Raw genomic sequence first — 227754 nt, 5'->3', positions numbered from 1 at the left:
GCCGTCGCCGCCCCGCAGCGTCGTGCGCGCCGAGCTGCAGCCGCCGTTCGAGCCGCGCGAGCACGAGAGCCCGCTCGCCGGATTCCGCACGGCGTTCGAGCCCGACACGACCGACGACGAGATGCTCGAGGTCACCGGGCTGCCTCCGGGCGCGGGACTGCGGATCGCGACGCTCGACACCTACGACGGCATCGTCTACAACGTGGGCGGCAACGACGGCACGGGGGAGTCCGGCCGGTTCACGCGCGTCCCGTACCGGCTCGACCAGGGCGACGTCGACGGCACGTCCACGCACCTCGAGGTGCTCGTGCTCGGCTACGACGACGTCTGGGTGCCCGGCGTTGGCCAGCTCGAGCGCATCACGTTCGGCGGCGACCGCGCACCGGTGCTCGCCGACGGGTTCTTCTACAACGACGTGACGGGCACGGGCGCCGTGCAGACCGGGCTCAGCGCGGGCGATCGCTACACGGCCGACTCGATCACCCCGCTTCGCCCCGAGAGCCTCGAGTCGCTGCAGCCCGGCACGAGCGTGCTGCCCGCGTCGCCCGCGATGCCCGACGAGCTCGGGCCGCTGCTCGACGAGTGGGCACCGGCCTCCGGCACCCCCGGCCAGCGACTGCAGGGCATGATCTCGGGCCTGAAGGCCACGGGGTTCGTGAGCCACGGCACCGAGGACGAGGAGTTCAGTCGTTCGGGGCACTCGCTCGACCGGATCATCGAACTCGCCGAGGAGCGGCCCATGCTCGGCGACGGCGAGCAGTACGCGGTGGCCGCCGCGCTCATGGCCCGCGAGATCGGCTTCCCGGCGCGCACGGTCGTGGGCTACCTCTCCGACCCCGAGGAGCCACAGGTCGGCGCCGGCGAGGCCGTCGTCTTCGAGCGCGACGACCTCCAGGCCTGGATCGAGGTGCAGACCGCGGAGGGGGAGTGGGTGCCGATCGACCCGAATCCCACGCCACGCGAGATCCCCGAGCGCGAGCCCGACCAGCCCACCGTCGTGTCCCGGCCGCAGTCGGCGCTGCCGCCGCCCGCCGAGCGGACGCCGGTCGACGACCTCGATCCCGATCCCGACCTCACGCTCGACCAGCCCGATCAGGGGATCGAGCCGTGGGTCGAGGCGCTGCTCGCGGCGCTCGCCGTCGCCGGCTTCGTGCTCCTCGGCCTCGCCGTGCTCGTGAGCCCGTTCCTCGCCATCATCGTCGCCAAGCTCCGGCGCCGGCGCCTCCGCCGGCGGGCGCCCACCCCGGTGGAGCGCATCGAGGGCGGCTGGCAGGAGTTCGCGGACTCCGCCGCAGACTACGGATACCCGATCCGCCAGAACGCGACCCGGGCCGAGCAGGCGGCCACCGTGGGCGGACTCGGTCCGCTCGTGCTCGCCTCCGTCGTCGACCGGGCGGTCTACGCGCCCGACGGGCCGGCCGACGGCGACGACGAGCGCGTGTGGGACACGGTCGACGAGCTGCAGGAACGACTCGGCGCGCCGCGCACCCGCCGCGACCGGCTCCGCGCCGCGATCTCGCTGAACTCGCTGGCCGGGTACGCTGTGACGCGGAGAGGAGCCAGGCCGTGACGTGTCGGATCTGCGGTGCGGACCTCCCCGAGGGGGCGATGTTCTGCGGCGAGTGCGGCAGCTCCACGAGCGCGACGCCCGAATCACGCCGCCGACCCGATCCGCGACCGGGCGACACGACCGCCATCGAGCGCCCGGCGCGCCGCAACAGCGGCGTCGTCAGCATCCCGGTGCACGGCTTCCGCGCCGTCGGCGACGACGATGCGCGGGCGGAGGCGGGCGTCGCCCGGGTGCTCGACGAGGCGGCGGCGTCCGCGAGCGCCTACGCGGGTGACGAGCGAGCGGATGCCGCCATCGCGCGCGTGCTCGACGCTGCCGCGTCGTCGGCGCTCGCGGCGCCCGGGGCGACGGCCCCGTCTACGGACGCGGCGCCGTCGGCGCGCTCCGGGTCGCGATTCGTGCTCGCGTTCAGCACCGGCGAGACCCGCACGGTGTTCGGCACGGGCCTCATCGGACGCAGGCCGCTGCCGCAGCCCGGGGAGGCGTTCGACCACCTGGTGCAGATCGCCGACCGCACGCTCTCGGTGTCGAAGACGCACCTCGAGTTCGGCGAGCACGAGGGCGAGCTCTGGATCGCGGACCGCTTCTCGGGCAACGGCACCATCGTGCGGCGCCCCGACGACGGCGCGCTGCGCTGCGAGCCCGGGCGACGGTACCTCGTCCCGCGCGGGAGCCTCGTGGAGCTGGCCGAGCAGTCGTTCACCGTCGCCTGACGCGGGCGACCGGCGATCCGTCCGGCGTCGTCCCGTCCTCCCCAGCCGAGCGGATGCCGCGTCGCCTCGTCGGTCGCGCGACTGCCGCACAGGCGGCGAGCCCCGCGTGATCGGATGACGGGGTGGACCGACCTCCGCCCGAGCACGCCCCGCCCGGCGACCCGCAGCTCGCGCTCCCGCCCCGGGCGCCCGACCCCGTCGCGCCCGGCTTCCCGTGGCTCGCGGCGATCGCCCCGCTCGCCGGCGCGGCGGTGCTCTGGGCGGTGACGGGGTCGGCGCTCTCGCTCGCGTTCGCGGCGCTCGGTCCGCTCGTGGCCGTCGCGTCGGTCGTCGACGCGCGACGCCAGGGGCGCCGGGCACGTCGTCGAGGCGCGGCGGAGCGGGCGGCGTTGCTGGCCGAGCTCCGGTCCGCGGTCGCCGACCGGCATGCCGGCGAGCGCGCCGCGCGATGGCGCCGCGTCACCTCGGCGCGGGAGATCGTCGACGGCGCCCGCCCCCTCGACTGGCGTGCCGGGCCGCCGGGCAGGGTCGTGCTCGGGCACGGCACGGTCGCGAGCGGCGTGAGGGTCGACGGCGTCCCCGCCGACGACCATGATCGTGCGCTGCTCCGCGCCGCCGGAGCGCTCGACGACGCACCCGTCGTGGCCTCGCTCGCCGGCGGCATCGGCGTCGTCGGGATCGAGCCCGTCGCCGACGCGCTCGCGCGAGCCCTCGTGGTCCAGGTCACGCACGGCGGCCGCCCCGACGAGGTCGGCATCGCCGTGCCGGCGGGCGAGGCATGGGGGTGGTCGACACCGCTGCCGCATCGGAGCGGCCCGACCGCGCTGCGCGTCGTCGGGCGATCCGAACGCGATGCGACGACGACCCCTTCCGCGCCGACCGACGCCGATGGCGTCGCGACCATCGCAGTGGCCGACGCGGCCGAGCACCTGCCTCCCGGCCTCGAGACGCTGGTCCGGGTCGAGGATCACCGGCGCGCGGTCATCGAGCGCCGCGGGGAGGCCGCGGGCCCCACGCGCATCGTGCCCGACCTCGTCGGCGCCGTCGAGGCATCCGAGTGGGCCGATCGCGTGCGGGCGATGGCCGAGCGCGAGCGGTGGGGACCGGAGTCGGGCGTGCCCGCACGCATCGCATTCGACGCCCTCGAGCAACCGGCGTCCGACGACGGATCCAGGACCACGCTGCGGGCGGTCGTCGGCCAGTCCGCCCTCGGACCGCTCGCCCTCGACCTGGTCGAGCACGGGCCGCACGCGATCGTCGCCGGCACGACCGGAAGCGGCAAGAGCGAGTTCCTCGTCGCGTGGCTCGCGGCGCTCGCCACGTGCCATCCACCCGACCGGGTGTCCTTCCTGCTCGTCGACTTCAAGGGCGGCGCGGCGTTCGAGCCGTTGCGCGGGCTGCCGCACGTCACGGGCATCGTCACCGACCTCGACGAGGCCGAGGCGGAGCGCGCCGTCCTGAGCCTGCGCGCCGAGCTGCGGCACCGCGAGGCCGTGCTGCTCGCCGAGGGTGAGCGCGACCTCGCTGCGCTCCCCGACCGGGTCGTGCTGCCGCGCCTCGTGCTCGTGGTCGACGAGTACCAGGCGATGATCGACCGGTTCCCCGACCTCGGGCCGGTCGTCGCCGACGTCGCCGCGCGCGGCAGGTCGTTGGGCGTGCACCTCGTGCTCGCGTCGCAGCGCCCGAACGGCGTCGTGCGCGAGCAGGTGTCGGCGAACTGCGCCATCCGGGTGTCGCTGCGCGTGCGCCAGCGGGCAGACAGCGTCGCGGTCGTCGGCACCGACGCGGCGGCGGCCATCCGGCCCGACACGCCGGGCCGCGGGGTGGTCGACGCGGGCGACGGATGCCCCGTGGTGTTCCAGTCCGCCATGGTCGACCCGGGCACGCTCGAACGGCTGCGGCGGTCGACGTCGGACATGGCCGCCGCGCGCCGCCCGTGGGTGGACCCCCTGCCAGCGCGTGTCGCGCAGAGCGCACTCATCCGACTCGTGCGCGCCGCGACCCCGGCGCGAGATGCCGAGGAGACGGAGCGGGGCCCGGCGCTCGATTTCGGCATCCTCGACGACCCCGAGCGCCAGCGGCACGTCCCGGCGACCTGGACGCCCGAGTCCGACGGGCACCTGCTCATCCTCGGCGAACCGGGCAGCGGCCGGTCGACGGCGCTGGCGGCGCTCGCCGAAGCGGCGACGGCGATCCGGGTCGACGTCCGTCGTCTCGTTCGACCGGCGAGCGCGCGGTGGGACACCCTGCGCGCGCTCGTCGAGGATGATCGCCGCACCACGACGTCGTGCCTCCTGCTCGTCGACGACCTGGACGTCGCGTTCCGGGACTGGCCCGACGACCACCGCATCGCGGCCGTCGGCATGCTCGAGCGGCTGCTGCGCGAGGGGCGCGAGCGAGGGCTCGGGATCGCGGCGTCGGCGGGCTCGACGCACCGCCTCCCGGCCGGCCTGCGCGAGTCGTTCGGCTCGACCGTGCTGTTGCGGCATCCGACGCGGACCGACCTCGCACAGGCGGGCGGATCTGCTGCGCTCTGGCGTTCCGGCGACCCGCCGGGCTCCGGCCAGTGGCGCGAGCGGCGGCTGCAGGTGGTCGACGTCCCGTCCCTTCCGTCCGACCCGGGCGCCGAGGCACGGCCCCTGCGCGTCGGCACGGCCGCGGTCACCGCGGTCGTGAGCATGCGTCCGCGGGCGGATGCCGCGACGCTCCGGGGACTCGGTCACGAGCCCGTGCTCCTCGAGCCGGGTCTCGACGCCGTCGCGCGTGCCGCGATCGCCGCAGGCGGGGGAGCGGGGCATCCGCTCGTCATCGTGGGCGACGCCGACGCGTGGACGGCGAACTGGACGCTCACCGCGCTCGTGCGCGAGGAGGCCGCGATCGTGGTGCACGGCGGATCGCGCGAGTTCCGCGTGTTCGCGGCCGGTTCGGCGCTGCCGCCGCTGCTCGACGACCCCGTCGCGCAGTGCTGGCTGGCACCGCCCGGTGGGGAACCGATGAGATGCGCGTGGCCTGTCCACGTGGACAACTGAAAACGTGCGTATATGGGCGTGAACGGCACTGAATCCGCACACGATGTTCGCAGAAATTAACGATTCGGACATTATTCCGTGAATCTCGCGCCCCAGTGTGTCAGTATCGACCCACCCCCAGCACGCGCCCGATTCCGAATGGAGTTCCCCCGTGACCGCTCGGCCCGTTCCCCAGGATCCGATGATCCGCTCCCTGATCGCCCAGGCGCGACGGGCGCAGCTCAACCGTCGCACGCTCCTCGCCGGCGCTGGAGCCGGCGTGTCCGCGCTCGCGCTCGCCGCCTGTGCCAACACGGGCGGCGGCTCGGCGAAGCCCTCTGCGGCCGCCGACACGTCGGAGACCGACAAGACCCTGAACTGGGCGAACTGGGCGGCCTACATCGACGAGGACGACGACGGCAACTACCCGACGCTCGTGGCGTTCACCGAGGAGACCGGCATCGAGGTCAACTACGAGGTCGCCGTCGACGACAACAACACGTACTACGGCAAGGTGAAGGACCAGCTGGCCCTCGGCCAGGACATCGGCGCCGACACCGTCTGCCTCACCGACTGGATGGTCGGCCGCTGGATCCGCTTCGGCTACACGCAGGAGCTCGACCACGCCAACATCCCGAACCTCGCCAACCTCACGCCCGCGCTGCAGGACCCCGACTTCGACCCGGGCCGCAAGTTCTCGGTGCCGTGGCAGGGCGGCTTCGCCGGCATCTGCTGGAACAAGGAGGCGATCCCGGGCGGCCTCGAGTCCGTCGAAGACCTGTGGAACGCCGAGCTCAAGGGCCGCGTGGGCGTGCTCTCCGAGATGCGCGACACGATCGGCCTGCTCATGCTGCAGAACGGCGTCGACATCGCGGGCGACTGGGGCGACGCCGAGTTCGAGGCGGCGAACGAGATCCTCCGCGAGCAGGTCGAGTCGGGCCAGGTCCGCAACATCAAGGGCAACTCGTACCTCGAGGACCTGAAGAGCGAGGACACCCTGGCCGCCATCTGCTGGTCGGGCGACATCACGGTCATCAACGCCGAGGCCGGCGACAAGTGGGAGTTCGCGATCCCCACGGCGGGCGGCACGCTCTGGAACGACAACTTCCTCGTGCCGATCGGGTCGCCGCGCAAGACCAACGCCGAGACGCTCATCAACTACTACTACGAGCCCGAGGTCGCCGCCGAGGTCGCCGCGTGGGTGAACTACATCACGCCGGTCGTCGGCGCGAAGGAGGCCGCGATCGCGATCGACCCCGCGCTCGCCGAGAACCAGCTGATCTTCCCCGACGAGGACACGCTGTCGCAGGCCCACATCTTCCGCACGCTCACCCCGGCGGAGGAGCAGAAGTACCAGGCGGCGTTCCAGAGCATCCTGCTCGGTTCCTGAGACGAGCGGGAAAGACGACATGGCAGTACGCGAATTCGCCGAGCGGGGCGCCGACCTCGAGCTCGTCGGCATCCAGAAGCGGTTCCCCGGGTTCACGGCGATCGAGGAGCTCGATCTCGTGATCCCGGCCGGCTCGTTCTTCGCCCTGCTCGGCCCCTCGGGCTGCGGCAAGACGACCACCCTCCGGCTCGTCGCCGGGCTCGAGGAGCCGACCCGCGGCCGCATCCTCATCGGCGGCAAGGACGTCACCGACACGAAGTCGCACGAGCGTCCGGTCAACACGGTGTTCCAGAGCTACGCGCTGTTCCCGCACATGACGATCATCGAGAACGTCGCGTTCGGGCTGAAGCGTCGGCGCATGTCCGACCCGATGGGCAAGGCGCATGAGGCCCTGAAGCTCGTCGAGCTCGACCACCTCGCGCAGCGCCGGCCGCAGCAGCTCTCGGGCGGCCAGCAGCAGCGCGTCGCCCTCGCCCGCGCGATCGTGAACCGCCCGGCGCTCCTCCTCCTCGACGAGCCGCTCGGCGCGCTCGACCTGAAGCTCCGCCGCCAGATGCAGCTCGAGCTGAAGACGATCCAGGAGGAGGTCGGACTCACCTTCCTCCACGTGACGCACGACCAGGAGGAGGCCATGACCATGGCCGACACCGTCGCGGTCATGAACAAGGGCGCCATCGAGCAGATGGGCGCGCCCGAGGAGCTGTACGACCTGCCCCGCACCGCGTTCGTCGCGAACTTCCTCGGTCAGTCCAACCTCTTCACCGGCGAGGTCGTCGGCACGACCGCCGACGCGATCACGGTCGAGGCCGCGGGCACGCGCATCGTCGTGCCGGCCGCGCGCTCGCAGAAGCACCAGGGCGAGGTCACGGTCGGCGTGCGGCCCGAGAAGGTCGTGCTCCACACCGAGGCGCCCACCGAGACCGCGGGGCGCAACCTGCTCGGGCCGGGTCGCGTCATCGACGTGTCCTTCTCGGGCGTGAGCACCCAGTACCTCGTCGACCTCGGCGCGCTCGGCACGCTCCTCGTCTTCGCGCAGAACGTCGGCTTCGCACCGGTCGCCGGGCTCGGCACCGAGGTGTGGCTGAGCTGGGACCTGACGCACGGCTTCGGACTCGCCGACGAGCTGGCCGAGACCGGACGCTTCCCCGCCGACGACTCGACCACCTCGATCGCCGTGCAGCGACGCGAGGCTCTCGTCTCGGAGCTCGAGGAGCACTGACGATGGCCTTCGCAGCGTTCGCGACGGCGGAGGCACAGCCACAGGCACCCAAGCGCAAGAGCCGCATCGCGCTCCTCCTGCTGCTGCCCGGCATCCTCTACCTCGTCCTGTTCTTCCTCACCCCGCTCATCTCGCTCACCCTCACGTCACTGCAGGTGCCGAGCGAGTTCGGCGACATCGGCCAGTACGACTACGCGTTCAACTGGCAGAACTACGTCGACGTGGTGCAGCTGTACTGGCCGCACATCCTCCGCTCGTTCGGCTACGCGCTCGCGGCGACCGTGCTCGCGCTGCTGTTCAGCTACCCGCTCGCGTACTTCATCGGCGTGAAGGCGCGGAGGTGGCCGCTGCTGCAGAGCCTGATGCTCGTGCTCGTGATCGCCCCGTTCTTCATCAGCTTCCTGCTCCGCACGCTCGCGTGGAAGCAGCTGCTGTCCGACGAGTCGTTCATCATCACGTCGTTGAAGGCGCTGTCGCTGCTCGCACCCGACGCGCACTTCACGGGCACGCCGTTCGCGGTGATCTTCGGCCTCACCTACAACTTCATCCCGTTCATGACGCTCCCGCTCTACACGACGCTCGAGCGGCTCGACCTGCGCTACCTCGAGGCGGGATCCGACCTGTACGCCAACCCGTTCACGGTGTTCCGCAAGATCACGATCCCGCTGTCGATGCCGGGCATCGTGGCCGGCACGCTCCTCACGTTCATCCCCGCCGCGGGCGACTACGTGAACGCGAGCCGCGACTTCCTCGGCGGGCCCGACACGCAGATGATGGGCAACGTGATCGAGGCGAACTTCCTCGTGCTGCTCAACTACCCGGCGGCCGCCGCGCTGTCGATCATCCTCATGGCCGCGATCCTCGTGCTCGTCGGCATCTACGTGAGGCGTTCGGGAACGGAGGACCTGCTGTGAGCGGCGAAGTCCAGGCCGCCGCCGTGCTCGGCGGCTTCCAGGAGAACGAGGAGCTCGACAACCGTCGTCCGGCCGGCCCGGCACGGCCGCGTCGACTGGGCCTCGGCGACTGGCTCCTCCCGGCGTACACGATCATCGCGTTCGTGTTCCTGCTGATCCCGATCGTCTACACGTTCGTGTTCTCCTTCAACGACTCGATCAAGTCGAACATCGCCTGGCGCGGGTTCACGCTCGACAAGTGGCTGAACGTCTGCAACGTCGAGGGCGGCGCGGTCTGCCAGGCGTTCGGCAACAGCATCGTGATCGGCCTCGTGGCGACGGTGATCGCGACCACGCTCGGCACGATGATCGCCATCGCGCTCGTGCGCTACCGGTTCCGCGCGCGCTCGTCGATCAGCCTGCTGCTGTTCCTGCCGATGGCCACCCCCGAGGTCGTGCTCGGTGCGGGCCTCGCCGCGCAGTTCCTCGCGGTGGGCGTCCCGAAGGACATGCTGACGATCATCCTCGCGCACACGATGTTCTGCATCAGCTTCGTCGTGGTGACGGTCAAGGCGCGTGTGGCGAGCCTCGACCCGGCACTCGAGGAGGCGGGCCGCGACCTCTACGGATCGCCCTCGCAGGTGTTCTGGCGGGTGACGTTCCCGCTCCTGCTGCCCGGCATCCTCGCGGCCGCGCTCCTGTCGTTCGCGCTGAGCTTCGACGACTTCATCATCACGAACTTCAACTCCGGCTCGGTGTCGACGTTCCCGAAGTACATCTACATCTCGGCGTCGCGCGGCATCCCCGCCGAGGCGAATGTCATCGCGTCGGCGGTGTTCATCATCGCGCTCGTGATCGTGATCACGGCGCAGGTGTCCCGGGCGGCGAGGGTCAGGCGCCTGGCGAAGCTCTGAGACGACGGATGCCGCGGCGGAGCGATCCCGCCGCGGCATCCGCTCGCCTGCATCGAGCCCGGAAGCGTCAGACCGTCGCGCGGATGCGCCCGACCCGTCGCTCGCCGCCCATGACCCAGAGGTCGAGCTCGGTCTGCACGGCGTCGACCGCATCGTCGTCGACGGCCCCCGCGGCGGCGAGCAGTCGGAGCGCGATGATCGTCGACGCGCGCGACGAGCCGTCGAGCACTTTCAGGGCGGTCGTCGTGCCGTCGGGCGCGGTCATGACCATGACGCCCTCCGCCCCGATCTTCGCGAACACGCCGAGGCGCTCCATCGCGACGGTGTCGGGCTGGCCGGGGCCGCCCACCGCCCACGCGTGCTCGCGCGACGCCTCGGTGAGCGCCGCCGCCTCGCGGTAGAGCGCGAACGGCGACGACGGCGAGGCGGTCGTGATCTTCTGGATGCCGCGTGCGAGCGCGTGCAGGCTGATCGCGTGCACCGGCGCGCCGCAGCCGTCGACACCCGTCGCGGCCGGCCGTTCGCCGGTGAACCGCTCGAGCACGTCGAGGATCCGCTTCTGCAGCGGGTGCTCGGGGTCGAGGTAGCCGTCGAGCGGCCACTCGTTCGCGGCGCACGCGAGGAGCATGGCGGCGTGCTTGCCCGAGCAGTTCATGTAGACCCGCTCGCGGGGACCGCCGCTGCGGATGAGCCCGTCGCGCGCCGCGTGGTCGGTCGGCGTCGCCGGCGGGCAGCCGAGCGCCGACACGGGCAGGGACGCGCGGGCGAGGAGCCCCCGCACGAGCGCGACGTGCGCGGCGGTGCCGGAGTGGCTCGCCGTCGCGATCGCCGCGTCCTCGCCGCGCAGCGTGACGCCCGACGTCATGACGGCGACCGCCTGGAACGGCTTCAGGCTGGACCGGGGGAAGATCGGCGTGCGCGTGTCACCGAGGTCGCGCAGCACCTCGCCCTCGGGGGAGAGCACGACGGCGGAGCCGGCGTGACGGGACTCGATGAAACCGCTTCGCTCGACCACGGCGAGTTCGAGGGCGTCGTCGACGGAGAAGGTGCCGGTCACCGGGTCACCCGAGCGACGCGAAGCCGTCGTCGAGCACGCGGAGTCCGTCTTCGAGCAGGGCGTCGGTGACCGCGAGGCTCGGCAGGAACCGGAGCACGTTGCCCCAGGTGCCCGCGCTGAGGAACAGCACGCCGTGCTGCGCCGCGAACGCGACGAGGCGCGAGACGGCCTCGGCGTTCGGCACCTTGGTCGTGTCGGCGGTGCCGGGCTGCACGAGCTCGATCGCGATCATGGCGCCGCGGCCGCGGATGTCGCCGATGATGTCGTAGCGCTGCTTGAGGCGCTCGAGGCCGGTGCGCAGCGTCTGCTCGATGCGCTCGGCCTCGGCGAGCAGGTGGTTCTCCTCGATCGACTCGAACACCGCGATCGCAGCGGCGCACGCGACGGGGTTGCCGCCGAACGTGCCGCCGAGGCCGCCGGGCTGCGACGCGTCCATGATCTCTGCGCGGCCGGTCACCGCGGCGAGCGGGAGTCCGCCAGCGATGCCCTTGGCCGAGAGCACGAGGTCGGGCTTCCACTCGAAGTGCTCGCTCGCGTAGTAGCGGCCGGTGCGCGCCATGCCGCTCTGGATCTCGTCGGCGATCATGACGACGCCGTGCTCGGTGCACCACTGCTGCAGGATCGGCAGGTACCCCTGGGCGGGCACCATGAAGCCGCCCTCGCCCTGGATGGGCTCGACCACGAGGCAGGCGAGGTCGCTGGCGCCAACGACCTTCTCGAGGTATGCGATCGTGCGCGCCGCGGCATCCTGGCCCGAGAGCCCGTCGCGGTAGGGGTAGGAGCTGGGCGCGTGGTACACGTCGCCCGCGAAGGGGCCGAACCCCGTCGCGTACGGGCTCGCCTTGTAGTTCATGGCCATCGTGAGGTTGGTGCGGCCGTGGTAGGCGTGGTCGAGCACCGCGACGGCGCGGCGACCCGTGTGCTTGCGGGCGATCTTCACGCCGTTCTCCACCGCCTCGGCGCCCGAGTTCACGAGCACGCTGCGCTTCTCCCAGCCGCCGGGCGTGTGCTTCGCGAGGAGCTCGGCGACGCGCACGTACTCCTCGTAGGGCGTGATGGTGAAGAGCGTGTGGATGACGTCCTGCAGCTGGCTCGCGGCCGCGGCCACGACGCGCTCCTCGGTGTGGCCGACGGTGGTCACGCCGATGCCGGCCCCGAAGTCGATGAACCGGTTGCCGTCGACGTCGACGAGGATGGCGCCGTTGGCGCGCTCGATGTACACCGGCAGCGCCGACGACACGCCGGCGGAGACGACCTTCGTGCGTCGGGCGTGCAGCTCCTCGGACTTGGGGCCGGGGATGGCGGTCACGATCCGACGCTCCTGCGGCACGGAGTACACCGGCGCGGTCGCGGTCTCTGCGGGGATGTTGGTGTCAGTCATGGTGCCTCCCACCCTATCGCCGTCGCGCGTGGCCCCCCGAGGCCCCGAGGGTGCAGAATCGGAGTCGCGGACCCGCTCCCGATGGGCTCGCAACGACGGGAGGCCCCGATGTTCGGCGAGCACCACTACGCGGTCGAGGTCGAGTGGCAGGGCGATCGCGGCGAGGGCACGTCGAGCTACCGCGCCTACGGGCGGCAGCACGTGGTGCGCGCGGAGGGCAAGCTCCACGACCTCGCGGGCTCGAGCGATCGCGTCTTCCACGGCGATCGCGAGCGCTGGAATCCCGAGGAGCTGCTGATCGCCGCGCTGAGTCAGTGCCACATGCTCTCCTACCTGCACGTCGCGACCCGCCACGGCGTGGTGGTGCGCGGCTACACGGATGCCGCGACTGGCACCATGCTCGAGGACGGACGCGGCGGCGGCGCGTTCAGCGAGGTCGTGCTGCGACCGCGGGTCGTGGTCGCCGACGAGTCCATGGTCGCGACGGCGCAGCGCATCCACGGGGAGGCGAGCGAGAAGTGCTTCATCGCGGCATCCGTCGCCTTCCCGGTGCGCCACGAGCCCACGGTGGTCGTCGCGAGCTGATCCGCCCGCGCCGCGTTCAGCTCAGCGGCGGCGACGGCAGCTGCGGCTCCGCGGGCGGGCACGGGTGGCCGCCGACGAGGCGCGAGCACGGCGGGAAGAACGCGGGGAGCCGCTCGGACTCGGGGTCGCCGAACCAGCGGTGCCAGATGCGCCAGAAGTTGAGGTTGCCGAACGCCGAGCACGCGTCGCCCTGGTCGGGGTCTGCGAGCGTCGCGTCGCTCGGCTGGTACGGCGTGTAGTTGTAGAGGTTCGCGGTGGCCTGGTTGCGGATGTCGACGGGCGACGCGCCGCACGCGGCGTCGGGGTGGTAGCCGACGTTCACCGTGCCGACCCGGTACTGCCGGTCGGGCTCCTCGGTGTACTGGCGGAACTGCCAGGCCGCGTTGTACACCTGGTTGAAGAAGCCGAAGTACTGCTGCTCGCAGTCGGCCGTGTCGGGGCATCCGTAGCCCGTCGAGCGCTCGTAGCCGTAGGCGCTCGGGCGCGTGAGCAGCGACTGCTCCTTCTGCAGCAGCACGAGCAGGGTGCGCGGGCTGATGCCGCAGGCCTCCGCGGCCTTCGCGATGATGCGGCTCGCGCGCTCGCGGATGCCGCCGCGGTACTCCGCGCAGTGCGAGCCGCCGACCGCCGGCTGGGTCGTCGTCGACTGGGTGTAGTCGGCGAGGCACCTGACGCCCGCGTCGGGGCGGCACGGGACCTTCTCGAGGAAGGCCTGGATCTCGTCCTCGGTCATGGCGGCGCTGTCGTAGAACGAGTCGTCGCTCACGATGAAGCCGGGGTCGAACTCGGTCGCCGGCGGCTCGGGAAGGGTCGCCCGGGTGGACAGCTCGGCGGTGGGCGCGCCGCCGTCGGCGGGGCCCGTGCAGGCGGCGAAGGCGACGACGACGAGGGCGGCCGCGGCGAGGCGGGCTGCGACGTCGGCGAGGCTCATCGTGCCGACGATACCGGGCCGCGCCCGGTCTCCGCTGGGAATCCCGTCAGACGCGCTCGCGCGGCGCGACGCGGTCGGCGAGCTTGGCGAGGGCGCCCGACGGCGGGACCTCGTTGTAGCGCCCGGCGAGCTCCTGCCCCGTGAGCTCGTGGATCGCCGCCATGATGTCGTCGGTCGCGGCCCGCCGGGCGCGACCCGACGACGCCGGACCGTGCCCCCTGAGGTCGAGGGGAGCGCCGAAGCGCACGGTGACGGGCCGGATCCGCGGGAGCCTGGCGCCGACCGGCTGGATCTCCTGCGTGCCGGTGAGCCCGACGGGCACGACCGTGGCGCCCGTCTCGAGCGCGAGCCACGCGACGCCGGTGCGGCCGCGGTAGAGGCGTCCGTCGAGCGAGCGCGTGCCCTCGGGGTAGAGCGCGAACGCCGCGCCCGACTCGAGGATCCGCCGGCCCTGCTCGAGCGCCTCCTGCGCCTGCGCGCCGGCGCCGCGTTCGACCGGGACCGCGCCGATGGCCGAGAAGAACGTGCGCGAGACCCAGCCCGAGAAACCGGTTCCGGTGAAGTAGTGCGACTTGGCGAGGAACTGCACCGGGCGCGGCGACGCGAGCGGGATCACGATGCTGTCGACGAACGAGAGGTGGTTGCTCGCGAGGATGATCGGCCCGTGCTTCGGCACGAGCTCGGCGCCGGTGATCGTCGGCCGGTAGACGAGCCGGACGAGGGGGCGGAGGATGCCGCGGACGATCCGGTAGAGCGGACCCTGGCGCACAGGGGAGTGAGGGACGGCGACGGCCTCGATCTCGGTCACCTTCCGACGATAGGCCGGTCGGCATGCCGGGTCGGGCATATGGACGACTCCGCCGACCGTGGGCGCCGGCGCCGGAGGAGCGGCCGATGAGGCCCGCGATCCGCCCGTCATGCGCGAGGATGGTGGGCATGGACATCTCGGCCGACGGCGAGCTCATCGAGCTCGAGGACGCGGGCGCGCGCGTGCTCGTGCTCGGCGGCGCCCGCCGCCAGCCGGCGGCCGACGCGGTGCTGCGCGGCCTCATCGCCGAGGTCTCGGGCGTGCCGGCCGACGACGTCGAGCTCGTGCACGCGTGCGGCGTCTGCGGCGCGCGGCACGGTCGCGTCGGCATCCCGTACCCGCTCACGGCCTCGGGCGCGTCGTGGTTCGCCGACATCGCGGTGTCGGGCGACGCGACCGTCGCGGCCGTGGCGACGCGGCATCCGCTCGGGGTCGGCATGGAGACGGCGACGCTCGACACGGGCGACGTGATCGACGAGGCGGCGTTCCACGCGAGCGAGCGGGCCGCGCTCGCCGACCTCGACCCCGCCCGGCGCGCCCTCGTGCGGGCGACGCTCTGGGCGCGCAAGACGGCCCTCCTGCGCGCCGTCGGCCACACCGACTTCATCGAGCCGTCGCGGCTCGAGCTGTCGATCCCCGGCGACGACGGCGGGACCGGGCGCATCCTGCGGAGCGTGCCCGAGTTCGGGTCGGTCTGGCGGCAGGTGCGCTTCCACGACGTGCCGGTGCCGGGCAACCGCGCGGCATCCGTCGCCGTCATCGGCTGAGGCGCGTTCGTCACGAGCCATCGCCGCCGCCTTAGGGTGGGAGCGTGCGCAGCGTCATCATCCTCGGCTCCTCCGGTTCGATCGGCACCCAGGCGCTCGACGTCATCCGAGCCAACCCGCGGCGGTTCGAGGTCGTCGGCCTCGCGGTCGGCTCGAACCGCGCGCTGCTCGAGCAGCAGGCCGCCGAGTTCGGGGTCGAGCAGACCGCCGTGGGCATCGACGAGGCCGTGCAGCTCGTGCGCGACGTCGACGCCGACGTCGTGCTCAACGGCATCACGGGCTCCGTCGGCCTCGGGCCGACCCTCGCGGCGCTCGAGCGGGGTGCAACACTCGCCCTCGCGAACAAGGAGTCGCTCATCGTCGGCGGCGACCTCGTCACGCGCCTGGCCGCCCCCGGCCAGATCGTGCCGGTCGACTCCGAGCACTCCGCCATCGCGCAGGCGCTCCGGTCGGGCACCGACGACGAGGTGCGTCGACTCGTGCTGACCGCATCGGGCGGGCCGTTCCGGGGCCGCACCCGCGACGAGCTCGTCGACGTGACGCCGGCCGAGGCGCTCGCCCACCCGACCTGGGACATGGGGCTCGTCGTCACCACGAACTCGGCGACGCTCGTGAACAAGGGCCTCGAGGTCATCGAGGCGCACCTGCTCTTCGACGTGGCGTACGACCGCATCGACGTCGTCGTGCACCCGCAGTCGATCGTGCACTCCATGGTCGAGTTCGTCGACGGCTCGACGATCGCGCAGGCGTCGCCGCCCGACATGCGCCTGCCGATCTCGCTCGGGCTCGACTGGCCGAACCGGGTCGCCGCCGCGGGGCGCCCGCTCGACTGGACGCAGGCCACGAGCTGGACGTTCGAGCCGCTCGACGCGGGCGCGTTCCCCGCGGTCGCGCTCGCCAAGCAGGTGGGTCGCGCGGGCGGCGAGTACCCGGCCGTGTTCAACGCCGCGAACGAGGAGGCCGTGGCGGCCTTCCACGCGGGCCGGATCGGGTTCCTCGACATCGTCGACACCGTGCGCGCCGTCGTCGAGGCCCACGAGGCGAGCGCCGGCGAGCTCACGGTCGCGTCGCTCGCCGAGGCGGAGCGCGCGGCGCGTCGCGCGGCGAACGAGCGCCTCGGGCGCACGGCCCGCTGATCGGCTCCTCACAGCCGACCGCCAGCGGACGCGAAGGCGCCGGCAGTACGCTCGTCGGGTGGATTCCGTGCTCGCCTTCGTGATCGGCGTCGTCATCATCGTGATCGGCCTCGCCGTGTCCATCGGCCTGCACGAGATCGGGCACCTCGTCCCCGCCAAGCTCTTCGGTGTCAAGGTGACGCAGTACATGATCGGCTTCGGGCCCACCATCTGGTCGCGACGCAGGGGCGAGACCGAGTACGGCGTGAAGGCCATCCCGCTCGGCGGCTACATCGCGATGATCGGCATGTTCCCGCCGGCCAAGGGCCAGCAGGTGCACGAGGACTCCACGGGCTTCTTCCGCAGCCTCGTGCAGGACGCGCGCGACTCCAGCATGGAGTCGATCACCCCCGGCGACGAGGACCGCGCGTTCTACAGGCTCCCGGTGTGGAAGCGCATCGTCGTCATGTTCGGCGGCCCGTTCATGAACCTCGTGCTCGCGGTCGCGCTGTTCGCCGTGATCCTCATGGGCTTCGGCGTGACGCAGCCCTCGACCACGGTCGGCTCCGTGTCGGCGTGCGCGCTGCCCGCGACGAGCGAACGGCAGACCTGCGAGCCCGGCGACCCGGCCGCTCCCGGCGCGGCCGCGGGGATCGAGCCCGGCGACCGCATCGTGTCGGTCGACGGGCAACCGGTCACGTCGTGGAACGAGTCGACCACGATCATCCGCGACCACCCCGACGAGCCGATCGAGCTCGTCGTGGTCCGCGACGGCGAGCAGGTGACCCTCGAGGTCACGCCGATGCTCAGCGAGCGGTATGCGACCGATGAGAACGGGCAGGTCGTGACGGATGCCTCGGGCGACCCGGTCACCGTGCAGGCGGGCTTCGTCGGCATCAGCCCGGCCAGCGAGACCGTGCAGCAGCCCGTCACGGCCGTGCTGCCCGCGGTCGGCGAGCAGATCACGGGCGTCGCGGGGATCATCGTCAACCTGCCGCAGCGCATGGTCGACGTGTGGAACGCCGCGTTCGGCACCGAGGAGCGCGACCCCAACGGCCCGATCTCGGTGGTCGGAGTCGGCCGCCTGTCGGGCGAGATCGCGAGCCTCGACGAGATCCCGCTCGCCTCGAAGGCCGCGGGCCTCATCGGCATCCTCGCGTCGCTGAACATCGCGCTGTTCGTCTTCAACCTCATCCCGCTGCTCCCGCTCGACGGCGGCCACATCGCCGGCGCCCTGTGGGAGGCGATCCGGCGCGGGTTCGCGAGGGTCTTCCGACGGCCCGATCCCGGTCCCGTCGACCTCGCGAAGCTCATGCCGCTCACGTTCGGGGTGGTGATCGTGCTCGGCGCCATGAGCGCGCTGCTGATCTACGCCGACATCGTCAAGCCGGTCACGCTCCTCTGAGCGGATGCCGCGCCTACTCCCTCGGGAGTACCCCATGAGCCTCCGGGCGGCCGATCCGGCGCGCACGGCGCGGCGATACGATCGGGGAATGCCGGTCACCCAGTGGGACGGACGGCCCCCCTGGGACGGACGACCCGAGCGCTTCCGCCCCCCGCCGGGCGCCGTGCTGCTCGTGCCCGTGATCATCAGCCTCCTCGTGCAGGTTCCCGCAGCGATCGGCATCGCGGTGTGGTTCCGCGTCGGGGTGCCCGCAGGGCTCGGCATGCTCGCGCTCGCCGTGATCGGCCCGCTGGCGCTGCTCGCCTCGCGGCGATACCCGGGCCCCACGGTGGCGTTCGTCTCGGCCGCCGCGCTCGCCGACCTGCTCACCGGCCCCGACATCGGACCGCCGTACGTCGCGCTCGCCTTCGCGATCGTGCTCGCAGTGGCGCGCGGCGCCATCACGTGGGCGGTCGTGTCGGTCGTCGTGGCCTGGGTCGCCGCGATCGCGCTCGGCGCCGTGATCGGGCTCGACTGGCATCCGTTCCGCATCGCGCTCACGACCGTGCTGCTCGCCGCGTGCTTCGGCGTCGGGGCGTTCCTGCGCGTGCGACGCGAACGCGCGGCGGAGTGGCGCGCCGAGGCCGCGCGGCGCCGGCAGACCGCCGAGGAGCGCGAGCGCGTGCGCATCGCCCGCGAGCTGCACGACGTGATCGGCCACGCGCTGTCGCAGATCAACGTGCAGGCGAGCGTCGGCCTGCACCTCATGGACCGCGACCCCGAACAGGCCCGCACCGCGCTCGCGGCCGTCAAGGAGACGTCCAAGACCGCGCTCGAGGAGGTGCGCAGCGTGCTCGGCGTCATCCGCAACGAGGGCGATGCCCCGCTCGCGCCGCAGGCCGAGCTGGCCGAGCTGCCCCGGCTCGTGGCCGGCGTGCGATCGCCCGGGTTCGACGCCGAGCTCGTCGACCGGCTCGACGGGGCGGTGCCGGGCCGGGCGGCCCAGTTCGCCGCCTACCGCATCGCCCAGGAGGCGCTCACGAACGTCGTCCGGCACGCGGGCGCCTCGTCGGCGGTCGTCGCCGTGGAGCGTCTCGGCGACGAGCTCATGCTCACGGTCGACGACGACGGCTCGGGCATCGCCGACGGAGGCCTCGAGGGGGCGGCCGAGGGCAGCGGCATCCTGGGCATGCGGGAGCGCGCGGCGCTCCTCGGCGGCTCGGTCGAGGTCGGCCCGTCGCCGCGCGGCGGCACGCGCGTGACGGCGCGCCTGCCATGGGGAGCGACGCCGTGATCCGCGTCGCGCTGGCCGACGACCAGGTGCTCGTGCGCGCGGGCTTCCGCGCCCTGCTGCAGGCCGAGGACGGGATCGAGGTCGTCGGCGAGGCGTCGGGCGGCGAGGAACTGCTCGCCCTCGTGCGTCGCGAGCCGGCCGACGTCGTGCTCATGGACATCCGGATGCCGGGCGGCGACGGGCTGTGGACCACCGAGCAGATCGCCGCCGACCCCGGGCTCGCGGGGGTGCACGTCGTCATCGTCACCACGTTCGAGCTCGACGAGTACGTCGCACGCGCCATCCGCGCCGGCGCGAGCGGCTTCCTCGTCAAGGACACCGAGCCCGAGGACCTCGTGCGGGCGGTGCGCGTCGTCGCGAGCGGCGAGGCGCTGCTCTCGCCGGGCGTCACGAAGCGGCTGCTCGAGCGCATGGCCGTGGGCCTGCGGGACGCGCCCGACGCCGAGCTCCTCGCCGCGCTCACCGAGCGGGAGCGCGAGGTGCTGCGCCTCGTGGGCCAGGGCCTCACGAACGACGAGATCGCCGAGCGGCTGTTCCTCTCGCCGCTGACGGCCAAGACGCACGTGTCGCGCATCATGGCGAAGCTGCACGCCCGAGACCGGGTGCACCTCGTCGTCGTCGCCTACGAGTCGGGGCTCGTCGCGCCGGGCTGGCAGCAGGAGCCGGGCACGTCGTGACGATCGCGCGTCGCGCTGCTCCCGGGGGAGCAGCGCAGGTGTCTCCGCCGGGCGGATTCGCGCAGGCCGCGCCGTAACGAGCATGGAGTCGACGGTCCACTCCGGGACCGCGCGATCAAGGGAATCACACCATGCTCACCACGCTCGCGACCACCGCGGTCGTCGCCCACGCCGGCCCCTGGGCGGCCGGTTGGGGCTGGGCCTTCTTCCTCATCCCGATCTTCTGGATCCTCGTCATCGGGCTGATCATCTTCCTCGTCACGCGCGGGCGTCGCCGCGCGTGGGCGAACGGCGACTACGGTCCGCCGTGGGCGCGCGGCGCGAGCGCCGAGTTGACGCTCGCCGAGCGCTTCGCGAAGGGCGACATCGACGAGACCGAGTACCGCGCGCGCCTCGAGGTCCTGCGCGCGAACCGGCCGAACGCGTAGCGCGCCGACCGACGCGACGGGGCGGATGCCGCGGCATCCGCCCCGTCGTCGTGCGTCGAGACGGCTCGCATGCCGGGTCGCACCCTGCAGCCGCGACGTTTCGACGTGTCGTGTCCCGGATGCCGCGGCATCCGTCGCGCTCAGTCGCCGAGCGCGCGGCGCAGCGCGGCCTCCTGGTGCCGGTGGCCCACGGTCTCGTAGCCGACCACGACGACGAACGGCGACGCCGCGGTGATGAGGATGCCCACGCCGAAGCTCGCGCCCATCGCGACCGCGACCACCGCGAGCACGAGCGCGACGATGCTGCCGACGAACAGCCAGATGTGGAACGGGTCGAACTGCTTGAGCAGCAGCGAGTAGATCGTGAAGAGCGCGACCATGAACAGGCCGACCGGGACGACGATGGTCAGCAGCGCCTGCATGAGGTCGATGTGCGCGACGCCCTCGATCTCGTAGGCGGCGACGTGCAGCCCGGCGCCCGTGCCGGCCAGCGCGACGAAGATGAAGTAGTGGAGGTAGCCCCACACGAAGCCGCGCGGGCGGAAGCGGGCGAGCACCTTGCCCGACGGCATCGTGAAGTACACCCACCAGAGTCCGAACGCGAGCGCGGTGCCGCCGAACGCGACGATGACGGCCTCCACCGACCAGTCCTGCTCGTCGATGACCGCCGAGATGGCGAGGATCGTGCCGAGGATGATCTCGCCGAGCGTGATGATGACGAGCAGCCCGTAGCGCTCCGCGATGTGATGCGCGTGCCATGGCGTGCCGCCCTCGCGGCCGTGCTCGGCGACGTAGGGCCCGATGAGCTCCAGCGCGATGAGCAGCAGCGTGAACCAGACGGTGGGCGTGAGCGGCAGGTTGATGAAGATGAGGGCGACCCAGCCCAGCTGCGTGACCGAGACGAACCCGACGTAGGTGAGCGCGGTGCGCCGGCGGGCGGGATCGTGCTTCGCGGCCCGCACCCAGAGCGCGATGGTCGCGACGCGCATCACGACGTAGCCGGCCACCACCACCCCGTTGTCGACGTGGGCGCGCTCGTCGAGCGAGTGGAACATCGTGGGGAGGCCCAGGGCGAGGATCAGCACGCCGAGCATCTCCACCATGGTCGCCACGCGGAAGAAGATGTCGTCGTTGTCATACGCCGAGGCGAGCCAGGAGTAGTTGATCCACGCCCACCAGATCGCGAACACCGCGAAGAGGAATCCGCCGATCGCCGGTCCCCAGTGGCCGAGCTCGAGCAGGTGCGCGGTCTGCGCGCCCGCCTGGCTGAACGCCACCACGAACGTCAGGTCGAAGAGCAGCTCGAGCGGCGTCGCCGCGCGGTGCTCCTCGTCGGGGTCGCGGCCGACCATCCGGCGCAGCCGGTGGTCGAGGGGCGGTCGAGCGGATGCCGCGGCGTGCGCGTCGTGCGTGTGCTGCTCGCTCATGGTGCGGCCCTCTCGGGGCGCACCGGCGGCGCCCGTCGCATCATGCTGCCACAGGCGTCGTCGCGTCCGCGCGCCGGACGTGACGGACGGAACGGGCGGGCCGTCGACCGTCCGTCACGCCGCGGCGCGGCTTCGGATCAGCGGGACAGGATGAGCGCCTCGCCCTGGCCGCCGCCGCCGCACAGCGCGACCGCGGCGCGGCCGCTGCCCCGACGGGACAGCTCGAGTGCCGCGTGCAGCGCGAGGCGGGCGCCGGAGGCGCCGATGGGGTGGCCGACGGCGATCGCGCCGCCGTGCATGTTGACCTTCGCGCGGTCGAGGTCGAGGTCGCGCATCGACTGCAGCGACACCGCCGCGAACGCCTCGTTGATCTCGACGAGGTCGAGGTCGGCCGCCGAGACGCCCTCCTTCTCGAGGGCCGCGGCGATCGCGTTCGACGGCTGCGAGTGCAGCGAGTTGTCGGGACCGGCGACCTGGCCGGCGGCGCCCACGAGCGCGAGCCACGGCAGTCCGCGCGACTCCGCCCACTCCCGGCTGGCCACGACGACCGCGGCCGCGCCGTCGGAGAGCGGCGACGAGTTGCCGGCGGTGATGGCGCCGCCCTCGGCGAACGCCGGGCGCAGCTTCGCGAGCACCTCGACGGTCGAGTCGGCGCGCACGCCCTCGTCGACCGCGACGACGACGGGGTCGCCCTTGCGCTGCGGTACCTCGACCGGCACGATCTCGTCGTCGAACACGCCGTCGGCCTGCGCGGCGCCGGCGCGACGGTGCGACTCCGAGGCGATCTCGTCCTGCTCCTCGCGCGTGAGGCCGTAGCGGGCGTTGAAGCGCTCGGTCGACGCACCCATCGAGTCGTGGTCGAACGCGTCGGTCAGGCCGTCGTTCGCGGCGTGGTCGAGCATCTCGACGGCGCCGTACGCCCAGCCCTTGCGCGATCCGGGCAGCAGCAGCGGGGCCTTGGTCATCGACTCCTGCCCGCCGGCCACGACGACGGATGCCTCGCCGAGGCGGATCAGGCGCGCGGCATCCGTGATCGCGACGAGGCCCGACAGGCAGACCTTGTTGACCGTCGTGGCGGGCACCCGCCACGGGATGCCGGCGGCGACCGCGGACTGCTTCGCGGGGTTCTGGCCGGCCCCTGCCTGGAGCACTTGGCCCATGATGACCGCGTCCACGTCGTCGGGGGAGACCCCCGCCTTCTCGAGTGCGCCGCGGATCGCGACGGTGCCGAGCTGCACCGCGTCCTGGCCCGCGAGGTTGCCGTTGATGCGGGCGAACGGCGTGCGGGCTCCGGCGATGATGACGACGTCGGGGATGCTCATCGGTGGTGGACTCCTTCGTCTCGATGGGGGGATCGCCCCGTTTGCAGTCTATGTCGGCTCGAGCGGGTGGGCGCCGCCGGGCGGGACGTGCGAGCTGTGCATTCACGCACAGCGACGCTGCAGATCTCGTCATTGTCGGTGCGTTCGTGCGCAATGCAGACTCGGATCCGGCCGGTCCTGCCGCCGCGCCGCACGACGAGGTGGAGGAGTCGCCGAATGACTGGATTCGACGGGCGCCGGGTGCTGGTCACCGGCGGGGCGAGCGGCATCGGGCGCGCGTGCGCCGAGGCATTCGCGGCGCGTGGCGCATCGGTCGTCGTGGCCGACGTCGACGCCGGCGCAGCTTCGGAGGCCGCCGAGGAGATCGGCGGCGAGGCGTGGGCCGTCGACCTCGCAGACACCGCGGCCCTCGCCGACCTGACGCTCGACGTCGACGTGCTCGTGAACAACGCCGGCCTCCAGCACGTGCGGCCGATCGAGGAGTTCGAGCCCGACCAGTTCTCGCGGATCATCCGCGTGATGCTCGAGGCCCCGTTCCTGCTCATCCGGGCGGCGCTGCCGGCCATGTACGAGCGCGGGTTCGGACGCATCGTCAACGTGTCGAGCGTGCACGGCCTGCAGGCCTCGCCGTTCAAGTCGGCCTACGTGGCCGCCAAGCACGGGCTCGAGGGCCTCTCGAAGGTCACCGCGCTCGAGGGCGGCGCGCACGGCGTGACGTCGAACTGCATCAACCCGGGCTACGTGCGCACGCCGCTCGTGGAGAAGCAGATCGCCGACCAGGCGCGCCTGCACGGCATCAGCGAGGCGGAGGTGCTGCCGAAGGTCATGCTCACCGAGCCGGCCGTCAAGCGGCTCGTCGAACCCGCCGAGGTGGCGGGGCTCGCGCTCTGGCTCGCCGGCGAGCAGGCGGGCATGGTCACGGGCGCGAGCTACACCATGGACGGCGGATGGAGCGCGCGATGAGCGTTACTGCGCCGGCCCGTGGCGTCGCGCCCCGACGGATGACCGCGTCGCCCGCCGACGCCGGTAGCGTGATCACTGCAACCCGCGCCCGACCCGGGGCCGCGGAAGCTCAGGAAGGTGCATCGTGACACTCGACAAAGTCGTCGGGTCCGCCCAAGAAGCGGTCGCCGACATCCCCTCGGGCTCGAGCCTCGCCGTCGGCGGGTTCGGCCTCTGCGGCATCCCGATGGTGCTCATCCAGGCGCTGCTGGAGTCCGGCGTCGACCGACTCTCGGTCGTGTCGAACAACTGCGGCGTCGACGACTGGGGGCTCGGCGTGCTGCTCGCGCAGCAGCGCATCGCCAAGATGACGTCGTCGTACGTCGGCGAGAACAAGGAGTTCGAGCGGCAGTACCTCTCGGGCGAGCTCGAGCTCGAGCTGACGCCGCAGGGCACGCTCGCCGAGAAGCTGCGGGCGGGGGGCAGCGGGATCGCCGCGTTCTTCACGCAGACCGGGGTGGGCACGCAGGTCGCCGAGGGCGGGCTGCCGCGCCGCTACCACGTCGACGGGTCGATCGCGATCGCGAGCCCCGCGAAGCCGGTGCAGTCGTTCACGGTGCGCGGCGAGGCGGCGGACTTCGTGCTCGAGGAGGCGATCACCACCGACTTCGCGCTCGTGCACGCGCTGCGCGGCGACCGCTTCGGCAACCTGGTGTTCGACAAGTCGGCCCGCAACTTCTCGCCGCTCGCGGCCATGGCGGGCGCCGTCTGCATCGCCCAGGTCGAGGAGCTCGTCGAGCCCGGCGAGCTCGACCCCGACACGATCCACCTGCCCGGCATCTACGTCGACCGCGTCGTGGTCGTCGGCACCGACATCGAGAAGCGCATCGAGCGCCGCACCGTGAGGGAGAACTGAGATGGCGCTGACGCGATTCGAGATGGCCGCGCGCGCGGCGCGCGAGCTGCACGACGGCTCCTACGTCAACCTCGGCATCGGGCTCCCCACGCTCGTGCCGAACTACGTCCCCGAGGGCGTGACGATCCTGCTGCAGTCGGAGAACGGCATCCTCGGCGTCGGCCCGTATCCGACCGAGCCAGAGGTCGATCCCGACCTCATCAACGCGGGCAAGGAGACGGTCACCGTGCTCCCGGGCGCTGCGTACTTCGACTCCGCCACGAGCTTCGGCATGATCCGCGGCGGCAAGATCGACGCCGCGATCCTCGGCGCGATGCAGGTGTCGGCCGCGGGCGACCTGGCGAACTGGATGATCCCCGGCAAGATGGTGAAGGGCCCCGGCGGCGCGATGGACCTCGTGCACGGCGCCCGCCGCAAGATCGTGCTCATGGAGCACGTCGCGAAGGACGGCTCGCCCAAGATCGTGCACGAGTGCTCGCTGCCGCTCACCGGCAAGGGCGTCGTCGACCGCATCATCACCGACCTCGCCGTGATCGACGTCACGCCCGACGGGCTGAAGCTCGTCGAGGTCGCCCCCGGCGTCACGGTCGAGGAGGTCGTGGCGGCGACCGAGCCGCCGCTCGACACGAGCGCGGTGGCGTAGCTCGAAGCGGAGGGCGTCCTCCGAGACGGAATCGTGATGCGGCGCGGCACCGGCGGGTGCCGCGCCGCAGGCATGATCGGAAGAGGCGTCCTTCGAGTCGCCGACCTTCAGACCCAGGAGTCCGATGACCCGCACGCTCCGCGCCGGCGCCCTCACCGCCGCCGCCATCTCGCTCATGCTTGCGCTCGCCGGTTGCTTCGGCCCGACGCCGAGCCCGACGCCGACGCCGACGCCGACGCCGGATGCCGCGACGCCGCGTCCGACGCCGGCGGCGACGCCCACCGTCGAGCCCGTCGACCTCACGGCCGTCATCGGGCTCGTGGCTCGGCCCGAGGGACTCGAACTCCGCGGCGACGGGGGGACGGTCCTCCTGACGCTCGGCTACATGTCCCCGCCTGCCGACGCCGTCTCGGCGCTCACCGAAGTGTTCGGGGAGCCGCCGGTCGACGAGCCGTACGCCGGCACCAACCACTCCCCGGCCGGCATCGTCCACCGATGGGACGAGTTCGCCCTCGACGAGCGGCTCTACGACGAGGAGCTCCGCCAGGCCGAGGCAATCGACTGGCTGGTCTGGCCCCGATTCGCGGTGTACTTCGACGCCCCCGCGGCCGACGGTGTCGTGCTCTCCACGGCGAGCGGACTCCAGGCCGGCGACGCGTGGTCGATCGCGGAGGCGGATCCGGGCTTCGATTCCGACGTCTGGACGTGCACCGGATCGTCCGTGGAAGCGCTCGTCGTCGCCGTGCCGGACTCCTGGACCGGACCGGACCGGGCGAACGTGGTCGCACAGCCCACGGACGACGGGTCGACGGTGAAGTGGATCGGCGCACCCGAGATGGAGGCCGACGGCTGCGCCTGAGCATCACCTCCGGCCGACGGCTCCGCACGGCCGCGTTCGCGGAGACCCGAACTAGACTGGCACGGTGCCTGCAGTGAATCTCGGAATGCCGAAGGTCCCCGAAACCCTGGCCCCGCGACGCAAGTCCCGTCAGATCAAGGTGGGCAAGGTCCTCGTCGGCGGCGACGCGCCCGTGAGCGTGCAGTCGATGACCACGACGCCGACGCCGAACATCAACGCGACCCTGCAGCAGATCGCCGAGCTGACCGCCTCGGGCTGCGACATCGTGCGGGTGGCCGTGCCCAGCCGCGACGACGCCGAAGCGCTGCCGATCATCGCGAAGAAGAGCCAGATCCCCGTCATCGCCGACATCCACTTCCAGCCGAACTACGTGTACGCAGCGATCGACGCGGGGTGCGCGGCCGTGCGCGTGAACCCCGGCAACATCCGCAAGTTCGACGACCAGGTCGGTGAGATCGCGCGCCGCGCGAAGGAGGCGGGCGTCTCGATCCGCATCGGCGTGAACGCCGGCTCGCTCGACCCGCGCCTGCTCCAGAAGTACGGCAAGGCGACGCCCGAGGCGCTCGTCGAGTCGGCCGTGTGGGAGGCCAGCCTCTTCGAGGAGCACGACTTCCACGACTTCAAGATCTCGGTGAAGCACAACGACCCGATCGTGATGGTGAAGGCCTACCGCATGCTCGCCGAGCGGGGCGACTGGCCCCTGCACCTCGGCGTGACCGAAGCCGGTCCCGCGTTCCAGGGCACGATCAAGTCGGCGACGGCGTTCGGCATCCTCCTGTCGGAGGGCATCGGCGACACCATCCGGGTGTCGCTGTCGGCACCGCCCGTCGAGGAGGTCAAGGTCGGCCTGCAGATCCTGCAGTCGCTCAACCTCCGGGAGCGCAAGCTCGAGATCGTGTCGTGCCCGTCGTGCGGTCGCGCGCAGGTCGACGTGTACAAGCTCGCGAACGACGTCACCGACGGGCTCGAGGGCATGAGCGTGCCGCTGCGCGTCGCGGTCATGGGCTGCGTCGTCAACGGACCGGGTGAGGCCCGCGAGGCCGACCTCGGCGTGGCATCCGGCAACGGCAAGGGCCAGATCTTCGTGAAGGGCGAGGTCATCAAGACCGTGCCCGAGTCCGAGATCGTCGAGACGCTCATCGCCGAGGCGAACCGCATCGCCGACGAGATGGGCGCGGATGCCCCGGTCGGCAGCCCGCAGGTCGTCACGCCCTGAGCGCTCGAGCGCGCCGTATCCGAATCGATATCCGCGTCGCTTCCGACGGCGGCTTCCCGGCGGATACATTCTCGTCATGACACGTACGGCTGGCGCCCTACTCGCCGGCATTCTCCTCGCGGCATTGACCGGGTGCGTTCCCGCAGCGGATGCCGCCGCCCCCACCTCCGAGCCGCCGTCGCCGACACCCAGCGTCGAGCCGCCGCCATCGATCGCGGCGAAGCCGGCCGTCGCGTTCGACGGTGACTGCACGGCGATCATCGATGACGCGACGCTCTCCGACCTCGTCGGTGGCGACGTGACAGCGTTCACGGGGCAGCAGAACGAGCGTGTCTGGGCCGTCGCCGTGCTCGGCGGCCTCGAGTGCACCTGGGGTTCTGCGGCGAGCGATCCATACGTCTCGCTCTCCGTCATGCCCGCGGCGGGGCTCGAGGCGCAGGTCGCCGAGGCGGACCCGGACTCGCCCTACTGCTACGGGAACCGCTGCTCGTTCAGCACCGTCGTGGGCGGCTACTGGCTCTCGGGCATCGTGGGCATGGCGGATGCCGCGGACACCGCCCTCGATGCGATCGATGCGATCGTTGCGCTGGTCGCGGATGCCGCGGCCGCGGCCGCACCCGTCCCCGCCGCGCGTCCGGCCGGAATGTGGTCGGCGGCGAACGACTGTGCGGCCCTCGCATGGGGCGTCGACACGACATCGATCCTCGGCGAGCCGTTCGGGGCTGAGCCGGGCGGCTTCGGCGGCGAGGCGGCACCGGGACTCTACGGTTCGCTCCGCGCCGTCGGCGACCTGCCGTGCGTGTGGTCGACCCCGGAGTACGGGCGCTTCTTCAGCAGCGAGCTCATGCCCGGAGCCGGATGGGCGATCACCGAGCTCGCCGCCCGCGCCGGCGCCGAGCCGGTCGTCGTGGACGGTGCGCTCCAGGCCATCGCGCTGCCGGTCGACGGCGGAGCCACCGCGGTGTACGCCACCGACGGGGTGAACCTCGCGTGGGTCACGGTGCCGGCCGACATCGACCGCGCGTCCTCCTCGGCGCTCGTCGCAGCGTTCATGGCGGCAGCATCGCGGTGACCCGAGCCCGCGGGTAACGTGGGCCGCAAGGGGATGCCCGTGCACGCGGCATCCGTTCGCGAGAGGGGACCGCGATGAGCGGAGACGGCACGCAGTTCGAGTACCCCGACGAAGCCGGGTACCCCGACGGCATGGGCACGCTGCACGAGGGCACCGACGAGGCATCCGGTGAGGCAGCCGGCGAGGCGGCCGAGGCGGACACGGCCGAGGACGAGCTCGACGAGTTCGCGATGCAGGACGAGGAGGACGTCGACGGCAACGTCTGACGTCAGGCCGCCCGGAACCGCACCGTGCCGGTGCGGATGTCGGCGCCCTCGAGCACGACCGGGATGCGCACGCCCGGACGCGCCTCGGGCGGCGCGGGACACGTCGCGGTGACCGCCGGCTCGACGAGTTGGATGACCGCAGATCCGTTGCGCAGTCCCAGCACCGTGGCGTCGAACCGGTCGCCGACGCGATCCGAGAGCACGGCGGCCTCCACGCGCGCGATCGACCCCGCGTCGAGCTGCGACGCGCGCCGCGACGACGCCCCCATGAGTGACGGCAGTTCGCCGAGCGACGCCCGCGCCCAGTCGGGGACCTCGCGCCCGGCGGCGATCGCCTCGCACACCACGAGACCCCACCGATCGACGAGGCGGCGCAGCGGGGCCGTCACGTGCGCGTACGGGGATGCGAGCGCGGACTGCACGGGGTCGGCGGGCACCGTGCCGTCCATCGCCACGTAGCCGGCGCCACGGAACAGCCCGCTCGCGGCCTGCAGGATCGCGAGCGAGGCGGGCTCGTCGCGGGGCAGTTCGTGGAGGTACTGGCCGTAGCCGATCGACGCGGGCCAGGGACGGCCCAGCGCCACGGTCTGGCGGCGGAACGATGCCACCTCCTCGTCGGAGGGCTTGGGCATGGTGCGCAGGATGCCGACGCGCTCGGCGATCATGAGCTCGGCGGCCGCCATGCCGGTCATGAGCGAGAGCTGCGCGTTCCAGTCCTCGACGGGAAGCAGCCGTCGACGCTCGAGCGCGTACCCGCCGTCGGGCGTTCGCACGATCTCCTCGTCGGGCACGTTGAGGCTCGCGCCGCCGCGCACCCGCTCCTGCCCGAGCCGCAGCTCGCCGATCTCGCGGAGCAGGGCGAGCGAGCCGTCGGCCGACCCGTCGTCGATGCTCGACTGCGCCTGCGCATAGTCGAGCTGGGCGCGGGAGCGCACGACCGCGCGTTCGAGGCGCGTCGCGAGCACGGCTCCGGTCTCGTCGAGGTCGAACGACCACACGTAGGCGGCGCGGTCGACGCCGGGCAGCAGGGATGCCCGGTCCTCGCTGAGCACGGGCGGATGCAGCGGAACCCGGCCGTCGGCCGCGTACAGCGTCTGGCCGCGCCCGCGGGCCTCGAGGTCGACGGCGCCGCCGGGCTCCACGAACCCCGGGACATCCGCGATCGCGTAGTGCACGCGGTAGCCGCCCGCCCGGCGCGAGAGGTGCAATGCCTGGTCGAGGTCGAGCGAGCCCGGGGGATCGATCGTGACGAAGGGGACGTCGCGCCGGTCGGCGGCGGGCGGCGGTGCCGCGGCCGCGGCGGCCTCCGCCTCGGCGAGCACGGCGGGCGGGAACCCGTCGGGCAGTTCGAGGGTCTCCCGAAGCTCCGCGAGCGCCGCGGCGAGCTCGCTCTGCGCGGCGGAGCCGGCGACGTGCGGTCGGCGTCGGGGCATGCGGCAAGCCTAGGCGGATGACGCGAGGACGCGGCATCCGTGCGTCACGAGAATCGCCGGGTGCAGCGGTGACGCGGATGGCGAGACGACGCGGCATCCGTGCGTCCTAGAATCGTCGGGTGCCCGTACGCCTGTCGAACTTCTTCCTCCGCACGCTTCGCGAAGACCCGGCCGATGCCGAGATCGCGAGCCACAAGCTGCTCGTCCGCGCCGGGTACATCCGGCGCCAGGCGCCCGGCATCTTCGCGTGGCTGCCGCTGGGCCTGCGCGTGAAGGCGAAGATCGAGCGGATCATCCGCGAGGAGATGACCGCCGCCGGGGCGCACGAGGTGCACTTCCCGGCGCTGCTCCCGCGCGAGCCCTACGAGGTCACGGGCCGATGGACGGAGTACGGCGACGCGCTGTTCCGCCTGCAGGACCGCAAGGAGGCCGACTACCTGCTCGCGCCGACGCACGAGGAGGTCTTCACGCTGCTCGTGAAGGACCTCTACTCGTCGTACAAGGACCTGCCGCTCACGATCTACCAGATCCAGGACAAGTACCGCGACGAGGCCCGCCCGCGCGCCGGCCTGCTCCGCGGGCGCGAGTTCACGATGAAGGACGCGTACTCGTTCGACGCCTCCGACGCCGGCCTCGACGCGAGCTACCAGGCGCAGCGCGACGCGTACGAGCGCATCTTCACGCGCCTCGGGCTCGAGTACGTCATCGTCAAGGCGGATGCCGGTGCGATGGGCGGCTCGAAGTCGGAGGAGTTCCTGCACCCGACGCCCGTCGGCGAGGACACGTTCGTGCGATCGGCCGGCGGCTACGCCGCGAACGTCGAGGCGTTCACGACCGTGGTGCCCGAGCCGATCCCGTTCGACGGCCTGCCCGAGGCCGAGGTGCTCGACTCGCCGAACACCCCGACCATCGCGACCCTCGTCGACCTCGCGAACCTCGAGTACCCGCGCCCCGACGGCCGCGACTGGACCGCGGCCGACACGCTGAAGAACGTCGTGCTCGCGCTCACCCACCTCGACGGCACGCGCGAGGTCGTCGTCGTCGGCATCCCGGGCGACCGCGAGATCGAGGCCAAGCGCGTCGAGGTGGCGTTCGCCCCCGCCGAGGTCGAGGCGGCGACCGAGCAGGACTTCGCGCGCCACCCCGGGCTCGTGAAGGGCTACATCGGCCCGTGGTCGGCCGACGGACCGGTGCTCGGCGCCGAGTCGTCGACCGGCATCCGGTTCTTCCTCGACCCGCGCGTCGTCGACGGCACCGAGTGGATCACCGGCGCGAACCTCGACGAGCAGCACGTGTTCGGCCTCGTCGCCGGCCGCGACTTCACCGCCGACGGCGTCGTCGAGGTCGCGAACGTGCGCGACGGCGACCCCGCGCCCGACGGCTCGGGCCCGGTCGAGCTCGCGCGCGGCATGGAGATGGGCCACGTCTTCCAGCTCGGCCGCAAGTACGCGGAGGCGCTCGGGCTCAAGGTGCTCGACGAGAACGGCAAGCTCGCGACCGTGACGATGGGCTCGTACGGCATCGGCGTCACGCGCATCCTCGCGATCGTCGCCGAGCTCAACAACGACGACAAGGGCCTCGTCTGGCCTGCGCCGGTCGCGCCGTTCGACGTGCACGTGCTCGCCACCGGCAAGGACCAGGCGGCGTTCGACGCCGCGGAACGGGTCGTCGCCGACCTCGAGGCCGCGGGCTTCGACGTCGTCTACGACGACCGGCCCAAGCTCTCGCCGGGCGTGAAGTTCGCCGACGCCGAGCTCATCGGCGTGCCGAAGATCGTCATCGCGGGCCGCGGCGTCGCCGACGGCGTCGTCGAGGTGTGGGATCGCGCCTCGGGCGACCGGGTCGCCGTGCCGATCGAGGGGGTCGTCGCCGCGCTCGCCGGCTGAGCGGCGCGTGTCGCCCGGTGCTCAGAGGCGGGCGTACCGCGCCCGCGCGAAGCAGTACACCCCGTAGATGACGAGGCCCGCGCCCACGAGCCAGAGGAGGACACGGCCGAACGGCAGCTCCGCCATGCTCCGCAGCGCGGCATCCAGGCCCCCGGTCTTCTCGGGATCGTGGGTCAGCGCGGCGACCACGAAGAGCACGCCGACGATCGCGACGGCGACGCCCTTGGCCACGTAGCCCACGACGCCGAGCGCGCGGATGCCGCCGCCGACCGCGCCGCCCGGCAGCGACAGGTGCTTCTCGAAGTCGCGGCGGGCGCCGCGCACGACGAACGCGGCGCCGACGCCGAGCACGAGGAGGCCGATGAGCACGACGAGCACCACTCCGGCGGGGTTCGCGAGCAGGTCGGCGGTGAGCGTCCGGGTGGACTCGGAGGAGTCGGAGCGCCCGCCGAGGGCGTACACGAGGGCCGTGCCGGCGATCGCGAAGTAGGCGGCCGCGGTGCCGATCTCCTTGGCACGCCGTCCCCACCGCCGCTTCGTGTGGGGATCGCGCTCGACGATGGCTTCACCGACCCGCCAGATGCCGAGCGCCACGAGCCCGACCACGATGATCCAGAGCACCACGACGCCGAAGGGGACACGCGCGATCTGCTCCATCGCGCCGCCCTGGTCGGCCTCGCCGCCGCCCGCCCCCGCGGCGATCGACACGGCGATCATGCCGATGACGACGTGCACGAGTCCGAGCACCACGTAGCCGACGCGGGCGCCGAGTCGGAACGCGCGCGAATCCTGGGCGGCATCGACGGCGGCCGAGGGGGAGACGGAGGTCGGGTTCATGCGCATACTGTAATGACGCGGATGCCGCATGATCACCCCCTTGTGCTTCACCCCGACGCCATGTCCTGTTCACCGACGCGGTGCCTTCGCGTCTCCTCGGGGGACGACGCTCGGATCGACCCGTCCGTCGATCGTGAGGACCCGAGAAGTGACGATTTCCGACCAGACCCCGCTGCGATTGCTCCCCATGGCCGACCACGTTCGCGGCAAGCGCTCCGCCGTGACGTGCCGGCTGAAGTGCGCCGATGCGTGCCTCGGACCCGAGTGCAACACGTCGGACAACGCCCACTTCCGCGACATCGCGTCGGCGGCGCTCACCCGGCGCTCGCTGCTCGGCCTCGGCCTCGCCGGCGCCGTCGGGCTCGTGGTCGGCAACGCCGTCGGCGGCGGCTCGGGTGCGGCGTACGCCGCGAAGCCGGGCACGGCCGGCCTCGCGTTCGGCGCGATCGACCCGGTCGACCGCCTCGTCGACGCGTTCACGGTGCCCGAGGGCTACCACTGGAGCCCGATCATCCGCTGGGGCGACCCGCTGTTCTCGTCGTCCCCGGCGCTCGACTTCGCCAACCAGTCGGCGACCGCCCAGTCCGGCCAGTTCGGCTACAACAACGACTACCTCGACATCATCGCCGACCCGAGCGGCAAGACCGGCGTGCTCGTCGCGAACCACGAGTACGTCAACCCGGGCATCATGTTCCCGCCCACGGGCGACCCCGCCGAGAAGCAGCGCCGCGGCGAGATCTACAAGGCGGCGCAGGGCATGTCGGTCGTCGAGCTGCGCCGTCGCGCGGCAGGCGAGCCGTGGTCGTACGTCGTCGACGGCGAGCGCAACCGCCGCATCACCGTCGAGACGGTGTTCGAGCTCACCGGCCCCGCGGCCGGGTCCGACCTCGTGAAGACCGCGGCCGACCCCGAGGGCCGCTGGGTCAAGGGAACCCTCGGCAACTGCGCCGGCGGCACCACCCCGTGGGGCACCGTGCTCTCGGGTGAGGAGAACTTCAACGGCTACTTCGCGTGGGCGGCCGACACGGCCGAGCAGAAGCGCTACAGCGGCACGTCGACCACCACGACCGAGACGGGTTGGGAGGCGTACGACCCGCGCTTCGACGCGCACGACGCCGACTACGTGAACGAGCCCAACCGCTTCGGCTGGATCGTCGAGATCGACCCGAGCGACCCGACGTCGACGCCGCTCAAGCACACGGCCATGGGCCGCATGAAGCACGAGGGCGCCAACGTGATCATCGCCGAGGACGGCCGCGTCGTGGCCTACATGGGCGACGACGAGCGCAACGACTACCTCTACAAGTTCGTGTCGAAGGGGCGCTACACCGCCGCGACGTCGACGGGTGCGAAGAAGAAGAACCAGCGCCTGCTCAGCGAGGGCGACCTCTTCGTCGCCAGGTTCACGGGCAACTCGCCGGTCGGCGAGATCACCGGCGGCGGCGCCCTCCCGAGCGACGGGCTCTTCGACGGCGCCGGCCAGTGGATCCCGCTCACGCGGGACGGCCAGAGCGTCGTCCCGGGCATGTCGGTCGAGGAGGTGCTCGTCTACACCCGTCGCGCCGCCGACCTCGTGGGCGCCACCAAGATGGACCGCCCCGAGGACGTCGAGCCGAACCCGCGCACCGGCAAGGTCTACGTCGCCCTGACGAACAACAGCGCGCGCGGCACGTCCTCGCCGCTCGACGAGGCGAACCCGATCTCGGGCAACCGCTTCGGGCACGTCATCGAGCTCACCGAGACCGCGGGCCAGGCGGGGGAGACGTTCGGCTGGAGCATCCTGCTGCTCTGCGGCGACCCGTCGAAGACGGCGTACACGTACTTCGCCGGATTCCCGAAGGAGCTCGTGTCGCCCATCTCGTGCCCCGACAACCTGGCGTTCGACTCCGAGGGCAACCTCTGGATCTCGACCGACGGCGCGCCCGGCACGATCGGGTACAACGACGGCCTCTTCCGGGTGCCGCTCGAGGGTGACCAGCGCGGCAACGTGCAGCAGTTCCTCTCGGTGCCGCGCGAAGCCGAGACCTGCGGCCCGGTGATCCACGACCGCGAGGGCCTCGTCTTCGTGGCCGTGCAGCACCCGGGCGAGAACGGCTCCGTCTCCGCGCAGACCTCGCTCTTCCCCGACTACGGCTCGACGGCAGCCGGTTCGGTCGCCGCGCCGCGCCCCTCGGTCGTGCAGGTCTGGCACGACTGAACGGCGGCGATGAACGGGGTGGCGGATGCGGGGGCATCCGCCATCCGCTGCGGCGGGCGGCCCTGGGGAGCAGCCGCCCGCCGCATTCCCCTCTCGTGCTCGGGGTGGTCAGGCGTCCTCGGGCGACCGCTCGGGCGAGCGCGCCTCCCGCCGCACGAGTGCGAGCAGCCGGTCGGATGCCGCGTCGGCCGCGTCGGCCGACCGGATGCGCCGCCCGAGGTCGGCCGCCGCGGCGGCCATGCCCTGATCGCCCAGCGCCCGCACGACGGCCTCCGCGACCTGCTCGGGACGAGCGCGCGGCGACAGCGCGACGCCCGCGCCCCTCCGCTCGATCGCGTTCGCGACCATCGGCTGGTCGGCGTGCGGGTTCATCGGGAGGATGACGAGCGGCAGGTCGTGTGCGAGGGCGGTCGAGGTCGTGGAGTGCCCGCCGTGGCCGATCACGAGCGCGGCCTCGGGGAGGACGTCGGCGTGCCGGCGCCGCTCGGCCCACTCGACGTTCGCCGGCAGGTCGATCGGCCGGTCGGGCACGATGCCGCCCGCGGTCACGAGCCCGCGCACGGGCAGCGACCCGAGCGCCGTCACGATGCGCTGGTAGGCGGACGTCTGGCCGGGCAGCCAGGTCGTGGACAGGCTGACGACGACGAGCGGAGGCCGGTCGGGATCGGGTCGTGCCGGCACACCCGTGTCGGTCGGTCCGACCCAGGCGGTGCCGGGCTCGCCGTCGCGCGCCGCCGGGTCGAGCGTCGCGTCGGCCGTCACGATGCGGGCGTCGGCGGCCTTCCACGCGGCACGCAGGTCGATCCCGCGGAGCCGGGAGACCACGCCGACGGGCCCGCCCGCGTACGCGCCGCGCCAGTAGGCGAGGAACGTGTGGAACAGCACCGCGTTCGGCACGCCGGCGTCGCGGGCACCGAGCACCGCCGATGCCGTGAGGCAGTCGACGAGCGCGACGTCGGTTCCGTCGGAGCGCAGGCGCGATGCGACCTCGCGCCGGAGGGGCCCGTCGGAACCGAGCCGGCTGAACTGCCCGAGCGTCGACGGCAGCGATCGCGGGATCGTGCAGTCCCAGTACGCGAGCGCGTCGAGCGGCTCGAACGCGGCGCCGGTCGCCGCGACGCGGTCGCGCTGGCGTTCGTGGCCGAGGACGCGCACGTCCTCGCCGCGTCGCACGAGCGTGCGGGCGATGTCGAGCATGGGCGGCGCGTTCCCGCCGGCGTCGACGGTCACGAGGGTGACGGACGTCATGCGCGTTCCCCTTCCATGATGTCGGCGAGCACGGATGCCACGAGGCGGTACATGCGCTCGCGCGTCGCCGCGCGGTCGAGGCCGCGGTCGCGCCGCAGCAGCTTCCAGGCGTAGAGGTCGGTGGCCACCACGAGCAGGTCGACCGCCTGGTCGCGGTCGGCGGCGTCGAGCGGGTCGAGGGCGGGAGCGAACACGCTCCGCACCCAGTCGCGGTGCAGCAGCTTGCCGGTCGCGGTGATCTCGGCGGCGACCGGCTCCCACGACTCCTGGGCGAGGAGCAGCAGCATGGTGTCGCCCCAGGCCTCGTAGTGCTCGGCGAGCACGTCGAGCGCAGCGTCGGCGTCGCCGACGGGCGTCGCTCGCTGGGCGACGACCTGCTCGCGTGCGCGGGTGGTCGCGGCGGTGAACAGGCCGTCGCGGCTGCCGTAGGCGCGGAGCACGGTCTGCACCGACACGCCCGCCCGGTCGGCGATCGCGGGGAGGGTGCACGCCGCGAGCGGGACCTCGCCGGCGAGGGCCACCGCCGCGTCGAGGATGCGCGCCCTGGTGCGGTCGGCCTCGGCCGCCCGGCCCCGCATGTCGTACGTCCGCGTCGTTTTCATGATGATGTCCATTAACACGGATTCCACGGTTCATGTCAATGGGTGTTCACATGGAAATCATGGACCCTGGCCCCGGATGACGGTCGTCCCGACATTCCGGTACGGTAGAGAGTCGTCCGCTCCGGGTTCGAAGCGGCATGAGAGCTGAATAGAGGAGGCCGGCGATGGACATCGACCTCAGCGTGCTCCGCATGATGGAGCGCGAGAAGGAGATCCCGTTCGACGAACTGGTGGAGATCATCGAGCAGGCGATCCTCATGGCCTACTTGAAGCACACCAACCCCGGCCAGCACGGGCACGCGAACCCCACGGGCGCCCGCGCGCACCTCGACCGCAAGACGGGGCACGTCTCCATCTACGTGCCCGAGTACGACGAGGAGGGCAACGTCATCGGCGAGGCCGAGGACAGCCCCAGCGACTTCGGCCGCATCGCCGCGTTCGCGGCGAAGCAGGTCATCAACCAGCGGCTTCGCGACCTCGCCGACGACGCCGTGCTCGGCGAGTTCCGCGGTCGCGAGGGCGACATCGTCGCCGGCGTCATCCAGCAGGGCCCCAACCCGCGCATGGTGCACATCGACCTCGGCACGGTCGAGGCGATCCTGCCTCCCGAGGAGCAGGTGCCCGGCGAGGAGTACCCGCACGGCCAGCGCATCCGCGTCTACGTGACGAGCGTCGCGAAGGGCGCGAAGGGCCCGTCGATCACGGTGTCGCGCACCCACCCCGCACTCGTGCGCAAGCTGTTCGCCCTCGAGGTGCCCGAGATCGCATCGGGCGTCGTCGAGATCGTGTCGCTCGCCCGCGAGGCCGGCCACCGCACCAAGATCGCCGTGCGCGCGAACCAGCCGGGGGTGAACGCCAAGGGCGCTGCGATCGGCGAGCTCGGCCAGCGCGTGCGAGCGGTCACGGCCGAGCTCGGGGCGGAGAAGATCGACATCGTCGACTGGTCGGACGACCTCGCCACCTTCGTCGCGAGCGCCCTCTCGCCCGCAAAGGTGACGAGCGCCTTCGTCATCGACGAGCAGACCCGCGCCGTGCGCGCCCTGGTTCCCGACTACCAGCTGTCCCTCGCCATCGGCAAGGAGGGCCAGAACGCGCGCCTCGCGGCGAAGCTCACGGGCGCGAAGATCGACATCCAGCCCGACTCGATCCTCGAGTCGAACTGACCCGCGAGCCGGGCGTCGCCGGGCCGCCTGGCGGGGAGGTGTAGGATGGAACCCGTCAGAACGTGCATCGGATGCCGTTCGCGCGCCCCGCGATCCTCCCTTCTGAGGGTCGTCTCCCAGAACTCCCACGTCGTAGCGGATGCTTCGGCCGTGCTTCCGGGGAGGGGCGCGTGGCTGCATCCGACGCTCGAGTGCTACCGGCTCGCCGTGCGGAAGCGCGCCTTCGGGCGCGCGCTGCGCATTCGCGGCGAGGTGGACACCAGCAACGTAGAGAACAGGCTGAACGGCTAATGGACAACTCATGAGCGGCTCGAAATGAGACCCGTCCGCCATTGATGGTCCGCCCCTGTCCGGGGGTGGGCCCGGAACAGGAGAGAAGTGGCTGCCAAACCACGCGTACACGAGATCGCATCCGAACTCGGTGTCGACAGCAAGATCGCCCTTGAGAAGCTCAAGGAGATGGGCGAGTACGTCAAGGGACCCTCGTCCAGCATCGAACCCCCCGTCGCCCGCAAGCTGCGGGCGGCGCTCGAGGCGGCTGGAGCCGCCGCGAAGGCCGCGCCCGCGGCGGCGGCCAAGCCCGCGACCGCAGCGAAGCCCGGCCCCAAGCCGGCGCCGAAGCCGGCACCCCAGGCCGCACCGGCTGCTCCGGCAGCCGACGCGCCGATGACGGTCGCCGAGCGCCAGGCCCAGGCTGAGGAGAAGGCGGCGCAGGCCGCCGCCACGAAGCCGGCCGAGGCGCCCGCAGCACCCGCCGCGGCGGCATCCGACGTGGCCAAGCCGGCCGCGCCGAAGCCCAGTGGTGCGATCCCGCGCCCGGCCCCCCGCCCCGGCGCCCCGCGTCCCGGCAACAACCCGTTCTCGAGCTCGCAGGGCATGGGCTCGCGCCCGGCCCAGCCGCGCCCCGGGAACAACCCGTTCTCCAGCTCGCAGGGCATGGGCCAGCGTCCGAACCCGGGCAACATCCCGCGGCCGCAGGCTCCTCGCCCCGGCTCGCCGCGTCCCGGCGCACCCCGTCCCGGGGGCGCAGGCGGCGGTCGTCCCGGCGGCTTCCAGCGCCCCGGCGGTGGCGGCGGCGCCGGTGCCGGCGCACGTCCGGGCGGTCCCGGCGCGGGCGGCGGCTTCCAGCGCCCCGGCGGCGGCTTCGGCGGCCCGCGTCCCGCGGGCGGCGGCGGTCGTGGTCGCGGCCCCGGCGGCGGCACGGCAGGTGCGTTCGGTCGCGGCGGCGGCAAGTCCAAGGCCCGCAAGTCGAAGCGCACGAAGCGGCAGGAATTCGAGATGCGGGAGGCCCCGTCGCTGGGCGGCGTGAGCGTCCCCCGCGGCGACGGCAACACCGTCATCCGACTGCGCCGTGGCGCCTCCATCTCCGACTTCGCCGACAAGATCGACGCGAACCCCGGTTCGCTCGTCACGGTGCTCTTCCACCTCGGTGAGATGGCCACCGCGACCGAGTCGCTCGACGAGGCCACGTTCGAGGTGCTCGGCGCCGAGCTGGGCTACAAGATCCAGGTCGTCTCGCCCGAGGACGAGGACAAGGAGCTCCTCGAGGGCTTCGACATCGACCTCGACCAGGAGCTCGAGGACGAGACCGACGAGGTGCTTGAGCAGCGTCCGCCGGTCGTCACCGTCATGGGCCACGTCGACCACGGCAAGACGCGCCTCCTCGACGCGATCCGCAACGCCAACGTGGTGGCGGGCGAGGCCGGCGGCATCACCCAGCACATCGGTGCGTACCAGGTGCACACCGAGCACGAGGGCGTCGACCGGGCCATCACCTTCATCGACACCCCGGGTCACGAGGCGTTCACCGCCATGCGTGCCCGTGGTGCGCAGGTGACCGACATCGCGATCCTCGTGGTCGCGGCCGACGACGGCATCATGCCGCAGACGATCGAGGCACTGAACCACGCGCAGTCGGCCAACGTGCCGATCGTGGTCGCGGTGAACAAGATCGACAAGCCCGACGCGAACCCGGCGAAGGTGCGCCAGCAGCTCACCGAGTTCGGCCTCGTGGCCGAGGAGTACGGCGGCGACGTCATGTTCGTCGACGTGTCGGCTCGCGAGAACATCGGCATCCAGGAGCTGCTCGACGCGGTCCTCCTCACCGCCGACGCCGGGCTCGACCTGCGTGCCAACCCCGACAAGGACGCGCGCGGCGTGGCCATCGAGGCGAAGCTCGACAAGGGCCGCGGCGCCGTGGCGACCGTGCTCATCCAGTCGGGCACGCTCCGTGTCGGCGACGCGATCGTGGCGGGCACCGCCTACGGCCGCGTTCGTGCGATGGCCGACGAGAACGGCGACCCCGTGGCCGCCGCGACCCCGTCGCGCCCGGTGCAGGTGCAGGGCCTCTCGACGGTCCCGCGCGCGGGCGACACCTTCCTCGTCACCGAGGAGGACCGCACCGCCCGCCAGATCGCCGAGAAGCGCGAGGCCGCCGAGCGCAACGCCCAGCTGGCCAAGGCTCGCAAGCGCATCTCGCTCGAGGACTTCACCCGTGCGCTCGAAGAGGGCAAGGTCGAGGCGCTCAACCTCATCATCAAGGGCGACGTGTCGGGTGCCGTGGAGGCGCTCGAGGAGTCGCTCATGAAGATCGAGGTCGACGACTCGGTGCAGCTGCGCATCCTCCACCGCGGTGTGGGTGCCGTCACCGAGAGCGACATCGACCTGGCGACGATCGACAACGCGATCGTCATCGGGTTCAACGTCCGCCCCGATGTGAAGGCGCGCGAGCGCGCCGCCCGCGAGGGCGTCGACGTGCGCTTCTACAACGTCATCTACAACGCGATCGACGACATCGAGAACTCGCTCAAGGGCATGCTGAAGCCCGAGTTCGAAGAGGTGCAGTCGGGTGTCGCCGAGATCCGCGAGGTGTTCCGCTCCTCGAAGTTCGGCAACATCGCCGGTGTCATCGTGCGGTCGGGAACGATCACGCGCAACGCCAAGGCGCGCGTCATCCGCGACGGCGTCGTGGTCGGCGACAACCTGGCCATCGAGTCGCTGCGCCGGTTCAAGGACGACGTCACCGAGGTCCGCACGGACTTCGAGGCGGGTATCGGCCTCGGCAAGTACAACGACATCCAGGTCGGAGACGAGATCGAGACGATCGAGCTGCGCGAGAAGCCTCGCGCCTGATCGTGGCTGGGACGGGGCTCCCGGATCTTCCCTTCGGGTGAAGAACGGGGGCCCCTACCCCGATTCACATCGAGGCGGTCACGGCGGCGAAGCCGTCGCGACCTTGCCACGAAAGGAGTTACATCATGGCCGACCCGCAGCGGGCCAGGAAGCTGGCCGACCGCATCAAGGAGATCGTCGCGCGCCGGCTCGACAAGGGGCTGCGCGACCCGCGACTCGGGTTCGTGACGATCACGGACGTCCGCGTCACGGGCGACCTGCAGCACGCGAGCATCTTCTACACCGTCTACGGCACCGACGAGGAGCGTCGCGACTCCGCGGCGGCCCTCAAGGCCGCGACGGGGATGCTCCGCACCGAGGTCGGGCGCAACATCACCGCGCGCATCACGCCCTCGCTCGAGTTCATCGCCGACGCGATCCCCGAGAACGCCGAGCACATCGAGGCGCTCCTGCGCGAGGCGCGTGTGCGCGACGAGGAGGTCACGGCCCTGGCGTCGACGGCCGCCTATGCGGGCGACGCCGATCCGTACGTGAAGCCGCGCGACGCCGAGGACGACCTCGACGAGCTCGGCGAGATCGACGACGAGGCATCCGACCTCAGCGACGACGCCGAGCTCGGCGGCGCGCGCTAGAACGCAGCCTCAGCAGCACCGCGCGGCCGTCCGAGGAGCTGGTCCTCGACGGCCGCGATGCGCGCCCGCAGCGCCTCGATGAACGCGAGCGCCGTCGGCTGCCGCAGCGCCTCGGGGCGGCAGACGAGCCAGTACGGCAGGTGCTGGTCGATCTCGTCGGGGAACAGCCGCACGAGGTCGTCGTGCCGGTCGGCGAGGAACGCCGGCAGCAGGCCGAACCCGGCACCCGATCGCGTGGCGTCGACGTGCACGTACACGTTCGTGCTCGACACTGCGTCGACCATCTCGCGCGTCGGCGTGCGCGCCTCGTCGAGGGCGTCGACCTGCAGCATCGACTCGATGAAGTACACGAGCGGCGCACCGGCGAGCTCTGCCGGCGAGGCGGGGATGCCGGAGCGCGCGAGGAAGTCGCGGCTCGCGTAGAGCCCGAGCGCGTAGTCCGCGAGGTGGATCGCCTCGGCGCGGTGCACGTGCGGGCGGCCGACCACCACCTCGAGGTCGACGCCGACGCGCTGCTGCGCCGCGCGCCGCGTGGTCGAGACGATCTCGAGGGAGACATCGGGGTGCTCGCGGCGCACGGCGACGATCGCCGGCGACGCGATGAACCCGCTGAAGCCGTCGGTGGCGCTCAGGCGCACGACGCCCGAGAGGCGCGGGCGGTCGGGCGCGAGCTCGCCGAGCGCGCGCTCCACGCCCTCGGCCGCGGTGATGGCGTGCTCGCCGAGCGGCGTGAGCACCCAGCCGGCGGCACCGCGGGCCAGCACCCGTCCGCCGAGCGCATCCTCGAGCGCCGAGATCCGCCGCGCGATGGTCGTGTGGTTGAGCCCGAGCTCGGTGGCGGCGGCCGTGTAGCGACCCGCCCGTGCGACGGCGAGCAGCACGAGGAGGTCGTCGGGGCTCGGCCGGCGCCCGGGCAGCGTCGTCACGGACATCCCTGCATCCTCGCATACCCCACGATACCGTCGGCCCGCCCGACCGACCCGTCCCTGCCTCAGGCCGAGGGCAGCCCGAGGCCGCCCTGCGGGTCCGCCACCGCGAGCCCGTCGGCGACGAGCCCGTCGATCGCGCGGTCGAGCTGCGCGGCGTCCGCCCACAGGCCCGTGAGCTCGTCGCGCGCGACGGGGCGGTGGGCCGCGCGGAGCTCGCGCATCACGAGCCCGCGCACCTGGCGGTCGGACCCCTCGAAGCGCGCCTGCACGGCCTTGCGTGGACCGTCGTATGCCGGATACCCGGCCAGCCGCCAGGCACAGGATGCCGCGATGGGGCACGCGTCGCAGTCGGGCGAGCGCGCGGTGCAGACCGTCGCCCCGAGCTCCATCGCCGCCGCGTTGAACACGCGCGCCGCGGCATCCGTCGCGGGCAGGAGCGCCGACATCTCGGCGAGGTCGCGCGCGGTCGACGGCGGGCCGGGCTGCGCCTGCCCGAGCACCGCCCGTGCGATGACGCGGCGGGTGTTGGTGTCGACCACCGGATGCCGCCGGCCGAACGCGAAGGCCGCGATCGCGCGTGCCGTGTACGGGCCGATGCCGTGCAGCGCGAGGAGCGCGTCGAGGTCGTCGGGCACCTCGCCGCCGTGCCGCTCGACGATCTCGACCGCGGCGCGATGCAGCCAGAGCGCGCGGCGCGGATAGCCGAGCCGGTCCCACGCGCGCACGGACTCGGACGGCGGCTCGGACGCGAGCGCGGCGGGCGTGGGCCAGCGCCGGATCCACGCCTCCCACTTCGGCACGACGCGCGCCACCTGCGTCTGCTGCAGCATGAACTCGCTCACGAGCACGGCCCACGGCGACACCTCGGCGGCCCGCCACGGCAGCGGCCGCGCGGCATCCGCGAACCAGGCGTTGAGCGCCGTCGCCAGGTCGGGGGAGGGCGGGCGCGGCACTCAGCCAGCCTATGCCCGGCCGGATGCCGCGCGGCTAGGCTCGAGCCATGGAGCTCGTCACCACGCCCCGCGTCACGTTCCTGCGCACGCTCGCCGACGAGATCCTCCAGCACTACGGCCGCGGACGCATGATCGTCGCGATCGACGGGCCGCTGCGTAGCGGCAAGACCGCCTTCGCCGACGACCTCGCGGCGGTGCTCCGCGAGCGCGGCCACCGCGTGTTCCGGGCGAGCATGGAGCGCTTCCACCGCTCGCGCGCGGCGCAGGCCGAGTACGGCGACGACACGCCGGAGCGCTACTACGGCTACGGGTTCGACGAGTCGGCGCTGCGCCGCGTGCTCGTCGAGCCGTTCCGGATGGGCGGGTCGACGGCGTTCGTCACGGCTGTCTTCGACCCCGCGCGCGATGCGTGGATCGCCCCGAAGTGGATCACCGGCCCGGCCGACGCGATCCTCCTGCTCGACGGGCGCTTCGTGCTGCGCCCGCGGCTCGCCGACCTCTGGGACGTGCGCATCGCGCTCGACGGCGACCCGGTCGACCCGGCCGACGTCGTCGCCTACGCCGAGGCGGATCCGCGGCTCGTGGCGTCGGCCGTCATCGAAGACCGCGACCCCGACCACCCGAAGCGGCGGTTCCTCGACAGCTGCTGACTCCTCACTGCGGCACCTCGGCGAGCACCCGCTCATCGGGCAGGAACTCGCCGATCCGCTCCACCTCGTGCACGAGCACGGTGAGCGCCTCGTTCACCGGCGCGTCGAGCTCGGCCAGGATGGCCTCGCGCACGACGGCGCCGTTGAGGTGGTCGACCTCGGTCGGCTGCCCGCGCCGCACGCTCTGCTGCGTCGAGCCGAGGTTGGGCACGTTGCCCATGCGCACGCCCATCATCCACGGCAGCACCTGCCCGATGGCCACGGGGACCCGGGCGAAGAGCCGCAGGCGCGCGTTCGAGAGCCCCTGCAGCGAACCGAAGCGGATGCCGCGGGCGATCCCCACCCGCACGGTCTCGCGCATCGACGCGGCGACCACGCGCCGCAGGCGGCGGTCGCGCAGCACGTCCTGCACGCTGCGGCCGACGATCGCGGGCACCGCGTTGAGCATGTTCACGACGAGCTTCGTCCACTGCGCGCCGCGGAAGTTCTCGATCGCGATCACGGGGACCGCTTCGGAGAGGATCGCGGCGATGCGCCGGCTCTCGTCGTCGGCGGGGCCGCCGCCCCGGCCGAGGTAGCTCGCGGCGGTCGTGGTCACGCGCACGACGCCGGGCTCGGTGTAGTTGGCGGCGATGATCGAGAGCACGCCCACGCACGTCGAGTGCGGCAGGAACCGCTCTGCCGTCTGCACGCCGTCGAGCCCGTTCTGCACGACGACGACCGGTACGCCGTCGATGAGCTCGGCGTGACGACCGAGTGCGAGCGGGGCGTCCTGCGCCTTCGTGCACAGGAGCACGAGCTCGGGCCGTTCGGTCAGCACCTCGACGGCGGCGACCCGTGCGTGCACCTCGCCGTACCCGCCCGAGAGCCGGATGCCGTCGGCTCGGATCGCCTCGAGCCCCGACCCGCGTGCCGTGACCTCCACGTCGTGCCCGGCGCGCGCCAGCAGCGCGGCGAAGGTGCCTCCGAGCGCACCCGCGCCGATGATGCCGATCCTCACCCTCCCAGCGTAGGTGCGGTGCCGCCCGCGTCCCGCCGCGCTGTTAGCCTGTACGGCGTGAACAGCGGCATCCTCCTCGTCGACAAGCCGCAGGGAATCACCAGCCACGACGTCGTCGCGCGCACGCGACGGCTGGCCGGCACCCGCAAGGTCGGGCACGCGGGCACCCTCGACCCCATGGCGACGGGCCTGCTCATCCTCGGCGTCGGGTCGGCGACGCGCCTCCTGCACCACCTCGTCGGGCTCGACAAGGAGTACCTCGCGACCATGCGGCTCGGCTGGGACACCACGACCGACGACGCAGAGGGGGAGCCGCTCGCCGCGGCATGCGCCGACCGCGTCGCCGCCGCCGACGAGGCGGTCGTGCGCGAGGCGATGCGAGCCTGGACCGGCGACATCGAGCAGGTGCCGAGCACCGTGAGCGCCGTGAAGGTCGCCGGCCGGCGAGCCTACCAGCGGGCCCGCGACGGCGAGGCCGTCGAGCTGCAGGCTCGGCCCGTCACCGTCTCCGCGTTCGACCTGCTCGCGCTGCGGCCCGGCGACGGACACGTCGACGTCGACGTGCGAGTGGCGTGCTCCTCGGGCACGTACGTGCGTGCGCTCGCCCGTGACGTGGGCGCCGACCTCGGCACCGGCGGGCACCTCACGGCGCTGCGCCGCACGCGCATCGGTGCGTTCGGGGTCGCCGAGGCATCCGTGCTCGACGGGCTCGACGTGGCTGAGGTCATCCTGAGCCCGGCGGATGCCGCACGCCGCACGCTCCCGGTTGCGTCGATCAGCGCGCAGGAGGCCGTCGACCTCGGGCACGGCAAGCGCATCACGGCGCCCGGCGAGCTCGCGACGGCGTCGAGCGGCACCCCGATCGCCGCGATCGACCCCGGCGACCGGCTCGTCGCGATCGTCGAGCGGCGCGGTGCGGAGCTCAAGGTCGTCACCGGATTCCCGGCCGAGGAGGCATCGGCATGATCGAGTGGTTCGCCTGGGTGCAGGTCGGCGTCGCAGTGGTCGCGGGCGTGCTGTGCCTGACGCTGGGCTTCGCGGGCCGCGTCCCGAGCGACCTCACGAACGGGGCCCTCGTGCTCGTGGAGCTGCTGCTGCTCGTGCAGCTCGTGGTCGCGCTCCTCGCGCCGCTGTTCGGCAACGAGCCGACGGGCAGCGTGCTCGAGTTCTACACGTACCTCGTGGGCGCGCTGCTGCTGCCGCCGGCCGCCGTGTTCTGGGCGTTGCTCGAGCGCAGCCGCTGGAGCACCGTCGTGCTCGGCGTGGCCGCGCTCAGCGTCGCCGTGATGGTCTACCGCATGCTGCAGATCTGGACCGTGCAGCAGGCGTAGCCGCGAATGAGAGAATCGAACGACATGACTGACGTGCGGAGTGCCCGGCCCGAGGCGGATCGCGGGCGGCGGATGAGCGGCATCGGGCGCGTGCTCGTGGCCGTCTACGGCGTGCTCGCGCTCGCCGCGGTCGGCCGCTCGTTCGTGCAGATCGCGACGAAGTTCGACGAGGCGCCGCTCGCCTACGCGCTCTCCGCGCTCGCAGCGGTCGTCTACGTGGTCGCGACCATCGCCCTCGTGCGGTCGGGGCGCGGCTGGTACCGCATCGCGTGGGCGACGCTCGTGTTCGAGTTCACGGGCGTGATCGTCATCGGCGCGCTGAGCGTCGTCTACCCCGAGCTGTTCCCGCACGACACGGTCTGGTCGTGGTTCGGGCGCGGCTACCTGTTCATCCCGCTCGTGCTGCCCGTGCTCGGCATGTGGTGGCTCGCGAAGCACCGCCCGGTCGCCGACCCGGCCACCCCGTCCGACCCCTCGTCCGCCGCCGGCTCGGGGGCGGATGCCGCGTGAAGACGTTCAAGGGCCTCGACGCGGTGCCCGAGGGCTTCGGCCCGAGCGCCGTCACGATCGGCAAGTTCGACGGCGTGCACAACGGCCATCGCGCGGTCATCGACCGCATCCGGCGCATCGCAGCCGCCGACGACCTCCGCTCGGTCGTCGTCACGTTCGACCGCAACCCCCTCGCGCTGCTCGCGCCCGACAAGTGCCCCGACCCGCTCGTGAGCGTGCGGCAGAAGCTCGAGCTGCTGGGCTCGACCGGCATCGACGCCACGCTGCTGCTCCCGTTCGACCGCGCGCTCGCGTCGGTGCCCGCCACCGAGTTCGTCGAGCGCGTGCTCGTCGACACGCTCGGCGCGAAGGCCGTGCTCGTCGGCCGCGACTTCCGCTACGGCGCGCGCGGCGCGGGCGACGTGAAGCTGCTGCAGGACCTCGGCCACACGTTCGGCTTCACGGTCGAGGTGGTCGACGACGTGGCGCCCGAAGACGGCCGCCGCGTGTCGTCGACCTGGATCCGGGAACTCCTCGCCGAGGGCGATGTGCGCCACGCCACGCGCCTGCTCGGGCACGCGCCGACGGTGTCGGGCATCGTCGTGCACGGCGCCAAGCGCGGCCGTGAGCTCGGATTCCCGACCGCGAACCTCACGCCCGAGTCCGAGGGACTGATCCCGGCCGACGGCGTCTACGCGGGCTGGCTCACCGACGCGGGCACACGGTACCCGGCGGCCATCTCGGTGGGCGACAACCCGACGTTCGAGGGCGTGCCGAAGAAGCAGGTCGAGGCCTACGTGCTCGACCGCGAGCTCGACCTCTACGACCACGTGGTCGACGTCGAGTTCGTCGAGCGCCTGCGCGGCATGGTCGCGTTCACGAGCATTCCCGACCTCATCGAGACGATGCACGGCGACGTCGATCGCGCGCGCGAGCTCCTCGCGGACTGAGGCGGGGCGCGGTCGCCGGGCCGTCAGGCGTCGGCGCCGTCGCCGAGCTCGCCCTGCCGTGCGGGTCGCGGTGCCCGCGTGCCGATGCCGGCGAGGAAGCGGATGAGCTCGTGGGCCGTGCCGACGAGCACCGGTCCGTGCCCGATGGTCCACGCGGCATCCGTCGCATGGAGGCTGTGACCCGAGATCACCGCCTTGATCGGGGTGGGTGCGGCCGCGGCGCGTCGCAGGGCCACGGCCCCCGAGGCGAGCGCGGGCACGGCGATGGGGGAGCGGAGCGCGTCGCCGATGCGCACCGCCGCCACGACCGCGTCGTCGAGCTCGACGAGCCGCGTCGGCTGCGGGCGCTCGGCGATGGCGACGGCCCGGGCCTCGAGTGCGGCCGCGGCATCCGCGGGGCCCTCGACCCGGACGTCGCTCGCCGGCGCGCGGCCGCCCATGCCGAGCGCGTGCTGCGCCGACTCGAGCGCGCGCCGCGCGGGCGCCCGGTCGAAGCCCGCGACGAGCTCGGCAACGGCCTCGGCGACCGTCGTCGCGTCGTCGTCGGCGTGCGCCGTCCACGCGTCGTCGCCGGCGCTGCGCAGGGCGGTCGCAATGGTGCGGAGGACCGTCGCGGTGGGCTCGCGGCGGTCGCTCGTGACGCCGCGCTCGTCGACGCGCGGGCGCTGGCTCAGCGGCAGGTAGCGGGCGAAGTCGGCCACGCCTCCAGCCTAGACTCGTGTGGGTGAAGCCGACCGCGCCCCGTCCGCTCTGGGCCGGGCGGTCGCTGGCGCTCATCGGCATCGTGCTCGTCGCGTTCAACCTGCGCACCGCGGTGGCGTCGCTCTCGCCGATCCTCACGATCCTCGAACGCGACGTGACGCTCGCGCCCGCCGTCGTCGGGCTGCTCGGCATGCTGCCGCCGCTCTGCTATGCGATCTTCGGCATCCTGACGCCGCTCATCGCGAAGCGGTTCGACCTCGAGCCGACGCTCGTCGTCGCGCTCGCCGCGCTGACGGTCGGCCTGCTCGGCCGCGGCCTCGCGGGCGACGCGCTCTGGCTCGTGCTGGCGAGCACGCTCACGTTCGCGGCGATCGGCGTCGGCAACGTGCTGCTGCCCCCGCTCGTGAAGCGGTACTTCCCCGATCGCGTCGGCCTGCTGACGGCGGTCTACGTCACCGCCCTGTCGGTGAGCACCTTCGTCCCGCCCCTCGTCGCCGTGCCGGTGGCGGATGCCTCGGGCTGGCGCGTCTCGCTCGGGGAGTGGGCCTTCGTGGCGGTGCTGTCGCTCGTGCCGTGGATCGCGATCATGCTGCGTCCCCACGTCGACCAGGCGGCCGACCTGCCCGAGGAGGCGGAGCGCGGACTGCTCCGCTACGCGGTGCGCTCGCCGCTCGCGTGGGCGCTCGCGATCCTGTTCACGATCCCGGGCATCAACGCCTACGCGATGTTCGCGTGGATCCCGCCGATCCTGCACGACATCGCCGGCACCACGCCGGCCCAGGCCGGTGCACTGCTCTCGCTGTTCGCCGCGATGGGGCTGCCTGCGAGCATCATCGTGCCGATCGTGGCGGCGCGCTGGGGCCACGTCAAGCTGCTCGTGGGCATCGCGATCGTGTCGTTCGTCGCGGGCTACCTCGGGCTGCTGCTCGCGCCGGCGACGGCGACCTGGCTCTGGGTCGCGCTCATCGGCAACGGCCCGCTGCTCTTCCCGCTCACGCTCGTGCTCGTCAACCTGCGCACCCGCACGCACGCGGGCTCGGTGGCGCTCTCGGGGTTCGTGCAGTCGGTCGGCTACCTCATCGTGGCGATCGGGCCGCTCGCGGTGGGCCTCCTGCACGAGGCCGTCGGCGGGTGGACGTGGCCGCTCCTGTTCCTGCTCGCGACGATCGTCCCCGCCGCGATCGCCGGGGTCGTCGCGGCGCGTCCGCGGTACTTCGAGGACGAGCGCGCCCGGTAGGGGTCCGAGCGACGTGCGTCGGCGCGCGGCATCCGCTCGCCGACTGCTCATATGAGCAGGATCGCCCGCGAGTGTTGCCGATGAGCGACGGCCTGCCTACGCTGGATGCGGCGAAGGGACACGTGTGGACGAGATCGACGAACTCCTCTCGATCCGGGCTGCCGAGCTCTACTACGAGGAGAACAAGACCCAGGACGAGATCGGCCAGGCGCTCCGGCTCACCCGCTGGAAGGTCGGGCGGCTGCTCGCGCAGGCCAAGCAGCGCGGGTTCATCCGCATCGAGATCCTGCATCCGCGGGCCCGTCGCCTGCCCATCGAGCGGCGGCTGCGCGACGAGCGCGGGCTCACCGACGCCATCGTGGTGTCGACCGCGGGCGTGCACTCGCCCGAGGAGCTGCAGGAGCGCACGGCGCAGGCGGCCGCCGACTACCTGACGGCGCTGCGCCCCGTGCCCCGCACGCTCGGCGTGAGCTGGGGCCGCACCCTCTTCGAGATCTCGCAGCACCTGCGCAACGGCTGGGCGACCGGCGTCAACGTCGTGCAGATCAACGGCGGCGTGAGCCTCAATCGCCGGGCCGGCACCGCCGCGGCCACCGCCGTGGGCATCGCGCAGAAGGGCGGCGGCAGCGCCACCCTGCTGCCGAGCCCCGCCATCCTCGAGCGCCTCGCGACGAAGGAGGCCATCGAGGCCGACCGTGTCGTCGCGGGCGTCATCGAGCTCGCCCGTTCGGCCGATGCCTACCTGTTCAGCGCGGGCGCCGCCGACCACAACTCCGTGCACGTCGAGAGCGGCTACCTCTCGGGCGCCGACGTCGACGTGCTGGTGCAGAAGGGGGCCGTCGGCGACGTCGTCGGCCGCTACATCGACTCCGACGGCAATATCGTCGACCCCGCACTCGACGCCCGCACGGTCGGGCTCACGCTCGACGAGCTGCGCAGCTCGCCGCTCGCGATCGCCGTGATCGCGGGCGAGGCCAAGCACGCCGTCGCCGACGCGGTCGTGCGCTCGGGGCTCTGCTCGGTGCTCGTCACCGACGAGGCCACCGCCCTCCACCTCCTCGACGGCTGAGCTCCCGCGACCCGGGCCGGCCCAGCACACCTCAACGAAAGCCAGGTCACCACCATGTCAGGCACCTCCCTCGTCACCGCCCGGGAGCGCGCGCTCGCCGTGCTCGGCGGCGAACCCGACGACGCCACGCTCGGGCGCTACCTGCACGGCATCTCGGGCGTCGACGCCGTCGGCCTCGAGCAGCGCGCCGCGTCGCTCGCCACCCGCTCGATCAAGACCTCGTCCAAGCGCTGGGCGCTCGACAAGATCATCACGCTCATCGACCTCACGACGCTCGAGGGCGCCGACACCCCCGGCAAGGTGCGCTCGCTCGTCGCCAAGGCGATGACCCCCGACCCGTCGGATGCCACGACCCCGCGCGTCGCCGCGGTGTGCGTGTACGGCGACATGGTGCCGTTCGCGATCGACGCGCTCGGCTCGGTGCACGGCGACCCCGACGACGGCCTCATCTCGGTCGCGGCCGTGGCCACCGCGTTCCCGAGCGGCCGCTCGTCGCTCGAGATCAAGCTCGCCGACACGGCCGAGGCCGTCGCCGCGGGTGCCGACGAGATCGACATGGTCATCGACCGGGGCGCATTCCTCGCCGGCCGCTACGGCGAGGTGTTCGACCAGATCGCCGCCGTCAAGGAGGCGTGCCGCCGGCCCGACGGCACGAGCGCGAGCCTCAAGGTGATCCTCGAGACCGGCGAGCTCGTGACGTACGACAACGTGCGCCGCGCGTCGTGGCTCTCGATCCTCGCGGGCGGCGACTTCATCAAGACCTCCACGGGCAAGGTGCAGCCGGCGGCCACGCTCCCGGTCACGCTCCTCATGCTCGAGGTCGTGCGCGACTGGCACCTGATGACCGGCCAGCGCATCGGCGTGAAGCCCGCGGGCGGCATCCGCGCCTCGAAGGACGCGATCCGCTACCTCGTGACCGTCGCCGAGACGGTCGGCGAGGAGTGGCTCGTGCCGCACCTGTTCCGCTTCGGCGCGTCGAGCCTCCTCAACGACGTGCTGCTTCAGCGCCAGAAGATGACCACCGGACACTACTCCGGACCCGACTACGTGACGATCGACTGAGACGAGCACCGAACCATGAGCTTCCTCGAATACGCTCCCGCGCCCGAATCGCGCGCGATCCTCGACCTGCGCGACCGCTACGGCCTCTTCATCGACGGCGAGTTCGTCGACGGCCGCGGCACGCCCTTCCAGACCATCTCGCCCGCGACCGAGGAGCGCATCGCCGAGATCGCGAACGCGAACGAGGCGGATGTCGCCGACGCCGTCGCCGCGGCCCGGCGCGCCTACGACCGCACCTGGTCGCGCATGAGCGGCCGCGACCGCGGCAAGTACCTGTTCCGCATCGCCCGCCTCGTGCAGGAGCGCGCGCGGGAGCTCGCCGTGGCCGAGTCGCTCGACAACGGCAAGCCCATCAAGGAGTCGCGCGACGTCGACGTGCCGCTCGTGGCCGCGTGGTTCTTCTACTACGCAGGCTGGGCCGACAAGCTCGACCACGCGGGCCTCGGCGCGAACCCCCGCTCGCTCGGCGTCGCCGCGCAGGTCATCCCGTGGAACTTCCCGCTGCTCATGCTCGCGTGGAAGATCGCGCCCGCGCTCGCCGCGGGCAACACCGTGGTGCTGAAGCCGGCCGAGACCACGCCGCTCACGGCGCTGATCTTCGCCGAGATCCTGCAGCAGGCCGACCTGCCGCCCGGCGTCGTGAACATCATCACGGGCGCGGGCGACACGGGCGCCGCGCTGGTGTCGGCCGAGGGCGTCGACAAGGTCGCGTTCACGGGCTCGACCGCCGTGGGCCGCGCGATCGCCAAGGAGATCGCCGGCACCGACAAGAAGGCGACGCTCGAGCTCGGCGGCAAGGCCGCGAACATCGTGTTCGACGACGCGCCCATCGACCAGGCGATCGAGGGCATCGTCAACGGCATCTTCTTCAACCAGGGCCACGTGTGCTGCGCCGGCTCGCGGCTGCTCGTGCAGGAGAACATCCACGACGAGGTCGTCGAGCGGCTGAAGCTGCGCCTGTCGACGCTGCGACTCGGCGACCCGCTCGACAAGAACACCGACATCGGAGCGATCAACTCGAAGGAGCAGCTCGAGCGCATCCGCGAGCTCTCCGACATCGGCGTCGCCGAAGGCGCCGACCGGTGGAGCGCGCCGTGCGAGATCCCCGAGAACGGCTTCTGGTACGCGCCGACCATCTTCACGGGCGTGCAGACGTCGAGCCGCATCGCGCGCGAGGAGATCTTCGGCCCGGTGCTGTCGGTGCTCACGTTCCGCACGCCGGCCGAGGCGATCGCCAAGGCGAACAACACCCCCTACGGCCTGTCGGCGGGCATCTGGACCGACAAGGGCAGCCGCATCCTCGCGGTCGCCGACCAGCTGCGCGCGGGCGTGATCTGGGCGAACACGTTCAACCGGTTCGACCCGTCGAGCCCGTTCGGCGGCTACAAGGAGTCGGGCTACGGGCGTGAGGGTGGCCGCCACGGCCTCGCCGCGTACCTGTCGCCGGCCCCGATCGGCCAGGCGGCGCTGTCGCGTCCCGCGTCGCGCGCTGCGGTCGAGCAGGCGGATGCCGCGGCCGCGCCGAAGGGCCGCCGGGCCGTCCGCTCCTCCGCCCGAACGACCAAGAACGCGACGAAGGGATCGAAGCGATGAGCCGCCTCGCCGTGCCGAAGACGTACAAGCTCTACATCAACGGCGCCTTCCCGCGCAGCGAGTCGGGCCGCACCTACGAGGTGCTGAAGGCCGACGGCGGGTTCCTCGCCAACGTCGCGAAGGCGTCCCGCAAGGACGCCCGCGACGCGGTCGTCGCGGCGCGCGGCGCCGTCGGCGGCTGGGGCGGCGCGACCGCCTACAACCGCGGGCAGGTGCTGTACCGCATCGCCGAGCTCCTCGAGGGGCGTCGGGCGCAGTTCGTCGCCGAGATCGAGGAGGCCGAGGGCGTCTCGCGCGCCGTCGCCTCCGCACAGGTCGACGAGTCGATCGACCGGTGGGTCTGGTACGCGGGGTGGGCCGACAAGTTCGCCCAGGTCGCGGGCAACGCCAACCCGGTGGCCGGCCCGTACTTCAACATCTCGGTTCCCGAGCCCACCGGCGTCGTCGCGATCGTCGCGCCGCAGGACTCGTCGCTCCTCGGCTTCGTCTCGGCCGTCGCGCCGGCGCTCGTCGCGGGCAACTCCGTGGTGGTCGTCGCGAGCGAGCGGTACCCGCTGTCGGCGATCAGCCTGGCCGAGGTGCTCGCCACGAGCGACGTGCCGAAGGGCGTCGTCAACGTGCTCACCGGCTCGACCGCCGAGATCGCGCCGTGGCTCGCGAGCCACAGCGACGTGAACGCGCTCGACCTCGTGGGTGCGGGCGACCTCGACTGGCTCGAGCTCGAGGTCTTGGCGGCCGACACGCTGAAGCGCGTGCTGCGCCCCGAGTCGGGCCCTGATGCCGCGGCGCCCGCGCTCGGGCGGATCAGCGCGTTCACCGAGACGAAGACCGTCTGGCACACGAAGAGCCTGCGCTAGCCATGGCAGGACGCAACGGCGCGTCCGACGAACGGGGCCGCCTGGCGGCCGACCCGTTCGACTGGCGCGTGACCAAGCAGGGCGGCGTGCTCGTCTCACGGGGCGGGCGCGTCGTGATGACGGTGGGCGGCGGCCACGCCGCCCGCCTCCTCGTCGCGCTGCAACGTGCGGACGATTCACAGGCGCAGCACCTCCTGGCCCGCGCGAGCGGCAACTATCGTCGAGGGAACGAACGGTCCTGACGCCGCGCGTCCGTCGGCGGGGATCCGCGACGGGGGGTGGCGCGTGCGAGTGCTCGTGACCGGCGCGACCGGCTACATCGGCGGTCGCCTGGTGCCTCGGCTGATCGGCTCGGGCCACGACGTGCGGGTGCTCGTGCGGCAGCCCGAGCGGCTGCGCGACGTGCCGTGGGCGGCATCCGTCGAGGTCGTGGCCGGCGACCTCGGCGACCGGGCCGCCGTCGACCGTGCGATGGACGGCGTCGAGGTCGTTTACTACCTCGTGCACTCGATGGGCGGTCGCGGCGACTTCGAGTCGGTCGAGCTCGCCATCGCACGGAACGTGGCGGCCTCTGCCCGCGAGCACGGCGTCGGCCGCATCGTGTACCTCGGCGGCCTGCACCCCGAGGGCGTGCGCCTGTCGCGGCACCTGCGCTCGCGCGCCGAGGTGGGAGAGGTCCTGCTCCGCTCGGGCGTGCCGACGATCGTGCTGCAGGCGGGCGTCATCATCGGGTCGGGCTCGACGTCGTTCGAGATGATCCGCCACCTCACCGAGGTGCTGCCCTACATGCCGGCGCCGCGGTGGGTGCGCAGTCGCATCCAGCCCATCGCCGTGCGCGACGTGCTGCACTACCTGATCCGCGCGACCGAGGTGCCCGCCGAGGTGAACCGGGCGTTCGACATCGGCGGCCCCGACGTGTACCGCTACGGCCAGCTCATGAACGGCTACGCCGTCGAGGCCGGGCTGCCGCAGCGGCCGATCGCGGCGCTGCCGGTGCTCACGCCGTGGCTCGCGGGGCAGTGGGTGAACCTCGTGACGCCGATCCCGCGACGGCTCGCGATCCCGATCATCGAGTCGCTGCAGTACGACTGCGTCATGCGCGACCACGACATCGACGCGGTCATCCCGCCGCCCGCCGAGGGACTGCTGCCGTACCGCACGGCGGTGCGGCTCGCGCTCGAGCGCGAGCGGGCGGGCGAGGTGGAGACGAGCTGGCGCAACGCCCAGGTGCTCGGGGCGCCGAGCGACCCGCTGCCGAGCGATCCCGAGTGGGCGGGGCACACCGTCTACGTCGACGAGCGCGAGCAGCGCTCGACGGCCCCGGCCGCCGACGTCTGGCGCGTCATCGAGGGCGTCGGCGGCGAGAACGGGTGGTACTCGTTCCCGCTGCTGTGGGCGATCCGCGGCTGGATCGACAGGCTCTTCGGCGGCGTCGGGCTGCAGCGCGGGCGCCGTGACGCCGACGAGCTGCACGTGGGCGATGCGGTGGACTTCTGGCGCGTCGAGGCGATCGACCGGGGCAGGTTCCTGCGGCTCCGCGCCGAGATGCGCGTGCCGGGCCGGGCCTGGCTCGAGCTCTCGACGAACGACGTCGACGGCGGGTCCGACTACGGCCAGCGCGCGGTGTTCTTCCCGAAGGGCCTCTCGGGGCGCCTGTACTGGTGGGCGATCGTGCCGTTCCACGACGTCATCTTCTCGGGCATGGCGAACCGCATCACGGCCGAGGCGGAGGCCGCGACGCGGGCCCGCGAACGGGGGAGGTAACGAAACGGTAACGATGCTGCTAGGGTGACGGGCACCGTCGCGCAAGGACGCGCGCACGGTGGAAAGGCCCGACGCCCGTGACCCGAACCCTCCGCCGCGCCGTGCGCATCTCCTGCGCGCTCGTCGGCACCGTCGCGACCGCTGCCCTGCTCATCGTCGCCGCGACGCCCACCACCGCCTCGGCCGTCGACGTGTTCGGGGCGCTCCGTCTCCCCGGCGAGGCGGCCTTCATCGTCGGTCACCGCGGCGACCGCGCCGAGGCCCCCGAGAACACGATGCCCTCGCTCGAGCTCGCGATGGACGACCTCGCGTTCGTCGAGACCGACGTGCAGCTGAGCCGCGACGGCGTGCCCGTGCTGTTCCACGACATCACGCTCGAGCGGATCACCGGCGACCGGCGCACCGTCGGCGACCTCGACCTCGCCGCGCTCCGACGGCTCGACGTCGGCGAGTGGTACGGGCGGGACCACGCGGGGGAGCGGATGCCCACGCTCGACGAGTTCCTCGCCGCGCTCGCCGAGCGCGAGACCGCGCGTGCCCTCGTCGAGCTGAAGGCCGACTGGCGTCCCGACCAGGTGCGCCGGGTCGTCGACCTCGTCGAGCGGCACGAGCTGCGCGGCCGCGTCGTGCTGCAGAGCTTCAGCCTCGAGACGCTGTTCTCCGTGCAGCAGGTGTCGCCGACGACCCCGCGCATCATGCTCATCCGCGAGCTGCCCGCCGACCCCGTGCCCCTCGCCGAGCGGCTCGGGGTGATCGGATTCGGGACCACTGCGGCATCCGTCACCGACGTGCCCGGCGCGCTCGACGCCGCCCACGCGGCCGGCATCGCGGTGCTCTGCTACACGCTGAACTCGCACGAGCGGTGGGAGGAGGTGAGCGCGCTCGGCGTCGACGGCATCATCACCGACCAGCCGAGCGAGCTCGACGAGTGGCTCGCGGTCACCGCGCCCGGCACCTGATCCGCCGCGTCCGGCGCGACTCAGCCCAGGTCGAGCCCGAGGCGTTCGGCTGCGGCGCGGAACTCGTCGTGCATGCGGTCGGAGAACAGCACGAACCGCACGAGGGCGGGTGCGGCCTCCGCACCGGCACTGGTCTCGAGCGCGACGAGCGCGGCGTCGTCGGCCGGCCAGCCGTAGATGCCGGCCGAGATGGCCGGGAAGGCGACGGATGCCGCGCCGAGCTCGTGCGCGACGCGCGCCGAGTTGCGGTAGGCCGACGCGAGCAGCAGGCGCCGGGCGTCGGCCTCCGCACCCGGTCCGGGCCAGACCGGACCCACCGCGTGCACGACCCAGCGCGCGGCGAGCCGGCCCGCGCCGGTGGCCACCGCGTCGCCCGTGGGCAGCCCGTCGGGGAGCACGGTCGCCCGCAGGGCGCGGCACTCCTCGAGGATCTGCGGCCCGCCGGCCCGGTGGATGGCCCCGTCGACGCCCCCACCGCCGAGCAGGCTCGAGTTGGCGGCGTTCACGATCGCGTCGACGCGCTCCGCGGTGATGTCTCCCATGACGAGCTCGATGTGCGGCATACGCGGCTCCTTCCTCGGTCCGGGCGGACCTTACCGGCCCTGCTCCAGGACCCGGGCGACGGTGCGGACGTCGTCGGGCCCGGTGCGGCAGCAACCGCCGATGAGCGCGGCGCCCGCATCGCGCCACTCTCGCACGAGGGCTTCGGGGAACGCGCCGCTGCCGTGCCAGGTGCGGGTCGCGGCATCCCACCGCTCGCCGCTGTTCGGGTAGACGACGATCGGCTTCGACGTGGCCGAGCGCGCCGCGACGATCGCGTCGGTCACCTCGTCGGGCGGGCAGCAGTTGACGCCCACCGCGAGCACGTCGTCGCTCGCGGCCGCGATCGCGAGCGCCTCGGCGAGCGGCTCGCCGCTGCGCAGCCGCCCGTCGGCCGGGGTGACGGACACCCACGCGGGCACGCCGACGCCGTCGAGCTCGGCGATGATCGCCTCGACCTCGGCGAGCGACGCCACGGTCTCGATCGCGAGCAGGTCGGGCGCCGCGTCGGCGAGTACCCGCAGCCGGTCGTGGTGCCATGCGCGGAGCTCCGCGACTCCGAGCCCGAGGTCGCGGTACTCCGAGCCGTCGCCGAGTGTCGCGCCGTAGGGGCCGACGGATGCCGCGACGAACCCGCGCTCCGCCTCCTCGCAGGCGCGGCGGGCGAGCTCGACGCTGCGGGCGAGCATCGCGTCGGTCGTGGCCCGATCGAGGCCGGCTCGCGCGAAGCCGTCGTGGGAGACCTGATAGGAGGCCGAGATCACGACGTCCGCGCCGGCGGCGAGGTACTCGCGGTGCACGTCGAGCACGAGCTCGGGGCGGTCGGCGAGCACGGCGGCGCTCCAGAGCGCTGACGACACGTCGGCGCCGCGCTCGGCGAGGCGCGTGCCGAGGCCGCCGTCGAGCACGAGCGGCCCGTCGGCGAGGGCGTCGGCCGGCGTTCGACGCGGCATCGCTCGACTACCCCCGGTTGTTCGACAGCTCGAAGATGCGCAGCAGCTCGGCGACCGCGGCGTCGCGCTGCTCGCCGCCCGCCTCGTACATCTCGGTCACGTGCGTGCGGAGGTGATTCTCGACGAGGAGCTTGTTGAGGGAGCCGAGCGACTTCTGCACTGCCAAGGACAGCGTGATGATGTCGACGCAGTAGTCGTCGTTCTCGATCATCTTCTCGATGCCGCGCAGCTGGCCCTCGATGATCTTGGTGCGGTGCAGGGCGCGCTTCTTGATGTCATCGATCACTCGAACAGGATACCTCGCGTGCGCCATATACCCCCTGTGGGTATCATGCGGGTCCGGCGACCGTGCCCTCCGACTGAGCAGCCCCCGATCCGGGGGAGATCCGATCCCCTGAGGATGCCGGCGGAGCGCTACCGTTGGCACATGCTGGGACCCCTCGTGAGGGCCGCCGCTGCGGCCGTCGTCGCCGCCGTGCTCGTGGCGGCTCCCGCCCTCGGGGCGTCGGCCGCGACGCGAGCGACGGCCCCGGGCGGCACGTCCGACGACGCGGCATCCGCCCCCGTGGCCGCCGTGCCCACGGGCGTCGACGACTTCACGTTCGCCTCGTTCGACGCGGTGTTCGAGCTGAGCCGCGACGAGGACCGGCGATCAGTGCTCGTGACGACCGAGACGCTCGTGGCGGTGTTCCCCGAGTACGACCAGAACCGCGGCATCCGGCGGGCGATCCCGCTCGACTACGACGGGCATCCCACCGACATCCGGGTCGAGTCGGTGACCGACGAGGCGGGCACGCCGCGCCCGTACGAGGTCGCCGAGGACGAGGAGGGCGTGTTCCTGCTCATCACGATCGCGGCCGACGACTACGTGCACGGCGAGCAGACCTACGTCATCCGCTACCGCCAGCAGAACGTCACGCTCGAGCCCGACGACGCCCCGATCGACGAGTTCTACTGGGACGTCAACGGCACCGGATGGGCGCAGCCGTTCGGCCGGGTGCGCGCCGAGGTGCGGATGTCGCCCGACGTGGCCGACGGAATGAACGGCGACACCGCGTGCTACCGAGGCTGGTACGGCTCGGGCACGCCGTGCGAGTCGTTGACGATCACCGACGACGACCCACCGGTCGTGATCGCCGAGGCCGCGGCGCTCGGGCCGTACGAGAACCTCACGGTCGCGATCGGCTTCGACCAGGGGACGTTCGAGCCGCGCGACTCGTCGTTCGCGGCCTCGCCGGCGGCGATCGCGGGGGCCGTCGCGGCCGGGCTCACCGGGCTCGCACTCGTTACCGCGGTCGTGCTTCGCGCCACGCGCTGGCGCAGCCACCCCGGACGCGGCACCATCATCGCCCAGTACGAGCCGCCCGATGGCGTGAGCGCCATGGTCGCCGCCGACCTCGTGCGGCATCCAGAGAAGGGCGTCACGGCCACGATCCTCGAGCGCGCGGTCGCCGGCGAGCTGCGCGTCGTCGAGACCGGACGCAAGAAGTACGCCGTGGAGTTCGTGGGCGGCGAGCCCGGGGACGCGCACGCGCGCTCCGTCGTCTCCGCGCTGTTCCGCGGCGGCCCGGTCCCGGGAGCGACCCGGCAGCTGAAGTCGAGCGACACCGCGCTCGGGCGGCGCCTCCTCTCCATCCGCCAGTCCGTCGCGAAGGGCGTGGTGCGCTCCGGCCTGCGGCGCAAGCCCGATCCCGGGTTGCGGGTGCTCCTCGCCGTGGGCGCGATCGCCGCCGCCACGCTCAGCGTGGTGCTCGGCATCTTCGCGATCGACGACCGCCGCGGCGGGGCATGGCCGGCGATCCTCTTCATCCTCGCGATCGTGGCCGCGCTCGTGACCGTCGTGCTCGTCGGGAACGTGCGGCCGCTCACCGAGCGCGGCCGGGAGTTCCGCGACCACCTCGAGGGCCTGCGGCTCTACATCCGACTCGCCGAGGCCGACCGGCTGCGCGTGCTGCAGAGCCCGAGCGGCGCGCTGCGCGTCGAGCGGCCGGCCGCGGCATCCCTTGCGTCGCGCGCGTCGACGGATGCCGCGATCACGACGGATGCCGCGACGGCCACCGCGACCGCCACGGCCACCGCGCCCCTCGACCCCGCCGTCGTCCTGAAGCTCAACGAGCGCCTGCTGCCGTACGCGGTGCTGTTCGGACTCGAGCGGGAGTGGAGCCGCGTGCTCGCCGACCTCTACGAGGCGCGCGGCGAGGAGCCGACGTGGTACTCGGGCCGGAGCGGCTTCGACGCGGGATCGTTCGGCATCGCGGTGTCGTCGTTCTCGTCGGCGTCGAGCACCTCGTGGTCGGGCTCGAGCTCGAGCTCGTCGTCGAGCGGCTCGTCGGGCGGCGGCTCGTCGGGCGGCGGCGGCGGAGGCGGCGGAGGCGGCGGAGTCTGAGTCGGGCGGGCGAACGACCGCGTCAGCCCTCGTCGGCGGCTGAGCGCTCGTCGCGGAAGTCGACGTGGCGTTCGGCGTCGATGCCCGGCACCTCGTCCTCGAGGCTGTCGTCGAGCCCGCGATGGTCGTCGTCGGGGGCGAGTTCGTCCTCGTCGAACTCGGTGTCCTGCGCGACGGTGAATTCGTCGTCGTCGGGCGACGCGGCGCCCGACCCAGCGAGAGCGTCCATGGTCGAAGCATAGGCCGACTCCGGCCCACCCGCACCGTGCGGAACGGCGTCACGTCGCGCCCCCCGCGTTCCTGCGGCTAGAATGGCATGGCGCCCGACGAATCCGTTCTTCGGCCGACCGCGTGAGCCCGGCTCGCGTGCTGCTCGGTTCGGGATTCGGCGTACGGCATGCGGCATCCGAGACGTCACGAGCGGCTCGAGCACCGCAGCGGTGTCGAGGGAGCGACCACACGGTCGCGCCGGGGGGCGACCTGACAACGGGAGACCGGCCAGAACGGGAGGACCATGGCCCAGACGAGGCAGCGCCAGCGCACGCGATCGCGCGACGACGACGCGCCCATCATCCCGATCCTCGCCCGCAAGGTGCGCGAGGTCGAGACGAAGGCGCAGAAGGGCAAGCTCGGCCCGACCAACCGCACCAAGTTCCAGGTCATCGCGCTGCTCATGCGCGAGGAGCGCGCGCGGGTGAAGGCCGACCCCGACGTCGCCGACGCCGCGCGCGCCGAGCTCCTGAAGCGGCTCGACGGCATCGCCCAGATCCTCGCGAAGACCGCCGCCCGCGACACGAGCCTCATCGCGCTCCTCGAGCCCGACGCGTCGATCTCCACCGTGGCCCAGCGCTTCCGGCGCGACTGGCTCCTCGAGTCGGGCGCCGACCTCAGCCCCGACGAGCTCATCATCACCCGCGAGTCGACGCCCGCCCCCGCGCTCGCCGAGAACCAGGTCATCCCGGCCTCGGTGCGCTCGCGCCAGCTCGCGAACCCGTTCCTCGCGCCCGACTTCTCCCGTCCCGTCGCCCCGGTCGTTCCCGTGCGCCGGCTCGCGAACTGGGAGCTCCTCGGCCCGCTGTTCAAGTCGTTCGAGATCGGCTCGGGCGGCCAGGCCGCGAGCATGGACCTGCCGGAGGCGCCGAAGGTCGACCGCCTCTCGCCGCGCGGCCTCGAGCTCATGAAGCACCAGATCCGTTTCATCGAGTCCGCCCGCGAGGGGCACCGCACGTTCCTGCTCGCCGACGAGCCGGGCCTCGGCAAGACCGCGCAGTCGGTGCTCGCGGCATCCGTCGCCGACGCCTACCCGCTGCTCGCCGTCGTGCCCAACGTCGTGAAGATGAACTGGGCCCGAGAGGTGGAGCGCTGGACGCCGCACCGCCGCGCGACGGTCATCCACGGCGACGGCGACTCGCTCGACGCGTTCGCCGACGTCGTCGTGGTCAACTACGACGTGCTCGACCGGCACATGGCGTGGCTGTCCACCCTGGGCTTCAAGGGCATGGTCGTCGACGAGGCGCACTTCATCAAGAACCTCTCGTCGCAGCGCTCCCGCAACGTGCTTTCGCTCGCCGACAAGATCCGCAAGAACACCCCGGGCGGCAACCCGCTGCTGCTCGCGCTCACGGGAACGCCGCTCATCAACGACGTCGACGACTTCCGCGCGATCTGGCAGTTCCTCGGCTGGATCCAGGGCGACAAGCCGTCGCCCGCCCTGCTCGGACGCCTCGAGGAGACCGGCCTCACGCCGGCCGACCACGGCTTCTACGCCGAGGCGCGCCGCACCGTGATCGACCTCGGCATCGTGCGGCGCCGCAAGGTCGACGTCGCGGCCGACCTGCCCGACAAGCGCATCGCCGACCTGCCGGTCGAACTCGACGACGAGCTGGGCCGCTCCGTGCGGGCCGCCGAGCGCGAGCTCGGCAACCGACTCGTCGGCCGGTTCCGCGCGCTCGTCGAGTCGCGCAACCTGCGCGTCGGCGACCTCGACGAGGACCAGCGCGACCAGTTCATCCGCGCCGTCGCGAGCGCCGAACTCGAGGAGTCGAAGTCGGCGAAGTCGGGCGAGAACGTCTTCACGATGGTGCGCCGCATCGGCCAGGCGAAGGCGGGGCTCGCGGCCGACTACGCCGCGCAGCTCGCACGCTCGGTCGGCAAGGTCGTGTTCTTCGCGAAGCACATCGACGTGATGGACCAGGCCGAGGCCGCGCTCGCGGCCCGCGAGCTCCGCACGGTGTCGCTGCGCGGCGACCAGACCGCGTTCCAGCGCCAGGCCGCCATCGACGCGTTCAACAAGGACCCCGAGGTCGCCGTCGCCGTCTGCTCGCTCACCGCGGCGGGCGTCGGCGTCAACCTGCAGGCCGCGTCGAACGTCGTGCTCGCCGAGCTCAGCTGGACCGCGGCCGAGCAGACGCAGGCCATCGACCGCGTGCACCGCATCGGCCAGGACGAGCCGGTCACCGCGTGGCGCATCATCGCCGCGCACACGATCGACGCGCGCATCGCCGAGCTCATCGACTCGAAGCAGGGCCTCGCGGCCCGCGCCCTCGACGGCAGCGACGTCGAGCCCGGCTCGGCCGACTCGGTGCAGCTCGACGCCCTCCAGCACCTCCTTCGCGCCGCCCTCGACGGCGCGCTGTAGGGCACGTCGCGCTATAGACTGCGGCAAGTCGAAAACGCCCCGACGTCGTGGCATCCGGCAACGGCCATGTCGAACGAGTTCTTGGGAGTCCCGCACACATGAAGATCGGTCTGCTCACGAGTGGGGGCGACTGCCCCGGCCTGAACGCGGTCATCCGCGGCGCCGTGCTGAAGGGCGTCATCTCCCACGACACCGAGTTCGTCGGGTTCCGCAACGGCTGGCGCGGCGTCGTCGAGCGCGACATCATCCCGATCACCCGGCACGACGTGCGCGGCCTCGCGAAGACGGGCGGCACGATCCTCGGCTCGAGCCGCACCAACCCCTTCGAGGGCGAGGGCGGCGGCCCCGAGAACATCCAGCGGATGCTCGACGAGGAGGGCATCGACGCGATCATCGCGATCGGCGGTGAGGGCACGCTCACCGCTGCGCGCCGCCTGCACGACGAGGGCGGCATCAAGGTGCTCGGCGTGCCGAAGACCATCGACAACGACCTCGCCGCGACCGACTACTCGTTCGGCTTCGACACGGCCGTGCAGATCGCGACCGAGGCCATCGACCGCCTGCGCACCACGGCCGACTCGCACGGGCGCTGCATGGTGCTCGAGGTCATGGGCCGCCACGTCGGCTGGATCGCCCTGCACTCGGGCATGGCCGGCGGCGCGCACGCCATCCTCATCCCCGAGCAGCCGCAGTCCATCGAGCAGATCTGCGAGTGGGTCGAGTCGGTGCGCGACCGCGGCCGCGCACCGCTCGTCGTCGTGGCCGAGGGCTTCACGCTGCCCGGCATGACCGAGGCGCACTCGCACAAGGGCCTCGACGCCTTCAACCGCCCGCGGCTCGGTGGCATCGCCGACGTGCTCGCCCCGCTCATCGAGGAGCGCACGGGCATCGAGTCCCGCTCGACCGTGCTCGGCCACATCCAGCGCGGCGGCGAGCCCACCGCCTACGACCGCGTGCTCGCGACGCGCCTCGGCATGGCGGCCATCGAGGCGGCGTACGCCCACGCGTGGGGCTCGATGGTGACGCTCCGCGGCACCGACATCAAGACCGTGTCGATCGCCGAGGCGACCGGCAGCCTCAACCGCGTCCCCCAGGACCGGTACGACGAGGCGAAGATCCTCTTCGGCTGACGGATGCCGCTGCCCCAGGTCTGCGTATGCTACCTCGTCCGCGAGCACGGCGGGGTCACCCAGGTGCTCCTCGGGCGCAAGAAGCACGGTCTCGGCCAGGGGTACTTCGTGGGCCTCGGCGGCAAGCTCGAGCCGGGGGAGTCGGCCGTCGACGCCGCCGTGCGCGAGGTGTTCGAGGAGTCGGGCGTCGACGTCGCGGCATCCGACCTCGAACCGCGCGGCCTGCTCACGTACCACTTCCCGCACCGGGAGGCGTGGAGCCAGGAGTCGAGCGTGTTCGTCTGCAGCACGTGGACGGGCGAGCCGTCGGGATCCGACGAGCTCGACCCCGAGTGGTTCGCCGTCGCCGACGTGCCCTTCGACGAGATGTGGGACGACGCGCGACGCTGGCTGCCCGAGGTGCTCGCCGGCGGCCGCGTGCGCCGCACCTTCGTGTTCGGTGAGGATCTCGCGACCGTGGTGGCTGAGCCCGAGTCGGTCGCGTAGTATCGTCGGGGCACGGCGCTCGCCGGATCCGCAACCAACGTCCCCTGAACATTCGGTGAATCCCATCGCCGAGACAGAGAAAGACGCCGGTGGAAACCCTCCTCATCGTCGTGCTGGTCATCGCACTGGCGCTCTTCTTCGACTTCACGAACGGCTTCCACGACACGGCCAACGCGATGGCGACACCCATCGCCACGGGCGCGCTCCGCCCCAAGGTTGCCGTCACGATCGCCGCCATCCTCAACCTCATCGGCGCGTTCCTGTCCACCGAGGTGGCCAAGACCATCTCGGGCGGCATCATCAAGGAGGGCGACGGGGGCGTGCTCATCACGCCCGAGCTGATCTTCGCGGGGCTCATCGGCGCCATCGTGTGGAACATGGTCACCTGGCTCCTCGGGCTGCCGTCGTCGTCGAGCCACGCGCTCTTCGGCGGCCTCATCGGCTCGGCGCTGGTCGGCTTCGGCGTGGCCGCGATCGACTTCAGCGTCGTGCTCTCGAAGATCATCCTGCCGGCGGTGCTCGCGCCGCTGACCGCGGGCATCGTCGCGTACACGGCCACGAAGCTCGCGTACTCGATCACCCGGCGCTACGACGGCAAGCCCGACGGCCGCGACGGGTTCCGGCACGCGCAGATCTTCTCGAGCTCGCTCGTCGCGCTCGCCCACGGCACCAACGACGCGCAGAAGACCATGGGCGTCATCACCCTCACGCTCATCTCCGTGGGTCTCCAGCCCGTCGGCACCGGCCCCGAGTTCTGGGTCATCGTGGTCTGCGCGATCGCCATCGCGCTCGGCACGTACATGGGCGGATGGCGCATCATCAAGACGCTCGGCACGGGCCTCACCGACGTGAAGCCCGCGCAGGGCTTCGCCGCGGAAACCTCCACGGCGGCCACGATCCTCGCCTCGACGCACCTCGGCTTCGCGCTCTCGACGACGCAGGTCGCCTCAGGATCCGTCGTGGGCTCGGGCCTCGGCCGTCGGGGCTCGAAGGTGCGCTGGCGCACCGCGGGCCGCATCGGCGTGGGCTGGCTCCTGACGCTCCCGGCCGCCGGCGCCGTCGGCGCACTCGCCGCCCTCGTCGCCCAGCTCGGCGTCGTCGGCATCATCATCGACACCATCGCCGGCGTCGTGGTCATCGCGGGCATCTTCCTGTGGTCGCGGCGCAGCGAGGTCTCGCACCAGAACGTGGTCAGCGAGGTCGCGGACTCGGGCCGGGCCGTGAAGATCAAGCGCAACCCGAAGCCGAAGAAGCAGGTGACCCGATGATCGACTGGGGCGCATTCGTCATCGTCTTCCTCGCGGCGTTCCTCGGCGCGACCGTCATCGTGAGCACGTACGCGCTCGGGATCCGGCTGCTGACGATCTCGGGTCGCACGCCGATCGTGACGCCGGCGGAGTTCACCGACGCCATCACGGTCATCTCGCCCGCCGAGGCGAAGGCCGCGGCCAAGCGCGCCGCGAAGGCCGCGAAGAAGAGCCCGCTCACCGACGGCCAGAAGCGGGCGGCGTTCGTCGGCGCCTGGACGTGCTTCGTCCTCAGCGCCCTCGCCGTGCTCGTCGGCATCTTCCTCATCGTGCCGGCGCTGCACCGGTTCCTCGGCATCGCCTGACCGGGCGTCGCCCCAGCGCCACCTGATCGGCATCGCCTGACCGGGCGTCGCCCCACCTCCGGTTCGGGGGGATAGCCCCATACTGCGGGATGCGCGGCATCCGTAGCGTGGAAGCACACCCACGAACAGGAGATCACCACCATGACCACCGCAGCTCCCACCTCGTCGCAGCAGGCGCCGTTCGGCGAGCCGAACCCCTACGCGACCCCCGCCGCATCCGTGGCCGAGTCGCGCGGATTCAGCGTCGCGAGCCTCGTGCTCGGCCTCGTGTCGATCGTCGCGAGCTCCACGTTCTTCGTGCCGATCATCGGCCTCGTGCTCGGCATCATGGCGCTCAGCCGCGAGCCGAACACGCGCACCATGGCCATCTGGGGCATCGTCCTCAACGCGGTCATGCTCGCCGGCACGATCCTCTTCGCCTTCGGCGCCGCGCTCGTCGGCCTCGCGTTCCTGCCGTTCGCGTTCCTCTGATCGCGTGATCGCGTTCCCGGTGCACCGGGAGCGACGGGCCGCCCCCTGGCTTCGGGGGCGGCCCGTTCGCGTGCCGGGCGGATGCCGCGACCCGCGTCAGGCGTAGAAGCCGCGCAGCAGCGCCTCGGTGCCCTCGAGGTGCTCCGCCATGGCCGCCGCCGCGTCGTCGGGGCTGCCGCGCAGGATCGCGTCGACGATGGCGCGGTGCTGCTGGTCGGAGTGCGCGATGTTCGGCGCGAGCAGGGGGATGCCGTCGAGGAGCTCGTTGACCCGCATCCGCACGTCGGCGAGCAGCGGGATGACGCTCGGCGCCCCGAGCACCTCCGCGATGAGCAGGTGCAGGCGCGAGTCCGCCATTCGGTACTGGTCGCCGCGGGCCGCGCGGCACTCCTCGTAGGCCTGCCAGAGCCGCTCGCGGTCGCCGGCGGCGAGCTCGCTCTCCGCGGCCCGTCGCGCCGTGCCGACCTCGATGACCGCGCGCAACGACAGCGTGTCCTCGAGTCGCGCCTGCTGGTCGGTCGGGTCGCGGTCGAGCGTCGAGCTGCGCGGCGACGCGGTGGGCAGCTCCTCGGAGACGAACGTGCCGCCGTAGCGCCCGCGCCGCGACACCACCCATCCGGCCTCGGCGAGCGAGCCGATCGCCTCGCGGACCGTGTCGCGGCTCACGGCGAGCATCCCGGCGAGCTCGCGCTCGGGCGGCAGGCGCTCGCCCGGTCCGATGAGGCCCAGGCGGATCGACTGCAGCAGGCGCTGCACGGTCTCCTCGAACGCGTTCGCCGGGCGCGCGGGCGTCAGCAGGAGCCCCGCGCTCAGCACCTCCGCGGCGCCGTCGACGGGGGCCGCGGCATCCGCCCCCGCCTGCTCGTCGTGCGCGTCGGTTCGCATGCTTCGAGCCTAGAGCGGCGTGACGTAGGCGGAGCTGATGCCGCCGTCGACGAGGAACGTCGAGCCCGTGATGAACGACGCGTCGTCGCTCGCGAGGAACGCGACCGCGGCCGCCAGCTCCTCGGGCTCGGCGAACCGCCCGACCGGGATGTGCACGAGACGGCGCTGCGCCCGCTCGGGATCCTTCGCGAACAGCTCCTGCAGGAGCGGGGTGTTCACCGGCCCGGGACAGAGGGCGTTCACGCGGATGCCCTGGCGGGCGAACTGCACGCCGAGCTCCCGGCTCATCGCGAGCACGCCGCCCTTCGACGCGGTGTACGAGACCTGCGATGTGGCCGATCCCATCACCGCGACGAAGGACGCGGTGTTGATGATCGAGCCGCGGCCCTGCGCGACCATGTGCCGCAGCGCGGCGCGGGAGCAGAGGTAGACCGACTTCAGGTTCACGTCCTGCACCTTCTGCCACGCGGGCAGCTCGGTGGTCTCGATGGAGTCGTCGTCGGGCGGCGAGATCCCGGCGTTGTTGAACGCGACGTCGACCGACCCGTACACGCGGGCCGCCTCGTCGAAGAGGTGGTCCACCTGCTCCTGGTCGGTCACGTCGACCTGCACGAACAGGCCGCCGACGAGCTCGGCCGCGGCCGGGCCGGCCGTGGCATCCATGTCGCCGATGACGACCGTCGCGCCTTCGGCGGCGAGGCGCTTCGCGGTGGCCAGTCCGATGCCGGATGCCCCGCCGGTGATGACGGCGACGCGTCCGGCGAGCCGCTGGGTGAGGTCGATGCGGGCCAGGTCGGTCATGGTGCTCCTGTCGTAGGGTTCGGTCGGTCAGTCGACGGCGAGGAAGACGTTCTTCGTCTCGGTGAAGGCGAGCGGCGCGTCGGGTCCGAGCTCGCGGCCGAGGCCCGACTGCTTGAACCCGCCGAACGGCGTGGCGTAGCGCACCGACGAGTGCGAGTTGACGCTGAGGTTGCCCGATTCGACGGCACGGGCGACGCGGATGCCGCGGCTCAGGTCGCGGGTCCAGATCGAGCCCGAGAGGCCGTACTCGCTCGCGTTCGCGAACCGGATGGCGTCGGCCTCGTCGTCGAACGGGAACACCGACACGACCGGGCCGAAGATCTCCTCGCGCGCGGCGCGCGACTCCCGTGACGGCGTGAGCACGGTCGGCGCGAACCAGAACCCGGGGCCGCCGGGTGCGCTGCCGTGGAACGCGACGTCGGCGTCGTCGGGCACGAACGAGCGCACGCGTTCGAGGTGCTGGCGGGCGACGAGCGGGCCCATCTCGGTCGTCTCGTCGGCCGGATCTCCGACCTTCACGCCCGCGACCGCGGGCTCGAGCAGCTCCATGAACCGCTCGTAGACGCTGCGCTCCACGAGGATCCGGCTGCGCGCGCAGCAGTCCTGGCCGGCGTTCTCGAACACGCCGTACGGCGCGGTGGCCGCGGCGCGCTCGAGGTCGGCGTCGGCGAAGACGATGTTCGCGCTCTTGCCGCCGAGCTCGAGGGTCACGCGCTTCACCTGCTCGGCGCAGCCCGCCATGATGTGCTTGCCGACCTCGGTCGAGCCCGTGAAGACGACCTTGCGCACGGTGGGATTCGTCACGAACCGCTCGCCCACGACCGAGCCCTTGCCGGCCACGACCTGGAACAGGCCCTCGGGCAGGCCCGCCTCGAGGCCGAGCTCGGCGAGCCGCATGCTCGTGAGCGGCGTCCACTCCGCGGGCTTCAGCACCACGGCGTTGCCGGCCGCGAGCGCCGGGGCGAAGCCCCATGACGCGATCGTCATCGGGAAGTTCCACGGGGTGATGACGCCGACGACGCCGAGCGGCTCCTGGAACGTCACGTCGAGTCCGCCGGCGACCGGGATCTGCCGACCGAACAGCCGCTCGGGCGCGGCCGAGTAGTACTCGAGCACGTCGCGCACGTGGCCGGCCTCCCAGCGGGCCTGCGAGATCGGATGCCCCGAGTTGCGCACCTCGATGGCGGCGAGCTCCTCCACGGCGCCGTCGACCGCCTCGGCGAAGCGGCGCAGCATCCGCGCGCGGTCGACCGGGGCGAGGGCCGCCCAGTCCCGCTGCGCCGTCGCGGCGCCGGTGATCGCGGCATCCGTCTCCTCGATCGTCGCGGACGTGACCGTCGCGACGACCTGCTCGTCGGCGGGGTTCACGATCGTGTGGCTCACGCGATGCTCCTTCTCGTGCGGTGCGTGCCGGCGGCCTCGACGAGGCCGGCGAACAGGCGGCGGTCGGCGGCGTTCTCCTCGGGGTGCCATTGCACGCCCATGCCGAACGGCACCGTCTCGAGCTCGACCGCCTCGATGACGCCGTCCTCGCTGCGGGCGGTGACGGTGAGGCCGTCGGCCACGACGTCGAGCGCCTGGTGGTGGTAGTAGTGCACGGGCAGCGTGCCGGCCTCGTCGCCGAGCACGGCCGCGAGCCGGGATCCGGGCTTGACCGTCACCTCGCCCGCGCCGAACACGGCGGGGGAGGGCTGGTAGCGCTCGCTGCCCACGACGTCGGGCAGGTGCTGCACGAGCGTGCCGCCCAGCGCGACGTTGAGCACCTGCGCGCCGCGGCAGATGCCGAGGAACGGCAACTCGGCGGCGATCGCCTCGCTGAGCAGCGCGTCCTCCCAGGCGTCGCGATCGGTGCGCGGGGCGCCCGTGCGCGGGTGCGGCTCCTGCCCGTAGCGGGCGGGGTCGACGTCGGCGCCGCCCGCGACGATGAGGCCGTCGAGCGAGGCGAGCACCGAGCGGGCGATCTCGGGGGAGACGGGCTGCGGCGGCAGCAGCACGGCGATGCCCCCCGCGTCGGTCACCGCATCGAGGTAGACCTTGGGCAGGAACGACGCCCGCACGTCCCAGACGCCGGTCTGCGCCTGCTCGAGGTAGGTCGTGACGCCGATCAACGGCGCGGATGCCGCCGGCACAGGCACCGGGGCATCCGCGCCGTCCCCCCTCCCACTCGTCGTCGCGAAGTCGAGGTCAGAGTCGTTCGAAGCCACGCACGCGCTCCCAGTCGGTGACGGCCGCGTCGTAGGCCGCGAGCTCGACGCGCGCGTTGTTGAGGTAGTGCTCGACGACCTCGTCGCCGAAGGCCTCGCGCGCCACCGCGGACCCGGCGAACAGGTCCGCGGACTCGCGCAGGGTCGCCGGCACGCGCGCGACGTCGCTCTCGTAGGCGTTTCCGACGAACAGGTCGTCGGGCTCGAGCTCCTGCTCGATGCCGTGCAGGCCCGCCGCGATGAGCGCCGCGACGGCCAGGTACTGGTTCACGTCGCCGCCGGGCACCCGGTTCTCGACGCGCATCCCGTGTCCGTGGCCGACGACGCGCAGCGCGCACGTGCGGTTGTCGAGGCCCCAGGCGATCGCGGTCGGCGCGAACGATCCGGCGACGTAGCGCTTGTAGGAGTTCACGTTCGGCGCCGAGAAGAGCGTGAGCTCCCGCATGGCCGCGAGCTGGCCCGCCAGGAAGTGCCGGAACAGCTTCGACATGCCGTTCGGGGCATCCGTGTCGCTGAAGACCGCCGACCCGCCCTCGCCGCGCAGGCTGATGTGGATGTGGCAGCTGTTGCCCTCGCGCTCGTCGAACTTCGCCATGTAGGTCAGCGACTTGCCGTGGCGGTCGGCGATCTCCTTCGCCCCGTTCTTGTAGATCGAGTGGTTGTCGCAGGTCGTCAGCGCGGTGTCGTAGCGGAACGCGATCTCCTGCTGCCCGAAGTTGCACTCGCCCTTCACGCCCTCGCAGTACATGCCGGCGCCGTCCATGGCGTTGCGGACGTCGCGGAGCAGCGGCTCCATGCGGGTCGACGCGAGCAGCGCGTAGTCGATGTTGTAGTCGCTCGCGGGGGTGAGGTCGCGGTAGCCCTTGCGCCAGGCGTCGCGATAGGAGTCGTCGAACACGATGAACTCGAGCTCGGTGCCCACGTGCGCGGTGAGGCCGCGCTCGGCGAGCCGCTCGAGCTGCCGCTGCAGGATGCGACGGGGCGAGGCCTCGACCGGCGTGCCGTCGAGCCACTGCAGGTCGGCGGTCACGAGGGCCGTCGCCTCGAGCCAGGGCGCGATGCGCAGCGTCGTGAAGTCGGGGATCATCGCCATGTCGCCGTAGCCGCGCTCCCAGCTCGACATGGCGTAGCCGTCGACGGTGTTCATCTCCACGTCGACCGCGAGCAGGTAGTTGCAGCACTCCGCGCCGTGCGCGGCGACGTCCTCGAGGAACAGCCGGGCCGAGACGCGCTTGCCGACGAGTCGGCCCTGCATGTCGGTGAACGCGACGATGACGGTGTCGACGTGGCCGTCGGCGACCGCGTCGCGCAGCTGGTCGAGCGAGAGGTATCCGGTCGGTGCCGACATCCGTGGCTCCTCCTCGAGGCGGTGAATGGTCTGCTGTGGCGACCATTACATCACAGCCGCGGGCGGCTCCGACACCGCTTCTTCCGCGTTCACTTCGAGCAGTCAACGGATGCCGCGCCACCGCGCTCCCGAAAAAGGTCTGTACGAGCGACCATTGGGAGCCCTATCATCGGGGCCAACCGCATCGCACCCCCTGCGCCGGCCTCCCCGGCCCGCGCCGATGAGAGCTAGGGAGCCGTCATGGCGAAAGACACCTTGAGGGTCTCGGGAGTGAAGTACACGACCGCCGACTCCGGATACTTCGAGAAGCGAAAGCTCACCCGCGCCGCCGGGGTGTGGGGCCTCTGGGGCCTCGCCGTCGCGGCGGTCATCTCGGGCGACTTCTCCGGCTGGAACTTCGGCATCGACTTCGCCGGCTTCGGCGGCATGCTCATCGCCTTCGTGATCCTCGTGGCGATGTACTACGGCCTGATCTTCTCGATCGGGGAGATGTCGTCGGCCATGCCGCACACGGGCGGCGCGTACTCGTTCTCGCGCGCGGCGATGGGGCCGTGGGGCGGGTTCGTGACGGGGCTCGCCGAGACCATCGAGTACGTCGCGACGACCGCGGTCATCGTGTTCTTCTCGGCCTCCTACGCCGACGCCATCACGAGCGAGCTGCTCGGCTTCTCGATGCCCGGCTGGGTGTGGTGGATCATCCTCTACCTGGTCTTCATCGGCATCAACGCGGCGGGAGCGAACATCTCGTTCAAGTTCGCGATCGTCGTCTCGATCATCTCCATCGCCATCCTGCTGGTGTTCAGCGCGATGGCGATCTTCTCGGGCCAGTTCGCGTGGGACAAGCTGTTCGACATCGCGCCCGACCCGGGCCAGACGGCGTTCCTGCCGCACGGCGTGCTGCCGATCCTGTTCGCGCTGCCGTTCGCCATGTGGTTCTTCCTCGGCATCGAGGAGCTGCCGCTCGCGGCGGAGGAGTCGCACGACCCGGTGCGCGACATCCCGCGCGCCGGCCTCATCGCCCGCGGCACGCTCATCGTCACCGGCCTGCTCGTGCTGTTCCTCAACACGGGCGTGGTCGGCGCCGAGGCGACGGGCGTCGCCGCGGAGCCGCTGCTCGACGGCTTCCGCGCGATCGTCGGCGACGAGCTCGCCGCGCTGCTGGCGCTGTTCGCCCTCATCGGCCTGCTGGCGTCGCTCCAGGGCATCATGTTCGCCTACGGCCGGAACATGTACTCGCTGTCGCGCGCCGGGTACTACCCGAAGTTCCTCTCGCTCACGGGCAAGCGGCAGACGCCGTGGGTCGCGCTCGTCGCGGGTGCCGTGATCGGCTTCGTCGCCCTCATCGTGCTCGACCTGCTCGCCCAGGCCGACGCCGAGGGCGCCGGTGCGGTGGCCGGCGCGATCGTGCTGAACATCGCGGTGTGGGGCGCGGTGCTCGCGTACCTGCTGCAGATGGTCGCGTTCGTGATCCTGCGGCGCAAGTACCCGAACGCCGAGCGCCCCTACCGCAGCCCGTGGGGCATCCCCGGCGCGGTCGTCGCGGCCGTGATCGCGGCGCTCATCTTCCTGGGCTTCCTGCTCAACCCGACGTTCGTGCCGGCGATCATCGCGATCGGCGTCGTGTACGCGGTCATGCTGCTGGTCTTCGCGCTGTGGGGCCGGCACCGGCTGATCCTGTCGCCCGAGGAGGAGTACGCGGTCTCGGGCGGCCTGCACGGCAACCCGCAGAAGGAGGGCTACGGCGGCGTGGTCGAGGAGGAACTGCTCGCCTCCGACGGCGTCGACGGCACCGCCGCGGCGACCGCGGTCGACGACGTCGACGAGCCCGACCGGGTCTGAGTCGCGGCGCGACGGGCGGCGGGACGTGGGGGCGTCCCGCCGCCCATCGTGCGTGCGGCCGGCGACCGCGCGTGAGCGGTAGGCTCGAAGGGTATCCGAGTCGCGGAGACCCCGCGCGTGAACAGCGGCGTGCCGCCGCACGAGGCGGCAGCCACACGAGGCAATGGAGCCACCTGTGTCGATGACCCGACCCCAACACCTGCCCACCCGTCCGACCGTGGAGGAGGAGCACGTGGCCAGGACCGACGTACCGATCGAGACGCGGACCGAGACCGACTCGCTCGGGAGCGTGCAGGTTCCGGCCGACGCGTACTGGGGCGTGCACACCATGCGCGCGCTCGAGAACTTCCCGATCTCGAAGCGGCCGATCTCCGTCTACGCCGACCTCGTGATCGCGCTGGCGCAGGTGAAGCAGGCGGCGGCGCGAGCGAATCGCGAGGTGGGCGCGCTGTCGCCGCAGAAGGCGGCCTGGATCGACGAGGCGTGCCAGCGCATCATCGACGGCGAGCTCCACGACCAGTTCTGCGTGGGCGTCATCCAGGGCGGCGCGGGCACCTCGACGAACATGAACGCCAACGAGGTCATCGCGAACCTCGCACTCGAGATCGCGGGCTACCCCAAGGGGCGGTACGACATCGTCCACCCGATCGACGACGTCAACCGCAGCCAGTCGACGAACGACACCTATCCGACGGCGCTGAAGCTCGCGATGACGGCGTCGCTGACGACGATGCTCTACGAGCTCGACCAGCTGCGCATCGCGTTCGGCCGCAAGGGCCGCGAGTTCTCCGACGTGCTGAAGGTCGGCCGCACGCAGCTGCAGGACGCCGTGCCGATGACGCTCGGGCAGGAGTTCCACGGCTTCGCCACGACGCTCGGCGAGGACATCGCGCGCCTGCGCGAGACCATCAAGCTGCTGAGCGAGGTCAACCTCGGCGGCACGGCCGTGGGCACCGGCATCACCGCCGACCCGGGCTACGGCGCCTCCGTCGTGCGTCACCTCAGCGAGATCACCGGCCAGTACCTCGAGACCGCGCCCGACCTCGTCGAGGCGACGAGCGACACGGGCGTCTTCATGACCTTCTCGAGCGCCCTGAAGCGCAGCGCCATCAAGCTCTCGAAGATCTGCAACGACCTGCGCCTGCTCTCGTCGGGCCCGCAGGCGGGCCTCGGCGAGATCAACCTCCCACCGCGCCAGGCGGGCTCGAGCATCATGCCCGGCAAGGTGAACCCGGTCATCCCCGAGGCGGTCAGCCAGGTCGCCTACTCGGTCGCGGGCGCCGACGTCACGGTCATGATGGCGTCCGAGAGCGGCCAGCTCCAGCTCAACGCCTTCGAGCCGGTCATCGCGCACTCGCTCCTGCAGTCGATCACCTGGATGCGCCAGGCGTGCTGGACGCTGCGGGTGAACTGCGTCGACGGCATCACCGCCAACACCGATCGCCTCGAGGCGATGGTCGCGTCGAGCGTCGGCGTCATCACCGCGCTCATCCCGTTCATCGGCTACCACGAGGCGTCGAAGCTCGCCAAGCAGGCGCTGGCCACCGGCCGTCCGGTCGCCGACCTCGTCGTCGAGGCGGGCCTGATGACCCGCGCCGACGTGATGAAGCAGCTCCAGCCGGGTCGCCTCTCGGGCATCCAGCCGATCACCCAGGCGATCCCGGTCGTCGAGCTGCAGGGCGAGGCGAGCGAGTAGGGCTCGCGGCGGGCGCCGTACGCGTCAGATGACGCGGCAGTGCGTCGTCAGCGAGCCGATGCCCTCGATCGACACGGTGACGGTCGAGCCGTCGCGGAGGAAGACCTGGGGGTTGCGGGAGTAGCCCGCGCCCCCAGGGCTCCCCGTGGAGATGAGCGTGCCCGCGGGGATCGTCGCCGAGCGCGACAGGTAGGAGATGATCTCGGCGACGCCGCGCACCATCTCGTTCGTCGAGGCGTCCTGCATGATGCGGCCGTCGAGGTTCGTGGTGAGCCAGAGGTCCTGCGGATCGGCGATCTCGTCGGCGGTGACGACGACCGGGCCCGTCGGCGTGAACCCGTCGAACGACTTGCAGCGCGACCACTGCGCCTCGCTGAACTGCAGGTCGCGCGCCGTGATGTCGTTGACGACGGTGTAGCCCCAGACGTAGTCGAGCGCGTCGCGCACGTGCACGCCGCGGGCCGGGCGGCCGGTGATGACGCCGAGCTCCGCCTCGTAGTCGACCTGCGTGGTGAGGTCCTCCGGCCACGTCGTGGTCGCGCCGTGACCCGCGAGCGAGTTCGGCCAGAGGGAGAAGATCGTCATGGCCGACTCGGAGCGCAGCTTCAGCTCCGAGGCGTGCGCCGCGTAGTTCGCGCCGATGGCGATGACCTGGGCCGGGCGCAGGACCGCGGAGGAATGCCGCAGCTCCGACACGGCCGTGAGCTCGGCGCCGTTCCCGAGCGCGACGTCGACGGCCCCGCGCACCTCGGCGAGGCCCTCGCGGCCGCGTTCGATGAGGTCCTGCAGGTCGCGCGGCGCGCGCTCCATGACGTCGTCGAGGAAGAGCGCGGCCTCCGCCACCACCACCGCGAGCCGAGGGGTCGTCTGGCCTTCGGCTCTGAGGTGCGCGAATCTCACCCGTCTAGGCTATCGGCCGCATCGCCGCGGCCGATGTGCATGGCGTACAACGAACGGAGGCCTTCACGCCACGACGTCGACAACCCGCGCGTCGATCCGTGGCCGGTCGTCAGCTCGAGGCCGGCCGCAGCCGGAGCTCCTGCATGCCGCCGTCGACGGCCAGCGCGACGCCCGTCGTCGAGCCGGCCGCCGGGCTCGCGAGGTACGCGACGGCGTCGGCCACCTCGTCGGCGGCGACGAGGCGCCCGTGCGGCTGGCGCGCCTCGAGCGCGGCGCGCTCGGCCGCCGGGTCGGGTGCCGAGTCGAGGAGTCGCCCGACCCACGGGGTGTCGGCGGTCCCCGGGTTCACGGCGTTGACCCGGATTCCCTCGCGCAGGTGATCGGCCGCCATGGCTCGGGTGAGGGCCGCGACGGCGCCCTTGCTTGCGCTGTAGAGGGCGCGCTGCGGCAGGCCGGCCGTCGCGGCGATGGACGACGTGTTGACGATCGCGGCCGCGGGGGAGCGACGAAGGTGCGGGAGGACGGCGCGGCTCACGCGCACCATGCCGACGACGTTCACGTCGAGTACGCGATGCCACTCGTCGTCATCGTTCGCCTCGATGGTGCCCTGCGCGCCGATGCCCGCGTTGTTCACGAGCACGTCGATGCGGCCGAGCTCGGCGACGACGCGTTCCACGCCGGCGCGCACGCTGGCGTCGTCGCCGACGTCGACCGCGACGGCGAGGTCGGCGTGCGGCGCGGCATCCGGTCGCAGGTCGAACACGGCGACGGTGGCGCCGCTCGAGCGCAGGCGCTGGGCGATCGCGGCGCCGAGGCCGGATGCCCCGCCGGTGACGATCGCGACGAGTCCGGTGAAGTCGTTGGACATCGTGGGTGTCGGTCCTCTCGAGGTGGATGCGGGATCAGGCGGCGACGACCTGCTGGCGCTGGCGCCCCAGGCCGTCGATCTCGAGCTCGACGACGTCGCCGGGCGCGAGATAGGGGAAGCGGCCCGAGAGCGCGACGCCCTCGGGCGTGCCCGTGAGCACGAGGTCGCCCGGCTCGAGCACGAGCACCTGGCTGAGCTCGTGCACGATCCGGTCGATGCCGAAGATGAGGTCGCTCGTGCGGGAGTCCTGGCGCGGCTCGCCGTTGACGGTGCTGGTGAGCCGCACGTCGTGGGCGTCGACCTCGTCGGCGGTCACGAACCACGGGCCGGTCGGGCAGAAGCCGGGGGCGCTCTTGCCCTTCGACCACTGCCCGCCCGACAGGGCGAGCTGCCAGTCCCGCTCCGAGAGGTCGTTCGCCACGACGTAGCCGGCGATGTGGTCGCGCGCCTCCGTCGGCGACGCGAGGTAGCTCGCACGACGGCCGATGACGATGCCGAGCTCGACCTCCCAGTCCGTCTTCGTGCTGCCCGGCGGGATCGCGACGTCGTCGTACGGGCCGACGACCGTGTTCGGGGACTTCATGAACATCACGAGGCGGGTGGGCGGCTCGGAACCCGACTCCGCGGCATGCGCGGCGTAGTTCATGCCGATGCAGTAGACCGCGGAGGGCCGGGCGATCGGCGCGCCGACGCGCAGCGACCCGGCGTCGGCGAGCTCGGGGAGGGCGCCCGCCGCGAGCGCGGCGCGGGTGCGGGCGACCCCGTCGGAGGCGAGGAACGCGCCGTCGACCTCGTGCGTCACGCTGCGCAGGTCGAGGGTCCGGTCGCCGTCGAGGACGACGGGGATCTCGGTGCCGGCGTCGCCGAGGCGGGCGAATCTCATTGTGGTCCTCTCCATCGGGGCGTGGTCGAACATCGGAACTCTGATTCGTGCGACCGGGGAATCATGGAGATTCTTGCACAGATCCCAGATGTTGACAGCCGAGACATCCGATGTTTATGCTCGGGTCGCCCACGAAAGGACGCCATGAGCACGATCGTCAGTGTTGACACCCGGGACATCAGGTTCCCGACCTCCCTCGAACTCGACGGGTCGGACGCCATGAACCCCGACCCCGACTACTCGGCGGCGTACGTCACGATCCGCACCGACGCCCCCGACGGCCTCGCCGGCGACGCGTTCGTGTTCACGATCGGGCGCGGCAACGACGTGCAGGTCGCGGCGATCGACACGCTGCGCGGCCACCTCCTCGGCCGTGACGTCGAAGAGCTCCTGCGCGACATGGGCGAGACGTCGCGCCTGCTCATGCACGACTCCCAACTGCGCTGGCTCGGCCCCGAGAAGGGCGTCATGCACATGGCGATCGGCGCGGTCGTGAACGCGCTGTGGGACCTCCGGGCGAAGCGCGCTGGCCTCCCGCTCTGGCAGCACCTCGCGAGCCTCAGCCCCGAGGAGCTCGTCTCCCTCGTCGACTTCCGCTACCTCACCGACGCGATCACTCCCGACGAGGCGCTCGCGATCCTCCGCGCCGCCGAGCCCGGCCGCGCCGAGCGCACCGCGCGGCTGCTCGAGGTCGGCTATCCCGCGTACACGACGACGCCCGGGTGGCTCGGCTACTCCGACGAGAAGCTCGAGCGGCTGTGCCGCGAGGCCGTCGCCGACGGCTTCCCGCAGATCAAGCTCAAGGTCGGCGCCGACCTCGACGACGACGTGCGCCGCCTCGGCATCGCGCGTCGCGCGGTGGGTCCCGACTTCCCGATCGCGATCGACGCGAACCAGCGCTGGGACGTGTCCGATGCGATCGCCTGGGTCAACGCCCTCGCCGAGTTCCACCCCGCGTGGATCGAGGAGCCGACGAGCCCCGACGACATCCTCGGCCACGCGGCGATCGCCCGCGGCATCCGGCCGGTGCGCGTCGCCACCGGCGAGCACGTGCAGAACCGGATCGTGTTCAAGCAGCTCCTGCAGGCCGGCGGCATGGCCGTGATGCAGATCGACGCCACCCGCGTCGGCGGCGTGAACGAGAACATCGCGAACCTCCTGCTCGCCGCGAAGTTCGGCGTGCCCGTCTGCCCGCACGCGGGCGGGGTCGGCCTGTGCGAGGCCGTGCAGCACCTCTCGATGTTCGACTACGTCGCGGTCTCGGGCAGCATGGACGGGCGCATGATCGAATACGTCGACCACCTCCACGAGCACTTCGCCGTCCCCACCGAGGTCGTGCGCGGGCGCTACCTGGCACCCACCGCGCCCGGCGCGTCCACCGAGATGCTGCAGGAATCCGTCGACGCCTACACCTGGCGCGGCGCGCACGCCGAGGTCACCGCATGACCCGCGACGCCCGCGTCGACGCGAGCGACGTGACGAGCGCCGAGCGGCTCGGGCCGCTCGGCTTCGGGGCCGCGCCCATCGGCAACCTCTACCGCCCGGTGTCCGACGAGGACGCCTCGGCCGCCCTCGAGGCGGCGTGGGCGGGCGGCATCCGCTACTACGACACCGCGCCGCACTACGGGCTCGGCCTGTCCGAGCGCCGGCTCGGCGCGTTCCTCCGCGGGCGCCCGCGTGACGAGGTCGTCGTCTCGACGAAGGTCGGACGCGTGCTCGAGCCGAACCCCGACTTCGCGGGCGGCGACGACCTGGCCGACGCGTACGCGGTGCCGAACGGCCTCGTGCGCCGCTTCGACCCGAGCGAGGCGGGCATCCGGCGGAGCATCGAGGACTCGCTCGAACGGCTCGGCCTCGACCGCGTCGACATCGCCTACCTGCACGACCCCGACGTCTACGACCTCGACCGCGGCCTCGCCGAGGGGCTGCCCGCGCTCGCGCGGCTCCGCGACGAGGGCGTCGTCGCCGCCGTCGGCATCGGCACGAACGACGCGGATGCCGCGGCGCGTGCCGTGCGCGAGGGCGACCTCGACCTCGTGATGATCGCCGGCCGGTACACGCTGCTCGAGCAGCCCGCGCTCGCGGATCTCCTGCCGCTCTGCGCGGCGCGCGGCGTCGGCGTGGTCGCGGCCGCACCCTACAACTCCGGGCTGCTCGCGACGGACACGCCGGCTGCTGGCGCCCACTACGACTACGCCGAGGCGCCCGGCGATGTGCTCGAGCGCGCCCGCCGGCTCGCCGACGCCTGCCGCGCGCGGGGCGTGTCGCTGCCCGTCGCCGCCCTCCGCTTCCCGCTGCGCCACCCCGCAGTGCGCACGGTCGTGGTCGGCTCCGCCCGCGCGAGCTCGGTGCGCGAGAACGCGGCGCGGCTCGCCGTCGAGGTGCCCGAGGGCTTCTGGGCCGAGCTCCGCGACGAGGGGCTGATCCCGTGAGCGGCCGGGTCGTCGACGCGCACCTGCACCTCTGGGACCGGTCGCGGGGCGGGTACTCCTGGATCACGCCCGAGCTGGGGCCGCTCGACCGGGACTTCGCGCCCGACGAGGCCGCGGCCGAGCTGCGCGCCGCCGGCGTGGACGCCGCCATCCTCGTGCAGGCCGACGACACCGCGGCCGACACGCGCTTCATGCTCGACGTCGCCGCCGCCAACGGGTGGGTCGTCGGCGTGGTCGGGTGGGTGCCGCTCGACGACGAGCGCGCGGCCGCGTCGGCGCTCGACGCGCTCGATGCCGAACCGCTGCTCCGCGGCATCCGCCACCTCGTGCACGACGACCCGCGCGACGACTTCCTCGACCTGCAAGACGTGCGCGCGTCGCTGCGCCGGGTCGCCGAGCACGGCCTCGCGTTCGACGTGCCCGACGCGTGGCCGCGCCATCTCGGCGCGGCGGGTCGCGCCGCTCGCGCGGTGCCCGAGCTCACGGTCGTCGTCGACCACCTCGCGAAGCCCCCGATCGGCACCGAGGCGATGCCCGCGTGGGAGGCAGAGCTGCGGGCGGTCGCGGCGCTGCCCAACACGGTGGCGAAGTTCTCGGGCCTGCACCTGCCGGGGGCCCCGTTCGATGAGGCCACCGTCGGCGCCTTGCTCGACCTCGCGCTCGACGCGTTCGGCGCCGACCGGCTCATGTACGGCGGCGACTGGCCCATGTCGGTGCCGCACGGCGGCTACCTGCCGACCTGGGCGGTCATGCGAGCCTGCATCGAGCGCCTCGCGCCCGACGAGCGCGACGCGGTGCTCGGAGGGAACGCCGAGCGCTGCTATCTCGATCCAGAGATCAGACCGATCGTTCACGAATCGGGCCGAGTGGCTCGAATCTCCGATGAAACCGCACGAAACATCGGATGAGTAGTACACTCATCCCCGTCCATCTCATGGAAGAGAGGCCCAGGTGCTGAGCGGCATCCACCCGATCCTGGCCGGCGAGCTGCTCGCCGCGCTCGATCGGCTCGGGCACGGCGACGAACTCGTCGTCGCCGACGCCAACTTCCCCGCCCACCGCGTGGGCGCCCTGGTCGTCGAGACCCCCGGGCTGCCATCGCCGGCGGTCGTCGAGGCCGTCCGCACGGTCGTGCCGCTCGACGGCTACGACGGGGCCTCGGTGCTCCTCATGGCCGCCGAGGGCGGCGAGCGCCTCGGGGTGCAGCACGAGCTGGTCGAGGCCGCGAGCGCGCCGGCCGACCGCGTCGCGGAGCTCGAGCGCTTCGCGTTCTACGAGCGTGGTGCCGCCGCCCGGCTCGTCGTACGCACGGGGGAGCTGCGCCCCTACGGCAACCTCCTGCTGCGCAAGGGCGTCGTGAACGCCTACGTCGCGACGGGAGCCGCACGATGAGCGCCGCGGGCGGGGTGCCGCTCCTCGAGCTCGAGGGCGTGAGCAAGGGATTCCCGGGCGTGCAGGCGCTCGACGACGTGCGACTGGACCTCCGGCACGGCGAGGTGCTCGCCCTCGTCGGCGAGAACGGCGCCGGCAAGTCGACGCTCATGAAGCTCCTCGCGGGCATCTACACCCCCGACTCGGGCGTGTTCCGGATGAACGGGCAGGAGCTCGTCATCGACGGCCCGCGGCACGCGCAGGAGCAGGGCATCAGCATCATCCACCAGGAGTTCAACCTGATGCCCGACCTCACGGTCGCGCAGAACATCTTCATCGGGCGGGAGCACCGCAGCGCGGGACTCTTCCTCGACGACCGGGCCCTCAACCGACGCGCACAGGACCTGTTCGACCGGCTCGGCCTCGCGCTCGATCCGGCCGAGCCGGTCGAGCACCTGACCGTCGCCCGCCAGCAGATGGTCGAGATCGCGAAGGCGCTCTCGTTCGACGCCAAGGTGCTCATCATGGACGAGCCGACCGCCGCGCTGAACGACGCCGAGGTCGACGTGCTGTTCGAGCTCATCGGGCGCTTCCGCTCGCCCGAGACCGGCGTCATCTACATCTCGCACCGCATGGAGGAGCTCTCGCGCATCTCCGACCGCATCACCGTGCTGCGCGACGGGCGGTACATCGACACGCTCGAGACCGCCGCGACCGACCAGCGCGAGGTCATCTCGCTCATGGTCGGCCGCGAGCTGCGCGGCGAGCAGCGCCCGGCCGCGGTCCGCGTCGAGGGCGAGCCCGTGCTCTCGGTGCGCGGACTGTCGACGAAGCGCCTGCTGCGCGACGTGAGCTTCGACGTGCACGCCGGCGAGATCCTCGGCTTCGCCGGACTGATGGGCGCGGGCCGCACCGAGGTCGCGCGGGCCATCGTGGGCGCCGACCGACACGACGGCGGCGTGGTCTCGGTGCGCGGCCGCGAGGTGCACATCCAGAACCCGGCGGATGCCGCGCGCCTCGGCATCGGCTACCTCTCCGAGGATCGCAAGCAGCTCGGCGTGCTCCTGGAGCGCAGCGTGCGCGAGAACATCGTGCTCGCGTCGCTCCGCGACTACGTCGGCGCCCTCGGATTCGTCAGGAGCGGCCGCATCGAGGCGACCGGCCGGGAGTACGTGCGCAAGCTGCGCATCAAGACCCCGTCGACCGCGCAGCTCGTGCGGAACCTCTCCGGCGGAAACCAGCAGAAGGTCGTCATCGCCAAGTGGCTCGCGAAGGACTGCGACGTCCTCATCTTCGACGAGCCGACGCGCGGCATCGACGTGGGCGCCAAGGAGGAGATCTACGTGCTGCTGCGCGAGCTCGCCGACCAGGGCAAGGCGATCGTGATGATCTCGTCCGAGCTCCCCGAGGTGCTCCGCCTCGCCGACCGCATCGCCGTCATGGCCGAGGGACGGCTCACGGCCGTGCTCGACAACGCCGACGCCACCCAGGAGAACGTCATGGACTACGCCACCCGCTTCAGCGCCGAAGGGACCATCGCATGAGCCCCACCACCACCCCGACGACCGAGACGCCCTCGACGTCGGCCTACGCCGCGGTCGAGGCCGGCACGCCCCGGTTCGCGCGGCTGCGCGGCTCGCTGCAGCAGCTGCTCGCGGCGGCGAGCCTCATCGTCATCGTCGTGTTCTTCTCGTTCGCGAGCTCGCACTTCTTCACCGCGAACAACCTCATCTCGATCCTGACCGCGGCGACCGTGACCGGCATCCTCGCGCTCGGCACCACGTTCGTCATCATCACGGGCGGCATCGACCTGTCGATCGGCACGGGCATGGTGCTCTGCGGCGTCATGGCGGGCGTGTTCCTCACCTACTGGGGGTGGCCGCTCTGGGCGGGCGTGATCGCGACGATCCTGTTCGGCGCGCTCATCGGGCTCGTCAACGGCGTGAACATCTCGATCTTCGGCATCCCGCCGTTCATCGCGACGCTCGGCATGATGCTCATCGCCGCGGGCCTCTCGCTCGTCATCTCGGGTACGAAGCCGATCTACTTCAACGACACCCCCGAGTTCCAGCAGATCATGAACCTCTCGATCATCCCGGGGGTGCGGTTCCCGCTCGGCGTCGCGATCTTCATCGTCATGATCGTCGTGGCCGCGCTGCTGCTGTCGAAGACGATCGTGGGCCGGTACGCGTTCTCCATCGGCTCGAACGAAGCCGCGACCGAGCTGTCGGGCGTGAACGTGACCCGCTGGAAGATCATCATCTACACCATGGCCGGCCTCTTCGTCGGCCTGGCCGGCGTGCTCTCGGCGTCGCGGCTCTCATCGGCGCAGCCGACCGGCGGCATGGGCCTCGAGCTCGAGGCGATCGCCGCGGTCGTCATCGGCGGCACGTCGCTGCAGGGCGGCAAGGGCTCCATCGTGGGCACCGTCATCGGCGCCCTCATCATGGCCGTGCTCACGAACGGCCTCCGCATCATCTCGGTCCCGCAGGAATGGCAGTCCGTCGCGGTCGGCATCGTGATCCTCATCGCCGTCTACCTCGACATGCTGCGCCGCCGGCGGGCCTGAGACCTCCGGGACCCCACCCGGACCACGCAACACACAGCGACACACCGAACCACCGACACAAGGGAGTGACCATGTTCAAGAAGCGCACGATCGGGGCCGTCGTCGGCCTCGCGGCAGCGGCGCTCGTCCTCGCGGGCTGCGCGAGCGACGGGGGCGGCTCCGAGGCCGCCGACGGGGAGAAGCCGTACGTCGCCCTGATCTCGAAGGGCTTCCAGCACCAGTTCTGGCAGGCCGTGAAGTCGGGCGCCGAGCAGGCGGCCGAGGAGTTCGACGTCGAGATCACGTTCGAGGGCCCCGACACCGAGGCCGACGTCGACCAGCAGATCCAGATGCTGCAGACCGCCCTCGACAAGAGCCCGGCGGCGATCGGCTTCGCGGCGCTCGACAGCCAGGCGGCCGGCCCGCTGCTGCAGCAGGCGAAGGACCAGAGCATCCCGGTGATCGCCTTCGACTCCGGCGTCGACAGCGACATCCCGCTGACCACCGCCGCGACCGACAACCTCGCCGCGGCCGCCGAGGCGGCCAAGCACATGGCGGAGGCCGTCGGCCACGAGGGCAAGGTCGCACTCGTCGTGCACGACCAGACGTCGGTGACCGGCCAGCAGCGCCGCGACGGCTTCGTCGACTACATGGAGGAGAACGAGCCCGGCATCGAGATCGTCGACATCCAGTACGGCGGCGGCGACCAGGCCAAGTCGGCCGACCTCGCCAAGGCGATCATCGCGGCGAACCCCGACCTCAAGGGCATCTACGGCTCGAACGAGGGATCGGCGATCGGCGTCGTGCAGGCGGTGAAGGAGCTCGGCATCGACCCGACGCAGCTCGTGGTCGTCGGCTTCGACTCGGGCAAGGCGCAGATGGATGCGATCCGCGACGGGCTCATGCTCGGCGCGATCACGCAGAACCCGGTCGGCATCGGCTACGAGACGGTGAAGGCGGCCGTCGAGGCGATCGACGGCGAGGAGCTGCCGAAGACGATCGACACGGGCTACTACTGGTACGACGGGTCGAACATCGACGACGAGGAGATCCAGGCCGTCCTCTACGAGTAGGCCCCAGCACAGCGGAACGGGGCGTCGGCTGCGGCCGGCGCCCCTTGCGCGTCGGCGCCACCAGGGGCGGCGCTCGGCGTGCAGCGTTCAGCGCTCGGCGCTCAGAGCGCCCGTCGCAGCCACTGCTCCACGCCCGACACGTGCACGACGGTGTGCGCCGAGGCCAGGTCGGCGTCGCCCGCCGCGATCGCGTCGAGGATCGCGTGGTGCTCCTGCAGGGTGCGGCCGACCACGTTCTCCTGGGTGATGCCGCGCCAGATGCGCGCGCGCACGGTGTGGCTCGACAGCGAGTCGATGAGGCTCGCGAGGTAGGTGTTGCCGGTCGCCTCGGCGATGCCGCGGTGGAACTCGAGGTCGTGCTCGACGAGGCTCTCGACGTCGGCGGCCTGGTCGACGCTCTCGACGACCTCGCGCAGGTGGGCGACCTCCTCGACGCCGGCGTTGCGTGCGGCGAGGGCGGATGCCGCGGGCTCGAGGATGCGGCGGACGGCGAAGATCTCGAGCACCGACTGGTCGTCGTGCAGGTCGACCACGAACGACATCGCCTCGAGGAGCAGCCGTGGTTCGAGGCTCGTGACGTAGGTGCCGTCGCCGCGCCGCACGTCGAGGACGCGGATGACCTCGAGCGCCTTCACCGCCTCGCGCAGCGACGACCGCGACAGGCCCAGTCGCTCGCTGAGCTCCTTCTCGGGCGGGAGCCGATCGCCGGGGGCGAGGTCGCCCGCGATGATCATCTCCTTGATGCGCAGGATCGCTTCGTCGGTGACCGCCATGTCGGCATCGTAGCGCGAGACGCCGCAGACATCGGACGTCTAGGGCGCGGCGCGCCAGAGGTGCATCGACGCATAGCTGCGCCAGGGCGCCCAGCGCGCCCCGTCGGCCATGAGCGCCGCGGCATCGGACGGCAGCCCGAGCGCCGCGGCACCGTAGCGCAGCACGAGGTCGCTGGTCAGGAGCACGTCGGGCGCGCGGGTGACCCGCATCGACACGTAGCCCGCCGTCCATGGCCCGATGCCCGGCACCGCGAGCAGGTCGCGCGCGAGCTCGTCGCGCTCGCGGTCGGCGGACACCACGAGGTCGCCGGTCTCGAGCCGGCGCGCGACGTCGACGATCGTGCGGATGCGCGCTGCGGGGCCGCGCAGCACGCGCTCGCCCTCCTCGGCGATCGCCGCCGTCGTGGGGAACAGCACCGACGGCCGGTCGCCGCCGACGTGCTCGCCGAGCTCGGCCGCGAGGCGCGCGAGCGCAGTGCGCGCGGCCTTCACCGAGACCTGCTGCCCGATGAGCGCGCGGAAGACGAGCTCATGGGCGTCGAGGCATCCGGGCACGCGGATGCCCGGGACGGCCGCGACGGATGCCGCGAGGCGCGGGTCGGCCGCGAGCGCTTCGTCGATCGCCACGGCGTCGGCGTCGAGGTCGAACAGGCGCCGCACGCGCGCGACGAGCGGCGGCAGGTCGGCCAGCGTCGCCAGGCGCGCCTCGACGTCGATGGACGGGGCGTCGGCGTCGCCGCCGGCCTCGAACCTCACGAGCGCCGGCCCGCCGGGCAGCCGCAGCGTGCGCCGGTAGTGCAGCGGCCCCGCCTCCTCGACACCGTCGAGCGCGCGCGTGCCGAGCCAATGGAACACGCCCGCCGCGTCGAACGGCGCCCGGGCGGGCAGCCGCAGCCGCACGAGGCCCGCGTGCGGGTCGATCTCGGGGTCGGCGACCGGGATCACCTGCCGATCGCGCAGCCGCGCCGTCGCCCGGAGCTCGAGCGGGCTGCGCTCGTACACCGCGCGGATCGTGTCGTTGAACTGGCGGATGCTGCCGAACCCCGACGCGAACGCGACGTCGGCCACGGGCAGCGACGTGGACGTGAGCAGGGCGCGCGCGGTCTGCGCGCGATGCGCTCGCGAGAGCGCGAGCGGCCCGGCGCCGAGCTCGGCGGTGAGCACGCGCGTGAGGTGGCGCGGCGTGTAGCCGAGGCGGGCGGCGAGGCCCGGCACGCCGTCGCGCTCGACGACGCCGTCGGCGATGAGGCGCATCGCCCGTGCGGCGAGGTCGTCGCGCAGGTCCCACTCGGGGGAGCCGGGCACGGCGTCGGGCAGGCAGCGCTTGCAGGCGCGCAGGCCCGCCTCGTGCGCGGCGGCGGCCGTGAGGTAGAAGCTCACGTTCGTCGGCTTCGGCGAGACCGCCGGGCAGCTCGGCCGGCAGTAGATGCCGGTGGAGTGCACGCCCGTGATGAACTGGCCGTCGAAGCGGGCGTCGCGAGCGCGCATGGCGCGGTACCGCTCGGCGAACACGGGGTCGGCGAGCGGATCGGCGGGCCGCGTGGCGGTGGCGTTCGGCGGGGTCATGGGTCCAGCCTCGCACGCCGCACCGACATCGACCAGCGGGAATCGGACATGGCCTCGGCGGCTCGGCGACGGCCCGCCGGCACGGACGCCTCGGCCCAGCGGCTAGCGTGGACGGATGCCGACCGACGTGCTCGCCCGCCTCCAGGACGCCCTCGGGGCATCCGTCACCACCGATGCCGCCGTGCTCGATGCGACGCGCGAGGACAAGTCGGGCTGGCGCAGCGCGAGCGCACCCCTGGCGGTCGTGCACGCGGCATCCGTCGACGACGTGCAGGCCGTGATGCGCCTCGCGCACGCCACCGGCACGCCCGTCGTGCCGCGCGGCGCCGGCACGGGCCTCGCCGGGGGCGCCCTCGCGAGCACGGGCGCGATCGTGCTCGACGTGACGCGAATGGACCGGATCCTCGAGGTCTCCGAGGCCGACGAGCTCGCGGTCGTCGAGCCGGGCGTGCTCAACGGCGACCTCAACGCCGCGCTCGCACCGCTCGGCCTCTGGTTCGCGCCCGACCCGGCAAGCCGCGCGATCTCGTCGATCGGCGGCAACATCGCCACCAATGCCGGGGGACTCCTGTGCGCGAAGTACGGCGTCACCCGCGAGGCCGTGCTCGGGCTCGCCGTCGTGCTCGCCGACGGACGACTGCTGCGCACGGGGCACCGCACCGTGAAGGGCGTCACCGGCTACGATCTCACGTCGCTCATGGTGGGCTCCGAGGGCACGCTCGGCGTCATCGTCGAGGCGACGCTGCGACTGCGTCCGCTGACGCCAGGCGACGTGGTGACGGTCGCGGCCGTGTTCCCCGACGTCGAGGCGGCCGCCGCGGCATCCGCCGCCGTCACCGCCGCGCGCATCAGGCCCGCCGTGCTCGAGCTCATCGACGCGGCCGGGCTCGCGCGCGTGGCGGCGCACCTCGGGCCGGTCGCGCTCGCCGGCACACCGCTCGAGTCGCTCGCGCCCGGCGAGGCGTTCCTGCTCGCGCAGAGCGACGGCGGCACGGCCGACGCCGAGGCGGCCCGCATCGGCGAGGCGTTCGCGAGCGCGGGCGGCCGGGTCACGGTGTCGACGGATGCCGCGACGGGCGAGCGGCTCCTCGCGATCCGCCGCTCGATGCATCCGGCGCTCGCCGCCTCGGGGCAGGTGCTCATCGAGGACGTCGCAGTGCCGCGCTCGCGGCTGCCCGAGATGTTCCGCGCGATCGAGGTGATCGGGCGACGTCACGGGGTGGAGATCCCGACGCTCGCGCACGCGGGCGACGGCAACCTGCACCCGAACTTCGTGTTCACGGGCGACGAGGTGCCCGCACACGTGTGGGCGGCGGCCGACGACATGTTCCGCACGGCCGTCGCGCTCGGCGGCACGCTCACGGGCGAGCACGGCGTCGGCATCCTGAAGCGGCGCTGGCTCGCCGACGAGCTCGGCGAGGACTCGTTCGAGCTGCAGCGCGGGATCAAGGCGCTCTTCGACCCGACGGGGATCCTCAATCCCGGTGTCATGTTCGAGGCATCCGCTCACTGACGCACCCGCTCGATATGCTGCGCGGGTGAGCAACGTGCCACTGCAGCCGCCGCCAGCCAACCCGTCGCCCGCGCCGCCGCTGTGGTCCGCGCCACCCCCGAAGGGGCGCACCGGCGGCATCGCGTTCGCGGTGACGGGCATCGTGATCGCCGGTGCGGTCGGGCTGCTCGTGCTCGGCTACCTCGCCGTCGGGCTCGGGGTGTCGACGCTCGCCATCGGCGCGGGCCTCGCGGTCCTGCCGCTCGTGGTCGTGCTGCTCACCATCCGGTGGGTCGACCGCTGGGAGCCCGAGCCGCGGTGGGCGCTCTGGTTCGCGTTCCTCTGGGGCGCCGCGGTCTCGGTCGCGTTCGCCCTCGTCGTCGACCTCGGCATCCAGCTGGCCGTCGCCTACGCGGAGTCGGGCGCGACGCTCGACGAGGCGATGCAGGCGGTCGTGCAGGCGCCGATCGTCGAGGAGACGGCGAAGGGCATCGGCGTGCTGCTCATCTACGCGTTCTCGCGCTCGCACTTCGACGGCCCGGTCGATGGGCTCGTCTACGGCGCCACGGTGGCCGCCGGCTTCGCCTTCACCGAGAACATCCTCTACTTCGGGGCGGCGCTCATCGAGGGCGGTGCGGAGGAGCTCGGCGCGACGTTCGTCGTGCGCGGCATCTTCTCGCCGTTCGCGCACGTGCTGTTCACGGCGTGCACGGGCATCGCGATCGGCATCGGCGCACGACGCGGCGGCGGCGCCGGCGTCATCGGCTGGTTCCTGTTCGGCCTGACCGGCGCGATCCTGCTGCACGCGCTGTGGAACGGCTCGCTCGCCTTCGCCGACGACGCGATCGGCCTCTACTTCACCGTGCAGGTGCCGATCTTCATCGGCTTCATCCTCGTGACGGTGTTCCTGCGGCGCGAGGAGGTCAGGGTCACGCGGACGCGGCTCGCCGAGTACGGCGCCGCCGGCTGGTTCAGCCCGGCCGAGGTGCAGATGCTCGCCACGCCGGCCGGCCGCCGGCAGGCGCGCGCGTGGGCGAGGGTGCAGTCGCCGCCGCGCACGGCCGAGATGCGCCGCCTGATCACGGATGCCACGCACCTGGCGTTCACGCGCCAGCGGCTCGTCACCGGGCGGGCAGGGCTGCGGTCCTCGGTCGACGAGGACGCCCTGCTCCGGGCGGTCGCCGCGGATCGTGCATCGCTGGTGCGCTGAGGCTGCGGTACCGCGAATCGCTCGCGGATGCCGCGACTAGGATGACGGCATCCGGAATCCACGGCGATCGGAGACGGCATGCCCGTGCCGCGGCATCCGCAGGGCTACGACCTGCACGACCTGCGCGACCGCCTGCTGCGCGCCCAGGAGACGGCGATCGCCACGGGCACCGTGCCGCCGACGCTCCGCCCGGTCGTGCGCGAGTCGTGGGAGCGGGCCATCCGCGGGCAGATCGACCCCGACCACGCGCTGCCGCGCGTCGACCTCGACGAGGACGCCTTCCGCGAGTACCGAGCCTCGCACGCGCTCGCACCCGTGCTCCCGGTCATCCGCCGACTGCTCGTCGACGGCGCCGACGACGCGGGCCTCGTGGTCGCCGTCGGCGACGAGCACGGCCGGCTGCTCTGGGTCGAGGGAGACCCCGGACTCCGCCGGCGCGCCGAGGACATGCTGTTCATCGCCGGCGCCGACTGGTCGGAGGCGAGCGTCGGCACGAGCGCGCCGGGCACCGCCCTGCAGCTCGACCGCGCCGTGCAGATCCGCGGCGCCGAGCACTACAACCGCATCGTGCACCCGTGGAGCTGCACCGCCGCGCCGGTGCACGACCCGGCGAGCGGCGAGCTCCTCGGGGTCATCGACATCACGGGCACCGACCACGCCGTCGCGCCGCACACGCTCTCGCTCGTGCAGGCGACGGTCGCCGCCGTCGAGGCGGAGCTGCGCATCGCGAGCCTCGAGTCCACCGTGCGCGCCACGCTGCGCCGCTCGCGCATGACCGCCGTGCCCGCACCGCGTCCGTCGCGCACGCCGCTCACGGTGCTCGGCGAGCGACGCCCGCGCCTCGGCGCCGTGGAGCTGAGCCCCCGGCACGCCGAGATCCTCACGCTCCTCGCGTGGCATCCGCAGGGCCTCGGCGCCGAGCGCCTCGCGAGCCTGGTCTACGAGACCGAGGCGTCCCCCGTCACGCTTCGCGCCGAGCTCGTGCGCCTGCGTCGCGTGCTCGACGCGGCGGGGGAGCCGCCGCTCGAGTCCCGCCCCTACCACCTCGGGCGCGAGGTCGACCTCGACGCGGCATCCGTGGCGAAGCTGCTCGCGCAGGGTGCGCTGAAGCGCGCCGCCGAGCGCTACGCCGGCCCCGTGCTGCCCGCCTCGACGGCGCCCGGCATCGTCGAGCTGCGCGACGAGCTCGCCGGGCGACTGCGCGAGTCGATGCTGTCGGATGCCTCGCCCGAGGTGCTCGCCGCCTACGCCGAGCGCGACGAGTGCCGCTACGACGCCGAGGTGTGGCGGGCGCTCCTCGAGGTGCTGCCGCCGCGTTCGCCGCGACGCGCCTCCGTCGTCGCGCACCTCGAGCGCATCGAGGCCGCGCTGCGGTAGCCGTCGGCCGCGACGCCCACTGCAACGTCATTGCAACCCTCGGGCAACGGGGCGGCAACCCGTGCGCGCCTAGCGTGGCAGCGCCCGCTTCGGGCACAGACGACGACGTCGAGGAGACACGATGACCGTGTACGCCGCGCCCGGCACCGCCGGCGCACTGATCGAGTTCAAGCCGCGCTACGACCACTTCATCGGCGGCGAGTGGGTGAAGCCGGCCGAGGGCGCCTACTTCGAGAACATCTCGCCCGTGAACGGCAAGCCGTTCACGGAGGTCGCTCGCGGCACCGCCGCGGACATCGACGCGGCGCTGGACGCGGCGCACAAGGCCGCGCCCGCGTGGGGCCGCACGAGCGCGGCGCACCGCGCCGGCATCCTGAACGCCATCGCCGACCGCATCGACCAGCACCGCGAGCTGCTCGCGGTGGCCGAGACCTGGGACAACGGCAAGTCCGTGCGGGAGCCGCTCAACGCCGACCTGCCGCTCGCGAGCGACCACTTCCGGTACTTCGCGAGCCTCATCCGCGCGCAGGAGGGCAGCTTCACGCAGCTCGACGAGGACACCGTCGCCTACCACTTCCAGGAGCCGCTCGGCGTGGTCGGGCAGATCATCCCGTGGAACTTCCCGCTGCTCATGGCCGTGTGGAAGCTCGCGCCGGCGCTCGCCGCGGGCAACGCCGTCGTGCTGAAGCCGGCCGAGCAGACGCCCACGTCGATCCTCGTGCTCGTCGAGCTCATCGCCGACCTGCTCCCGGCGGGCGTGCTCAACGTCGTGAACGGCTTCGGCGTCGAGGCCGGCAAGCCGCTCGCGTCGTCGAACCGCATCCGCAAGATCGCGTTCACGGGCGAGACGACGACCGGCCGGCTCATCCTGCAGTACGCCTCGAACAACATCATCCCGTCGACCGTCGAGCTCGGCGGCAAGAGCCCGAACATCGTGTTCGAGTCGGTGGCCGACCGCCGCGACTCGTTCTACGACAAGGCGCTCGAGGGCTTCAGCCTCTTCGCGTTCAACCAGGGCGAGGTGTGCACGTGCCCGAGCCGCTCGCTGATCCAGCGCTCGATCTACGACACGTTCCTCGACGACGCGATCGAGCGCACGAAGCTCGCGAAGCAGGGCAACCCGCTCGACACCGAGACGCAGGTCGGCGCGCAGGCCTCGAACGACCAGCTCGAGAAGATCCTGAGCTACATCGACATCGGCAAGCGCGAGGGCGCCCGGCTGCTGCTCGGCGGCGAACGGGTCGACCTCGGCGGCGACCTCAGCGAGGGCTACTACGTCGCGCCGACGATCTTCGAGGGCGAGAACCGCATGCGGCTCTTCCAGGAGGAGATCTTCGGGCCGGTCGTCGCGGTCACGAGCTTCCGCGACTACGACGATGCGATCTCGATCGCGAACGACACGCTCTACGGCCTCGGGGCCGGTGTCTGGAGCCGCAACGGCAACGAGGCGTACCGCGCCGGTCGCGACATCCAGGCCGGTCGCGTGTGGGTGAACAACTACCACGCGTATCCCGCGGGCGCGGCCTTCGGCGGCTACAAGTCCTCGGGCATCGGCCGCGAGAACAACAAGCAGGCCCTCGACCACTACCAACAGACGAAGAACCTCCTCGTCAGCTACAGCGAGAACCCGCTCGGGTTCTTCTGATCGGGGCTCTGGACGGGGTGAAGGGCCCGGTGCACAAGGAAACTCGCCGCCCTGTGGTGTGGCAATGCCGACATCTCTACCAGGCGACGAGTTCTCCGGATTCCAGCGTGCAGGCTGTTCGCAGTCAGCGCAAGAGGAGGGTGGACGGTTGTCCGCGAGGGCCGTCTCCAGTTGGATGGACCGCATGACTGACACCAACAGCAAGCCCGAGGTCGACGCTCCTGAGGGCCCGGCCCCCGTCGAACTCGTCATCGAGGACATCGTCGTCGGCGACGGTCCCGAGGCCACCCCGGGCTCGACCGTCGACGTGCACTACCTCGGCGTCGAGTACGAGACCGGCGACGAGTTCGACTCGTCGTGGAGTCGCGGGCAGTCCATCAACTTCCCGCTGCAGGCGCTCATCGCCGGCTGGCAGGAGGGCATCCCCGGCATGCGGGTCGGCGGTCGCCGCCAGCTCATCGTGCCCCCGCAGAAGGCCTACGGCCCCGCGGGCGGCGGTCACCAGCTGAGCGGCAAGACCCTCATCTTCGTGATCGACCTGCTCGGCGTCAGCTGAGCCGGCCGCGGCATCCCCGCGGCATCCGCGCACGCACCGAAGGCCGGTGGACCTCGTCGTCCACCGGCCTTCGCCATGCCCGTCGCACGCGTTCCATCCAGGGGCATCCGATTCCCAGGTGCATCCGATCCCGCGTCACCGTCCGAAGTAGGTGATGACAGGAGACTCGCCGCCCCGCCTCGTGGGGCCGACCTGGAGGGAACAATGAACAAGATCCTCATCGCCGGATTCGGCGCCGGCGCGCTCATCGCGCTCGGTGCCGTCGCGCCGGCCGGCGCGTCCGAGAACGCCGCGATGCTCTCCGTGCTCCACGGCGTTCCCGACCTTCCCGTCGACGTCTACGTCGACGACGAGCTCACGCTCGACGACTTCCAGCCCGGCGACCTGGCCGGCCCGTTGGAGCTCCCTGCCGGCACCTACTCCGTGGCGATCACGGCAGCGGATGCCGCGGACGCCTCGCAGCCCGCGATCGGACCGGTCGACCTCCCGCTCGAGGCGGGCGGGAACTACACCGCGGTCGCGCACCTCGACGCCGAGGGCGAGCCGACCGCGACGCTGTTCACGAACGACGTGTCTGGCATCCCCGCCGGACAGGGCCGGCTCACCGTGCGCCACACGGCGGCCGCCCCGGCCGTCGACGTGCTCGCGGGCGGGCAGGCCGTGATCTCCGGACTCGCGAACCCCGACGAGGCGACGCTCGACCTGCCGGCGGGCACCATCTCGGCGTCGGTCGCCGCGGCGGGCACCACCGAACCGGTGATCGGGCCGGCCGACGTGCAGGTCGCGGAGGGGACGCTCACGATCGCGTACGCCTGGGGGAGCCTGGAGGACGACAACCTGGCGCTGGCCGTGCAGACCGTCACCGGCATGCACTCCAGCCCCGACGGCGTGCCCGCGGGCACGGCCGGCGTCGTCGCGACGAACTCGCCCGAGCAGCAGCTCCGCGTCTGGGGCGCCGTCGGGCTGGGCGCGATCGCGATGATCGCCCTCGCGGCGGCCGTGCTCCGCAGGATCGCGACTGCCAAGGCGGAGCGCTGATCGGGATGCCCGGGCAGGGGGTCGCGGCCGAGGTGATCGGATCCCTCGCCGCGGCCTCCGCCGTGCTCGCCCTGCTGGCCGGGTGCTCCGTGACGCTGGGCCCGGATGGCACGGCATCGACCGCGGCGACCGCGGAGACCTCCGCGCCGAGTGCCGGCGAGTCCCCGTCGCGCCCGGCCGCGGCCGGGTCGGCGGCCGCGCTCCCCGATGTCCCGGTGACGTCGTCCGCGCTGGGGGACCAGCCGGCTGCGCCGCCGGCGCCGACGCGCCTCGAGGTGCCCGCGCTCGGCATCGACGTGCAGGTCCTGCCGACGGGTCTCGACGACCAGGGGCGGATGGGGCTCATCGATGACCCCACGATCGCGGCGTGGTACCAGTGGGGTCCCGCCCCGGCGAGCGCGGCCGGGTCGATGGTCATCGCCGCGCACGTCGACTCGCTGACCTACGACGTGCTGCCGTTCGCGCGGCTCAGGGACGCCGCGCCCGGCACCGAGGTCGTGCTGACGGATGCCGCGGGCACCCGCCACGCGTACGCCGTGCAGTCGCTCCAGGTCATCGAGAAGGCCGACGTCGACTGGGACGCCGCCTTCGACCGCTCGGGTGCGCCGCGCCTGACGCTCGTGACCTGCGGCGGCGAGTTCGACTACGGGAACCGCCGCTACCTGTCCAACCTCGTCGTCACCGCCTCACCGTTCGGCTGATCGGGATGGGGCATGGATATGCTGAGGCCGGTGCTGCAGGCGACCGTTGCCGCGCCGCCGTCGTCGGCACTCGCCGACGGGAGGCTCCCGAGCGGTCCACGAAGAGGTGAGGGTCGCCCGGTGACCACCACCTCGTTCGCCGAGATCGACGACCAGGCCCTTGCGCGCGAGTTCGCAGCAGGCGATGAGCGCGCCCTCCGCGAGGCGTACGCGCGCTGGTCGCCGCTGGTGTTCCGGCTGGCACTGCGATCCCTCGGCGATCGGACCGATGCCGAGGACGTGACCCAGCAGGTCTACATCTCGGCGTGGAACGGGCGCCACACGTTCGACCGCTCCCGCTCCACGCTCAGCGCGTGGATCGTCGGCATCACACGACACCGGATCGCGGATGCGCACGAGGGTCGCGCACGCGCCCGTCGCCTGCAGGAGGCGCTCGTCTCCGAGGCATCCGTCGCCCCGCAGCCCGCGACCGACGACCTCGCCGAACGCGTCATGGTGGCCGAGGAGCTCGAACGCCTCGAGCCGGTCCCGCGGCGCGTGATGGAGCTGGCGTTCTACGATCAGCTCAGCCACACGCAGATCGCCGACGCCCTCGACCTCCCGGTCGGAACCGTGAAGAGCCATGTCCGTCGCAGCCTGGCGAGGCTGCGCGCACGATGGGAGGTGGATGATGGACCACATCGAGCCTGATGAGCTCGCCGTGCTCGCGCTCGAGGGGCGCGAACCCGACGACGACGCGGCCCGCGCCCACCTCGCCGAGTGCGCGGAGTGCCGCGCCGAGTACGACACCCTCGCACGAACGGCTGCGCTCGGTCGCGCCGGCGTGCCCGAGGGCGAGCTCGAGGCGCCGCCCGCGTCCGTGTGGGCGGGCATCCACGCCGAGCTGGGACTCGCGCCCGAGCTCGCCGGGGATCCGCTCACGGGCGGGCGCGCGGTCGCGACGCCGGCCGCGCCGGCCGAGCCCCGTCCCGTCGCGGAGCTGCCGTCGCGTCGTCGGCCGTGGTGGCCGATCGCGGTCGCCGCAGCCGTCGGCGGCATCCTCGTCGGGGTCGGCGTCGGCGTGGCGATCGGCGGACTCGGCGACGCGGAGCCCACGCCCGTCCCTGCGGTCGTGCTCGCGAGCGCCGACCTGGCGGCCTTCCCCGGGTGGGACGGCGCGACCGGCCACGCCACCGTGGAGGAGGACGCCGACGGCATCCGCTCGATCGTGGTCGACCTCGATGCGTCGGTCCCGCAGGGCGACGTCAGCGAGGTGTGGCTCATCCGCTCGGATGCGTCGGGCCTCGTGAGCCTGGGCCTGCTCGACGGTTCCTCCGGGCGCTTCGTCCTGCCCGCGGGTATCGACCTGACGGAGTTCACGTTGGTCGACGTCTCAGCGGAGCCCGTGGATGGCGACCCGGCGCACTCCGGCGACTCGATCGTGCGCGGCGAGCTGGTGGAGAGCTGAGATGACCGTCGCCCCACCCGTCGCGTTCGCGCCGTACGCGGTGCTCTCGGTCGTGCACCTCGTGGTGCTCCAGGTGGCGCCCGATCCCACGGCGGTCACGGTCACCAAGGTGCTGCTCATGCCGGCGCTCGCGCTCGGGGTGCTCCTGGCGTTCCGGCCGTTGCACGGCGCAGTGCCCGTGCTGCTGCTCGCGGCCATCGCGCTCTCGTGGGGCGGTGACGTCCTGCTCACCTTCCCCGGCGACCTCTGGTTCGTCGTCGGGCTGGTCTCGTTCCTGCTCGGGCACGTCGCGTATATCGCGCTGTTCCAGCGGCTGCCACCGCGCGGCCGGCGTCTTCCCGTATGGACGCTCGTCTACGTCCTCTGGTACGCGGCGTTCCTCGCCCTGCTCGGGCCGCACCTCGGGGCGCTGTTCGTGCCGGTGGCGATCTACGGGCTCGTGCTCGGCACGATGGCGGCGCTCGCCGGCGGCATCGGCGGGGTCGTCGCGCTGGGCGGCGCGCTGTTCGTCGTCTCCGACTCGGTGCTCGCGCTCGGACGCTTCCTGCCGGGCTACGAGTTCGCGCTGCACGACCTCACCGTGATGACGACGTACCTCGCCGCCCAGGGCCTCATCGCGCTCGGCGTCGTGGGGCTGCAGCGTGCCGGCGTCAGCGCTCCGCGTCGGTCGGCGTCGGCCGCGCTGCCGGCGTAGCCGTGGGTCGTCGACCCTCGGCGCCGCCGGTCGCTCGCCCGCGCTCGGGCTCGCTCGCATCCTGCACGCGGTCGACGAGCTCCCGCCACGGACCCACGAGCTGGCGCTCCGCGAGCGTCGCCTCGTGCGGCGCGCACCGGATGCGGTAGACGAACCGGTCGGGCTCGGGCGGCACGGGCGGGGGCTTGCCCCACGGGATCTCCTCGATGAGGAGGTACCAGGCCTCGGCGTCGGGCTGCTCGTCGACGCGCACCTCCCACGTGAGCCGAAGGCCCGCCAGGCCGCCGCTCCGCGACACGATGACGTCCATGTCGCGATCGTACTCCCGGCGCCGCCGTGCCGAACCGGCCGCGGCCGTCGGGATCACGGGGTGGGCGGCACCTCGATGCCGACGGTGGCCCAGCCGTTCGCGACGGCCCGCGCCTCGCGCGACGTGCGCCCGTGGCGCTCCTGCGCGGCGCGCACCGTCTCCCGTGCGAACTCGCGGAAGTTCGACGTCGGCTTCAGCCGCCCCGAGGTGAGCACGTCGTACCAGATCCGGCCGACCGTCTCCCACGCGAAGCCGCCGAGCTCGACGGCCGCGAGTGCGAAGGCGCGGTTGGGGATGCCCGAGTTGAGGTGCACCCCGCCGTTGTCCTCGTCGGTCTCGATGTAGCGGTCGAAGTGGTCGGGCTGCGGGTCGCGCCCGAGCACGTCGTCGTCGTACGCGGTGCCCGGCTCGATCATCGAGCGGATGGCGCGACCGTCGACGGCGTCGGTGAAGACCCCCTCCCCGATGAGCCAGGTCGCCGACGCGGCATCCTGCCCCTTCGCGTACTGCTCGACGAGCGCGCCGAACACGTCGGAGACGTGCTCGTTGAGCGCGCCCGACTGCCCCTGGTAGCGCAGGCGCGCCGTGCGCTCGGTGACGCCGTGCGCGAGCTCGTGGCCGATGACGCTGATCGATTCGGTGAAGCCGCGGAACACCTCGCCGTCGCCGTCGCCGAACACCATGCGCTCGCCGTCCCAGAAGGCGTTGTCGTAGCGGTCGCCGTAGTGCACGGTGGCCTCGAGCGGCATTCCGGCGTCGTCGATCGAGTCGCGTGCGAAGACGCGGGCGAACATCTCGAAGGTGTCGCCGAGCCCGTCGTACGCCTGGTTCACCGCCGTGTCGGCGGTCGGCGGCTCGCCCTCGCGGCGCACGAGGCGCCCGGGCAGCTTGTCGTCGCCCTCGGCGTCGGAGATGCGCCGGTCGGGCTGCGGCGCCGTGCCGGGGGCCGCAGCAGGCCGCTCGTCGCGTGCCGGACGCTCGGGGCCCATGAACGACGGCAGTTCGCCGGCCGCGCGGAACTCGCGCAGCGGGGCGTCGCGCAGGAGCGAGCGCCGCGCGGCCTCCGCGGCGTCGGCGTAGGCGGGATCGTCGGTCGACGCGATGCGCATGAGCAGGTACGGCGGCACGATCGCCGGGTGAGTGGACGGATGGGGGAAGGGCCGGGGCATCCGTGTCATGCACCCGATCGTGCCATGTCGGGCCGACACGCATGGCCGCACTCGCCGCGGGCGCACTTGCCGCGGCAATCGCCGCTTGCGAAGCTGGAGCGGTGACCGCCGCTCCCGTCGCCGCCCCGAGCGAGGTGCGCACGCACCCGATCGGCCTCGTGCCCGCGGTGCTGGTGTGCGGCGCGGCGGTGCTGCTGTTCGGATTCGAGCAGAACCTCCTCGGCTACGCCGTGCTCGCCGTGGGCCTCGTGGTCGCGTGGCTGGTCGACCGGTCGGGTCGCACCGACCGACTCCTGCCCGACCTCCTCCTCATCGCGATCGGCCAGGTCATCATCTCGACGATGCCCCTCGAGGCGGACATCGCGTACTGGAGCATGGTGCGCTTCGCCGTGGTGCTCGGCCTCGCGGTGGCCGTGCCCTACGTGATCTCCCGCTACTGGTACGGCGACCGGGTCATCCGCTTCCCGTGGCGCACCGGACGGCGCTGGACCCGCACCCAGTGGATCTACCTCATCGCCGTCACCGTAGCGGGCTGGCTCATCCTGCCCTTCTACTTCATCACCTCGGGCGTCTACGAGAACTGGCCGACGGTCACTACGCCCGACGAGATCGCCCGCCTCTTCGTCGGCGTCAACGCCGTCGGCACGTGGGACGAGCTGTTCTTCATCTGCACGGTCTTCGCGCTGCTGCGCCGCCACTTCCCGACCTGGCAGGCCAACCTGCTGCAGTCGGTCGTGTTCGTCTCGTTCCTGTGGGAGCTCGGCTACCAGTCGTGGGGGCCCCTGCTCACGATCCCGTTCACGCTCATCCAGGGCTACACCTTCAAGCTCACGAAGTCGCTCACGTACGTGCTGATCGTGCACCTCATCTTCGACGCGGTCGTGTTCTGCGTCATCGTCTACGCGCACAACGGCTGGCCGGCGATCTTCCCGCTCGTGCCGTCGTGATCGAGCCAGGCGCGCCTCCGACGTTGCGCGCGCTCGCTCAGAACGGCACCGGCTCGTACCACTCGAGCAATGCCTGCCACTCCTCATCGATCGTTGGGCTCGGATCGGGCGGAATCGGCGGCGGTTCGATGCGCCGCGCGATCGCCGTCGACGCCGGGCACGCGGCATCCGCTGCGTCGACCCCCTCGCCCGCACCGACCGGCATGAACGGCCGCTCGGGCAGCGTTCTCAGCACGTGACCCGCTGGTGAGGTCCAGCGCATCACGCCGCCGGGCTCCTGCAGCACCCGCCACCTGCTCTCGTGCTTGAGGTGATGGTGAGGTTCGCAGAGCGCCGCGAGGTTCGTCGCGGAGGTCGTGCCCCCGCGTGCGAAGGCCGTGGTGTGGTCGAGATCGGCGTGCGTGGCGGGCCGTGAGCAGCCCGGAAAACGGCACTGCCCGTCGCGGAACCGCACGAGCCCGGCGAGATCGGCCGGCACTCGATAGCGCTCGCGGCCGTAGCTCACCACGGCGCCGGTCTCGGGGTGCACCAGGATGCGACGTATCCACGGCGCGTGCACGGTGAGCAGCCGGGCGGTCTCGGGGTCGATCGGGCCGTACCCCTCGAGCTCGGCCGGCTCGTCATCGAGCCCGAGCAGCGTCAGCACCGGCACGGTCACGTTGATGCGGGGCACCACTGCGCCGATGACGGTAGCGTCGTGGCGCGTGCGCTCGTCGTCGAGCAGCCCACCGCCGAGCAGCCCACCGCCGAGCAGCCCACCGCCGAGCAGCCCACCGCCGAGCAGCAGATCGGCCGCGACGTCGACGGCGCGTTGCAGTGACGTGCGCATGTCGCCGGCTTCGGTCGGGCGCGCCGCGAGCGCGGTGAGGCGCGCGTCGATCGCGACGGCGCGCTCGGCCTCGAGGTGCAGGCTCAGCCACGCCATGCCGTCGGGTGCGGGATCGAGGCAGACGCGCCGATCGTCGACGGCGCGCGCTCGTCGATCGGCCAACGGCTGGGGGTGCAGCCGCTCGCGCACGCGGCGCATGCGCCGCCGGACGTCGGCGTTCGTGGACACGACGCCGTTCGCCGCCGCGGCCGATGCCGCATCGAGGGCGACCTGCTCGACCGCGTCGGCGACCTCGACCGGAAGGTCGTGCGTCAGTTCGAGCACCGAGCGCACCTGCGTGAGCGCGAGCTCTCCCGCCGCCAGCGCGTCGAGCGTCGCGTGGCGGGGACCGGTGAGTCGTTCGGCCTCGGCAACGAGACGCGAAGCGGATGCCTCGTGCCGCCCGAGCGTCGTCGCGAGTTCGGCGACGAACGAGCGCTTCGCCATGTCGCGCTCGCGCGGGGTGCTCGACTCGGTCACGCGCTCGACGTCGGCCCCGAGCTCGCGAGCCCGCTGGATGCACCGGTACTGCCCGGGCCTGGAGCTGCCGGATCGCCGTCTCGAACGTGGAGATCGCCGCCAACTCCGCCTCGAGCGCCGCTTCATGCGCGAGGTCGAGGGAGGCGGGCATGGGTCCATCCAAACAGGACCCACTGACACCGCGATGAGCCGGAAAGCGCCGATCATCGCCTGAAACGCCACACCGTCAAGAGGATCTGCGCAACCGCAGCACGACGCGCACCGACAGGACCCCGAGCACGACCGCAGCAACCACGGCCGCCGCGCCGATCATCCATTCCAGGAGGCTCGGCGGCTCGGGCGGCGACTCGGACACCGTCCCCGTGCTGCTCAGGTAGACCGTCGCGGTCGTGCCGACGCCGAGGTCGGCGCTGCGCAGGTCGGCACGCGCGCCGTCGGGGAGCTCGACGCTCACGACGCGGACCGTCTCGGTGCGGTTGCCGCGCCGGTCGGCGACGACCAGCCGCTCGCCGTGCTCGTCGACGACGGACGCCTCGACCGGGGTGTAGGTCGCGAACGCGCGGGCCGACGTCTCGGCGAGCGCCCAGACCCCGACCACGGCGAGCACGATCGCGAGGACCGCGAGCACCGCTGCGGTGAGCGCGGGCGGCGGGTATCCGGTGCGCTCCTCGATTCGTCGCTCGGTGGTCATCATGGCGCGACCTCCCGGGTCACGTGAAGATCCGACCACCGAACGGCGTGAGGCGGCGCCCTGTGGCCGGTGCTACTTCAGCTGGCCCCGGATCTCCCCAGGCATGTTGTTCGCGTTGTGCACGTTGACGTAGTACGCGCCAGGGTTCGCCGCGATGTCGTCCAGCAGTGCCTCGTTGTTCACGATGGTGCAGCCGCTGACCGAGAAGTCGGTCTCATTCGGCACGACCAGCGGGACGACGACCGGACCCGGGACATTGCGTGGCGCGACGTGCACGTGCGCAGCGGTCGCCGGTGCGGAGAGTCCCGTCACGTCGAGCGTGTAGCAGAACTCGTTGAGGTCGTCGTCGATCTCGTAACTGAACGAGCCGTGCGCGCCGAAGTTGTTCGGCTTCGGCGCCTCCTGCCCGCCCGTGAGCGGGATGGCGGGTGCGGCCTGGGCCGCGCCGGCGCCGGCGAAGGTGAGTGCGGCTGCGGCGGCGATCGTCAGTGCCGCGGTCCGAGCGTGCCTCTTCGTGATCATGGTGATTGCTCACTTCCTCGCGTTTCTCGGCACGCTACGCCGCCGCCCGTGCACCTGCAAGGGGCCGCCCGCGGCATCCGTCGCCCTAGGACTCGACGGATGCCCCGTGGTCGGCCAGCCACCCGAGCAGCACGCTGACGTGGTTGACCTGCTCGTCGCGCGCGGCGAACACGAGGGTCACGCGGTCGTGCTCCCGACCCGCCTCGAGGAGGGCCTTCGCGGCCTCGCCCGCGTCGAGCTCCGCGCGGTACCGGGCAGCGAATTCGTCGAACCGCTCACGGTGGTGGTGCCATTCGGTGCGCAGTTCGGGGGAGGGCGCGACGTCCTTGTCCCACTCGTCGAGCTCCGCGCGCTCCTTCTTCACGCCGCGGGGCCAGAGGCGGTCGACGAGCACGCGATAGCCGTCGGATGCCTCGGCGGGCTCGTACACGCGCTTCATCGTGAACGCCATGCCGCCAGTCTGCCCCCGCCGCCGCGGGTCGGCAATCAGGCCGCGGATGCCGCGACGGCGGTTGCGACCCCGTCTCGACGTGCCTGCTCCGCCATCACGATCTGCTGCACGGCCGCGCGCCCGGCGCGGTTCGCGCCGACCGTGGACTGCGACGGCCCGTAGCCGATGAGGAACAGCCGCGGCTCGTCGAGCGACCGCGTGTCGGCGACGCGGAAGCCGCCCTCGGGCGTCCGCAGCCTGAGGGGTGCGAGGTGGTCGAGCGCCGGGCGGAACCCGGTCGCCCACAGGATGACGTCGGCCGCGATGAACGAGCCGTCGGGCATGCGCACGCCGTGCTCCTCGATCGACGCGAACATCGGATGCCGCACCAGCGCGCCGCGCGCCTGCGCCGCCCGTGCCCACGGCGTCCAGTGCATCCCGGTGACGGCGATGACGCTGCCCGGCGGCAGGCCGCGACGCACGCGCGCCTCGACGCCCGCGATCGCCGCGCTGCGCGCGGCGAGGTCGAAGTCCTCCTCGACCCACTCTGGCTCGCGTCGCGTCATCCAGACGGTCTCGGCGACATGCGAGATCTCGTCGAGCAGCTGCACGGCCGACACGCCGGCGCCCACGATGACGACGCGCTCGCCCGTGAACTCCTCGGCCGAGACGTAGTCGGCCACGTGCAGCTGCCGCCCGCGGAACCGCTCGATGCCGGGGTAGTACGGACGGAACGGGCGGGTCCAGGTGCCGGTCGCGTTGATGACGTAGCGTGCGGCCCACGTGCCCCGGTCGGTCTCGACGAGGAGGCGCCCGTCGGGGTCGTCGTCGGCGCGGCGCACCGCGCGGACCGACACCGGACGCTGCACCTCGAGGTCGAAGCGCCGCTCGTACTCCGCGAAGTACGGGGGCAGCGCGTCGCGGCTCGGCATGGCCGGGTCCGCGGGCGGCACCGGGAAGCCGGGCAGCTCGTGGATGCCGTTGACGGTCGCCATGCGCAGGGATGCCCAGCGATGCTGCCAGGCGCCTCCGGGAGCGGCGTTCGCGTCGAGCACCACGAACGTGCGGTCGGCCGACGGCTCGCGCGTCACGGGCACGAAACCGCGGCGCTGCAGGTGGTGGGCGGCCGAGAGGCCTGCCTGCCCGGCGCCGATCACGGCGACGTCCACCTCGATCACATCCACATGCATCGGAACCGGCGTGGCCCCGTCGGTATTCCGCGGACGCGTCGACCGGGCATTCCCGCCCCGGTCGGGCACCGCACCTCGATAGGCTCGCGGCATGCGGGCGGTGCGGTACGAGCGGTACGGCGGCCCTGAGCGCCTGCGCCTCGTCGACGCGCCGAGACCCGAGCCCGGCCCCGGGCAGGTACTCGTGCGGGTGCACGCGGCATCCGTGAACTCGTGGGACTGGGACCTGCTGCGCGGGCGCCCGTTGTTCGCCCGCATGGGCGGCTTGTTCCGACCGCGCATGCGCGTGCTCGGTGCGGACGTCGCGGGCGAGGTGGTCGCCCTCGGCGAGGGCGCGAGCGGGTTCGCCGTCGGCGACCGCGTGCACGGCGACCTCTCGGGCGCCGGCTGGGGCGGCTTCGCCGAGTTCGTCGCCGCTGATGCGACGGCGTTGCGGCGCATCCCCGACGCCATCGGCTTCGTCGACGCCGCCGCGCTGCCGCAGGCCGGCGGTCTCGCGGTGCAGGGGCTCGCCCTCGCGAAGGTCGGCCGAGGGGACCGGGTGCTCGTGAACGGCGCCGGCGGGGGAGCGGGCACGCTCGCCGTGCAGCTCGCGCATCGCGCGGGCGCGATCGTCACGGCCGTCGATCGCGCCGACAAGCTCGAGCTGCTCACCGGGCTCGGCGCGACGCACGCGATCGACCTCGCGGATGCCGCGGCGGCCGTGCCGCCCGACGGCGGCTACGACGCGATCATCGAGCTCGTCGCGCAGCGCCGCCTGCGCGAGTACCAGGCCATGCTGGCGCCCGGCGGACGGTTCGTGATCATCGGCGGCCGCATGGGCATCATCCTCGCGACGTTCGCGTTCGGCTCCCGGCTCGGGCGTGACGGGCGGTCGTACCGGTTGCTGGCGGCGAAGCCCAACGAGGGACTGGAGGAGCTCGACGCCGGCGTGGCGGAGGGCGAGGTGCATCCGGTGATCGATGCCGTGCTGCCGCTGGCCGAGGTGCCCGAAGCGCTGCGCCGGATCGGCGCCGGCGACGTGCACGGGAAGCTCGTCATCGACACGACGACCTGAGCCGGCGCACGATCTCACCCCGACGTGCGCCGCACGTCGAACGAGCCGTCGGCATGCCAGTCGACGGTGAGCAGGTCGGTGCGCGAGGCATCGCCCGAGATGCCGTCGCCGTCGAGGTCGGCATCCGTGCCGACGTTCGCGGGGATCGGGGCGTGCAGGCGCATCCCGTCCTCGAGCACGTTCCGGATCGGGCGGCAGTTCCACACCATCCCGCTCGCATCCAGGCGCACGATGAGGCACGCAGTCGTGTAGTCGGTCGTGGCCGCGTACACGCTCACGCCCGGGATCGGCCCGTCGGCCGCGGCGACGAGTCGCGCCACCCGGGCTTCGGGGAACACCTCGCGCAGCCACGACGGGAGCGAGCCGGGGTCGCGGGCCGGATCCCGGAAGATCTCGAGCGCCGCGGCGCTGTAGAGCGTCTCGTCGGCGAGCATCTCCGACGCCGTCGGCGCGGGGGTGATCGCCAGCTCGAGCGTCGGCGCCTGCTGGGTCGTGCCGGCAGCCCAGAGCCCGCCGGCGACCAGGGCGGCCCCTGCGGCGAGCCCGACCATCGCGGCGACGACCGTCGTCGTGGCCGGCCGCCAGCGTCGCCCTGTCGCGGCATCCGATGGGCCTTGCTCGGCGACGAACGCCTCCGCGGCCGACTCGTCCGCCGACGCCGACTCCGCATCGCCTGTCGCCGATCGCGCGGCCCGGTCGGCCTGCAGCAGCAGCCACTCGCTCTCCGAGACGACGAGCGTGTCGCCGGTCTCGGGATCGAACCGCTCGACGCGCGGCTCGTCGGCCCCGGCGCGGGAGTACACTCTCGCCTCGAGCTCCGATCGTGCGTCGTCCGGGGGCATCTCGACCACCTGGCCCGAACGCTACTCCGCGGCGGCCACGCCGGGCAGTCGCCAGAGTGGGGGGCGTGCCCGGCGCCGGCGTCGGGGTCGTCGGCCGCGCGGCATCCGCTCTGGTAGACTCTTCAGGTTGCCGTCATGACGGCCGCGCATCAAGAGAGCCCAGGCACAAGGCCCCGGGCAGCGCGCAACGAGGAGAAAGGGGATCCCATCTATGGCACTTGAAGCAGATGTCAAGAAGGCGATCATCGAAGAGTACGCGACGCACCCCGGTGACACTGGATCCCCCGAGGTCCAGATCGCGCTGCTCACCAAGCGCATCAAGGACCTCACCGAGCACCTCAAGGAGCACAAGCACGACCACCACTCGCGTCGTGGCCTGCTGCTCCTCGTCGGTCAGCGTCGTCGTCTGCTCGGCTACCTCGCCGACGTGGACATCAACCGCTACCGCTCGCTCATCGAGCGTCTCGGCCTGCGCCGCTAAGCGTCATTCGACGCGGCTCTCGCTGATACCGCGAACTTCTTGCGAAGGCCCCCACCGTGCATGCACGGTGGGGGCCTTCGTCATGTGTCGATGCCGCGGGCGGATGCCGCGACCGGCGCTATCCCGTGCTGCGCGCCCGGTACGCTCGCACGGCCATGCGATTGCCGCACCGCGTCGAGCAGAAGCGGCGGGAGCCGTTCTTCGAGAGGTCGAGGAAGATGCCCGTGCAGTCGTCGGCGGCGCACGCCCGCATGCGGTCGGCCTCGTCGGCGCGGATGACGTCGACGAGCGCCATCGCCGCCTCGACGAGGATGCGCTCGGCGAGCGGCGCGTCGAGCGACGTGGCGTGGATGTGCCAGTCGAGCGTGTCGTGCCGCACCAGGCGGGGGATCGCCCTCGACTCGGTGAGGATCGCGTTCACCTCGACGACCGCGTCGTCGCGGTCGAGCGCCCACAGCGCGCGCAGCCGCTCGCGCGCGGCGACGACCTCGGCGAGCTCGCGGGCGTCGCCGTCGCGCCGTCCGGAGTAGAGCCACGCGTCGAGCAGGGCGTCGAGCTGGGCCGTCGTGGCGAGCTCGTCCTCGCCGGACTCGGAGGCCTCGGGCACCGTGTCGGCGAGCGCCGCGACGAAGTTCAGCGCCGCGGTCGTGTCATCGGTGAAAATCATTTGACTCCTGACATCCTGCTCCGGTAACGTCATCAGCATAATGGCGTTCGCCCATGACGGCGCCGACATCCACGAACTTTCCGGGGAGGCGGCCATGCGCGCATCGCGAGGCCTGATCGGCATCGCGCTCGGCCTCGCGGCCGGGCTCGCGTTCGGCGCCGGCGGCGTGTTCGTGAAGCCGCTCCTCGAGAGCGGTTGGTCGCCCGGGGCGGCCGTGCTCGCGCGCATCACCGTGGCGGCCCTGCTGCTCGCCGTGCCGGGACTCATCGCCCTCCGCTTCGACCTGCGCCCGCTCTGGCGCGCGAAGTGGACGGTGCTCGTCTACGGCCTCGTCGCCGTCGCCGGCGTGCAGTTCGCGTTCTACGCCTCGCTCGAGCGCATCCCCGTCTCGATGACGCTCCTCATCGAGTACCTCGCGCCCATCGCGCTCGTGCTCTTCGCCTGGGTGCGCACGCGACGGATGCCGCAGCGCATCGTCCTCGCCGGCTCGGTGCTCGCCATCGCCGGGCTCGTGCTCGTCATCGGGCCGGGCGGCGGCTCGCTCGACCCCCTCGGGCTGCTGTTCGCGGCCGTGGCGATGATCGGCGTCTGCGTCTACTACGCGATCGGCGAGCGCGCCGCCGAGCAGCTCCCGCCCGTGGCGCTCATCGCTGCCGGGTTCGTCGTCGGCGCGATCGCGCTCGCGCTCACCGGGCTCGTGGGCCTGCTCCCGATGGAGGCGACGCTCACCGACGTCCCGTTCCTCGGCGGCACGGCGCCGTGGTGGGTGCCGCTGCTCACGGTCGGCGCGGTCTCGACGGCGTTCGCCTACGTGGCGGGCCTCGCCGCCATCCGAATGCTCGGCTCGCGCCTCGCGGCATTCCTCGGCCTCTCCGAGGTGGTGTTCGCGGGCATCGTCGGCTGGATCCTCATCGGCGAGGCGCTCGGTCCGCTGCAGATCCTCGGCGGCCTGTTGATCCTCGGCGGCATCATCTGCGTGCGCATGGAGCGCCCTGCGCCCGAGCCGGCCGGCGTCGCCGTCGAGCTCGGCGGCGAACCCGTGCCCGCCTCCGCGGCATCCGCCGACCGACGCTAGGCTCGGGCCCATGCGGTTCGGCGTCGTCATCCTGCCCCAGTACGACTGGCCCGAGGCGGCGAGACGCTGGCGCGCGGCCGAGGAGTACGGGTTCGACCACGCGTGGACCTACGACCACCTCGCGTGGCGCGGCCTCGCGGGCGAACGCTGGCACGCGACGGTCCCGACGCTGACCGCCGCGGCGACCGTCACGAGCCGCATCGGGCTCGGCACGTTCGTCGCGTCGCCGAACTACCGCCATCCCGTGCCGTTCGCGAAGGACATCGCCACGGTCGACCAGGTCGCGGGCGGCCGCGTGCTGCTCGGCCTCGGCTCGGGCGGCACCGGGTTCGACGCGTACGTGCTCGGCCAACCCGAGCTGACGCCCCGCGAGCGGTTCGAGCGGTACGCCGAGTTCGTCGAGGCGCTCGACGTGCTGCTGCGGTTCGAGGCGCCCGGGTCGGGCGGCGTCTCGTTCGAGGGATCCTGGTACACCGCGTCGAGTGCACGCATGGTCGGCGAGCCGTCGCAGCATCCGCGGATGCCGCTGCACCTCGCCGCGAACGGACCGAAGGCGCTCGCGCTGGCCGCCCGCCTCGGCGACGGCTGGGTCACCACGTCGCGCGACGGCGACGACGCCCAGTCGTGGTGGCGCGCGGCGGGCGAGCTCTCGGCGCGGCTCGACGACGCGTGCGACGCGATCGGCCGCGATCCGTCGACGATCGCCCGCACGCTCTCGCTCGATTCCGAGGCGTTCCACAGCCTCGCGAGCGTCCGGGCGTTCGAGGACGCCGTGGGCCGGGCCGCGGAACTCGGGTTCACCGACGTCGTGTCGCACTGGCCGCGCGAACACGGCCTCTACGCCGCCGACGAAGCCGTGCTCGACGAGGTCGCAGCGCGGCTGCCCGGCCTGCGCTGAGCGATAGCCTGAGAGGCATGCCCGCTCCCCGTTCGAAGCCCCTGCTCGCCTGGGAGCCGCTCCCGTTCCTCGTGCTCATCGGGCTGCTCCTGCTGACCGGGGTGGTCCGGCCCGAGGGCCCGCCCGCGGTGTTCTGGCCCTACATGGTGGTCATCGGCCTCGCGATCGCATGGCTCATCGTCTCGCTCGTCCGCAGCGCCCGGCGCACGAACCCCGACCGGTGGGGCGACCTCTCCACGCTCGAGGGACTCGACGTGCTCGACGCGCCCCGACGCGAGCGGGAGGTGCGTTCGGTCGTGCCCGTCGACGAGGCGAACCGGCACCAGCCCGCGATTGAGCTGGCGCGGCTCTACGGCGGCGCCGAGCAGCACGCCGTGCTCGTGCCCCGTGCGAGCCGGTGGCTGAAGCGCCGGTACCGCATCGGCGTGCAGCTCGTGGGCGGCGACCGTCCACGCCACGCCGGCTTCCTGGGCCGGGTCGCCGAGGACCGCTGGGTCGACCTGCTCGACGGGCTGCGCGAGCGGGGGACCTACGTGCGCGTCCCCGCGATCATCACGGGCGCATCACGCCCCTACGGCATCGATCTCGACCTCAGCGGGCTCGAAGGCCTCGACGCCTGAGCGCCGGGCTCAGCCCTCGGTGGCCTGCGAGGAGCCGACCGCCTGCTCGGTCTCGCGCTGCGCGAGCTCGGCGCGCACGCGGTCCATGTCGAGCGCCCGCACCTGGGAGATGAGGTCGTCGAGCATCGGACGGGGGAGTGCGCCGGCCTGCGCGAACACGCCGATGCCGTCCTTGAACGCCATGATCGTGGGGATCGACGTGATGTTCATCGCGGCGGCGAGCTGCTGCTGGTCCTCGGTGTCGACCTTCGCGAAGACGAGGTCGGGGTTCGCCTCGGACGCCGCCTCGTAGTTCGGCGCGAACTGGCGGCAGGGACCGCACCACTCCGCCCAGAAGTCGACGAGGACGGTGCCGCCCTCGAGGATGGTCTTCTCGAAGTCGTCAAGGGTGAGCGCCACGGTAGCCATGCGACCACCCTATGTCGGCCGGGCGGGGGATCGCCCGGTGTTCGCTGTGGGCGACCCGCACGCCGCGAGTATCCTCGTGGCGTGGTCGCATTCGGAGGGGTGCTCGGTTCGTTCCGTCGGCGCGGCGCGTCGCCCGACGACGTGCCCGTGAACGAGGCGGTGCCGTCGCACGAGGCCGTGCCCGGCGGCGAGGCCCTCGCGCTCGACGCCGCCATCCCCGACCTCGACTGGCGCGCCTTCCCGCCCGGCACCGAGCGGACCGAGTTCGCGGCGCCCAGCGGTCCGCTCGCGCGCGTCGCGCTCGGCCCGGCCGACGGGCCCCGTGTCGTGCTCGTACCCGGCGCGACGGGATCGAAGGAGGACTTCGTCCTCATGATGCCGCTCCTGGCCGACGCCGGATTCCGGGTGGAGTCCTACGACCTCGCCGGGCAGTACGAGTCGTGGAACGCCGGACCGTGGAACCTCGACCCGCCGCGCAGCCGCTACGACGAGCGCCTCTTCCTCGACGACCTGCTCGCGGTGCTCGACGACGGCGCCGGCGACGCGCACGTGCTGGGCTACAGCTTCGCGGCCACGCTCGCCGAGCTCGCGCTGCTCGAGCGCCCCGACCGGTTCGCGAGCCTCACCCTGCTGAGCGCGCCACCCGAGCCCGGGCAGGCCTTCCGGGGGGTGAAGCGGATCGGGCCGATCAGCGGGTTCACGTCGCCGCGGCAGGGCGCGGCGCTCATGCTCTGGGGCATCCGCAACAACCTCAACAAGGTGCCGCCGCGGCGCCTCGCGTTCGTGCGCGAGCGGTTCGCGCTGACCCGTCGGGAGAGCGTCGACGACATCATCGGGCTGATGATGCGCACGCCCGACCTGCGGGCGCGCCTCGCCGCGTCGCCCGTGCCGAAGCTCGTTGCCGTCGGGGCACACGACCTGTGGCCGCGCGAGCTGCACGAGCGGTTCGCGCAGCGGATCGGGGCGCGGCTCGCGGTCTACGCGACCGGGCACAGCCCGTGCGAGACGGCGCCGCACCAGCTCGTACGCGACATGCGGGAGCTCTTCGAACAGACCGATTCCGTGCCGTAGGCCCGGTCAGGCGGGCAGCGGCCGCTCGCCGTCGCCGTCGGGATCCGTCGCCTCGGCGAGCATGGCGGGCGACACGAGGTCGACCTCGATCCGCCGGTCGGCGCGTCGCTCCAACGGCGGCCACGCGCGCCACTCGACGCCGAGCGTGTGGAACGCCATGCGCACGCGCCGGCGCAGCTCGGCGAAGCTGTCGAACGGCCGCGCCGAGACGCCCACCACGAGCGACCGGTCGTACACGACCGTCATGCCGGGGCGCAGCCACCACGCGAGGTCGAGGTCGTCGTGCAGGTCTGGGCGATCGCGGTGCACGACGTCGCGCAGCACGAGCCACGCATCGGCGCGGATGGCGTAGTTCGATCCGTAGATCGGCGGATGCCCCAGCAGCGCGCCGATCACGGTGAAGTACCCCCCGAGGTAGACGTACCGGGCGATCCAGCGGCGCGGCGCGGTCTGCCCGTAGAACGCCCCCGTGCCGGTCACGACCGTCGGGTGGTCGCGGCGCGACATCCGCTGCTCGATGCGCTCGAGCCAGTCGGGCGCGGGCACCGAATCGGTGTCGAGGCGGGCCAGCACGTCGCCGGATGCCGCGTCGAATCCGGCCGCGGTCGCCGGCCAGATGCCGCGCACGGGCTGGTCGACCACGCGGGCGCCGGCGGCGAGCGCGACCTCGACCGAGGCATCCGTGGAGCCGTTGTCGACGACGATGACCTCGTCGGCCGGGCGGGTCTGCCTCGCCAGGGCGTCGAGGCAGGCGACGAGGAAACCCGCGTCGTCGAGACACGGGATGATGACCGAAATCGTGCCCATCACGGCAGAGTCTAGCCAGCGGGGAGCGCGACCACGCAGCAATCGTGCGCGGGGCGGGGCATTTCGGGTGCGGGGCTTCCGCCCGCGCACGGGCTCCGCTTAGGCTCCCCCAGACGAGTGTCAACGAGGACACTCGCACGGAAGGGAAGACGATGTACCCATCTGCACCACTTTCCAGGCGCGCCCGCACGCTCGCGATCGCGACGGCGGCGGCCTTCACCATCGCCCTCGTTCCGACCGGCGCCGCGCTCGCCGCCGCTCCCGCCCCCGCGGCGAAGTGCGACAACCGGAACAACAACACGGTGTCGAAGCTGCTCGAGTGCGTCGACGCCGACGGAGCACGCGAACACCTCGAGGCGCTCCAGGCGATCGCCGATGCGAACGGGGACACCCGGGCCGCGGGCACACCCGGCTACGAGGCGAGCGTCGACTACGTGGTCGAGACGCTCGAGGCCGCGGGCTGGAACGTGTCGATCGACGAGTTCCCCTTCACCTATGTCGGGCCGTCGACGCTCACCCAGCTGACCCCGGTCAACGCGGAGTACCCGACCGGGCCGTTCACCGGTAGCGGGCCCGGGAACGTCACCGCCGCGGTCGTCCCCGTGGACATCCAGCTCGGCATCGGCAACACGAGCACGAGCGGATGCGAGCCGGCGGACTTCGCCGCCTTCCCGGCCGGGAGCATCGCGCTGATCCAGCGCGGCACCTGCCCCTTCGCCGACAAGGCGATCAACGCCGATGCCGCCGGTGCCGCCGGCGTGATCATCTTCAACCAGGGCAACGACGCGACCGATGCTCGCAACGGGCTCATCGTCGGCACGCTCGGCGGCTCCAACGTGGTCGACATCCCCGTCGTCGGCGCGAGCTACCAGCAGGGCGTCGCCCTCTCGCAGGCCGGCTCGTCCGCGCACGTCTTCGTGCCCGCGCCCGAGTCGCGTCCGCAGAAGAACGTCATCGCCGAGAAGTCCGGCGTGAACGACGACAACGTGGTGATGGCGGGTGCGCACCTCGACAGCGTGCAGGCCGGGCCCGGCATCAACGACAACGGCAGCGGATCGGCCTCGCTGCTCGAGCTCGCCCAGAGCATCTCGAAGCTCGAGCCGCAGAACACCGTGCGCCTCGCGTGGTGGGGCGCCGAGGAGGCCGGCCTGATCGGCTCCGAGGAGTACGTCGCCGAGCTCAGCCAGGAGGAGCGCGACCGCATCGCGCTCTACCTGAACTTCGACATGGTGGCGTCGCCCAACCACATCTTCATGGTGTACGACGGCGACGAGACCGGCTGGAACGCCCCGCAGGGCGTGCCGATCCCCGACGGCTCGGTGCAGATCGAGGACCTCTTCGAGAGCTACTACACGTCGGTCGGCCAGCCGTACGACGACGCGCAGTTCAGCGGCCGGAGCGACTACGACGCCTTCATCCGCGTGGGCATCCCGGCGGGTGGCCTCTTCACGGGCGCCGAGGTCGTCAAGACCGCCGAGCAGCAGGCGATCTGGGGCGGCGTCGCCGGTGAGTCGTACGACCAGTGCTACCACCAGGCGTGCGACACGCTCGACAACATCAACATGGCGGCGTTCGACGTCAACGTCGACGCGATCGCCCTCGCGGTGCTCGCCTACGCGTACTCGACGGAGTCCGTGAACGGCGTCGTCGGCGTCCCGGTGCCCGGCGGCCTGACCCTGCCGGCACCCGCGGGACCCGAGGGCGTCGTCAACGGCGACGCGGGTGGTCTCGAGCACGACCACGACCACGGTCCCACCGAGACCGACTGATCCACGGTCGAGATCCGCGGGGCCCGTCGCATGCGGCGGGCCCCGCGTCCGTGCGCCAGACTGTCCCGGTGCGAACGATCGTGAAGCGCCGGGCGGATGCCCCCGACGGCTTCTTCGAGGCGGAGGCGGCCGGCCTGGCGTGGTTGGCCGCGGCGGGCGGCGCCGGCACGGTGGGCGTCGCGGCCGTGTCGCCCGGGCGGATCGAGCTCGAGCGCGTCGAGGAGACGCGTCCCGACCGTGCGGCGGCGCAGGCGTTCGGTGCCGCCCTCGCCCGCACGCACGCCGCCGGCGCCCGGGCGTTCGGCGCCCCGCCCGACGGGTGGCACGGGACGATGTTCATCGGCCGACGCCGGCTCCCCGCGGCATCCGAGCGCACCTGGGGCGTGTTCTACGCGCGCGACCGCGTGCTGCCGTACCTCGGGATCGCCGAGGAGGTGGGCGACACGACGCCGGCGGAGGGCCGACTCGTGCGCGCGGCGCTCGAGGTCATCGCGGCGGGTGCGTTCGACGACGACGAGCCGCCCGCCCGCCTGCACGGCGACCTCTGGAACGGCAACGTGCTCTGGTCGGCACGCGGCGTCGTGCTCATCGACCCGGCGGCGCACGGCGGCCACCGCGAGACCGACCTCGCGATGCTCGCGCTCTTCGGCTGTCCGCACCTCGACGCCGTGCTCGCCGCGTACGACGCGGCGGCGCCCCTGCGAGCGGGGTGGCGCGAGCGCGTCCCGCTGCATCAGCTGCATCCGCTCGCCGTGCACGCCGCGGGCCACGGCCGGGGCTACGGGGTCGCGCTCGCGGATGCCGCGGAGCGGGTGCTCGAGCTCGCGCGGACGTGACGGAAACGATGAGGGAATAAATTCGACGGGGCATCCGTTCGATACGATTGCATGCAAACGCATGGAGTAGCAGGAAGAGCCCAGGAGGGCGAGATGCAGTTCGGAATCTTCACGGTCAGCGACATCACGCAGGACCCCACGACCGGTCGAACCCCGACCGAGGCCGAGCGGATCCAGGCGACGCTGACGATCGCCAAGCACGCGGAGGAGGTCGGACTCGACGTCTTCGCGCTCGGTGAGCACCACAACCCGCCGTTCTGGTCGTCGTCGCCCACCACGACCCTCGCCTACATCGCCGGCCAGACGTCGACGTTGCAGCTGTCGACCGCGACCACGCTGATCACGACCAACGACCCGGTCAAGATCGCCGAGGACTACGCGATGCTGCAGCACGTGTCTGGCGGCCGCGCCGACCTCATGCTCGGCCGCGGCAACACCGGCCCCGTGTACCCGTGGTTCGGCAAGGACATCCGCCAGGGCCTGCCGATCACCCTCGAGTCCTACGAGCTGCTGCACCGCCTCTGGCGCGAGGACGTCGTCGACTGGGAGGGCAAGTTCCGCACCCCGCTCCAGGGCTTCACGTCGACCCCGCGCCCCCTCGACGGCGTGCCGCCGTTCGTGTGGCACGGTTCCATCCGCAGCCCCGAGATCGCCGAGCAGGCCGCGTTCTACGGCGACGGCTTCTTCGCGAACCACATCTTCTGGCCCGCCTCGCACACGCAGCGCATGATCGCGCTGTACCGCCAGCGCTTCGAGCACCACGGCCACGGCACCGCCGCGCAGGCGATCGTCGGCCTCGGCGGCCAGGTGTTCATGCGCAAGAACTCGCAGGACGCCGTGCGCGACTTCCGTCCGTACTTCGACAACGCGCCGGTCTACGGCCACGGCCCCAGCCTCGAGGAGTTCAGCCAGCAGACCCCGCTCACCGTGGGCAGCCCGCAGGAGGTCATCGACCGCACGCTCGGCTTCCGCGACTACGTCGGCGACTACCAGCGCCAGCTCTGGCTCATCGACCACGCCGGGCTCCCGCTGAAGACCGTGCTCGAGCAGCTCGACCTGCTCGGCGGCGAGGTCGTGCCGGTGCTGCGCGAGGAGTTCGCGAAGGACCGCCCCGCCGACGTGCCCGACGCGCCCACGCACGCGTCGCTCGTGCGCGCGAAGTACGGCGACGAGGCGCCCCGCCAGGCGACGCCCAACGCCAACCGCGGCGACAACCTGACCCTCGGCTCGCCCTACCAGGACGCCGAGCAGGCCGCGCCCGCCGCGTCCTCGCCCTCGAACCAGCGCGGCTCGGCCTTCGGCCCCGCCGCCACCAAGGAGGTCGTGCGATGAGCACGAAGAAGATCGTCGTCGTCTCGGCGGGGCTCTCGACCCCGAGCTCGACCCGCCAGCTGGCCGACCGGCTCGCCGCCGACACCCTCGGCATCCTGCGCGAGCGGGGCGTCGACGTGGAGGTGCAGACGTTCGAGCTGCGCGATCTCGCGCACGACATCACGAACCACCTGCTCATGGGCTTCGCCCCGCCGAAGCTGCAGGAGGCGCTCGACGCCGTGGCGTCGGCCGACGGCCTCATCGCCGTCACGCCGATCTTCACGACGAGCTATGCGGGCCTGTTCAAGTCGTTCATCGACGTGATCGACCCGCAGGCGCTCACCGACCTGCCCGTGCTGATCGGGGCGACCGGCGGCACCCCGCGCCACTCGCTCGCGATCGACTACGCGATCCGCCCGCTGTTCACCTACCTGCACGCGATCCCGGTCACGACCGGTGTCTTCGCCGCGACGAGCGACTGGGGCGGCACGGGCGAGGCCGGCGACGGCGTGCGCTCGCTGCCCGACCGCGTCTTCCGCGGCGCGAGCGAGCTCGCCGACCTCGTCGAGCGCACCGACCGTTCCGAGCTCGTGAACGACCCGTTCGCGCTCGATCGGCCGATGGGCCACCTCATCGGCGGTCTCGCGGGGGAGTAGGCCCGGAATCGCCGTCGGGGCTCGGCGCCGTCCTGGCGTCGAGCCCCGCGACGACCCGGTCGACGAGGAGCCCGAGTGCGATCGCGATCGGGATCGAGACCGCCACCGCGACGAGCGGGGCGTCGCGGAACGCGCTCCCGACGATGGCGCCGACGCCGACGTTGTAGAGCGCCCACGCGATGCCCGCCGCGAGCGAGAGCGGCAGGTAGTGCCGCAGCGGCACCCGTCCGGCCCCAGCCGCGAGGTTCACGGCGATGCGGGCGAACGGCACGTACCGTGCCGTGAACACGAGCACGGCCGCGCGCCGGTGCACCGTGGCCCGGGCGCGGGTGATCGCCGCCGCGGCGCGACCCTCGCGCTGCCAGCGCCACCGGTCCAGGCCGATGCGGCGCCCGATGAGGTAGCACAGGCCGTCGCCGACGACTGCGCCCGCGGCGGCCGCGACGACCACGGCGAGCAGGGGTGGTGCCCCCTCGCTCGCCCACAGCGCGCCGAGCGCCACGACCGCCGTCTCGCTCGGGAGGACGACGAGGAACGCGTCGCCGACGACGAGCGCGAACAACGCGGGCACGAGCCACGGCGAGGCCGCGAGGCCGGCGACCCACGCAGCATCCACCCGGCCGTTCTACCGAGGGAACGTGAACGGCCGGCGACGAGACGGTGTCGGGCGAGCCGGATGTCGTCGAGCGCGACATCGACCCACGACCGGGCGGGTGTCCCCAGATGGGGGGACATTTCATGAGGAAAGCTCATTCTCGTCTACCGACTGTTGGAGCGGGCGCGTACCGTTGCCATGGGGGCGCGGCCGATGGGCCGCGAACGCCGCGCGCAGTTCCGATCGAGCGGGCCACGGGGGTCGCGACCCGATGCGGCCGAGCCACCGGTTCGACAACCCGATCGGAAGGAACCTCCATGTCCATCCACCACCGCATTGCCACAGCGGCTGCCGCAGCCGTAGCCGCGGTCGCCCTCGTGCTCGTCGGCGCCGGACCCGCGGTCGCCGGCAGTCCGCACTTCATCAAGAACGCGACGACTGCGTCGCTCGACGGGACCTCACTGGTCGTCGACTTCAAGGAGGCCGGCCTCGAGTCAGGTTCGGTGGAGACCATCACGGTCACCGCGCACCTCGACGCGACCTTCTCGTGCGTCAACGGCGGCAACAACGTGCCGAGCGACCCGAAGAAGACCACCATCTCTGACGAGTTCTCGAACAGTGACGACTTCACCGCCGGCAAGAACGGCAACGTCGTCGGCTCGCTGCCGCTCAGCCCGCCGGCCGCGGCATCCGTGCTCGACTGCCCGAAGGGACAGAAGGCGACGCTGATCTCGGGTACCTGGTCGGACATCTCGATCGAAGACGAAACGAGCGGCGCGTTCCTCGCCATTCCCGGAAGCTTCAGCTTCTGATCGCACCCCGAGTCACGAAGGACGGGACGGGAGGGCTGAGGCCCTCCCGCCCCCGTTCCGAGCCGGCATCGTCGCCGTCGCCGACCGCTGCCGTCAGTCGAGCACGAAGCTGACCTCGAGGACGACCGACCAGGCGGTGATCTTGCCCTCGGTCGCCTCGACCTTCTGCTCCTTCACCCAGGCGCCGCTCACGTGGCGCAGGGTCTGCGCGGCCCGCTCGATGCCGACCGCGACGGCGTCCTCGAAGCTCTTGTCCGAACGGACGGTGATGGTGGTGACCCTTGCGACGGATGACATGGTGCTCCTCCTCAAACAGACGGGTTTCCCTCAGGCCCCATCATCCGCCGTCGGCGGGCCGCGCGCGAGGGGTTGACGGTCGGATGCCGCGAGCCGACGCCCCGGCGACGAGCCGGCGAACGGCGTCCGACGAGTCGATGAATCCTCGGCGATCGGGCTCGATCCGGGCACCCGTCGGCCGGCGACGCCCTCACGCTGGAGTCGTGAAGGTCGCCCTCCTCGCCGAATCGTTCCTCCCGCACATGAACGGCGTGACCCACTCGCTGCTCCAGGTGCTGCGGCACCTCGAGCGGCGCGGACACGAGGCCCTCGTCGTCGCCCCGCGCTCCGGGCCCATCGACCGTCCGCTGCACGGTGCGCAGACCGTGCTGCTGCCGTCGGTGCCGCTGCCGAGCTACCCCGACGTGCGCGTCACGCTCGCGACGACGCAGCGACTGTCGGCCGTGCTGCGCGAGCACGGCGCCGACGTCATGCACCTCGCGTCCCCGTTCGTGCTCGGCTGGCGCGGGCTCGCGGCGGCCGAGCCACTCGGCATCCCCTCCGTGGCCGTGTACCAGACCGACATCCCGGCCTACGCGGAGAAGTACGGCGTGCCCGGCGCCGCGCCCGCACTCATGCGCCACCTGGGCCGCCTGCACCGCCGCGCGACCCTGACGCTCGCGCCGTCGTCGTCCGCCGTGGAGCGCCTCGCGTCGGCCGGCGTGGAGGACGACCGCGTCCGCATCTGGCGCCGCGGCGTCGACACCGAGCGATTCGCCCCCGGGCGCCGGAGCGAGCGCTGGCGTCGCGAGGTCGCGGCGCCCGGCGAGGTGATCGTGGGCTACGTCGGCCGCCTCGCTCCCGAGAAGCAGGTCGAGGACCTCCGGGCGCTCACGGCGCTGCCGGGCGTGCGCCTCGTCGTCATCGGCGACGGACCGTCACGTCCCGCCCTGGAGCGGCTCCTGCCCGAGGCGCGTTTCACGGGCTTCCTCGGCGGCGACGCGCTCGCCGAGGCGATGGCGAGCCTCGACGTGTTCGTGCACCCGGGGGAGCGCGAGACGTTCTGCCAGACCGTGCAGGAGGCGCTCGCGAGCGGCGTGCCCGTCGTCGCGACGGGCGCCGGCGGACCGCTCGATCTCGTGCGCTCGAGCGTCGACGGCTGGCTGTACCGGCCGGGCGACCTCGTCGAGCTCCGCGAGCGCGTGCGCGACCTCGCGGGCGACGACGCCAAGCGGCGCGCCTTCGGCGTGCGGGCACGGGAGGCGGTCCGAGGCCGCGGCTGGGACGTGCTCGGCGACGAGCTCATCGGCCACTACGAGGACGTGGTGGCGAATCGCGCCGGCCCCGGGCGCCGCGAGCCGATCACGACCGTCGATCGTGCGCCCGCGGCATCCGTCGTGACGCCGCCCCGCTGGCGGCGCTACGTCGCCGTCGGCGATTCGCTCACCGAGGGGCTCTGCGACACCTCGCGCATGCCGGCGGGGGAGTACCGCGGGTGGGCCGACCGCCTCGCCCTGCTGCTCGCGCTCGCGAGCCCCGCCGATGCCCCGGTCGAGTACGCCAATCTCGCGGTGCGGAGTCGCAAGGTCGCCGACGCCGTCGAGGACCAGCTGCCCTCGGCCGTCGACCTCGGGGCCGACCTCGTCAGCGTGCTCATCGGCGCCAACGACCTCGTCGGCCGCCGGGCGGATGCCGCGGGCCTGGCGACCCGGGTCGGGGAGGCGGTGCTCGCCGTTCGCGAAACCGGCGCCGACGTGCTGCTCGTCACGCCGTTCATGCCGGCCCGTCCTGCGGCGCGCCTGTTCGAGACGCGGTTCGCGACGTTCGCCGAGCATCTCGCCGCGATCGTCGACCAGGCGGGTGTGCGGCTCCTCGACGTGCGCTCGAATCCCGGACTCGTCGAACCCGCGATGTGGAGCGCCGACCGGGTGCACCTGAACTCGGCCGGGCACCGCGCGCTCGCCTACGCGGCGGCCGGAGTGCTGGGCGTCCCCGATGCCGCGGCGCTCGAGCGCCTCGAGCGGGCGGTGCACGACGACGGCGTGGCCCCCGACCGGCCGGTCGGCGATGCCGAGTGGCTGGCGCGCCATGCGACCCCGTGGGTGCTGCGGCGACTCCGCGGGCGCACCGCCGGCGACGGGCGGGATCCGAAGCGGCCGACGCTCCAGCCGGTCGATGCCGGGTCCCGTCGGGGTCGGAGCGTCGACGCGAGCTAGCGGTACGGGCGCTCAGCCGCTCTTGCGGCGGAACTCCCGCTTGTGGTCGACGGGGCCGTGCGTGTGGTTCGCGCCCGACGTGCCGTCGAGGTGGGACTCGCCCTCGCGCTGCTTCGAGGCCTTGTTCTTGCGATCGAGCGCCTCGCGGAACTTGCGCTTGGTCTCCTCGGAGGGTCCCGTGGTGCTCTGCTCGTCGGAAGTCATGTCCCCGAGTCTGGCACGGATGCCGCGCGGGACCGCTCTGCTAGGCTGGGACCGGTCGCCCGATGGGCCACCGCCGTCCGGGGTGCCGTGAAGCGGTATCGCATCCGCTCGGATCCCGGCGGCACAACTGCACATCGAGCACCGTGCTCACCTCGAGCACACACGGAGCAGGCCGGCAGGAAGCTGGTCCCCTGTGGTGGATCACCAATCGCGATCGAGTGGTGGACTTCTACTGGTGGCCAGCGTGAGCACATCGCCTGATGCGTTTCGTAATGCCTGTTCCTGCTCCTGACGTATGAGTCGCGCCCACGACGGGGGCGACGTAAAACAAAGGAGAAGACCTCTTGGAAGGTCCTGAGATCACGTTCGCCGAGACCGTCATCGACAACGGTCGCTTCGGCACCCGCACCATCCGCTTCGAGACCGGCCGCCTCGCCCAGCAGGCGCAGGGCTCCGCCGTCGCCTACATCGACGAGGAGACGATGCTGCTGTCGGCGACCTCGGTCTCCAAGCAGCCGAAGGAGCACTTCGACTTCTTCCCGCTCACGATCGACGTCGAGGAGCGCATGTACGCCGCGGGCCGCATCCCCGGCTCGTTCTTCCGCCGCGAGGGCCGCCCGTCGACCGAGGCGATCCTCACCTGCCGCCTCATCGACCGCCCCCTGCGCCCCTCGTTCGTCGAGGGCCTCCGCAACGAGGTGCAGGTCGTCGTGACCGTGCTCGCGATCGAGCCCGACGAGCTCTACGACGTGCTCGCCATCAACGCCGCGTCCATGTCGACCCAGCTCTCGGGCCTGCCGTTCTCCGGCCCGATCGGCGGCGTGCGCGTCGCGCTCATCGACGGCCAGTGGGTCGCGTTCCCCAAGTTCTCGCAGCTCGACGAGGCGGTGTTCAGCATGGTCGTCGCCGGCCGCGTGGTCACCGAGGCCGACGGCTCGCAGGACGTCGCGATCATGATGATCGAGGCCGAGGCCACCGACAACGCGTGGAACCTCATCCAGGCCGGTGCGGTCAAGCCCGACGAGACTGTCATCGCCGAGGGCATCGAGGCGTCGAAGCCGTTCATCAAGCAGCTCGTCGAGGCGCAGCAGCAGGTCGCGGCAACCGCGGCCAAGCCGACCGCCGACTACCCGACGTTCCCGCCCTACCAGCAGTCGACCTACGACGTGGTGGCCGCGGTTGCCTACGACGAGCTCAAGCGCGTCTACCAGATCGCCGGCAAGGTCGAGCGCCAGGACGCCGACGACGAGCTGAAGGCCCGCGTCAAGGCCGAGGTCGCCGCCAAGGTCGAGAGCGGCGAGCTCCCCGAGACCGCCAACGCCGAGGTGTCCGCCGCCTACAAGTCGGTCACGAAGCTCGTCGTCCGCTCGCGCGTGCTCGAGGAGGGCGTCCGCATCGACGGCCGCGGCCTCGCCGACATCCGCCCGCTCGACGCCGAGGTGCAGGTCGTGCCCCGCGTGCACGGCTCCGCCATCTTCCAGCGCGGCGAGACGCAGATCCTCGGCGTCACGACGCTGAACATGCTGAAGCTCGAGCAGCAGATCGACTCGCTGAGCCCGGTCACCAAGAAGCGCTACATGCACAACTACAACTTCCCGCCCTACTCGACCGGCGAGACCGGCCGCGTCGGGTCGCCGAAGCGTCGCGAGATCGGGCACGGCGCACTCGCCGAGCGCGCGCTCGTGCCGGTGCTGCCCACGCGCGAGGAGTTCCCCTACGCGATCCGCCAGGTGTCCGAGGCGCTCGGCTCCAACGGCTCGACCTCGATGGGCTCGGTCTGCGCGTCGACGCTCTCGCTGCTCAACGCGGGCGTGCCGCTGCGCGCTCCCGTCGCCGGCATCGCGATGGGCCTCATCTCCGACACCGTGAACGGCGAGACCCGCTACGCGGCGCTCACCGACATCCTCGGCGCCGAGGACGCGCTCGGCGACATGGACTTCAAGGTCGCCGGCACCTCGGAGTTCGTCACCGCGATCCAGCTCGACACCAAGCTCGACGGCATCCCCGCCTCGGTGCTGGCCGGCGCGCTGACGCAGGCGAAGGACGCCCGCACGACCATCCTCGCGGTGCTCAACGCCGCGATCGACGGTCCCGACGAGATGGCCCCGACCGCGCCGCGCGTGATCAGCGTGCAGATCCCGGTCGACAAGATCGGCGAGCTGATCGGCCCGAAGGGCAAGACGATCAACGCGATCCAGGACGAGACCGGAGCCGAGATCTCCATCGAGGAGGACGGCACCGTCTACATCGGCGCGACCGACGGCCCGTCGGCCGAGGCCGCCCGCGCCCAGGTCAACGCGATCGCCAACCCGACCAATCCCGAGGTCGGCGAGCAGTTCCTCGGCACGGTCGTGAAGATCGCCGCCTTCGGCGCCTTCATCTCGCTGCTGCCCGGCAAGGACGGCCTGCTGCACATCTCCGAGGTGCGCAAGCTCGCCGGCGGCAAGCGCGTCGAGAACGTCGAGGACGTGCTGGGCGTCGGCCAGAAGATCCTCGTCGAGATCACCAAGATCGACGACCGCGGCAAGCTCTCGCTCGCCCCGGTGCTGGCCGAGGAGGCCGACACCGAGGGCCGCGAGGCCACCGGCGTGCACGCCGACGCACCCGCCGAGGGCGCCGACGTCTAGTCCGTCGCCGCATCACCGGATGCCCGTCCCGACTCGTTCGGGGCGGGCATCCGTCGTCTCGCGGGTGCCTGGTGCGGGTCGCGTCACGCGGTGCCGAGCCGCGCGATCGTCGCATCCGCGAGGCGCCCCGCGCTGCCCGGCGCGAGGCCGAGGTAGAGCATCGGCTCGATGAGCTCGAGCTCGAGCACCGCGAGGCGCCCGCCGAAGCGCACGACGTCGAACCGGGCGTAGAGCACGTCGAACGGGAGCCGATCGAGCATCGTCGCGACCGCCGCGACGTCGGCGGGATCGGGGTCGACGCGCTCGACCGTGCCGCCGTAGATCCCGTGGGCGCGGAAGTCGCCCGCGGCCGGCCGCTTGCGCAGCGCATGGCTCGGCGCCCCGCCGAGGAACGCGAACGACAGCTCGCCCTCGCCGACGATCGCGTCCGCGAACGGCTGCACCATGACCTCGGTGGCGGGCGCCATGGCGCCGAGCGCGTCGGCGAGCCCCGCGGCATCCGTGCGCACGACGCCCGAGCCGCCCACGCCGATCGCGGGCTTCAGCACGAGCTCGTGCCAGCCCGCCTCGGACACCGCCGTGAGCAGGCGGGATGCCTCGGCCGCCGTGCCGCGCACGAGCGGCACGATCGGCACGCCGATCCGGTCGAGGTCGTCGAGGTAGTGCTTGTCGGCGTTCCAGTGCACGGCCCCGACCGGGTTGAGCAGCATGCACCGCGATCGGGCGATCCCGCCGGTGACGTCGAGGAACTCGCCGAGATGGTCGACGTAGTCCCAGGTGCTGCGCAGCAGCGCCACGTCGTAGGCGGCCCAGTCGACGTCGGGGCGCGACCAGGCCACGGGCTCGGCGTCGACGCCGCGCTCGGCGAAGGCCTCGAGCAGCCGGCGGTCGTCGTCGAAGAGCGCCTCCACGTCGGGGATCTCCCAGTCGACGAAGCTCGGGAGCCGCTCGCACCGCAGCACCGCGACGCGCATGGACGTCAGCCCCGCTGGTCGAGGAGGGGGGCGAGCCGGTAGGGGATCAGCTCGCCCATCGCGAGGGAGGTCTCGGTGCGCTCGACACCGTCGATCTCGAGGATGACGCCGTCGATGCGGAAGAGGTCGTGCGCGTCGCGGCACACCACCCGCACGAGCAGGTCGACCGTGCCCGAGAGCCCGTGCGCCTGGATCACCTCGGGGATGAGCGCGATCCGCTCGACCACCTCGGCGAGCTGCTTCTGCCGCACGTGCACCGAGATGAACGCCTCGAGCGGGTAGCCGAGCGGCACCGGATCGATGCTCCGCTCGAAGGAGAGGAAGGCCCCGGATGCCTCGAGCCGCGCCATGCGCGCCTGCACCGTGTTGCGCGACAGCGCGAGCCGATCGGCGAGGGCCACGACGGTCGCCCTGGGGTCCGCCGCGAGGGCCGCGAGCAGTGCCCGGTCCACGGAGTCGTAGCCGTTCATATCGCCACACGATAGCACCGGACAGGGGGGAGGTGCTTGGCAACATGCTCAACGCGTTCGTCGCAACTTGAGCGCAGTGACATATCGACGTAGTCTCACGGTATCCGGCAGAGCCGCCGGGCGCGGGCACGCCCACAAGGCAGCCCGCCGAGAGCGAGGATCGACGATGACCCCATCCGACCGAGACGCAACCGGGCTCCTCACCCGACCCGATCACTTCGTGCAGCTCGTCACCCCTGCCGGCGAGCGCCGCACCGACGCCGAGTTCGACCCGTGGGTCGCCGACGTCGACACCGCCGCCCTCGGCCGGCTCTACCGCGACATGGCGATCGTGCGCCGCATCGACACCGAGGCCACCGCGCTGCAGCGCCAGGGCGAGCTCGGACTCTGGCCGCCGCTCATGGGCCAGGAGGCCGCCCAGATCGGCTCCGCCCGCGGCCTGCGCGACGACGACTTCGTGTTCTCGAGCTACCGCGAGCACGCCGTGGCGTGGTGCCGCGGCGTGAGCGCCGCCGACCTGCTGCGCGTCTGGCGCGGCTCCGCGGCATCCGGCTGGAACCCCTACGACCACAACATGGCCGTGCCGCAGATCATCATCGGCGCGCAGGCGCTCCACGCGACCGGCTACGCCATGGGCGCGGCCTGGGAGGGCACCGACACCGCGACCATCGCGTACTTCGGCGATGGCGCCACGAGCGAGGGCGACGTGAACGAGGCGTTCATCTTCGCCGCGAGCTTCGACGCGCCGGTCGTGTTCTTCTGCCAGAACAACCAGTGGGCCATCTCCGAGCCAGTTGGCCTGCAGTCGAAGCAGCCGCTCGCGCGCCGAGCCGACGGCTTCGGCATGCCCGGCATCCGCGTCGACGGCAACGACGTGCTCGCCGTGCTCGCCGCCACCCGCATCGCGCTCGACCGCGCGCGCCGGGGCGAGGGCCCGACGCTCATCGAGGCCGTGACCTACCGCCTCGGTCCGCACACGACCGCCGACGACCCGAAGCGCTACCGCACCGAGGAGGAGCTCGCCGAGTGGGGCGCCCGCGACCCGCTCGCGCGCGTGCTCACGCTGCTCGCGTCGACGGGCTTCGACACCGAGGCGCTCGAGCGCGAGGTCGCCGAGGAGGCCGGCCGTGTCGCGGCGGAGCTCCGCGCGGCGATCACGACCATCCCCGACCCCGACGCCATGACGGTCTTCGACCACGTCTACGCCGAGCCCAACACGCACCTCGCGCGGCAGCGCGACCACTACGCCCGCTACCTCGCCATGTTCGACGAGGGCGCCGCGGCATCCGGCGAAGGAGCCGCACGATGACCACCCTCACCCTCGGCAAGGCCATCAACCAGGGCCTGCGCCGCTCCCTCGCCAGCGACGACAAGGTCGTGCTCATGGGCGAGGACATCGGCACGCTCGGCGGCGTGTTCCGCATCACCGACGGCCTCAAGGCCGAGTTCGGCGCGCACCGCGTGGTCGACACGCCCCTGTCCGAGGCGGGCATCATGGGCACCGCCGTCGGCCTCGCGTACCGGGGGTTCCGGCCTGTCGTCGAGATCCAGTTCGACGGCTTCGTCTACCCGGGCTTCGACCAGCTCGTCGCGCAGGTCGCGAAGCTGCACTACCGCTCGCGCGGCACGGTGCGGATGCCGCTGACGATCCGCATCCCGTTCGGCGGAGGCATCGGCGCGGCCGAGCACCACTCCGAGTCGCCCGAGGCGTACTTCGCGCACACCGCCGGCCTGCGGGTCGTGGCGTGCTCGAACCCCGCCGACGCGTACGTCATGATCCAGCAGGCCATCGCGAGCGACGACCCGGTGATCTTCCTCGAGCCCAAGCGCCGCTACCACGTGAAGGGCGAGGTCGACGAGACCGCGAGCCTCGCCGATGCGAAGCCCATGGGCGTCGCCTCCGTCGCGGCCGCCGGCTCCGACGTCACCCTCGTGACCTACGGCGCGCTCGTGCAGACCGCACGCGACGCCGCGATCGCGGCCGCGGAGGACGGGATCTCGATCGAGGTCATCGACCTGCGCTCGCTCGCGCCCGTCGACTACGCGACGGTCGAGGCATCCGTGCGCCGCACCGGCCGGCTCGTCGTCGCGCACGAGGCCGGCCAGCAGGGCGGCGTCGGCGCGGAGCTCGCCGCGAGCATCACCGAGCGCTGCTTCGAGTTCCTCGAGGCGGCGCCCGTGCGCGTCACCGGCCACGACATCCCGTACCCGCCCGCGAAGCTCGAGAAGCACCACCTGCCCGACCTCGACCGCATCCTCGACGGTGTCGACCGGGCGCTCGGACGACCGAACTCGCTGAGCGGAGTGGAGGCGTGACCGGAATGATCAGGGAGTTCCCGCTTCCCGACCTCGGCGAGGGCCTCACCGAGTCCGAGATCGTGGCCTGGCGCGTCGCGGTCGGCGACCGCGTCGAGCTCAACCAGATCATCGCCGACGTCGAGACGGCGAAGGCCGTCGTCGAGCTGCCGTCGCCGTACTCGGGCGTCATCACGGCGCTGCACGCCGCCGAGGGCGAGACCGTGAACGTCGGCGAGCCGCTGTTCTCGTGCGACACGGGCGAGGGCGCAGGCGAGGGCGGTCCCGCGGATGCCGCGACCGACGCCCGGGCGACCGCCGAGCCCGCGCCGGCGCCCGAGGCCGACGTCGCGCCCGGACCCAACCTCGTGGGCTACGGCGCCCGCGACGAGGGCGGGCCGAAGCGCCGCGCCCGACGCAGCGCGCTCGCGGCCGACCTCGTGCCTTCGGTCCCCGAGAAAGGGGCGGCGACCGACCTCGACGCACCGCCCGCCGGTGCTGCGGCGTCGGTGACGCCGCCGTCGACCGACCTCTCGACGGGTGCGCCCGAGCGTCCGCGCTCGACCCCGCCCGTGCGCAAGCTCGCGCGCGACCTCGGCATCGACCTCGCGACCGTGAACGGCACGGGGGAGCGCGGGCTCATCACGCGTGCCGACGTCGAGGCCGTGGCATCCGGTGCACCCGCGACCGCCGAGCCGCCCGTCGCCCCTGCGGGGATCGCAGGCGGCGCTCCGAGCGCTCCGACGGTCGCCGGCGCGGGCGCCGAACGACCCGCCGAGACGCGCATCCCGATCAAGGGCGTGCGCAAGCACACCGCGGCGGCCATGGTGCAGAGCGCGTTCACGGCCCCGCACGTGACGGAGTTCCTCACCGTCGACGTGACCGCGACCATGGAGCTCCTGCGCGGCATCCGCGACGACCGCGCGTTCGCCGGTCACAAGGTGACGCCGCTCACCGTGGTCGCGAAGGCCGTCTGCATCGCTGCGCGCCGCACGCCCGAGGTGAACTCGCGGTGGGACGAGGGTGCGCAGGAGATCGTGCAGTACGGCGGCGTCAACCTGGGCATCGCTGCGGCGACCGGTCGCGGGCTCGTGGTGCCGAACGTCAAGGGCGCCGAGCGGATGACGCTCATCGAGCTCGCCGACGCGATCTCCGCGCTCGCCGAGACCGCCCGCGCCGGGCGCACGCCGCCGGCCGACCTCTCGGGCGGCACGATCTCGATCACGAACATCGGCGTCTTCGGCATCGACGCGGGCACGCCGATCCTGAACCCGGGCGAGGCGGCCATCCTCGCCATGGGCGCCGTGCGACGCCAGCCGTGGGAGCACCGCGGCGAGATCGCGCTGCGCGAGCTCATGACGCTGAGCCTCTCGTTCGACCACCGCCTGGTCGACGGCGAGCAGGGCTCGCGGTTCCTCGCCGACATCGGCGCGATCCTCCGCGAGCCGGGGCTGGCGCTGACCATGGCGTGACGTCGCGATCGGCGGGAGGATGGAGCGTATGGACGCACGCAGCATCCTCTCGCCGGCCGAGACCGAAGCGACCCTCGCGGGCTCGGGGTTCCGCAACTCGCAGAGCCACCTCGTGGGCGCCTTCACGACGGCGGACTTCCGCAGCGCGGTGCAGTTCGTGGACGCGGTCGCCGACGTCGCCGAAGAGCTGAACCACCACCCCGACGTCCGGCTGGCGTGGGGCCACGTCGAGTTCGCACTGACGTCCCACGACGTCGGCGGGGTCACGCGGCGCGACGTGGCGCTCGCGCTGCGCATCCGCGCGATCGCCGACGAGCTCGGCGCGACGCCGGCCTGACGTCGCCGATCACCGCTCAGTCGAGGCGGTAGATCCGCTCCTCGACCTCGATGCCGCGTGCGTTCGCGAAGCTCAGCTCGGTGGCGACCTGCACGAAGCCGAGCTTCTCGACGATCGCGATCGACCGCGCGTTGTCAGCGGCAACGCGCACGCGCACGGGTCGATCGTGCACGGCGTCGAGGAAGAGCCGCACCGCGCGGCTGCCGATGCCCTCGCCCCAGTGCGCCGGGTCGATCCAGTAGGTCATCTCGGCCGTGCCCTCGTCGTACCAGCGGGCGACGCTGCCCACCACGGCGCCGTCGGCGCGCACCGTGCGCGCGTCGACCGAGGGGTCGGCGAGGAGCCGACGCCAGTGGGCGTCGAACGTGGCGCGGTCGGTCGGGTCGGGCGGCGTGAAGGCGGCCATCTGCACGGCCGCCTCGTCCTGCTCGAAGGCGAACAGTGCATCGAGATCCCCGTCGCGGGTCGCGCGCAGGGTCACGACATGAGGCTCGCCCATGTCATCTCCTCCAGGATGCCGCGGATGGTGCCGTCGGCGGGTCTGCGCCCAGGGATGCGGGCGCTGTGCGGAGTGGAGTTCAGGAGTCCGAAGGCGGCGTGTGCCCGGAACCTGAGCTCCGTCTCGGCCCGATCGGGCCGGAGTCGGGAGAGGGTGTCCACCCAGTGCTCGACGTAGCGCCGCTGGAGCGAGCGCACCTCGTGCCGCGCGCCGCCGTCGAGCTGCTCGAGCTCGCGGTCCTGCACGACGATGACGTCGGCCTCGCCGAGGGCGAAGTCGACGTGGAAGCGGATGAGCGAGCGGAGCGCCGCGGCCGCGTCGGGGGCGTCGCGGAGGACGAGCTCCGCACCCTCGAGCAGCGATCGGCTCGCGCCTTCGAGGATGGCGGCGAGCACGGCGGCCTTGCCCGGGAAGTGCCGGTAGACGGCCGGACCCGACACGCCGACGGCGGCGCCCAGGTCTTCGATGGTGACGCCGGCGTAGCCGCGCTCGGCGAACAGGGTCGCGGCCGAGCTCAGGATCGCCGCGCGGCGATCGGCCTTGAGGCGCCCGCGCTCGGTGCGCGGCAGCCCGGTCGGCTGCGCGTCGGCCGGCGCGCCCGCGAGGGGGATCGCCGCGTCGTCGAGGGTGCTTGCCATGTCCGTGGGTGCTCGCTAACATCGGGAATCGAGTTAGTGAACACTAACCGAAATGGCGTGCCCCGCACAAGAGGGCGCGCCGTCGACGAAGACGGGCAGGCGCATGACGACCCTCACGACGGGCATCGACCCCTCGAGCGACACGGCGCGGCGCTACGCCGCCGGGCACGCGGAGCTCGTGCGCGAGCTGCGCGAGAAGCTCGCCACGGCCGCTCTCGGCGGGCCCGAGGCATCCCGCGAACGGCACGTCTCGCGTGGCAAGCTGCTGCCCCGCGACCGCGTCGATCGGCTGCTCGACGAGGGCAGCCCGTTCCTCGAGCTCTCGCCGCTCGCCGCCGACGGGCTGTACGACGGCGACTCGCCGGGAGCCGGCATCATCACGGGCGTGGGACTCGTGCAGGGCCGGCCGGTCGTGGTCGTCTGCAACGACGCGACGGTCAAGGGCGGAACGTACTACCCGATGACCGTCAAGAAGCACCTGCGCGCGCAGGAGGTCGCCCGCGAGCACCGCCTCCCTTGCGTCTACCTCGTCGACTCGGGCGGCGCCTTCCTGCCCATGCAGGACGAGGTCTTCCCCGACCGCGACCACTTCGGCCGCATCTTCTACAACCAGGCGCAGCTCTCGTCGATGCGCATCCCGCAGCTCGCCGCCGTGCTCGGCTCGTGCACCGCGGGCGGCGCGTACGTGCCCGCGATGAGCGACGAGACCGTGATCGTGCGCAACCAGGGCACCATCTTCCTCGGCGGGCCGCCGCTCGTGAAGGCCGCCATCGGCGAGGTGGTCACCCCCGAAGAACTCGGCGGCGGCGACCTGCACTCGCGCATCTCGGGCGTCACCGACCACCTGGCCGACGACGACGAGCACGCGCTCGAGCTGGTGCGCGACATGGTGGCGACCCTCCCGCAGCCGGCCGAACGCGCCTGGGCGGTGCGGGAGTCGCGTCCGCCCGCCGTCGACCCGGGCGACCTCCTCGCCGCCGTGCCCGTCGACGTGCAGCAGCCCTACGACGTGCACGAGGTCATCGCGCGGCTGGTCGACGCGAGCGAGTTCAACGAGTTCAAGCCCGAGTACGGCGACACGCTCGTCACGGGCTTCGCCCACATCGACGGCCACCCGGTCGGCATCGTCGCGAACAACGGCGTGCTGTTCAGCGAGTCCGCCATGAAGGGCGCGCACTTCATCGAGCTCTGCGACCAGCGCGGCATCCCGCTCGTCTTCCTGCAGAACATCTCGGGCTTCATGGTCGGTCGCGACGCGGAGGCCGGCGGCATCGCGAAGCACGGCGCGAAGATGGTCACCGCGGTCGCCACGACCCGCGTGCCGAAGCTGACGGTCGTCATCGGCGGCTCGTTCGGCGCCGGCAACTACTCCATGTGCGGCCGGGCGTACTCGCCGCGGTTCCTGTGGATGTGGCCGAACGCGCGCATCTCGGTGATGGGGGGCGAGCAGGCGGCGTCCGTGCTCTCGACCGTCAAGCGCGACCAGCTCGCGGTGCGGGGCGAAGCGTGGTCGGATGACGCGGAGCAGGCGTTCAAGGCCCCGATCCGCGAGCAGTACGAGCACCAGGGGAGCCCGTACCACTCGACGGCCCGGCTCTGGGACGACGGGATCATCGATCCCGCCGACACTCGCACCGTGCTCGGCCTGGCGCTGGAGCTCGCGAGCCGCACGCCGCTGCCCGAGCCCGCGTTCGGCCTGTTCCGGATGTGACTCGAGGGCCCCGCCCCCATGGGGCCTGAGGCCCGTTGCGCCACTTCGCCCGCCCGCGCGCCAGTCGACATGGCGCAGGTGGCGTCGGAGTGGCGCAGCCGCTGCGGTGTTCAGGTCGCCGGATGCCCCGCCGCCGCGGTGACGCGTCGCACGGCCTCGTCGACGCCGTCGTTCCACGGCGTGCCGTGGCCGGGCAGCACCCACGTCGCCCCGAGCCCGGTGAGCCGCTGGAGCGAGGAGATCGCGCCGGCCGGGTCGTCGGTGAACGGTGCCGGCTGCGGGCCCTGCGCGCCGGTGAGCACGTGCCGCGTGGTGAGCGCGTCGCCGACGAACACCGCGTCGACCGCGGGCACGTGGATGGCGATGCTGCCGGGGGAGTGGCCGGGCAGTCCGATGACCCGCGGCGAGCCCGGGAGGTCGAGCACGTCGCCGTCGCGCACGGTGACGACCTCGGCGACCGGCGTGGTGCGCAGGCCGTTCTTGCGCATCGCGTACCAGAGGAACTTCGCGGTGGCGCCGAGCTTCAGGTGCCCCCACTCGGGCTTGGTCGAGACCTCGCCGCGGGCGCGCGCGGCATCCGCTTCGTGCACGTGGACCGGCACGCCGTGGTCGCGGCGGAGGCGCTCGGCGAAGCCGATGTGGTCGCTGTCGCCGTGCGTCAGCACGACGCCGCGCACGTCGTCGACCGAGCGGCCCATGGCGGCGAGCTCGGCGGTGAAGTCGGACCACTGCCCGGCGAGACCGGCGTCGATGACGGTGACGCCCTCGGGCGTGTCGACGAGGTAGACGGCGACGATGTCGTTGCCGACGCGGTGGAGGTTGGGGCGGAGTTGCATCCTGGATCCTCGATCTGGGGTGGCTGGGGTGGACGATAGCTATGATACATAGCTATGATGGCTACGGTCAATAGCCGATACTGGAGATCGACCGATGAACCCGGAGGACCACATGCCGACACCCGATCGCACGTCGCTCGCCGAGATCGTCGAGGCGGGGCGCGAGCTCCTCGAGCGCGACGGCCTCGACGGCCTCACCATGCAGGCGGTCGCCACGCGCGTCGGCGTGCGCGCGCCGTCGCTCTACAAGCGCGTGAGCAACCGCGACGCGCTCATCACGCTCGTGGCCGACGCCACGCTGCGCGAGCTCGGCGACTCCATCGACGCGGCGCCCGACGCTCGCGACGGCGATCCGCGAGCGCGGCTGCGGGCGATGGCACGTGCGGTCCGCGCATTCGCCCGGCGGCGGCCGGTGGCGTTCCGGCTGATCTTCGCGCCGGGCGCCGAGCTCCGCCTCGATCCCGACTCGCTGGCGCGGTCGAGCGCGTCGGTCCTTGCGGTCTCAGCCGAACTGGCGGGCGAGGAGCACGCGCTCGACGCCGCCCGCACGTTCACGGCCTGGGCCAACGGGTTCGTGAGCATGGAGCTCGCCGGCGCCTTCCGGCTCGGCGGCGACGTCGACCGCGCATTCGAGTTCGGCATCGAGCGCCTCGCCGACGCCGTCGCGGCATCCGGCACGCGCTGACCGTGGCGCTGCTTGCCATCTCAGTTAACGGCCACTAACCTAGTTTCGATTCATGCGCGCTCACGTCGAGCGCGCGAAGCACGTCGCAGAGAGGCGCCGATGGCCATGCTGAGCACGCCGGGGAGCCGGGCCCGATGAAGATCGTCGTCCTCGTGAAGGAGGTCCCCGACACCTACGGGGAACGCAAGCTCGACCTCGAGACGGGGCTCGCCGATCGCGCCGCGAGCGAGGCGGTGCTCGACGAGATCAGCGAGCGCGCCCTCGAGGTGGCACTGGCCCACGCCGACGCGCACGACGACGTCGAGGTGGTCGCGATGTCGATGGCGCCCGAGAGCGCCGCGACGACCATCCGCAAGGGCCTCGCGATGGGAGCCGCATCGGCCGTGCACATCGCCGACCCCGGCCTCGCGGCCGCGGACCTCGGCCTCACCGCGCGCACCCTCGCCGCGGCGATCCGGCGCACCGGGTTCGACCTCGTCATCACCGGCAACCTCTCGACCGACGGCAGCGGCGGCGTGATCCCCGCCATGCTCGCCGAGCTGCTCGAGGTGCCGAACGCGACCGCCCTCTCCTCGGTCGAGATCTCCGACGGTTCGGTGTCGGGAACGCGAAACGTCGAGGGCGGCACCATGCGCGTGAGCGCGCCGTTGCCGGCCGTCATCTCGATCACCGAGGCGCTCCCCGACGCCCGCTTCCCGAACTTCAAGGGCATCATGGCCGCGAAGAAGAAGCCGTTCGAGACGCTGAGCGCCGCCGACCTCGGCATCGAGCCCGAGGACCTCTCGGTCGCCATGTCGATCATGACCGCCATCGCCGAGAAGCCCCCGCGCAGCGCGGGGGTCAAGATCACGGACGAGGGCGACGGCGGCACCAGGATCGCCGAGTTCCTGATCGAGAACCGGCTGGTCTGAGAGGACGATCATGACCGACTATCCCGCAGACTCGATCCTCGTCGTGCTCGAGGCGACGCCGACCGGTGAGCTCGCGACGAGCGCGGCCGGCCTCCTCGCGACCGCCTCGCAGATCGGCACGCCGGTCGCGCTCGCCGTCACCGCACCAGGCCAGGCGCAGTCGCTCGCCGAGCAGGCCGCCGCGCTCGGGGCCGACCGGGTGCTCGCCGTCGAGACGGCCTCGACGCAGTCCGAGCTCACGATCCCGCACGTCGACGCGCTCGCCGCGGCTGCGGCGACCGTCGCGCCCGAGGCGGTGCTCGTCTCGAACTCGATCGACGGCCGCGACATCGCCGGCCGGTTCGCCGCCCGCACCGGCGCGCCGATCGCCGTGGACGCGATCGGCGTCTCGCGCGACGACGAGGGCGTCGTCGTCCGCCACTCGGTCTACGGGGGCGCGTACAACGTCGACTCCGCGGCGACGTTCGGACCGATCGTCGTGACCGTGCGCCAGGGCGCCGTCGACGCGCGCGCCGAAGCCCGCCCCGTCGTCCTCGAGACGCTCGAGGTGACGGCCTCGGGCGCGGCATCCGCGACCATCGAGTCGGTCGAGGCGGTGACCGAGACGTCGAGCCGACCCGAGCTGCGGGGGGCGAAGCGAGTCGTCTCGGGCGGTCGCGGCCTCGGCTCGGCCGAGAAGTTCGCGCTCGTCGAGGAGCTCGCCGACGCCCTCGGCGCCGCCATCGGCGCGTCGCGCGCGGCGGTCGACGCCGGCTACATCCCGGCGACCGCCCAGGTCGGGCAGACCGGTGTGTCCGTCTCGCCGCAGCTGTACGTCGCCCTCGGCATCTCGGGCGCCATCCAGCACCGCGCCGGCATGCAGACGGCCAAGAACATCGTCGCCGTGAACAAGGACCCCGACGCACCGATCTTCGAGGTCGCCGACTTCGGCGTCGTCGGCGACGTCTTCACCGTGGTCCCGCAGCTGATCAGCGCACTCGCCGAACGGAAGCGGTGACCCGTGGCCGCGAACGTGCGGAGCCTGCGCAGGGGACTGCCGCGCCAGCGCGGCGGTGAGCCCTGGCCGCCCGCCGGCGACGCGCCCGGCGGCGCCCGGGCGGCGTCGGTCGAAGCGGCCGCTGTGTCGGCTGCCTCTGCGGAGGCGCCGGTCGCGTCGACCCCGGCGGCTCCCGCCGCAGCGGTGGCGATTGCTCCGGCCGTGTCGACCCAGGAGGCGGTCGCCGTCGCGCCGGTCGCCGCGGCGTCGGTTCGCCGGCTTCGAAGCGGACTTCCTCGCGTGCGGGGCGGCCGGCCGTGGCCGGAGGCCGGCGAGGCGGCCCGTGCTGAGACGATCGAGGTGACGGATGCCGCGGCCGCCCCGCAGCCCGCAGCCATGATCGAGCCCGCCGCGGTCCCGACCGCGGCGCCGGCGGCCGCGACGGCCGCTGCACCGCAACTCGCAGCGGCCGCCGCTGCGGCGACGGCAGCGACCGGCACCGCGCTTCGCCGCGGGCTCCCGAGGGTCGCCGGGGGCGAGCCATGGCCGCCGGCGTCGGCGGTCGCACCGATGGCCGGGTCCGCGCCCCCGGCCCGCGCTCCGGCGGCGGCGGCATCCGCACCGATCGCCGAGCCCGCGCCCGCCGTGCCGGTGGCCGCATCCGCACCGCCCGCCGAGGCCGTCGAGCCGGCGCCCGCAGCCCCCACTCCCGTGACCGCGGCGCCCGCAGCATCCACGGCGCCCGCGGCATCCGTGGCGACGGCGCCCGCAGCGCCCACCCGACCGTCCGAGCCGGCCGCGCCGCCTGAGCCCGCGGCGGCGCCCGCCGCGCCGGCCGCGGCACCGACCGCCCCCTCGAAGCCCGCCCCGAAGCGCTACGGCCCGCTGACCCCCAGGCAATGGGTCGGGGCATCCGTCGTCGGCATCCTCGCGATCATCGGCGCCGCGACCATCGTCGTGCAGCTCACGCGGTGGTTCATGGGCCTGGACCTCATGCAGGACTTCCTCGCGACCTACCCCGGCGAGACGCCCCTTCCCGAGGGCGCGCCGGTGGGCCTGCCGGCCTGGCTCGGCTGGCAGCACTTCTTCAACGTCTTCCTCATCGTGCTGATCATCCGCTCGGGATTGCTGGTCCGCACCGAGCAGCGACCCCCGGCCTACTGGACGCCGCGCTGGGCGAAGGGCGGGCAGGGCCGGATCAGCCTGAACCTGTGGTTCCACCAGTCGCTCGACATCCTGTGGCTCGTGAACGGCCTCGTCTTCGTCGTGCTGCTGTTCGCGACCGGGCAGTGGATGCGCGTCGTGCCGACGAGCTGGGAGATCGTGCCGAACGCGATCTCGGCCCTGCTGCAGTACCTGTCGCTGGACTGGCCGCTCGAGAACGGCTGGGTGAACTACAACAGCCTCCAGGTGCTCGCCTACTTCGTGACGATCTTCATCGCGGCACCCCTCGCGGCGCTGACCGGCGTGCGCATGTCGGGGCTGTGGCCGAAGCAGGCGACGACGCTCAACCGCGTCTATCCCGTCGAGTGGGCGCGGGCCGTGCACTTCCCGGTCATGCTGTACTTCGTCGCCTTCATCGTGGTGCACGTCACCCTCGTCCTCCTGACCGGGGCGCTGCGCAACCTCAACCACATGTACGCGGCGCAAGACGCCGACGGCTGGCTCGGCTTCTGGATCTTCGTCGCGTCGCTCGTGGTCATCGCGGCGGCGTGGGTCGCCGCCCGCCCCTCGCTGCTCGCGCCGATCGCGGGGATGTTCGGCAAGGTGGGCCGCTGACTCTTGTCATTTCAGTTAGCGACCGCTAACATCGAATCCAGTTAGTGCGCGCTAACTGGATGGCGCGCGGACGACGTCGCAGAGAGGCGCGGATGGTCACGCTCACGAGCCCACCCGATCGGGCATCGGAACCGATGCGAAGCTCCGCACCCCGCCCGTTCGAACGCGTGCTGGTCGCCAACCGCGGTGAGATCGCCGTCCGGGTCATCCGCACGCTGCGCCGCCTCGGCATCCGCTCGATCGCCGTGTACTCCGATGCCGACGCCGACGCGCCGCACGTGCGACTCGCCGACGAGGCCGTGCGCATCGGCCCGGCCCCCGCGACCGAGAGCTACCTCGACCCCGAGCGCATCGTCGCCGCCGCCCTCGAGACCGGCGCCGAGGCGATCCACCCTGGCTACGGATTCCTCTCCGAGCACGCCGGGTTCGCCGAGGCGTGCCGCGATGCCGGGCTGGTGTTCGTCGGTCCCGGCATCGAGGCGCTCGAGGTGATGGGCGACAAGATCCGCGCGAAGCGGCACGTCGAGGCATCCGGCGTGCCGACCGTGCCCGGCATCGCCGACCCCACGCTCGACGACGAGGCGCTCATCGCCGCGTCCGCGTCGGTCGGCTTCCCGCTGCTCGTGAAGCCCTCGGCGGGCGGCGGCGGCAAGGGCATGCAGGTCGCGCGTGACGCCGACGAGCTCGCCGCCGCGCTGCCCGCGGCCCGCCGCATCGCCCTCGCCGCGTTCGGCGACGACACGATGCTCATCGAGCGACTCATCGAGCGCCCGCGCCACATCGAGGTGCAGGTGCTCGCCGACGCCCACGGCACCGTCGTGCACCTCGGCGAGCGCGAGTGCTCGCTGCAGCGCCGTCACCAGAAGGTCATCGAGGAGGCGCCCTCGCCGCTGCTCGACGCCGCGACGCGTTCGCGCATCGGACAGGCGGCGTGCGACGCAGCCCGCAGCGTCGACTACCTCGGCGCGGGCACGGTCGAGTTCCTGGTGTCGGATGCCGCGCCCGACGAGTTCTTCTTCATCGAGATGAACACGCGACTCCAGGTCGAGCACCCCGTGACCGAGCTCGTCACCGGCATCGACCTCGTGGAGCAGCAGCTCCGGATCGCCGCCGGCGAGCCGCTCGCGATCACGCAGCAGGACATCGAGCTGCACGGGCACGCGATCGAGGCCCGCGTCTACGCGGAGACGCCGCACCGCGGCTTCCTCCCGTCCACCGGTGAGGTGCTCGCCTGGCGTGCCCCGGTCGGCGACGGCGTGCGCGTCGACGCCGGCATCGACGAGGGCCTCGAGATCACCGCCCACTACGACCCGATGATCGCCAAGGTGATCACGTTCGGCTCCGATCGCGCCGAGGCGCTCGACCGACTCGACCGGGCACTCGTCGACACCGTCGTGCTCGGCGTCGACACGAACATCGCCTTCCTTCGGCGGCTGCTGGCCGATCCCGCCGTGCAGGCCGGCGACCTCGACACCGGACTCATCGATCGGATGCCCGAGGGCGACGCCGCCGCCGTGTCGCCGTGGCTCGTCGATGCGGCGGCGCTCCGATTCGCGAGCGACGACGTCGCCGACCGGCTCACGTCGTCCGACGGAGGACCGACGGCCTGGCAGTCGGCCGCGGGCTGGCGTCCGGGATCCGTCCGCCACGTCGAGGTGCTGCTCGCCCCCCGCGATCATCCGCACGACGTCCGCACGGTCGTGGCCGAGCCCGACGGTGCGGCCGCACGCCCGGCCGACTCGGTCGTCCGGGTCGGCGACGACGGAGCGGTCTGGGTGCACGGCGACGGCGAGTCGGTCGCCTTCGTGCGCATCGATCGTCGCGCCCGCGCCGAGCAGCGGCGCGCCGCGACCGAACGCGGCGGCCTCGCCGCCGAGCCCGACCTGCGCTCGCCCATGCCGGGCACCGTCACCGCGGTGTTCGCCGCCGACGGCGACCGCGTCGAGGAGGGCGACGCCATCGTCGCCATCGAGGCGATGAAGATGGAGCACCGCGTCGTCGCCGCCGTCGACGGCACCGTGCGCCTGAGCGTCGCCGTGGGCGACCTCGTGAGCCGCGACCAGGCGGTCGCGCGCATCGAGCCGCACCCCGCGGCATCCGGACCCCAGTCCATCGACGGCCCTCACGAGGGCGCCGTCGCGAACGCATCCGACCAGGAATGAGGAGCACCATGCACGACCTGACCGACGAGGAACAGCAGCTGTACGACATGGTCTGCGAGTTCGCCGACACCGTCGTCGCGCCGCAGGCCTACGAGGCCGACCGAACGCACGAACTGTCGATGGACGTCGTCGCGCAGATGGGCGAGCTCGGGCTCTTCGGCCTGCCGTTCCCCGAGGAGGTCGGGGGCCAGGGCGGCGACTACATGGCGCTGTGCCTCGCGATCGAGGCGCTCGCCCGCGTCGACCAGTCGATCGCGATCACCCTCGAGGCCGCCGTCGGCCTCGGCGCGATGCCGATCTACCGCCACGGCACCGAGGAGCAGAAGGCGCAGTTCCTGCCCGACCTCGTCGCAGGCCGCGCCCTCGCCGGCTTCGGCCTCACCGAGCCCGAGGCCGGATCCGACGCCGGCGCCACCCGCACCACGGCCGTGCTCGACGGCGACGAGTGGGTCATCAACGGGTCGAAGCAGTTCATCACCAACTCGGGCACGCCGATCACGTCGTTCGTCACCGTCACGGCGGTCACCGGCGAGCGCACGCGCCCCGACGGCTCCACTTCGAAGGAGCTCTCCACGATCATCGTGCCGAACGGTACGCCCGGCTTCACGGTCGGCCCGGGCTACGACAAGTCCGGCTGGCGCGCGTCCGACACCCACCCGCTGACGTTCGACGACGTCCGCGTGCCGGCCGCCAACCTGCTCGGCGAGCGCGGACGCGGCTTCGCCAACTTCCTCCAAGCGCTCGACGAGGGCCGCATCGCGATCGCCGCGCTCGCGACGGGCGCGGCCCAGGGATGCCTCGACGAGGCGCTGGCCTACGCGAAGACCCGCAACGTCTTCGGCGTGCCCATCGCGAGCCACCAGTACATCGCGTTCACCATCGCCGGGATGCAGGCCCGCGTGCACACCGCCCGCCTCGCCTGGCACGACGCCGCCCGCCGGGCCGATGCCGGCCTCCCGTTCAAGAAGGAGGCCGCGATCGCCAAGCTCGTCTCGAGCGACGCCGCCATGCTGAACGCCCGTGATGCGACCCAGATCTTCGGCGGCATGGGCTTCATGAACGAGACGACCGTGGCCCGGCACTACCGTGACTCGAAGATCCTCGAGATCGGCGAGGGCACGAACGAGGTGCAGCTCATGGTCATCGCCCGCGAGCTCGGGCTGGCCGGATAGGGGCGGCTCGGCCGCCGGGAAGGAACGAGCGTCATGACGGATGCCCCGATGCGCGAGGTCGTGCAGCGCGGACTCTGGTTCGAGGAGTTCGAGGAGGGCGTGCGCTACCTGCACCGCCCGGGCCGCACCGTGACGGAGGCCGACAACGTGCTCTTCACCACGCTCACCATGAACCCGCAGCCGCTGCACCTCGACGCGGCCTGGTCGGCGCGCCAGCCGTTCGGCCGCATCCTCGTGAACTCGCTGTTCACGCTGTCGACGCTCGTCGGCCAGTCCGTTGCGCAGCTGACGCAGGGCACGCTCGTCGCCAACCTCGGGTTCGGGGCGGTCGCGTTCCCGAACCCGGTGTTCGTGGGCGACACCCTCTACGGCGAGAGCGTCGTCGAGTCCAAGCGGCTGTCGTCCTCGCGGCCCGGGGAGGGCATCGTCGTGCTCGGGCACACCGCGCGCAACCAGGACGGCGTGGTCGTCGCCACGGCGTCGCGCACGATGCTCGTGTGGACGCGCGAGGCGGGCGAGCAGCAGGGGCTCGGCGGCGACGGCGCGGCCGCGGCATCCGGGAGCGACGGATGACGCACCCGCCGTTCCGCTTCGGCCCGGCGCTGCTGTTCTGCCCGGCCGATCGCCCCGACCGGTACGCGAAGGCCGCCGAGCGGGCCGATGCAGTGATCCTCGACCTCGAGGACGCCGTCGCCGATGCCGACAAGCGCGCCGCGCGCCTCGCGCTCGTCGAGTCCCGCCTCGACCCCGAGCGCGTCATCGTGCGCGTGAACCCGGCCGGCGGCCCCGACTTCGCCGACGACCTCGCGGCGGTCGCCGCCACGGAGTACCGCACCGTGATGCTCGCGAAGTGCGAGGGCACCGCCGACCTCGTCGACCTCGAGGACTTCGAGGTCATCGCGCTCTGCGAGACCGCGCGCGGCGTGCTCGCCGCGGCCGAGGTCGCCGCGCTCCCGAACGTCTCCGCGCTCATGTGGGGGGCTGAGGACCTCGTCGCGTCGCTCGGCGGGTCCTCGAGCCGGCACGCCGACGGCCGGTACCGCGACGTCGCGACGCACGCCAGGTCCCAGGTGCTGCTCGCGGCGGGTGCGCACGAGGTCGCGGCGATCGACACCGTGCACCTCGAGATCGGCGACCTCGACGGCCTGCGGGCCGAGGCGACGGATGCCGCGGCGGTCGGCTTCTCGGCCACCGCGTGCATCCACCCGTCCCAGGTGCCCGTCGTGCGCGACGCGTTCCGGCCCGATCCCGAGCGGCTGGAGTGGGCGCGAGCCGTGCTCGCGGCGGCCGCCCACGAGCCGGGGGTGTTCGCCTTCCGCGGCGCGATGGTCGACGCGCCGCTGCTGCGCCAGGCGGAGGCCGTCGTGCGCCGCGCCGGCCGCTGAACCTCCTCCTCAACCTCCCACCCTGCGCTTCGCCCCCCGAGATGGGCACATATCACGCGCCATGTCCTGCATTCGGGGGACACGCCGTACCGGAAGCGCAAACGATTCGGTAACGGTTCACCCGTTCTTCCGGGGGACAAGTACCCCGAGGACGTATCCTCGGAGTCAATCCTGGGGAGGAGGACGCGTGGCACGACGGCACATCCAGCGCGCCCACACGGCGAGCGTCGCGGGGGCGACGCTCGTCGAGGGCGGCATCACGACCGCGATCGACGACGCGACGAGCGTCACCGCCTCGACGACGACGCCGGCGCTTCGCGTCGAGACGGTCGAGACGAACACCATGTCGGGGCCGATCATGGTCCCGGTGCGGCGACCGCTCGGCGACACCGGAATGGCGACGCATCCGCTCGCGCTCGGCGGCAGCACCTTCGGGTGGACGCTCGGCCGCAACGAGGCGTTCGACGTGCTCGACCGATTCGCCGGCGTCGGCGGCGACCTCGTCGACACGGCCGACAGCTACGCGGCGGGTCGCAGCGAGTGCATCCTCGGCTCGTGGATGCGGGACCGGAACACGCGTGACCGCATGCGGGTCATGACGAAGGTCGGTCGCCACCCCGACCACCGCGGGCTCGCGCCGGTCGACATCCGCGCGGCCGTCGACGACTCGCTCCAGCGACTCGGCACCGATCGGATCGACGTGCTGTTCTTCCACGGCGACGACCCCGAGGTGCCGCTCGAGGAGAGCCTCGGCGAGGTCGACGCGCTCATCACGGCCGGCAAGGTGCTCGCGATCGGCGCGGCCGACTTCTCGCCCGAGCGCCTCATCGAGGCGCGGGTGCTGGCTGCGAACGGACTGCCGAGATTCGAGCTGCTGACGACGCGCTACAACCTGATGGAGCGCAAGCCGTTCGAGGGCGCCACCGAGCTCGTCGCGCACGCGCAGGGCCTCGCGGTGCTGCCGTACTTCGCGCTCGCCAACGGCTTCCTCGGCGGGCAGGTGCGTCGTCGCGCCGACGTACGGCACGACGCCCGCGGCCACCGGGTCGCGAAGCACCTCGGCCGCCGCGGCCACCGCGTGCTGGCCGCCGTCGACGAGATCGCCTTCGCGCACGGCGTGCAGCCCGCGTCGATCGCGCTGGCGTGGCTCCTCGCGAAGCCCACCGTCGTCGCGCCGGTGGCGAGCGCCACGCGGCCCGACCAGGTCGAGGCGCTCATCGCCGCGGCATCCGTGGAGCTGCACCGATCGGAGCTCGTCGAGCTCGACCGCGCCTCCGCCTGAGCCGCGCCGACACGTCTCGGCCCGCCCTGCCCATCGAGGGCGTCGTGACATAGGCTGTTCGGGATGAACGGCGCCGTCGACCTCCCACTCGGCCAGGCCGAACTCTCGTTCACGGCAGCAGGCGACGCGCGGGTTCGGCGCAGCGTGCTCCCCTCTGGCGTGCGGGTCCTCTCCGAGCACGTGCCCGGCAGTCGCAGCGTCACCGTCGGCTTCTGGGTCGCGGTGGGCTCGCGCGACGAGCAGCACGCGGATGCCGCGCACCCCGCGACGTACGGCTCCACGCACTTCCTCGAGCACCTGCTGTTCAAGGGCACCACGAGCCGCACGGCCCTCGACATCGCGATCTCGTTCGACGCCGTCGGGGGCGAGCACAACGCGCTCACGGCCAAGGAGTACACCTGCTACTACGCCAAGGTGCAGGATCGCGACCTCCCGATGGCCGTCGAGGTGCTCGCCGACATGTTCACGTCGTCGCTGCTCGACCCGGTCGAGTTCGACAACGAGCGCGGCGTCATCCTCGAGGAGCTCTCGATGGCCGGCGACGACCCCGCCGACGTCGCGAACGAGAAGTTCTTCGAGGCCGTGCTGGGGGAGCATCCGCTCGGCCGCCCGATCGGCGGCGACCCCGTGACCATCCGCGCCGCCACCCGCAACGCCGTGTGGGAGCACTACCGCGCCAACTACCGGCCGCAGGACCTGGTGGTCACGGTGGCGGGCGCCGTCGACCACGACGCCCTCGTCGCCGACCTCACGGCGGCGCTCACCCGGCACGGCTGGGACCTCGGCGTCGAGGCCGCGCCCCTCGACCGACGCAGCGAGTCGCCCGCGATGCTCGCGTCCGGCACCCCGCTCACGGTCGTCGAGCGCCCGATCGAGCAGGTCAACCTGCTGCTCGGGGTGCCCGGCATCGTCGCGACCGACGAGCGCCGCTCCACCATGAGCGTGCTCAACGCGATCTTCGGCTCGGGGATGTCGTCGCGGCTCTTCCAGCAGGTGCGCGAGCGGCGCGGGCTCGCCTACGCGGTCTACTCGTTCGCGCCGGCCTACTCCGACGCGGGCCTGTTCGGCATGTACGCCGGGTGCGCCCCGTCCAAGGCCGGCACCGTCGCCGGACTCATGCGCACCGAGCTCGAGCGCGTCGCCGAGCACGGCGTCACCGACGACGAGCTGCGTCGCGCCTCCGGCCAGCTCGCGGGCGCATCGGCGCTCGCGCTCGAGGACTCCGACACCCGCATGTCCCGGCTCGGGCGTGCCGAGCTCACGCTCGGCGAGTTCGCCGACCTCGACGAGGCCCTCCGCCGCATCTCGCTCGTCACCGTCGACGACGTGCAGGCGCTCGCGGCCGACCTCGTCTCCCGGCCGTTCTCACTGGTCGCCGTGGGCGCGACCGACGAGGCGGCGCTCCACGGCGCGGTCGACGAGATCGCCGCCGGCACCGACGTCGCCTGACGCCGGATCCGACCGACGCAGTCCACGACCGCGACGCAGCACAGGAAAGCAGGACCGTGCCACACCACCTCTACCTCGTCCGCCACGGCGAGCAGCTCGATGCGGAGCACGGCATGCCCGACGGACCCCTCTCGCCGCGCGGCCGCCGCCAGGCGGAGCTGCTGGGCGAACGCCTCGGCGGCGTGCCGTTCGACCACGCATGGCACTCGCCGCTGCAGCGGGCCGCCGAGACCGCGGCGATCATCGCGGCGAAGATGCCCGCCCTCGAGCCCGAGCCGTCGGCGCTGCTGTTCGACTGCATCCCGTCGGGTCCGGCGCCCGAGACGCCGAAGGCGTACGAGGGCTTCTTCGGGTCGGTCACCGAGGCGCAGATCGAGGCGGGCACTGCGCAGATGGCGGATGCCGCGGCGGAGTTCCTGCGGTCGCACCGCGAAGACCGCCACGACCTGCTCATCACGCACAACTTCGTCATCGCGTGGCTCGTGCGCGAGGCGCTCGGTGCGCCCGACTGGCGCTGGCTCTCGATCAACCAGGCGAACTGCGGGCTCACGGTGCTCACGCAGAAGAGCGGGCGCCCATGGAGCCTGCTCGTGCACAACGACATGGCGCACCTGCCGCCCGAGCTGCGCACGGGACTGCCCGAGCAGTACGCGCTGTAGGGCGCGCGTGCCCACGCCCGCGCCGGCTCAGCCGACGCGCTTGCCGTACCAGTGCGTCGCGTTCGGGTTCGCGTTGTAGGGCTCGACCTCGACGTAGCCGCTCGAGCGGTAGAGTCCGCCGGCAGCCTCGAGGCTCGCGTTCGTGTCGAGCACGAGCTCCTGGGCGCCGAACCCGATGGCGCGACGCTCGAGCTCGTGGAGCAGCTGCCGCCCGGCGCCCTTGCCGCGCGCGTTCGGCGAGAGCCAGAGGTGCTTCACCTCGAAGCGCACCTCGTACGTCTCGGGCCGGCGCTGGATGCGACGCACGCCGCCGCAGCCGATGACCTCCCCGTCGTCGTCCTCGACGACGAGGAACACGCCGGCGGGCGGCGTGAACTGCTCCGACGTGGGATACGTCGGGCGGTACGCGCCCTGCTCGACCGGAAACCCGGCCGCGCGTTCGGCGAAGTACGCATCGAGCAGGGCGAGCGCCTCGGCGCTCGTGACGTCGACCTCTCGGAACCGCATGGCCCCAGCCTAGGGCGGCCGGGCGGGGCATCCGATCGCCCTTGCTAGGGTGAAGCACGTGACGATACGGGTCGCCGTGGCCGGAGCCACGGGCAAGATGGGACGCCTGGCGATCGACCTCATCGAGGCATCCGACGACCTCGAACTGCATGCGGCGCTCGATTCGAGCTCCGAGCTCGACGAGATGCTCGGCGCCGACGTCGCGCTCGACGTCACGCACCCGGCCGCCAGCGCCGGCATCGTGGAGTTCGCCACGGGCGCCGGCATCCCGATCGTCGTGGGCACCTCGGGCTGGTCGCACGACCGCATCGCCGAGATCGCGCAGTTCGTGCGCGGCCACGACGACGCCGGCGCGGTGCTGTTCATCCCGAACTTCTCGATCGGCAGCGTGCTCGGCACCGCCTTCGCGGCCCTCGCGGCGCGCTTCTTCGACTCGATCGAGATCGTCGAGGCGCACCACGCCGGCAAGGTCGACTCCCCCTCGGGCACCGCCGTGCGGACCGCCGAGCTCATCGGCGAGGCCCGCGCCGCGATCGGACCGGTGTCGGCGCCGCACGCCGACCAGCGCGCCCGCGGCCAGCTCGTCTCGGGCGTGCCGGTGCACAGCCTGCGCCTCAACGGCCTTCTCGCCGAGCAGCGCGTGGTGCTCGGCGGCGACGGCGAGACGCTCACGATCGCGCACTCGACCGTGTCGTCGTCCGCCTACGAGCAGGGCATCCTGCTCGCGCTGCGACGCGCGCCGTCGGCCTCGGGCGTGATCGTCGGCCTCGACGCGCTGCTCGACCTCGGGCTCCCGGGCGCCCCGTGACCACGCGTGCGGGCGCCATCCTCATGGCGGTGCTGCTCGCGATCTACCTCGTGCTCGTCGGCTGGCGGGCGGTGCAGTTCGTGGCCACCGGCGAGCCCGTCGCCGTGGGCATCGGCATTGCGCTCATCGTGCTGCCGGTCATCGCGGCGTGGGCGCTGTGGCGCGAGATCGCGTTCGGCGTGCAGTCGCAGGCGCTCATGCGGCGCCTCGAGGCCGAGGACGGGCTCGACCTCGGCATCCCGACCACACCGAGCGGCCGTGCCGAGCGCGCCGGTGCGGATACCGCGTTCCCCGCGTTCCGCGAGGCGGCCGAGGCCGAACCCGACTCGTGGCGCGCCTGGCTGCGCCTCGGCCTCGCCTACGACGCCGCGGGCGACCGCCGACGCGCGCGCAGCGCCGTGCGCCGCGCGATCACGCTCGAGCGCGCGGAGCGCTGAGCATCGCGTCGAGCGCCGACTCGACGGTCACGTGCTCGAAGCGGAAGCCGTCGTCGATGAGGCGCTGCGGCCGCACCTTCTGGCTCGAGAGCAGCAGTTCGTCGGCGGCGCGGCCGAGCGCGAGCTCGAGCATGCGCTCGGGCACCGCGAACGTGTAGGGGCGGTGCATCCGCTCGGCCATCGCGGTCATCACGCGATCGGCGGTGGCGGGCGTCGGGCCGGCGAGGTTCACGGCGCCCGAGAGGTGCGACGTGAGCAGGTGCGCGATGCCGGCGATCTCGTCGTGCAGCGAGATCCACGGCCAGTGCTGGCCGCCCGTTCCGAGGCGGCCCGACAGCCCGAACCGGGTGAGGGTGCCGATGCGCTGCATGGCGCCGCCGTGGCCGACCACGATGCCCGTTCGGAAGACGACCGTGCGGGTCTCGTCGGGTGCGAGCGAGGCCGCGCCCTCCCAGCGCTGGACGACCTCGGCGAGGAAGCCCGAGCCCGCACTCGAGAACTCCGTCAGCAGCTCGCCGGGACGGTCGCCGTAGTAGCCGACCGCGGACGCGCTGAGGAACACCGCCGGCGGGCGCCGCGCCTTGCGCATCGCATCGGCGAGCGTGCGCGTCGCCGTCACGCGCGAGTCGACGATCTCGCCGCGGTAGCCCTTCGTCCACGGCAGCCGGGCGAGCGAGGCGCCCGACAGGTTGACGACCGCGTCGACACGGTCCATGACGGTGAAGTCGATGATCCCCGACGCCGGCGACCAGGATGCCTCATCCGCGCCCTGCGCACGGTGTCGCACCAGCCGCACGACCTGGTGGCCCTCGGCGGTGAGCCGCTCGGTGAGGGCCGTTCCGAGGAATCCGGAGGCGCCGGCGATGAGGATCCGCACGTCAGGCGAGCTCGGCTTCGATCGTGATCGGGATGGCGAGCGCCTGCGAGATGGGGCAGTTCGCCTTGGCGTCGTCGGCGAAGCGCTCGAACTCCTCCTCGGTGATGCCGGGCACGCGTGCGCTGACGAGCAGGTGGCTGCCGAGCACTCCGCGACCCGCCTCGAACGTCACGGCCGCGGTGGCCTGGATGCTCTCGGCCGGGTGGCCGGCCTGCGCGAGCGCGAGCGAGAGCGCCATGCAGAAGCACGCGGAGTGCGAGGCGGCGAGGAGCTCCTCGGGATTCGTCGTGTTGGCCACGCCCGCCGCCCGTGCGTCCCAGTTCACCCCGAAGGTCGCGAGCCCCGACGAGTCCAGGGACACGTCGCCGGACCCCTCGAACAGCGTGCCCTTCCAGATGGTGGTCGCTTCAGACGTCAGTGCCATGTGGTCCTCCTCCTCGAGCCGGGATCCCAGCCTAGCCCGGGGGGCACCGGCGTCGTCAGGTCCTGGGGATGACTCGCGCGCGCACCAGCAGGAGGTACAGCTGGCAGCCGAGGCAGTAGCCGAACACGGCGTTGAGGAAGGCCGCGACGAACGCCAGCGAAGCCGCGACGGGCACCGCGAGCTGCAGTCCGATCGCCCCCAGCAGCACGCCGGCGACAGTCACCGCGAACCCGACGCCCTGGGCGAAGGTCGGCGGCCGCGGGTCCTCGAGCTCGTCGGGCGGAGCGAGGCGGGGTCGCACGAACCGCTTGAAGAGCAGGCCGAACGGATGCCGCCGCACCCCCGCGAACGCGCCCCAGGCGAACAGCGCGGCGAGGCCCGCGAGCAGCAGCCACGCGGCGAGGTCGGCGCCGCCGAAGCCGAGCACGGCGACGACGAGGAGCAGCACGGCCGTGATGCCCGCGGTGAAGCGGGGACCGCGCGGATCGATGCCGGCGGGTTCAGGATGGGACACGGGACCTCCCGGTGAGTTCGTCGAGGCGGTCGCGCACCTCGTGCGACCGGGGGACCCCGGCGATGCGGGCCGTCGTCGCACCTCGCGCGTCGAGGATGAGCGTGGTGGGCGTCTGCAGCACGCGGAACCGGTCGGCAACCTCGGGCCGGTGCGTGAGGTCGACCTCGACGTGGCGCACGCCGGGGTAGTCGTCGGCGATCGACGCGAGCTCGCGCGCCGTGGCGGGGCAGCGGCTGCAGTAGGCGGTGGAGAACTGCACGAGCGTCGCCGAGTCGCCGAAGGCCTCGGTCGCGACGCCGAGGTCGCGGCTCGCGGTCGCGGTCGTCGACGTCGCGGCGTCGTCGCCGGCTCGGCCGCCGTCGTGGACGGTGCGGACGCGTCCGGCGCGCGACCTCCACGCGAGGCCGATCGCCGCGGCCGCCGCGGGCAGCGCGACGGCGGCGATGAGCGCAGCCGGCCAGTCCATGCGGGGATGCTACGCCGACGCGGCATCCGCCCGGCCCGGTGTGACGGCGGATGACGCACGGCGGGGTTACCATCGACGCGATGGCCGCGACGATCCAGACGCCCTACGAAGACCTCCTCCGCGACGTGCTCGAGCACGGCACGCACAAGACGGACCGCACGGGCACCGGCACGCGCAGCGTCTTCGGGCGGCAGCTGCGGTTCGACCTCGCGCAGGGCTTCCCGCTCGTCACCACCAAGCGCGTGCACTTCAAGTCGATCGCGTACGAGCTGCTCTGGTTCCTGCGCGGCGACTCCAACGTCGGGTGGTTGCAGGAGCACGGCGTCAGCATCTGGGACGAGTGGGCGGATGCCGCGGGCGAGCTCGGTCCCGTCTACGGCGTGCAGTGGCGCTCCTGGCCGACCCCGGGCGGCGACACCATCGACCAGATCTCGCAGGTGATCGAGCAGATCCGGGTGAACCCCGACTCCCGCCGGCTGATCGTCTCGGCGTGGAACCCCGCCGACATCCCCGACATGGCGCTCGCGCCGTGCCACGCGCTGTTCCAGTTCTACGTGGCCGACGGCCGGTTGTCGTGCCAGCTCTACCAGCGCAGCGCCGACCTGTTCCTCGGCGTCCCGTTCAACATCGCGTCCTACGCCTTGCTCACGCACATGGTCGCCCAGCAGACGGGCCTCGAGGTCGGCGACTTCGTCTGGACGGGCGGCGACTGCCACATCTACGACAACCACGTCGAGCAGGTGACCGAGCAGCTCTCGCGCGATCCCTACCCCGCGCCCAGGCTGCGGTTCGCGCGCAGGCCCGACTCGATCTTCGACTACGAATTCGACGACTTCGTCGTCGAGGGCTACCAGCACCACCCGGCGATCCGCGCGGCCGTCGCCGTATGACGACGAGCGGTGCGGATGCCGCGGCGCAGCGCCCTGCGCCTGGGGGCCGGTCGCGCATCGGACTGATCTGGGCGGAGTCCGCGGGCATCATCGGCCGCGACGGCGGCATGCCCTGGCACGTGCCCGAGGACCTGGCGCACTTCAAGGAGGTCACGCTCGGCGCGCCCGTGGTCATGGGGCGCCGCACGTGGGAGTCCCTCCCCCCGCGGTTCCGCCCCCTGCCCCGACGGACCAACATCGTGGTGACGCGCAACGACACGTGGGCCGCCGACGGCGCTGTGCGCGCGGCATCCGTCGACGACGCCCTCGCGCTCGCCGCGGCCGGAGACCCGCCGTGGACCTGGGTCATCGGCGGCGCCGACCTCTTCGGCCAGCTCATGCCGACGGCCGACCGCCTCGAGGTCACCGAGCTGCGCGCGCCGGGCGGCGGCGACGCGGTGGTGCCCGAGCCCGGCGACACGCCGGCACCCCGGATCGACTCCACGGAATGGCACCTCGCCCACGTCGACCCGCCCACGGGCTGGCTCCCCTCCCGCTCGGGCCTCGAGTACCGCTTCCTCCGCTACCTCCGCGCCTGACCCGCCGCGCCCTCCGGCACGCTGACGATGGTCCGACCTCCTGAGCCATCGACGTGATCCCTTGACGCAGGTACCGTCCGGCGGGCCCACGACCCCTCTGGTCCCCGAGACTCCTGAAGACAAGGACATCGCATCGCGCCGCGCCGCGCCGCGTCGACGATGGTGCTCTCCCATCCAGCGGCGTGATGCCCGCACTTGGTCCTTGGCGTTGATGCCCGTACGTGCTGTGGCATTCATACCCGTCCTTGTTCTCAGGAGTTGCCGGGGGTGCGTCCTTGTCCTCGGGAGTCTTCGGGAGTGTGAGCTCATCTTCTCCGGGTCGGAATGCCTGGGCGAGGGTATCGCGCGCGTGGTTCGGAGCAGCTCCGCTCATCCTCGGAGGAAGGGGGCACTCGGCATCGACTGCGGAGTCGTCCTGCACAGTGGCGTATCCGCGTCGATCTCCACGAAAGCGAGTTCGGCGCGACGGGCAGGGAGGGTGGACGGCGAGACTCGGGCGGTGAGATTCGAGCGTGAGACAGCGGAACTCGGCGGTATCGCACGCAGATCCGATCTGCGGAGGATCGGACTCGATGACGAAGCCGTTCGCATCCTGGTCGCGCACGGTCGACTGATCCGAGTGCGTCAGGCGTGGTACGCGCTGCCCGAGACCGACGCCGACGTGCTGCGAGCATGCAGCCTGGGCGGGCGGTTGGCGTGTGCGAGCGCCCTCCGCTTCCATGGCGAGGCGGTCGACGATGCGGGCGTCCTGCACGTCGAGCTGCCCGCGAACGCGATGGCGCGGAAGCCCGAGTGTGATTGGGATCACGTGCGGCTGCATCAGCCTCGAAGTCCGTCGATGGGGAATCGGGCCGTCGTCGACCTCTGCGCCGCCCAGCGTCAGTGGGAGCGGTGCGGGCGGGCGACCCGATAGCCTTGAGCACGTGGCTCAGGACAACCCCTTCGGACAGGTGCTCGTCGCGCTCGTCACGCCGATGACGGCGGACGGCGAGGTCGATTGGCCCGGGGTCGAGAAGCACATCGACGACGTCATCACCGCCGGCGCCGACGGCATCGTCGTCACGGGGACGACCGGCGAGACGAGCACGCTCACCGACCCCGAGAAGATCCGGCTCGTCGAGGTCGGAAAGGACGTTGCGGGCGGGCGCGCGAAGATCATCACGGGCGGCGGCTCGAACGAGACCGCGCACGCGATCGAGCTCTACAGGCACTCCGAGCAGGCCGGCGCCGACGGCATCATGATCGTCACGCCGTACTACAACAAGCCCACGCAGGCCGGCATCCTCACGCACTTCCGGCTGGTGGCGGATGCCACGGACCTCCCCGTCATCCTCTACGACATCCCCGGGCGCACGGGCGTGCCGATCAAGTACGAGACGATCCTGCGGCTCGCCAAGCACCCGAACATCCTCGCGATCAAGGACGCCAAGGGCGACTTCAGCGAGGTGAGCCGCGTGCTCAACCAGACCGACCTCATGTACTTCTCGGGCGACGACGCGAACGTGCTGCCGCACCTCGCGATCGGGGCGACGGGCCTCATCGGCGTCACCGCGAACATCGCGCCCGCGCCGTACCGCACGATCGTCGACGCCGTGAACGCCGGCGACCTGACCACGGCCACGGCCGAGCACCAGCGGCTCGAGCCGCTCGTGCGCGCGGTCATGACGCACGTGCCCGGCACGGTCGCGGCGAAGTACATCCTGCACGGGCTCGGCCGCATCGGCAGCCCGCGCGTGCGACTGCCGCTCGTCGGCCCCGAGGAGTGGGAGGCCGCCCTCATCGAGGACGAGATCGACCTCGTCCAGGGCATCCCCGGCGCCGACTTCCACAACTTCCGTCCCGACCGCAACGCCGCCGCGGGCGGCGCGCTGCCGAAGGTCGCGGGCACGACGCGCTGACGCGCGCCACGAGGCATCCGCGGCGCCGTGACGGCCCGCACGAACTGAACACCGCAACGTAAGGAGGGCCCATGCCCGACGTCGTCATCGAACCGGAGCCGCTCGATCCGGGGACCCTGCGCATCATCCCCATCGGCGGCCTCGGCGAGGTCGGCCGCAACATGACGAGCTACGAGATCGACGGCAAGATCCTCATCGTCGACTGCGGCGTGCTCTTCCCCGAGGAGCACCAGCCCGGCGTCGACCTGATCCTGCCCGACTTCGGGTTCCTGAGGGAGCGGCTCGACGACATCGTGGGCGTCGTGCTCACGCACGGCCACGAGGACCACATCGGCTCGGTGCCGTATCTCCTGAGACTGCGCCGCGACATCCCGCTCATCGGCTCGACGCTCACGCTCGCCCTCGTCGAGGCGAAGCTCAAGGAGCACCGCATCCAGCCCTACACGCTCACCGTGAGCGAGGGGCAGCGCGAGCGGATCGGGCCGTTCGACCTCGAGTTCGTCGCGGTGAACCACTCCATCCCCGACGCCCTCGCCGTGGCCATCAAGACCCGCGCGGGCACCGTGCTCGCGACCGGCGACTTCAAGATGGACCAGCTGCCGCTCGACGGCCGGCTCACCGACCTGCGCGAGTTCGCGCGCCTCGGCGAGGAAGGCGTCGACCTCTTCATGGTCGATTCCACCAACGCGGATGTCCCGGGCTTCACCCCGCTCGAGCGCTCGATCGGCCCCGTGCTCGACGAGGTCATCGCCCGCTCGCCGCGGCGTGTCATCGTCGCGAGCTTCTCGAGCCACGTGCACCGCGTGCAGCAGGTGCTCGACGCCGCGGCCTTCAACGGCCGCCGAGTGGCGCTCCTCGGGCGCAGCATGGTGCGCAACATGACGATCGCGGCCGAGCTCGGCTACCTGAAGGTGCCAGAGGGCGTGCTCGTCGACTACAAGAAGGCCGGCGACATCCCCGACGACGAGATCGTCTACATGTCGACGGGATCGCAGGGCGAGCCCATGGCCGTGCTCTCGCGCATGGCCAATCGCGACCACCAGATCGAGATCGGCGAGGGCGACACGGTCATCCTCGCGTCCAGCCTCATCCCGGGCAACGAGAACGCCGTGTACCGCGTCATCGACGGACTCACGAAGCTCGGCGCCAACGTCGTGCACAAGGGCAACGCGAAGGTGCACGTCTCGGGCCACGCGGCGGCGGGGGAGCTGCTGTACTGCTACAACATCCTGAAGCCGCGCAACGTGCTGCCGATCCACGGCGAGTACCGGCACCTGTTCGCGAACGCGAAGCTCGCGCAGGACACGGGCATCCCCGAGGCGAACACGTTCATCGGCGAGAACGGCACGGTGTACGACCTGCGCGACGGCGTCGTGCGGGTGACCGGCCAGCTCGACCTCGGCTTCGTGTACGTCGATGGCTCCACTGTCGGCGAGATCACCGACGCCGACCTCAAGGACCGCCGGATCCTCGGCGAGGAGGGCTTCATCTCGGTCATCATCGTCGTGGACGCCTCGACGGGTCGCATCATCGTCGGCCCCGAGATCCACGCCCGCGGGTTCGCCGAGGACGACGCCGTGTTCGAGGAGGTCAAGCCGAAGATCTCGGCCGCGCTCCTCGAGGCGGCGCAGAACGGCGTCCGCGACCAGCACGCGCTGCAGCAGACGGTGCGGCGCACGGTCGGCACGTGGGTGAACCGTCGGCTCCGTCGGCGTCCGATGCTCGTGCCGCTCGTCATCGAGGCGTAGCAGCCAGCCCCAAGCGTTGGGGGAGAAACACCGCGGAAACACGCCCCGCGTAGCATCCGCGCATGGCGGACTTCACCATCCGCCCGGCCATCCCCGGCGACGGCGCGTTCCTCGCGGACATGGTGGTCGAGGCGGCGAACTGGCGGGCGGGGGTCACCCGGCCCCGTCCGGTCGTGCTCGCCGACCCCGCCTATCGTGGCTACATCGCGGGCTGGCAGCGCCCCTCCGACCAGGGCGTGGTGGCGCTCGACCTCGACGGCAAGCCGGTCGGCGCCGCCTGGTACCGGCTCTTCGCCGCGGATGCCCCGGCGCACGGCTTCATCGGCAGCGGCGTGCCCGAGCTCATCATCGGGGTGCGTCCCCTCTGGCGGGCGCAGGGGGTCGGTCGCGCGCTGCTGCAATCGCTGGCGGATGCCGCGCGCGCGGCCGGATTCGCCCGCCTCACGCTGAGCGTGGAGCACGGCAACTTCGCCGAAGCGCTCTACCGCTCGGAGGGGTTCGCCGTCGTCGGCAGCGGCGACGGGCGCGACACGATGGTGCGCAGGCTGCGCTAAGGCGCGATCCGCGCGGTTTCGCCGATCGCGGACATGCGCCGCGTCCTGTCGGCCGGCGTCGTCCGTCGGCCGTAACGTTGGGGGCATGGCTACGAGCACCAGGTCGAACGGGCGTGCCTCGGGCGCGTCCGGGCGCGGCGGGAGCTCCAAGACCGCACCCACGAAGAAGCTGCCGGCGACGACCACGCGCGGCTCGAGCGGCACGGGTCGCGCGGCCGCCGCGAAGGCGAAGCCGGCCAAGTCTCCCTCCGACGGCCCGAACATCTTCGTGCGCGCCTGGATGGGCCTCGCGCATCTCACGGGCGGCGCCGCGCGCGCGCTCGGTCCCGAGACGCTCGCCAAGGAGGAACGCCGCGACGGCCTCCCCTTCTTCATCGTGCTGCTCGCCATCGCGGGCGCGGTCGTCGAGTGGTTCTTCATCAACGACCCGGTCGCGCAGCTGTTCGACGCGTGGACCTTCGGCGGGCTGTTCGGACGGGTCGCCTTCGCGCTGCCCGTCATCATGCTGCTCTTCGCGGTCTGGCTGTTCCGGCACCCCAGCTCGGTGCACGACAACACGCGCATCGGCATCGGGCTCTCCCTGCTGCTCCTCACGGTCTCGGGGCTCTGCCACCTGTTCGGCGGCCAGCCCGAGCCGAGCCAGGGCATGGCGGTGCTCGCCCGCGCCGGCGGCATCCTCGGCTGGATGCTCGCGCAGCCGCTGATCCTCCTCATCACCGAGGTCGGCGCGGCGGTCGTCATCGTCCTGCTCCTGCTGCTGTCGCTCCTCATCATCACGAAGACCCCGCCGAACCGGATCCCGGCTCGCTTCCGCGAGCTGTACGTCTGGCTCTTCGGCGCGCCCGAGCCCGACGAGGAGGCCGCCGACGCCAAGGCGTCGCGCCGCAAGGGCAAGTCGGTCCAGACCGAGCTCGACGGGATCGACGACCCCGACGGCGAGCGTGGCGGGCTCGTGCCGTGGTGGCGCCGCAACGCGTCGAACCGCGAGGAGGATCCCGCGTTCGCGGCCGGCGGCGTCGACGGCATCACCGAGGTGTTCGGCCCCGGATCCGCGGCGGGCAGCTTCGAGTCGCCGCTCGAGGGCGTCGGCGGCGCGGGCGCCTACAGCACCGAGGTCATGGGCGACCTCGAGCGGGCCGAGTCGGCGCTCCAGTCGTTCACCGGCGACGTGCCGCACGGCGGCACTGGCCTCCGCGGCGACGACGCCGGCGCGACCAACGTGCTCTCGGTGTTCGACGAGCCCGCCGACGGCGAGCCCGGGGCGCCGGGTGCCGCGGATGCCGCGCTCGGCGACCCCGCGGCATCCGTGCCCGAGCGCCCGTACCACCTGCCGGCCTCCTCGACCCTCGCGGCCGGTGCGCCCGCGAAGTCGCGCTCGGCGGCGAACGACGACGTCGTGCGTCAGATCACGGGCGTGCTCGAGCAGTTCCAGGTCGACGCGAAGGTCACGGGCTTCTCCCGCGGCCCGACCGTGACGCAGTACGAGATCGAGCTCGGGCCCGGGGTGAAGGTCGAGCGGGTCACGGCCCTGTCGAAGAACCTCTCGTACGCGGTCGCGTCGAACGAGGTGCGCATCCTCTCACCGATCCCGGGCAAGAGCGCGATCGGCGTCGAGATCCCGAACGCCGACCGCGAGATCGTCACGCTCGGCGACGTGTTGCGCTCGGGGGCGTCGGTGAACGCCAAGCACCCGATGACCATCGGCGTCGGCAAGGACGTCGGCGGCGGCTACGTCGTCGCGAACCTCGCGAAGATGCCGCACCTGCTCGTGGCCGGCTCGACCGGCTCGGGCAAGTCGAGCTTCGTGAACTCGATGATCACGTCGCTGCTCATGCGGGCGAAGCCCGCCGACGTGCGCATGGTGCTCATCGACCCGAAGCGCGTCGAGCTCGCGCCGTACGGCGGCGTGCCGCACCTCATCACGCCCATCATCACGAACCCGAAGAAGGCCGCCGAGGCGCTGCAGTGGGTCGTGAAGGAGATGGACATGCGGTACGACGACCTCGCGTCGTTCGGGTTCCGCCACATCGACGACTTCAACAAGGCCGTCGTCAACGACGAGATCGTGCTGCCCGCCGGCTCGGAGCGCAAGCTCAAGCCGTACCCCTACCTGCTCGTCGTCGTCGACGAGCTCGCCGACCTCATGATGGTCGCGCCGCGCGACGTCGAGGACTCGATCGTGCGCATCACGCAGCTGGCCCGTGCCTCCGGCATCCACCTCGTGCTCGCGACGCAGCGTCCGTCGGTCGACGTGGTCACGGGCCTCATCAAGGCCAACGTGCCGTCGCGGCTCGCGTTCGCCGTGACGAGCGTCACCGACTCCCGCGTCATCCTCGACCAGCCGGGCGCCGACAAGCTCATCGGCCAGGGCGACGGCCTCTTCCTGCCGATGGGCGCGTCGAAGCCCATCCGCGTGCAGGGTGCGTGGGTGAGCGAGGCCGAGATCGAGAAGGTCGTCACGCACGTCACGCGGCAGGCGCGTCCCGAGTACCGGCAGGATGTCGCGGCCGCCGTCGAGAAGAAGGAGATCGACGCGGACATCGGCGACGACCTCGAGCTGCTGCTCGCCGCCGCCGAGCTCGTGGTGTCGACCCAGTTCGGCTCGACGTCGATGCTGCAGCGCAAGCTCCGCGTGGGCTTCGCGAAGGCCGGCCGCCTCATGGACCTGCTCGAGTCGCGCGAGATCGTCGGTCCGTCCGAGGGATCGAAGGCCCGCGACGTGCTCGTGACTGCCGAGCAGCTGCCCGGCGTGCTCGCGCGGCTGCGCGGCGAGGAGCCCGCGGGCGGCGCGGGCGGCGGGGCATCCGCTGCGCCCGCCTCTGGCATGAGCGCCTCGGCGGCGGCGCACGCGGCCGCCCAGCGGGCCGCCGACGACCGCTACGACGACCCCGTGGGCCGCATCCCCGAGGGACTCGAGGAGGTCGACGGCGACTCCGGCGAGGACGCCTGGGGACTGACCGGTCGCGACTGAACGCCGCCCGTTATCCTTGGCCCTATGACCTCCTCCGCCGGCAGCCCGGCGCGCTCGGCCAACTGGAACCTTCCCAACGCGATCACGGTGGTGCGGATCCTGCTCGCACCCGTGTTCTTCTGGCTGCTGCTGGCCGACGCCGGCGAGGGCGGCGCCCTCCGCTGGATCGCCACCGCGCTCTTCGTCGTCGCGATCTCGACCGACGGCCTCGACGGCTACCTCGCGCGCAGCCGCGGGCAGGTCACCGACCTCGGCAAGATCCTCGACCCCATCGCCGACAAGCTGCTCACGAGCGGTGCGCTGGTCTGCCTCTCGATCCTCGGCGAGGTGCCGTGGTGGGTCACCGGGCTCATCGTCGTGCGCGAGGTCGGCATCACGATCTGGCGCTTCGTCGAGCTCGGCCGCGGCAACGTGGTCCCCGCCTCGTCGGGCGGCAAGCTCAAGACGCTCGCCCAGTCGATCGCGATCTCGTTCGCACTGGCGCCGCTGCCCGCACTGCTCGGCGAGTGGATGGCGTGGGTCAACGCCGTGCTCATGGCGATCGCGCTCGTGCTCACGGTCTGGTCCGGCCTGCTCTACGTGCGCGACGCGGTGCGCCTGAACCGGGAGCATCGAAGCGACGCCGATGGTCGATGAGCGGATGCCGCCGCCGCCCGAACCCGCAGCCGACGCGGTCGCGCTCGTGGCGGAGCTCACGCGTCGAGGGCTCACGCTCGCCGTCGCCGAGTCGCTGACGGGTGGCCTCCTCACGGCGGCGATCGTCGCGGTGCCCGGTGCATCCGTGGCGCTGAACGGGGGCGTCGTCGCCTACGCGACGCCGCTCAAGTCGGCCCTCCTCGGGGTGGACGAGCGGTTGCTCGACGAGCGCGGAGCCGTCGATCCCGACGTCGCGCGGGCGATGGCGGACGGCGTCCGTCACGCGTGCGCGGTGGACGGCCGTCCGGCGGATCTCGGCCTGGCGACGACGGGCGTGGCCGGACCCGACCAGCAGGACGGTCACGAGCCGGGGACGGCCTTCGTCGCGGTGTCGGGCCTCGGGCCGTCGGAGTCGATGGCCCTGGCGCTGACGGGCGACCGGGCGGCCATCCGTGCGGCGACCGTCGAGGCGGCCCTTCGCCTCGCGCTCGCGCGCCTCGCCTAGGGGCGGCTCAGGGGCGACGGCCGGGCCGGCGGTAGCGGTTCTCCGGCCGTCCCGCCGATCCGTACCGCGGCGACACCTCGGCGGCGCCGAGCTCGACGAGGTGCTCGAGGTAGCGGCGGGCACTGACCCGCGACATCCCGAGGGCAGCGGCGACCTCGGCGGCTGAGGCGTCCCCCTCGAGGCCGGCGAGCGCAGCGGCGACCCGATCGAGGCTGGGCCGCGAGAGGCCTTTCGGCAGCGGCGCACGCCGCTCGGGACCTGCTGTGCCGAGCATCCGGTCGACGGCGCGCTGGTCGAGGGGCGCCGCCGCCGCACCGCGGTCGGCCGTGATGCCGCGCCGCACCTCCTCGAGGCGTTCGGCGAGCACCGCCCCGGTGAAGGGCTTCACGAGGTAGTGGCGCACGCCGAGGAGGCGAGCCGTGCGCACGGAGTCGAGGTCGCGGGCGGCCGTCACCGCGATGACCTCCACGCGATCGTCGGCCGCCCTGAGCTGGCGGAGCACGTCCAGGCCGCTCTGGTCGGGAAGGTAGACGTCGAGCAGCACGAGGTCGGGGTGGTGCGCTTCGATCGCAGCCAGGGCCTCCGACCCCGTGTGGGCGACGGCGACGACGGTGAAGCCGTCGATGGCGTCGACGAAGCCGCGATGAACGTCGGCGACGGCGAAGTCGTCGTCGACGATGACGACCCGGATGCCCGTCACACGCGGCTCTCCGACCGCTCCGCTCGGTGGGCGGCGGGCGCGGCGGCCCACGGCAGCCGCACGGTGAACGCCGCGCCGCCGGCGGGGGAGCGCCCCGCGGTCGCCTGGCCGCCGAGTCGCTCGGCGACGCGCTTCACGATCGTCAGCCCGATGCCCCGCCTGGCCTTGCCGGGAACGGGCGCCTTGTCGCTGACGTCGGCATCGAAGATGGCACGTCGGCGGTCGGCGGGGATGCCCGGACCGTCGTCGTCGACGCGCACCACGACGTGTCCCGGCTCCAGGTCGTCACGGACCTCGAGGCTCACGTTGCCGCCGAGCAGGGTCGCCTCGATCGCGTTGTCGAGCAGGTTGCCGACGACCGTGAGCAGGTCGCCGCGCGGGGCGTCGGGCGGAGCCGCCGCCAGTCGCGACGACGACGCGACGGTGAGCGTGATGCCGAGCTCCTGTGCCCGGGACCGCTTGGCGAGCAGGAGCGCGGCGAGCTCCACCTCGTCGATCCCGTCCTGGCCGTCGACGGTGGAGATCGCGCCGCCCGAGCCGACGCGGTCGATGAACGCGCGCGCAGCGTCGACGTGCCCGAGCTCGAGCAGCCCGCTGAGGACGTGCAGCGTGTTGGCGAACTCGTGCGAGGCCGCCCTGAGGTCCTCCGCGAGGCTCTGGGCGCCCTCGAGCTCGCGGAGCGTCGTCTCCAGCTCGGTGCGATCGCGCAGGATCGCGATCGAGCCGACGTCGCGACCCTCGACCAGCATGCGATCCCCGTGCACGAGCAGCACCCGCTCGCCCGACAGGACGGCGGTCTCGACGTCGTGCCCGGTCGTGATGAACCCGGCGAGCTCCGAGTCGAGCACGTCGTCGACGGGCCGTCCGAGCGTGGCGGCCGCATCGTCGATGTCGAGCAGGCGCGCTGCAGCGTCGTTCACGAGGACGATGCGTCCGCGGTCGTCGACGGCCACCAGCCCTTCGCGGATGCCGTGCAGCATCGCCTCCCGGGTCTCGAGGAGCCCCCGGATCTCGTCGGGTTCGAGGCCGTAGATCCGGCGGCGGATCAATCGTGCGATCCACGCGGAGCCGACCACGCCGACGACCGACGCGACGCCGAGCGCGATCAGCAGGCCGGGCAGGCCGCCGAGGAAGTCCTCGCGGAGCTCCGACTCGAGGATGCCCACCGAGACCTGGCCCATGACGGCGCCGTCCTCCGCGAAGATCGGCACCTTGACGCGCCAGGACTCGCCGAGGGTGCCCGTCTGGGTGCCGACGTAGATCTCGCCCGCCAGGGGGATGGACGGATCGGTGGAAACCCGCTCGCCGATCCGGGCCGGGTTCGGGTGGGAGTAGCGGATGCCGTCGTCGTTCGCGACGACGACGTAGGTGACGTCCGAGGCGCGCCGCACCACCTCGGCGATGGGCTGGATCGCCTCGGACGGCGTCGCGTCGTCGAAGGCGTCCGTGATCGCGGGGAGGCCGGCGACCGACTGCGCGACCGCGATCATGCGGTCCTCGTACGCGTCCCGCAGCTGCCGCTCCTGCAGCCATCCGGCGGTGACGCCCGTGCCGATCACGGTCGTGAGCACGATGGCGACCTGCAGCAGCAGCAACTGCGTGCGCAGCGACATCGACCGGCTCACCCCAACAGTGTGCCCGATCGGGCAGAGGCGGGGCCGACCTGCGCCGTGACCATTGCGACCGAAACGACCGATACGACCGATACGACCCTTACGACCGCAGCATTCCGAGGTCGGATGCCGCGCCCTACCGTCTGAGCCACCGGATCGTTCGGACCGGCGACGACGCCGGCGCACTCGAGGAGGAGTCTTTGCGATCACCGTTCCGGCCGCACCCTGCGGCCACCCCCACCAGCCCTGCCCGTCGCTTCGCCCGCACGGCGGGCCTCGCGACGGCCGGCATCGTGCTGGCCATCGGCGCAGCCGGCTGCGCACCGACCGACGCCGGCGCCGACGACGCGGGTGAGGCCCCCGTCGCCCTCGAGTCCGTCAACCTCATCGCCCCCGCCGATCCGGGTGGCGGCTGGGACCAGACCGCGCGTGCCGCCTCGGAGGCGCTCGTCGCCGAGGACCTCGTGGGCTCGGCGCCGGTCGAGAACATTCCGGGCGCCGGCGGCACCATCGGCCTCGCGGCGCTCGCGAACGAACGCGATGCGGCGACGCTCATGGTCACCGGGCTCGTCATGGTCGGCGCGGTCGAGACCAACGCGTCCGACGTGCGCATCGAGGACCTGACCCCGGTCGCGAAGCTCACTGAGGAACCGCTCGTGATCGTGGTGCCCGCGTCATCGGAGTACGAGACGACGGAGGACCTCGTCGACGCGATCGTCGACGAGGGCGCCGCGATCTCGGTCACGGGCGGCTCGGCCGGAGGCGCCGACCACATCCTCGCCGGCATGCTCCTGACCGAGGCCGGCGTGGCCCCGGATGAGATCCCGTCCACCCTGAACTACATCCCCAACGCCGGCGGTGGGGAGGCCGTGACGATGCTGCTCGGCAACACCGTGAACGCCGGCATCTCGGGTGTCGGCGAGTTCGCCGAGCAGGTCGAGGCCGGCGAGCTGCGCGCCCTCGCCGTGTCGGGGGCGGAGCGGTCGGAGGTCCTGCCCGACGTCCCGACCCTTGCCGAGGAGGGCTACGACGTCGAGCTCACCAACTGGCGCGGGCTGCTCGCACCGTCGGGGCTCACCGATGCGGAGGTGCAGGCGCTGCAGGACCTCGTCACCGGGCTGCACGACTCCGAGAGCTGGCAGTCCACGCTCGAGGAGCGCGGCTGGGCGGACGCCTTCCTCATCGGCGACGAGTTCGCCTCGTTCCTGGACGGGAACATCGGCCAGGTGACGACGACGCTCGAGTCGATCGGCCTGGTCGCACGATGACCGATCGCCACGCGGGACCCCCCGGCGCCTCGGCGCCGGGGGGCCCCTCGGCGGCCCCGGACGGCGGAGCGGCGGTCCCCGGCGATCGGTGCGGGATCGTCGGCGAGGTCGCCTTCGCCGCGGTGTGTGCGGCGCTCGGGGTGTACGCGGTCGTCGCCGCCGGCTCCATCCGCGTCCCGCCGGGGTCGTCGAGCGTGCTCGGCCCCCGGTTCTTCCCCTACTTCGTCGGCACCCTCCTGCTCGCGGCATCCGTGGCCGTGATCGTCGCGATCGCCCGCGGACATCGCGGGCTCCCCGAGGAGGAGGAGGACGTCGACCCGGCCGCGAAGACCGACTGGCGCACCGTCCTGCTGCTCGTCCTGTGCCTCCTCTCGCAGCTCGTCCTCATCGAGCTGGCCGGCTGGCCGATCGCCGTCGCGGTCCTCTTCACCGGAGCCGCGCTCGCGCTCGGGGCGAAGCGGTGGTGGGTGGCCGCTCCCAGCGGGCTCGGACTCGGGCTCCTCACGCAACTCGTCTTCGGCGCCTGGCTCGGGCTCTCGCTCCCCGCCGGCCCGCTCCTCGACTGGATCCCGGTGCTCCATGGATAGCCTCAACGCCCTGCTCGAGGGCTTCGCGACCGCACTCCAGCCGCAGTACCTGCTGTACGCCTTCTTCGGCGTCTTCGTCGGCACCGCCGTCGGCGTGCTGCCCGGGATCGGGCCGGCCATGACGGTGGCGCTGCTGCTGCCCCTGACCTACTCGCTCGACCCGACGGGCGCGCTGATCCTCTTCGCCGGCATCTACTACGGCGGCATGTACGGGGGCTCGACCACCTCGATCCTCCTGAACACGCCGGGCGAGTCCGCCTCCATCGTCACCGCGCTCGAGGGGAACCGGATGGCGAAGGCCGGGCGCGGCGCCGCCGCGCTCGCGACCGCGGCCATCGGCTCGTTCGTCGCGGGGACCGTGGCCACCGTACTGCTCACGTTCCTCGCGCCGACCATCGCAAGCGTCGCCGTGCAACTCGGCCCGGCCGACTACTTCGCCCTCATCGTCGTGGCGTTCCTCACCGTGGGCGCGCTGCTCGGCTCGAGCGTCCCGCGAGGCCTGGTGTCGCTGGGGCTCGGGCTCCTGCTCGGGCTGGTGGGCACGGAGGTGCTCTCCGGACAGCAGCGCTACACGTTCGGCATCCCGGCCCTGGCCGACGGCATCGACGTGGTGCTCATCGCCGTCGGCCTCTTCGCGCTCGGCGAGACGCTCTACGTCGCGTCCCGCCTCCGCCACGGGCCGGTGAACGTGATCCCCGTCACGCGCGGCTGGCGCACCTGGCTCACGCGCGCCGACCTGCGCAGGTCCTGGCGGCCGTGGCTCCGGGGGACGGCGATCGGCTTCCCGATCGGCACCATCCCGGCCGGCGGGGCGGATGTCGCGACCTTCCTTTCCTATGCGACCGAGCGGCGGCTCGCGAAGGGACCCGCTCGCGCGGAGTTCGGACGCGGCGCGATCGAGGGGGTGGCCGGACCCGAGTCCGCGAACAACGCGGCCGCTGCGGGCGTCCTCGTGCCGCTGCTGACCCTCGGCCTGCCGACCACCGCCACGGCCGCGATCATCCTGTCCGCGTTCCAGTCGTACGGCATCCGGCCGGGCCCGTTGCTGTTCGAGAACCAGCCGGGCCTCGTGTGGGCGCTGATCGCCAGCCTCTACATCGGCAACGTCCTGCTGCTCGTGCTCAACCTGCCGCTCGTCGGGATGTGGGTGAAGGTGCTGCGAATCCCGCGGCCGTACCTCTACGCCGGCATCCTCGCCTTCGCGGGCCTCGGCGCCTACGCCCTCCACTTCAACGTGGTCGACGTCCTGATCCTGCTGGTGATCGGGGTGGTCGGATTCCTCATGCGACGGTACGGGTACCCGATCGCGCCGATGGTCGTGGGCGGCATCCTCGGGCCGATGGCGGAGGAGCAGCTGCGCAAGGCCATGGCCATCAGCCAGGGCGACGTCGCCTACCTCGTGCACAGTCCCTTCGCGATCGCGGCGTACGCCACCCTCGCCCTGATCATCACGACCGGACTCTGGCTGAAGCGACGTCGAGCCCGGCTCGAGGCGTCGCCGAAGCTCGTGGCGACGTCGGCCATCGCGGCGATCGAGGACTCGCCGAACCGGCGACCCTGAGACCGCTGGGAGGGCGGAATAACGTTCGTGAACACCCTGTTACAAGTGTCGAGTTCACACCGAAGCCACAGTGTGCGACGCTAGGTTAGAGGGTACGGAGAGTCAGTGTAGACTGACGCTCCCATTCCGGCTCCGGCGGAGTCGCAGGGCAGAGAGAAGGAGGTTCCGATGGTTCTGGTTCGACAAGAGATCGGCGACGTGCTGAGGGACTTCCGTCTGCAGAAGGGGCGCACGCTCCGGCAGGTCGCGTCGAAGGCGAGCGTCGCGCTCGGTTACCTGAGCGAGGTGGAGCGTGGCCAGAAGGAGGCCTCGTCCGAGATCCTCGCGTCGGTCGCCGAGGCGCTCGACACGCCCATCTCCGTCATCATGCACGAGGTCGGCGACCGCATCGCGGTCCTCGAGGGTCTGGCTACCGTTCCCGACAGCCTCCCCGACGAGCTCGTGGCGGAGTTCGATGCGGACATGATGGTCCGCTGATCACGCACGTTCCAACCCGATCGGCCGGTCTTCGGACCGGCCGATCGCGTGTCCGGGGGAGTTCCCGGAGTTCCGGAGGGGTCCGATGAAGCTCAGCGAGTTCCAGATCGCGGTCGACGACGAGTTCGGTCCCGCGTACGGCAACGTCGTCGTCAACGACCTCGTGCTCTCGGGCGTCGGCGATCGCACGGCGCGTGAGGCGCTCGCGGCCGGCGTACCCGCCCGCGAGGTCTGGCACGCCCTGTGCGAGGCGACGGATGTCCCGCCCTCGCGCCGGCACGGCGTCGGCCTCCGCGAGCCCGCGGAGGGCTGACTCCAGGCGGCCCGTTTCGGCTTGCCAGGTGTCGCCGGCGGGTCGCAGGAGACGGCCCGAAGACGTGTTCGACACGCGGGCGTGCCTTCGAACATCCGTTCGGATGCTCGGATAGGCTCGTCCTCGACAGCAGGAGGAACGACGCGTCCCTCCACATCCGTCTCCTCGGGGCTCCGGATGTCGGTGGGCGGCCATACGGTCGATGCGTCGGAACACACCGCAACCGCCTTGTCGCGAGACGTCGCAGGTCACGGCCCGCACGTGGAACGACAGCCTAGAGGCAGCAGCATCGAGCATCGAAGGAGCCAGCAATGCCATCACCTGCAGACCGCGAGAAAGCACTCGAGACGGCACTCGCGCAGATCGACCGCCAGTTCGGCAAGGGGTCGGTCATGCGCCTCGGCAGCGAGGAGCGCGCTCCCGTCGAGGTCATCCCCACCGGGTCGATCGCGCTCGACGTGGCGCTCGGCGTCGGCGGGCTTCCCCGCGGCCGCATCATCGAGATCTACGGTCCCGAGTCCTCGGGCAAGACCACGCTCACGCTCCACGCGATCGCCAACGTGCAGCGCGCCGGCGGCATCGCGGCGTTCATCGACGCCGAGCACGCCCTCGATCCCGACTACGCCAAGAAGCTCGGCGTCGACATCGACTCGCTGCTCGTCTCGCAGCCCGACACCGGTGAGCAGGCGCTCGAGATCGCCGACATGCTCATCCGCTCGGGCTCGATCGACCTCGTCGTCATCGACTCGGTCGCGGCGCTCGTGCCCCGCGCCGAGATCGAGGGCGAGATGGGCGACTCGCACGTCGGCCTCCAGGCCCGCCTCATGTCCCAGGCGCTCCGCAAGCTCACGGGCGGTCTGAACCAGACGAAGACCACCGCGATCTTCATCAACCAGCTCCGCGAGAAGATCGGCGTGTTCTTCGGCAGCCCCGAGACCACCGCGGGCGGCAAGGCGCTGAAGTTCTACGCCTCGGTGCGCCTCGACATCCGCCGCATCGAGACGCTGAAAGACGGCAGCGAGGCCGTGGGCAACCGCACGCGTGTCAAGGTCGTCAAGAACAAGATGGCGCCGCCCTTCAAGCAGGCCGAGTTCGACATCCTCTACGGCGTCGGCATCTCCCGCGAGGGCAGCCTCATCGACTACGGCGTCGACCAGGCCATCGTGAAGAAGTCGGGCGCCTGGTACACCTACGACGGCGACCAGCTCGGGCAGGGCAAGGAGAATGCACGCACGTTCCTCCTCCAGAACCCCGACATCGCCGCCGACATCGAGAAGAAGATCCTCGTGAAGCTCGGCATCGGCCAGCAGGTCGGCGGCGCGCAGGCCGCGCCGTCCAACGTCGAGTCCATCGAGGCCAAGCTCGGGCGCAAGGGCGCCTGAGCGACCACCGCACAGTCCGAGCAGCCGAGACCGGGGAGGGGAACCAGATGAGCGACGCATCCGAGCACCTCGCCCCGGTCTCGTACCTGCCGTGGGCGAAGCCGGGCGAGGTCGCCGCCGAGCGGTGGGCGAAGCCCGACGATATCGCCGACGAGCCGGCGGCCGAGCCGTGGTCCGACGTGCCGAACGACGAGCCGGACGAGCTCGACGAAGCCGCTCAGGGGGAGCATCCCGCCGACCGGGCCGATCGCGGTGAACACGGGCGAGCCGAACGTCGTGATCGCACGCGATCCGAGGATCGGCGTGCAGCACGCCGACGGGCGCGGTTCACGGTCGTCGACGACGATCCCGACGAGACGGGTCCTGAGCGCGACGAGCGCATCGACCGCCTGGTCGTGTCGCGACTGCGGCGATCGGCGCTGTCGGTCGCCGAGGTGCGCTCGGTGCTCGCCGAGCACGGGCTCGACGACGTCGAGATCGAGGACTGGATAGAGCGCTACGAGCGGCTCGGCTACCTCGACGACGCCCGCCTCGCCGAGCAGCTCGTCCACGTCAACGGCGCGCGCCGGGGCCGGGGGAGCGGCGCGATCCTGCAGGAGCTCGCGCGGCGCGGCGTCGACGCGTCCGCGGCCCGGGCGGCGGTCGAGGAGCTCGATCCCGAGGTGGAGCGCCGCAACGCCTACGCCGTCGCCGAGCGGCGGGCACGCCAACTGGCCGGGCTCGACCGGCAGACGGCCGAGCGTCGACTGTCGGCGTTCCTGCAGCGGCGCGGGTATCCGGGCGAGATGGTGCGCGAGGTGGTGACGGCGGCGCTGTCAGCCGAGGGCTCGTAGACTGGTGCGATCATGAGCACCCTTCACGAGGCCCCGACCGTCGAGGCCGTCGAACCGGCCACGACGCCGCGCACCTACGAGGTCCGCACCTTCGGCTGCCAGATGAACGTGCACGACTCCGAGCGGCTGAGCGGTTCGCTCGAGGCCGCCGGGTACGTCCCCGCCGACGGCGCCGAGCCCGACGTCGTCGTCATCAACACCTGCGCCGTGCGCGAGAACGCCGACAACAAGCTGTACGGCAACCTCGGCCACCTCGCGGGCGTCAAGCGCCGCCATGCCGGCATGCAGATCGCCGTCGGCGGCTGCCTCGCCCAGAAGGACAAGAACGTCATCCTCGAGAAGGCGCCCTGGGTCGACGTGGTCTTCGGCACCCACAACATGGGCTCGCTCCCGAGCCTGCTGGAGCGGGCCCGCCACAACGACGAGGCGCAGCTCGAGATCCTCGACGCGCTGGAGGTGTTCCCCTCGACGCTGCCCACCAAGCGCGACTCCACCTACAGCGGCTGGGTCTCGATCTCGGTCGGCTGCAACAACACCTGCACGTTCTGCATCGTGCCCGCCCTGCGCGGCAAGGAAAAGGACCGCCGGCCCGGCGAGATCCTCGCCGAGATCCAGGCGCTCGTCGACGATGGCGCGGTCGAGGTCACCCTCCTCGGCCAGAACGTGAACTCCTACGGCGTCGAGTTCGGCGACCGGCAGGCGTTCGGCAAGCTGCTTCGGGCCGCCGGCCGGATCGAGGGCCTCGAGCGCATCCGCTTCACGAGCCCGCACCCCGCCGCCTTCACCGACGACGTCATCGACGCGATGGCCGAGACGCCGTCGGTCATGCCCCAGCTGCATATGCCCCTGCAGTCGGGGTCCGACCGCATCCTGAAGGCGATGCGGCGCTCCTACCGCTCCGAGAAGTTCCTCGGCATCCTCGACCGCGTGCGTGCGAAGATCCCGAACGCGGCGATCTCGACCGACATCATCGTGGGCTTCCCAGGCGAGACCGAGGAGGACTTCGAGGAGACCCTCCGCGTGGTCGAGGCGGCACGCTTCGCGTCCGCGTTCACGTTCCAGTACTCGATCCGCCCCGGGACGCCCGCCGCGACCATGGACGACCAGGTGCCGAAGGAGGTCGTGCAGGAGCGCTATGAGCGCCTCACCGCGCTGCAGGAGCGGATCTCCTGGGAGGAGAACCAGCGACTCGTGGGCCGCGCCGTCGAGGTGCTCGTCTCCACGGGCGACGGCAAGAAGGACGCCGAGACGCACCGCCTGAGCGGTCGTGCCGAGGACAGCCGACTCGTGCACTTCGAGGTCCCGGCGGGCTCCGAGCTGCCTCGGCCGGGCGACGTCGTCTCGGTCACGATCACGCAGGCGGCGCCGTTCCACCTGCTCGCCGACTCGCTCGACGACGCGCCGCTGCGCATCCGCCGCACGCGCGCGGGCGACGCGTGGGACCGGGCGCAGGCCGAGAGCTGCGGCGTGCCGGCGGCTCCCGGGGCATCCGCCGCAGGCAAGGTCTCGCTCGGGCTGCCCGTGCTCCGCGCCCGCGGCACCGAGCCGCTCGTCGCGCCCGGCGTCGGCACCATGCCGATCTACGACCCCACCGACGCCCAGCGCTGACGTGACCCTCATCGCGATCGTCGGCGCCACCGGCACCGGCAAGTCCGACTTCGCGCTCGACCTCGCCGAGGCGTTCGCGCGTGTCGGCCGGGTCGCCGAGGTCGTGAACGCCGACGCGATGCAGCTGTACCGCGGCATGGACATCGGCACGGCGAAGCTGCCGCCCGGCGAGCGACGCGGGGTGCCGCACCACCTGCTCGACGTGCTCGACGTCACGCAGGAGGCTTCCGTCGCCGCCTACCAGCCCGACGCGCGCGCGACCATCGACGACATCGTCGCGCGCGACGGCGTCGCCCTGCTCGTCGGCGGCTCGGGCCTCTACGTGTCGTCCGTGATCCACGACTTCCGGTTCCCGGGCACGGATGCCGCGATCCGCGCGCGACTCGAAGCCGAGCTCGCCGAGCTCGGGCCGGGCCTGCTGCACGCTCGTTTGCGGGCCATCGACGCCGAGACCGCCGCGAGCGTCGACGCCCAGAACGGGCGCCGGATCGTGCGCGCGCTCGAGGTCATCGAGCTGACGGGGGAGCCGAAGGCCGCGCGCCTGCCCGACGAGCCCACCCCGTGGGGGCCGCACCGCATCGTGCACCTCCGCAGCGACCGCGGGCGCCTCGTCGAGCGCCTCGACGCCCGGGTCGAGCGCATGTGGCGCGACGGGCTCGTCGACGAGGTGGAGGCGCTCGTGCCGCTGGGACTCGAGCGCGGCGTCACCGCACGCAAGGCGATCGGCTACGCCCAGGCGCTCGCCGAGCTGCACGGGCGGATGTCGCGGGACGAGGCCGTCGCCGAGACGCAGCAGCTCACCCGCACCTACGCCCGGCGGCAGGTCGGCTGGTTCCGCCGCTACGCGGACGCGACCACGATCGACGGCGACGACGTCGTCGAGCGAGGCGCGGAACTCGCCCGTCAAGCGACCCTGGACTGAGCAGGATGTCCCGATGTCGTCTCGGGATGGGCGGATGTGCCGGCGCGATCAGGCGTCGCCCGAGGCATCCTTCGCCTGCCACCATGCGTCCCCGGTCGTGACCGGTCGGCGGGGCGGAGCCGGGCGCACCTCCCGCCGCGTGAACGGGGTCGACATGACCATCGTCGTCTCGAGCGGGCCGTGCGTTCCGATGCGCTCGACGAGCCCCTCGAAATGCGCGATCGACGCGACGCGAACGCGCAGCATCGTGCAGTGGCGTCCGGCCAGCTTGTGGATCTCGACGACCTCGGGGAACTCCTCCGGATCGGCGGTCTTCAGGAGGCAGCGTCCGGGATCGCACCGCAGGTTGATGTAGGCGGTCACGTCCTGGCCGACCGCGGCCGGATCGACGTGCGCCGCGTAACCGGTGAGGATGCCGTGCCCCTCGAGGCGACGCACGCGTTCGGCGACGGAGGGCGGGGAGAGGTGGATCCGCCGGCCGAGTTCGTTGAAGGAGATCCGGGCGTCGAGCTGCAGCTCGTGGAGGATCGCCCAGTCGGTGTCATCGGGTTCGTACGCACGCAATGCGGATCACTCCCTTCGCGTTCCGAATGCGAGCGAATCAGGGAGAGTGGATGCTCGATGGCCATTCAGAGCGCTCGCCGCCATTCCTAGCATGATCCGCATGACCACGGAATCCGCCCCGACCAGGGCCACGACCGATCGGCTGAGCGCCCGCACCCCCTTCCTTCCGATCGGCGCCGCCGTGGGAGCGCTCGCGAACTCCGTCGCGGGGTCGGCCGCTGGACTGCTCGCCGTCCGTCTCGGCGGCGAGGCGTGGTTCGCCGGGTGGCCGCAGGCCATGCTCGTGATCGGCACGGCCCTCGCCGCGCTCGCCATCAGCCGGGCCTCCCGACGGGGCGGACGGTCGCCGGCGTTGGCGGCGGGGGCCGCCCTCGCGGCGATCGGGGCCGCCGTCGTGGTGTGGTCGGCGATCGTCGGCGCCATCGGGCCGATGCTGCTCGGAAGCCTGGTGTTCGGTGCCGGCAATGCCGCCGTGATGCTGAGCCGTTACGCGGCGGCGGAGCGGGCGACGACCGAGCATCGCGTGCGGGCGCTCACGCGACTCCTCGTCGCAACCTCCGTCGGCGCCGTCATCGGGCCGCTCCTGCTGGCTCCGAGCGATGTCGCGGGGCAGGCGATGGGGATGCCGCCGCTCGCCGGCTGCTTCGCGCTCGGCGCCCTCGGATTCGCCGTGGCCGCCGGCGCGTTCGTGGCCAGCGCTCCGCGCGTCCCGAGTGCGGCCCGCTCGATGGCTCCGCCGGCGGGAGGGACCGCGCCGGCCCGGGGTGCGATCTCGGCCGATGGTGGACGTATGACGGGCGGCGGGCGAACGACACGACGGGACACGATCCTCGGCGTCGGCATCCTGTCGCTCGCGAACATCGTGATGGTGATCGTGATGACGGTGGTGCCGGTGCATCTCGAGCACCTCCATGCCGACCTCGGCACGGTCGGCCTCCTCATCTCGGCGCACATCGCGGCCATGTTCGCGCCGTCCCCGCTCTCGGGGCTGCTCGTCGGCCGGTGGGGCGCCGAGCGGGTGGCCGCGGTGAGCGCCGTCGCGCTCGGTGCGGCGTCGCTCATGGCCGCGTCGGTCCCGCACTCGCTGCCGGGCGTCGCCGTCTCGGTCGTGGTGATCGGCGCCGGGTGGAACCTCGCACTCGTCGCTGGCAGCACGGTGCTCGCGCGTGACGCGGCAGAGCGGGTCCGACTCCGGCGAGAGGGCTGGGGGGAGGTCGGCATGGGGCTGGCCGCAGCAGGTGGGGGAGCTGCGTCGGGCATCCTCCTCCAGGCCGCGGGATTCGCGAGCGTCGCGGCCACGGCGGGGGTGTTCGCGGCGGCGCTGGTGGCGGCTGCGGCGACGGGCGCGGCGCGGAGCCGGCCCGCCGGGCGGCCCTAGACTGATCGAATGTCCTTCGATCTGCGATTCACCAAGGGGCAGGGCACCGGCAACGACTTCGTGCTCTTCAGCGACCCCGAGGGCGACACCGAGCTCACGCCCACGCAGATCGCCGCGATCTGCGATCGCCGGTTCGGCGTCGGCGCCGACGGCGTCATCCGCGCCGTGCGATCGAGCAACCTCGACGACGGCGCCGCGGCCCTCGCCGCCGACCCCGACGCCGTCTGGTTCATGGACTACTGGAACGCCGACGGCACGGTCTCCGAGATGTGCGGCAACGGCATCCGGGTCTTCACGAGCTACCTCCTCGACCAGGGCCTCGCCGAGCTGCCCCCGGGCGAGTCGATCGCGATCGGCACACGCGCGGGCGTCCGCACCGTGAGCCGCACGGCGACCGGGTTCCAGGCCGACCTCGGCCCGTGGCGCCTCGCCGGCGGCGAGCCGCTCGTGCGCGCGAAGGAGCTGCCCGTCGCGCGGCCGGGCCTCGGCATCGACGTCGGCAACCCGCACGTCGTGGTGGCCCTCGCCGACGACGACGAGCTCGAGGCGATCGACCTCGCCTACCAGCCGATCCTCGACCCGGTCCCCGAGGCGGGCGCCAACATCGAGTTCGTCGTGCCGGCGGAGCCGCTCGTCGAGGACGGCATCGGGCGCGTCCGCATGCGCGTGCACGAGCGCGGCTCGGGCGAGACGCTCTCGTGCGGCACGGGCGCCGTGGCATCCGCCCTCGCCGTGCGGCACTGGGCGGGCGAGGGCGCGCCGAACGACTGGCGCGTGCACGTGCCCGGCGGGGTGCTCGGCGTGCGGATGTTCCAGGCCCACGACGGCGAGCACGTCGCACTGGCCGGGCCGGCCGAGCTCGTCTTCGACGGCGTCCTCAGCCTCGGCTGACCCGCGGGCTCGCCGCGGCTCGCTGACCGCTCACGCGCCGGCCGCGTGCCGCACCTCGAGCACCCGGAACCCCTTCGAGTTCGCCGACCGCTCGACGTCGAACCCGAGGTCGGTCCCGACCCAGCGCTGCAGCGAATCGGCGCCCAGGTGCTTCGCGACCACGAGCCACGCGGCGGCGTCGGACTCGAGGCGCGGCAGCCACCGTCCGAGCATCGCGTGCAGCTCGGCCGTGCCCACGCGGATCGGCGGATTCGAGACGATCTGCGCGAATCGCACCTGCGCGGGAACATCGTCGGGCACCACGGCGTTGACATTCGATATGGAGAGCCGCTGACAGTTCCGCCGCACGAGGTCGAGCGCACGTTCGTTGACGTCGACCGCCCAGACCGTGGCATCCGGCGACTGCAGCGCGAGGCTCACCGCGATCGGGCCCCATCCGGCGCCGAGGTCGAGCAGGTGGCCCGCAGCGGGCGGCTCGGGCACCGCGTCGAGCAGCACGCGCGTCCCCTTGTCGAGGTGCTCGGGGCTGAAGACGCCGGCGGACGTCACGAGTTCGAGCTCGCGTCCGGCCAGCCGGGCACGGATGGTGCGGACGGTGGAATCGCTCCGAGGGGCAGGGGAGAAGTAGTGGTCGGAGCCCATGCAAGCAAGCTATCGCACGACACGAGGACTGAGAGAAGTAGGGTGGAATCGATGAACGAAGCAGAGCGAAGCACCGCCGACGACGCCGTCGAGCGCGTGCTGCGCAGCGCGGAGACCCGCGCGGGCGTGGCGCGATTCGGCGCCGCCGAGGCGTCGGCGATCCAGAAGGACTGGTCGGATGCCGCGGGCGCCGACACGGCCGACGGCGAGCAGTACGACCGCGAGGAGCGCGCGGCGCTCCGTCGCGTCAGCGGGCTCTCCACCGAGCTCGAGGACGTCACCGAGGTCGAGTACCGGCAGCTGCGACTCGAGAACGTCGTGCTCATCGGCGTGTACTCGCAGGGATCGCAGGAGGACGCGGAGAACTCGCTCCGCGAGCTCGCCGCCCTCGCCGAGACCGCGGGCGCGCGGGTGCTCGACGGGCTGCTCCAGCGTCGTCCGCACCCCGACCCCAGCACGTACCTCGGCAGCGGCAAGGCGGAGGAGCTGCGGCACATCGTCGCCGCGCTCGGCGCCGACACCGTGATCGCCGACACCGAGCTCGCGCCCAGCCAGCGGCGTGCGCTGGAGGACGTCGTGAAGGTCAAGGTCATCGACCGCACCGCGACGATCCTCGACATCTTCAGCCAGCACGCGAAGAGCCGCGAGGGCAAGGCCCAGGTCGAGCTCGCGCAGCTCGAGTACCTCCTCCCGCGCCTGCGCGGCTGGGGTGAGTCGATGTCCCGGCAGGCCGGTGGCCAGGTCGGCGGCGCGGGTGCGGGCATGGGTTCGCGTGGACCCGGTGAGACGAAGATCGAGCTCGATCGACGCCGCATCCACTCGCGCATGGCGAAGCTGCGCCGGCAGATCGTCGGCATGAAGCCCGCGCGCGAGGCGAAGCGGGCCAACCGCCGCCGCAACGCCGTGCCGTCGGTCGCGATCGCCGGGTACACGAACGCCGGCAAGTCGAGCCTGCTCAACCGCATCACGGGCGCGGGCGTGCTCGTCGAGAACGCCCTGTTCGCGACCCTCGACGCCACCGTTCGCCGCAACACCACGGCCGACGGCCGCGTCTACACGATCGCCGACACCGTCGGGTTCGTGCGCAACCTGCCGCACCAGCTCGTCGAGGCGTTCCGCTCGACGCTCGAGGAGGTCGGCGACGCCGACCTGATCGTGCACGTCGTCGACGCGGCGCACCCCGACCCGGCCGGCCAGATCGCCACCGTGCGCGACGTGATCGGCGAGGTGGGCGCGCGCGACGTGCCCGAGCTCGTGGTATTCAACAAGGCCGACCTCATCACGCCCGAGGATCGCCTCGTGCTGCGCGGTCTCGAGCCGAACGCCGTGTTCGCGTCGGCGCGCACGGGCGCGGGCGTCGCCGACGTGCTCGAGGCGATCGGGCGGATGCTGCCCGACCCCGCCGTGCAGGTCGACCTGCTCGTGCCGTACGACCGCGGCGACGTGGTCTCCACGCTGCACGAGACGGGCCGCGTGCTCTCGGTGGAGTACGTCGAGGACGGCACCCGCATCACGGCGCTCGCGTCGCCCGAGCAGGCCGCCCAGCTCGCGGAGTTCGACGCGGCATCCGTGCCCGCCTGACGGGCGAGCTGAGCGCTCGACACGATCGGCGCACCCGACCCCGGGTGTGCCGATCGTCCCGTTTCGGGGCGTCACGTCGCGTCATAGTGCCCATTTCGAGGGATCCCAGGCGTATCGTCGCTGGTGATCGTCGGTGCACGGCCGGATGCCGGGCACCTGGAGCGACCGCCGAGCCCGGCACCCGCCCGCGACACCCACCCGCCGAGTACGGCCGGGGGACGCGGCCTGCCGTGCATTCCTCGACGACACGGCCCCGCCACGCAGGAGCACCATGGCAGAGACCGGACAGGACGCCGGCGGCGCCGACTGTCGGCCCCGCACGCCGGTCTCGTTCGAGCTGTATCCGCCGCGATCGGATGCCGCGGCGCTCGCCCTGGGGCGCACCATCGACCGCCTCGCCGAGGCGGACCCCGCGTTCATCTCGGTGACGTTCGGCGCGGGCGGCACGTCGCGCGACCGCTCGCTCACGGTGCTCCGCTACATGCTCGAGAACACCGACGTCGAGCCCATGGCGCACCTCACGTGCGTCGGCTCCTCGCACGCGGAGGCGAACCGCCTCGTGCGCGAGTTCCTGGACGCCGGCATCACGAGCTTCCTCGCGCTCCGGGGGGACCCACCGGTGGGCGCCGACTCCGACGAGGGCATCGGCGACCTCGACAGCGCCGCCGAGCTCGTGCAGCTCATCCACCGCGTGCAGGAGGAGCGGGAGCCGTTCGCGCAGGTCGGCATCCCCGGCCTGCCCGGCGTGACGCAGATCGGCGAGCGGCCGCGGCCCGAGCGCGTGGCCGTGGCGGCGTTCCCCACGGGGCATCCGCGCTCGCGTGGCGCCGCGCAGGACGTGGACACGCTGCTCGCGAAGGAGATCGCCGGCGCGAACCTCGCGATCACCCAGCTCTTCTGGCACGCCGACGACTACCTCGGGTTCGTCGAACGGGCCCGGGCAGGCGGCGTGACCATCCCGATCCTCCCGGGCATCATGCCGGTCACCACGCCCGCCCGGCTCGCGCGGCTCACCGAGCTCACGGGCGTCGAGCCGCCCGCGTCGCTCGCGATCGACCTCGAGATCGAGCCCGACGCCGCCGCGCAGGTCGAGATCGGCATCGACTTCGCCACCCGGCTCGCCGCCGACGTGCTCGACGGCGGCGCACCCGGCCTGCACCTGTACACCTTCAACCGCCACGAAGCCGTGCTCGACGTCGTCGACCGCCTCGGCCTCGGCCCCCACGACCGACTCGTCAACGAGAGGAACACCACAGAACGATGACCGCACACGCCTTCCCCACCGGCACGATCCTGGGCTACCCGCGCATCGGCCGCCGCCGCGAGCTGAAGAAGGCCGTCGAGGCCTTCTGGACCGGCACGATCGACGCCGCCGAGCTCGAGGCCGCCTCGGCGGAGCTCCGGGCAGCGACCAGGGAGCGGCTCGCGTCGCTCGGCCTCGGGCGCGACGACTCGTCGATCCCCGAGTCGTTCTCGTACTACGACCAGGTGCTCGACGCCGCGATCGCCGTCGGCGCCGTGCCCGAGCGCTTCCACCGCCTGCAGGACGAGGCCGGCCGGGTCGACCTCGCCGGGTACTTCACCATCGCCCGCGGCGAGGGCGAGGACGCCCCGCTCGAGATGACGAAGTGGTTCGACTCGAACTACCACTACCTGGTGCCCGAGATCGGCCCCGACACCGCCTTCGCGCTGCACGCCGACCGCATCCTCGCCGAGTTCGCCGAGGCCAGGGCGGCCGGGTTCCTGACCCGCCCCGTCATCGTCGGCCCGGTCACGTTCCTCCTGCTCGCGAAGGCAGCCGACGGCGCGCCCGAGGGCTTCCGCCCGCTCGACCGCCTCGACGAGCTCGTGCCCGTCTACGCCGCACTCCTGGCCGAGCTCGCCGCCGCCGGCGCCGCCTGGGTCCAGCTCGACGAGCCGGCGCTCGTGAGCGAGAGCATCGACGAGCCCCGCGAGCGCGTCCTCGACGCGATCGGCCGCGCCTACGACGCCCTCGGCACTGCCGAAGAGCGTCCCGCGATCTTCGTGGCCGCGCCCTACGGCGCACTCGACGACGCGCTGCCGGCTCTCGCCGCCGCCCCCGTCGAGGCGATCTCGTTCGACCTCGTGCGCGGCACCGCGCCCGAGCAGCTCGACCCGGCGACCGAGGAGTCGCTCGCCGCGAAGACGCTCGTCGCGGGCGTCATCGACGGTCACAACATCTGGCGCGGCGACCTCGCGCACGCGTTCGAGCGCGCCGACGCGCTGCGCTCGCGCTCGGGCGATGTCGCGGTGTCGACCTCCACGTCGCTGCTGCACGTGCCGCACGACGTCGACGACGAGACGCTGCTCGACCCGCGCCTCGTGAGCTGGCTCGCGTTCGCCGACCAGAAGGTCGCGCAGGTCGCGACGCTCGCGCGCGGCCTCGCCGAGGGACGCGACGCGATCGCGACCGAGCTCGACGCGGCATCCGCTGCCCTGGCCGACCGCGCGGGCGCGCCGGGCGTGCGCGTGCCCGCCGTGCGCCACCGCCTCGACGCCCTCGCCGATCGCGACTTCACCCGCGCGGCGTACGACGAGCGCGTGGCGGCGCAGGAGGCCCTCGAGCTGCCCGAGCTGCCGACCACGACGATCGGCTCGTTCCCGCAGACGGCCGACATCCGCCGTGCTCGCGCCCGGCTCGTGAAGGCCGAGCTGACGGATGCCGAGTACCGTGCGCTCATGCGCGACGAGATCGAACGCGTCATCCGCCTGCAGGAGGACCTCGGCCTCGACGTGCTCGTGCACGGCGAGCCCGAGCGCAACGACATGGTGCAGTACTTCGCCGAGCTGCTCGACGGCTTCGCCGTGACGCAGCACGGCTGGGTGCAGTCCTATGGCTCGCGCTGCACGCGTCCGTCGATCCTGTGGGGCGACGTCTCGCGCCCTGCTCCCATGACGGTCGAGTGGTCGACGCACGCGCAGTCGCTCACCGAGAAGCCCGTGAAGGGCATGCTCACCGGGCCCGTGACGATCCTGGCGTGGTCGTTCGTGCGCGACGACCAGCCGCTCGGCGACACCGCCCGCCAGGTCGCGCTCGCCCTGCGCGACGAGATCGCCGACCTCGAGCAGGCCGGCATCCGCGTGATCCAGGTCGACGAGCCCGCGCTGCGCGAGCTCCTGCCGCTGAAGCTCGCCGACCAGCCGGCGTACCTCGACTGGTCGGTCGGCTCGTTCCGCCTGGCCACGGGCGGCGCGGCGTCGGCGACCCAGGTGCACACGCACCTCTGCTACTCGGAGTTCGGCGTGGTGATCGACGCGATCCGCAACCTCGACGCCGACGTCACGTCGATCGAGGCCGCGCGCAGCCGCATGGAGGTCGTCGACGACCTGTCGTCGAGCGGCTTCGACCACGGCATCGGGCCGGGCGTCTACGACATCCACTCGCCGCGCGTGCCGAGCGCCGCCGAGGTGCAGGCGCTCCTCGAGCGGGCCGTCGCCGAGATCCCCGCGTCGAAGCTGTGGGTCAACCCCGACTGCGGCCTGAAGACGCGCGGCTACGACGAGACGGTCGCCTCGCTCGAGCACATCATCGAGGCGACGCGCGCGGTGCGCGCCGAGCTCGCGGAGCCCGTGCTGGCCGAGTAGTCGGCATCGACGAAGGGGGCGGATGCCGCGGGCTCGCGGCATCCGCCCCTCGTCGTCTCGCACGCACACCGACGGGCTCGTGGCAACCCCTCGGCCGTCGTCGGGGGATTCCACAGGTGCGTCGCGTACGGTCGGCGCATGCGTCTCGCAGTGAACGAATCCGGCAGCGGCACGAAGACCGCCGTGCTCATCCACGGCATCATGTCGGATTCGCGAGCCTGGCACCGCGTCACCGCTGAACTGCACGAGCACGGCTTCCGCGTGCTCGCGGTCGACCTGGCCGGGCACGGGCGCAGCCCGCGTGCACGCCGGTACTCGCCGGCCGCCTGGGCGGACGACGTCGTCGAGACGCTGACGCCGCTGGTCGACGGTCCGCCCGACGTGGTCATGGGCCACTCGCTCGGCGGCCTCGTCGCGAGCCTCGTCGCCGACCGCATGGCGCCCCGGGCTGCGATCTACATCGACCCGGCCTTCTCGTTCCCCACCGGCATCCGCGGCTGGGCGTTCAAGGCGTTCTTCGCGGTCGCGCCGCGACCGAGGCGCTCGGCGCTCGTGCGCATGAACCCGAAGTGGAGCGCGGCCGACGTCGACATCGAGCTGGCCACCCTGCGGGACTGGGACCGACGGACGATCCTCGGCTTCGCCGACACCCGGCCGCTCGTGCCGCCGGCGCGGCTCGTCGCGCCGAGCCTCGTCGTGCTCGCGGAGAAGAGCCTGCTCATCACCGAGCGCGTCGCGGCGCAGCTGCGCCGGCAGGGCATGACCGTCGAGACCGTGGAGGGTACGGGCCACACCGTGTTCCGCGATGACCACGCCCGCTTCATGGACACGGTCGTCGGCTGGCTGCGCGGGGTGGCGAAGCCGCAGCCCCAGCCGGCAGCGGCGGTCGCCGCCGCCTGATCGCGCCGTCGCGGCATCCGTCGCGGTATCGGGCGCGAGCCCGGAATGCCACCGGCTCAGGTGCTGGGATCAGACCGTGCGCAGGACTGCCACGACCTTGCCGAGCACCTCGGCCTGGTCGCCGAGGATGGGCTCGAACGCGCTGTTGCGGGGGAGCAGCCAGGTATGGCCGTCGCGCTGACGGAACACCTTGACCGTCGCCTCGCCGTCGAGCATTGCGGCGACGATCTCGCCGTTCTCCGCCGTGCGCTGTGAGCGCACGACGACCCAGTCGCCGTCGCAGATGGCGGCGTCGATCATGGAGTCGCCGACGACCTTGAGGATGAAGAGCTCGCCCTTGCCGACGAGCTGGCGGGGGAGCGGGAACACCTCGTCGATCTGCTGCTCGGCCGTGATGGGGATGCCGGCGGCGATGCGCCCCACGAGCGGCACCATCGCGGCGTCGCCGACGGGGATGGGCTCACCGGCGGACGGCGCGCGATCGGCCGAACCGGGCAGCTCGATGAGCACCTCGAGGGCGCGCGGGCGGTTGGGGTCGCGACGCAGGTAGCCGGCCAGCTCGAGCTGGTTCAGCTGGTGCGTGACGCTGGAGAGCGACGAGAGCCCGACCGCGTCGCCGATCTCGCGCATGCTCGGCGGGTAGCCACGGCTCGACACCGAGCGCTGGATGACCTCGAGGATGGCGACCTGCTTGGCGCTGAGGCTCTTGCGGCGGCGCGCCCTGCCCTGGTCCCGCACGTCGTCGATGTCGGTGCTCAAGGTCTCCGCCCCTCGTTGCGGCCGCTCGCGACCGGATGTCGGTGGTCTCTGATCGACTGTGGTCGAACATTCGAAACTGTATCCGGCAGATGTCGGTGCGGCAAACATTCGTTCGAGTGTGTCGCGGAATCCGCGGGCGCATTCCGGCGAGTCGGGTGCTTGCAGCTTCGAACATTCGAAGATATATTCGGAACAGAGCTTCGCATCCGGCCCTCCCGGCCGAGGGTCGGATGCGACTCGTCCAGGAGGTGTGACATGAGCGCAGCGATCGTCCCGACCCGCACGATGACGGTGGAGTCGGCACCGCGCACGGCGACGCGGCTCCGACTCACGCGCCGGGGGCGCATCGTCTTCACCGCGCTGGCGTCCCTGCCGCTCGTCGTCTGGGCGCTCGTCACCGTCCTCGGTTCGGGTGGTGCAGCCGCCGACGGCGGCTCGTCGGCGCCGGCCTCCTCGTTCGAGTACGTCACGATCGGCCAGGGCGACTCGCTCTGGGCCATCGCCGAGTCGCTCGCGCCCGAGGGCGACCCGCGCGTCCTCATCGACGAGATCATCCGCCTCAACGGCCTCGACGACGCGGTCGTCGAGCCGGGGCAGCGGCTCGCCCTCCCGGTCGTCCCATGACGTCACGGCCGCGGGGCGCGCGTGAGCCCGTGGCTAGCATGGACGGGTGACGAGCCTCGACGACCTGCCCATCCGCGACGACCTGCGCGGGCGCACGCCCTACGGCGCGCCGCAGAAGTCGGTCCCGGTCGCGCTCAACGTCAACGAGAACACGCATCCGATCCCCGAGGACGTCGCGCACGACATCGTCGCCCGGGTCGCCGCGGCGATCCTCAGCCTCAATCGGTATCCCGACCGCGAGTTCACGGCGCTCCGACGCGCGCTCGCGGACTACCTCGGGCACGACCTCGACATCGACCGCATCTGGGCGGCGAACGGCTCGAACGAGGTGCTCCAGCACATCCTGCAGGCCTTCGGCGGACCCGGTCGCAGCGTGCTCGGCTTCGCCCCGACGTACTCCATGTACGGGCTGCTCGCGTCGGGCACCGGCACCGAGTGGATCACGGCCGGCCGCGACGACGAGTTCGAGCTCTCGCCCGAGACCGCCGTGGCCGCGGTGCGCGAGCACGACCCCGACATCGTGCTGCTCTGCGCACCGAACAACCCCACGGGCACGCCGCTCTCCCTCGAGACCATCACCGCGGTGGCGGATGCCGCGCGCGGCATCGTCGTGGTCGACGAGGCGTACATCGAGTTCGCCGATCCCGGCACCGCGAGCGCACTGACACTGCTCGAGGGCCGGCCCCGGCTGCTCGTGTCGCGCACCATGAGCAAGGCGTTCGCCTTCGCGGGCGCGCGGGTCGGCTACCTCGCCGCGGATCCCGCCGTCATCGACGCGCTCCGCCTCGTGCGCCTGCCGTACCACCTCTCGGCGCTGACGCAGGCCGCCGCGCTCGGCGCCCTGGCGCACTCGGACGAGATGCTCGCCATGGTCGGCGAGATCCGCGCGCAGCGCGAGCGGATCTCGACCGAGCTGGCCCGACTCGGCTTCCACCCCTATCGCAGCGGATCGAACTTCGTGCTCTTCGGCGGCGTCGACGACCCGCACGCCGTGTTCCAGGCGCTGCTCGACCGCGGCATCCTGATCCGCGAGATCGGCCTGCCCGGCTGCCTCCGCGTGACCGCGGGCACCGAGGCCGAGACGAGCGCGTTCCTCGAGGCGATCGCGGTCTTCGCGCCCGCCACCGCGGCCTCCTGACCCACGACCGGCGCACCTCGCGCCCCGACGAGCGCCCAGCGCGCCCGAATAGGATGACGACATGACCACTCCCGGCGCCCCGCGCACCGCACGCGTGCAGCGCGAGACGAGCGAGTCCAGCATCGACCTGTCGCTGAACCTCGACGGCTCGGGCAGTAGCGACATCGAGACCACGGTGCCGTTCTACGACCACCTGCTCACCGCGTTCGCGAAGCACTCGCTCACCGACCTCACCGTGCGCGCCCGCGGCGACATCGAGATCGACGTGCACCACACCGTGGAGGACGTCGGCATCGTGCTCGGCCAGGCGATCCGCGAGGCCCTCGACGACAAGCGGGGCATCTCCCGCTACGGCGACGCGCTCGTGCCGCTCGACGAGGCGCTCGCGCAGGCCGTGGTCGACATCTCGGGCCGCCCGTTCCTGGTGCACACGGGGGAGCCCGCCGGATTCGAGTTCCACCTCATCGGCGGCCACTTCACGGGCTCCATGGTGCGCCACGTGTTCGAGGCGATCGCGTTCAACGCGGGCCTCACGGTCCACGTCAACGTGCTCGCCGGGCGCGACCCGCACCACATCGCGGAGGCCGAGTTCAAGGCGTTCGCCCGCGCCTTCCGCCAGGCGAAGGCCCTCGACCCGCTCGTCAGCGGCATCCCGTCGACGAAGGGCGCCCTGTGACCGCGACGCGCCGCGTGGTGCTGCTCGACTACGGCTCGGGCAACATCCACTCGGCCGCGAAGGCGCTCGAACGCGCCGGCGCCGAGGTGCAGGTCACGGCGGATCGCGCCGCCGCAATGGAGGCCGACGGGCTCGTCGTCCCGGGCGTCGGGGCGTTCAAGGCCGTCATGGACCAGCTGCGGGCCGTGCGGGGCGACGAGATCATCGACCGGCGGCTCGCAGGCGGGCGCCCGGTGCTCGGGATCTGCGTCGGCATGCAGGTGCTGTTCGACCGCGGCGTCGAGCGCGGCGTCGACACCGAGGGCCTCGGCGAATGGCCGGGCGTCGTGACCGAGCTGCCGTCGCCGGTGCTGCCGCACATGGGCTGGAACACGGTGCGTCCCGACGTCGGCAGCGTGCTGTTCGAGGGCATCGAGGACGAGCGGTTCTACTTCGTGCACTCCTACGCCGCGCAGGAGTGGCTCCTCGACGTGGTCCCGCCGTTCCCGCAGCCGAGGCTGACCTGGTCGGAGCACGGCGGCCCGTTCCTCGCGGCGGTCGAGAACGGCCCGCTGTCGGCGACGCAGTTCCACCCCGAGAAGTCGTCCGAGGCCGGCATCCGGCTGCTCGCGAACTGGCTGGGCACGCTCGGCTGACCTGCGGGGCGCACCGGGGCCGGCGGGGGGCGTCATCCACGGGCCGCCGGCGCGCGACCCGACTAGGATGCTGTGACTGTGCCGCTGTGGTGCCTCACAGCCACCGATACGAGGACAGTGATGAGTGAGTTCAACAAGACCCCCCGTCTCGTGCTGCTTCCGGCAGTCGACGTCGCGGGGGGCAAGGCCGTCCGCCTGACGAAGGGCGAGGCCGGCACCGAGACGAACTACGGCGACCCGGTCGACGCGGCCGCCGACTGGGCCGACCAGGGGGCGGAGTGGATCCACCTCGTCGACCTCGACGCCGCCTTCGGCCGCGGCTCCAACGCGGGCATCCTGAAGAAGGTCATCCGCCAGGTGCGCGGGGTGAACGTCGAGCTGTCCGGCGGCATCCGCGACGACGCGTCGCTCGAGCACGCGCTCGAGATCGGCGCGAAGCGCATCAACCTCGGCACCGCGGCGCTCGAGAACCCCGAGTGGGCGGCATCCGTCATCGCCCAGTACGGCGAGGCCATCGCCGTCGGCCTCGACGTGCGCGGCACGACCCTCGCGGCCCGCGGCTGGACGAAGGACGGCGGCGACCTCTGGCAGGTCATGGACCGCCTCGAGGAGGCGGGCGCCGCTCGCTACGTCGTGACCGACGTCACCAAGGACGGCACGCTGCAGGGCCCGAACCTCGACCTGCTGCGCCAGATCATGGATCGCACGCACCGGCCTGTCGTGGCCTCCGGCGGCGTCTCCAGCCTCGACGACATCGCGGCGCTTCGCGAGCTCGTGCCGCTCGGGCTCGAGGGTTCGATCGTCGGCAAGGCGCTCTACGCGGGCGCGTTCACGCTGGCCGAGGCCCTGGATGTCGCCGGCCGCTGACCCCGTCGACGGGCGGGCGGATGCCGCGTCCGCCGGCCGTGACGACGACGCCGTCCGCCACGACCCGGCCGCGACCGACTCCGCCGGCGTGCCGTGGGCCGGACGCTCGTTCCAGCCCAATCCGCACGCCGCCGACGACGGACGCGCGCCCGAGGCGCTCGCCGCCGCCGTCCGCCGCTTCCGCGCGGGCGAGGGCGGGCAGGCGGAGGTGGTCGCCGCGTTCGGGCCCGCGCGCCTGCTGATCCCGCTCCTCGCCGACCTCGGCGACGGCGGCGCGGAGGTCGGCGCGGGCGGCCTCGCGGTCGACAAGAGCCAGGAGCTCTCGATCGTCACGGTCGAGGGCCCTGGTGGACGTCGCGTCCTGCCCGTGTTCGCCTCGGTCGACGCGATGTCGGCGTGGAACCCGGTCGCCCGGCCCGTGCCCGCCGACGGGGTGCGCGTCGCGCTCGCCGCGGCCGACGACGGCACCGACCTGGTGGTGCTCGACCCGGGCTCCGCAGGCGAGTTCGTGCTCCGGCGGCCGGCCGTCTGGGCCGTCGCCCAGTCGCAGGCGTGGACGCCGCCGTTCGAGTCCGACGTGGTGCAGGCCGCGTTCGAGCGGTCGATCGGCACGGAGCTGGCCGTGCTCGGCGTCGAGCTGTCCGCCGGGGATCCGGGCGCGCGGCTCGCGGGCCCCGAGCTCGTGGTGCGCCTCGAGCTCGTCGGCGGGCTCACCCGCGCCGAGCTCGACGCCGTGCTGCAGCGCCTGGCCGCGAGATGGGCCGCCGACGACGCGATCGCGACGCTCGTGGACTCGCTCGCGGTGCGGCTCGTCGGCCCGGCCGACGGCGTCGGCGACGCCTCCGCGTGACCGCGACCGCGCTGCCGTAGGCTGGCGCTCATGGGGGACAGGTCCATCGGGGACGGCGAGTCGCGGCATCCGGAGCACGACGTCGAGGGGGCCGATGACGGGTCGCGCGGGCCGACGCACCATGCCGCGATCGAGCGGGAGACCGATCCCGACGACCCGCGCTACCGCCCGCTCGTGCCCGACGACGACCCCGACGCGGTGCCGCCGCCGGCACGACCGGTCATGTCCGACCGAACGAAGCCGCCCGTGCTGCGCCCGCTCCCGCCGCCGCGGTCGATCCGCACGTCGCGGTCGCTCTGGCTTCTGAGCTTCGTGCTCGGCGCGGTCGGCGTGCTCCTCGCCTTCCTCTCGCACGGGGCCGTCACGACCGAGCTGACCGAGGTGATCGGGCGCCTGTCGCCGACGTACGACGAGTCGGAGGTCGGCGCCATCGTCGACGTCGTCTACTGGGCGAGCCTCGCCGGGATGGGCGTCGTCGTGGCCGTCGAGGCGGCGCTGCTCGCGTTCATGATGAACCGTCGCGGCGGCGCGAGGTGGCTGCTGCTGATCGCGCTGGCGCTCCAGGCCGGCGTGGTGCTCATGGGGTCGGCGTTCCTCGCGGTCGGCGACCTGGCCGTGCCGGTGCAGCTCCTGCTCGTCGGGGGGTTCGTCGTCGCATTCGCCGCGTGGGTGTGCTCACTCGCCCCCTCCGCCCACCGGTGGTTCCGGATGAAGGACGAGGCGCAGTTGGCGACGCTCGACTGACGCGGGCGCCGTCGCGACCACGAGCGCCTCGCACGAGCGGGTCACGATGTCGCAGGCCTCCGCCGAGGCACGATCGAGCAGCGGACTGCCGGCCAGCGCCCGCCAGCGCCCCAGCGCGGTCATCGCGGCCGCCCGCACCTCGTCGGCGCCGACGCCGTCGGGGAGCCCGAGGCGTCGCTCGGGCGACGTGCCCGCGCCGCCGATGAGCCGCTCGGCCGCTGCGGCCTCGTCGGGCGGCAGGTCGAGGCCGGTCGTGCGAGCCGTCGACAGGAGCGCGAGCTCGCGGAGCTCGTGCGCGTTCGACTCGAGCCGCTCGATCGCGGCCGGCAGGCGTGAGCCCTCGGGGCGGGGCCGGTCGCGCACGAGGGCGCCGAGCGCGGCGAGGGCGGTGCGCGCCTTCAGCACGTCGGCGCGGGAGCGGAACTGGTCGCCGACGAGCCGCACGAGCTCCTCGAGGCCGCTGCGCCGGTACAGCTCGTCGGCGAGCTCGGTCGAGTCGTCGCAGCCCGACCGGATCGCGACCGTCGACATCCGGATCCCGAACATCCCGAACCGATCGAGCAGGTTCCGCCGCGCGTCGGGGCTCACGTCGATGCCCGCGTCGGCCCGCACGAAGCGGTCGACCGACACGAGCATGCGCTCGCGTGCGTCGCGGCCGAGCCGGGCGAGCTCGCGCAGCGCCTCGAACTCGTGCTCGCGCAGGGTGCGGGCGGACTGCGCGACGAGCCCCGCGATGGGCACGATGTCGAGTGCGAGCGATCGCAGCGCGCCGTCGGTGCGGTAGCGCTCGGCGATCGTGCGCGCGGAGAGCAGGGCGTCGATGCGCCCGGCGCCGATCTCGTCGGCACGTGAGAGCACCGCCATCGCGTTGACCGTGCGCGATCTCCCGACCGCGGTGTCGTGGAATGCGGAGAGGAACCCGAGGTCGGCGGAGTGCAGGTGGCGCATCAGGTAGACGATCGCGTCGGCTTCGGGCGGCGACTCGGTCGGCGTGAGGAAGGCCGCCGACCGGGCCGAGATCTCGGTCGAGAGCGAGGCGATGCCCGGCGTGTCGATGAGGGTTACCTCCTCGAGCCGCCGCGAGGGCCACTCGACGACGATCCGGTCGATGTCCTCGTGCGGCGTGCCGTCGAGGTCGATCTGCAGCCGACCCTCGATGCGCCGCACGGGCAGGGTGCGCTCGGCGCCCGACGCGAGGTGCATCGTGATGCGGGGCGCGGTGCCGTGGCGGTACCAGATGACGACCTTCGTGCATTCCGCGGCATCCGTCGGCGCGATCTCCTCGCCGATGATCGCGTTCAGGAGCGTCGACTTGCCCGCCTTGACCATGCCCGCCAACGCGACGCGCAGCGGGTCGCGAAGCCGCGTCGCGTGCTCCTCGAGCTGCGAGAGGGCGGCCGGGTCGTCGCGGTACTCGTCGGCCGCGGCATCCAGCAGCGCGCGGGTCTGATCGAGGAGCGCTGCGGTCACGCCCGCCCGACCTCGATCGTCGAGCGGGTCGACGAGCCGGCGGATGCCGCGGCGGCGCGTTCGCGGCCGGTCGGTGTCGTGGCATCCGCTGCGGCCTGTGCGGCCGCGGCGGCGGACTCGATCGCCCGCGCCCGCGCCGACAGCGCATCGACCCGCTGCAGGTCGCGCTTCAGGTCGGCCACGCGGCGGTCGCGCTCGTTGGCGTACATCGTCGCCGCCTTCTGCGCGGCGAGCACGGAGTCGGCCAGCGACCGGTGGTGCTCGTCGGCGATCGCGGTGAAGTGGTCGCGCGTGATGCGCTGCACGAGGCGGAGCCGGTCCTTCAACTGCTTGCCGACCTGGAAGACGACGTCGTCGACCTGCCGCCGGATCAGCGCCTTCGCCTCGGTGCGACGCCGCAGCAGGCGGGCCGCCGTGTCGTCCTTGTAGGCCTTGCGACCGATCACCGCCCCGGCGGCCAGCGAGAGCGGGTTGATGATCGACATGCCGACGATGCCGGTGATGATGCCCACCATGAGCACGCCGCCGTACGAGCCCTTGAGCCCGATGTAGAACTTCTGCATGGCGCCGAGGCGGCCGGACTCGAGGGTCGCCATATCGGCGACGGGGTCGAGCACGTCGCGGGTGTCGTCGACGTGGATGGTCGGCAGCGAGATCTCGTCCTCGGTGAAGTGCCTGGCCACCTTGGCGGAGAGCCACTGCGCACGCTCCTGCGTCCACACGAACGTGTCGGTCACGGCCGAGGAGACGCGCTGCTCGAACCACTCCACGATCTGGTCCCACACGGGGCCGGGGTCGCCCTCGTCGATGGCGTCCTCGGCCTCGCGCTGGATCTGCCGCATGCGGTCGCGCAGGTCGTGCTCCATGTCGGAGATCAGGTCGGTCGCACCGTCGTTGAGCGTGATCTGCCAGCGCGACGAGTTGCGCCGGAGCTCGTCGGCGCGACCCTTCGTCGCCTCGAGCTCGGCGATGATCTCGGGCGTCTTCTCGGGGTTGACGAGCGCGCTCATCTCGGTGTCGATCGACAACCGGAGGTGCTCCGTCGTCGAGACCAGGTCGACGGCGGAGGAGCGGCGCTGCAGGAGCTCCGCTCGCCCGACGATGTCGCGCCGCAGGTAGGCGGTGAGGTCGGCGAAGCCCGACTCGATGTTCAGCTCGGGATCCTCGGCCTTCATCGCCGCGAGGCGGAGGTTGGACGAGACCGGGAACAGGCGGATGTCGGGGTCGATGGCCGCGAGATGCGCGCGATCGAGCTCCTCGACCCGGCGCCATTGGGGGTACATGTCGACCTTGGTGAGCACGCACGCGACGTTGGGGCAGATCCGCATGGCGTGCCGGAGGAACTGGATCTCGGGCTCGGTGTACTCCTGCGAGGCGTCGGAGACGAAGAGCATGGCGTTCGTCGATGGGAGCGTCGCGAGGGTGGTCAGCGCGTGCGCGGAGTTGAGCCCGCCGACGCCGGGGGAGTCGATGAGGGTCAGCCCGCCGCGCAGGAGCTTCCGCGGCAGCTCCACCTCGGCGGCGTGGACCTCGGGCTCCCCACCCGGCTTCGCGCGCTCGGACACGTAGCGGGGGAGATCGCCGATCGGCACCGGGATGCGTCGTGGCCGGCCCTCCGCGTCGACCGGCCCGCCGTCGGCGCGCTGCGGCACCACCCACGCCGCCGAGGTCTCGCCGTGGCGGACGCTCGTGGGAACGGCCGTCGCGATGTCGTCGTCGACGGGGCACACGGGCGCGTTCACGAGTGCGTTGATCAACTGGCTCTTGCCCTGCTTGAATTCGCCGACGACGATGACCCGCACGCTCGGATCGAGGATCCGCTCCCTGGTCTGCTCGAGCCGGCGCCGCAGGTCGGCCCGATCGCCGCTCCCCGCCAGCGCGATGCCCTGGTCCACGAGTTCGATCAGCTGATGCACTCGATGCCCTCCCCTTCGAGTTCCTTCGATTCAACCAGATACGCAGCGGAACGGCCCGGTGCGGGATGTCCCGCACCGGGCCGCAGCCGGCAGGTGATTACAGGGTGATGTCGTCGACCTCGACATCGACGTCGACCTGGTCGCCGGGGCCGGTCTCGACGTTGTTGTCGTTCAGCGAGTCCTCGACCACGACGTTGTCGTTGAGCGAGTCGTCGACCACGACGTTGTCGTTGAGCGAGTCGTCGACCACGACGTTGTCGTTGAGCGAGTCGTCGACCACGGTGTTGTCGTTCAGCGAGTCGTCGACCACGACGTTGTCGTTGAACGAGTCGACGGCCACGTTGTTGTCGTTCGCCTGGAACGAGTCCTCGACCACGACGTTGTCGTTGAACGAGTCGTTGACCGAGTTGTCCTGGAAGGAGTCCTCGATGTCGACGTCGACGTCGACGTCGTTGTCCTGGAACGAGTCCTCGATGTCGACCTCGGTCGAGTTGTCCTGGAAGGAGTCCTCGATCTCGACCGAGTTGTCCTGGAAGGAGTCCTCGATGACGACGTTCGTCGAGTTGTCGGTCGAGTTGTCGGAGTTGTCGTTGAACGAGTCCTCGATCTCGAGCTCGTTCTCCTCGTTGAACGAGTCGTCGATGTCGACGTCCAGGTCGAACTCGGTGTTGCCCACCGCAACGTTGCCGCCGGCGACGATGTTGCCGTCGCCCATGTTGTTGGCCTCGTTCTCGAACACCTGGTTCACGTCGCCGTTCGCCCAGATGTTCTGGTTGACCGACTGGTCCTGGATGACGTCGCGGTCGTCGATGTAGGAGTAGTTGTTCACGACGCTGAGCAGCTTCGCCTTGGCCGCTGCGTAGTCGCCGCCGCCGTGACCGCCGGACCAGCCGCCGCCACCGCCGCCGCCGTGACCGCCGCTCCAGCCGCCGCCACCGCCGCCGCCGCTCCAGCCGCCGCCACCGCCGCCGCCGGCCGCCGCGGAGTTGATCTCGTTGCCGCCCGTGTCGTACTCGCGGTTGCCCACCGGCGAGAAGTCGAGCGCGACCGGCAGGACCGCGTCGACGTCCGCCGCGCAGATGCCCTGCAGACCGGCGCTCTGGAGCGCACCGTCAGGGTCGGCGGCGAAATCGGCGCCGGCCTGCGGGCTCTTCAGCAGGTCCATCAGGAAGTCCAGCAGTGCCGTCGTGATGTTCGTCATGATGTTTCCCCTCCACTTCGAGGTATCGGTTCGATGACCGACATCGACGCCGGCCCCCACGAGCAAGCCTGTCGCGCGGCCGGCGTCGCGGCATCGGGTCATGTCCCCCCATGCGGCGGGGGGCCGATGGGGGTTTCGGCGCGCGGCGTTAGGGGATCGCGGGGGACACGACGGCGGATTCCGGCTCGCCGGGATGACGGGACCGGGTGCGGGGCACGTGCGGATCGGGGGACGTTCCGAAGCGCTATTGCCCGGGGTCCTCCTCCAGCGCCACCCGCAGCCTCGCGAGCAGCTCGGAGCGGGTGGTGACGCCGAGGCGTCGCCGGATGCGCGCGATGTGGTGCTCGGCGGTGCGCGGCGAGATGAAGATGGCGTTCCCGATCTCCGCGTAGGTCTTGCCCTCGAGCACCAGCCTCGCCACCTCGCGCTCGCGTGCGCTCAGGAGGCCGTCGTCGCGCTGCGCGCCGTTCGCCTCGGGGTCGGGCTCTGCGCCGGCATCCGGTCGCTCCTCGTCGGGATGCAGGCTGCGGGCGAGGGCGAGCAGCTGGAGGGTGTCCCGGTGCTCGGACGCGCGACCTGCGGCGTGGCCCGCGAGCCGGCTCGCATCCCACGGGTAGCCGGCGGCGGCGAGGTCGCGTGCGGCCTGCTCCACGCGCTCGACGACCACGTCGCCGGCGATCGCCGCCGCCCACGTCCGACCGGCTCGGGCGAGGTGCTCGGCCGTGCGACCGCCCGGCGCGGCATCCGTGAGCGCGTTCGCGTGCCGCTCGACCGCCTCGGGGTCGTTGAGCAGGATCGCCGCTTCGATCCCCGCCCAGTGCAGGCCGGCCGACCAGCACGCCGGCCGGCCGGCGCGGTCCAGGAGGTCCCCGGCCGCGGTGAGCTGCGATTCCAGCAGGCGGGTCTCGTGCAGGCGGGCGGCGGCGACCGAGAGCTCGGCCAGTGCCGGCAGTGCGAACAGGTCGATGGGCATCCGGGCGATGGCCTCGCGGGCCGCCGCCCAACCGCGGAGGAGGGCGGCGAGGTCGTCGGTGCGGCGGGCGAGCCCGACGCGCACGGCGTGCGCGAGCACCTCGTCGCGGAGACCGAGCGGCTGAGTCGCCGAGATCGCCGACTCGAGGTGCTCCCGCGCACGCGCGGGACGATCCGCGCGGAGCGCGACGAACGCCCGCATGAGCCGGAGCCGCGCGTCGAAGGCCGGGCCGCCCTGCGACGCGCCGATCGCGCCCTGGAGCACCTCGTCCGCGAGGTCGAGCTCGCCCGCATTGAGGGCGACCTGCGCGGCGAGCATCGCGGGCGCCTCGGGGAGCGGGCCGAGGGTCGCGGACTCGTTCATGAGGCTCGACGCCTGCAGGAGGGACGAGAGCGCGAGGTCGGAGGAGCCGTCGAGCGCGTCCAGGATGCCGTCGGCCGTCAGCCGCAGCGCCACCTGGCCCGAGGTCGGGTACTCGACGTCGGGCGCATCGGACACGGTCGCGCGGGCTCCGGCGACGTCGCCAACGCCGGCGAGGCAGATCGCCGCGATCGGCGCGATCGAGCCGTCGACGGCCGCGAGGGTGCGGCACGCGTCGGCGCTGCGGCCGAGCATGCCCTTCCGTGCCCATGTCGCGGCGGCGACGGCGACGGTTCGGGCGAGGTCGTCGGGCGCGTCTCGCCCGAGCCCGAGGTCGACCAGGCGTTCCGCGGCGGCGACGTCGCCCGCCGCCCACGCCGCCTGGGCCAGCCGCCCGGCGATGGGGTGCTGCTCCGCGCCGAGGTCGATGAGCGCGGCGTACTGCTCGCGGGCGGCGTCGGGATCCGCCTCGAGCAGCTCGTCGCCCCTCGCGCGCAGCGCGGCCAGCACCCGCGGGTCGCGGAAGTCCTGGCGTGCCAGCTCGAGCGCGGCGTCGCCGAGCTGCGCCCCCGCCGCGTCGACGGCGTCGACGAGCTCGCGGCGCAGCGTCCACAGCTCGTGCGGCGGCGCTCCCTGCAGGACGGCCGCCTGCACGAGCGGGACGAGCGAGCCGTCGGGCGCGACCAGCCCGCTCGCCCGCGCCGCTGCGGCGAGGGAGCGGAGGTCGGCCGCCGCGAAGCGGGGCGCAGTGGCGAACGCGGCCCCCGCCGTCGAGAAGCCGACGGCCAGGGCGGCCAGGTACTCGTGCAGTTCGGGGTCGAGGCCGTCGAGCTCGTCGCGCATCGATTGCAGCGACTCGGCCGGCAGCACCGGTCCGGCGGCCCAGTCGTGGTCGGCGCCCGCGGCGAACGCGGCGTCCACGAGTCGCGGATTGCCGCGGGTGAGCTCGAGCACGCGGGCCGCCGCGTCGGTCGGCGGTTCCGTGCCGAGGAGCTGGGCCCCGCGTCGCCGCACCTGCGCCGAGGTCAGCGGATGCAGCGCCAGCACGGTGCCGCGCTTGCCGAGCCGATCGGCGAGCTTCGCCATCGCCGTCGACCGCGGCCACGGGCGGAACGCGACCACGACGTGCGGGCCGTCGTCGCGGACGAGCGCGCGCAGCCGCCCGAGTTCGTCGTCCGTGAGTCCGTGCGCATCGTCGACGAGGAACGCGACGCGCTCCGTCGCGTCGGGAAGGTCGGTGGCCTCGACGTCGTCGACCACGTGGAGCCCGTGCGCGCGGAGGGTCGCCGCGAGGTCGCCGAGGAGCGTCGACTTGCCGGAGCCGCCGGCTCCGAGGATGCCGACGTGCACCGGATGCGCCCCGCCCACGATGCGTCGGGCGAGGGCGTCGGCCTCGACCGCGGCGTCGTTCGAGACGGCGGTCCGTGCGTCGTCCGAGGACGGCCGCGTCATGGCGCCGGCGCCGGCTCGGGCTCCGGCACGGGGTCGGGTGCGGGCTCGGGCTCCGGCGACGGGTCGGCGACAGGCGCGGGCGACGGGTCGGGTGTGGGCTCGGGGACGGGATCGGGCGTGGGCTCGGGGACGGGATCGGGCGTCGGTTCCGGCGAGGGGCTGGGCGGCGTGGGTTCGGGCTCGGGGCTCGGTGCGGGATCGGTGGTGCCGGATCCGGCCGGCGAGACGTCGTCCTGCGGCGTCGTGGTGCCGGTCGTGGGGCTTCCGGTCGCGGGCGTCGCGCTGTCGGCCTGGACGACCGCCCGGCGCGGTGCGGCCGGATCGGAGTCGGGCGCGGCATCCGTGCCGCCTCCGGCGTCCGCGTCGGCGCCGCCGCCGATGGCGGCGAGGGGCACCGCGGAGCCGAACACGTATCGGCCGGCGGGGAGGCCGTCGCTCTGCTCGCCCGATCCTCCGGGCTCGCCGCCCTGCTCGCTCCGATCCCCGGCGGCGAGCGGCGTGATCGGGATCAGGATCGCGAGCAGTGCCGCAGCAACGCCGGCGAGCACGAGTGCGCGGAGACCCATCGACATGCGGCGGGACTCGGCGGCCGGGGTCGCGGCGATGGGCACCGCCGGCGGCGCGGCATCCGCTTCGACCGCGTGCGCGGTGCCGGGGTCGGATGCCGCGACGGCCGCAGCAGCGGGAAGCAGTCGTGCGGCGGCCACCGCGGCACCGAGGCTGATGGAGGCCTTCGGGTCGGCGTCGACCGCCACGGGCAGCTCGAGCTCGGCCGACAGGAGCTGGGTGACGACGGGGATGCGGGACGAGCCGCCGATGAGCAGCACGGCGCTCACGTCCTCGGGCTCGAGATCGGCGTCGGCGATGGCCGAGCGCAACGTCGCCACGGTGGACCGCAGCGAGCCGTCGATCATCTGCTCGAACTCCGACCGCACGAGGCGCACCCGGGCCTGCCCCTTCGGCAGGAGCACGGGGACCACGGTCTCGGCGTCGAACGACAGCGCCTCCTTGGCGTCGGTGCATTCGCGCCGCACCCGGGCGAGCGCGAGGGCACCGTCGGGCACCGTCTCGTCCACGTCGGCGAACGCGCTCGATGCGAGCTCGCGCACGTGCTCGAAGATCCGCTGGTCGAAGTCGGCGCCGCCCAGGCGCTCGATGCCCGTCGGCGTGCCGATGAGCGCGAAGGCGTCGTCCTCGCGCTTGCGCAGGAGCGCCACGTCGAAGGTGCCGCCGCCGAGGTCGTAGACGGCGATCGCCGCGCCGTCGTCCACCTTCTCGTGCGCGAGGTAGTGGAGTCCGGCGGCCTCGGGCTCGCTCACGAGCACGACGCCCGCGAGGCCGACGCCGGCGAGGGCGCCTCGGACGAGGCCGATCCGGTGCTCGCCCCACGAAGCCGGGTGGGACACTGCGATCACGTCGGGCGGCGCGCCCTCGTGCGCCTCAGCGCGCTCGACGACCCACTGTGCGAGCACCGCGAACAGGTCCTCGGGTGCGACGCCCAGGTCGCCGACGATGATCGGCGTCTCGTCGCCGATCCGGCGCTTGAACTCCCGGACGACGCGCTCGGGATGATCGATGGCCCGCCGCTCGGCGGGCTCGCCGACGACCACGCCGCCGTCCTCGCCGAGGTACACCACCGTCGGCACGGCGGCCTTGCGCGTGCCGAGCTCCAACGGCTCGTAGGCCATCGACCCATCGAGCGCACGCCGGCCGATCGCAGCGGCGGTGTAACTCGTGCCGATGTCGATGCCGAGCACGAAAGACTTCACCCGACTGAGCCCCCTCAGGTGTGGCGCCCCGGACCGGGTCGTCGCCGCAAGGCGGGCGCCGCAACGTGACGAGTATCCCGCGGGGCCAGAGGGGCGGCAACAGGGTTGACACCCCCGTTTCGGGGTACAGGAGCGGAATCGTCGGGGTACATCGCCGCCATTCCGGGGCGGAACGGGGGGCGCGTCGAACACCCCCCGAACGAGGGTCACGCATGAGCCGACGCGCCCGGCGATACTGGGGGCCATGGTGGGGGTGTGCAAGGGAGCCGTCGCGCTCGCCGCGGCGTCGGCGATCGCGGTGGCCCTGAGCGGGTGCGGTCTCTCGCTGTTCTTCCCGGTCGTCGACGAGTCGACGCCGACCGGCGAGGACGTCGATGCAGCGCTCGAGCCGTTCTACGGGCAGGTCATCGCCTGGGACGAGTGCGAGGAGTTCCAGTGCGCCACGGCCATGGCGCCGCTCGACTGGGACGACCCCTCGGCGGGCGAGATCGAGCTCGCGCTCATCCGGCAGCCGGCGCGCACCGAGAAGGCCGGCACGCTGCTCGTGAATCCCGGGGGCCCCGGGGCATCCGGATTCGACGCCGTGGCCCGGGCGATCGACGTGACCGCGACCGAGGGGCTGCAGGACCGCTACGACATCGTCGGCTTCGATCCGCGCGGAGTCGGCCGCTCGACCGCCGTGTCGTGCTTCGAGCCCGACGACCTCGACAAGCTGCTCTACGGCAATCCGCGCGGCTCCCGAGGCTCCGAGGAGTGGATCACCACCCAGAACGACCTCACCCACAAGTTCGGCCAGGCCTGCCTGGCGAAGTCCGGCCCGCTGCTGGCGAACGTCGACACGCTGAGCACGGCGCGCGACCTCGACATGCTGCGCGCGGCGCTCGGGGAGGAGCAGCTGGACTACCTCGGGTACTCGTACGGGGCCTACCTCGGCACCGTGTACGCGGGCACCTTCCCCGACCGCGTCGGACGGATGGTGCTCGACGGCGCGATCGACCCGAGCCTCGGGCACGCCGCGATCACCCTCGCCCAGGCCCAGGGCTTCGAGACGTCGCTCCGCTCGTACCTCGCGACGTGCATCCCTGCGGCCACGTGCCCGTTCCAGGGAACGGTCGACGACGGCATGGCGGCGGTCCGGGGCATCCTCGACGCGGTCAGGAAGAACCCGATCCCGTCGACCGACGGCCGCGTGCTGACGGCCGAGACCCTGCTCATCGCGATCGCCGCGCCGCTCTACAACGCGACCACGTGGCCCGTGCTCGACTCGGTGTTCACCACGGTGCTCGCGATGCAGGCCGACACCGCCCTCACCGTCGCCGACGGCTACTACGGCCGCACGCCCGACGGGCAGTACGCGACCAACCAGATGGAGGCGCTGCGCGCCGTCAACTGCCTCGACTTCGAGTACCAGAACAACGTCGAGCAGATGAAGGCGCTGGCGCGCGAGCTCGACACGCTCGCCCCGTACCTCGGGGTCTACCTGACGTTCGGCGACCTGTCGTGCCTCTCGTGGCCGTATCACGCCGAGCAGCCGAGGGCCGCGATCACCGCGCCCGGTGCCGCGCCAATCCTCGTGCTCGGCACCACGAACGACCCGTCGACGCCCTACGCCTGGGCGGTGGCCGTCGCGTCGCAGCTCGAGAGCGGCATCCTCGTGACCCGCAACGGCGACGGGCACACGGCCTACAACAAGGGCAACGCCTGCGTGGATGCCACGGTGGAGGCGTACCTCGTCGACGGCGTGGTGCCGCCCGGCGACGTGACCTGCTGATCGGCGCCCCCCCGTCCGGGTCGTTGACCGCCCTCGGGCCTCGGAGCAGAATCGAAAGGCGCGCGCCAGGCGCGCGGAGGACAGGTGACTCATGGTCGAGCCCGGCGACTCCGGTCGCATCGCAGAGCCCTCGCTCGCAGCGCCCTCGCTCGCAGCGCCGTCGCCCTACGACGATGTGCTCGACGTCGCCGAACGCCACGCCCGGGCCTGGGTCTCGGGCATCCGGGAACGGCCGATCCCGCCGCGGCTCGGCACCGACGAGGTGAAGGAACGCCTCGGACGCGACCTTCCCGAGTCGGGCGAGCCGGCGACCGAGGTGCTCGACCTGCTCGCCGAGGCATCCGAGCCCGGCCTCATGGCGATGGGCTCGCCGCGCTTCTACGGCTGGGTCATCGGCGGCACGCAGCCCGTCGCGCTCGCCGCGGACTGGATCGTCTCGGCGTGGGACCAGAACACCGGCCTGCGCGTGGTCACGCCGGCGGTCGTCGCCGTGGAGGAGCTCGCCGGCGAATGGCTCGTCGACCTGCTCGGGCTCCCCGCCGGCAGCGAGGTGGGCTTCGTGACGGGCGCCACGATGGCGCAGTTCACCTGCATGGCCGCCGGACGCGACGAGGTGCTGCGCCGCGCCGGCTGGGACGCCGAGACGCAGGGCCTGGCCGGGGGCCCGAAGGTGCGGTTCATCGCGGGGGAGGAGCGGCACGGCACCAACGACCTCGCCGCGCGCTACCTCGGCCTCGGCAGCCCGATCGTCGTGCCGAGCGACGAGCAGGGTCGTATCCGCGTCGACGAGCTCGAGCGCACCCTCGCCGAGGGCACCGGCCCGGCGATCGTGCTGCTGCAGGCCGGCAACATCCACTCGGGCGCCTACGACGACTTCACGGCGGCGATCCGCGTCGCGCACGCCGCCGGGGCCTGGGTGCACGTCGATGGCGCGTTCGGCCTGTGGGCCGCGGCCTCGCCGAAGCTCCAGCACCTCGTGGCGGGCATGGACGATGCCGACTCCTGGTCGTCCGACGCCCACAAGACGCTCAGCGTCCCGTACGACTGCGGCCTCGCCATCGTGCGCGACCCGAAGGCCATGCACCGCGCGATGAGCATGCACGCGAGCTACCTGCAGGCCACCGACGTCGGCGCCGACCCGCACGAGAAGGCGCCCGAGCTCTCGCGTCGGGCGCGCGGCGTGCCGACCTGGGCGGTGCTCCGCACGATGGGTCGCACGGGTGTCGCCGCGCTGGTCGAGCAGCTGTCGGATGCCGCGAGCGGCATCGCCGAGGGCGTCGGCCGCCTGCCCGGGGTCGAGGTGCTCAATGAGGTGGTGTTCACCCAGGTCTGCATCGCGCTCGAGGACGACGCCGCGACCGAGGCGCTCAGCGAACGCCTGTGGGACGAGGGCGAGGTGCTCGCCATGACCTCGCGATGGCACGACCGGGCGGTCGTGCGGTTCTCGGTGAGCAACTGGCAGACGGATGCCGCGCAGGTCCGCCGCACGGTCGACGCCGTCGAGCGGGCGCTCGCCGCGGTGCGCGCGGGCGGGTAGGCCGCGCGCCGCCCGCGCCGTGTTGCCCACACCGGCCGCGATGTCGGCGGCATCCGGTTGAATGGGGGGATGGCCGAGGCGCTCGAGGCGTTCTCGCCCGCGACGCGGGCGTGGTTCACCGAATCGTTCGCCGCGCCCACCGAGGTGCAGCGTGGGGCGTGGCAGGCGATCGCGCGCGGCGACCACGCGCTCGTGGTCGCGCCCACTGGCTCCGGCAAGACGCTCGCCGCGTTCCTCTGGGCGATCGACCGGCTCCACCACGAACGGCTCGAGCAGCCCGTCGCGTCGCACGGCACCCGCGTGGTCTACCTCTCGCCGCTGAAGGCCCTCGGCGTCGACGTCGAGCGCAACCTGCGGGCGCCGCTCGTCGGCATCGCCCGCACGGCGGCCGCACTCGAGGTCGAGGTGCCCGAGGTCACGGTCGGCGTGCGCTCGGGCGACACGCCGCCGGCCGAGCGCCGCACGCTCGTGACGAACCCGCCCGACATCCTCATCACCACGCCCGAATCGCTCTTCCTCATGCTCACGTCCGCCGCGCGCGAGACCCTGCGCGGCGTCGAGACGGTCATCGTCGACGAGATCCACGCCATGGCGGGCACGAAGCGCGGCTCGCACCTCGCGCTCTCGCTCGAGCGGCTCGACGCACTCGTCGGCCGGCCCGTGCAGCGGGTCGGGCTCTCCGCGACGGTGCGCCCCCATGAGGAGGTGGCGCGGTTCCTGTGCGGCACCCGGCCCGTCGCGATCGTGGCACCGCCGTCGGGCAAGAAGTTCGACCTCTCGGTGCGCGTGCCCGTCGACGACCTGTCCGACCTCGCCGGCGAGACGGGCGCGGGCACGGTGTGGCCGCACGTCGAGGAGGCGATCCTCGACGAGGTCCTCGCGCACCGGTCGACCATCGTGTTCGCCAACTCGCGGCGGCTCGCCGAGCGCCTCACGGCGCGGCTCAACGAGCTGTGGGAGGAGCGGAACGCGCCCGCCGAGGCCGTCGAGGCCGCGGCATCCGTCGGCTGGCCCGCTGCCGGCCGAACCGGCCGACCGCCGGCCGAGCTTCCCGGCGCCTCGGGGCTCACGGGCGGCGCCGAGCCCATCATCGCCCGCTCCCACCACGGCTCGGTGAGCAAGGAGGAGCGCGCCCTCGTCGAGGCCGACCTGAAGGGCGGGCGCCTGCGCTGCGTCGTCGCCACCTCGAGCCTCGAGCTCGGCATCGACATGGGCGCGGTCGACCTCGTCATGCAGGTCGAGTCGCCGCCGTCGGTCGCGAGCGGCCTGCAGCGCATCGGGCGCGCGGGCCACCAGGTCGGCGAGGTGTCGAAGGGGCTCATCTACCCGAAGCACCGCGCCGACGTGCTGCACTCCGCCGTCGCGGCCGAGCGGATGATCGCGGGCGCGATCGAGGAGCTCCGCATCCCGGCGAATCCGCTCGACGTGCTCGCGCAGCAGACCATCGCCGCCGCCGCACTCGACGAGTGGGACGTCGAGGACTGGTTCGAGCTCGTCCGCCGCGCGGCACCCTTCGGGGCCCTGCCGCGGTCGGCCTTCGACGCGACGCTCGACCTGCTCGCGGGGCGCTACCCGTCCGACCGGTTCGGCGAGCTGCGGCCGCGCATCGTGTGGGACCGCGACGCCGGCACCATCGTGGGCCGGCGCGGCGCGCAGCGGCTCGCCGTCACGAGCGGCGGCACCATCCCCGACCGCGGCATGTTCGGCGTGTTCATGATCGGCGAGGCGGGCCCCGGCCGGCGGGTCGGCGAGCTCGACGAGGAGATGGTCTACGAATCCCGCGTCGGCGACGTCTTCGCCCTCGGCGCAACGAGCTGGCGCATCCAGGAGATCACGCACGACCGGGTGCTCGTGGCACCCGCCGCCGGCGAGCCGGGCCGCCTGCCGTTCTGGAAGGGCGACGGCATCGGGCGCCCGGCCGAGCTCGGCGAGGCGATCGGCGGGTTCATCACCGAGCTCGCGGGCGCGCCCACGTCCGACGCGCTCGTGCGCAGCCGTGCGGCCGGGCTCGACGAACGCGCCGCCAAGAACCTCGTCGCGTTCATCGACGACCAGCGCGCGGCGACCACGGTCGTGCCCGACGGCGCCAACCTCGTGGTCGAGCGCTTCCGCGACGAGCTCGGCGACTGGCGCATCGTGCTGCACTCGCCCTACGGCATGCGCGTGCACGCCCCGTGGGCGCTCGCGATCGGCGCACGCGTCCAGGAGGAGCTCGGCGTCGACGCGAACGCCGTCGCGAGCGACGACGGCATCGTGCTCCGCATGCCCGACACGGGCGACGACCCGCCGGGCGCCGAGCTCTTCACGTTCGAACCGGCCGAGCTGGCCCAGATCGTGACGCAGCACGTCGGCGGCTCGGCGCTGTTCGCCTCGCGGTTCCGCGAGTGCGCCGCGCGGGCGCTCATCCTGCCGAAGACCAACCCCGGCCGCCGCTCGCCGCTCTGGCAGCAGCGCCAGCGCGCCTCGCAGCTGCTCGAGGTCGCGCGCGACTACCCCGACTTCCCGATCCTCCTCGAGGCCGTGCGCGAGTGCCTGCAAGACGTCTACGACCTGCCCGCCCTCACGCGCATCGCCGAGCGCATCGAGCGCCGGCAGCTGCGATTCGTCGAGGTGAGCACCGAGTCGCCGAGCCCCTTCGCCGCGAGCCTCCTGTTCGGCTACGTGGGCGCGTTCATGTACGAGGGCGACGCCCCCCTCGCCGAGCGGCGCGCCGCGGCGCTCTCCCTCGACCCGGCGCTCCTCGCCGAGCTGCTCGGCACCGTCGAGCTCCGTGAGCTCCTCGACCCCGAGGTGGTGGTCGAGACCGAGCGGATGCTGCAGCGCCTCGACCCCGAGCGCCGGGCCCGCGGTGACGAGGGGGTCGTCGACCTGCTCCAGGGGCTCGGGCCGCTCGCCGCCGACGAGATCGCCGAGCGCGTCGACGACGAGACCGATTCCGCTGCGGCGATCGACGCGCTCGTCGCCGCTCGTCGCGCGGCACGCGTGCGCTTCGCGGGCCGCGACTGGGTCGTCGCCGTCGAAGACGTGTCGCGCCTCCGCGACGCGCTCGGCGTGCCGATCCCGCCCGGGCTGCCCGAGGCGTTCGGCGAGTCGGTGCGCGATCCGCTCGGCGACCTCGTGAGTCGCTTCGCACGCACGCACGGCCCGTTCACCACGCCGCAGGTCGCCGAGCGCTTCGGCATCGGCCAGGCCGTCGCCCGTGCCGCGCTCGGGCGGCTCGCCGCCGAGCGCCGCGTCGTCGAGGGCGAGTTCCTGCCGGGCGGCGCCGGGCTCGAGTGGTGCGATGCCGGCGTGCTCCGCCGCATCCGGCGTCGCTCGCTCGCCGCGCTGCGCGAGGAGGTCGAGCCCGTCGAGCCCCGCCAGCTCGCCCGCTTCCTGCCCGACTGGCAGCACGTCGGCGGTCGCCTGCACGGCGTCGACGGGGTCGCCGCCGTCGTGGAGCAGCTCGAGGGCGTCCGCATCCCGGCGTCGGCGTGGGAGGCGTTCGTGCTGCCCGCGCGCGTCGACGACTACCGCCCCGGCATGCTCGACGAGCTCACGGCGTCGGGCGAGGTGCTCTGGGCGGGGGCCGGCACGCTTGCCGGCGACGACGGCTGGATCAGCCTGCACCTCGCCGAGACCGCGGCGCTCACGCTGCCGCCGCCCGAGGCGGGTCCGCTCGATCCGCTCGAGGCCGAGCTCCTCGCCGTGCTCGGCGGTGGTGGCGGCTACTTCTTCCGCCAGCTCGTCGAAGCCGTCGGCGCCGACGACGACCGCGCGGTCATCGAGGCGCTCTGGCGGCTCGTCTGGGCCGGACTCGTGACGAACGACACGTTCGCGCCCGTCCGCGGGCTGCTCGCCGGCGGCGGCGCGCACAAGACCCGCGCGCCGGCACCGCGCGCGAGGATGCGCGGCCGCTCCCTCACCCGGCGCGCGCTCGCGGCATCCGTCACGTCCGATCGCGCGGCCCGCGCGGCGGCGAACCCCGCGCACGCCGCCGGACGATGGTCGGTCGTCCCGCTCGCGACCTCGGCCGCCACCCCGCGCGCGCAGGCGCTGGGCGAGACGCTGCTCGAGCGCTACGGCGTCGTCACCCGCGGCTCGGTCGTGGCCGAGGGCATCGTGGGCGGCTTCGCGCTCGCCTACCGCTCGCTCTCCGCGTTCGAGGACTCGGGGCGCGTGCGTCGCGGGTACTTCGTCGACGGGCTCGGCGGCGCGCAGTTCGCGACGACCGCTGCCGTCGACCGGCTCCGCGCCCAGCCGGCGAGCGGCGCGATCGCGCTCGCGGCCACCGATCCGGCCAACCCGTTCGGCGCGGCACTCGAGTGGCCCGAGCCGCCCGGCGACGGCACCCACCGCCCCGCGCGCAAGGCGGGCGCGTTCGTCACGATGGTCGACGGGGCGGCGACGCTCTACCTCGAGCGCGGCGGCCGCACGGCGCTCGCGTTCACCGACGACCCCGAGCTGCTCGGCGCCTCCGCGACCGCGCTGGCCGACGCGCTCCGGCGTGCGCGCGCCGAGCGGCTGCGGGTCGAGACGGTGAACGGCGCCAACGTCTACGGCTCGGTGCTCGACCCGGCGCTGCGCGCGGCGGGCTTCCGCGAGACGCCGAGGGGGCTGCGGTTCGATGCCCGAGGGTGACACCGTCTACCAGGCCGCCCGTCGGCTCGACCAGGCGCTCACCGGACGCACGGTCGAGCGCACGGACTTCCGCGTGCCCGCCTACGCGACGGTCGACCTGGCGGGGCAGCCCGTGCACTCGGTGGCCAGCCGTGGCAAGCACCTCCTCATGCGCATCGGCGACCAGGTCGTGCACTCGCACCTGAAGATGGAGGGGGAGTGGCGCGTCTACCGCCCCGGCCAGCGCTGGACGCGTCCGGGCTTCCAGGCGCGCGCGGTCGTCGCGGTGCCCGGAGCGGTCGCGGTCGGGTTCGACCTCGGGGTGCTCGAGGTGTTCCCGGCGAGCGAGGAGGCCGACCGGATGGCGTACCTCGGGCCCGACGTGCTCGGACCCGACTGGGACGCGGCCGAGGCGACCGCGCGCATCGCGTCGAAGGCCGACGTGCCGATCGCGGTCGCGCTCGGCGAGCAGCGCAACCTCGCGGGCCTCGGCAACGTGTACGTCAACGAGGCGTGCTTCGTGCGCGGCATCCGCCCCGATCGTGCGACCGCCACGGTCGACGTGCCGCCGCTCGTCGACGTCGCGCGGCGCATGATCGTCGCGAACCGCGACCGCATCGCGCGCACGACCACCGGCAACGACCGTCGCGGCGAGCGGCTCTGGGTCTACGGTCGGGCCGGCGAGCCCTGCCGCCGGTGCGGCACGGCCATCGAGCACGGCCGCCTCGGCCGCAACGACGTCGAGCTCCGCGATTCCTACTGGTGCCCGAGCTGCCAGACCTAGCTGACCGGACCCGTCCACTTCTCGCCGGGGCCCTGGCCGATCGCGTCTGGGATGGGCGAGGCCTCGCGGAACGCGAGTTGGAGCGAGCGCAACCCGTCGCGCAGCGACCGCGCGTGCATGTCGCTGATCTCGGGCGCGCCGGCCGTGATGAGCCCCGCGAGGGCGTTGATGAGCTTGCGCGCCTCGTCGAGGTCGACCTGCGACGCGGGGTCGTCGGCGAGGCCCACCTTCACGGCGGCGGCGCTCATGAGGTGCACGGCCGCGGTCGTGATGACCTCCACGGCGGGGACCTCGGCGATGTCGCGGGTGGCGTCGGCGACGGTGGACTCGTCTGAACTGTTGCTCACAGACATCCTCTGTTAGACTACTGCGGGCCCGGGGCCAGTCCCCGGTACGAAAGTGGAGATTCTCCCACCCGCGCATACCGCTTCATCAAGGTTACCGGGTCGATTGCACTCCGCTTCCACGCCACCGAGCCTCCGGCTCAGGCAGGGAAGTAGACAGGGTGCCGTAGTGCCGCACGGTGTGATTCCATGCGAGCCTGCGTGGATCTTCCGCTCTCGTCGACGGGCGGCATCCGCCTCCCGTTCGAGCACAGCTTGAGTAGAGGAGAACACGCATCAGCGATCCGCGTACCAATGACCGTATCCGCGTTCCCGAGGTCCGCCTCGTGGGACCCGGCGGAGAGCAGGTCGGCGTCGTGAAGATCGAGGTGGCCCTGCGGCTCGCGCAGGAGGCCGACCTCGACCTCGTCGAGGTCGCACCCAACTCGCGTCCGCCGGTCGTCAAGATCATGGACTACGGCAAGTACAAGTACGAGGCTGCGCAGAAGGCGAAGGAAGCGCGGCGCAACCAGGCGAACACCGTCCTCAAGGAGGTCCGGTTCCGCCTCAAGATCGACAAGCACGACTACGAGACCAAGATGAAGCGCGCCGTCGGCTTCCTGAAGGCCGGCGACAAGGTCAAGGCGATGATCCTGTTCCGGGGCCGCGAGCAGTCGCGTCCCGAGATGGGCGTCCGCCTCCTGCAGCGCTTCGCGGAAGACGTGGTGGAGTTCGGCACGGTCGAGCACAACCCCACGATCGACGGCCGCAACATGGTCATGGTCATCGCTCCTCTGAAGAACAAGTCCGAGGCCAAGGCCGAGGCGAATGCACAGCGTGCTGCGGCGAAGGCGCGGCCGGCGGCGGATGCCGCGGGCGAGCCCGAGACGCAGGCGGCCGAGTCCACCGAGGACCAGGCCTAGCACCCCCGTCCGCCACTCCGGTGGCGGCAGAACCAAGGAGAAACACGAGATGCCGAAGCAGAAGACCCACTCCGGGTCCAAGAAGCGCTTCAAGATCACCGGTACCGGGAAGCTCAAGAAGCAGCAGGCCGGCATGCGCCACAACCTCGAGGGCAAGTCCTCGGTGCGCACCCGCCGCCTCAACGCGGACAAGGTCCTGTCGGCCCCCGACACCAAGGTCGTCAAGAAGCTTCTCGGCCGCTGAGCCGCGAGACCCGTAAGGAAGAAACAGAGCAATGGCAAGAGTGAAGAGGGCGGTCAACGCCCACAAGAAGCGTCGGGTCATCCTGGAGCGCGCCGAGGGCTACCGCGGTCAGCGGTCGCGCCTCTACCGCAAGGCGAAGGAGCAGGTCACCCACTCGCTCGTCTACTCCTACAACGACCGCCGCAAGAAGAAGGGCGACTTCCGTCGCCTCTGGATCCAGCGGATCAACGCGGCCTCGCGTCAGAACGGCCTCACCTACAACCGCTTCATCCAGGGCCTCGGCCTCGCGGGCATCGAGGTCGACCGCCGCATCCTCGCCGAGCTCGCCGTGAACGAGCCCGCGACCTTCGCGGCCCTCGTCGAGAGCGCCAAGCAGGCCCTCCCGGCCGACACCTCGGCCCCGAAGACCGCGGCGTAGCCAGGCCCGCAGCGTTCTTCAGCGCCGACACCTCGGCCCCGAAGACCGCGGCGTAGCCAGGCCCGCAGCGTTCTTCGGGGCCGACACCTCGGCCCCGAAGACCGCGGCGTAGCCACTGCTTCGGCCCAACGGCCCGGCACCCGATCCGCGGGGTGCCGGGCCGTTTCGCATGTCCGCCGCGGCATCCGTCGTCCCTAGACTGGCTCCATGCTCGAGAACCCGAGGTCGCCGCGCGTCCGCGCCGTCGCGAAGCTCGCGAAGAAGCCGGCTCGCATCGAGAGCGGGCTGTTCCTGCTCGAGGGGCCGCAGGCCGTCGCCGAGGCGCTCACCTTCCGGCCGCAGCTCGTGGTCGAGCTCTACGCCACGCCCACGGCGCTCGAGCGATACACCGACATCGCGCAGACGGCCGTCGACGCGGGCGTCGACGTCGAGTTCGTGACCGAGGAGGTCCTCGACGCGATGGCCGACACCGTCACGCCGCAAGGTTTCGTCGCCGTCTGCCACCAGTTCCCGACCGCCGTGAAGGACGTGTTCGCGGCGGGGCCGCGCCTCATCGCCATCCTCGAGGAGGTGCGCGACCCCGGCAACGCGGGCACCATCGTCAGGGCAGCGGATGCCGCGGGCGCCGACGCCGTGGTGTTCACCGGGCGCACCGTGGACCTGTACAACCCGAAGGTCGTGCGCAGCTCGACGGGATCGATCTTCCACCTCCCGGTCGCCGTGGGCGGCCACCTGGAAGACGTGCTCGAGCGCGCCCGCGCCGCGGGGCTCACGGTCCTCGCCGCCGACGTGAAGGGCGACGACCTGCTCTCCGCCCGCACCGAGGGCGTGCTCGAGCGGCCGACGGCGTGGCTGTTCGGCAACGAGGCGCACGGGCTCCCCGACGAGCAGCTCGCGCTCGCCGACCGCGTGGTGACGGTGCCCATCTACGGACACGCCGAATCGATGAACCTCGCGACCGCGGCATCCGTGTGCCTGTACGAGAGCGCCTTCGCGCAGCGCAGCGTGGGTCACGAATAGGTAACCACCGGCCGCGTGCCTTTGTGGCGGCAGGCCTGCGCGCCCTAATTTGGGGGGTATGGAGCCAACCCAGCAGGCGCCCGCGACGTCGAACATCTCGGTGCGCCGCGGCGAACCCCTCGTCGTCATCGACCACGTCGAGAAGCACTTCGGCGATCTGCACGTGCTGAACGACATCAACTCGGTCGTGAACCGCGGCGAGGTGGTCGTGGTCATCGGCCCCAGCGGCTCCGGCAAGTCGACCCTGTGCCGCGCGATCAACCGCCTCGAGACCATCGACTCCGGCACGATCACCATCGACGGCGAGCAGCTGCCCGAGGAGGGCGCGGCGCTCGCGAAGCTTCGCGCCGACGTCGGCATGGTGTTCCAGTCGTTCAACCTCTTCGCCCACAAGACGGTGCTCGAGAACGTAACGCTCGCGCCGACCCGGGTGAAGCGGATGTCGCGCAAGGACGCCGACGCGAAGGCGATGGAGCTCCTCGAGCGCGTCGGCGTCGCCAACCAGGCGAAGAAGCTGCCCGCGCAGCTCTCGGGCGGGCAGCAGCAGCGCGTCGCGATCGCGCGCTCGCTCGCCATGAACCCCAAGCTCATCCTGATGGACGAGCCCACGAGCGCGCTCGACCCCGAGATGATCAACGAGGTCCTCGACGTCATGGTCGGCCTCGCCGAGCAGGGCATGACGATGATCGTCGTGACGCACGAGATGGGGTTCGCGCGTCGCGCGGCCGACCGCGTGATGTTCATGGCCGACGGCCGCATCGTCGAGGAGGCGCCGCCGGCGCAGTTCTTCGACAACCCCGAGTCCGATCGCGCGAAGGACTTCCTCTCGAAGATCCTCGAGCACTGAGAAAGCCTGCGCTGCCACGAGCGGCGAGGGAACACCACACGAGAAGAGGCAGACACATGAAACGGATGAGATTCGCACTCGTCGCGGCGGGCGCCGCGACGGCCCTCGCGCTCGCGGGCTGCGCCGGTGGCGGTGGCGGCGGCGAGGCCGAGGAGACGCCCGAGGCGGCTCCCACCTTCGAAGCCGGCACGACGATGGCCGACCTCTCCGAGGCGGGCTCGATCACCATCGGCACGAAGTTCGACCAGCCGCTGTTCGGCCTCGTCGGCCCGTCGGGCGAGCCCGAGGGCTTCGACGTCGAGATGGGCAAGATCATCGCGTCCGAGCTCGGCATCTCCGAGGACAACATCGAGTGGGTCGAGACCGTGTCCGCGAACCGCGAGCCGTTCATCCAGAACGGCCAGGTCGACATCGTCATCGCGACGTACACGATCAACGACAAGCGCAAGGAAGTCGTCTCCTTCGCCGGTCCGTACTACATGGCCGGCCAGTCGATCCTCGTGCTCGCCGACAACGAGGACATCGAGAGCGAAGAGGACCTCGTGGGCCAGCCGGTCTGCTCGGTCACGGGCTCGACGCCCGCTGCGAAGCTCGCCGAGATCGGCGCGCAGCCGGTGCTCACCGACACGTACACCAACTGCCTCGAGCCGCTGCGCAGCGGCCAGGTCGTCGCGGTGTCGACCGACAACGTGATCCTCGCGGGCCTCGCGGCCCAGAACGAGGGCGAGTTCAAGGTCGTCGGCGAGCCCTTCACGGAGGAGCCGTACGGCATCGGCCTCGCGCTCGAGGACACCGAGTTCCGCATGTGGATCAACGACGTGCTCGAGGCGGCCTATGAAGACGGCCGCTACGAGGAGGCGTGGAACGAGACGGCCGGCACGGTGCTGCCGTTCATCGACCCGCCTGCCGTCGACCGCTACTGAACCGACCGATGGATGACCCGGGCCGGGCGGAACGGCCGGCCCGGGTCCATCCGCACCACACGGGCGAAGGGATTCCGTGGACGCCGTCATCGACAACCTGCCGACCTACCTGAGCGGGTTCGGCACGACGATCCTGCTGCTGCTCGTGAGCGGGCTCGCTGCGCTCGTCATCGGCACGATCGTGGCCGCGATGCGCATCTCGCCGGTCGCGACCCTCCGGCTCGTGGCGACCGTCTACACCGAGATCGTGCGCAACACCCCGTTGACCCTCGTGCTGATCTTCTGCGCGCTCGTGCTGCCCTACCTCGGGTCGCGCCTGCCCTACCTCGTCGCGGCGATCATCGCACTGTCGGTGTACACGTCGCCGTTCGTCGCCGAGGCGCTGCGGTCGGGCATCAACGGCGTGCCCGTCGGACAGGCCGAGGCCGCGCGCAGCGTCGGCCTCGGATTCCGCCAGACCGTCTCGCTCGTCATCTTCCCGCAGGCCTTCCGGATGACGATCCCGCCGCTCATCAACGTCTTCATCGCCCTGACGAAGAACACCTCGGTCGCCGGTGGGTTCTTCGTCGTCGAGCTGTTCGCCGTCGGCAAGCAGCTGGCCAACGACAACGGCGACGCGGTCATTCCCATCCTGCTGGGGGTCGCGACGTTCTACCTCCTCATCACGGTGCCGCTCGGCTTGCTCGCGGTCCAACTCGAGCGGAAGTGGGTGGTGCAGCGATGAGCAACGCGAACGTGCTGTTCGACGCGCCGGGCCCCCGCGCCCGAACCCTCTCGCGGGTACTGTCCGTGATCGCGGCGCTGGCCGTGGCCGGCGGCCTGCTCTGGATGTTCCTCGTGCTCAACGCGCCCAAGGAGTCCGGCGGCATCACCCTGCCGGGCATGTTCGACGAGTCGCGCTGGGACATCTTCCTGGACCCCGAGGTCTGGACCTTCATCGGCCAGGGCGTCTGGAACACGCTGCGCGCCGCGCTCGTCGCGTCGGTGCTCGCGGTCGCGCTCGGCGTCGTGCTCTCGCTCCTGCGCAGCGCCCGCAACCCGTGGATCCGCATTCCGACGGCCGTCGTCATCGAGTTCTTCCGCGGCATGCCCGTCCTGCTGATGATGCTCTTCATCCTGCTCGTGTTCGCGACGGGCGACTACTGGGCCGTCGTCGCGGCGCTCGCGATCTACAACGGCGCACTCATCGGCGAGGCGCTCCGAGCCGGCCTGGCCGCGCTGCCGCGCGGCCAGCGGGAGGCGGCCCTCAGCCTCGGCATGCGCCAGCTGCAGTCGAAGATGCTCGTGGAGTTCCCGCAGGCGTTCCGGCAGATGCTGCCGATCATCGTCGCCCAGCTCGTCGTGCTCCTGAAGGACACCTCGCTCGGCTTCATCGTGGGCTACCCCGAGCTGCTGCGCACCACGATGAACAACCTCGGCAGCTTCTTCGGCAACCGCTACCTCTTCCCGCTGTGGGTCGTCACGTTCCTGATCTACCTCGTGATGAACCTCAGCCTGTCGTGGTTCGCACGCTGGCTCGCCCGGCGCGGCGACCGTCGGTACCGCACCGGCGGCAAGGCCGGTGGTCCCCAGCCGGTCGAGGACCCGACGCAGGGGCTGCTCGTCACCGAGGCGCGCGCGGAGGCACGCGGACCCGGCACCTGATCGACGTCGTCGCGGTCGCCCGATGCCCGAGCGGCGCCGCGCGCTCGCGACGACGCGGGCCGGGGGGCGTCGCGGCCTCATCGCACCACGCCCGCCCGCTAGACTCGTTCCTTGTGTCCGAGCCCCGTGAAATCACCGAGCAGGCCGTCCAGGCGGCCGTCGACGCCGCACTCGCGGCGATCGCCGCGGCGGGCGACTCCGCCGCGCTGAAGCAGGTCCGCACCAAGCACACGGGGGAGAAGTCGACCCTCGCGCAGCTCAACGCCGAGCTCCGCAACGTGCCGAACGACCAGAAGGCCGCCCTCGGCAAGCTGGTGGGCGGCGCGCGCGGTCGCGTGAACCAGGCGTTCGCGGTGCGCGAGGCCGAGATCCTCGAGGCCGAGGCGGCCGCACAGCTCGAGGCGGAGGCGGTGGACGTCACGGCGCTGCCATCGCGGTACACGGCCGGGGCGCGGCATCCGCTGGCCCTGCTGCAGGACCGGGTGTGCGACGTGTTCACCGGCATGGGCTGGGAGATCGCCGAGGGCCCCGAGGTCGAGAGCGAGTGGTTCAACTTCGACGCGCTGAACTTCGACGCCGACCACCCGGCGCGCGCCATGCAGGACACCTTCTTCGTCGACCCGCCCGAGGCGCACCTCGTGCTGCGCACCCACACGAGCCCCGTGCAGGTGCGCTCGATGCTCGAGCGCGAGGTGCCGATCTACGTGCTCGCACCCGGTCGCGTCTACCGCACCGACGAGTTCGACGCCACGCACCTGCCCGTGTTCATGCAGTTCGAGGGCCTCGCGGTCGACAAGGGCCTCACCATGGCGCACCTGCGCGGCACCCTCGACCACTTCGTGAAGTCGATCTTCGGCGATGAGGCCAAGGTCCGCCTGCGCCCGAGCTTCTTCCCCTTCACCGAGCCGAGCGCCGAGCTCGACTTCTGGCACCCGACCTTCAAGGGCGGCGCGCGCTGGATCGAGTGGGGCGGCTGCGGCATGGTGCACCCCAACGTGCTGAAGGCCGCGGGCATCGACCCCGAGGTCTACACGGGCTTCGCGTTCGGCATGGGGATCGAGCGCGGGCTCATGCTCCGCAACGGCGTGCAGGACATGCGCGAGATGGTCGAGGGAGACGTCCGGTTCTCCCAGCAGTTCGGAATGGTGGTCTGAGACATGCGAGTGCCCCTGAGCTGGCTCGCCGAATACGTCGAGCTCGTGCCGGGTTCGACGCCTGAAGACGTGCACGCCGCCCTCGTGCAGGTGGGCCTCGAGGAGGAGGACGTGCACACGTTCGAGCTCCAGGGCCCGATCGTCGTGGGCGAGGTCCTCGAGTTCACCGAGGAGCCGCAGTCCAACGGCAAGACCATCCGCTGGTGCCAGGTGCGCGTCGCGCCCGATGGCGAGACGGCGGCCGACGGCGGCGACGCGGTGCACGGCATCGTGTGCGGCGCCCGCAACTTCTTCGTCGGCGACAAGGTCGTGGTGACGCTGCCGGGCGCTGTGCTGCCCGGCCCGTTCCCGATCGCCGCGCGCAAGACCTACGGTCACGTGTCCGACGGCATGATCGCGTCGGCGCGCGAGCTCGGCCTCGGCGACGACCACGAGGGCATCCTGCGCCTGTCGACGATCGGCATCGACGCGCCCGTCGGCACCGACGCGATCGAGCTGCTCGGCCTGAACGACGCCGCCGTCGAGATCAACGTCACGCCCGATCGCGGCTACGCGTTCTCCATCCGCGGCGTCGCCCGCGAGTACGCGCACGCGACCGGCGCCCGGTACCGCGACCCGGTCGAGCTGTCGAGCCCCGCGACGGTGTCCGGCGCAGCCGGCTCGGGCGACGTGTTCCCCGTCGAGGTCCGCGACGAGGCGCCCATCCGCGGCCGCGTCGGCTCGTCGGTGTTCGCGACGCGCATCGTGCGCGACGTCGACCCGACCCGCCCGACCCCGGCGTGGATGGTCGCGCGGCTGAAGCTCGCCGGCATCCGGTCGCTCTCGGTGCTCGTCGACATCACGAACTACGTCATGCTCGAGCTCGGCCAGCCGATCCACGGCTACGACCTCGACCGCCTGCAGGGCGGCATCGTCGTGCGTCGCGCGACCCCCGGCGAGGTGATCACGACCCTCGACGGCAAGGAGCGCACGCTCGACCCCGAGGACCTCCTCATCACCGACGACCGCGGCGCCATCGGCATCGCCGGCGTCATGGGCGGCGCCGACACCGAGATGTCGGATGCCACGCGCAACGTGCTCATCGAGGCCGCGAACTTCGACCCGGTGTCGATCGCCCGCTCCGCGCGCCGCCACAAGCTCCCGAGCGAGGCGTCCAAGCGGTTCGAGCGCGGCGTGGACCCGCAGATCGCCGCTGCGGCGGCGACGCGCGTCGCGCAGCTCATGGCCGACCTCGCGGGCGGAACCGCCGACGCGGGCGGCTCGCTCATCCACGAGGCGCCCGAGCGCGAGGCGATCCTGCTGCCCGACGGGTACGTGACCGAGCTCATCGGCGTCGAGTACACCGACGAGGAGGTGCACGACGCGCTCGCCGAGATCGGCGGCGCGATCACGCGCACCGCCGAGGGCTTCTCCGTCGTGCCGCCGTCGTGGCGTCCCGACCTCACCGGCAAGGCCGACCTCGCCGAGGAGGTGGCTCGCCTCGCCGGGTACCACCGCATCCCGTCGGTGCTCCCCGTCGCCCCGCCCGGACGCGGCCTCACGCGCTCGCAGCGCATCCGGCGCCGGGTCGCCGACGCGCTCGCCGCGGCCGGATCCACCGAGGTGCTCTCGTTCCCGTTCGCGACCGAGGACGAGAACGCGCGGTTCGGCAGCGCCGACGGCTCGTCCGTGGCATCCGTGAAGCTCGCGAACGCGCTCGACGCCTCGGCCGCGCTCCTGCGGCGCTCGCTGCTGCCGGGGCTCGTCGCCGCGGCCAAGCGCAACCGCTCGCGCGGCCTCGTCGACGTCTCATTGTTCGAGCTCGGGCTCGTGTTCCTCCCCGAGGCGGGGCGCACCTACGGCAGTGCCGAACTGCCCGTGGGCGACCGGCGGCCGTCCGAGGCCGAGCTCGACGCGCTGCAGGCGGGCATCCCGCCGCAGCCGCGGCACGTCGGCGCGCTCCTCGTGGGCGACGTCGTGACGAAGCAGCCCGGCCAGGCGGCGGTGCCCGCAGGCATCGTCGACGCGCTCGACGTCGTGCGCCAGGTGGCGCTCGCGGTCGGCGCCGAGATCGAGGTGGCGCAGGGCTCGCACCAGGCGCTCCACCCGGGCCGCACCGCCGAGCTGCGCGTGGCCGGCCGTCCGGTCGGGTTCGCGGGCGAGCTGCTGCCCTCCGTCGCGGAGGAGAACGACCTGCCGCGCGTCGTCGCCGTCGTCGAGCTCGACCTCGATGCGGTCATCGCGCTCACCGAGCCGGGGCTCGAGGCCGGGCAGATCGGCACGTACCCGGCGGCGACGCAGGACCTCTCGCTCCTCGTGGACGCGGGCGTGCCCGCCTCGACCGTCGCCGGAGCAGTGCGCGAGGGCGCCGGTGCGCTCCTCGAGGAGCTGCACCTCGTCGACGACTACCGCGGCACGGGCGTGCCCGAGGGGTCGAAGAGCCTCACGTTCGCGCTGCGGTTCCGCGCCGACGACCGCACGCTGACGGCCGCCGAGGCGAGCGAGGCGAAGCTCGCCGGCGCCGCGGTCGCCCGCGAGCGCACGGGCGCGGCGATCCGGGAATAGCGATGGTCAGGCGCCGTAGCGCTCGACGAGCCGGTCGAACGCGGCATCCTGCTCGGCGTCGACCTCGCGACGCGACGCGTCGGCGTCGTGCCAGTCGACGATCTCGTGCGCGCCGCGCCAGAACGGGATGACCGCGCGGTACTCGGGCACGAGCGACTTCACCTTCGTGTTGTCGAAGATCACCGAGTGCGCCTTGTCGCCGACGAGGCCGGGTCCGTCCTCGGGGAGCTCGCGCGCGATCGCCTCGCTCGCGACGTGCACGGGCCGGAACTCCGCGCCGGCCGCGCGGGCGAGCGCGGCGCCCACCTGGTCCCAGGTGAGCACCTCGTCGGACGTGATGTGGAACGCCTCGCCGACGGCCCGCTCGTTGCCGAGCAGGCCCGTGAATGCGACGGCGAAGTCGCGCGTGTGCGTGAGCGTCCAGAGGCTGGTGCCGTCGCCCTGGACGATGACCGGCTTGCCACGGCGCATGCGGTCGATGGCGGTCCAGCCGCCGAGGAGCGGCACGCTCGTCGCGTCGTACGTGTGCGACGGGCGGATGATCGTGGCCGGGAAGCCGCGCTCGCGGTAGGCCGCGACGAGCAGGTCCTCGCTCGCGATCTTGTCGCGCGAGTACTGCCAGTACGGATTGCGCAGGGGCGTCGACTCGGTGATGGGCAGGTGCCCGATCGGCTTCTGGTAGGCGGATGCCGAGGAGATGTAGACGAACTGGCGGCAGCGCCCCTCGAACAGCTCGAGGTCGCGCGCGACCTGGTCGGGCGTGAACGAGCGGAAGTTCGCGACCACGTCGAACGTCTCGTCGCCGATCGCGGCGGCGATCGAGGCGGGGTCGCCGGCGTCGCCCGTGAGGTGCCGCACGCCCTCGATGCGAGGCCGGGTCGTGCTCGTGCCACGGTTGAGCAGCGTGAGCTCGTCGCCGCGGGCGACGATCCGGGCGCTCGACGCCGAGCTGATGATGCCGTTGCCGCCGATGAACAGCACGCGCAGGGACATGGGTCCTCCTCGTCCGACGAGCCCGACGACGCAGACGCGGTCGTCGAACCGAGCCTAGGGGAGTGTCAGCTGCACGGACCGAACCCGACGAGCCCGCGTTCGACGTCGAAGACCACCGTGTTCCGGAAGTACGGGGTCAGCCCCAGGTTCCCTGAGCCGCGGCTCGGGGCCGCCGCGACCTGCGTGGCGGCCATCGCCGCGCCCGCGCCCGTCAGCATGAGGAAGGTCCGTCGGTCCATGGTGTCCCACCCTGTCCGCGCGACGGCTTCGGGTCGGAGCGGCGCGCACTGGCGCACATTCTTCGCCACCCGACCATCGGCGGCAACACCCACAAGGAGGCCCATTCGGCAGCATGATCGAGGTCGCCGGATGACGCGCCGAATTGCCTCGACGCGGGGCGGCTCGATAGGGTCGTGGGCATGTCCACCGCTCGGATCGACCGCTCCGCACGCCTCGCGCGTGGCGTCGAGCGCGGCCTCCGACGTCGTGGCGTCCGCCGAATCCCGGCGACCCCTGCAGCGGCCTGATCTGCCGAGCCTGCGGGGCGTCGCCGGACCTCAGCCCCGACCCCGCAGACCCTAAGGTGGATTCATGACGTACTCCGTCGCCGTTTCCGGCGCGTCCGGCTATGCCGGAGGGGAGATCCTCCGTCTCCTCGCCGATCATCCCGACTTCGAGGTGCGCACGGTCACGGCGCACGCGAACGCCGGCCAGCCGCTCGTCGCGGTGCAACCGCACCTGCGCGCCTACACGCACCTGACGCTCCAGGAGACGAGCGCCGAGACGCTCGCCGGACACGACGTGGTCTTCCTCGCGCTCCCGCACGGGGCATCCGGAGCGATCGCGGCGCAACTGCCCGACGAGACGCTCGTCATCGACTGCGGCGCCGACCATCGGCTCGAGCGCGAATCCGACTGGGCGGCCTTCTACGGCGGCGACCACCACGGCGCCTGGAGCTACGGCGTCCCCGAGCTGCCGCGACTGTCGGGCACGCAGCGTGACCGGCTCGCACGCACCCGCCGCATCGCGGCCCCCGGCTGCAACGCGTCCACGGTCGCGCTGTCGCTCGCCCCCGGCATCCGTGCGGGCGTCATCGAGGACCGCGACCTCGTGTCGGTGCTCGCGGTCGGACCGTCGGGCGCGGGCAAGAGCCTCAAGGCGCACCTGCTCGCGAGCGAGATCCTCGGCTCGGCGAACCCCTACTCCGTGGGCGGCGTGCACCGGCACATCCCCGAGATCGCACAGGCCCTGCGCTGGGCCGGCGCGTCCGAGCCCACCATCTCGTTCACGCCCGTGCTCGTGCCGATGTCCCGCGGCATCCTCGCCACGTCGACGGCGCGCATCGTGCCCGGCACGGATGCCGCGACGGTGCGTGCGGCGTGGGAGGACGCCTACGCGGGCGAGCAGTTCGTCCAGCTCCTGCCGCCCGGGCAGTTCCCGCGTACCGCCGACGTGCTCGGCGCCAACACGGCCCTCCTCGGCCTCGCGGTCGACGAGACGGCCGGCCGCGTGGTGGTCGTCGCGGCGGTCGACAACCTCGTGAAGGGCACCGCGGGCGCGGCGATCCAGTCGGCCAACATCGCCCTCGGCATCGCCGAGTCGACCGGCCTCCCCGTGAACGGAGTCGCACCGTGACCGTCACCGCACCCGCCGGCTTCGAGGCCGCGGGCATCGCCGCCGGCATCAAGCGCTCGGGCGCCCTCGACCTCGCCGTGATCGTGAACCGCGGACCGTCGAACGCGGCGGCGGCCGTGTTCACGTCCAACCGCGCGAAGGCGAACCCCATCCTCTGGTCGGAGCAGGCGATCGCCGACGGCCAGGCCGCCGCGATCGTGCTGAACTCGGGCGGCGCGAACTGCTTCACGGGACCTGAGGGCTTCCAGGTCACGCATCACACGGCCGAGACCGCCGGCTCCGCGCTGGGCGTCTCCTCGGGCGACGTGCTCGTCTGCTCCACGGGACTCATCGGCGAGCAGCTCGACATCGAGGTCCTCGAGGAGGGGGTGCTGTCGGCGGTCGCCCGGCTGACGCCACAGGGCGGCGAGGATGCCGCGCGCGCGATCATGACGACCGACACGAAGCCCAAGACCGTGGTCGTCGAGGGCGACGGATGGCGCGTCGGCGGCATCGCGAAGGGGGCGGGCATGCTCGCGCCGGGCCTCGCGACCATGCTCGTCGTGCTCACGACCGACGGCCTCGTGCCGCCCGCGCGCCTCGACGAGGCGCTGCGCGCCGCCACCCGGGTGACGTTCGACCGGCTCGACTCCGACGGCTGCATGTCGACGAACGACCAGGTCACGCTCATGGCGTCGGGGGCGTCGGGCGTGACGCCCGATCCCGCCGCGTTCACCGACGCGGTGACCGAGGCGTGCCGGTCGCTCGCGCTGCAGCTGCAGGCCGACGCCGAGGGCGCGAGCCACGACATCACGATCGAGGTGCGCGGCGCCGTGACCGAGGACGACGCCGTCGAGGTGGGCCGCTCCGTCGCCCGCAACAACCTGTTCAAGGCGGCGATCTTCGGCAACGACCCGAACTGGGGCCGTGTGCTCGCCGCGATCGGCACGACGCAGGCGCCGTTCGACCCCTACCTCGTCGACGTGTCGATGAACGGCGTCCGGGTCTGCCACGCCGGCCGCCCCGACGCGCCGCGCGAGCAGGTCGACCTCACCCCGCGCGCCACGCACGTGCTCATCGAGCTGCACGCGGGCGAGGCATCCGCCACCATCTGGACCAACGACCTCACGCACGACTACGTGCACGAGAACAGCGCCTACGCGAGCTGAGCATGACCGACGAGAACGAGAACGGAATCCCGCACGCCGTCGAGGGCGCGGCCGACGACGGGGCGGATGCCGCGTCCGCACATGCCAAGGCGCAGGTGCTCATCGACTCGCTGCCCTGGCTGAAGCGCTTCCACGGCGAGACGATCGTCGTGAAGTTCGGCGGCAACGCGATGGTGAGCGCCGAGCTGCAGCGCGCCTTCGCCGAGGACATGGTGTACCTGCGGTACGCGGGCATCAAGCCCGTGGTCGTGCACGGCGGCGGGCCGCAGATCTCGTCGATGCTGTCGCGGCTCGGCATCGAGAGCGAGTTCCGCGGCGGCTACCGCGTGACCACGCCCGAGGCCATGGACGTCGTGCGCATGGTGCTGTCGGGGCAGGTGAACCGCGAGCTCGTCTCGCTCATCAACCGGCACGGCCCCCTCGCGGCGGGCCTCTCCGGCGAGGACGCGGGCCTGTTCACCGGACGGCGCCGCGGCGCGATCGTCGACGGGGCGGAGGTCGACCTCGGACTCGTCGGCGACGTCGTCGCGGTCGATCCGGCGGCCGTGCACGCGCAGCTCGACGCCGGCCGAATCCCGGTCGTCTCGTCGATCGCGCCCGACGCCGCGAACCCCGGCCAGTCGCTCAACGTGAACGCGGATTCCGCCGCGGCATCCCTCGCGGTCGCCCTCGGTGCGGCGAAGCTGGTCATCCTCACCGACGTGGCCGGCCTCTACCGCGACTGGCCGAACCGCGACTCGCTCGTGTCGGTCATCGACGTGCCGGAGCTCATCGCGCTGCTCCCGCACCTCGAGTCGGGCATGATCCCGAAGATGACCGCATGCCTCGAGGCCGTCGAGGGCGGCGTGGCGAAGGCCGCGATCATCGACGGCCGCATCCCGCACTCGATCCTGCTCGAGGTGTTCACCCAGTCGGGCATCGGCACGGAGGTGGTGCCCGCATGACCGATATCGACGTGCTCGACTGGCAGGCGCGCTTCGACCGGCGCATCATGCGCTCGATCGGCATGCCGCTCGCGAAGCTCGACCACGGCAGGGGCGCGCGGGTGTGGGACGACGCGGGCCATGAGTACCTCGACTTCCTCGCCGGCATCGCCGTGAACTCGCTCGGCCACGCGCATCCGGTGTTCGTCGAGGCGGTCACGGCGCAGGCGTCGCGCCTCGCGCACGTGTCGAACTACTTCACGACCGAGCCGGCCCTCGAGCTCGCCGAGCGCCTCATCCGGCTCGCCGGTGCGGGCGAACACGGACGGGCCTGGTTCGGCAACTCCGGCGCCGAGGCCAACGAGGCGGCGTTCAAGCTCGCCCGGCTCAACAACTCGGGCGGTGCGCGCTCACGGGTCGTGGCGCTCGTCGACGGCTTCCACGGGCGCACCATGGGCTCGCTCGCGCTCACCGGCAAGCCGCACATGCGCGAGGCGTTCGAGCCGCTGCCCGGCGGCGTCGAGCACATCCCCGCGACGATCGCGGCGCTCGAGGCGACCATCGACGAGTCGGTCGCGGCATTGTTCGTCGAGCCGATCCAGGGCGAGGCCGGCGTGGTCGAGCTGCCCGACGGCTTCATGACGGCGGCCCGCGAGCTCACCGAGCGGCACGGCGCGCTGCTCATCGTCGACGAGATCCAGACCGGCGCGGGTCGCACCGGCCAGTGGTTCGGCTTCCAGCACTCGGGCATCACGCCCGACGCGATCACGGTCGCGAAGGGCATCGGCGGCGGCTTCCCGATCGGCGGACTCGTCACGTTCGGGCGCGCATCGTCGCTCTACTCGAAGGGCCAGCACGGCTCGACGTTCGGCGGCAACCCGCTCGCCACCGCGGTCGCCAACGCCGTGCTCGACGAGATCGAGACCGGCGGACTCGTCGAGAACGCCGCCGCGCGCGGCGGCCAGATCCGCGAGCGCGTCGACGCGATCGGCTCGCCGCTCGTCACGGGCACCCGCGGACGCGGACTGCTCCTCGGCGTCGCCCTCGCCGAGCCGGTCGCCATGCCGCTCGCGGCCGAGGCGATGCGCGCCGGCCTCATCGTCAACGCCGCCAACGACTCGACCATCCGCATGGCGCCGCCGCTCATCATCGGCGACGCCGAGGTCGACGAGTTCGCCGACAAGTTCTCCCGAGCACTCGACGCCGTCGCGTCGACGCGCCGCTGACCTCCCCGACCGTCCCGACATGAACGGAACCGCATGACCCGCCACTTCCTCCGCGACGACGACATCACGCCCGCCGAGCAGGCCGAGATCCTCGACCTCGCCGAGCGCCTCAAGCAGGACCGCTGGGCGGTGAAGCCGCTCGCCGGGCCGCAGACCGTCGCCGTGATCTTCGACAAGTCCTCGACCCGCACGCGGGTGTCGTTCGCGGTCGGCATCGCCGACCTCGGCGGCTCCCCGCTCATCATCTCGACCGCGAGCAGCCAGCTCGGCGGCAAGGAGACCCCGTCCGACACCGCCCGCGTGCTCGAGCGGATGGTGTCCGCCATCGTCTGGCGCACCTACGGGCAGGCCGGACTGGAGGAGATGGCCGCCGGCACGACCGTGCCCGTCGTCAACGCGCTCTCCGACGACTTCCACCCGTGCCAGCTGCTCGCCGACCTGCTCACGATCCGCGAGCACAAGGGCGACCTCGCCGGCCTTACCGTGACGTTCCTCGGCGACGGCGCCTCGAACATGGCGCAGTCGTACGTGCTCGCGGGCGTGACCGCGGGCATGCACGTGCGCGTCGCCTCGCCCGAGGAGTTCGCGCCCGCGGCATCCGTCGTCGCCGACGCCGACCGCATCGCCGACTCGACCGGCGGTTCCGTCACGCTGTACACGGATGCCGCGGAGGCAGCCGCCGGCGCCGACGTCGTCGTGACCGACACCTGGGTCTCCATGGGCAAGGAGGACGAGAAGGCGCACCGCGTGGCGACCTTCGGCGCCTACCGGGTGGATCGCGAGCTCATGTCGCTCGCGGCATCCGATGCGGTCTTCATGCACTGCCTGCCCGCCGACCGCGGCTACGAGGTGACCGCCGACGTGATCGACGGCGAGCAGTCGATCATCTGGGACGAGGCGGAGAACCGCCTGCACGCCCAGAAGGCGCTGCTCGTGTGGCTGCTCGAGCGGAAGGACGCGTGATGACCGACGCACCCGGCACCGGCGGACCCGAGGGCACCGACGGCACGACCTCCGAGCACGGCACGAACGAGGGCGCGCTCTGGGGCGCGCGCTTCGCGAGCGGCCCGTCGCCCGAGCTCGCCCGCCTCTCGAAGTCGACGCACTTCGACTGGCAGCTCGCGCCCTACGACCTGGCCGGCTCGCGTGCGCACGCCCGCGCGCTCGCGGCAGCGGGGTACCTGAGCGACGACGAGCTCGGCGCCATGCTCGCCGGCCTCGACACGCTCGAGGCGCGCGTCGCCTCGGGCGAGGTCGTCGCCGCCGAGTCCGACGAGGACGTGCACGGCGCGCTCGAGGCGGCACTCATCGGCATCGTCGGCCCCGAGCTCGGCGGCAAGCTCCGCGCCGGTCGCAGCCGCAACGACCAGATCGCCACGCTCGTGCGGCTCTACCTCAAGGACCACGCGGCCGTCATCGGCCAGCAGCTCGTGCACCTCGTCGACGCGCTCGCGTCGCAGGCCGACGCGCACCGCACCGCCGTCATGCCCGGCCGCACGCACCTGCAGCACGCGCAGCCCGTGCTCCTCGCGCACCACCTGCTCGCGCACGGCTGGGCACTGTCCCGCGACCTCGAGCGGCTCCTCGACTGGACGAAGCGCGCCGACGTGTCGCCGTACGGAGGGGGAGCGCTCGCCGGGTCGACGCTCGGGCTCGACGCGGCATCCGTCGCCCGCGACCTCGGCCTGGCCGCGCCCGCCGAGAACTCGATCGACGGCACCGCGAGCCGCGACGTCGTCGCCGAGTTCGCCTTCGTCGCGGCGATGATCGGCATCGACCTCTCGCGCATCGCCGAGGAGGTCATCCTCTGGAACACCCGCGAGTTCGGCTTCGTCACGCTCGACGACGGCTACTCGACCGGATCGTCGATCATGCCGCAGAAGAAGAACCCCGACATCGCCGAGCTCGCGCGCGGCAAGTCGGGCCGACTGATCGGCAACCTCACCGGCCTCCTCGCGACCCTCAAGGCGCTGCCGCTCGCGTACAACCGCGACCTGCAGGAGGACAAGGAGCCGGTGTTCGACTCGGTCGAGACCCTCGAGGTGCTGCTGCCGGCGTTCACGGGAATGATCGCGACGCTCGAGTTCCACACCGACCGCATGGCCGAGCTCGCGCCCGCCGGCTTCTCCCTGGCGACGGATGTCGCGGAGTGGCTCGTGAAGCGCCACGTGCCGTTCCGCGACGCCCATGAGATCACGGGCGCGCTCGTGCGCTACGCGGAGGAGCGCGGGCTGGGGCTCGACGCCGTCGACGATGCCGCGCTGGCCGCGATCTCGCCGCACCTCACGCCCGACGTGCGCGAGGTGCTGACGGTCGAGGGCTCGGTCGCGAGCCGCGACGGCATCGGCGGCACCGCACCGACGCGCGTCGACGAGCAGTTCGCCCGCCTCACGGACCGCGTGCGCCACCTCGTCGTCGGCCTGCCGGCCGCCGGCCGCGGTCGCTGAGCGAGCGATGTCGGAGGCCCTCGTCGCCGTCGGACGCGAGTGGTTCGCGCGCGACTCCGTCGAGCTCGCGCCGCTCCTGCTCGGGGCGGTGCTCGCGCACGACTCCGAGGAGGGCCGCGTCGCCATCCGCCTCTCCGAAGTCGAGGCGTATCGCGGCGTCGGCGAGGATCCCGGCTCGCACGCGTTCCGCGGCCAGACCCGCCGCAACGCGGTGATGTTCGGCGAGTCCGCGCACCTGTACGCGTACTTCACGTACGGCATGCACACGTGCCTCAACGTCGTGGCGGGGCATCCGGGATCGTCGTCGGCCGTGCTGCTGCGCGGGGGCACCGTGGTCGAGGGGCTCGAGCTCGCGCGGCTGCGGCGGCCCGGGGCATCCGATCGCGACCTCGCGCGCGGACCCGCCCGGCTCGCGGTCGCCCTCGGCGTGCCCCTGTCGGCGAGCGGCGACGACCTGCTCGCGCCGCCGTACGCGCTCGAGGTGCCGACCGCTCCCGAGCCGTTCGAGTCGGGCCCGCGCACCGGCGTGAGCGGCGCCGGCGGGGGAGCGGCGTTCCCGTGGCGCTTCTGGATCCCCGGCGAGCCGGGCGTCTCGCCGTACCGGCGGCACGCGCGCTCCGACGACTGAGGCGGTCGTTCCGCGGAAGCGAGGCTCAGCGCAGCGCGAGGTGCGCGACGAGCGCGGCCGCGCACGCCCAGATGAGGCTGGCGAACGTGCCGATGATGAACCGCTCGCGCGCCTCGGGCGCCTCGAGCTCGGTGAAGCGGCCGACGCCCTTCACCGCGACGACGATCGCGAGGCCCTCGGGGAACCCGGCCATGATGGTGCCCGCCGTCGCGATGCGCTCGAGGATGCCGATCGTGAGCCCGCCGCGCAGCACTTCCCGGCGGACGCCCGTCGTCACGCCCTGGCGCTGCTCGGCCGGCGTCGGGCGCTCGGCGACGATGATGCCGCCGTGCAGGCCGGGCGCCACGGTGCCGCCCATCGCGAGGTTGAGCGCGGTGGCCGCGGCGGGGCTGCCGCCGAACACCGCCGCCGTGAACGCGAGGATCGTGACCAGCGGCCCGAATCCCGTGCGCCCGGTCGGCTCCGAGATGGAGGCGGCCGCCAGCAGCGCGACGCCGAGCGCGCCTGCGGCGAACCACACGAGCGCCGGCCGTGGACGCAGGAACGCGAGCACCGAGAGGGCCGTCGCCGCCGTGAGGAACAGCAGGAGCGCCGACCAGGAGATGCCATCGGCGACGGCGACGAGGTTCACGGTGCTCCTTCCGGGCGGCGACCCGGCGGCCGCAGCTTCGAGCAGTGTAGCGAGGCACCACGGGGTGGCGTGGTCACTCCGCCGCGGCGGTTCCCGATTCGCCGGCGCTGTGCGCAGCGAGCCGCTCGTCGAGCTCGGCCAGCAGCCGTTCGAGGACGGGCCTGGCATCCTCCTCGGCCCGCCACATCGCCGCCTTCAGGCGGGCGCTCACGGCGGCGGCGCTCACGTCGAGGATCGCGGCGGCCTCCTTCTGCTGGTGGCCCGTGCGCATGAGCTCGACGACCTCCCAGCCGGGCTCGGTTCGGCGCTCGCGGAGCAGCAGGAGGAGCCGGACCAGCGCCTCGAGATCGGCCGCCGCCTGCGGATCGCCCGCGGCGCGCAGCGCGAACCGGCCGTCGGCGCGCTTCGCGGCCCCCACCGCTTCGCGGGCCGCGATGAACGCCGACCCGGAGGCCTTGCGTGCGGCATCGGGCAGCGGCATCCGGATGCCGCCGACGCCCAGCCCGACGCTCCACCGTCCGGTGCGCGTGGCGTCGAGCACGACGGCGAGGGCGGTGGACGCCGAGCGCGTGACGAGCTGGATCTCGTCGCCGGCGGTCTGGTCGGCGGGGAGCACGAGCTGGTCGGCGTAGCGCTCGGCGAGCGCCTCGACGAGGGCGCCCGTGCGGTCGGCGTCGCGGCGGCTGGCGACCTGGTCGGCGGTGATGACGAACATCCCTGATCCTTCCCGCCCGCGGCGCTCAGGTCGTCGGGCTTGAATCGCGGTGATCAATGATGAGAGATGAACTATGCAAGATCAATGATAGAGACTTGAGCACTGAGAATCAAGGATATGGCTCGAAGTCTTCGATGAGCATCCCGCTGATAGCCTTGCTGGCGTGTCAGACCCCGAGATCCTCGCTTCCCAGCAGAACGACGCCTCCTTCGAAGACGTCTGGGAGGAGCTCAACTGGCGCGGCCTCGTGCACGTGTCGACCGACCAGGCTGCGCTGAAGGAGCTCCTCGCCGGCGAGCCGATCACGTACTACTGCGGGTTCGACCCCACCGCCCCGAGCCTCCACCTCGGCAACCTGGTGCAGATCCTCACGCTTCGGCGCCTCCAGTTGGCGGGCCACAAGCCGCTCGGGCTCGTCGGCGGGTCCACCGGGCTCATCGGCGATCCGCGCCCCACGGCCGAGCGCACGCTCAACACCAAGGAGACCGTCGCCGAATGGGTCGGCTACCTCCGCGGCCAGGTCAGCCGCTTCCTCTCGGGGGAGGGCGACAACGCGGTGCGCATGGTCAACAACCTCGACTGGACCTCGGGCCTCTCGGCCATCGACTTCCTGCGCGACATCGGCAAGCACTACCGCGTCGGCACCATGCTGAAGAAGGACGCCGTCGCGTCGCGCCTGAACTCCGACGTCGGCATCAGCTACACCGAGTTCAGCTACCAGATCCTGCAGGGGTTCGACTACCTCGAGCTCTTCCGGCAGTACGACTGCCGGCTGCAAACGGGCGGCAGCGACCAGTGGGGCAACCTCACGAGCGGCACCGACCTCATCCACCGGGTCGAGGGCGAGCACGTGCACGCGATCGGCACGCCGCTCATCACGAACTCCGACGGCACCAAGTTCGGCAAGAGCGAAGGCAACGCCATCTGGCTGGATGCCGCGATGTGCAGCCCCTACCGCTTCTACCAGTTCTGGCTCAACACCGACGACGCCGACGTGATCTCGCGGCTCAAGGTCTTCACCTTCCTGAGTCGCGCGCGCATCGAGGAGCTCGAGGAACTCGTCGAGCGCGAGCCGTTCAGGCGCGAGGCGCAGCGCGTGCTCGCCCATGAGGTGACGACCCTGGTGCACGGGCCCGATGCCACGGCCGCGGTCCTCGCGGCTTCGCAGGCGCTCTTCGGCCAGGGCGACCTCTCGGTGCTCGATCCCGACACCCTCGAGTCGGCGCTGCGCGAGCTGCCGAACACGACCACCTCGCCGAACGCGTCGATCGCGCAGCTGCTCGCCGACACCGGACTCGTCGCGAGCCAGAGCGAGGGTCGACGCGCGATCGCGCAGGGCGGCGTCTCGCTCGACAACGTACGCGTCGACGACGAGACCGCGACCCTCGAGGGCCGCGTTCCTCCCGGCGGCATGGCCGTGCTCCGGCGCGGCAAGAAGACCCTCGCCGGCGTCTTCGTCGAATAGCCGACGGATGCCTCGGCCGGAGGCCCCGATCGTTCCCCGTCGGGGGAGCGATCGGGGCCTCCGGCGTTCTCGGGGTCGAGCGCCCAGATCCGCGGAATTCCGGGGGTCCGAGGTGCGACACGCCCGGGATGCAACGCCGAGTTGCACGACCCCCCGGATCGACGTAATGTATTCATTCGTTGCCCCACAGGAGCGAGAGAGCGGCAGGGTCCATCAGGACCACAGCCTCTCGGCCTCAAGCGGCACGAAGATCCCGAGCCTCGAAGAGCATCTCTTCGCAGAGCTCGAAGCATCCGGAACCGTCCTCATGGGATGACCGGTTGAGAACGAAACAGCTCCGACTGATCGGCCCCACGGGGTCCTAACGTCGGGTGCGTCCGTTCCTTGAGAACTCAACAGCGTGCACTATGTTCAATGCCAATTTTTGAACCCCGACTGGGCCTTTTGGCCTGGTGGGATTCCTTTGGATTGATGGACAGTCAGTATTGATTGTTCTGTCTGTCAGAGGTCAACTCTTGACCGGCGCTCTTCGGGGTGTTGGTTGAACATTTTTTTTGGAGAGTTTGATCCTGGCTCA

At 72.4% G+C, this 227754-nt stretch carries 218 protein-coding genes (1 of these 218 only partly in view); 151 read left to right on the top strand and 67 right to left on the bottom strand.

Features of this window, described 5'->3' with window-relative positions:
• The 7 genes from FYC51_RS01080 to FYC51_RS01050 form a co-directional block, all read left to right on the top strand.
• On the top strand, positions 1 to 1570 hold the 3' portion of the coding sequence (locus tag FYC51_RS01080; RefSeq protein ID WP_148731855.1) for a transglutaminase TgpA family protein. 728 nt of this gene lie to the left of the window's left edge; the window shows 1570 of its 2298 coding nt (coding positions 729-2298); its start codon lies off the left edge, out of view; the stop codon is at positions 1568 to 1570.
• Positions 1567 to 2283 (top strand): zinc-ribbon domain-containing protein, encoded by a 717-nt coding sequence (locus FYC51_RS01075; RefSeq protein WP_148731854.1) that lies wholly within the window; start codon positions 1567 to 1569, stop codon positions 2281 to 2283. The genes FYC51_RS01080 and FYC51_RS01075 overlap by 4 nt, the downstream gene beginning before the upstream one ends.
• A gap of 122 nt (positions 2284 to 2405) precedes the next feature.
• A complete protein-coding gene (locus tag FYC51_RS01070; RefSeq protein ID WP_148731853.1) occupies positions 2406 to 5312 on the top strand; it encodes an FtsK/SpoIIIE domain-containing protein in 2907 nt (968 codons plus the stop codon).
• Positions 5313 to 5493: 181 nt separating this feature from the next.
• Complete coding sequence (locus FYC51_RS01065; RefSeq protein ID WP_148731852.1) at positions 5494 to 6681, top strand: ABC transporter substrate-binding protein; 1188 nt, start codon at positions 5494 to 5496, stop codon at positions 6679 to 6681.
• A 19-nt stretch (positions 6682 to 6700) separates the two neighbouring features.
• A complete protein-coding gene (locus FYC51_RS01060) occupies positions 6701 to 7900 on the top strand; it encodes an ABC transporter ATP-binding protein (protein WP_148731851.1) in 1200 nt (399 codons plus the stop codon).
• Between the two features lie 2 nt (positions 7901 to 7902).
• Positions 7903 to 8814 carry an ABC transporter permease gene (locus FYC51_RS01055; RefSeq protein WP_148731850.1) on the top strand — a complete coding sequence of 304 codons (912 nt, stop codon included), beginning with the start codon at positions 7903 to 7905 and terminating at the stop codon, positions 8812 to 8814.
• Between the two features lie 95 nt (positions 8815 to 8909).
• Entirely contained in the window at positions 8910 to 9707 is a 798-nt protein-coding gene (locus FYC51_RS01050; RefSeq protein ID WP_148734055.1) for an ABC transporter permease, read from the top strand.
• A 67-nt stretch (positions 9708 to 9774) separates the two neighbouring features.
• On the opposite strand, the gene FYC51_RS01045 is transcribed toward FYC51_RS01050, so the two are convergent.
• On the bottom strand, positions 9775 to 10764 hold the full coding sequence (locus FYC51_RS01045; protein ID WP_148731849.1) for an asparaginase: 990 nt from the start codon (positions 10762 to 10764) through the stop codon (positions 9775 to 9777).
• A gap of 4 nt (positions 10765 to 10768) precedes the next feature.
• On the bottom strand, positions 10769 to 12145 hold the full coding sequence (gene gabT, locus FYC51_RS01040; RefSeq protein ID WP_148731848.1) for a 4-aminobutyrate--2-oxoglutarate transaminase: 1377 nt from the start codon (positions 12143 to 12145) through the stop codon (positions 10769 to 10771).
• A gap of 108 nt (positions 12146 to 12253) precedes the next feature.
• Here gabT and FYC51_RS01035 point away from each other — a divergent pair, with 108 nt between their 5' ends.
• The gene (locus FYC51_RS01035; RefSeq protein ID WP_148731847.1) at positions 12254 to 12730 is read left to right on the top strand and encodes an OsmC family protein; all 477 of its coding nucleotides are present in this window, start codon (positions 12254 to 12256) and stop codon (positions 12728 to 12730) included.
• A 16-nt stretch (positions 12731 to 12746) separates the two neighbouring features.
• Here the strand turns inward: FYC51_RS01035 and FYC51_RS01030 are convergent, their stop codons facing one another.
• Both FYC51_RS01030 and FYC51_RS01025 read right to left on the bottom strand, forming a co-directional pair.
• The gene (locus tag FYC51_RS01030) at positions 12747 to 13661 is read right to left on the bottom strand and encodes a hypothetical protein (RefSeq protein WP_148731846.1); all 915 of its coding nucleotides are present in this window, start codon (positions 13659 to 13661) and stop codon (positions 12747 to 12749) included.
• A 46-nt stretch (positions 13662 to 13707) separates the two neighbouring features.
• The gene (locus FYC51_RS01025; protein ID WP_148731845.1) at positions 13708 to 14508 is read right to left on the bottom strand and encodes a lysophospholipid acyltransferase family protein; all 801 of its coding nucleotides are present in this window, start codon (positions 14506 to 14508) and stop codon (positions 13708 to 13710) included.
• An 89-nt stretch (positions 14509 to 14597) separates the two neighbouring features.
• Here FYC51_RS01025 and FYC51_RS01020 point away from each other — a divergent pair, with 89 nt between their 5' ends.
• The 6 genes from FYC51_RS01020 (at position 14598) to FYC51_RS00995 (ending at position 20134) form a co-directional block, all read left to right on the top strand.
• On the top strand, positions 14598 to 15236 hold the full coding sequence (locus tag FYC51_RS01020) for a 4'-phosphopantetheinyl transferase family protein (RefSeq protein WP_148731844.1): 639 nt from the start codon (positions 14598 to 14600) through the stop codon (positions 15234 to 15236).
• A 44-nt stretch (positions 15237 to 15280) separates the two neighbouring features.
• A complete protein-coding gene (gene dxr, locus FYC51_RS01015; protein WP_148731843.1) occupies positions 15281 to 16372 on the top strand; it encodes a 1-deoxy-D-xylulose-5-phosphate reductoisomerase in 1092 nt (363 codons plus the stop codon).
• 58 nt (positions 16373 to 16430) lie between these two features.
• Positions 16431 to 17756, top strand: a complete 1326-nt coding sequence (locus FYC51_RS01010; protein WP_238476158.1) for a M50 family metallopeptidase — start codon at positions 16431 to 16433, stop codon at positions 17754 to 17756.
• 88 nt (positions 17757 to 17844) lie between these two features.
• On the top strand, positions 17845 to 19029 hold the full coding sequence (locus tag FYC51_RS01005) for a sensor histidine kinase (RefSeq protein WP_187432432.1): 1185 nt from the start codon (positions 17845 to 17847) through the stop codon (positions 19027 to 19029).
• Entirely contained in the window at positions 19026 to 19706 is a 681-nt protein-coding gene (locus FYC51_RS01000) for a response regulator (RefSeq protein WP_148734053.1), read from the top strand. Before FYC51_RS01005 ends, FYC51_RS01000 begins: the two co-directional genes overlap by 4 nt.
• A 131-nt stretch (positions 19707 to 19837) precedes the next feature.
• Complete coding sequence (locus tag FYC51_RS00995) at positions 19838 to 20134, top strand: SHOCT domain-containing protein (protein WP_148731841.1); 297 nt, start codon at positions 19838 to 19840, stop codon at positions 20132 to 20134.
• 140 nt (positions 20135 to 20274) lie between these two features.
• Here FYC51_RS00995 and FYC51_RS00990 read toward each other — a convergent pair whose 3' ends face one another.
• Together FYC51_RS00990 and FYC51_RS00985 are read right to left on the bottom strand one after the other, a co-directional pair.
• Complete coding sequence (locus FYC51_RS00990; RefSeq protein ID WP_222863188.1) at positions 20275 to 21561, bottom strand: low temperature requirement protein A; 1287 nt, start codon at positions 21559 to 21561, stop codon at positions 20275 to 20277.
• Positions 21562 to 21698: 137 nt separating this feature from the next.
• Positions 21699 to 22883 carry an acetyl-CoA C-acetyltransferase gene (locus FYC51_RS00985; RefSeq protein WP_148731840.1) on the bottom strand — a complete coding sequence of 395 codons (1185 nt, stop codon included), beginning with the start codon at positions 22881 to 22883 and terminating at the stop codon, positions 21699 to 21701.
• A 216-nt stretch (positions 22884 to 23099) separates the two neighbouring features.
• Here FYC51_RS00985 and FYC51_RS00980 point away from each other — a divergent pair, with 216 nt between their 5' ends.
• From FYC51_RS00980 to FYC51_RS00950, 7 genes are all read left to right on the top strand, one after another.
• Positions 23100 to 23846, top strand: a complete 747-nt coding sequence (locus tag FYC51_RS00980) for a 3-hydroxybutyrate dehydrogenase (protein ID WP_148731839.1) — start codon at positions 23100 to 23102, stop codon at positions 23844 to 23846.
• Positions 23847 to 23970: 124 nt separating this feature from the next.
• Positions 23971 to 24741, top strand: coding sequence for a CoA transferase subunit A (locus tag FYC51_RS00975; RefSeq protein WP_148731838.1), 771 nt, complete (start codon positions 23971 to 23973; stop codon positions 24739 to 24741).
• A gap of 1 nt (position 24742) precedes the next feature.
• Complete coding sequence (locus FYC51_RS00970) at positions 24743 to 25384, top strand: CoA transferase subunit B (protein WP_187432431.1); 642 nt, start codon at positions 24743 to 24745, stop codon at positions 25382 to 25384.
• Positions 25385 to 25508: 124 nt separating this feature from the next.
• The gene (locus FYC51_RS19390) at positions 25509 to 26243 is read left to right on the top strand and encodes a hypothetical protein (protein ID WP_222863279.1); all 735 of its coding nucleotides are present in this window, start codon (positions 25509 to 25511) and stop codon (positions 26241 to 26243) included.
• An 85-nt stretch (positions 26244 to 26328) separates the two neighbouring features.
• On the top strand, positions 26329 to 27459 hold the full coding sequence (gene ispG / locus FYC51_RS00960) for a flavodoxin-dependent (E)-4-hydroxy-3-methylbut-2-enyl-diphosphate synthase (protein WP_148734050.1): 1131 nt from the start codon (positions 26329 to 26331) through the stop codon (positions 27457 to 27459).
• Positions 27460 to 27535: 76 nt separating this feature from the next.
• Positions 27536 to 28531, top strand: a complete 996-nt coding sequence (locus tag FYC51_RS00955; protein WP_148731837.1) for a hypothetical protein — start codon at positions 27536 to 27538, stop codon at positions 28529 to 28531.
• A gap of 74 nt (positions 28532 to 28605) precedes the next feature.
• Complete coding sequence (locus FYC51_RS00950) at positions 28606 to 28797, top strand: hypothetical protein (RefSeq protein ID WP_148731836.1); 192 nt, start codon at positions 28606 to 28608, stop codon at positions 28795 to 28797.
• Positions 28798 to 28799: 2 nt separating this feature from the next.
• On the opposite strand, the gene FYC51_RS00945 is transcribed toward FYC51_RS00950, so the two are convergent.
• Positions 28800 to 30230 (bottom strand): RNB domain-containing ribonuclease, encoded by a 1431-nt coding sequence (locus tag FYC51_RS00945; protein ID WP_148731835.1) that lies wholly within the window; start codon positions 30228 to 30230, stop codon positions 28800 to 28802.
• 119 nt (positions 30231 to 30349) lie between these two features.
• Between FYC51_RS00945 and FYC51_RS00940 the strand changes: the two genes are divergently transcribed.
• Positions 30350 to 32116, top strand: a complete 1767-nt coding sequence (locus FYC51_RS00940) for a proline--tRNA ligase (RefSeq protein WP_187432430.1) — start codon at positions 30350 to 30352, stop codon at positions 32114 to 32116.
• 21 nt (positions 32117 to 32137) lie between these two features.
• Here FYC51_RS00940 and FYC51_RS00935 read toward each other — a convergent pair whose 3' ends face one another.
• Positions 32138 to 32953: a DUF1206 domain-containing protein gene (locus FYC51_RS00935; protein WP_148731834.1), complete on the bottom strand. Its 816-nt coding sequence runs from the start codon at positions 32951 to 32953 to the stop codon at positions 32138 to 32140.
• 187 nt (positions 32954 to 33140) lie between these two features.
• Between FYC51_RS00935 and FYC51_RS00930 the strand changes: the two genes are divergently transcribed.
• Complete coding sequence (locus FYC51_RS00930; protein WP_148734048.1) at positions 33141 to 35150, top strand: PhoX family protein; 2010 nt, start codon at positions 33141 to 33143, stop codon at positions 35148 to 35150.
• Between the two features lie 108 nt (positions 35151 to 35258).
• On the opposite strand, the gene FYC51_RS00925 is transcribed toward FYC51_RS00930, so the two are convergent.
• Both FYC51_RS00925 and FYC51_RS00920 read right to left on the bottom strand, forming a co-directional pair.
• On the bottom strand, positions 35259 to 36398 hold the full coding sequence (locus tag FYC51_RS00925; protein ID WP_148731833.1) for a glycosyltransferase: 1140 nt from the start codon (positions 36396 to 36398) through the stop codon (positions 35259 to 35261).
• Positions 36395 to 37000: a TetR/AcrR family transcriptional regulator gene (locus FYC51_RS00920; protein ID WP_187432429.1), complete on the bottom strand. Its 606-nt coding sequence runs from the start codon at positions 36998 to 37000 to the stop codon at positions 36395 to 36397. Before FYC51_RS00920 ends, FYC51_RS00925 begins: the two co-directional genes overlap by 4 nt.
• Positions 37001 to 37164: 164 nt before the next feature.
• Between FYC51_RS00920 and nusA the strand changes: the two genes are divergently transcribed.
• The 4 genes from nusA (at position 37165) to rbfA (ending at position 41927) form a co-directional block, all read left to right on the top strand.
• Positions 37165 to 38163: a transcription termination factor NusA gene (gene nusA / locus FYC51_RS00915; RefSeq protein WP_148731831.1), complete on the top strand. Its 999-nt coding sequence runs from the start codon at positions 37165 to 37167 to the stop codon at positions 38161 to 38163.
• Positions 38164 to 38208: 45 nt separating this feature from the next.
• Positions 38209 to 38454 (top strand): YlxR family protein, encoded by a 246-nt coding sequence (locus tag FYC51_RS00910; RefSeq protein ID WP_148731830.1) that lies wholly within the window; start codon positions 38209 to 38211, stop codon positions 38452 to 38454.
• A gap of 87 nt (positions 38455 to 38541) precedes the next feature.
• Positions 38542 to 41295: a translation initiation factor IF-2 gene (infB, locus tag FYC51_RS00905; RefSeq protein WP_148731829.1), complete on the top strand. Its 2754-nt coding sequence runs from the start codon at positions 38542 to 38544 to the stop codon at positions 41293 to 41295.
• A gap of 125 nt (positions 41296 to 41420) precedes the next feature.
• Entirely contained in the window at positions 41421 to 41927 is a 507-nt protein-coding gene (rbfA, locus tag FYC51_RS00900) for a 30S ribosome-binding factor RbfA (RefSeq protein WP_148731828.1), read from the top strand.
• Here the strand turns inward: rbfA and FYC51_RS00895 are convergent.
• On the bottom strand, positions 41924 to 42859 hold the full coding sequence (locus FYC51_RS00895) for a LysR family transcriptional regulator (RefSeq protein ID WP_148731827.1): 936 nt from the start codon (positions 42857 to 42859) through the stop codon (positions 41924 to 41926). The genes rbfA and FYC51_RS00895 overlap by 4 nt on opposite strands.
• A 59-nt stretch (positions 42860 to 42918) precedes the next feature.
• Complete coding sequence (locus FYC51_RS00890) at positions 42919 to 43809, bottom strand: A/G-specific adenine glycosylase (RefSeq protein ID WP_187432428.1); 891 nt, start codon at positions 43807 to 43809, stop codon at positions 42919 to 42921.
• 47 nt (positions 43810 to 43856) lie between these two features.
• On the opposite strand from FYC51_RS00890, the gene FYC51_RS00885 reads away from it, so the two are divergent.
• Positions 43857 to 44459 (top strand): nucleoside/nucleotide kinase family protein, encoded by a 603-nt coding sequence (locus FYC51_RS00885; RefSeq protein WP_148731826.1) that lies wholly within the window; start codon positions 43857 to 43859, stop codon positions 44457 to 44459.
• Between the two features lie 4 nt (positions 44460 to 44463).
• Here the strand turns inward: FYC51_RS00885 and FYC51_RS00880 are convergent, their stop codons facing one another.
• A complete protein-coding gene (locus FYC51_RS00880; protein ID WP_148731825.1) occupies positions 44464 to 45459 on the bottom strand; it encodes a ketopantoate reductase family protein in 996 nt (331 codons plus the stop codon).
• Between the two features lie 57 nt (positions 45460 to 45516).
• Between FYC51_RS00880 and truB the strand changes: the two genes are divergently transcribed.
• Genes truB through FYC51_RS00860 form a run of 4 tightly spaced genes read left to right on the top strand, consistent with a single transcriptional unit; the run spans position 45517 to position 48229 of the window.
• Positions 45517 to 46425 (top strand): tRNA pseudouridine(55) synthase TruB, encoded by a 909-nt coding sequence (truB, locus tag FYC51_RS00875; RefSeq protein ID WP_420797206.1) that lies wholly within the window; start codon positions 45517 to 45519, stop codon positions 46423 to 46425.
• Positions 46422 to 46790 (top strand): hypothetical protein, encoded by a 369-nt coding sequence (locus tag FYC51_RS00870; protein ID WP_148731824.1) that lies wholly within the window; start codon positions 46422 to 46424, stop codon positions 46788 to 46790. The genes truB and FYC51_RS00870 overlap by 4 nt, the downstream gene beginning before the upstream one ends.
• Before the next feature lie 24 nt (positions 46791 to 46814).
• Positions 46815 to 47300, top strand: coding sequence for a hypothetical protein (locus FYC51_RS00865; protein ID WP_148731823.1), 486 nt, complete (start codon positions 46815 to 46817; stop codon positions 47298 to 47300).
• Positions 47297 to 48229 carry a bifunctional riboflavin kinase/FAD synthetase gene (locus FYC51_RS00860; RefSeq protein WP_148731822.1) on the top strand — a complete coding sequence of 311 codons (933 nt, stop codon included), beginning with the start codon at positions 47297 to 47299 and terminating at the stop codon, positions 48227 to 48229. The genes FYC51_RS00865 and FYC51_RS00860 overlap by 4 nt, the downstream gene beginning before the upstream one ends.
• Positions 48230 to 48252: 23 nt before the next feature.
• On the opposite strand, the gene FYC51_RS00855 is transcribed toward FYC51_RS00860, so the two are convergent.
• Positions 48253 to 48930 (bottom strand): hypothetical protein, encoded by a 678-nt coding sequence (locus FYC51_RS00855; protein ID WP_148731821.1) that lies wholly within the window; start codon positions 48928 to 48930, stop codon positions 48253 to 48255.
• Positions 48931 to 48953: 23 nt separating this feature from the next.
• Between FYC51_RS00855 and FYC51_RS00850 the strand changes: the two genes are divergently transcribed.
• The 8 genes from FYC51_RS00850 (at position 48954) to FYC51_RS00815 (ending at position 57472) form a co-directional block, all read left to right on the top strand.
• On the top strand, positions 48954 to 50168 hold the full coding sequence (locus tag FYC51_RS00850; RefSeq protein WP_148731820.1) for an MFS transporter: 1215 nt from the start codon (positions 48954 to 48956) through the stop codon (positions 50166 to 50168).
• Positions 50169 to 50292: 124 nt separating this feature from the next.
• Positions 50293 to 51237, top strand: coding sequence for a sugar-binding transcriptional regulator (locus FYC51_RS00845; protein WP_148731819.1), 945 nt, complete (start codon positions 50293 to 50295; stop codon positions 51235 to 51237).
• Between the two features lie 54 nt (positions 51238 to 51291).
• Positions 51292 to 52299 carry a deoxyribose-phosphate aldolase gene (gene deoC, locus FYC51_RS00840; RefSeq protein WP_148731818.1) on the top strand — a complete coding sequence of 336 codons (1008 nt, stop codon included), beginning with the start codon at positions 51292 to 51294 and terminating at the stop codon, positions 52297 to 52299.
• 15 nt (positions 52300 to 52314) lie between these two features.
• Positions 52315 to 53892, top strand: a complete 1578-nt coding sequence (locus FYC51_RS00835) for an aldehyde dehydrogenase family protein (protein WP_148731817.1) — start codon at positions 52315 to 52317, stop codon at positions 53890 to 53892.
• Complete coding sequence (locus tag FYC51_RS00830; protein ID WP_148731816.1) at positions 53889 to 54749, top strand: aldehyde dehydrogenase family protein; 861 nt, start codon at positions 53889 to 53891, stop codon at positions 54747 to 54749. Before FYC51_RS00835 ends, FYC51_RS00830 begins: the two co-directional genes overlap by 4 nt.
• A 2-nt stretch (positions 54750 to 54751) precedes the next feature.
• Positions 54752 to 54991, top strand: a complete 240-nt coding sequence (locus FYC51_RS00825; protein ID WP_148731815.1) for a hypothetical protein — start codon at positions 54752 to 54754, stop codon at positions 54989 to 54991.
• Positions 54992 to 55034: 43 nt separating this feature from the next.
• The gene (locus FYC51_RS00820) at positions 55035 to 56513 is read left to right on the top strand and encodes an SDR family oxidoreductase (protein ID WP_148731814.1); all 1479 of its coding nucleotides are present in this window, start codon (positions 55035 to 55037) and stop codon (positions 56511 to 56513) included.
• A gap of 77 nt (positions 56514 to 56590) precedes the next feature.
• On the top strand, positions 56591 to 57472 hold the full coding sequence (locus tag FYC51_RS00815; protein ID WP_148731813.1) for a glycerophosphodiester phosphodiesterase: 882 nt from the start codon (positions 56591 to 56593) through the stop codon (positions 57470 to 57472).
• Positions 57473 to 57492: 20 nt separating this feature from the next.
• Here the strand turns inward: FYC51_RS00815 and FYC51_RS00810 are convergent, their stop codons facing one another.
• From FYC51_RS00810 to FYC51_RS00800, 3 genes are read right to left on the bottom strand one after another with little or no spacing between them, the layout of a single operon-like run.
• Positions 57493 to 58035 (bottom strand): O-acetyl-ADP-ribose deacetylase, encoded by a 543-nt coding sequence (locus FYC51_RS00810; RefSeq protein WP_148731812.1) that lies wholly within the window; start codon positions 58033 to 58035, stop codon positions 57493 to 57495.
• Positions 58036 to 58065: 30 nt separating this feature from the next.
• Positions 58066 to 58965: a homocysteine S-methyltransferase gene (gene mmuM, locus FYC51_RS00805; protein WP_148731811.1), complete on the bottom strand. Its 900-nt coding sequence runs from the start codon at positions 58963 to 58965 to the stop codon at positions 58066 to 58068.
• A 7-nt stretch (positions 58966 to 58972) separates the two neighbouring features.
• Positions 58973 to 59251, bottom strand: coding sequence for a metal-sensitive transcriptional regulator (locus FYC51_RS00800; RefSeq protein WP_148731810.1), 279 nt, complete (start codon positions 59249 to 59251; stop codon positions 58973 to 58975).
• A gap of 141 nt (positions 59252 to 59392) precedes the next feature.
• Between FYC51_RS00800 and FYC51_RS00795 the strand changes: the two genes are divergently transcribed.
• Positions 59393 to 61351: a DUF2207 domain-containing protein gene (locus FYC51_RS00795; protein ID WP_187432427.1), complete on the top strand. Its 1959-nt coding sequence runs from the start codon at positions 59393 to 59395 to the stop codon at positions 61349 to 61351.
• A 22-nt stretch (positions 61352 to 61373) separates the two neighbouring features.
• On the opposite strand, the gene FYC51_RS00790 is transcribed toward FYC51_RS00795, so the two are convergent.
• Positions 61374 to 61580: a hypothetical protein gene (locus tag FYC51_RS00790; RefSeq protein WP_148731808.1), complete on the bottom strand. Its 207-nt coding sequence runs from the start codon at positions 61578 to 61580 to the stop codon at positions 61374 to 61376.
• A 285-nt stretch (positions 61581 to 61865) separates the two neighbouring features.
• On the opposite strand from FYC51_RS00790, the gene FYC51_RS00785 reads away from it, so the two are divergent.
• From FYC51_RS00785 to FYC51_RS00760, 6 genes are all read left to right on the top strand, one after another.
• Positions 61866 to 63989: a DEAD/DEAH box helicase gene (locus tag FYC51_RS00785; RefSeq protein ID WP_148731807.1), complete on the top strand. Its 2124-nt coding sequence runs from the start codon at positions 61866 to 61868 to the stop codon at positions 63987 to 63989.
• 98 nt (positions 63990 to 64087) lie between these two features.
• Positions 64088 to 65119 (top strand): 6-phosphofructokinase, encoded by a 1032-nt coding sequence (locus FYC51_RS00780; protein WP_148731806.1) that lies wholly within the window; start codon positions 64088 to 64090, stop codon positions 65117 to 65119.
• Between the two features lie 3 nt (positions 65120 to 65122).
• Positions 65123 to 65605: an 8-oxo-dGTP diphosphatase gene (locus FYC51_RS00775; RefSeq protein WP_148731805.1), complete on the top strand. Its 483-nt coding sequence runs from the start codon at positions 65123 to 65125 to the stop codon at positions 65603 to 65605.
• A gap of 89 nt (positions 65606 to 65694) precedes the next feature.
• Positions 65695 to 66873: an inorganic phosphate transporter gene (locus FYC51_RS00770; protein WP_148731804.1), complete on the top strand. Its 1179-nt coding sequence runs from the start codon at positions 65695 to 65697 to the stop codon at positions 66871 to 66873.
• Positions 66870 to 67217, top strand: a complete 348-nt coding sequence (locus FYC51_RS00765) for a peptidase (protein WP_148731803.1) — start codon at positions 66870 to 66872, stop codon at positions 67215 to 67217. The genes FYC51_RS00770 and FYC51_RS00765 overlap by 4 nt, the downstream gene beginning before the upstream one ends.
• A 141-nt stretch (positions 67218 to 67358) precedes the next feature.
• Positions 67359 to 67688, top strand: a complete 330-nt coding sequence (locus FYC51_RS00760) for a DUF4190 domain-containing protein (protein WP_148731802.1) — start codon at positions 67359 to 67361, stop codon at positions 67686 to 67688.
• 96 nt (positions 67689 to 67784) lie between these two features.
• Here the strand turns inward: FYC51_RS00760 and FYC51_RS00755 are convergent, their stop codons facing one another.
• From FYC51_RS00755 to FYC51_RS00735, 5 genes are read right to left on the bottom strand one after another with little or no spacing between them, the layout of a single operon-like run.
• Positions 67785 to 68573, bottom strand: a complete 789-nt coding sequence (locus tag FYC51_RS00755; RefSeq protein WP_148731801.1) for a FadR/GntR family transcriptional regulator — start codon at positions 68571 to 68573, stop codon at positions 67785 to 67787.
• Between the two features lie 9 nt (positions 68574 to 68582).
• The gene (locus FYC51_RS00750) at positions 68583 to 69374 is read right to left on the bottom strand and encodes a 3-oxoacyl-ACP reductase (RefSeq protein ID WP_187432426.1); all 792 of its coding nucleotides are present in this window, start codon (positions 69372 to 69374) and stop codon (positions 68583 to 68585) included.
• Positions 69375 to 69401: 27 nt separating this feature from the next.
• Positions 69402 to 70757: an aldehyde dehydrogenase family protein gene (locus FYC51_RS00745; protein WP_238476157.1), complete on the bottom strand. Its 1356-nt coding sequence runs from the start codon at positions 70755 to 70757 to the stop codon at positions 69402 to 69404.
• Positions 70754 to 71503, bottom strand: coding sequence for a gamma-glutamyl-gamma-aminobutyrate hydrolase family protein (locus FYC51_RS00740; RefSeq protein WP_222863251.1), 750 nt, complete (start codon positions 71501 to 71503; stop codon positions 70754 to 70756). Before FYC51_RS00740 ends, FYC51_RS00745 begins: the two co-directional genes overlap by 4 nt.
• Positions 71504 to 71558: 55 nt before the next feature.
• Positions 71559 to 72926 carry a glutamine synthetase family protein gene (locus tag FYC51_RS00735; protein WP_148731799.1) on the bottom strand — a complete coding sequence of 456 codons (1368 nt, stop codon included), beginning with the start codon at positions 72924 to 72926 and terminating at the stop codon, positions 71559 to 71561.
• A 240-nt stretch (positions 72927 to 73166) separates the two neighbouring features.
• Between FYC51_RS00735 and FYC51_RS00730 the strand changes: the two genes are divergently transcribed.
• Both FYC51_RS00730 and FYC51_RS00725 read left to right on the top strand, forming a co-directional pair.
• Positions 73167 to 74765: an amino acid permease gene (locus FYC51_RS00730; RefSeq protein ID WP_148731798.1), complete on the top strand. Its 1599-nt coding sequence runs from the start codon at positions 73167 to 73169 to the stop codon at positions 74763 to 74765.
• A gap of 181 nt (positions 74766 to 74946) precedes the next feature.
• Positions 74947 to 76461, top strand: coding sequence for an aspartate ammonia-lyase (locus FYC51_RS00725; protein WP_148731797.1), 1515 nt, complete (start codon positions 74947 to 74949; stop codon positions 76459 to 76461).
• 24 nt (positions 76462 to 76485) lie between these two features.
• Here the strand turns inward: FYC51_RS00725 and FYC51_RS00720 are convergent, their stop codons facing one another.
• From FYC51_RS00720 to FYC51_RS00710, 3 genes are all read right to left on the bottom strand, one after another.
• Positions 76486 to 77361, bottom strand: a complete 876-nt coding sequence (locus tag FYC51_RS00720; protein ID WP_238476155.1) for a fumarylacetoacetate hydrolase family protein — start codon at positions 77359 to 77361, stop codon at positions 76486 to 76488.
• 109 nt (positions 77362 to 77470) lie between these two features.
• A complete protein-coding gene (locus tag FYC51_RS00715) occupies positions 77471 to 78229 on the bottom strand; it encodes an SDR family NAD(P)-dependent oxidoreductase (RefSeq protein WP_148731796.1) in 759 nt (252 codons plus the stop codon).
• Between the two features lie 34 nt (positions 78230 to 78263).
• Entirely contained in the window at positions 78264 to 79112 is an 849-nt protein-coding gene (locus FYC51_RS00710) for a fumarylacetoacetate hydrolase family protein (protein ID WP_148731795.1), read from the bottom strand.
• 144 nt (positions 79113 to 79256) lie between these two features.
• On the opposite strand from FYC51_RS00710, the gene FYC51_RS00705 reads away from it, so the two are divergent.
• The 7 genes from FYC51_RS00705 to FYC51_RS00675 all read left to right on the top strand — a co-directional run bounded on the left by FYC51_RS00705 (position 79257) and on the right by FYC51_RS00675 (position 86536).
• Positions 79257 to 80558 (top strand): L-fuconate dehydratase, encoded by a 1302-nt coding sequence (locus FYC51_RS00705; protein ID WP_148731794.1) that lies wholly within the window; start codon positions 79257 to 79259, stop codon positions 80556 to 80558.
• On the top strand, positions 80555 to 81544 hold the full coding sequence (locus FYC51_RS00700) for an aldo/keto reductase (RefSeq protein ID WP_148731793.1): 990 nt from the start codon (positions 80555 to 80557) through the stop codon (positions 81542 to 81544). Before FYC51_RS00705 ends, FYC51_RS00700 begins: the two co-directional genes overlap by 4 nt.
• Positions 81541 to 82452 carry an amidohydrolase family protein gene (locus tag FYC51_RS00695; RefSeq protein WP_148731792.1) on the top strand — a complete coding sequence of 304 codons (912 nt, stop codon included), beginning with the start codon at positions 81541 to 81543 and terminating at the stop codon, positions 82450 to 82452. The genes FYC51_RS00700 and FYC51_RS00695 overlap by 4 nt, the downstream gene beginning before the upstream one ends.
• Positions 82453 to 82495: 43 nt before the next feature.
• A complete protein-coding gene (locus FYC51_RS00690; protein ID WP_148731791.1) occupies positions 82496 to 82936 on the top strand; it encodes an RbsD/FucU family protein in 441 nt (146 codons plus the stop codon).
• Entirely contained in the window at positions 82933 to 84459 is a 1527-nt protein-coding gene (locus FYC51_RS00685; RefSeq protein WP_148731790.1) for a sugar ABC transporter ATP-binding protein, read from the top strand. Before FYC51_RS00690 ends, FYC51_RS00685 begins: the two co-directional genes overlap by 4 nt.
• A complete protein-coding gene (locus FYC51_RS00680) occupies positions 84456 to 85484 on the top strand; it encodes an ABC transporter permease (RefSeq protein ID WP_148731789.1) in 1029 nt (342 codons plus the stop codon). The genes FYC51_RS00685 and FYC51_RS00680 overlap by 4 nt, the downstream gene beginning before the upstream one ends.
• 71 nt (positions 85485 to 85555) lie before the next feature.
• Positions 85556 to 86536 carry an ABC transporter substrate-binding protein gene (locus FYC51_RS00675; protein WP_148731788.1) on the top strand — a complete coding sequence of 327 codons (981 nt, stop codon included), beginning with the start codon at positions 85556 to 85558 and terminating at the stop codon, positions 86534 to 86536.
• 101 nt (positions 86537 to 86637) lie between these two features.
• Here the strand turns inward: FYC51_RS00675 and FYC51_RS00670 are convergent, their stop codons facing one another.
• Positions 86638 to 87309 (bottom strand): FadR/GntR family transcriptional regulator, encoded by a 672-nt coding sequence (locus FYC51_RS00670; RefSeq protein WP_148731787.1) that lies wholly within the window; start codon positions 87307 to 87309, stop codon positions 86638 to 86640.
• Between the two features lie 39 nt (positions 87310 to 87348).
• Positions 87349 to 88875 (bottom strand): AlkA N-terminal domain-containing protein, encoded by a 1527-nt coding sequence (locus tag FYC51_RS00665; protein WP_148731786.1) that lies wholly within the window; start codon positions 88873 to 88875, stop codon positions 87349 to 87351.
• A gap of 115 nt (positions 88876 to 88990) precedes the next feature.
• Between FYC51_RS00665 and FYC51_RS00660 the strand changes: the two genes are divergently transcribed.
• From FYC51_RS00660 to FYC51_RS00615, 10 genes are all read left to right on the top strand, one after another.
• Entirely contained in the window at positions 88991 to 90388 is a 1398-nt protein-coding gene (locus FYC51_RS00660) for an FAD-binding oxidoreductase (protein ID WP_148731785.1), read from the top strand.
• A gap of 25 nt (positions 90389 to 90413) precedes the next feature.
• Positions 90414 to 91577 carry a PrsW family intramembrane metalloprotease gene (locus FYC51_RS00655; protein ID WP_148731784.1) on the top strand — a complete coding sequence of 388 codons (1164 nt, stop codon included), beginning with the start codon at positions 90414 to 90416 and terminating at the stop codon, positions 91575 to 91577.
• Between the two features lie 78 nt (positions 91578 to 91655).
• Positions 91656 to 92954 (top strand): helix-turn-helix domain-containing protein, encoded by a 1299-nt coding sequence (locus FYC51_RS00650; protein ID WP_148731783.1) that lies wholly within the window; start codon positions 91656 to 91658, stop codon positions 92952 to 92954.
• Positions 92955 to 93075: 121 nt separating this feature from the next.
• Complete coding sequence (exaC, locus tag FYC51_RS00645; RefSeq protein ID WP_148731782.1) at positions 93076 to 94599, top strand: acetaldehyde dehydrogenase ExaC; 1524 nt, start codon at positions 93076 to 93078, stop codon at positions 94597 to 94599.
• 184 nt (positions 94600 to 94783) lie between these two features.
• Positions 94784 to 95155 carry an FKBP-type peptidyl-prolyl cis-trans isomerase gene (locus FYC51_RS00640; protein ID WP_148731781.1) on the top strand — a complete coding sequence of 124 codons (372 nt, stop codon included), beginning with the start codon at positions 94784 to 94786 and terminating at the stop codon, positions 95153 to 95155.
• Between the two features lie 204 nt (positions 95156 to 95359).
• A complete protein-coding gene (locus FYC51_RS00635) occupies positions 95360 to 96193 on the top strand; it encodes a DUF4397 domain-containing protein (RefSeq protein ID WP_148731780.1) in 834 nt (277 codons plus the stop codon).
• Between the two features lie 5 nt (positions 96194 to 96198).
• Positions 96199 to 96894 (top strand): class F sortase, encoded by a 696-nt coding sequence (locus FYC51_RS00630; RefSeq protein WP_148731778.1) that lies wholly within the window; start codon positions 96199 to 96201, stop codon positions 96892 to 96894.
• A gap of 120 nt (positions 96895 to 97014) precedes the next feature.
• Positions 97015 to 97584 carry an RNA polymerase sigma factor gene (locus FYC51_RS00625; protein ID WP_238476154.1) on the top strand — a complete coding sequence of 190 codons (570 nt, stop codon included), beginning with the start codon at positions 97015 to 97017 and terminating at the stop codon, positions 97582 to 97584.
• Complete coding sequence (locus FYC51_RS00620) at positions 97565 to 98341, top strand: anti-sigma factor (RefSeq protein ID WP_238476153.1); 777 nt, start codon at positions 97565 to 97567, stop codon at positions 98339 to 98341. The genes FYC51_RS00625 and FYC51_RS00620 overlap by 20 nt, the downstream gene beginning before the upstream one ends.
• A 1-nt stretch (position 98342) precedes the next feature.
• Positions 98343 to 99035, top strand: coding sequence for a lysoplasmalogenase (locus tag FYC51_RS00615; RefSeq protein WP_148731774.1), 693 nt, complete (start codon positions 98343 to 98345; stop codon positions 99033 to 99035).
• On the opposite strand, the gene FYC51_RS00610 is transcribed toward FYC51_RS00615, so the two are convergent.
• Together FYC51_RS00610 and FYC51_RS00605 are read right to left on the bottom strand one after the other, a co-directional pair.
• The gene (locus tag FYC51_RS00610) at positions 98992 to 99345 is read right to left on the bottom strand and encodes a protealysin inhibitor emfourin (protein WP_148731772.1); all 354 of its coding nucleotides are present in this window, start codon (positions 99343 to 99345) and stop codon (positions 98992 to 98994) included. The genes FYC51_RS00615 and FYC51_RS00610 overlap by 44 nt on opposite strands.
• A gap of 53 nt (positions 99346 to 99398) precedes the next feature.
• Complete coding sequence (locus tag FYC51_RS00605) at positions 99399 to 100523, bottom strand: M4 family metallopeptidase (RefSeq protein ID WP_238476152.1); 1125 nt, start codon at positions 100521 to 100523, stop codon at positions 99399 to 99401.
• A 92-nt stretch (positions 100524 to 100615) separates the two neighbouring features.
• Here FYC51_RS00605 and FYC51_RS00600 point away from each other — a divergent pair, with 92 nt between their 5' ends.
• Positions 100616 to 101461: a CPBP family intramembrane glutamic endopeptidase gene (locus FYC51_RS00600; RefSeq protein ID WP_222863187.1), complete on the top strand. Its 846-nt coding sequence runs from the start codon at positions 100616 to 100618 to the stop codon at positions 101459 to 101461.
• A gap of 37 nt (positions 101462 to 101498) precedes the next feature.
• On the opposite strand, the gene FYC51_RS00595 is transcribed toward FYC51_RS00600, so the two are convergent.
• The 5 genes from FYC51_RS00595 to FYC51_RS00575 all read right to left on the bottom strand — a co-directional run bounded on the left by FYC51_RS00595 (position 101499) and on the right by FYC51_RS00575 (position 105642).
• On the bottom strand, positions 101499 to 102809 hold the full coding sequence (locus tag FYC51_RS00595) for an HNH endonuclease signature motif containing protein (RefSeq protein WP_187432425.1): 1311 nt from the start codon (positions 102807 to 102809) through the stop codon (positions 101499 to 101501).
• Between the two features lie 226 nt (positions 102810 to 103035).
• The gene (locus FYC51_RS00590) at positions 103036 to 103503 is read right to left on the bottom strand and encodes a hypothetical protein (RefSeq protein ID WP_148731766.1); all 468 of its coding nucleotides are present in this window, start codon (positions 103501 to 103503) and stop codon (positions 103036 to 103038) included.
• Between the two features lie 69 nt (positions 103504 to 103572).
• Complete coding sequence (locus FYC51_RS00585) at positions 103573 to 104022, bottom strand: CHRD domain-containing protein (RefSeq protein ID WP_148731764.1); 450 nt, start codon at positions 104020 to 104022, stop codon at positions 103573 to 103575.
• An 85-nt stretch (positions 104023 to 104107) separates the two neighbouring features.
• Positions 104108 to 104473 carry a DUF488 domain-containing protein gene (locus FYC51_RS00580; RefSeq protein WP_148731762.1) on the bottom strand — a complete coding sequence of 122 codons (366 nt, stop codon included), beginning with the start codon at positions 104471 to 104473 and terminating at the stop codon, positions 104108 to 104110.
• A 35-nt stretch (positions 104474 to 104508) separates the two neighbouring features.
• Positions 104509 to 105642, bottom strand: a complete 1134-nt coding sequence (locus FYC51_RS00575; protein ID WP_148731760.1) for an NAD(P)-binding domain-containing protein — start codon at positions 105640 to 105642, stop codon at positions 104509 to 104511.
• A gap of 91 nt (positions 105643 to 105733) precedes the next feature.
• Between FYC51_RS00575 and FYC51_RS00570 the strand changes: the two genes are divergently transcribed.
• Positions 105734 to 106699, top strand: a complete 966-nt coding sequence (locus FYC51_RS00570) for an NAD(P)-dependent alcohol dehydrogenase (RefSeq protein WP_148731758.1) — start codon at positions 105734 to 105736, stop codon at positions 106697 to 106699.
• Positions 106700 to 106713: 14 nt separating this feature from the next.
• Here FYC51_RS00570 and FYC51_RS00565 read toward each other — a convergent pair whose 3' ends face one another.
• Complete coding sequence (locus FYC51_RS00565; RefSeq protein ID WP_148731757.1) at positions 106714 to 107541, bottom strand: hypothetical protein; 828 nt, start codon at positions 107539 to 107541, stop codon at positions 106714 to 106716.
• A gap of 211 nt (positions 107542 to 107752) precedes the next feature.
• Between FYC51_RS00565 and rpsO the strand changes: the two genes are divergently transcribed.
• Positions 107753 to 108022, top strand: a complete 270-nt coding sequence (gene rpsO, locus FYC51_RS00560) for a 30S ribosomal protein S15 (protein WP_130351110.1) — start codon at positions 107753 to 107755, stop codon at positions 108020 to 108022.
• Between the two features lie 118 nt (positions 108023 to 108140).
• Here rpsO and FYC51_RS00555 read toward each other — a convergent pair whose 3' ends face one another.
• Entirely contained in the window at positions 108141 to 108689 is a 549-nt protein-coding gene (locus tag FYC51_RS00555) for a CGNR zinc finger domain-containing protein (RefSeq protein ID WP_148731755.1), read from the bottom strand.
• Positions 108690 to 108783: 94 nt separating this feature from the next.
• Between FYC51_RS00555 and FYC51_RS00550 the strand changes: the two genes are divergently transcribed.
• The 3 genes from FYC51_RS00550 to FYC51_RS00540 are packed head-to-tail and all read left to right on the top strand — an operon-like array spanning position 108784 to position 111282.
• Positions 108784 to 109764: an EamA family transporter gene (locus FYC51_RS00550; protein WP_148731753.1), complete on the top strand. Its 981-nt coding sequence runs from the start codon at positions 108784 to 108786 to the stop codon at positions 109762 to 109764.
• A 10-nt stretch (positions 109765 to 109774) separates the two neighbouring features.
• Positions 109775 to 110662, top strand: a complete 888-nt coding sequence (locus FYC51_RS00545) for an LLM class flavin-dependent oxidoreductase (protein WP_148731751.1) — start codon at positions 109775 to 109777, stop codon at positions 110660 to 110662.
• A 17-nt stretch (positions 110663 to 110679) separates the two neighbouring features.
• A complete protein-coding gene (locus tag FYC51_RS00540) occupies positions 110680 to 111282 on the top strand; it encodes a hypothetical protein (protein WP_148731750.1) in 603 nt (200 codons plus the stop codon).
• A 9-nt stretch (positions 111283 to 111291) separates the two neighbouring features.
• Here the strand turns inward: FYC51_RS00540 and trxA are convergent, their stop codons facing one another.
• Positions 111292 to 111690, bottom strand: coding sequence for a thioredoxin (gene trxA / locus FYC51_RS00535; protein WP_148731748.1), 399 nt, complete (start codon positions 111688 to 111690; stop codon positions 111292 to 111294).
• Positions 111691 to 111837: 147 nt separating this feature from the next.
• On the opposite strand from trxA, the gene FYC51_RS00530 reads away from it, so the two are divergent.
• Complete coding sequence (locus FYC51_RS00530; protein WP_148734040.1) at positions 111838 to 112761, top strand: alpha/beta fold hydrolase; 924 nt, start codon at positions 111838 to 111840, stop codon at positions 112759 to 112761.
• A gap of 6 nt (positions 112762 to 112767) precedes the next feature.
• On the opposite strand, the gene FYC51_RS00525 is transcribed toward FYC51_RS00530, so the two are convergent.
• Positions 112768 to 113568, bottom strand: coding sequence for a glycosyltransferase family 2 protein (locus FYC51_RS00525; protein WP_148731746.1), 801 nt, complete (start codon positions 113566 to 113568; stop codon positions 112768 to 112770).
• Positions 113569 to 113720: 152 nt separating this feature from the next.
• On the opposite strand from FYC51_RS00525, the gene FYC51_RS00520 reads away from it, so the two are divergent.
• The 4 genes from FYC51_RS00520 to FYC51_RS00505 all read left to right on the top strand — a co-directional run bounded on the left by FYC51_RS00520 (position 113721) and on the right by FYC51_RS00505 (position 118140).
• Positions 113721 to 115337, top strand: coding sequence for a M28 family metallopeptidase (locus FYC51_RS00520; protein WP_148731744.1), 1617 nt, complete (start codon positions 113721 to 113723; stop codon positions 115335 to 115337).
• A gap of 77 nt (positions 115338 to 115414) precedes the next feature.
• Positions 115415 to 116173 (top strand): fructosamine kinase family protein, encoded by a 759-nt coding sequence (locus tag FYC51_RS00515; protein WP_148734039.1) that lies wholly within the window; start codon positions 115415 to 115417, stop codon positions 116171 to 116173.
• 93 nt (positions 116174 to 116266) lie between these two features.
• A complete protein-coding gene (locus FYC51_RS00510) occupies positions 116267 to 117505 on the top strand; it encodes an LLM class flavin-dependent oxidoreductase (protein WP_148731742.1) in 1239 nt (412 codons plus the stop codon).
• A complete protein-coding gene (locus tag FYC51_RS00505; RefSeq protein ID WP_148731741.1) occupies positions 117502 to 118140 on the top strand; it encodes an FMN reductase in 639 nt (212 codons plus the stop codon). Before FYC51_RS00510 ends, FYC51_RS00505 begins: the two co-directional genes overlap by 4 nt.
• On the opposite strand, the gene FYC51_RS00500 is transcribed toward FYC51_RS00505, so the two are convergent.
• Entirely contained in the window at positions 118115 to 118756 is a 642-nt protein-coding gene (locus tag FYC51_RS00500; protein ID WP_148731739.1) for a DedA family protein, read from the bottom strand. The two genes, FYC51_RS00505 and FYC51_RS00500, sit on opposite strands and share 26 nt — an antisense overlap.
• Before the next feature lie 296 nt (positions 118757 to 119052).
• Between FYC51_RS00500 and FYC51_RS00495 the strand changes: the two genes are divergently transcribed.
• On the top strand, positions 119053 to 119547 hold the full coding sequence (locus tag FYC51_RS00495; protein WP_148731737.1) for a hypothetical protein: 495 nt from the start codon (positions 119053 to 119055) through the stop codon (positions 119545 to 119547).
• 93 nt (positions 119548 to 119640) lie between these two features.
• Here the strand turns inward: FYC51_RS00495 and FYC51_RS00490 are convergent, their stop codons facing one another.
• Positions 119641 to 119844 (bottom strand): dodecin family protein, encoded by a 204-nt coding sequence (locus tag FYC51_RS00490; protein ID WP_148731735.1) that lies wholly within the window; start codon positions 119842 to 119844, stop codon positions 119641 to 119643.
• 203 nt (positions 119845 to 120047) lie between these two features.
• Here FYC51_RS00490 and FYC51_RS00485 point away from each other — a divergent pair, with 203 nt between their 5' ends.
• Positions 120048 to 122039 carry a glycosyltransferase gene (locus FYC51_RS00485; RefSeq protein ID WP_148731733.1) on the top strand — a complete coding sequence of 664 codons (1992 nt, stop codon included), beginning with the start codon at positions 120048 to 120050 and terminating at the stop codon, positions 122037 to 122039.
• A 12-nt stretch (positions 122040 to 122051) separates the two neighbouring features.
• Here FYC51_RS00485 and FYC51_RS00480 read toward each other — a convergent pair whose 3' ends face one another.
• Positions 122052 to 122243 (bottom strand): DUF5302 domain-containing protein, encoded by a 192-nt coding sequence (locus tag FYC51_RS00480; protein ID WP_148731731.1) that lies wholly within the window; start codon positions 122241 to 122243, stop codon positions 122052 to 122054.
• A gap of 344 nt (positions 122244 to 122587) precedes the next feature.
• Here FYC51_RS00480 and FYC51_RS00475 point away from each other — a divergent pair, with 344 nt between their 5' ends.
• A complete protein-coding gene (locus tag FYC51_RS00475; RefSeq protein ID WP_148731729.1) occupies positions 122588 to 124870 on the top strand; it encodes a polyribonucleotide nucleotidyltransferase in 2283 nt (760 codons plus the stop codon).
• A gap of 83 nt (positions 124871 to 124953) precedes the next feature.
• Here FYC51_RS00475 and FYC51_RS00470 read toward each other — a convergent pair whose 3' ends face one another.
• Both FYC51_RS00470 and FYC51_RS00465 read right to left on the bottom strand, forming a co-directional pair.
• A complete protein-coding gene (locus tag FYC51_RS00470) occupies positions 124954 to 125844 on the bottom strand; it encodes an ATP-grasp domain-containing protein (protein WP_148731728.1) in 891 nt (296 codons plus the stop codon).
• A 5-nt stretch (positions 125845 to 125849) separates the two neighbouring features.
• Positions 125850 to 126314: an Lrp/AsnC family transcriptional regulator gene (locus tag FYC51_RS00465; RefSeq protein ID WP_148731726.1), complete on the bottom strand. Its 465-nt coding sequence runs from the start codon at positions 126312 to 126314 to the stop codon at positions 125850 to 125852.
• Between the two features lie 166 nt (positions 126315 to 126480).
• Between FYC51_RS00465 and pdhA the strand changes: the two genes are divergently transcribed.
• The 4 genes from pdhA to FYC51_RS00445 are packed head-to-tail and all read left to right on the top strand — an operon-like array spanning position 126481 to position 130418.
• On the top strand, positions 126481 to 127623 hold the full coding sequence (pdhA, locus tag FYC51_RS00460; RefSeq protein WP_148731724.1) for a pyruvate dehydrogenase (acetyl-transferring) E1 component subunit alpha: 1143 nt from the start codon (positions 126481 to 126483) through the stop codon (positions 127621 to 127623).
• Positions 127620 to 128630, top strand: coding sequence for an alpha-ketoacid dehydrogenase subunit beta (locus FYC51_RS00455; protein WP_148731723.1), 1011 nt, complete (start codon positions 127620 to 127622; stop codon positions 128628 to 128630). Before pdhA ends, FYC51_RS00455 begins: the two co-directional genes overlap by 4 nt.
• Before the next feature lie 5 nt (positions 128631 to 128635).
• Complete coding sequence (locus tag FYC51_RS00450) at positions 128636 to 130081, top strand: dihydrolipoamide acetyltransferase family protein (RefSeq protein WP_148734038.1); 1446 nt, start codon at positions 128636 to 128638, stop codon at positions 130079 to 130081.
• 28 nt (positions 130082 to 130109) lie between these two features.
• The gene (locus FYC51_RS00445; protein ID WP_148731722.1) at positions 130110 to 130418 is read left to right on the top strand and encodes a 4a-hydroxytetrahydrobiopterin dehydratase; all 309 of its coding nucleotides are present in this window, start codon (positions 130110 to 130112) and stop codon (positions 130416 to 130418) included.
• Positions 130419 to 130434: 16 nt separating this feature from the next.
• Here the strand turns inward: FYC51_RS00445 and FYC51_RS00440 are convergent, their stop codons facing one another.
• Positions 130435 to 130917, bottom strand: a complete 483-nt coding sequence (locus FYC51_RS00440; protein ID WP_148731720.1) for a GNAT family N-acetyltransferase — start codon at positions 130915 to 130917, stop codon at positions 130435 to 130437.
• Positions 130896 to 131555: a TetR/AcrR family transcriptional regulator gene (locus FYC51_RS00435; RefSeq protein WP_148731718.1), complete on the bottom strand. Its 660-nt coding sequence runs from the start codon at positions 131553 to 131555 to the stop codon at positions 130896 to 130898. Before FYC51_RS00435 ends, FYC51_RS00440 begins: the two co-directional genes overlap by 22 nt.
• Positions 131556 to 131658: 103 nt before the next feature.
• Here FYC51_RS00435 and FYC51_RS00430 point away from each other — a divergent pair, with 103 nt between their 5' ends.
• Entirely contained in the window at positions 131659 to 133266 is a 1608-nt protein-coding gene (locus tag FYC51_RS00430) for a carboxyl transferase domain-containing protein (protein WP_148731716.1), read from the top strand.
• Positions 133267 to 133376: 110 nt separating this feature from the next.
• On the opposite strand, the gene FYC51_RS00425 is transcribed toward FYC51_RS00430, so the two are convergent.
• Positions 133377 to 134102, bottom strand: coding sequence for an MBL fold metallo-hydrolase (locus tag FYC51_RS00425; RefSeq protein ID WP_148731715.1), 726 nt, complete (start codon positions 134100 to 134102; stop codon positions 133377 to 133379).
• 112 nt (positions 134103 to 134214) lie between these two features.
• Here FYC51_RS00425 and FYC51_RS00420 point away from each other — a divergent pair, with 112 nt between their 5' ends.
• The 11 genes from FYC51_RS00420 (at position 134215) to FYC51_RS00370 (ending at position 146562) form a co-directional block, all read left to right on the top strand.
• Complete coding sequence (locus tag FYC51_RS00420) at positions 134215 to 134787, top strand: TetR/AcrR family transcriptional regulator (protein WP_148731713.1); 573 nt, start codon at positions 134215 to 134217, stop codon at positions 134785 to 134787.
• 134 nt (positions 134788 to 134921) lie between these two features.
• On the top strand, positions 134922 to 135698 hold the full coding sequence (locus FYC51_RS00415; protein ID WP_148731711.1) for an electron transfer flavoprotein subunit beta/FixA family protein: 777 nt from the start codon (positions 134922 to 134924) through the stop codon (positions 135696 to 135698).
• Between the two features lie 10 nt (positions 135699 to 135708).
• Positions 135709 to 136695, top strand: a complete 987-nt coding sequence (locus FYC51_RS00410) for an electron transfer flavoprotein subunit alpha/FixB family protein (protein ID WP_148731710.1) — start codon at positions 135709 to 135711, stop codon at positions 136693 to 136695.
• Between the two features lie 3 nt (positions 136696 to 136698).
• The gene (locus tag FYC51_RS00405) at positions 136699 to 138453 is read left to right on the top strand and encodes a cytochrome b/b6 domain-containing protein (protein WP_148731708.1); all 1755 of its coding nucleotides are present in this window, start codon (positions 136699 to 136701) and stop codon (positions 138451 to 138453) included.
• A 134-nt stretch (positions 138454 to 138587) separates the two neighbouring features.
• Positions 138588 to 140615, top strand: coding sequence for an acetyl/propionyl/methylcrotonyl-CoA carboxylase subunit alpha (locus FYC51_RS00400; protein WP_148731706.1), 2028 nt, complete (start codon positions 138588 to 138590; stop codon positions 140613 to 140615).
• Positions 140616 to 140623: 8 nt separating this feature from the next.
• Entirely contained in the window at positions 140624 to 141787 is a 1164-nt protein-coding gene (locus FYC51_RS00395; protein WP_148731704.1) for an acyl-CoA dehydrogenase family protein, read from the top strand.
• Between the two features lie 33 nt (positions 141788 to 141820).
• A complete protein-coding gene (locus FYC51_RS00390) occupies positions 141821 to 142360 on the top strand; it encodes a MaoC family dehydratase (protein WP_148731703.1) in 540 nt (179 codons plus the stop codon).
• Positions 142357 to 143172 (top strand): HpcH/HpaI aldolase/citrate lyase family protein, encoded by an 816-nt coding sequence (locus FYC51_RS00385; RefSeq protein WP_148731701.1) that lies wholly within the window; start codon positions 142357 to 142359, stop codon positions 143170 to 143172. Before FYC51_RS00390 ends, FYC51_RS00385 begins: the two co-directional genes overlap by 4 nt.
• Positions 143173 to 143359: 187 nt before the next feature.
• Positions 143360 to 144454 carry an aldo/keto reductase gene (locus tag FYC51_RS00380; protein WP_238476151.1) on the top strand — a complete coding sequence of 365 codons (1095 nt, stop codon included), beginning with the start codon at positions 143360 to 143362 and terminating at the stop codon, positions 144452 to 144454.
• 63 nt (positions 144455 to 144517) lie between these two features.
• Entirely contained in the window at positions 144518 to 145903 is a 1386-nt protein-coding gene (locus tag FYC51_RS00375; RefSeq protein ID WP_148731699.1) for a M16 family metallopeptidase, read from the top strand.
• Between the two features lie 56 nt (positions 145904 to 145959).
• Positions 145960 to 146562 carry a histidine phosphatase family protein gene (locus FYC51_RS00370; protein ID WP_148731698.1) on the top strand — a complete coding sequence of 201 codons (603 nt, stop codon included), beginning with the start codon at positions 145960 to 145962 and terminating at the stop codon, positions 146560 to 146562.
• 27 nt (positions 146563 to 146589) lie between these two features.
• On the opposite strand, the gene FYC51_RS00365 is transcribed toward FYC51_RS00370, so the two are convergent.
• The gene (locus FYC51_RS00365; protein ID WP_148731696.1) at positions 146590 to 147069 is read right to left on the bottom strand and encodes a GNAT family N-acetyltransferase; all 480 of its coding nucleotides are present in this window, start codon (positions 147067 to 147069) and stop codon (positions 146590 to 146592) included.
• A gap of 58 nt (positions 147070 to 147127) precedes the next feature.
• Here FYC51_RS00365 and dapB point away from each other — a divergent pair, with 58 nt between their 5' ends.
• Together dapB and FYC51_RS00355 are read left to right on the top strand one after the other, a co-directional pair.
• Positions 147128 to 147877, top strand: a complete 750-nt coding sequence (dapB, locus tag FYC51_RS00360; RefSeq protein ID WP_148731694.1) for a 4-hydroxy-tetrahydrodipicolinate reductase — start codon at positions 147128 to 147130, stop codon at positions 147875 to 147877.
• Positions 147874 to 148314, top strand: a complete 441-nt coding sequence (locus tag FYC51_RS00355) for a hypothetical protein (protein ID WP_148731692.1) — start codon at positions 147874 to 147876, stop codon at positions 148312 to 148314. The genes dapB and FYC51_RS00355 overlap by 4 nt, the downstream gene beginning before the upstream one ends.
• Here the strand turns inward: FYC51_RS00355 and FYC51_RS00350 are convergent.
• From FYC51_RS00350 to FYC51_RS00335, 4 genes are read right to left on the bottom strand one after another with little or no spacing between them, the layout of a single operon-like run.
• Positions 148289 to 149191: a TIGR01777 family oxidoreductase gene (locus FYC51_RS00350; protein ID WP_148731690.1), complete on the bottom strand. Its 903-nt coding sequence runs from the start codon at positions 149189 to 149191 to the stop codon at positions 148289 to 148291. The two genes, FYC51_RS00355 and FYC51_RS00350, sit on opposite strands and share 26 nt — an antisense overlap.
• 1 nt (position 149192) lies before the next feature.
• A complete protein-coding gene (locus tag FYC51_RS00345; protein WP_148731689.1) occupies positions 149193 to 149615 on the bottom strand; it encodes an OsmC family peroxiredoxin in 423 nt (140 codons plus the stop codon).
• Positions 149616 to 149670: 55 nt separating this feature from the next.
• Entirely contained in the window at positions 149671 to 150129 is a 459-nt protein-coding gene (locus FYC51_RS00340; RefSeq protein WP_148731687.1) for a DUF4395 domain-containing protein, read from the bottom strand.
• Entirely contained in the window at positions 150116 to 150595 is a 480-nt protein-coding gene (locus FYC51_RS00335; protein WP_148731685.1) for a TlpA family protein disulfide reductase, read from the bottom strand. The genes FYC51_RS00340 and FYC51_RS00335 overlap by 14 nt, the downstream gene beginning before the upstream one ends.
• Before the next feature lie 80 nt (positions 150596 to 150675).
• Between FYC51_RS00335 and FYC51_RS00330 the strand changes: the two genes are divergently transcribed.
• From FYC51_RS00330 to FYC51_RS00290, 9 genes are all read left to right on the top strand, one after another.
• A complete protein-coding gene (locus tag FYC51_RS00330; RefSeq protein ID WP_148731683.1) occupies positions 150676 to 151485 on the top strand; it encodes a thymidylate synthase in 810 nt (269 codons plus the stop codon).
• A complete protein-coding gene (locus FYC51_RS00325; protein WP_148731681.1) occupies positions 151482 to 152063 on the top strand; it encodes a dihydrofolate reductase in 582 nt (193 codons plus the stop codon). The genes FYC51_RS00330 and FYC51_RS00325 overlap by 4 nt, the downstream gene beginning before the upstream one ends.
• A 499-nt stretch (positions 152064 to 152562) precedes the next feature.
• Positions 152563 to 152976, top strand: coding sequence for a type IV toxin-antitoxin system AbiEi family antitoxin domain-containing protein (locus FYC51_RS00320; RefSeq protein ID WP_148731680.1), 414 nt, complete (start codon positions 152563 to 152565; stop codon positions 152974 to 152976).
• 10 nt (positions 152977 to 152986) lie between these two features.
• Positions 152987 to 153961, top strand: a complete 975-nt coding sequence (gene dapA / locus FYC51_RS00315; protein ID WP_148731678.1) for a 4-hydroxy-tetrahydrodipicolinate synthase — start codon at positions 152987 to 152989, stop codon at positions 153959 to 153961.
• A 71-nt stretch (positions 153962 to 154032) separates the two neighbouring features.
• On the top strand, positions 154033 to 155709 hold the full coding sequence (locus FYC51_RS00310) for a ribonuclease J (RefSeq protein WP_148731677.1): 1677 nt from the start codon (positions 154033 to 154035) through the stop codon (positions 155707 to 155709).
• A 62-nt stretch (positions 155710 to 155771) separates the two neighbouring features.
• Positions 155772 to 156263 (top strand): GNAT family N-acetyltransferase, encoded by a 492-nt coding sequence (locus FYC51_RS00305; RefSeq protein WP_148731675.1) that lies wholly within the window; start codon positions 155772 to 155774, stop codon positions 156261 to 156263.
• 85 nt (positions 156264 to 156348) lie between these two features.
• The gene (locus FYC51_RS00300; protein ID WP_148731674.1) at positions 156349 to 159234 is read left to right on the top strand and encodes an FtsK/SpoIIIE family DNA translocase; all 2886 of its coding nucleotides are present in this window, start codon (positions 156349 to 156351) and stop codon (positions 159232 to 159234) included.
• A gap of 24 nt (positions 159235 to 159258) precedes the next feature.
• Positions 159259 to 159870 carry a CDP-diacylglycerol--glycerol-3-phosphate 3-phosphatidyltransferase gene (pgsA, locus tag FYC51_RS00295; RefSeq protein ID WP_148731672.1) on the top strand — a complete coding sequence of 204 codons (612 nt, stop codon included), beginning with the start codon at positions 159259 to 159261 and terminating at the stop codon, positions 159868 to 159870.
• Positions 159860 to 160375 (top strand): CinA family protein, encoded by a 516-nt coding sequence (locus FYC51_RS00290; protein WP_238476150.1) that lies wholly within the window; start codon positions 159860 to 159862, stop codon positions 160373 to 160375. The genes pgsA and FYC51_RS00290 overlap by 11 nt, the downstream gene beginning before the upstream one ends.
• A 7-nt stretch (positions 160376 to 160382) precedes the next feature.
• Here FYC51_RS00290 and FYC51_RS00285 read toward each other — a convergent pair whose 3' ends face one another.
• Both FYC51_RS00285 and FYC51_RS00280 read right to left on the bottom strand, forming a co-directional pair.
• Complete coding sequence (locus FYC51_RS00285; RefSeq protein ID WP_148731670.1) at positions 160383 to 161075, bottom strand: response regulator; 693 nt, start codon at positions 161073 to 161075, stop codon at positions 160383 to 160385.
• Complete coding sequence (locus tag FYC51_RS00280) at positions 161072 to 162700, bottom strand: ATP-binding protein (RefSeq protein WP_238476149.1); 1629 nt, start codon at positions 162698 to 162700, stop codon at positions 161072 to 161074. Before FYC51_RS00280 ends, FYC51_RS00285 begins: the two co-directional genes overlap by 4 nt.
• Before the next feature lie 188 nt (positions 162701 to 162888).
• On the opposite strand from FYC51_RS00280, the gene FYC51_RS00275 reads away from it, so the two are divergent.
• From FYC51_RS00275 to miaA, 9 genes are all read left to right on the top strand, one after another.
• Entirely contained in the window at positions 162889 to 163956 is a 1068-nt protein-coding gene (locus FYC51_RS00275; RefSeq protein ID WP_238476148.1) for a Bug family tripartite tricarboxylate transporter substrate binding protein, read from the top strand.
• Positions 163957 to 164078: 122 nt separating this feature from the next.
• Positions 164079 to 164543: a tripartite tricarboxylate transporter TctB family protein gene (locus FYC51_RS00270; RefSeq protein ID WP_238476147.1), complete on the top strand. Its 465-nt coding sequence runs from the start codon at positions 164079 to 164081 to the stop codon at positions 164541 to 164543.
• A complete protein-coding gene (locus FYC51_RS00265; RefSeq protein WP_148731667.1) occupies positions 164536 to 166104 on the top strand; it encodes a tripartite tricarboxylate transporter permease in 1569 nt (522 codons plus the stop codon). The genes FYC51_RS00270 and FYC51_RS00265 overlap by 8 nt, the downstream gene beginning before the upstream one ends.
• A gap of 168 nt (positions 166105 to 166272) precedes the next feature.
• Positions 166273 to 166581, top strand: a complete 309-nt coding sequence (locus FYC51_RS00260; RefSeq protein WP_148731666.1) for a helix-turn-helix domain-containing protein — start codon at positions 166273 to 166275, stop codon at positions 166579 to 166581.
• Between the two features lie 85 nt (positions 166582 to 166666).
• Positions 166667 to 166894, top strand: coding sequence for a DUF3046 domain-containing protein (locus FYC51_RS00255; RefSeq protein ID WP_148731664.1), 228 nt, complete (start codon positions 166667 to 166669; stop codon positions 166892 to 166894).
• A 311-nt stretch (positions 166895 to 167205) separates the two neighbouring features.
• Complete coding sequence (gene recA / locus FYC51_RS00250) at positions 167206 to 168276, top strand: recombinase RecA (protein ID WP_148731663.1); 1071 nt, start codon at positions 167206 to 167208, stop codon at positions 168274 to 168276.
• Positions 168277 to 168323: 47 nt separating this feature from the next.
• On the top strand, positions 168324 to 169109 hold the full coding sequence (locus tag FYC51_RS00245) for a regulatory protein RecX (RefSeq protein WP_148731661.1): 786 nt from the start codon (positions 168324 to 168326) through the stop codon (positions 169107 to 169109).
• Positions 169110 to 169121: 12 nt separating this feature from the next.
• Positions 169122 to 170717, top strand: a complete 1596-nt coding sequence (gene miaB, locus FYC51_RS00240; protein ID WP_148731659.1) for a tRNA (N6-isopentenyl adenosine(37)-C2)-methylthiotransferase MiaB — start codon at positions 169122 to 169124, stop codon at positions 170715 to 170717.
• Position 170718: 1 nt separating this feature from the next.
• A complete protein-coding gene (miaA, locus tag FYC51_RS00235) occupies positions 170719 to 171639 on the top strand; it encodes a tRNA (adenosine(37)-N6)-dimethylallyltransferase MiaA (RefSeq protein ID WP_148731658.1) in 921 nt (306 codons plus the stop codon).
• Positions 171640 to 171687: 48 nt separating this feature from the next.
• On the opposite strand, the gene FYC51_RS19705 is transcribed toward miaA, so the two are convergent.
• The gene (locus FYC51_RS19705) at positions 171688 to 172203 is read right to left on the bottom strand and encodes an Lrp/AsnC family transcriptional regulator (protein ID WP_148731656.1); all 516 of its coding nucleotides are present in this window, start codon (positions 172201 to 172203) and stop codon (positions 171688 to 171690) included.
• 100 nt (positions 172204 to 172303) lie between these two features.
• On the opposite strand from FYC51_RS19705, the gene FYC51_RS00225 reads away from it, so the two are divergent.
• Positions 172304 to 173581 (top strand): MFS transporter, encoded by a 1278-nt coding sequence (locus FYC51_RS00225; RefSeq protein ID WP_148731654.1) that lies wholly within the window; start codon positions 172304 to 172306, stop codon positions 173579 to 173581.
• 9 nt (positions 173582 to 173590) lie between these two features.
• Positions 173591 to 174472 carry a diaminopimelate epimerase gene (gene dapF / locus FYC51_RS00220; RefSeq protein ID WP_148731652.1) on the top strand — a complete coding sequence of 294 codons (882 nt, stop codon included), beginning with the start codon at positions 173591 to 173593 and terminating at the stop codon, positions 174470 to 174472.
• Positions 174473 to 174502: 30 nt separating this feature from the next.
• Here dapF and FYC51_RS00215 read toward each other — a convergent pair whose 3' ends face one another.
• A complete protein-coding gene (locus FYC51_RS00215) occupies positions 174503 to 175114 on the bottom strand; it encodes a class I SAM-dependent methyltransferase (protein WP_148731650.1) in 612 nt (203 codons plus the stop codon).
• 51 nt (positions 175115 to 175165) lie between these two features.
• On the opposite strand from FYC51_RS00215, the gene hflX reads away from it, so the two are divergent.
• The 4 genes from hflX to FYC51_RS00195 all read left to right on the top strand — a co-directional run bounded on the left by hflX (position 175166) and on the right by FYC51_RS00195 (position 181201).
• Positions 175166 to 176695 (top strand): GTPase HflX, encoded by a 1530-nt coding sequence (gene hflX, locus FYC51_RS00210; RefSeq protein WP_148731648.1) that lies wholly within the window; start codon positions 175166 to 175168, stop codon positions 176693 to 176695.
• Positions 176696 to 176966: 271 nt separating this feature from the next.
• Entirely contained in the window at positions 176967 to 177959 is a 993-nt protein-coding gene (locus FYC51_RS00205; RefSeq protein ID WP_148731647.1) for a methylenetetrahydrofolate reductase, read from the top strand.
• Positions 177956 to 180301 (top strand): 5-methyltetrahydropteroyltriglutamate--homocysteine S-methyltransferase, encoded by a 2346-nt coding sequence (gene metE, locus FYC51_RS00200; RefSeq protein WP_148731645.1) that lies wholly within the window; start codon positions 177956 to 177958, stop codon positions 180299 to 180301. Before FYC51_RS00205 ends, metE begins: the two co-directional genes overlap by 4 nt.
• Before the next feature lie 138 nt (positions 180302 to 180439).
• Complete coding sequence (locus FYC51_RS00195) at positions 180440 to 181201, top strand: alpha/beta fold hydrolase (RefSeq protein WP_148731644.1); 762 nt, start codon at positions 180440 to 180442, stop codon at positions 181199 to 181201.
• A gap of 69 nt (positions 181202 to 181270) precedes the next feature.
• Here FYC51_RS00195 and lexA read toward each other — a convergent pair whose 3' ends face one another.
• Positions 181271 to 181948, bottom strand: coding sequence for a transcriptional repressor LexA (lexA, locus tag FYC51_RS00190; protein ID WP_238476327.1), 678 nt, complete (start codon positions 181946 to 181948; stop codon positions 181271 to 181273).
• Between the two features lie 267 nt (positions 181949 to 182215).
• Between lexA and FYC51_RS00185 the strand changes: the two genes are divergently transcribed.
• The 7 genes from FYC51_RS00185 to FYC51_RS00155 all read left to right on the top strand — a co-directional run bounded on the left by FYC51_RS00185 (position 182216) and on the right by FYC51_RS00155 (position 187494).
• On the top strand, positions 182216 to 182584 hold the full coding sequence (locus tag FYC51_RS00185; protein ID WP_238476146.1) for a LysM peptidoglycan-binding domain-containing protein: 369 nt from the start codon (positions 182216 to 182218) through the stop codon (positions 182582 to 182584).
• 46 nt (positions 182585 to 182630) lie between these two features.
• Entirely contained in the window at positions 182631 to 183722 is a 1092-nt protein-coding gene (locus FYC51_RS00180) for a histidinol-phosphate transaminase (protein ID WP_148731641.1), read from the top strand.
• 61 nt (positions 183723 to 183783) lie between these two features.
• A complete protein-coding gene (gene hisB / locus FYC51_RS00175; protein ID WP_148731639.1) occupies positions 183784 to 184398 on the top strand; it encodes an imidazoleglycerol-phosphate dehydratase HisB in 615 nt (204 codons plus the stop codon).
• On the top strand, positions 184395 to 185033 hold the full coding sequence (gene hisH / locus FYC51_RS00170) for an imidazole glycerol phosphate synthase subunit HisH (RefSeq protein ID WP_148731637.1): 639 nt from the start codon (positions 184395 to 184397) through the stop codon (positions 185031 to 185033). Before hisB ends, hisH begins: the two co-directional genes overlap by 4 nt.
• A 120-nt stretch (positions 185034 to 185153) precedes the next feature.
• Positions 185154 to 185900: a bifunctional 1-(5-phosphoribosyl)-5-((5-phosphoribosylamino)methylideneamino)imidazole-4-carboxamide isomerase/phosphoribosylanthranilate isomerase PriA gene (priA, locus tag FYC51_RS00165; RefSeq protein ID WP_148731635.1), complete on the top strand. Its 747-nt coding sequence runs from the start codon at positions 185154 to 185156 to the stop codon at positions 185898 to 185900.
• Positions 185884 to 186750, top strand: a complete 867-nt coding sequence (locus FYC51_RS00160; RefSeq protein WP_148731634.1) for an SseB family protein — start codon at positions 185884 to 185886, stop codon at positions 186748 to 186750. Before priA ends, FYC51_RS00160 begins: the two co-directional genes overlap by 17 nt.
• Positions 186751 to 186780: 30 nt before the next feature.
• The gene (locus FYC51_RS00155; protein WP_148731632.1) at positions 186781 to 187494 is read left to right on the top strand and encodes a hypothetical protein; all 714 of its coding nucleotides are present in this window, start codon (positions 186781 to 186783) and stop codon (positions 187492 to 187494) included.
• Here the strand turns inward: FYC51_RS00155 and FYC51_RS00150 are convergent.
• From FYC51_RS00150 to FYC51_RS00135, 5 genes are all read right to left on the bottom strand, one after another.
• Positions 187426 to 188964 (bottom strand): dynamin family protein, encoded by a 1539-nt coding sequence (locus tag FYC51_RS00150; protein WP_238476145.1) that lies wholly within the window; start codon positions 188962 to 188964, stop codon positions 187426 to 187428. The two genes, FYC51_RS00155 and FYC51_RS00150, sit on opposite strands and share 69 nt — an antisense overlap.
• The gene (locus tag FYC51_RS00145) at positions 188961 to 190880 is read right to left on the bottom strand and encodes a dynamin family protein (protein WP_148731630.1); all 1920 of its coding nucleotides are present in this window, start codon (positions 190878 to 190880) and stop codon (positions 188961 to 188963) included. The genes FYC51_RS00150 and FYC51_RS00145 overlap by 4 nt, the downstream gene beginning before the upstream one ends.
• Positions 190881 to 190977: 97 nt before the next feature.
• The gene (locus FYC51_RS19065; protein WP_187432424.1) at positions 190978 to 192081 is read right to left on the bottom strand and encodes an IniB N-terminal domain-containing protein; all 1104 of its coding nucleotides are present in this window, start codon (positions 192079 to 192081) and stop codon (positions 190978 to 190980) included.
• Between the two features lie 244 nt (positions 192082 to 192325).
• Positions 192326 to 194866 carry a LuxR C-terminal-related transcriptional regulator gene (locus FYC51_RS00140; protein WP_148731628.1) on the bottom strand — a complete coding sequence of 847 codons (2541 nt, stop codon included), beginning with the start codon at positions 194864 to 194866 and terminating at the stop codon, positions 192326 to 192328.
• A complete protein-coding gene (locus FYC51_RS00135; RefSeq protein WP_238476144.1) occupies positions 194863 to 196635 on the bottom strand; it encodes an Hsp70 family protein in 1773 nt (590 codons plus the stop codon). Before FYC51_RS00135 ends, FYC51_RS00140 begins: the two co-directional genes overlap by 4 nt.
• 244 nt (positions 196636 to 196879) lie before the next feature.
• On the opposite strand from FYC51_RS00135, the gene FYC51_RS00130 reads away from it, so the two are divergent.
• From FYC51_RS00130 to FYC51_RS00115, 4 genes are all read left to right on the top strand, one after another.
• Positions 196880 to 198406 carry an alpha/beta hydrolase gene (locus FYC51_RS00130; RefSeq protein WP_148731626.1) on the top strand — a complete coding sequence of 509 codons (1527 nt, stop codon included), beginning with the start codon at positions 196880 to 196882 and terminating at the stop codon, positions 198404 to 198406.
• A gap of 91 nt (positions 198407 to 198497) precedes the next feature.
• A complete protein-coding gene (locus FYC51_RS00125; protein WP_148731625.1) occupies positions 198498 to 199943 on the top strand; it encodes a pyridoxal phosphate-dependent decarboxylase family protein in 1446 nt (481 codons plus the stop codon).
• Positions 199944 to 200012: 69 nt separating this feature from the next.
• Entirely contained in the window at positions 200013 to 204563 is a 4551-nt protein-coding gene (locus tag FYC51_RS00120) for an ATP-dependent helicase (protein ID WP_148731624.1), read from the top strand.
• Positions 204550 to 205326 carry a DNA-formamidopyrimidine glycosylase family protein gene (locus FYC51_RS00115; protein WP_148731623.1) on the top strand — a complete coding sequence of 259 codons (777 nt, stop codon included), beginning with the start codon at positions 204550 to 204552 and terminating at the stop codon, positions 205324 to 205326. The genes FYC51_RS00120 and FYC51_RS00115 overlap by 14 nt, the downstream gene beginning before the upstream one ends.
• Here FYC51_RS00115 and FYC51_RS00110 read toward each other — a convergent pair.
• Entirely contained in the window at positions 205323 to 205673 is a 351-nt protein-coding gene (locus tag FYC51_RS00110; RefSeq protein ID WP_420797205.1) for a DUF1844 domain-containing protein, read from the bottom strand. The genes FYC51_RS00115 and FYC51_RS00110 overlap by 4 nt on opposite strands.
• A gap of 272 nt (positions 205674 to 205945) precedes the next feature.
• Here FYC51_RS00110 and infC point away from each other — a divergent pair, with 272 nt between their 5' ends.
• The 10 genes from infC to pheT all read left to right on the top strand — a co-directional run bounded on the left by infC (position 205946) and on the right by pheT (position 215366).
• Complete coding sequence (infC, locus tag FYC51_RS00105) at positions 205946 to 206572, top strand: translation initiation factor IF-3 (RefSeq protein ID WP_148731621.1); 627 nt, start codon at positions 205946 to 205948, stop codon at positions 206570 to 206572.
• 49 nt (positions 206573 to 206621) lie between these two features.
• Positions 206622 to 206816, top strand: coding sequence for a 50S ribosomal protein L35 (gene rpmI / locus FYC51_RS00100; protein WP_148731620.1), 195 nt, complete (start codon positions 206622 to 206624; stop codon positions 206814 to 206816).
• 31 nt (positions 206817 to 206847) lie between these two features.
• A complete protein-coding gene (gene rplT / locus FYC51_RS00095; protein ID WP_148731619.1) occupies positions 206848 to 207234 on the top strand; it encodes a 50S ribosomal protein L20 in 387 nt (128 codons plus the stop codon).
• 207 nt (positions 207235 to 207441) lie between these two features.
• Complete coding sequence (locus tag FYC51_RS00090) at positions 207442 to 208254, top strand: TrmH family RNA methyltransferase (RefSeq protein ID WP_148731618.1); 813 nt, start codon at positions 207442 to 207444, stop codon at positions 208252 to 208254.
• Between the two features lie 58 nt (positions 208255 to 208312).
• Positions 208313 to 209101, top strand: a complete 789-nt coding sequence (locus FYC51_RS00085; protein ID WP_148731617.1) for an amino acid ABC transporter ATP-binding protein — start codon at positions 208313 to 208315, stop codon at positions 209099 to 209101.
• A gap of 56 nt (positions 209102 to 209157) precedes the next feature.
• On the top strand, positions 209158 to 210024 hold the full coding sequence (locus FYC51_RS00080; protein ID WP_148731616.1) for a glutamate ABC transporter substrate-binding protein: 867 nt from the start codon (positions 209158 to 209160) through the stop codon (positions 210022 to 210024).
• Between the two features lie 76 nt (positions 210025 to 210100).
• Positions 210101 to 210748, top strand: a complete 648-nt coding sequence (locus FYC51_RS00075) for an amino acid ABC transporter permease (protein ID WP_148731615.1) — start codon at positions 210101 to 210103, stop codon at positions 210746 to 210748.
• Complete coding sequence (locus FYC51_RS00070; protein ID WP_148731614.1) at positions 210745 to 211668, top strand: amino acid ABC transporter permease; 924 nt, start codon at positions 210745 to 210747, stop codon at positions 211666 to 211668. Before FYC51_RS00075 ends, FYC51_RS00070 begins: the two co-directional genes overlap by 4 nt.
• A 113-nt stretch (positions 211669 to 211781) precedes the next feature.
• Positions 211782 to 212822, top strand: coding sequence for a phenylalanine--tRNA ligase subunit alpha (pheS, locus tag FYC51_RS00065; RefSeq protein ID WP_148731613.1), 1041 nt, complete (start codon positions 211782 to 211784; stop codon positions 212820 to 212822).
• 3 nt (positions 212823 to 212825) lie between these two features.
• Positions 212826 to 215366, top strand: a complete 2541-nt coding sequence (pheT, locus tag FYC51_RS00060; protein ID WP_148731612.1) for a phenylalanine--tRNA ligase subunit beta — start codon at positions 212826 to 212828, stop codon at positions 215364 to 215366.
• A 6-nt stretch (positions 215367 to 215372) separates the two neighbouring features.
• On the opposite strand, the gene FYC51_RS00055 is transcribed toward pheT, so the two are convergent.
• Both FYC51_RS00055 and FYC51_RS19060 read right to left on the bottom strand, forming a co-directional pair.
• A complete protein-coding gene (locus FYC51_RS00055) occupies positions 215373 to 216359 on the bottom strand; it encodes an NAD-dependent epimerase/dehydratase family protein (RefSeq protein ID WP_148731611.1) in 987 nt (328 codons plus the stop codon).
• Positions 216360 to 216424: 65 nt separating this feature from the next.
• Positions 216425 to 216598, bottom strand: coding sequence for a hypothetical protein (locus tag FYC51_RS19060; RefSeq protein WP_187432423.1), 174 nt, complete (start codon positions 216596 to 216598; stop codon positions 216425 to 216427).
• A 352-nt stretch (positions 216599 to 216950) separates the two neighbouring features.
• On the opposite strand from FYC51_RS19060, the gene argC reads away from it, so the two are divergent.
• Genes argC through FYC51_RS00020 form a run of 7 tightly spaced genes read left to right on the top strand, consistent with a single transcriptional unit; the run spans position 216951 to position 224366 of the window.
• Positions 216951 to 217994 carry an N-acetyl-gamma-glutamyl-phosphate reductase gene (gene argC, locus FYC51_RS00050; protein WP_148731610.1) on the top strand — a complete coding sequence of 348 codons (1044 nt, stop codon included), beginning with the start codon at positions 216951 to 216953 and terminating at the stop codon, positions 217992 to 217994.
• Positions 217991 to 219142: a bifunctional glutamate N-acetyltransferase/amino-acid acetyltransferase ArgJ gene (gene argJ, locus FYC51_RS00045; RefSeq protein ID WP_148731609.1), complete on the top strand. Its 1152-nt coding sequence runs from the start codon at positions 217991 to 217993 to the stop codon at positions 219140 to 219142. Before argC ends, argJ begins: the two co-directional genes overlap by 4 nt.
• A gap of 2 nt (positions 219143 to 219144) precedes the next feature.
• Positions 219145 to 220086, top strand: a complete 942-nt coding sequence (gene argB / locus FYC51_RS00040) for an acetylglutamate kinase (protein ID WP_148731608.1) — start codon at positions 219145 to 219147, stop codon at positions 220084 to 220086.
• Positions 220083 to 221291 carry an acetylornithine transaminase gene (locus FYC51_RS00035; protein WP_148731607.1) on the top strand — a complete coding sequence of 403 codons (1209 nt, stop codon included), beginning with the start codon at positions 220083 to 220085 and terminating at the stop codon, positions 221289 to 221291. Before argB ends, FYC51_RS00035 begins: the two co-directional genes overlap by 4 nt.
• Before the next feature lie 33 nt (positions 221292 to 221324).
• Positions 221325 to 222254: an ornithine carbamoyltransferase gene (argF, locus tag FYC51_RS00030; RefSeq protein ID WP_148731606.1), complete on the top strand. Its 930-nt coding sequence runs from the start codon at positions 221325 to 221327 to the stop codon at positions 222252 to 222254.
• On the top strand, positions 222254 to 223738 hold the full coding sequence (argH, locus tag FYC51_RS00025; protein ID WP_148731605.1) for an argininosuccinate lyase: 1485 nt from the start codon (positions 222254 to 222256) through the stop codon (positions 223736 to 223738). Before argF ends, argH begins: the two co-directional genes overlap by 1 nt.
• A 7-nt stretch (positions 223739 to 223745) precedes the next feature.
• Complete coding sequence (locus FYC51_RS00020; RefSeq protein WP_148731604.1) at positions 223746 to 224366, top strand: DNA-3-methyladenine glycosylase; 621 nt, start codon at positions 223746 to 223748, stop codon at positions 224364 to 224366.
• 25 nt (positions 224367 to 224391) lie between these two features.
• On the opposite strand, the gene FYC51_RS19480 is transcribed toward FYC51_RS00020, so the two are convergent.
• Both FYC51_RS19480 and FYC51_RS19055 read right to left on the bottom strand, forming a co-directional pair.
• Positions 224392 to 224997 carry a hypothetical protein gene (locus FYC51_RS19480; protein WP_238476142.1) on the bottom strand — a complete coding sequence of 202 codons (606 nt, stop codon included), beginning with the start codon at positions 224995 to 224997 and terminating at the stop codon, positions 224392 to 224394.
• A gap of 73 nt (positions 224998 to 225070) precedes the next feature.
• Entirely contained in the window at positions 225071 to 225712 is a 642-nt protein-coding gene (locus FYC51_RS19055; RefSeq protein ID WP_187432422.1) for a DNA-binding protein, read from the bottom strand.
• 163 nt (positions 225713 to 225875) lie between these two features.
• Between FYC51_RS19055 and tyrS the strand changes: the two genes are divergently transcribed.
• Positions 225876 to 227177 carry a tyrosine--tRNA ligase gene (gene tyrS, locus FYC51_RS00005; protein ID WP_148731603.1) on the top strand — a complete coding sequence of 434 codons (1302 nt, stop codon included), beginning with the start codon at positions 225876 to 225878 and terminating at the stop codon, positions 227175 to 227177.
• Positions 227178 to 227754 lie beyond the last annotated feature (577 nt).

Source organism: Agromyces mariniharenae (assembly GCF_008122505.1).
Lineage (GTDB): Bacteria > Actinomycetota > Actinomycetes > Actinomycetales > Microbacteriaceae > Agromyces > Agromyces mariniharenae.
Note: the sequence above shows the minus strand (reverse complement) of the source record. Positions and strands in the feature narration are given on the sequence as shown.

Coding starts and splice junctions, on each gene's coding strand:
- FYC51_RS01065 (WP_148731852.1), top strand. CDS start 5,494: ATGATCCGCTCCCTGATCGCCCAGGCGCGACGGGCGCAGCTCAACCGT.
- FYC51_RS01060 (WP_148731851.1), top strand. CDS start 6,701: ATGGCAGTACGCGAATTCGCCGAGCGGGGCGCCGACCTCGAGCTCGTC.
- FYC51_RS01055 (WP_148731850.1), top strand. CDS start 7,903: ATGGCCTTCGCAGCGTTCGCGACGGCGGAGGCACAGCCACAGGCACCC.
- gabT (WP_148731848.1), bottom strand. CDS start 12,145: ATGACTGACACCAACATCCCCGCAGAGACCGCGACCGCGCCGGTGTAC.
- FYC51_RS01035 (WP_148731847.1), top strand. CDS start 12,254: ATGTTCGGCGAGCACCACTACGCGGTCGAGGTCGAGTGGCAGGGCGAT.
- FYC51_RS01030 (WP_148731846.1), bottom strand. CDS start 13,661: ATGAGCCTCGCCGACGTCGCAGCCCGCCTCGCCGCGGCCGCCCTCGTC.
- FYC51_RS01025 (WP_148731845.1), bottom strand. CDS start 14,508: ATGCCCGACCCGGCATGCCGACCGGCCTATCGTCGGAAGGTGACCGAG.
- FYC51_RS01020 (WP_148731844.1), top strand. CDS start 14,598: ATGGACATCTCGGCCGACGGCGAGCTCATCGAGCTCGAGGACGCGGGC.
- FYC51_RS01005 (WP_187432432.1), top strand. CDS start 17,845: ATGCCGGTCACCCAGTGGGACGGACGGCCCCCCTGGGACGGACGACCC.
- FYC51_RS00995 (WP_148731841.1), top strand. CDS start 19,838: ATGCTCACCACGCTCGCGACCACCGCGGTCGTCGCCCACGCCGGCCCC.
- FYC51_RS00990 (WP_222863188.1), bottom strand. CDS start 21,561: ATGAGCGAGCAGCACACGCACGACGCGCACGCCGCGGCATCCGCTCGA.
- FYC51_RS00985 (WP_148731840.1), bottom strand. CDS start 22,883: ATGAGCATCCCCGACGTCGTCATCATCGCCGGAGCCCGCACGCCGTTC.
- FYC51_RS00980 (WP_148731839.1), top strand. CDS start 23,100: ATGACTGGATTCGACGGGCGCCGGGTGCTGGTCACCGGCGGGGCGAGC.
- FYC51_RS00970 (WP_187432431.1), top strand. CDS start 24,743: ATGGCGCTGACGCGATTCGAGATGGCCGCGCGCGCGGCGCGCGAGCTG.
- FYC51_RS19390 (WP_222863279.1), top strand. CDS start 25,509: ATGACCCGCACGCTCCGCGCCGGCGCCCTCACCGCCGCCGCCATCTCG.
- ispG (WP_148734050.1), top strand. CDS start 26,329: ATGCCGAAGGTCCCCGAAACCCTGGCCCCGCGACGCAAGTCCCGTCAG.
- FYC51_RS00955 (WP_148731837.1), top strand. CDS start 27,536: ATGACACGTACGGCTGGCGCCCTACTCGCCGGCATTCTCCTCGCGGCA.
- FYC51_RS00950 (WP_148731836.1), top strand. CDS start 28,606: ATGAGCGGAGACGGCACGCAGTTCGAGTACCCCGACGAAGCCGGGTAC.
- FYC51_RS00945 (WP_148731835.1), bottom strand. CDS start 30,230: ATGCCCCGACGCCGACCGCACGTCGCCGGCTCCGCCGCGCAGAGCGAG.
- FYC51_RS00935 (WP_148731834.1), bottom strand. CDS start 32,953: ATGAACCCGACCTCCGTCTCCCCCTCGGCCGCCGTCGATGCCGCCCAG.
- FYC51_RS00930 (WP_148734048.1), top strand. CDS start 33,141: ATGGCCGACCACGTTCGCGGCAAGCGCTCCGCCGTGACGTGCCGGCTG.
- FYC51_RS00925 (WP_148731833.1), bottom strand. CDS start 36,398: ATGACGTCCGTCACCCTCGTGACCGTCGACGCCGGCGGGAACGCGCCG.
- FYC51_RS00920 (WP_187432429.1), bottom strand. CDS start 37,000: ATGAAAACGACGCGGACGTACGACATGCGGGGCCGGGCGGCCGAGGCC.
- nusA (WP_148731831.1), top strand. CDS start 37,165: ATGGACATCGACCTCAGCGTGCTCCGCATGATGGAGCGCGAGAAGGAG.
- FYC51_RS00910 (WP_148731830.1), top strand. CDS start 38,209: ATGGAACCCGTCAGAACGTGCATCGGATGCCGTTCGCGCGCCCCGCGA.
- rbfA (WP_148731828.1), top strand. CDS start 41,421: ATGGCCGACCCGCAGCGGGCCAGGAAGCTGGCCGACCGCATCAAGGAG.
- FYC51_RS00895 (WP_148731827.1), bottom strand. CDS start 42,859: ATGTCCGTGACGACGCTGCCCGGGCGCCGGCCGAGCCCCGACGACCTC.
- FYC51_RS00885 (WP_148731826.1), top strand. CDS start 43,857: ATGGAGCTCGTCACCACGCCCCGCGTCACGTTCCTGCGCACGCTCGCC.
- FYC51_RS00870 (WP_148731824.1), top strand. CDS start 46,422: ATGATCGAGTGGTTCGCCTGGGTGCAGGTCGGCGTCGCAGTGGTCGCG.
- FYC51_RS00865 (WP_148731823.1), top strand. CDS start 46,815: ATGACTGACGTGCGGAGTGCCCGGCCCGAGGCGGATCGCGGGCGGCGG.
- deoC (WP_148731818.1), top strand. CDS start 51,292: ATGTCAGGCACCTCCCTCGTCACCGCCCGGGAGCGCGCGCTCGCCGTG.
- FYC51_RS00835 (WP_148731817.1), top strand. CDS start 52,315: ATGAGCTTCCTCGAATACGCTCCCGCGCCCGAATCGCGCGCGATCCTC.
- FYC51_RS00830 (WP_148731816.1), top strand. CDS start 53,889: ATGAGCCGCCTCGCCGTGCCGAAGACGTACAAGCTCTACATCAACGGC.
- FYC51_RS00825 (WP_148731815.1), top strand. CDS start 54,752: ATGGCAGGACGCAACGGCGCGTCCGACGAACGGGGCCGCCTGGCGGCC.
- FYC51_RS00810 (WP_148731812.1), bottom strand. CDS start 58,035: ATGCCGCACATCGAGCTCGTCATGGGAGACATCACCGCGGAGCGCGTC.
- mmuM (WP_148731811.1), bottom strand. CDS start 58,965: ATGCCGCGTCGAACGCCGGCCGACGCCCTCGCCGACGGGCCGCTCGTG.
- FYC51_RS00795 (WP_187432427.1), top strand. CDS start 59,393: ATGCTGGGACCCCTCGTGAGGGCCGCCGCTGCGGCCGTCGTCGCCGCC.
- FYC51_RS00790 (WP_148731808.1), bottom strand. CDS start 61,580: ATGGACGCTCTCGCTGGGTCGGGCGCCGCGTCGCCCGACGACGACGAA.
- FYC51_RS00785 (WP_148731807.1), top strand. CDS start 61,866: ATGGCCCAGACGAGGCAGCGCCAGCGCACGCGATCGCGCGACGACGAC.
- FYC51_RS00780 (WP_148731806.1), top strand. CDS start 64,088: ATGAAGATCGGTCTGCTCACGAGTGGGGGCGACTGCCCCGGCCTGAAC.
- FYC51_RS00775 (WP_148731805.1), top strand. CDS start 65,123: ATGCCGCTGCCCCAGGTCTGCGTATGCTACCTCGTCCGCGAGCACGGC.
- FYC51_RS00765 (WP_148731803.1), top strand. CDS start 66,870: ATGATCGACTGGGGCGCATTCGTCATCGTCTTCCTCGCGGCGTTCCTC.
- FYC51_RS00760 (WP_148731802.1), top strand. CDS start 67,359: ATGACCACCGCAGCTCCCACCTCGTCGCAGCAGGCGCCGTTCGGCGAG.
- FYC51_RS00755 (WP_148731801.1), bottom strand. CDS start 68,573: ATGCGAACCGACGCGCACGACGAGCAGGCGGGGGCGGATGCCGCGGCC.
- FYC51_RS00750 (WP_187432426.1), bottom strand. CDS start 69,374: ATGACCGACCTGGCCCGCATCGACCTCACCCAGCGGCTCGCCGGACGC.
- FYC51_RS00735 (WP_148731799.1), bottom strand. CDS start 72,926: ATGTCGGCACCGACCGGATACCTCTCGCTCGACCAGCTGCGCGACGCG.
- FYC51_RS00730 (WP_148731798.1), top strand. CDS start 73,167: ATGGCGAAAGACACCTTGAGGGTCTCGGGAGTGAAGTACACGACCGCC.
- FYC51_RS00725 (WP_148731797.1), top strand. CDS start 74,947: ATGACCCGACCCCAACACCTGCCCACCCGTCCGACCGTGGAGGAGGAG.
- FYC51_RS00715 (WP_148731796.1), bottom strand. CDS start 78,229: ATGTCCAACGACTTCACCGGACTCGTCGCGATCGTCACCGGCGGGGCA.
- FYC51_RS00710 (WP_148731795.1), bottom strand. CDS start 79,112: ATGAGATTCGCCCGCCTCGGCGACGCCGGCACCGAGATCCCCGTCGTC.
- FYC51_RS00705 (WP_148731794.1), top strand. CDS start 79,257: ATGAGCACGATCGTCAGTGTTGACACCCGGGACATCAGGTTCCCGACC.
- FYC51_RS00700 (WP_148731793.1), top strand. CDS start 80,555: ATGACCCGCGACGCCCGCGTCGACGCGAGCGACGTGACGAGCGCCGAG.
- FYC51_RS00685 (WP_148731790.1), top strand. CDS start 82,933: ATGAGCGCCGCGGGCGGGGTGCCGCTCCTCGAGCTCGAGGGCGTGAGC.
- FYC51_RS00680 (WP_148731789.1), top strand. CDS start 84,456: ATGAGCCCCACCACCACCCCGACGACCGAGACGCCCTCGACGTCGGCC.
- FYC51_RS00675 (WP_148731788.1), top strand. CDS start 85,556: ATGTTCAAGAAGCGCACGATCGGGGCCGTCGTCGGCCTCGCGGCAGCG.
- FYC51_RS00670 (WP_148731787.1), bottom strand. CDS start 87,309: ATGGCGGTCACCGACGAAGCGATCCTGCGCATCAAGGAGATGATCATC.
- FYC51_RS00665 (WP_148731786.1), bottom strand. CDS start 88,875: ATGACCCCGCCGAACGCCACCGCCACGCGGCCCGCCGATCCGCTCGCC.
- FYC51_RS00660 (WP_148731785.1), top strand. CDS start 88,991: ATGCCGACCGACGTGCTCGCCCGCCTCCAGGACGCCCTCGGGGCATCC.
- FYC51_RS00650 (WP_148731783.1), top strand. CDS start 91,656: ATGCCCGTGCCGCGGCATCCGCAGGGCTACGACCTGCACGACCTGCGC.
- exaC (WP_148731782.1), top strand. CDS start 93,076: ATGACCGTGTACGCCGCGCCCGGCACCGCCGGCGCACTGATCGAGTTC.
- FYC51_RS00640 (WP_148731781.1), top strand. CDS start 94,784: ATGACTGACACCAACAGCAAGCCCGAGGTCGACGCTCCTGAGGGCCCG.
- FYC51_RS00635 (WP_148731780.1), top strand. CDS start 95,360: ATGAACAAGATCCTCATCGCCGGATTCGGCGCCGGCGCGCTCATCGCG.
- FYC51_RS00630 (WP_148731778.1), top strand. CDS start 96,199: ATGCCCGGGCAGGGGGTCGCGGCCGAGGTGATCGGATCCCTCGCCGCG.
- FYC51_RS00620 (WP_238476153.1), top strand. CDS start 97,565: ATGGACCACATCGAGCCTGATGAGCTCGCCGTGCTCGCGCTCGAGGGG.
- FYC51_RS00615 (WP_148731774.1), top strand. CDS start 98,343: ATGACCGTCGCCCCACCCGTCGCGTTCGCGCCGTACGCGGTGCTCTCG.
- FYC51_RS00610 (WP_148731772.1), bottom strand. CDS start 99,345: ATGGACGTCATCGTGTCGCGGAGCGGCGGCCTGGCGGGCCTTCGGCTC.
- FYC51_RS00605 (WP_238476152.1), bottom strand. CDS start 100,523: ATGACACGGATGCCCCGGCCCTTCCCCCATCCGTCCACTCACCCGGCG.
- FYC51_RS00590 (WP_148731766.1), bottom strand. CDS start 103,503: ATGATGACCACCGAGCGACGAATCGAGGAGCGCACCGGATACCCGCCG.
- FYC51_RS00585 (WP_148731764.1), bottom strand. CDS start 104,022: ATGATCACGAAGAGGCACGCTCGGACCGCGGCACTGACGATCGCCGCC.
- FYC51_RS00580 (WP_148731762.1), bottom strand. CDS start 104,473: ATGGCGTTCACGATGAAGCGCGTGTACGAGCCCGCCGAGGCATCCGAC.
- FYC51_RS00575 (WP_148731760.1), bottom strand. CDS start 105,642: ATGCATGTGGATGTGATCGAGGTGGACGTCGCCGTGATCGGCGCCGGG.
- FYC51_RS00570 (WP_148731758.1), top strand. CDS start 105,734: ATGCGGGCGGTGCGGTACGAGCGGTACGGCGGCCCTGAGCGCCTGCGC.
- FYC51_RS00565 (WP_148731757.1), bottom strand. CDS start 107,541: ATGCCCCCGGACGACGCACGATCGGAGCTCGAGGCGAGAGTGTACTCC.
- rpsO (WP_130351110.1), top strand. CDS start 107,753: ATGGCACTTGAAGCAGATGTCAAGAAGGCGATCATCGAAGAGTACGCG.
- FYC51_RS00555 (WP_148731755.1), bottom strand. CDS start 108,689: ATGATTTTCACCGATGACACGACCGCGGCGCTGAACTTCGTCGCGGCG.
- FYC51_RS00550 (WP_148731753.1), top strand. CDS start 108,784: ATGCGCGCATCGCGAGGCCTGATCGGCATCGCGCTCGGCCTCGCGGCC.
- FYC51_RS00545 (WP_148731751.1), top strand. CDS start 109,775: ATGCGGTTCGGCGTCGTCATCCTGCCCCAGTACGACTGGCCCGAGGCG.
- FYC51_RS00540 (WP_148731750.1), top strand. CDS start 110,680: ATGCCCGCTCCCCGTTCGAAGCCCCTGCTCGCCTGGGAGCCGCTCCCG.
- trxA (WP_148731748.1), bottom strand. CDS start 111,690: ATGGCTACCGTGGCGCTCACCCTTGACGACTTCGAGAAGACCATCCTC.
- FYC51_RS00525 (WP_148731746.1), bottom strand. CDS start 113,568: ATGGGCACGATTTCGGTCATCATCCCGTGTCTCGACGACGCGGGTTTC.
- FYC51_RS00520 (WP_148731744.1), top strand. CDS start 113,721: ATGTACCCATCTGCACCACTTTCCAGGCGCGCCCGCACGCTCGCGATC.
- FYC51_RS00510 (WP_148731742.1), top strand. CDS start 116,267: ATGCAGTTCGGAATCTTCACGGTCAGCGACATCACGCAGGACCCCACG.
- FYC51_RS00505 (WP_148731741.1), top strand. CDS start 117,502: ATGAGCACGAAGAAGATCGTCGTCGTCTCGGCGGGGCTCTCGACCCCG.
- FYC51_RS00495 (WP_148731737.1), top strand. CDS start 119,053: ATGTCCATCCACCACCGCATTGCCACAGCGGCTGCCGCAGCCGTAGCC.
- FYC51_RS00490 (WP_148731735.1), bottom strand. CDS start 119,844: ATGTCATCCGTCGCAAGGGTCACCACCATCACCGTCCGTTCGGACAAG.
- FYC51_RS00480 (WP_148731731.1), bottom strand. CDS start 122,243: ATGACTTCCGACGAGCAGAGCACCACGGGACCCTCCGAGGAGACCAAG.
- FYC51_RS00470 (WP_148731728.1), bottom strand. CDS start 125,844: ATGCGCGTCGCGGTGCTGCGGTGCGAGCGGCTCCCGAGCTTCGTCGAC.
- FYC51_RS00465 (WP_148731726.1), bottom strand. CDS start 126,314: ATGAACGGCTACGACTCCGTGGACCGGGCACTGCTCGCGGCCCTCGCG.
- pdhA (WP_148731724.1), top strand. CDS start 126,481: ATGACCCCATCCGACCGAGACGCAACCGGGCTCCTCACCCGACCCGAT.
- FYC51_RS00455 (WP_148731723.1), top strand. CDS start 127,620: ATGACCACCCTCACCCTCGGCAAGGCCATCAACCAGGGCCTGCGCCGC.
- FYC51_RS00450 (WP_148734038.1), top strand. CDS start 128,636: ATGATCAGGGAGTTCCCGCTTCCCGACCTCGGCGAGGGCCTCACCGAG.
- FYC51_RS00445 (WP_148731722.1), top strand. CDS start 130,110: ATGGACGCACGCAGCATCCTCTCGCCGGCCGAGACCGAAGCGACCCTC.
- FYC51_RS00440 (WP_148731720.1), bottom strand. CDS start 130,917: ATGGGCGAGCCTCATGTCGTGACCCTGCGCGCGACCCGCGACGGGGAT.
- FYC51_RS00435 (WP_148731718.1), bottom strand. CDS start 131,555: ATGGCAAGCACCCTCGACGACGCGGCGATCCCCCTCGCGGGCGCGCCG.
- FYC51_RS00430 (WP_148731716.1), top strand. CDS start 131,659: ATGACGACCCTCACGACGGGCATCGACCCCTCGAGCGACACGGCGCGG.
- FYC51_RS00425 (WP_148731715.1), bottom strand. CDS start 134,102: ATGCAACTCCGCCCCAACCTCCACCGCGTCGGCAACGACATCGTCGCC.
- FYC51_RS00420 (WP_148731713.1), top strand. CDS start 134,215: ATGCCGACACCCGATCGCACGTCGCTCGCCGAGATCGTCGAGGCGGGG.
- FYC51_RS00415 (WP_148731711.1), top strand. CDS start 134,922: ATGAAGATCGTCGTCCTCGTGAAGGAGGTCCCCGACACCTACGGGGAA.
- FYC51_RS00410 (WP_148731710.1), top strand. CDS start 135,709: ATGACCGACTATCCCGCAGACTCGATCCTCGTCGTGCTCGAGGCGACG.
- FYC51_RS00400 (WP_148731706.1), top strand. CDS start 138,588: ATGCGAAGCTCCGCACCCCGCCCGTTCGAACGCGTGCTGGTCGCCAAC.
- FYC51_RS00395 (WP_148731704.1), top strand. CDS start 140,624: ATGCACGACCTGACCGACGAGGAACAGCAGCTGTACGACATGGTCTGC.
- FYC51_RS00390 (WP_148731703.1), top strand. CDS start 141,821: ATGACGGATGCCCCGATGCGCGAGGTCGTGCAGCGCGGACTCTGGTTC.
- FYC51_RS00385 (WP_148731701.1), top strand. CDS start 142,357: ATGACGCACCCGCCGTTCCGCTTCGGCCCGGCGCTGCTGTTCTGCCCG.
- FYC51_RS00375 (WP_148731699.1), top strand. CDS start 144,518: ATGAACGGCGCCGTCGACCTCCCACTCGGCCAGGCCGAACTCTCGTTC.
- FYC51_RS00365 (WP_148731696.1), bottom strand. CDS start 147,069: ATGCGGTTCCGAGAGGTCGACGTCACGAGCGCCGAGGCGCTCGCCCTG.
- FYC51_RS00345 (WP_148731689.1), bottom strand. CDS start 149,615: ATGGCACTGACGTCTGAAGCGACCACCATCTGGAAGGGCACGCTGTTC.
- FYC51_RS00335 (WP_148731685.1), bottom strand. CDS start 150,595: ATGGACTGGCCGGCTGCGCTCATCGCCGCCGTCGCGCTGCCCGCGGCG.
- FYC51_RS00330 (WP_148731683.1), top strand. CDS start 150,676: ATGGCCGCGACGATCCAGACGCCCTACGAAGACCTCCTCCGCGACGTG.
- FYC51_RS00325 (WP_148731681.1), top strand. CDS start 151,482: ATGACGACGAGCGGTGCGGATGCCGCGGCGCAGCGCCCTGCGCCTGGG.
- FYC51_RS00310 (WP_148731677.1), top strand. CDS start 154,033: ATGCCCGACGTCGTCATCGAACCGGAGCCGCTCGATCCGGGGACCCTG.
- FYC51_RS00305 (WP_148731675.1), top strand. CDS start 155,772: ATGGCGGACTTCACCATCCGCCCGGCCATCCCCGGCGACGGCGCGTTC.
- FYC51_RS00300 (WP_148731674.1), top strand. CDS start 156,349: ATGGCTACGAGCACCAGGTCGAACGGGCGTGCCTCGGGCGCGTCCGGG.
- pgsA (WP_148731672.1), top strand. CDS start 159,259: ATGACCTCCTCCGCCGGCAGCCCGGCGCGCTCGGCCAACTGGAACCTT.
- FYC51_RS00290 (WP_238476150.1), top strand. CDS start 159,860: ATGGTCGATGAGCGGATGCCGCCGCCGCCCGAACCCGCAGCCGACGCG.
- FYC51_RS00265 (WP_148731667.1), top strand. CDS start 164,536: ATGGATAGCCTCAACGCCCTGCTCGAGGGCTTCGCGACCGCACTCCAG.
- FYC51_RS00260 (WP_148731666.1), top strand. CDS start 166,273: ATGGTTCTGGTTCGACAAGAGATCGGCGACGTGCTGAGGGACTTCCGT.
- FYC51_RS00255 (WP_148731664.1), top strand. CDS start 166,667: ATGAAGCTCAGCGAGTTCCAGATCGCGGTCGACGACGAGTTCGGTCCC.
- recA (WP_148731663.1), top strand. CDS start 167,206: ATGCCATCACCTGCAGACCGCGAGAAAGCACTCGAGACGGCACTCGCG.
- FYC51_RS00245 (WP_148731661.1), top strand. CDS start 168,324: ATGAGCGACGCATCCGAGCACCTCGCCCCGGTCTCGTACCTGCCGTGG.
- miaB (WP_148731659.1), top strand. CDS start 169,122: ATGAGCACCCTTCACGAGGCCCCGACCGTCGAGGCCGTCGAACCGGCC.
- FYC51_RS00225 (WP_148731654.1), top strand. CDS start 172,304: ATGACCACGGAATCCGCCCCGACCAGGGCCACGACCGATCGGCTGAGC.
- dapF (WP_148731652.1), top strand. CDS start 173,591: ATGTCCTTCGATCTGCGATTCACCAAGGGGCAGGGCACCGGCAACGAC.
- FYC51_RS00215 (WP_148731650.1), bottom strand. CDS start 175,114: ATGGGCTCCGACCACTACTTCTCCCCTGCCCCTCGGAGCGATTCCACC.
- hflX (WP_148731648.1), top strand. CDS start 175,166: ATGAACGAAGCAGAGCGAAGCACCGCCGACGACGCCGTCGAGCGCGTG.
- FYC51_RS00205 (WP_148731647.1), top strand. CDS start 176,967: ATGGCAGAGACCGGACAGGACGCCGGCGGCGCCGACTGTCGGCCCCGC.
- metE (WP_148731645.1), top strand. CDS start 177,956: ATGACCGCACACGCCTTCCCCACCGGCACGATCCTGGGCTACCCGCGC.
- FYC51_RS00195 (WP_148731644.1), top strand. CDS start 180,440: ATGCGTCTCGCAGTGAACGAATCCGGCAGCGGCACGAAGACCGCCGTG.
- FYC51_RS00185 (WP_238476146.1), top strand. CDS start 182,216: ATGAGCGCAGCGATCGTCCCGACCCGCACGATGACGGTGGAGTCGGCA.
- hisB (WP_148731639.1), top strand. CDS start 183,784: ATGACCACTCCCGGCGCCCCGCGCACCGCACGCGTGCAGCGCGAGACG.
- priA (WP_148731635.1), top strand. CDS start 185,154: ATGAGTGAGTTCAACAAGACCCCCCGTCTCGTGCTGCTTCCGGCAGTC.
- FYC51_RS00160 (WP_148731634.1), top strand. CDS start 185,884: ATGTCGCCGGCCGCTGACCCCGTCGACGGGCGGGCGGATGCCGCGTCC.
- FYC51_RS00155 (WP_148731632.1), top strand. CDS start 186,781: ATGGGGGACAGGTCCATCGGGGACGGCGAGTCGCGGCATCCGGAGCAC.
- FYC51_RS19065 (WP_187432424.1), bottom strand. CDS start 192,081: ATGACGAACATCACGACGGCACTGCTGGACTTCCTGATGGACCTGCTG.
- FYC51_RS00140 (WP_148731628.1), bottom strand. CDS start 194,866: ATGACGCGGCCGTCCTCGGACGACGCACGGACCGCCGTCTCGAACGAC.
- FYC51_RS00130 (WP_148731626.1), top strand. CDS start 196,880: ATGGTGGGGGTGTGCAAGGGAGCCGTCGCGCTCGCCGCGGCGTCGGCG.
- FYC51_RS00125 (WP_148731625.1), top strand. CDS start 198,498: ATGGTCGAGCCCGGCGACTCCGGTCGCATCGCAGAGCCCTCGCTCGCA.
- FYC51_RS00120 (WP_148731624.1), top strand. CDS start 200,013: ATGGCCGAGGCGCTCGAGGCGTTCTCGCCCGCGACGCGGGCGTGGTTC.
- FYC51_RS00115 (WP_148731623.1), top strand. CDS start 204,550: ATGCCCGAGGGTGACACCGTCTACCAGGCCGCCCGTCGGCTCGACCAG.
- rpmI (WP_148731620.1), top strand. CDS start 206,622: ATGCCGAAGCAGAAGACCCACTCCGGGTCCAAGAAGCGCTTCAAGATC.
- rplT (WP_148731619.1), top strand. CDS start 206,848: ATGGCAAGAGTGAAGAGGGCGGTCAACGCCCACAAGAAGCGTCGGGTC.
- FYC51_RS00090 (WP_148731618.1), top strand. CDS start 207,442: ATGCTCGAGAACCCGAGGTCGCCGCGCGTCCGCGCCGTCGCGAAGCTC.
- FYC51_RS00085 (WP_148731617.1), top strand. CDS start 208,313: ATGGAGCCAACCCAGCAGGCGCCCGCGACGTCGAACATCTCGGTGCGC.
- FYC51_RS00080 (WP_148731616.1), top strand. CDS start 209,158: ATGAAACGGATGAGATTCGCACTCGTCGCGGCGGGCGCCGCGACGGCC.
- FYC51_RS00070 (WP_148731614.1), top strand. CDS start 210,745: ATGAGCAACGCGAACGTGCTGTTCGACGCGCCGGGCCCCCGCGCCCGA.
- pheT (WP_148731612.1), top strand. CDS start 212,826: ATGCGAGTGCCCCTGAGCTGGCTCGCCGAATACGTCGAGCTCGTGCCG.
- FYC51_RS00055 (WP_148731611.1), bottom strand. CDS start 216,359: ATGTCCCTGCGCGTGCTGTTCATCGGCGGCAACGGCATCATCAGCTCG.
- FYC51_RS19060 (WP_187432423.1), bottom strand. CDS start 216,598: ATGGACCGACGGACCTTCCTCATGCTGACGGGCGCGGGCGCGGCGATG.
- argC (WP_148731610.1), top strand. CDS start 216,951: ATGACGTACTCCGTCGCCGTTTCCGGCGCGTCCGGCTATGCCGGAGGG.
- argB (WP_148731608.1), top strand. CDS start 219,145: ATGACCGACGAGAACGAGAACGGAATCCCGCACGCCGTCGAGGGCGCG.
- FYC51_RS00035 (WP_148731607.1), top strand. CDS start 220,083: ATGACCGATATCGACGTGCTCGACTGGCAGGCGCGCTTCGACCGGCGC.
- argF (WP_148731606.1), top strand. CDS start 221,325: ATGACCCGCCACTTCCTCCGCGACGACGACATCACGCCCGCCGAGCAG.
- argH (WP_148731605.1), top strand. CDS start 222,254: ATGACCGACGCACCCGGCACCGGCGGACCCGAGGGCACCGACGGCACG.
- FYC51_RS00020 (WP_148731604.1), top strand. CDS start 223,746: ATGTCGGAGGCCCTCGTCGCCGTCGGACGCGAGTGGTTCGCGCGCGAC.
- FYC51_RS19055 (WP_187432422.1), bottom strand. CDS start 225,712: ATGTTCGTCATCACCGCCGACCAGGTCGCCAGCCGCCGCGACGCCGAC.